Origin of the sequence: Solimonas terrae (assembly GCF_011067135.1) — a bacterium.
GTDB classification, from domain to species: domain Bacteria; phylum Pseudomonadota; class Gammaproteobacteria; order Nevskiales; family Nevskiaceae; genus Solimonas; species Solimonas terrae.
Genome location: NZ_JAAMOW010000003.1, coordinates 57,672 through 288,357 on the forward strand (window position 1 = coordinate 57,672; position 230,686 = coordinate 288,357).

Sequence of the window (230,686 nt, forward strand, 5' to 3'; positions counted from 1 at the left end):
GCGCTTCGACAAGACCGTCGGTTTTTTCTGGCGTGCCCGCAAGCAGCAGATCTACTCGGAGCTGCACAAGCTCGCCGAAGACGGGCTGATCAGCGCCGAGATCATCGAGCAGATCGAGCGACCGAACCGCATCGTCTATTCGATCACCGCCGACGGGCGCAAGGCGCTTGATCACTGGGTCCGCGAACCGACGCCGTATCCGTCGGTGAAGGAAGAACTGCTGGTCAAGCTGTTTTCGCTCGGTGACGTCGAGACCGCCGTGCTGGTCGATCAGGTCGGCCAGCGGCTTGCCGAACATCGCGAACGGCTCGCGTACTTTCACGCGCTGATGAAGACCCACTACCCGAAGCCGGCAACCCTGACCGGCAGAAAGCTCGGGCATTACCTCGGCCTGCGCTGCGGCGTGCTCAACGAGGAGTCGGGCATTGCCTGGTGCACCGAAGCGCTGGGTCTGCTGGAGACGCGTCGCAGGCCGGCCGCGCGTTGACGCTGCTGCGCCGGTCCAGTCCGTTGCAGAAAGGGGCGGGCATCGCCGGGCAATGAAACCGGGTGCGCTGCCTCGGAACGAGAGGAGACAGGAAATGGGCAACACGGCGTCAATCATCGAGATGCTGAGCAGTCCGGAGTTCATCGAGAACCCGTATCCCGCGTTCGCGCAGATCCGGCAACAGGAGCCCGTGTGTTTTCTTGAGCCGTTCAATGCCTGGCTGCTGACGCGCTTCGAAGACGTGCAGACGGCATTCACCGACGATCGCTTCCTGTTCCAGTACGAGAAGAACCAGATCAATCGTCTGGGGCCGCGAGCCGTCGAGCAGGACTACTTCAGGATCGGCCGGGAATTTCTCGTCGTCACCGATCCGCCCAGACACACGCAGCTCAAGCGCATCTTCAGCCAGCCGTTCACGCCGAGGCGCGTGGCCGAACTGGCCGATTCGACGAAGGCGTTGGTCGACTCGACGATCGATCGCTTCGTGGAAAAGGGCAGGGTCGATATCGTCAGCGAGTTTTCGCATCGCGTGCCGCTGGCGATCATCAGCCGCCTGCTCGGCATCGACAGTTCGTACGAGGAGCAGATCCTCGGCTGGGTGTCGGCGTTCTACGCGATCCTGTTCGTCAGTCCGATGTCGGACGAGGAACTGGGCAAGGCCAATGCGACGGCAGCCGAAGCACGCGACTTCTTCCTGGCTTCAATTCGGCGGCGGCGCGCCAATCCAGGCGACGACTTCATCAGCGACCTGATCGTCGTCAACGACCAGGACGACGAGCCGCTGTCGGACGAGCAGATCGCCATCAACGCCTTCCTGCTGTATTTCGCCGGACACGACACCCAGCAGAGCCAGTTCTCGCTGCTCATCGATACGCTGGATCGGAATCCGGACGCGCTGGCCTATCTGCGCGATCACCCGGAACAGATCCGGCAGGCCGCGCCCGAGCTGTACCGCTATGACGCGACCGGCATGTTCATGCCGAGAACGGTGGCGGAAGACCTCGTGCTCAACGGGCGCAGCCTGAAGAAAGGACAGAACCTGATGTGCTCGATGACTGCGGCGAACCGCGATCCGGAAGCCTTCGAGGATCCGGACCGCCTGAAATTCGATCGCAGGCCGGTCAGCAGCGGCGGGCTGCGCAACATGAGCTTCGGCGCCGGCCGCCACCGCTGCCTCGGCGCCAATCTGGCACAGGCCAATCTTCCGATCATGCTGGCCGGTGTGCTCGACCGGCTGAAGAACCTGCGGGTCGAGTGGGCCGGCGCACAACGACTTCCGACCTTCGAGGTGCGCGGATTCGCGCATCTGCCGCTGAGTTGGGATCTCTGATTTGCAGTGAGCGCAGCGATTTCATGAACATCGATTTTTCCAATGCCAATGTCTTCGTTGCCGGCGGCACGTCCGGCATCAATCTCGGCATCGCGCTGGCTTTCGCCGAAGCCGGCGCCAACGTCGGCGTGATGAGCCGCAAGCAGGCGAACATCGATACCGCGCTGACGCGCTTGCGTGCCTGCGGTCGCGGCTGGTTCGCCGGGTACGCGGCCGATGTGCGCTATCCCGAGCAGGTCGAAAAGGCCCTGACCGATTTCGCCCGGGCCCGCGGCCCCATCACGGTGCTGGTGTCCGGTGCGGCCGGCAACTTTCCGGCGCTGGCCCGCGATCTGTCTCCGAACGGCTTCAAGACCGTCGTCGACATCGATCTGATGGGCACTTTCAACGTGATGAATCGCGCCTATCCGCTACTGAAGAAGCCGGGCGCCTGCCTGATCAATATCTCCGCGCCGCAGGCCTGTCAGGCGGTCGCGTACCAGATTCATGCAAACGCCGCGAAGGCCGGCGTCGACCAGGTCACGCGTACCCTGGCCAAGGAATGGGGCAGCGACGGCATACGCGTCAATTCAATCACGCCTGGCCTGATCGCCGGCACCGAAGGGGTCGATCGCCTGCTGCCGAAGAATGGGGCCAGCGAAGATTCGTGCGCCGACATTGCCAGGCAGGTGCCGCTGGGGCGAGCCGGCCAGATCCGGGATGTCGCCAATGCCGCGCTGTTCCTCGCGTCCGACGCCGGCAGCTATATCTCCGGTGCCGTGTTGCCGGTGGACGGGGCGTGGGGCCTGACCGAAATTCGTCTCGGGCCGTCGAGCTGATTTCGAACACGGCAGCAAGGGCGGATCGCGGGCGCGCGGGTCCTTTGTCGGACTGCGTGCGCGGCGCCGCTTCGGCCCTGCCGCCCGGCGGTTGTGCAACGACGGCCTATTCCACCGTCCGGCGTTTCGACGACCGCTTGCGCGGCGGTCCCTCGCGCGCTCTTGCGATCATATGGTTGTATGTATACAATTATTGTATGAATACAACTGTTCGAGTTGCCGCGCCCGCGCGGCGCGGCGTGATTCTCGCCACTTGCTGTCTGAGCCTGCTGGTCGTGTCGATGGATGCAAGCATCGTCAACGTGGCATTGCCGGCGATTCGCGACGATCTGAATGCTTCGCTGTCCGGCCTGCAATGGGTGATCGATGCCTACACCATCGTGCTGGCGAGCTTTCTCATGCTCGGCGGTGCCACGGCCGATCGCTTCGGGCGTCGCCGGGTGTTTCAGTTCGGCATGGTCTTGTTCGTCGCCGGCTCCCTGCTGTGCAGCCTGGCGGGCAGCGTGACGTCGCTGGTCGCTGCCCGTGTCGTGCAGGCGCTCGGCGGCTCGATGCTCAATCCGGTGGCGATGTCGATCGTCGTCAACACCTTCACCGAACCGAAGGCGCGGGCGCGGGCGATCGGCATCTGGGGCGCGGTGGCCGGCATCTCGATGGCGCTGGGACCGCTGGCTGGGGGTGCGCTGACGCAGGGGCTGGGCTGGCATGCGATCTTCTGGATCAATGTACCGATCGGCGCGCTCGCCCTGTTTCTCACGGCGCGTTACGTGCCGGAATCGCGCGCACCGCAGCCGCGGCGGCCTGACCCGATCGGGCAACTGCTGTTGCTGGTCGGACTCGGCGCACTGGTGTTCAGCCTGATCGAGGGTCCGAGGCTCGGCGGGGCGCTGGTGTTCACCGTGCTGCTGGCGCTCGCCGCCTTCGTCGCCTTGCTGGTCTACGAGCCACGCCGGCCGGAACCCTTGCTGGATCTGCGCTTTTTCCACAGCCTGCCGTTCAGCAGTGCCACGCTGATTGCGGTCTGCATGTTTGCGGCGATGGGCGCGTATCTGTTCCTCGGCTCGATCTACCTGCAGGAAGTGCGCGGGCTGTCGGCCTTCCACGCCGGGCTGTGCATCCTGCCGATGGCACTGGCGATCATGGCGCTCTCGCCACTGTCCGGTCGTCTCGTTGCCGCACATGGCGCGCGGCCCTCGCTGCTGATCAGCGGCACGATGCTGTGCATCAGCGCCCTGCTGATGACCGATCTCGGTGTCGACACGCCGCTGTCGTCGCTGCTGCTGAATTTTTGCCTGTTCGGCATCGGCTTCGGCATGGTCAACGCGCCGGTCACCTACGCCGCCGTCTCCGGCATGCCGCGCGCGCAGGCCGGGCTGGCCTCGGCGATCGCGTCGACCAGTCGACAGATCGGGATTTCGCTGGGCGTGGCGATTGCCGGCGCGCTGGTCGGTGGCCATGGTGCGTCGACTTCCTGGGCCGCGTATCCGGCCGCCACGCATCCGATGTGGTGGCTGCTGCTTGGCGCCGGCGTGCTGATCCTGGGGCTGGGCCTGCTCTCGACCGGCGCGCGCGGCCGCGCCAGTGTCGAACGCATCGCGCATCTGCTGCAGGAACCGAGGACCGCATCATGAAGCCGTCGACGGGCAAGGACGCGGATCGTGTCTGGCAGCTGCTGGTTTCGCTGGTCATGGAAACCCGCGGCGACTGGCGGCGCCAGGTCAGCGCCGAAACGGGCCTGCCGTTCAGTCGCGCGCGCGCCTTGTGGCGTCTCGAACACGAGGCGCGGACGCTGAGCGAACTCGCCTGCGAAATGGGCACCGATGCGCCGGCGGCGACCGTCATCATCAACGACCTCGAGCGTCGCGGTCTGGTCGAGCGGCGGCCGCACCCGGACAATCGCCGCGCCAAGCTGGTGTCGCTGACGGCCGCGGGGCGCAAGCTGCTGGCGATCGTCAACCGCATCAGCGACCAGCCGCCTGCACCGATCGCTGCGCTGCCGGCGGCTCAGCTCGCAAGCTTGCGCCGGGTTCTGGAAGCAGACGCGAAGCGATGATCGGCGCCGGGCGACGCTTGCGTCGCGAGCGATCATGGCGCATTGCGAGTGCACGACGAGGGCCGGGCGCGGGCTGCGTCGCCGGCAAGCGGATTACAATCCCGGGTTCGCAGATGGCGCATCCGGTCGACTGATCCCGGATGAGGACGCCCCCGTCGGTCAGATCACGCCCCGGCAAGTGGCTCGGCACCAGCTGCAGGCGCCGCGCGGGCCCGGACGATGTCAACGAAAACTCGAATGAATATCCAGACTGAAGTGCGCCGTTTCCCTGTGCCGGGCGGCATCGAAGTCGTGGCCGATGTCGGCGGCGACCCGTCGCGGCCGGCGGTCATCCTGATGCATGGCGGCGGGCAGACGCGTCATTCCTGGGGCGGCGCGATGCAGGAGCTGCTGCGGCGCGGCTATCAGGTACTCAATCTCGATGCGCGTGGACACGGCGACAGCGACTGGGCGCCCGATGCGGATTATTCGCTGCAGGCGATGGCCGGCGATCTGCGCGCGGTGATCGCGACGCTGTCGTCGCCGCCGGCGCTGGTCGGTGCGTCGATGGGCGGCATCACCTCGCTGTATGCGGTCGGCAACGGCGAGCCGACGCTGGCCAGCGCGCTGGTGCTGGTCGATGTCGTGCCGCGCGTCGATGCCGCCGGCGGCAAGAAGATCGGCGATTTCATGCGCGCGCGGCCGGACGGCTTCGCGACGATCGAGGAAGCGGCGGACGCGGTCAGCGCCTACAACCCGCATCGGCCGCGGCCGAAGGACATTTCCGGGCTGATGAAGAATCTGCGCCTGCGCGAGGACGGCCGCCTGCACTGGCACTGGGACCCGCGCTTCGTGAAGAACGAGGCGCGCGTCGAGCCGCCGCAGTTTGCCGAGGTTCTGCTCGACGCCGCCGATCGCGTGCGGATTCCGACGCTGCTGGTGCGCGGCATGCAGAGCGATATCGTGTCCGAAGCCGGTGTCGCGGAATTCCGTCAGCGCCTGCCCGCGCTTGAGGTCTACGACGTGGTCGGTGCCGGCCACATGGTCGCCGGCGACCGCAACGACGCGTTCAATGACGGCGTGATCGGCTTCCTGCAGAAGCATCTGCCGGGTTCCGTCTGAGCGTCGGACAAGGCGCGCAACGCCCGTGAAAAAGCCGTAGCGAGCGACGGGCGTTTGCGCGTCGCCGGAGCACGGCAGGCGCAGCGTACTCCGGTACGCCGGGATTGCCGGCACCCCCCGGCGCGCAAACGGCCGAGCGCGGCAGCCTGGTTCGCAAACTCAGTCGCCGAGCACCACCAGCAGATCCTTGCCGTTCACCGTCACGCCCGAGGCGACGAGCACCTGCTTGATGCTCGCATCGCGCGGCGCGGCGATCACGGTTTCCATCTTCATCGCTTCCAGCGAAATCAGCGGGTCGCCCTTGCGCACGCTGTCGCCGACCTTGACCGCGACGCGTGACACCATGCCCGGCATCGGCGCGCCGATCTGGTTGGCATCGCCCTCGGCTGCCACCGGTCGCGCATGCGCCGCCTTGGCGCCGGCCTTGTCGATGCGCACCGCGCGTGGCTGGCCGTTGAGTTCGTAGAACAGCTTCTCGCTGTCGTCGGCGTCGGCGCGACCCTGCAGGCGGATCACCAGCGACTTGCCCTGGTCGATCTCGACCGCGATCTCTTCCTGCTCCTGCATGCCGTAGAAGAAGGTGGTGGTCGGCAGGCGCGAGACGTCGCCGTACTTCTTCACATGCTCGGCGTAATCCTGATAGACCTTCGGATACATCAGCTGCGAGGCGAGATCGCGATCGGACAGTTCTTCGCCGATCGTCTGTTCGGCGGCCTTGCGCGCGGCGTCCAGATCGACCGGCGGCAGGCTCTTGCCGGGCCGTTCGCCGAGCGCGGGTTTGCCCTTGAGAATCCTGGTCTGCAGCGCCTTGGGCCAGCCGTCCGCGGGCAGGCCGAGATCACCGCGGAACAGCTGCACGACCGACTCCGGAAAATCGATGGCCTTGTCCGGGTTCTCGACATCGGCCGGCGTCAGTTCGTTGGACACCATGAACAGCGCCATGTCGCCGACCACCTTCGAACTCGGCGTGACCTTGACGATGTCGCCGAACAGGCGATTGACGTCGGCATAGGCCTTCGATACTTCACCCCAGCGGGCGTCGAGGCCGAGCGAGCGCGCCTGCTCGCGCAGGTTGGTGTACTGGCCGCCGGGCATTTCGTGACGATAGACGTCGGCGGTACCGGACCGGATGTCGGCCTCGAACGGCGCGTAGCGGCGCCGCACGTCCTCCCAGTAATCGGAAAGTTCCTGCAGCGCATCGAGATTGACGCCCGGATCGCGTTCACTGCCCGACAGGCTCGCGGCGATCGCGCCGAGGTTCGGCTGCGAGGTCAGGCCCGACATCGAGTCCAGTGCGCCGTCGACCGCATCGCAGCCGGCTTCGACCGCGGCGAGCACGCTGGCGGCGGCAATGCCGCTGGTGTCGTGCGTGTGGAAATGGATCGGCAGGCCGATCTCCTGCTTGAGCGCCCGCACCAGTTCGCGCGCCGCGCGCGGCTTGCAGACGCCGGCCATGTCCTTGATGCCGAGCACGTGCGCGCCGGCCTTTTCGAGGGCCTTGGCCATCGTCACGTAGTACTTCAGGTCGTACTTCGGACGTGTGGCATCGAACAGGTCGGCCGTGTAGCAGATCGTGCCTTCGCAGACCGCGCCGGCTTCGATCACGGCGTCCATCGCCACGCGCATGTTGTCGACCGCGTTCAGCGAATCGAACACGCGGAAGATGTCGATGCCGTTCTTCGCCGCCTGCTGCACGAAGAACTGCACGACGTTGTCGGCGTAGTTCGTGTAGCCGACCGCATTGGCCGAGCGCAGCAGCATCTGGAACGGCACGTTCGGAATCGCCTGGCGCAGCTGCGCGAGACGGTCCCAGGGATCTTCCTTGAGGAAGCGCAGCGCGACGTCGAAGGTCGCGCCGCCCCAGCATTCGATCGAGAACAGCTGCGAGGCCAGGCGCGCGTAGTACGGCGCGATCGGCGTCATGTCGGCAGTGCGCATGCGCGTGGCGAACAGCGACTGGTGCGCGTCGCGCATGGTCGTGTCGGTCAGCAGCACCCGTTGCTGATCCTTCATCCACTGCGCGAATCCGGACGGTCCGCGTTCGAGCAGGATGTCGCGCGTGCCGGGCGGCGGCGCCAGCGCCAGCTCCTTGCGCGGCAGTTTCGGCAGGCGTGGCGGCGGCAGCGGCAGCTTTGGCGGCTCGCGGCCCTTCATTTCCGGATTGCCGTTGACGGTGACTTCGCCGATGAAGCGCAGCAGCTTGGTCGCGCGGTCGCGGCGCGGCGTGAACACGAACAGTTCCGGCGTCGTGTCGATGAAGCGCGTGATGCACTCGCCGGACTTGAACTGCTCGTGATTGATGACGTTTTCGAGGAACGCCAGATTGGTCGACAGGCCACGGATGCGGAATTCGCGCAGGGCGCGATCCATGCGCGCGATCGCATCGCCGGTGGTCGGCGCCCAGGCCGTGACCTTGACCAGCAGCGAGTCGTAGTACGGCGTGACGACAGCGCCGCCGTAGGCCGTGCCGCCGTCGAGACGGATGCCGAAGCCGGCCGGGCTGCGGTAGGCGAGCAGGCGGCCGTAGTCCGGCGTGAAGCCGTTTTCCGGGTCTTCGGTGGTGACGCGGCATTGCAGGGCGTGACCATTGAGGCGCACCTGATCCTGCGACGGCAGCGCCGGAATATGGTCACGCGCCGCATCGCCGATGCGCGCCCCTTCGGTGACGCGGATCTGCGCCTTGACGATGTCGACGCCGGTGACCTGCTCGGTCACCGTGTGCTCGACCTGGATGCGCGGATTGACCTCGATGAAATAGAACGCGCCGGTGTCGGCATCCATCAGGAACTCGACGGTGCCGGCATGCGAGTAGTTGACCTGCCGGCACAGGCGCAACGCGGCGCCGCACAGCTCCTGGCGCTTGTCTTCCGTCAGATACGGCGCCGGCGCGCGTTCGACGACTTTCTGGTTGCGACGCTGCACCGAGCAGTCGCGCTCGAACAGATGAATGAGATTGCCGTGCGTGTCGCCCAGCACCTGCACTTCGACGTGGCGTGCACGGCGCACCAGCTTTTCGACATAGACCTCGTCGTTGCCGAACGCGGACTTGGCCTCGCTGCGCGCGCTGTTCATCTGCGTACCGAGTTCGGCTTCCGATTCGATCACGCGCATGCCGCGGCCGCCGCCGCCCCAGCTCGCCTTCATCATCACCGGATAGCCGATGTCGGCGACCAGCTTCTTGCAGGCTTCGAGTTCGTAGGGCAGTGCGGCCGATGCCGGCAGTACCGGGACCTGGGCGGCGATCGCCGCCTTGCGCGCCGCGACCTTGTCGCCGAGCGCGCGCAGCACCGCGGGCTTCGGGCCGATGAAACGGATGCCGGCTTCGGCGCAGGCATCGGCGAACGTCGGGTTCTCGGACAGGAAGCCGTAGCCCGGGTGGATCGCGTCGACCCCGGCCTCGAGCGCGATGCGGATGATGTCCGGGATGTCGAGATAGGCGGCGATCGGCTTCTGCCCGCGGCCGACCAGATAGCTTTCGTCGGCCTTGAAGCGGTGCAGGGCGAAACGGTCCTCGTGCGCGTAGATCGCCACCGTGCGAATCCCCAGCTCCGCCGCTGCACGCATGACACGAATCGAAATCTCGCCGCGATTTGCGACCAGCAGTTTTCGGACGGGGGCGGGTGACGCGGTCATCGTTTTCTCCTGTTTTCTGGTCCCAGCTCGCACGCACGAATCGCGCCGCACCGCGGTCCGCCGGCATTTGCGACGGGCAGCGGCAGGGCCGGCCAGGACTCGGGACGCGGATTCTAGCGTGCTCGCCGCGCACAGGGCCTGTTCAGCGGCGAGTCCGGTCTGCGGATCGCGTTCAGGGCGCAGACATGCGCCGGCTTATTAGATGCGGTCGACGCCCGCGATGGCGAGATGGAGGACAAAGGATGAACGACACCTATGCATTCGAATCAGGCGGCGACCGCAAGCTCAAGGTCGTCATTCTCGGCGTGATCGTGGCGGGATTCGCGACCGGCGCCGTACTGCTGACGCGCCCGGCCAAGGGCGCCAAGCCGGCACCGGCTGCGCCGGCACAGACTGCGGCACCGGAACCGGGCGCAACCGGTGCGGCGGCCGGCACGCCATCCGCGCCGCCGGCCGATGCAGCGGCGATGACGCCCACCGCGTCACCGTCGACGGCCCCGGCCGAGGTCAGCGACTCCGCGCCGGCGCCGAATGCCGCGACCGATGCGGCAGCCGCCACGGTGCCGACCGCCGGCGCGCCCGCCGATGAGCAGGGCAGCGCGGCGCTCGCCGATGCGTCGCCTTCCGCGGCCGCTGCCCCGGGCCGTGACGACGTCGCTGCCGCAACAGCGCCGAGCGCGGCACCGGCTGCACCGACTGCACCCATGACGGACTCGGCCGCTGCGGCGTCGGCGCCGACGACCGCGACCGCTGCCGCCGCTGATTCGGCGCCGGCCGCGACGCCGGCTGCGCCCGCCGACAGCAACTCGACCGCGACCTTGGCCAGGAAGGCGGCCGACGCCGGCCCGTTCAAGGTCGAATACGTCGGGCAGGCGAGCCGACCGGACGCGCTGGCGTTCCGCTTCTCGCAGCGCGTGGCCGATGCCGATGACGCCGTCGATCACATCCACATCGTCAACGGTGCCGGCCAGGCCGTGCCCGGCATCTGGATCGCCGGCAGCAATTCGGATCTGCTGCTCTACCGGAACGTGGCGCCGGGCCAGTATCAGGTGCAGATCGATCCGGCTTTGCAGAGCGTGAGCGGTCGCACGCTGCAAGTGGCCTGGAGCGGCTCGGTTTCGGTCCAATAGCCGCTGCGCATTGCCCTGGAGCCTGTCGACACTGAATGGCGTCGCTGCGGCGGCGCCGTTTTTGTGCACGCCGGACGCTGCGCTGCAAGGCCGGCACGATTGCGGCACAATCCGCCGCCATCGCCTGCGCCCCTTGCGCTGCAGGCACGCACGACCGGTCAGGCGCACCGCGTCGATCACCGATTCCACTCCGGGAAACACATCGCTCATGTCCGCCCAGGCAGACGAAATCTCACGTCTCATTGCCGTTGAAATCGCCGCGCAGCCACGACAGGTCAGCGCTGCCGTCGCCCTGCTCGACGAAGGCGCGACCGTGCCGTTCATCGCACGCTACCGCAAGGAAATCACCGGCGGCCTCGACGACACGCAGCTGCGCACGCTCGAGGAACGACTTGGCTATCTGCGGGAACTCGCGTCGCGGCGCGCGACCGTGCTGGAGTCGATACGCTCGCAGGGCAAGCTGAGCGACGCGCTGGAAGCGCAGATCGCCGCGGCGCTGACCAAGGCCGAACTGGAAGATCTGTATCTGCCGTACAAGCCCAGGCGCCGCACCCGTGCCGAGATCGCGCGCGAACGCGGACTCGGGCCGCTGGCCGAGGCTCTGCTCGACGATCGCGCGCTGATTCCGGCCGAGGCCGCGGCTGCGTACGTGCAGGGCGAGATCGGCGACGTCAAGGCCGCGCTCGAAGGCGCGCGCGACATCCTGATGGAGCGCTTCGCCGAGAACGCCGAGCTGCTCGGGCGTCTGCGTGCGCACATGAAGACGCATGCGGTGCTGCGTGCGAAAGTCGCCGAAGGCAAGCAGGAAGCCGGCGCCAAGTTTTCCGATTATTTCGATCATCACGAGCGCTGGGCGACCGTGCCCAGCCACCGGGCGCTGGCGATGCTGCGCGGTCGCAACGAGGAAGTGCTGACGCTGGAGATCGAGGTCGATGCCGACGATGTCTCGACGCTCAAGCCGGCCGAGAAAATGATCGCCGACGCCTATGCGATCCCGGCCGGCGGTGCGGCGGCCAATGCCTGGCTGCTCGATGTCGCCAAGTGGACCTGGCGCGTGAAGCTGTCGTTCAGCCTGGCGATGGACCTGATGATGGAGATGCGCGAGCGCGCCGAGGACGAGGCGATTCACGTGTTCGCGCGCAACCTCAAGGATCTGCTGCTCGCCGCGCCGGCCGGCTCGAAGGCGACGATGGGCCTCGATCCCGGCATCCGCACCGGCGTCAAGCTCGCGGTCGTCGATCACACCGGCAAGCTGGTCGACACGGCGACTGTCTATCCGTTCCAGCCGCGCAATGATCTGCGCGGCGCGCAGGCCGAGATCGCGCGCCTGATCGCGCAGCACCGGGTCGAGCTGATCGCGATCGGCAACGGCACCGCCAGCCGCGAAACCGACAAGCTGGTCGCCGATCTGCTGGCGAATCTCGCGCCGCCGAAGCCGATCAAGGTCGTCGTCAGCGAAGCCGGCGCGTCGGTCTACTCGGCGTCGGCCACGGCTGCAGCCGAATTCCCGAATCTCGACGTGTCGCTGCGTGGCGCGGTGTCGATCGCCCGGCGCCTGCAGGACCCGCTCGCCGAGCTGGTGAAGATCGAACCCAGGGCGATCGGCGTCGGCCAGTATCAGCACGACGTCGACCAGTACCGGCTCGCGAAGATGCTCGATGCGGTGGTCGAGGACGCGGTCAACGCGGTCGGTGTCGATCTCAACACGGCGTCGGCGTCGTTGCTGGCGCGCGTGTCCGGCCTCGGTGGTTCGCTGGCCGAGGCGATCGTCGCGCATCGCGATCAGGCCGGCGCGTTCAGGACTCGTCGCGAGCTGCTGGAAGTGGCGCGGCTCGGCCCCAAGACCTTCGAGCAGTGCGCGGGCTTCCTGCGCATCGGCAACGGCGACGAGCCGCTCGATGCCTCATCCGTGCATCCGGAGGCCTATGGCCTGGCCGCCAGGATCGTTGCCGCCTGCGGCCGCGATCTGCGCACGCTGATGGGCGACAGCAAGACCCTGCGCGCGCTCGATCCGCGCAAGTTCGTCGACGATCATTTCGGCCTGCCGACGGTGCGCGACATTCTCGTCGAGCTGGAAAAGCCGGGCCGCGATCCGCGCCCCGAGTTCCGGACCGCGACGTTCAACGACGATGTGCACGACATCAAGGACCTGAAGCCCGGCATGATGCTCGAAGGCACGGTCACCAATGTCGCGGCGTTCGGCGCCTTCATCGACATCGGCGTCCATCAGGATGGCCTCGTGCACGTCTCGCGGCTCGCCGATCGTTACGTCAAGGACCCGCACGATGTCGTGAAAGCGGGCGATGTCGTGAAGGTGCGCGTGGTCGACGTCGACGCCAAACGCAAGCGCATCGCGCTGTCGATGAAAAAGGACGATGGCGATGCGGGCGTTCCGTCGTCGACCGCGCGCACGGCTGCCACCCATGCGCCGCGCAAGCCGGCGCCACAGAAGCCGCGGCCGGCCGCAGCGCCGCAGGGTTCGCTGGGCGCCGCCCTGTTCGACGCCCTGCAGCGCAAATAAACCGGACGCCGCACTCGCGGCTCAGTCCCTGTGAAAGACCACCGGCTTGCCGCCGTAGACGCGCTTGCACATCCACGCCGACAGCGCGGAGTCGAGATAGGTCGCGTGGCCGGGGAACCAGTCGACCAGCGCCCGCGCCAGCGAGCGCGTCGCGTCGAAGGCGCGTGTGCCGGGTGAAGCGGACAGCAGCTCGCGGACCTCGAGTACCGATTTCATGACCGCCGCGTGTTCGTCGATGTGGCAGTCGGCGGCGGGAAAGCCGGTGCTCTGCATCCACTCCTTCTCTTCGTCGAAATGCGCTTCGGCGTGTGCGATGAACGCATCGAGGCGCGCCGCCAGTTCGGTGTCGCCGGCGCCGAGCAGCGCATCGACCTTTTCGACGAAGTCACGATGCGTGTCGTCCATGCGCTCGTAGCCGAGCTTGTATCTGTCGGTCCAGACGAAGGCCGACGCGGGCGAAGACATGATGGCGTTCCTGCGGAGCGGGCGGGGATGTCGGGTGATCGAATCGGGGCGGCTCAGTACTTCCACTCGACGCCGAAGCCGGCCAGCACCGACAGGCCGGGGCCTGGCTCGTAGTAGCGGCCATTGCCGTCGTTGACGATCACCGAGCCGACGTAGTCACGGTTCAGAACATTATCGAGATTGACGAAGGTGCGCACGCGCACGGTCGGCAGATCGAAGACATAGCCGCCGTCGAGGCCGGCGATCACGTACGACGGCGCCGATTCGCTGTTGCCGTCATTGACCGCGACGCGGCTCAGATAGCGAACGTCGGTGCCTGCGTGCCAGCCGCTGTCGCCGCCCCAGCGCAGGGCCGCGTACGCATTCGATTCGGCAATGCCCGGAATGCGGTTGCCGGCGGGGATGGTGGTGTTCAGGCTCGTGCACGGCATGCCCGAACAGGCCTGATAGTCCTCGCGCACCCGGGCATTGAGCAGCGTGTACGCCAGCTCGATGCGCCAGGACGCGGCGAGCTGGCTGCTCAGTTCGGCTTCCGCGCCTTGTCGGCGCGTGCGGCCGGCATTGCCGTAGGTCGTGCGGCCGCCGCTGTTGCTGAGCACGATCAGCTCGTGACGGGTTTCGGTGTCGAACACGGCGAGCTGCGCGCGCGTTGCCTTGCCGAGACGGAGCTTGGCACCGAGTTCGGCGTTGTTGCTGCGCGCCGCATCGAGATCGAAGTTCAGGCCGGCGCCATCCGGACGGTAGGCAAGCTCGGCGAAGGTGGGCGTCTCGAAGCCGCGGCCGTAGGCGGCGTACAGGTGCACATCCTCGCTGGCGCGATACATCAGTCCGGCGACCGGCGTGGTGGCGTCGTAGTGCGTCCGGCCGCTGTCGTCCGGGTTGCTGCTGGTGACGTAGTGGTCGTCGGACTTGAACGCGATATGACTATGGCGCACGCCGAGCTGCGCGTCCCAGCGCTCGGCGAAACGCCAGCTGCCCTGCAGGTACTGATCGAGGCTGTAGACCGTGTCGATCTCGTCGCGACGCTGCGCGCCACGCACGCCGAGTTCGGTGTCGCTGCCGTCGGTGACGAAATTCTCGTAGCCCTGGCGATGCTGGCGCAGATCGTCGTAGCTCAGACCGGCGACCAGCGACCACGGCCGCTCGGCATTGCCGCCGCGGTACTGCCAGCGTGCCTCGCTGCCGCCATAGTCGGTGCCCAGATCGACGACACCGCCGGAATGCGTCGGGCTTTTCTGTGCGGCCGCCGGAATCGCGAGGAACTGGACGATGCCGCGCGATCCGTAATAGCCGATCAGTTCGGCGCTCTGGGCATCGCTGATGCGATGCGACCAGGTGATGCCGCCCTGGGTCTGCTCGGCGCGCTTGCGCGTGTTGAACTGTTCGGCCTGTGGCGCGGCCTGCTTCGGGCTGGCGTCGAACTGGGCGCGGGTCAGGCCGAGCGGATCGAGTGCTTCCGGCGAGCGGAAATCGTTGAGCACGAAGCTCAGTCGATCGGCGTCGCCGAGCTGCAGATCGAGCTTGCCGTTGAACGAGCGGCGCCTGGCGGCGCTGTGATCGCGAAAGCCCTCGGTCTGGAAGTTCGAGTACGCGAGGTTGTAGTCGGCGATGCCGAGCTTGCCCTGCGCGCCGAGATTTTCACGCCAGGTGTCGAAGCTGCCGCCGGCGAAGCCGCCGTAGACGCTGGCCGGGTCATGGCCGTCGGCGGTGAAAATGCGGATCACGCCGCCGGAGGAATTGCCGTACAGCGCCGAGAACGGCCCGCGCAGTACCTCGACGCGATCGGCGCTGGCGAGACTGAAATGCGAGATCTGCCCCTGGCCATCCGGCTGCGTCGCCGGAATGTCGTCGGTGAACAGGCGCACGCCGCGGATGCCGAAGCTCGAACGCGTGCCGAAGCCGCGCACCGAAATCTGCGTGTCCTGCGCATAGTTCTGCCGATCGCGCGCCGACAGGCCGGCGACCCCGGACAGACCTTCAGACAGGTTTACCGCCAGCGTGTCGTCGTGGAAGCGATCGCCGTCGATCACGTCGATCGACGCCGGTACTTCGAAGCTCGATTCCGGCAGGCGGGTGGCGGTGACGACGACGGTGTCGGCATCGGTGCCGGTGTCGGCGTGGACGCCGAGCGGCGTCAGCAGCACGACGCCGAGGGCGACGCGCGCGAAGGCTGGGGTGATCGACGTCACGGACCGCAACTCCTCATGGTTCTGTTTTTTTCGCCGCGCGGGCATCGGCCGCGCGGATCGATGCCGCGACTATTGCCCCGACAGGCTGCAACCCAGCTGCTTCAGGGTCTTCTGCACCGCCTTGCGCAAGGCCCGTTCCTCGGTCGTGGCCTGCGGATTGGCCGGCCAGGCATCGCCGAGATCGGCGGCGATCGTCGCGCGCAGCTGTTCGGCATTGCCCTGCTGGTCGAGCAGTGCGCGTACCGCGAGCGTGTTCGCCATTTCCGCACCGCGCAGTTCGATCAGCTGTTCTTCGATTTTCCGCACGAGACTGGCAATCGCCTGGGCTTCCTGCTTTTCCACGTCATTCTCCGCTGCACGTACCGCCGGGGGGTGCGCACTTTAGCGCCCGAAGCGGCATCGATGCACGCCGCGTCCGGACGAGCCGGCGCACGACATGGCACTGCCATGCCGGCGGCGAGGCGAGGCCTTAGACTGGCGCCCGGTGGACACCTGTCGTCACCGCCGGGACGCAAAGCACCTGCTTCGAACATGCTGCATACCCTCACTCCGGATTTGCTGGCAGCGCTGTTGGCCTGCCTGTGCGTGACGGCCGCATCGCTGGGCATGCCGGTGCCGACCCTGCCGGCGCTGATCTATGCCGGCAGCATGGCGGCACTCGCACCGCAAAGCGGTCTGGCGCTGGGCGCGCTCAGCTTCGGCGGGGCCGTGGCCGGTGGCCTGATCGGCGACAGCATCTGGTACGCCGCCGGTCGCCGCCACGGGTTCCGTGTATTGCGTCTGCTGTGCCGTCTGTCGCTGTCGCAGGACAGCTGCGTGCGACGCACCGAGAGCTTTTTTGCCAGGCGCGGCATCCGCATCCTGCTGGTCGCGCGGTTCGTGCCGGGTCTGTCGGTGGTGTCGGTGCCGATGTCCGGCGTCGCCGCAGTGCCGTTCAGCCGTTTCGCGCTGCATGATCTGTTCGGCGTGATGCTGTGGGTCGGGGCCGGGTTGCTGGCCGGTTATCTGTTCGCCGATCAGGTCGACGCCCTGCTGCTGATGCTGCAGCACTTCGGCCTGGGGCTGGGCGCCGCCGTCCTGCTGGTGCTGGCCGGCTTCATCGCCTATCGCTGGGTCCGTCGCCGTCGTCTGCTGCGGGCACTGGAGATGAGCCGCATCTCGACCGACGAGCTGTACGCGCTGATGTCGGCCGGCGCGGCGCCGATCGTGATCGATGTGCGCTCGCCCGAGGGCCGCGCGCAGGACCCGTGGCGGATTCCCGGCGCGCGCACGGTCGATCTCGATCGCCTCGAGCACGAGATCGAACAGCTGACGCGCAAGGCGCAGGTGGTGCTGTACTGCTCGTGCCCGAACGAGATTTCCGCGGCGGTCGTCGCCAAGCGCATGCGTGCGCTCGGCTTCAGCGATGTGCGCCCGCTGCTCGGCGGGCTCGATGCCTGGCGTGCCGCCGGCTGGGAACTGCAGCCGGTCGCCACCGTGCAGACCGACGACAGCCGGACCGTGATCGGCATCGCGGCGCACGACTGAAACGGCGGGGCACCGGCCGCGCCCTGAAGCGGCGCTCCGGATTTACAGGCGGCCGGATTTCGGGCACTGTATAAAAAAACAGTTATCGAGCCCGCCATGGATGAATTGACCCCGCGACAAGCCGAAATCCTCGATTTCATCCTGCGCCATCGTGCCGAACACGGCGCGCCGCCGACGCGGGCGGAAATCGTCACGGCGTTCGGATTCCGCTCGCCGACTGCGGCGGAAGATCATCTGCGCGCGCTGGCGCGCAAGGGTGCGATCGACCTGCGCGCGGGCGCGTCGCGCGGGATTCGCGTGCTGGCGGACGCGGCGAACGAAGCCATGCAGGCCGGTCCGCAGGACCGCATCCCGCTGATCGGGCGGGTCGCGGCCGGCATGCCGATGCTGGCGACCGAAAGCATCGAGGCGCATTACAAGCTTGATCGGCAGCTGTTCCATCCGGCGCCGGATTTCCTGCTGCGCGTGCAGGGCTGGTCGATGCGCGACGCCGGCATCCTGCCCGGCGATCTGCTCGCGGTGAAACGCACGCCGATCGCCGAGAACGGCCAGATCGTCGTCGCGCGGCTTGGCGAGGAGGTCACCGTCAAGCGCTTCGAGCGGCACGGCAGCCTCGTGCGGCTGCTGCCGGCGAATCCGGACTTCGCGCCGATCCGCATCGATCTCGAACGCCAGGAGCTGGTGATCGAAGGCCGCGCCGTCGGTCTGATCCGCGACGGCGGCTTCAGTCTCGCCTGAGCCGGCGTGCGCGGTTTTCATGAGCACGCGTGCCGAATCCCTGCAGAGCCTGCTGCGCGATACGCGACTCTGGCGTGGCGCGACGCAGGCACCGCTGCGCGCGCAGGCCACCGGTCATGCACAGCTCGATGCCGCCTTGCCGGGCGGCGGCTGGCCGTGCGCGAGTCTCAGTGAAATCGTCTACGCCACTGCCGGTGTCGGCGAGCTGCAGCTGGCAATGCCGCTGGCCGCGCGCCTGACCCAGGGCAGGCGCCGACTCGCGCTGATTGCGCCGCCGCATCTGCCGTACGCGCCGGCGCTGCGCCAGTACGGCGTGGTGCTCGCGCAGCTCACGGTCATCGAGACGATCAACGACAGCGATGCGTTGTGGGCCGCCGAAGAGTTGCTGCGCGCACGGGCCGGCGCCGTGCTGCTCTGGCAGGACGGCATCGACACCATTGCCCAGCGGCGCCTGCAGCTCGCGGCCGAAACCGGCGATGGCATTGCCCTGGTCTATCGACGCCTGATGCGACACGACGCGAACTCGGTCGCGGCCCTGCGTCTGAAGATCGCACGGGTCGGCGGCGCCACGCAGATCGAAGTGCTGAAGTGTCGCGGCGCGCGACCGACGCGCACCTGCGCGCTCGATGCCTGAGGGTGCGCCGTGTTGTGGCTCTGCCTGCATTTTCCGCGCTTGCCGGTCGAGGCGCTCGGCTTCGGCGATCCGCTCGATGTCGTCACCGATCAGCGCGGCGCCAGCCGCTGGCTGATCACCGCCGCGCCTGGTGCCGGCATCGGCACGCCGCTCGGTGCGGCGCTGTCGCTGCAACCGGGCTTGCGCGCCCACGCACGCAGCCACAAGGCCGAGCAGGCGGCGCTGCAGCAGCTTGCGCACTGGATTTATCGCTACGGCAGTCCGGTCCATGCCGAGATGCGCGATCTCGCGGAAGTCGGCCGCGTGCCGCAGGCCTTGCTGTGGGTCGAGATCGCTGCGAGCCTGCGCCTGTTCGGCAGCTATCGCGCAATGCGCGAGCGCCTGCGTGGCGATCTCGCCGAGCTGCAGCAGCATGCGCAGCTGGCGGTGGCTCCGACACGCGCGGCGAGCGCGCTGTTCGCATGCCTGCAGGACGGCATCGCCATTCGCGAGCCGGCGCAGCTGCAGGACCGGCTCGCGGCCTGGCCGACGGCGGCCTTGCCGTGGCCGCGCGCGCAGCTCGATGCGCTGCAGGGTGTCGGTCTGCGCCGGATCGGCGATCTGCTGGCCGTGCCGCGCGCCGCGTTCGCACGCCGCTTCGGCGCTGCGCGCCTGCGCGAACTCGATCAGCTCTGCGGACGTGCCGCCGAACCCGGCGTGGCGATCGTGCCGTCCACCGGATTCCGGCGGCGCTTCGATCTTGCCGCCGAGATCGAGCAGGTCGAGGCGCTGCTGTTTCCCTTGCGCCGGCTTGCGTTCGAACTGCAGGCCTGGCTGCGCGCGCGCGACGTCGGCCTGCGCGCGGTGCGGCTGCTCTGCCTGCACGCGCAGCAGCGCCGCTCGTCCTTCGTCCTGCGCTTCGGCGATGCACATCGCGATGGCTCGCGCATCTTCGACGCGCTGCGCGAGCGCCTGCTGCGTGCGCCGCTGGGCGCGGCGGTGCGCGCACTGGAACTGCGTGCCGAAGACATCGCCGAAACCGAGGTGCCGCAGACCGATCTGTTCGAGGCCGCCGATGCCGGCGGCGACTGGACGCGCGCGATCGAGCGTGTCGCAGCTCGGCTCGGCGAGTCGGCGCTGTGGACGCCGGCGATTCACGACGAATACCGTCCCGAGCGGGCCTGGCGACGTGCCGATGCGAATCTGCCGCTCGACGTTCCTCACCGGCCGCGCCCGCTGTGGCTGCTGCGCAAGCCGCTGCCGCTGCCGACGCCGGACTTGCCGGATACACCGCCCGAGCGCATCGAAAGCGGCTGGTGGGATGACGCCGATCAGCGTCGCGATTACCACGACATCGAATGGCAGCATGCGCGCGCCTGGGTTTACCGCGAGCGCGACAGCGAACGCTGGTTCCTGCACGGGCTGTGGGCGTGACGGCGCCGGATGACGCCCGCGCCCGAGCCGCGATCCGGCGCATGAATCCGGGCTACGCGGAACTGCATGCCGTCTCCGCGTTCAGCTTCCGGCGCGGTGCGTCGATGCCGCAGGAGCTGGTCGAGGCCGCGACTGCGCTCGGCTATCGCGCGCTGGCGCTGACCGACGAATGCTCGATGGCCGGCGCGGTGCGTGGCTACGAGCGGATACGAGACTATCGCGAATGCGCGCAGGCGCATGCCGAGTTGCTGGTCGGCTGCGAATGGAATCTCGATGACGGCCTGCGTTGCGTCGCGCTCTGCGAAGACCAGGCCGGTTACAGCGCCGTGTGCCGGACGATCACGCAGGCACGCCGCGCGACGGACAAGGGTGCGTACCGGCTGACGCGCGCCGACTTTGACGCGCCGCTGCCCGGCACCAGCCTGCTGTGGATACCGCGCGGCGTGAACGAACTCGACGAACTCGCCTGGCTGCGCGAGCGTTACGGTGGACGCCTGTGGATCGCAGTCGAGCTGCATCGCGATGGTCGCGATGCCGGGCGACTCGCCGGCCTGCAGGAACTTTCCCGGCGTTTCGCGTTGCCGCTGGTCGCCAGCGGCGACGTGCACATGCACTGCGCTGCGCGCCGCGCGCTGCAGGACGTGATGGTCGCCCTGCGCCATCACCGCCCGGTCGAGCGCTGCGGCACGCGTCTGTTCCCGAATGGCGAGCGCCATCTGCGCACGCTCGCCGATCTGCAGTCGCTGTATCCGCACGCGCTGCTGGCCGAGAGCCTGCGCGTCGCCGAGCGCTGCGCCTTCCGCATCGAGCAGGTGCGCTACCGGTATCCGAAGGAAGTCGTCGGCGCCGGCCACACGCCCACCAGCTGGCTGCGACACCTGGTCGTGCAGCGCCTGCCGCGGCGCTGGCCGCACGGTTGTCCGCCAGCGATCCGCGCGACCATCGAGAAGGAGCTGGCGCTGATCGCCGAAAAGGAGCACGAGCCGTTTTTCCTGACGGTTTACGACATCGTCGAATACGCGCGCAGCCGCAACATCCTCTGCCAGGGCCGCGGCAGCGCGGCGAATTCGGTGGTCTGTTACGTGCTCGGCATCACCGAGGTCGATCCGGAACGCAACCAGCTGCTGTTCGAGCGTTTCATGTCGCGCGAGCGCGACGAGGAGCCGGATATCGATGTCGACTTCGAGCACGAGCGGCGCGAGGAGGTGATCCAGTACGTGTTCGACAAATACGGCCGCGATCGCGCCGCGATTGCCGCGACCGTGATCGGCTATCGCACGCGTTCGGCGCTGCGCGATGTCGGCCGCGCGCTCGACATCGGCGAGGAGGTCGTCGATCGCGTCGCCAAGTCGCTGGCCTGGTGGGACGATCCGGACGAACTCGGCGAACGCTTGCGCGCGGTCGGTGTCGATCCGCAGCTGCCGCGCATCCGGCGCTGGCTGGCGCTCGCCGGCACCTTGATCGACGGCGGCTTCCCGCGCCATCTGTCGCAGCATGTCGGCGGCTTCGTGATTTCCGACGGACCGCTGCATGAGCTGGTGCCGGTCGAGAACGCGGCCATGCCGGATCGCACGATCATCCAGTGGGACAAGGATGATCTCGAAACCCTGGGGTTGCTGAAGGTCGACGTGCTCGCGCTCGGCATGCTCAGCGCGCTGCGCCGCATGCTCGAACAGCTGCACGCGTTCGGTGACGACGCCGTCAGTTACGAAAGCATCCGCGATCATGGCTGCGACGAAGACCCGGACACGCGGGCGACTTACGAGATGATCTGCCGCGCCGATACCGTCGGCGTGTTCCAGATCGAATCGCGCGCGCAGATGTCGATGCTGCCGCGGCTGCGCCCGAAGTCCATGTACGACCTTACCGTGCAGGTCGCGATCGTGCGGCCGGGACCGATCCAGGGCGGCATGGTGCATCCGTACCTGAAGCAGCGGCACAAGCCGCCGGAGACGATCGAATATCCGCTGGGTCCGGGCGATCCGATCCGCAGTGTGCTCGGCCGCACGTCCGGCGTGCCGATCTTCCAGGAGCAGGTCATGCAGATCGCGATGGTCGCGGCCGGCTTCACCGCGAGTCGTGCCGACGCCCTGCGCCGTGCGATGGCGGCGTGGAAGCGCAACGGCCACGTCGACCGGTTCCGCGAAGAGCTGACGGCCGGCATGAAATCACGCGGCTACAGCGACGAATTCGCGGCGCGCATCTTCAGGCAGATCGAGGGGTTCGGTTCCTACGGCTTTCCGGAAAGCCACGCGGCGAGCTTCGCCCTGCTTGCATACAAGTCGGCGTGGCTGAAGCGGCACCGGCCGGCGGCATTTGTGTGCGGCCTGATCAATGCCCAGCCGATGGGGTTTTATCCGGTCTCGATGCTCGTCAGGGAAGCGCAGCGCAGCGGCGTCGACGTGCGCGCGGTCGATGTGCGGTACAGCCGCTGGGATTGCCATCTGGAACGCGACGCGCAAGGCCAGGCCGCGATCCGCCTCGGTCTGCGCCTGATCCGTGGCTTCAATGCCGAAGCGGCGCAGCGTCTCGAAGCCATGCGGTCGGCAGGCCCGTTCGCGACCATCGACGATCTTGCGCGCCGCGCCGCATTGAGCGCGCGTGAACTCGATGTACTGGCCAGCGCCGACGCGCTGCAGGCGCTGGCCGGCCATCGCTTCCAGGCGCGCTGGCAGACCCGCGGGCATGCGCACTTGGGCGGCGTGCTGGCCGGGGCCGATCTGCCCGACGAGGCCGTTGCGCTTGCCGCACCAAGCGAAGGCGAGGACGTGCTGGCCGATTACCAGTCCACGCACCTGAGTCTGCGCCGGCATCCGACGGCGCTGCTGCGGCCGCGCCTCGATCGCCATCGGGTACTGCCGAACGAGCGTCTGCGTGGAACCGCCGACGGCAGTCATGTGCGGGTCGGCGGCATCGTCATGTTCCGCCAGCGGCCGGGCTCGGCGAAGGGCACGATGTTCATCACGCTGGAGGACGACACCGGTATCGTCAATCTGATCGTGCGGCCGCCGCTGATCGAGGCGCAGCGCGAGGCGGTGGTCGGCGGCAGTTTCCTGCTGGCACGCGGCAGGCTGCAGAAACAGGGTTCGGACGAGGACGGCTGGATCATTCATGTGATCGCCGAGGAATTCGCCGACCGCTCGCACTGGATCGCCAGGCTGCCGTACCTGTCGCGTGATTTCCACTGACCCCCTACAGCGCCAGATAGCCTCCCAGCATCAGGCCGGCGATGGCGACCAGCACCGCAATCACGATCGCCGCTTCGCTGCGGTACCCCGGTGGCAAGGCATCACGCGGCAGGCTGCGCACATAGGCGCGATGCTGCCAGGCTCCGATCAGGATGGTGATGCTGCCGAGCAGCACCAGCGCGACACCGAGCGCGGCCGAAGGCCGGACCGCGCCGGGCAGGGTGATCGCAGCCGGATGATCGAGCGCGAACAGGCGCAGGACCAGGCCGAAGCGCTGGACGACGAAGCCGAGCGCGATGATCGTCAGGCCGGTGCGCAGCCATGCGAACAGGGTGCGCTCGGCGGCAAAGAACACGCGCGGATCGTTCATCGCATGAGCATAGCCCGTCGGTATGGCGGTTGCCCCCCGGCGCGCGGACTGCCGCCTGGCGAACCGTTCGGCGTTATCCACAGGCCGTTGATCACTTCTGAGGATCGCAAGTGCGCGCGAGGTTCCCATAATCGTTCATCGATCGGGCAGGGCGCGTTCATCATGGCCAGCGAACTTTTCAGCAGCAGCGGATTCATCCCGCACGGCTATTGCCTGGCATGGGACCCGATGCTGGTGTTCGCCGAGGTCGGCGCCGACGCGCTGATCGCGCTGTCCTACTTCTCGATTCCTTTGGCGCTGATGGTGTTCATCCGGCGCAATCCCAGTCTGCATTTCAACTGGGTGTTCATGATGTTCAGCACGTTCATCTTCGCCTGCGGCGCTGGCCATCTCATCGATATCGTCAACATCTGGCATCCGATCTACCGGATCGAGATTTCGGTGCGGATCATCACTGCGACCGCATCGATCCTGACCGCGGTCATGCTCTGGCCGATGCTGCCGAAAGCGACGGCGCTGCTGCGCTTCAATTCGGCGGCCGGCGACTCCCTGCGTCGCATCAACGAGGAACTGCAGCGCAGCCACGATGCGCTGGCGGAGAGCCACGAACGCTTTCGCCTGACTCTGGAGAACGCGCCGATCGGTCTGGCAATCGTCGGGCTTGATGGCCGTTTCAAGGACGTCAACCCTGCGCTGCACGAGATGCTCGGCTATTCGGAGCGCGAGCTGCTCGGCATGACCTTCCAGGACATTACCCATCCGGACGACCTCGCCCGCGATATCGAATACGTCGAACAGCTGCTGCGCGGCGACCGCGACCGTTACCGGATGCAGAAGCGCTATTTTCATCGCTACGGACACACGATCTACATTCAGCTCGATGTCTCGATCCTGCGCACTTCGGACGGCAAGCCGCTGCATTTCATTTCGCAGATCCAGGACATCAGCGGCCGCATCGCACACGAGGAGGTGCTGCAGCATCGTGCCCTGACCGACGAGCTCACCGGCCTGCCCAACCGCCGCGCGTTTCTCGACGAAGCAGCGCGCATTCTCAATCGCACGCGGCGCTCGGGCGAGCCGGTCGCCGTGCTGATGATCGACCTCGATCGTTTCAAGTCGATCAACGATACCTATGGCCACGCGGCCGGCGACCGCGCGTTGCGTGCGATGAAGGCGGTCGTCGAGCCGCGCCTGCGCGCCGGCGATCTGTTGACCCGTCTCGGCGGCGAGGAATTCGGCGTACTGCTGCCAGCCACCGCGGAACCGGCCGCCCAGGAAATCGCCGAGCGCATTCGCTGCGCGATTGCCGACGCGACGCTGCGCAGCCACGATGGCACAGCGATACACCTCACGGCATCGATCGGTCTGGCCGTCGTCGGCCCGGGCGAGTCGATCCACGATGCGCTCGGTCGCGCCGACGGCGCGATGTATTGCGCCAAACGTGACGGCCGCAATCGCCTGGTCGCCGCGCGCCAGATTGCATAAATCGCGGCGCAGGCGCACCGTGGTCCACTGCCTTGCGAGGCACGACCACAGAGAACATCGATGGAATCTCAATTCAAAGTAGGCGATATCGTCATCGATCGCGAAGGTGGTCTGCGCATGAAGATCGCCGCAGTCGACAAGGCGGCCGGCACCGTGCGCTGCACCTGGACGCGCGGCCCAGCCAAGCATTCGCGCAGCTTCGCGCCCGATGCGCTGATCATGCGCGCCGCGAAGGCAACGCCGGCGAAATAGGGCGGCGATCTGCCTGTCGCCGCTTTGCCGCCGGACGCATTTGGGCGCAAACTGCCACTCCATTCGCTACCGAGTTTCGCCATGCCGTTTCCCACCGGCTGTAGCGATCACGATTTCAGTTTTCTCTACCAGCTGTTCAAGCAGCAATCTCCCAACAGGCCGTTCGCCGAAGACGAAGCGCGTCTGGTGAAGGCCGGCTGGCTGTGCCGCGATCACACCGGCGGCCTTGCCGTGACCGAGGAAGTGTCGCGGCATTTTCGTGCGGTATGGAAGCCCATCGTGCGCGACATGCCGTCGCGCGGCCCGTTCAACTGAGCGTCGTCGGACGGGCCTCTTCAGGCCATCCAGTCAATGTCGATGCGTTGCAGTGAATGTGCAGCTCTGGAACGGGACCATTCCGGCCTCGTGCCGCATCGCAGTCTCGTCGAGACGGCACCCGGCAAGCGACAGGTCGATGCGACCACACGGAAGACGCGCGTGCAGTCGTTCATGTGTCTGGGTTGCGGTTCGCGCTGGCGTTTCGATCCGCAGCACGGCTGGCAGTCGCTGAGCGTCTGATTCGCCTCACCGGTTTTCGCAGCCAGCCGCGATGATGGGGAGGGCCGACGAGACGCATGTTGAAAAGGGAGCGCCTGGGGAGCATGTGCCGCCGACATGGCACAAATCCGGTACGGCAGACGAAGTGGCGAAAAAGTGACCTTCGCAACTCGTTGAGAAAGTTGGTGGTGATGAGTGGAATCGAACCACCGACCTCAGCATTATGAGTGCCGCGCTCTAACCGTCTGAGCTACATCACCACGTGGGGCGCGCATTGTAGGGAAAACGGCCGGGCGCGTCGAGAACCGCGTTCAGGGCGGCGCGTACAGATAGTCGCGGGTCAGCGGCAGGCGTTCGAGTTGCCGGGTCAGCTGCAGGTGAAAGACCGACAGTCCACCCCAGCGGAACGAGGCTTCGCTGGCGTGCAGGTAGAACTCCCACATGCGACAGAAGCGCTCGCCCAGCGTATCGGCAAAGTGCTGGCGCTCGGCCTGGAAACGGCGGGTCCAGTGCGCAAGTGTCTGTGCGTAGTGCAAGCGCCAGACTTCGAGATCGTTCAGCAGCAGGCCGCTTTTTTCGATCACGGCCAGGGTTTCCGATGCCGCCGGAATGTAGCCGCCGGGAAAGATGTATTTGCGGATCCACGCGTTGCCGGTGCCGGGTGGCGACAGCCGGCCGATGCTGTGGATCAGTGCGGTGCCGTCGGGCTTGAGCAGTTCGTGTACGCGCCGGAAGAAGGTCGGATACTGCGGACGGCCGACGTGCTCGAACATGCCGACGCTGACCACGGCGTCGAATGCGCCCTCTGTGTTGCGGTAGTCCTCGAGCCTGAATGCGATGCGATCGGCGAGGCCGAGCGTGTCGATGCTTTCCTGCGCGATCGCGAGCTGTTCGCTGGACAGCGTGATGCCGGTGACATGCACGCCGTGATGCTGCGCCAGGTGGATCGCCAGTCCGCCCCAGCCGCAACCGATGTCGAGCACGCGGGCACCGGGCTTCAAATCCAGCTTGCGGGCGATCAGTGCGCACTTGGCCTGCTGTGCTGCCTCCAGCGTCAGCTCCGGCTGCGCGAAGTAGGCGCAGGAATAAAACATGCCCTCGTCGAGGAAGCGCCGATAAAGGTCGGCGTCAAGGTTGTAGTGATGTTCGACGTTGTGCTGGCTGGCGAGCGGATTGTTGAGTTCCATCATCTGCGCCAGCAGTGCACGGACGCGACGGCCCTTCATGCGGTGTTCGAGGTTGTCCTCGAACTTCAGGCCGACCTCGAGCACGCGCAGCAGATCGCCATCGGCCGGTTCCCAGCCTTGATCCATGTAGGTCTCGCCGAATTTGAGCGACGGCCGGACGAGGATGTCGCGCAGCACGCTGGCGTCGCGCAGCAGCACCCTGGCGTGCGGCTCGCCGCGACCCAGGGTCCAGGTCTCGTCGCCGGCCACGAATTCCAGGGTGCCGCCGTCGAATCCGCGACCGATCGCGTCGAGCAGCAGCTGCATCGTGGATTTCAAAGAACCTCCCTCGAGCGCCTGCGCGCTTCCGTGTGCTTTCTCTGAATGTCCGGGCCCGTTCATGTGAACCGGAGCGCTCGCACCATAATACCGGCAGCTTGCGCGCAGCTGAGCGGCCAGGGGGCGCAACGCAAAACGCCGGCGCGAGGCCGGCGTTTCGGGGCAGCGATGCCGCTGGTTACACGTTGAAGCGGAAGTGCATGACATCGCCTTCGTGAACGATGTATTCCTTGCCTTCCAGGCGCCACTTGCCGGCTTCCTTGGCGCCGGGTTCGCCCTTGTACTGGATATAGTCGGCGTAGGAGATGACCTCGGCGCGGATGAAGCCCTTCTCGAAATCCGTGTGGATCACGCCGGCCGCCTGCGGCGCGGTGGCGCCGACCTTGACCGTCCACGCGCGGACTTCCTGCACGCCGGCGGTGAAATAGGTCTGCAGGCCGAGCAGGGCGTAGGCGCCGCGAATGACGCGGTTGAGACCGGGTTCTTCGAGGCCCAGATCCTTGAGGAATTCGAGCTTGTCGGCCTCGTCGAGCAGCGCGATCTCGGCTTCGATCGCCGCGCACACCGCGACCACCTGCGAGCCTTCGTTCGCCGCGTATTCCTTGACGCGCGTCAGATAGTCGTTGCCGTTCTTCAGTCCGGCCTCGTCGACATTGGCGATGTACAGCGCCGGCTTGCCGGTGATCAGGTGCAGATCGCGCAGCTGCAGCTTTTCCTCGGGCTCCAGCGCCAGCGAGCGCGCCGGCTGGCCGCTGTCGAGATGCGCCTGCATGCGCTTGAGCAGCTCGTACCTGGCGAGCGCTTCCTTGTTGCCGGACTTGGCGGTCTTGGCGAGCCGCTCGGCAGCCTTGGTGACGCTGTCGAGATCGGCGAGGCCGAGCTCGGTGTTGATCACTTCGATGTCGCGGATCGGGTCGGTGCTGCCGGAGACGTGAATGACGTCCGGATCGTCGAAGCAGCGCGTGACGTGGGCGATCGCATCGGTTTCGCGGATGTGGCCGAGGAACTGGTTGCCGAGCCCTTCGCCCTTGGACGCACCGGCCACCAGGCCGGCGATGTCGACGAACTCGACCGCCGCCGGCAGGATGCGCTGCGGCTTGACGATCTCGGCCAGCGACTGCAGGCGGGCGTCCGGCACGCCGACCGCACCGACGTTCGGCTCGATCGTGCAGAACGGATAGTTCTCCGCGGCGATCTGCTGCTTGGTCAGCGCGTTGAAGAGGGTCGACTTGCCGACGTTCGGCAGACCGACGATGCCGCATTGAATGCCCATGATGGTTCCTTACTTCAACGCCCCGCCGGACGGCGGAACGGGTTTGGTGTGCAGTTGTGTCACCGCGCGCTCCCAGCCGCGAGCCAGCCAGGTCTCGACGGCGCCGCCGGCGTCATCGAAGGCATCGAGAATCGCGGTCTCGTCGTTCTTGGTGGCGCGGCCGAGCACGTAATTGAGCACGAGATTCTTGTCGCCGGGATGGCCGATGCCGATGCGCAGCCGCAGGTAGTCCGCGCCGAGCACCTTGTGGATGTCGCGCAGGCCGTTGTGGCCGCCGTGGCCGCCGCCGGCCTTGAGCCGCACGGTGCCGGCCGGCAGATCCAGCTCGTCGTGGGCGATCAGGATCGACGCCGGCGCGAGCTTGTAGAAAGCACTCAGCGCCTGCACGGCCTGACCGCTGCGATTCATGAAGGTCGACGGCTTGAGCAGCAGCACATCGCGGCCACCGAGACTGATGCGTGCGAGTTCGCCGTGGAATTTCGATTCCGTGCGGAACGACACGCCGGCGCCGGCCGCGAGCCCGTCAACGAACCAGAAGCCCGCGTTGTGACGCGTGCGCGCGTATTCGGCGCCGGGGTTGCCGAGGCCAACAATGGCGTGCAGATCGGAACTGGGCATGGTCGTGCTCAAAGAAAAACCGCTCGTCCCGGGAAGAGACGAGCGGTTTCAAGTCTGTGCCGCGGGTCGTGCGGATGCGCCGCACGCGGCTCAGGCTCTTACTTCTTCTTCTCGTCCTTCTTGGCGTCGGCAGCGGCCGGAGCGGCAGCGGCGTCAGCAGCCGGAGCGGCTTCGGCGGCTTCTTCTTCGATCGCACCGCGCGGCAGATGCACGGACGCGACCGACTGGTCGTTGTCGTGCTTGAGCTGCACCAGCGTGACGCCGGACGGCAGCTTGAGCTGCGAAAGGTGGACCGACTCGTTCACTTCGAGCGCCGACAGATCGACCTCGATGAACTCCGGCAAATCCTTCGGCAGGCACTCGACTTCGACCTGGTTGAGCTGATGCTCGACGATGCCGTTGCCGGTCTTGACGCCCGGCGCGATGTCACCGCCCTTGAAGTGCAGCGGCACATGCATGTGCAGCAGCTTGTCGGCAAGCACGCGCTGGAAGTCGGCGTGGATCGCGTAGCCGGTGACCGGATGACGCTGCAGGTCCTTGAGCACGATCTGCTCGCTGGAATCGCCCATCTTCAGGGTCAGGATGTGCGAATAGAACGCTTCGATCTTCAGGTGCTTGAACAGCTCGTTGCCCGACACGCTGATCGCGGTCGGCTCATTGGTGCCACCGTAGACGATGGCCGGAACCTTGCCCTCGCGACGCAGGCGGCGGCTCGCACCCTTGCCCTGATCTGCGCGGGGTTCCGCGACAACAACAAAATTCTCTTTCATGGAAATACTCCGAAAAATCCGAAAAACAGCAGACCGCCGTCCGCGACCAGACGACGGGGCGCGGATTGTACAGAAAGCCGGGCGAAAATGCTGCCGGGGCGGGGTTTTGCGCCGGGGCGGTGCGGGGCTCCCGATCAGGGGCCTTTGAGGAAGATCGGGTTGCCGAGCGTGGTCCGTGACGTCAGATCGCGGGTCTCGATGCGCCAGAAGGTGCCGAGCGGACCTTCCGTTCCCGGCTGGCGCGTGGCGGTGATGGTGCTGGTGAACGGATCGCCGGTGATCGGCACGACGCGCACCGGCACCCCGTTTTCGATGTAGCTGAGCAGTTGGCCCTGACCGCCGGTGACGACGGTGCTCAGGGTGACCGGCTCGCCGGCGGCGACCGTCAGGGTGTCACCGAACATGCCGTGCCGACCGTCGGCGGTGGTGGCGGTGAACGTCAGTGCCGGGCTGCGATCGACGCCGCGCGTGCGCACGTAGACATGGCCGGCCTGCAGGCCTTCGCTCAGGGCCGCGCGCGACAGTTCACGGGCATAGACGGCGGTCGCGCTGCTGCCCCAGCCGGCGCGCTGGCGCTCGGCATCGGTGGCCTCGACGCCCTTGGAGTCCGAACCGCTGACGCCGGTGATCTTGTGGCCGGCGCGCAATTGCTTCTCCCAGAGCTGGATCGCGGTGGTCATGAACGGGTTCTCGATGGTCGGCTGCGACAGCGGCAGGCCCAGATCGGATGCCGTGGTCAGCACCGGGCCGTTGAGGATTTCCATGGTGTCGACCCGATCCCAGTCGATCTGGTCGCCGAGCTGGAAGTAGCAGCCGCGGCAGAAGTTCGAGAACAGCGGTGGCGGGAAGCTGGTCGGATGGTTGATCTGGAACAGCGCGCCGTCGGCTTTCACCGCCTTCTGGATGTCGCCGATCCTGACGTCCTCGAAGCCGTGCCGGTACTCGGCCAGGTGCGGCGTTTCGCCGTGGCTCATGACGTGGCCGTAGTAGGTGATGATCTCGCGGCCCGGCCAGATGACGAGATCCGGATTGGCGCGCTGCACGGCGCCGAGCGTGCGCCAGTGCTCGGTGGTCACGTATTCGGTGACCATCAGGAAGTCGAGCTTCGCGGCCCGCGAACGTGCGACGAACTCGTCCCAGTCCGGCGCGTTCGGATTCGAGTGATAGGCGTGCATGTGCATGTCGCCGTAGTACCAGCCGGGCGCGGCATTCGCGATGTGGGTCTTGTCGACCGGATCGTCGGCTGGTGTGCTGCCGCCGTCGCCGGCCTTGCATTCGATCTTCAACGTCCAGTCCGCGCCCTGCGGCGAAACCGCGCCGACCCCGAGATCCGCATACCAGACACCGGGTTCGATCTTGCCCGGCAGGTAGCCGCGCTCGGCGCTGTCCGCCTGCACGAAGATCGGTGACTGATTCTTGTCGATGCGGCCTTCGCGCGAACCGCTCCAGCCGCGAAAGCCCACGGCATCGCGATAGCCATGCTGGTCCCAGAGGCCGAGATCGAGCGTGGTGGCGACGAAGCCGCCGATCTCCGGCACCGACGACAGCGAGGGCTGGTGTTCGGTCCAGCCGTAGCTCATCTCGATGCGGCCGACGCCGGTGGCGACACGAAACGGATGCACGGAATAGGTCTTGGCGTCGGCCGGTGCGACGCTGCCGTCCAGCTCGATCGTCGCGCCGTCGGCGGCGCAGACCGGAACGTCCCCTTCGTGCGGCGGCGCGGGATCGCTGATGGCCGGTGCGCCGCTTTCGCCGCAGGCGGCGAGCGACAGGCAGCACAGCGCCAGGATGCGAAGCTTCATCGTGCGCATGATGCGTCCCCCACGCGTCATTGCGATGACTGGAGTGCCATTGGAAGCCGCTGCGTGGGCGTAGCGAGCGATGGCAGGTCGGGCGAGGACGGAGCGCAGAAGCCGCAGCGTACAAAAGTACGTGAGGACTTCGAGCACCACCCGCGCCCGAGATGCCGAGCGCAGCAGCCCACGCAGCCGTTTCTAGTCGACGTACAGCGAGCTGACCGATTCTTCGGCCGAGATGCGACGGATCGTTTCGGCGAGCAGGCCACTGATCGACAGCTGGCGAATCTTCGGGCAGGCCGCGGCCGCGGCCGACAGCGGAATCGTGTCGGTGACGACCAGTTCGTCGAGTTCGGAATTGCTGATGTTGCTGATTGCCGGGCCCGACAGCACGGCGTGCGTGACATAGGCGACGACCTTGATCGCGCCTTCTTCCTTCAGGGCGGCGGCGGCCTTGCAAAGGGTGCCGGCGGTGTCGACGAGGTCGTCGACGACCACGCAGGTGCGGCCGGACACGTCGCCGATGATGTTCATCACGCGCGACTCGTTCGGCTTCGGGCGGCGCTTGTCGATGATCGCCAGCTCGGCATCGTCGAGTCGCTTGGCGACCGCGCGGGCGCGCACCACGCCACCGACGTCGGGCGCGACGACGATCAGGTTCTCGTACTTGCGGCGCCAGATTTCGCCGAGCAGCACCGGGCTGGCATAGACGTTGTCGACCGGGATATCGAAGAAGCCCTGGATCTGGTCGGCGTGCAGGTCGACCGTCAGCACGCGGTCGGCGCCGCATTCGCCGATCATGTCGGCGACCACCTTGGCCGAGATCGGCACGCGCGCACTGCGCGGACGACGATCCTGGCGGGCATAGCCGAAGTAGGGGATGACGGCCGTGACGCGGCTTGCCGACGAGCGCTTCAGCGCGTCGAGCATCATCAGCAGTTCCATGATGTTGTCGTTGGTCGGCACGCAGGTCGGCTGCACGACGAACACGTCGCGGCCACGCACGTTGTCGAGAATCTCGATCTGGATCTCGCCATCCGAGAACTTGCCGACCATTGCCTGGCCGAGCGGCATCTTCAGATAGCCGGCGATGTCCTGCGAAAGTTTCGGGTTTGCGTTGCCCGAGAACAGCATCAACTTGTGATCGACCATGCGTGCGCCTGCGATTTCTCTCGTGGGTGCTGCGTAAAAATTCAGCGATCAGGTGCCGCGCTCGGTCGCGACGAAACCCGCACGGTCGGCAACTCCGCGCTTCGCGATGAAGAATTGGTTGGGGCGGATGGATTCGAACCACCGATTGGCAGGATCAAAACCTGCTGCCTTACCACTTGGCGACGCCCCAACGACGTCCGGACCGGGCAGTCCGCGTCCGAACGGGCGCGCATTATATCGGATGCCCGCGTCCTGTCGGCCACCGCCTGTGCCAGTAGTGCGCATGGTTCAGGAGCGCGCGATGGCGTCGAGCAGCGGTGAGCGGTTGCGGCCCTGCGCGATGAAGTGCGGCCACGCCGACGGCAGCTGCGCGGCCAGTGCCTCGGCGTCGCTGCGCTGCGCAAATGCCGCGAACAGGGAGGCGCCGGTGCCGGACATGCGCGCCCGCGGTGTGCGTTCCCGCAGCCATGCGAGGGCTTCGCGCACCGCCGGATAGCGTGCGCAGGTGGCGGCTTCGCAGTCGTTGCGGCCGTGGCCGGCGATGAAATCGGCGAATTCGATCGGCTGGTGATCGCGCGTCAGTTCCGGCGCGCGGAAGATTTCCGCAGTGCTGACCGCGACCGGTGGCGTCACGACCAGGTAGTGCGGTTCGTCGATCACGACCGGGCGCAGGCGTTCGCCGACACCTTCACCCCAGGCGGCGAGTCCGCGCACGAACACCGGCACATCGGCGCCGAGGCTGAGGCCGATGCGGGCGATCTCGTCGTTCGGCAGGCCGAGATTCCACAGGCGATTGAGCGCAATCAGCGTGGTCGCCGCGTTGCTGGAGCCGCCGCCGAGACCGGCGCCGAGCGGAATGCGCTTTTCGACGCGGATGTCGGCGCCGAGATTGGCGCCCGAAGCGCGGCGGATCGCACGTGCCGCGCGTAACACCAGATCGTCCTGTTCGGCGAGGCCTTGCGGGGCGCCGCTGCGCGTGAACTCGCCGTCGCCACGCGGCACGAAGTACAGGGTGTCGTGCAGATCGATGAACTGGAACAGGGTCTGCAGCTCATGATAGCCGTCGGCGCGGCGGCCGGTGACATGCAGGAACAGATTGAGTTTGGCCGGCGCCGGCCACGCGAACGAGGCCGTGAACGGGCCTGCAGCCGGCATGGGAGTCTGGGTCATGGAAACGTCGTCACGGCGTACGCGCGCCGAAAACCGGGAAGGCGCGCAGTTTACGAGGACGGCGGGTGTCCGCGCGAGGTTTCGATGTCGTGCCACTCGTCGGCGATCAGCTTGAGCGTGATCTGCCCGTTCCTGGCTTCGAAGCGGCGCGGCAGATCCAGGTTCAGGACCTGCTGGTAATCGCCGTAGTTCAGGGTCCAGCCGTCCTGCGTCAGCGTCGCGAGGCGGCCCTGCGCATCGAGCTCGATCTGCGCCGCGGTGTCGGGCGCCGGCAGGCCGAGCACCCACCAGCGCAGACCATCGATCGGGAAGGTCCAGCCGGCGCGCTGCAGCAGCCAGGCCTGCGGATCGTTCGTGTGTTCGGTGCCGTCCTTGGTGCGGATCTCGACATCGTGCGGCGTGCCGTCGATCGCGACCGCGCCGGCGCCGAACGGCCCCGCGATGCGGATGTTGAAGTGGCCGTCTTCGAACTGCTGCCAGCGCAGATCGGCCTTGACGCCGAGGCGGGAGGCGGCGCGGCCGTTCAGTTCGAAGTGCGTGATCGCCGCCAGCTCGTCGCGATGCGCGCGCCAGCGCGCGTCGATCTGCGCCTGATCGACCGGCGCCGACGGCAGGTTCGCACAAGCGCTGCACAGGGCCAGCAGCGCGACTGCCGCGCCCCGAACGATGCGAAGACGAATCATGGTGACGGTTTGCGTGCCGGGCGCATGCCGCTCAGTGCCTCGCGGCCCTCAAGACGTCGGACGCCGTCGAGGGTTGCACGAGCGCTCAACGTTCCAGGCGCTGCACGGTCTCCTTCAGCACCGGGTGGTCAGGGCTCTCGCTGAGCGCGTGGTTCCAGATGTCGCGCGCCTCGTCCTTGTGGCCCTGCGTCCACAGCACTTCACCGAGGTGCGCGGCGACTTCCGGGTCGGGGAAGTCGGCGAACGCGCGCTTCAGCAGCCGGCTGGCGAGATCGGTGTTGCCGCGCTTGTATTCGACCCAGCCCATGCTGTCGATGATCGACGCGTCGTTCGGATCGAGGCTCAGCGCCTTGCCGATCAGCTCGTGTGCCTCGTCGAGACGATTGGTATGTTCGGCCAGCATGTAGCCGAGCGCGTTCAGCGAGCGGGCATCGTCCGGCTGTGCGGCGATCACGGTGCGCAGGTCCTTCTCGGCGTCGTCGATCTTGTCCATGCGTTCGTAGACCAGCGAACGGCTGTACAGCAGATCGGCGTCGTTCGGCTGATCCTTCAATGCCGCGTTGAGCACCGCAAGGGCCTCGTCGTACTGCTGCGCGTCGAGCAGCAGCTCGGCTTCGGCGAGCGTGAAGCGCGGTGCGAACTGCGGGAAGTTGTCGCGCAGCGACTGCAGCTGCTGACGCGCGGCGTCGAGATGACCGAGCTTGGCGAGCATCGCCGACTGGTGCAGCACGGCATCGATCACCTGGTTGCCGTGATCGACCCGGCCGTAGTACTGCAGCGCCGTCGCGTAGTCGCCCTTGAGTTCGTACAGCCGGCCGAGCTGGAAGGCCGCGTCCTCGCTGCGCTCGCCTTCGAGCAGCGGCTTCAGGTAGTTCTCGGCGGTGTCGTAATCCTTGTCGTTGATCGCCATCACTGCCAGCGCGAACATCGCGTCGCTCTGGTTCGGCGTGTGCTTTAGGATCTTCTGCAGCTGCGCGCGCGCCGGTTCGCGCTGATTCGATTCGAGCAGCAGTTTGGCGTAGGCCAGCCGCATGTCGTCGGCCTTCGGATCCTTCTTCACCAGCTTGTCGACCGCCGCATCGGCTTCGTCGATGCGGCCGAGCTTGGCCAGCACGCCGACTCGCAGCAGCTTCTCGTCGCGATCATCCGGCGCCATCTTCAGTGCCTGCTGCGAGGCGCTGTCGGCGATGTCGTCCTTGTTGAAGCGCAGTGCGACCAGCGTCACCGCATGCGGCGCGCCGACATTCTTCGGGTATTGCGCAGCGAGTTGCTGGATCACGCTCATCGCCGCGTCACCGTCTTCCGGCGACGCCTGGCTGAGGATCGACGCCGCGATGCGCAGGCCTTCGTCGATGCCGCCGGAGTGACCTTCGACGATCGCCTGGCACTGCGCGGTGGTCGTCGCCAGATCGTGGTGGCTGAGCGCGACGCGCGCGATCACTTCACGTGCGTCCATCGAGGTCGGATCGATCTGCAGCCAGCGCTGCGCTGCCTGCAGGGCCAGCGCTTCGTCGTGCGCGGCAATTGCCAGTGCCGTTGCGCGCTGGGCCAGATCGGCGTCGTCGACCGACTGCAAGGCGGCGACGAATTCGCGCGCCGCGATTTCCGGCTGGTGGCGGCCGGCCGCCATTTCGCCGGCCATCACATGGAACTGCGCTTCGGCGCCGGCCGAGCTTTCCGGTGCGCTGGCCGGGGCGTCGGCGTCCGTCGCGACCGGCGGCGTGGCGGCCTGCGGTGGCGGCTTGCCGGCGGCCAGTGCAGTGCCGGCGACAAGCAGCAGGCTGAGACCGGAATGGCGGATCAAGGGGAACAAGCGCATGGGAGCGGATCGGGCAGGCTGTGTATGAAAGACATTATGCGCGCAAGCAGGTTCCGCGTCGCCGCGGAGGGCCGTGCAGATGCCATGGCGCGGCCCTTGCTGGCGTAGAATAAGCACCAGTTTCAGCCCAGATAGCCAATGGCCCTCGTCACGCTCGGTCTCAGCCATCATCGTGCGCCCGTGGAGGCGCGCGAACGGCTGGCCTTTACCGAGGCCGATCTGGCGGCCTCGCTGACGCGTCTGCGGGCGCTGCCCGGCATCGACGAGGCGGCGATCCTGTCGACCTGCAACCGCACCGAGATCATGACCGTCGCCGGTCTCGATTCGGAGCCCCGGCTGGTCGAATGGTGGCGCCGCGAGCGTCAGGCGCCGGAAGGCTATATCGAGAAATTCGCCTACACGCACCGCGATCTCGGCAGCATCACGCACAGCCTGCGGGTCGCGGCCGGCCTCGATTCGATGGTCGTCGGCGAGCCGCAGATCCTCGGCCAGATGAAGGATTCCTATGCGCTCGCCAGCGAAGTGAAGGCGATCGGCCCGGTCCTGTCGCGGCTGTTCCAGCATTCGTTCTCGGTCGCCAAGCTCGTGCGGTCGCAGACCCAGGTTGGTGCGCATCCGGTGTCGGTCGCCTACGCTGCCCTGCAGATGGCCAGGCGCATCTTTGCCGATCTCAAGGGCCAGACCGCGGTGCTGATCGGCGCCGGCGAAATGATCCGCCTGGTCGCGCAACACCTGCAACGTCACGGCGTCGGTCGCATCGTCGTCGCCAACCGCTCGCTGGAGCGGGCCGAACGCCTCGCGCGCGAAGTCCACGGCTACGCGATCAGCCTGCACGATCTGCACACCTACCTGCCCGATGCGGACATGGTGATCGCGTCGACCGCGGCGCGCGACTTCGTGCTGCGCGGCGAGCAGATGGAACGCGCGGTGAAGTCGCGGCGTCGCAAGCCGGTGCTGATGATCGATCTGGCGGTGCCGCGCGACATCGACCCCCGGGTTGCCGCGCTCGAGGACATCTATCTCTACACGATCGACGATCTGCGCGCGGTGATCGCGGAGAATCTGAAGCTGCGCGAGGAAGCGGCGCGGCAGGCCGAACTGCTGATCACCACCCAGGCGCAGCAGTTCACGCGCTGGCTGGAAAGCCGTGATGCCGGCAACACGATCCGCATGCTGCGTGCGCAGGCGCGCAGCAGCCGCGACGACGTGCTCGACAAGGCGCGTCGCAAGCTTGCCGCCGGCGAGCCGATCGAGGAGGTGCTCGGCTTCGTCGCCGACACGCTCAGCAACAAGATCCTGCACGCGCCCTCACAGGTGCTGCGCAAGGCCGATGCGGTCGAGCAGGCCATGCTGCTCAACACCGCGCGCAAGCTGTTCGATCTGCCCGACGACGAACCTTAGCGGCGTGGCCACTGGTGCGGCGCCCCGCAGCCCGCTTTCGTCCCGGCTGCGCATTCCCATATTTTTTGAACTCATGAAACAAAGTCTTCTTGCGAAGCTGGAAGCGATGGCCGAACGCCGCGAGGAGCGAACCGGGGCGGTAGCGGCTTGCCTGGGCTTGGCAAGCCGCCCGGTGAGCGCCCGCCGCGGTGCGGCGGGCCAGCTTCGGAGCGGCCGGTTGACGATCCACTCGATGACGCAAGCATGAAAGCCTCTTTGCTGCAGAAACTGGAAGCGATGGCCGAACGCCGCGAGGAAGTCGCGCGCGAGCTCGGCGATGCGGGCGTGATCGCCGACAACGACAAGTTCCGGCGCCTGTCGCAGGAATACGCGCAACTCGGTCCGCTCGCCGAAAGCTATGTGGCCCATCGCGACGCGACGCGTGCGCTCGCCGATCTCGACGTCATGCAGCGTGATGCCGACGCCGACATCCGCGCGATGGCCGAGGCCGAATGGCCGGAAGTGCGCGCGCGCATCGAGGCGCTGGAAGCCGAGCTGCAGGGCTACCTGGTGCCCAAGGACCCGCTCGACAACAACAACGTCTTTCTCGAAATCCGTGCCGGTACCGGCGGTGACGAGGCGGCGATCTTCGCCGGTGACCTGCATCGCATGTATTCGAAGTACGCCGAACTGCGCGGTTGGCAGGTCGAGGTCCTGTCGGCCAACGAGGGCGAACACGGCGGCTACAAGGAAATCATCTCGCGCGTGATCGGCTTCGGCGCGTACTCGCAGCTCAAGTACGAGTCCGGCGCGCATCGCGTGCAGCGCGTGCCGGAAACCGAGGCGCAAGGCCGCATCCATACGTCGGCGGCGACCGTCGCGGTGTTGCCGGAAGTCGAGGAATCGCAGATCACGATCAATCCGGCCGATCTGAAGTTCGATACCTTCCGCTCCAGCGGTGCCGGTGGTCAGCACGTCAACAAGACCGAGTCGGCGATCCGCGTCACGCACGTACCGACCGGTGTCGTCGTCGAATGTCAGGAAGAGCGGTCGCAGCACAAGAACCGCGCCAAGGCGCTGGCCCTGCTGCAGGCACGCCTGTCCGAGGCCGAGCGCGAGAAGAACGCCAGCAGCCGCGCCGCCGAGCGCAAGAAGCTGGTCGGTTCCGGCGATCGCTCCGAGCGCATCCGCACCTACAATTTTCCGCAGGGCCGCGTGACCGATCACCGCATCAATCTGACGCTGTACCAGCTCGAACGCGTGATCGTCGGTGATCTCGATCCGGTGATCCAGCCGCTGCTCGCCGAGGCGCAGGCCGAAGCGCTCGCCGAACTGGGCGACGCGTGACCATCGGCGAGGCCCTGATGCAGACGCAGGCCGCGGTCGCGGCCGTCAGCGACAGTGCGCGCCTCGATGCCGAGCTGTTGCTGGGCCACGTGCTCGGCCTGTCGCGCACGCAGCTGCGGCTGCGACACGACCAGGCCCTGGATGAAACGCGCGGTCTGCGGCTCGCGACGTTGACCGAGCGGCGCTGCGGCGGCGAGCCAATCGCCTATCTGCTCGGCGCGCAGGGATTCTGGAGCCTCGATCTCGAAGTGAACGCCGCCGTGCTGGTGCCGCGGCCGGAGACTGAACTGCTGGTCGAATGGGCGCTCGAACGGCTGCCGGTCGGCGAGACGCGTCGCGTTGTCGATCTCGGCACCGGCAGCGGCGCGATCGCACTGGCGATCGCCGTCGAACGTCCGCAGGTGCAGATCAGTGCCAGTGACATCAGCGCCGACGCGCTGGCGGTCGCGTGCCGCAACGCCGCGCGTGTTGCCGCCAGTGTCGATTTCCACGAAGGTCGCTGGTGGCAGCCATTCGCCGCCGCGCGCTTCGATCTGGTGGTATCGAATCCACCCTACATCGCGGCCGGCGATCCGCATCTGGCGGCGCTGGGCCACGAACCCGCGCTGGCACTCAGTGACGGCGCAGACGGCCTGCAGGCGCTGTGCGAGATCATCGCCGGCGCGCCGGCGCAGCTGCGGCCGAACGGCTGGCTGCTGCTCGAACACGGCCACGATCAGGGCGCCGCGGTGCGTGCGTTGCTGAGCGCGGCGGGCTTTGATTCCGTCAGCACGCGCCGCGATCTCGAAGCGCGCGAGCGGGTCAGCGGCGGGCGGTGGCGATGAGCGACTTCGCACGCTACAGCCGCCAGGTCGTCCTGCGCGAAGTCGGCGTCAATGGCCAGCAGCTTTTGCGCGATTCGACGGCGCTGGTGATCGGTCTCGGCGGACTCGGTGCGACGGCGGCCAGCCACCTTGCGGCGGCCGGCATCGGCCGCCTGCTGCTCTGCGATCGCGATCGTGTCGAGCTCGGCAATCTGCAGCGCCAGGTGTTGTACCGGCAGGGCGATGTCGGACGCGCCAAGACCGAGGCCGCACGCGCGCAACTCGCGGCGCTGAATCGCGATGTCGAGATCGAAACCTTCGATGCCGACGCTGGCCTGGCGGCGGTGCGCGATGCCGATATCGTGCTGGATTGCACCGACAACTTTCCCGCGCGTTACGCGATCAACCAGGCCTGTGTCGCGGCCCGTCGGCCGCTGGTGTCCGGCGCCGCGATTCGCTTCGAAGGTCAGCTCGCCGTATTCGACGGCGTCGGCGGTGCCTGCTATCGCTGTCTCTACGCCGACGACGGCGAGGCGGCGGAAACCTGCGAGGAGGCCGGCATCCTCGGTCCGGTGGTCGCGACCATCGGCAGCCTGCAGGCACTCGCGGCGCTCAAATGGTTGCTTGGTCGGCGCGATGACGCCGGCAAGCTGCAGACCTGGGACGCGCTGCAGATGCAGTGGCGCGTTCACCGCATTCCCGCCGATCCGGATTGCCCGGTCTGCGGCGGCCCCCATCGTGGAGACAAGCAATGACCGATGTTCTGGTGATGCCGCGCCATCTGGCGATTCGCATCCTGCACGAGGCGCAGATCGCGCAGCCCGAGTCGATCCGCGGCGTGGTCGCCGCGCGCGCCGGCGAACCCGCTGCCTTCCTGAAAAATCGCGATGCCGTTGCCGACGGCGATGCCTTGTGGGCGAACCTCTGGTCGCATCCGCAGGCCGAGGCGATACCGCTGACCAGCGAATTGCGCGACGGCTTGCTGAGTCTGGTGGTGTCGCTCAATACCAAGGGCGTACTGGAAATGCGGGCCTGGCGCCTGATCGCCGGCACGGCGCAGGAACAGGTGCTGAAGATTCGCGATTGAACCTGGAGCTGTCGCGATCTGCCGACGCTCTGTTGTCGATTTCCCCCGCCCGCCGCGGACAGGGACGCCCTGTGGCGCCGGGCTTTTCGCGGCGCCCCATCGGCCGGGCAGGATGACCGGCCGATTCGTCATCGCGGCACGGATGCCGCGTCGACGATCGTGCCGAACAAGAGCGCAAAGGCCTGCCAGGCCACTCGGCCGCTGCGTGCCTGCCGACGCGCCAGGCGCCGGGCAAGTAACGCGCAACACAGGCCTGGCGATCGTCGAACCGCTGCAGTTCGACCTACGCGCGCGACACCGGCCAGGGATCGGCCCAGGCCGGAATCTTCATCAGGTCGTCGAGCCAGCGGACGATGTTCGGAAACGTTTCGAGCGGCATTTCCGATGCGCGCCAATCGCAGGCCATCGACGCCAGCTGGAAGTCGGCGATCGTCAGCCTTTGACAGGCGACGTGGCTGCGGTCTTCGAGGTGTGCGTCGAGCACGGCCGCGAACTTGTGCAGCGATTTCACCTTGGGCTTGAGCGCTTCGCGATCGGGCGCGCCGATGCCGAAGGTCGACTTGACGATGTGCTCGAAATAGAACGGGCCGACTTCCTGCGCCCAGTGGCAGTCGTTCCACGACAGCCAGCGCAATACCTGGACCTGTTCGGCCGGTGTGTGCGCCGGCCACAGATCGGAGCCGGTCTTGATGCAGAGGTAGGCCATGATTGCCGAGGCTTCCCAGAGCACGGTGTCGTCGTCGACCAGGGTCGGCGCTTTCATGTTGGGATTGAGGGCGGCGTATTCCGGTGCCCGCAAGCCACCGGCCATCAGGTCGACTTCGATGCACTGCGCCTCGACGCCGAGATATTTGATCAGCGCCAGCACGCGCCGCGGCGCCTGCGCCTTGATCCAGTAGATTTTCATTGCCGCACGTCTCCGCTTGTCAGGGATGCATGACCTGACGACGAACGAGCGTCGCCGAAATCGACAGGCTGTGGTTCAGGGCGCGTCCGGCGAACGTGCGCGACGCTGGCGCAGTGCGATGACGATGTGCAGCGCCAGTGCGGTGGCCGCGCCCAGCCCGATCAGCCAGTGCGCGGTTGCCGTCCAGTCGCGCAGGCGATCGCCGCCGCCGTAGTACAGCAGCAGGCCGCTCAGCAGCAGGAACGCGACGCAGCCGAATACGCTGCCGCCGCTGTAGCGATGACGACGCTGGTGCCAGGCGCGGCGGATGTGGATCGGCCAGAGCACGCCGAAACCCCAGACTGCGGCCATCGCCAGCACGCCGTGCACGACCAGCCACCAGTGCTGCAGCCAGTGGTGTTCCGGTCCGAACTCTGCGGTGACGCGCACGAAGTGTTCGAAAACCAGCCACAGCATGCCGCTGGCGGTGACGCCGCCGGCGAGCAGGTAGACCCAGAGTTCGTAAGCCTTCGGCAGTCTCGCCGGCAGGCCGTGGTGTGCGGCGTTACGGTTCATGGCCGCGCATCATAGGGTGTCGGCCGGCACCGGCTCCACGGCGACGCCATCGTCGGTCGCCAGCTCGACGACGCGCGCGGCGCACTGATCGAGCAGTGCGGCGGCAGCCGGCCGTGCGGCCCAGACGATCTTGGTCAGGGCATCGGCATTCATGCAGCTGGCGGCGATGACGCTCACGCTGCCGCGCCGGCATTGCGCACTTCGATCGCGACCGTCGCGCAGGGCGCGCGGCTGGAAGTAGTGGCCGCTTGTGGCGCAGGCGGCGTCGCGCAGGCGTACCACACGGGCGAGCCCGGTCGGCGCGCGCGGATCGCGCAGCGCGATGGTCTGTTCCTTGCCGAAGCAGGCGAGGTCGCCACCGGCATTGACGCAGGCGCTGCCGGCGCCGGCGGCGCGCAGCACGGCCAGGGCCTGATCGACGGCGTAGCCCTTGGCGATGCCGCCGAAGTCGAGCCACACGGCTTGCCTGAGGCGAACGTGCTGATCGGCCAGCAGCTCGACGACGCCGAAGTCGGTGTTCGCGTCCGGCGCGACCAGGCTCGCAGGCTCGGGCAGCAGGCCGTCACGTACCAGCGCTGCCGCGACGGCCGGATCGAAAACGCCGCCGCTGCGCGTCCAGAAATCGCGCGAAGCGACGAGCACGTTCCACAGATCGGTGCCGACGCGTTGCGCGCCGTGCATGGCGCTGCGATGCAGCGTCTGCAGCTCGCTGTCCGGCCGGTGAAAGCTCAGTGCCTGTTCGACTTCTTCGATACGCGCATAGGCGGCGTCAATGGCGCCGGCGAGCGCGTCGTCGGCGAGGCCGCTGGCCTCGACGCGCACGAGGCAACCCATTGCCGGCCGCAGCCGGCGCAGCGCCGGCTCATCCCTGCAGGGCGACGGCATGGGTGACCAGCAGACGACGGATGCCGTCGGTCAGGTGCGAGCAGGACAGGGTCGCGCCGGAAATGTTGCGGATATCGCTGCCGGTGACCGGCGGATGCGCGGCGTCCTTGCCGACGAACTGATCGCGCCAGCGCTCGTTGCGGACCTGGCCGCCGTAGCCTTCGCGGTATTCCATGATCTCGACCTTGCGCACGGCGCCGTCGGCGTTCAGTGCCAGCGCGTAGGTGATGAAGTCGTGCTTGCCGATCACGCGATCGATATAGAGCCAGCCGCCGTTCTCGGCCTGCCAGACGTGCGGGCGCGGATCGCTGACGCCGACGCCGGAGCGTTTGGCGATCTCGCTCATCTGCTCGTTGCTCAGCAGCAGCGGGATCGGGCTCAGCTTCACGCCCGGAAAAAGTGCCGCCTGTACCTGCTGCACGTCGAAATAGACCTCGGCATGGCAGGGCGCGCCGGCGAGCAGGGCGACGGGGGCGAGCCAGCGAAGATCAGGGCGTGAGTTCATGAATGTCTAAGCGGTAAGAACGACGCCCTCATTTTGTAGCCTGGGCCAAGCGCAGCGTACCCCGGGGCATCGTGGCATCCGTCGACGCTGGGGTTCGCTGCGCTCGCCGCCAGCCTGCGGGCCGAAAAAGCGCGGAAGAAAAGCGTCGAAGAAGCGTCGCGAGCGAAGGCGGATTGTCCGAGGACGGAGCGGAGACGCCGCAGCGTACATTAGTACGTGAGGACGTCGAGCACCGCCCGCGGGCAAGCCGCCGAGCGCAGCAGCTTATTCGGCGCTTTTCTAGTTGTAGTCCTCATCCAGCGATCTCAGAAAGTCGGTCAGCGGCGTGACGTCGGCGTCGCCGATGTTGATGTCGGCGATCTTCGGATCGACGTTGCGCACGCTGCCGTTGCGCGCGGCGACCGAGTTGCGCTGGTAGAACAGGATCACGTCCTCGACTGTTGCCTCCCGGCCGGTGTGCAGATACGGCGCGGAATGACCGAGATCGCGCAGGCCCGGCGTCTTGAACGTCGCGATCGCGGCGTCGAGCATGGCCGCGTCGTCGTCGCAGGACGCCAGCGTCAGGCTGCTGCACAGCACGCTGTGCAGCGGTGCCTGCGACGAGGCGTAGTCGCCATTGGCGAACGTCACCCAGGCGCCGAGATCGGTGGCGAGCGCTTGTTCGGCGCGCGGCGCCTCACGGAACAGACCCTGATAGTCCGGATGCGCCGGCGTCGCCGGCAGGTATGGCGCCGGATCGGCGTTGCGTTGCGCCAGAGTCGGGATGGCAAGTGCCGCGAAGCTGCCGGCGCCGTGCAGGGCGTCGTATTCGTCCTGGGTCGCGCCGGTGTTGTGCAGCCCGAAGTCGGTGAAGTCCGGCGGCATGTGGCAGGCCACGCAATCGGCCTTCGCCGGATCGAGGAACAGGCGCAGGCCGGCGAGTTCGCTGTCGGCGAATTCGAATTTCTCGCCCGGGTGGAACTGGTAGCTGCGCGTGCCGTTCGGCACCAGCTTGAGTTTGCGGCCGTCGTTCAGTGCGGCGCGCAGGCGCGCGGCATAGTCGGCGGGCGACTCGCCTTCGTTCGGCGCGCGCGGCAGATCGTTGAGCTGCAGGAACAGATCGTAGGGCGAACCGTCGTTGAGCCCGGTTTTCGGATTGCGTGAAAATTCCAGTTGCCGCACATAGGCCGCCACCAGTTTGGCGACCGCGGCGACGATTTCATCATCGCTCGCTGTCGTGACATCGATGCGGTAGGGCGCCGGCAGCCTGAATGCGACCGGCAGACTCGGATCGGTGCCGAGCAGTACGCGGCGATAGCTGCCGCCGCCGTCGATGGCCAACGCGCCAGTGCCGTTGTCTTCGCGAATCACCTTGGCGATGTGTGCGATTGCCTGCGCGTATTCGTCCGGCAGCCAGCCGTAGTTGCGGCCGGTCATGGTGCCGATCACGAGCTGTTCCAGCGACGTGAATTCGCCGTCGAAGTGGTAGAGCAGGGCATTGGCGCGCGGCAGCGAGGCATTGACCAGCGCCGGCGAATTGCGCGCGGTGACAGTCGCGGTGTCGCCGCGGTCGGCACGCGACGGCACCGGGCTGCGCACGGCGAAGTCGGCATAGGTGCGCATGCCGTCGCCATCGGCGTGGATCGCGTCGTCGACCAGATGGCACTGGCGGCAGTTCATGGCCTCGCCCTTGAACGGGCCGGGGCGATTCCGGCCGTCGGCGGCGATCACCTCGTCCATCACCGGATCGCCCGGACGCAGCGCCGTGTTGGTGTCGATCGCGTGTGCGGCGAAGTATTGCGAGAAGCGCGTATCGAGAAACAGGCGCTCGCCCACGCCGACTTCGGCCGGATCGTCCTTCTGCGCCTGTTGCACGGCGCCCGAGCCGCCTTTCGAACACGCGACCAGACTCAGCGCCAGCAACAGGCCAACGGCGGCATTGCGCATCATCGCCGCCTCAGAACTGGTAGCCGAGGCCGAGATTCAGGCCGTCGAAGTCGGTGGCGCCGGACTGCCACTGCAGGTCGGCCTTGAGCACGACGTCGGGCACCAGCCAGTAATTGAGGCCGACATTGGTCTGATGCACGGCGGTCTTCGCCGCCAGCCCGCCGTTGTCCCAGACGTTGTAGCGCGCGAACACGCCGAGCGGCTGCAGGACGCGATAGCTGGCCTCGACGTAGCCGCCGTCCTGCTTGTCGCGGTTCAGTGCCTTGGGCGCGTCACCGGTCAGCATGAAGCGAGCGTACAGGGCGCGCAGTTCGGCGTCGCCGAACTGGTAGATGCCGTGCGCTTCGAAGAATTCGGCGTGACCGACATTGGCGATCGTGCCCTGGCCGCCATCGACCTGATACAGGCCGCTGACGCCGAGTTCCAGACCCGGGATGCCGCGATACAGCACGCGGCCGGTGTAGGCCGGCGAGTTGGCGGCGCCGACACCTTCCGGTGTCGCGTGCTCGGGCAGGAATTCCGAACCGGCGTCTTCGTTTTCGACGTGCAGGCCGCCGGTGAACGCGAAGTCGACGCTCAGGCCGTTGGCGAAGCTGGCGGTGGTAAGGAAGCCCTTGTCCGACCAGGTACTCGGCAGAATGAAGGTTTCGACCGGGTTGCGATCGACGCCGTAGAAGGTCGGCGGCTCGTGGTGTTCGTTGATGATGCCGACCGGCATCAGAAAGTAGCCGGCCTTGGTTTTCAGCCAGTCGGTCCAGTCGTGCTCGACCCAGACCTGTTCGGCCTCGACTTCGCCGCCTTCAGCGGTGCCGTCGGCGTTTTCGACGAACTGATGTGCAATCTCCAGTTCCGAACCGAAGCGCGTGTGCGCGTCGAACTGATGGCCGAAGAACACCACGAAGCGTTCGACATCGGTGGTTTTCTGCGAATCGAGGTCGTTGAACACGATCTCGCCGTAGCCGCCGACACTGGTCGACTGCTGATCGGCTGCGGTTTGGCTGGCGGCCGGCGTCGCGTTCGCCGGCGTATTGGCGACGGTGGCGCTGGCGGCGGCCGGCGGGTTCTGCGTGGCGATCTGCCGTTCCAGATTCTCGATGCGCTTCTGTTGCTCGGCGACGATGCGCTTGAGTTCGGCGATGTCGCTGTCGGTGTCCGCAAAGGCGGCGAACGGCAGCAGGGTGCTGCTGCAGATGGCAGCAGCGATCAGAGTCTTACGCACGCGAGTTCCCCAGGGTGAGCGTTGTTGTCGTCGCGGCAATGCAATTGCCATCGATAACGAGAAATATTACCACTACCAATCAAGAATGAAAGGCGTTGGTTATTTCCTGCTCAGGCACCGCGCCGCGTGCGGCCGGCGCCGGTATCGGGGTTCACCTGCTGTGGTGGTTGCGGAGCTCGCGCCGTTCGAGGCGCAGCAGGGCGGCGCTCAGGCGGTCGAGATGATGCGGACGCAGGTCGGTGAAGCGCAGACCGAGCCGCAGTGTGCGGCCACTGCCGGAGCGCGTCCGAACCTCCGCCTGTACCGGTACGCTGCTGCCTGGCAGTTCGATCAGCAGTTCGAGCTTGTCGCCGACCATCAGCACGGGTGCGTCGTGGGCCGTGCCGCCGGCACCGAGCACCGAGACATCGGCAACTTCGAAACGGAAATGGGTCTGATCGAGGCGCGCGGTGCTGGCCGGCAGTTTCGACGCCGCCGGCACCGGCAGGCGCCGCGTGACGCGCCGTTCATGCAGGCGGATGCCGGTCGGGATGGCGATCGCCAGCGCCGGTGCGCCGTCGTGCAGCAGGCGGCCGATCACGGTGCTGTTGAAGTTCAGCTCGGCGCCGTCGAAGCGCGTGCGCAGATGCAGCAGGGTTCCGGGCACGGACAGCGATTCCGGCAGCGTGTCGATCACCACGCGCCGCAGCATGTGCTGGACCAGCAGCACCGTCGTCGCATGGGAATCTTCGTCACCGGCGCGGCGTACCGAGATCAGACTGTTGAAGCGACACAGGCGCCGCAGCAGCGTGTCGATGCCGATGCTGTCGTCGACTTCGCGCGAACCGGACGGCGACGGCAGCTCGGACTCGGCGGATTCCGCGATGCGCGGACTCATGCGGCACCGAACTGGCGGGCGCTGAGACCGAGCGGCGCGTAGCCGCTGCGGCCATACAGCTCAGGTGTGCCGGCGGGTCGGAACGCCCGCAGGGTCTGCTTGAGTTGCGCTTCGCGGCTGCCGAGCAGGACGGCGTTGTCCTGATTGGCGGCGCGGCACTTTCCGGCCAGCTCCAGCAGCTCGTCCCAGAGTGCCGGCAGGCCGTTGCGCAGGCTGACGAACCAGCCGTCGAGACTGCCGGCGTGTGCGGCCTTGCGCAGCTGCAGCAGCGTATTGCCGAGCGTCTGCAGCAGGCCGGCGGCTTCCGATTTGCTCTGCGTGATCGTTTCCAGGCGGGCGACATCGGAGGCCATCAAGGCCTGACGTTCCTCCTGCATGATGCCGAGCAGCTTCTTCGCGCAGTCGCGCTGCGCCTGCAGGTTGGCTTGCAGCTGTTGCGCGATGTCCGGGTGGGCGAGTGCAGTCATCCGTAGAGCTCCCATTCGCTTTTCATCATCCTGGCGGCAATCGCCTGCGGATCGATCCTGTAACTGCCGTTGGCCAGTTCGGCGCTGACGCCGGCCACGCGTGCCGGATCGACACCGGACGCGGCACTGGCGGCGCTGGCGGTCTGCTGCAGGAGCTGGGCGTCGGCGGTGAGGCTCAGCGAATCGCCGGCCGGCGCGGCACCGGTCTTGGCGAGCTTGCCGTCGGCCTTGCCGGCAACGGGCGCCGACGTGCGCGTCAGAGACGCATAGCTGTCGACCGTGCCGCCATTGATCTTCGTCGTCATCGTCCTGCTCGAAAGTCCGGGTCTGCGAACTTAGCGGCAGCGTCAGGCGGAACTTGAGGGCGATCGTCGCTTATCACAGCTCGACGACACCAGGCGCGGTGATCGTGCCTTCGACGATGCGCCTGGAACTGCTGTTCTGGACGCGAATGCGGCTGCCCTTGCCGCCATCCGCCATCGCCTTGCCTTCGGCGCGGACCTCGATGCCGGCGGCGCGACCGATCAGCGTGACGAGGTCGCCGCGGCGTACGCAGCGTTCGGCCTCGACGTCGGCCGGCGAGACCGCCTGTCCGGCGCCGATCGGGCGGCTGAACTCGCTGCCGACCAGGGTGGCGGCGTCGCTGACGAAACCGAACGGCAGCTGCGCGACATCGCGGGTCTCGCTGTGCAGGACGCTGGCGTCGACGCGCTCGCCGCGGCGTACCGCGCGCGTCAGGACCAGCACCGGGCGCAGATCGCGGACGCGGACCGGTACATAAAGTGTCCAGGCCTGCGGCGCCGGGCAACGCACCGTGACGCTGGTCGAAGCGCCGCGCGTGGCGCCCGGTTCGGCGACTGGCACCGCAGCGCAGGCGGGCAGGCGCAGGCGCGGGTCCATGGCGTCGGCACTGACCTCGGCACTGGCTGGCAGGTTCTTCTTGACCGCCGCTTCGGCGACATCGCGAATGCGCGCGAGCGGCTCGATCGCCTCGTCGGCGCGGGCGCCGGCAATCGGCAACGCATACAGCGCCGCCAGTACGGAGGCGGCAAGGGCGCGGCGGCGTCTGGAATGGTTCGACATGCCCGAAGCAGGCAAGCGCCGTTCCAGCCCTGCGCACCGGGCTGCTCAAGTCGCGCGCGTGGCGGCCGATAGCGGTTCATGGCGTACGGACTTCTCGAAAGCATCGACAGCAGCACCCGCCTGGCCGGACACAACCGGCTTGCCCTGTTGCTGTTCCGGCTCGGCACGCGTCAGATTTTTGGCATCAACGTGTTCAAGGTCCAGGAAGTACTGAGCGTGCCGACGCTGACACACATGCCGGGCGCGCATCCGCAAGTGCGCGGCGTGCTCAATTTGCGCGGCCGCGTGGTGCCGGTCATCGATCTGCGCAGCGCGATCGGCCTCTCTGATGACGACAGCCTGCCGCCGCCGGCGCATCTGGTCGTCGCCGAGTTCAACCGCAGCGTGCAGGCGTTCCTGGTCGCCCAGGTCGAACGCATCGTGCATCTGGACGTCGCCGAACTGAAGCCGCCGCCGGCTGCCGATACCGACGGCTATCTGACTGCGATCGCACGCTTCCAGAACCAGGACGTCGGCATCATCGACGTCGAGAAGGTGCTCGCCGAAATCCTCGGGGGACCGGTGGGGCTGTCGTCGCAGCTCAGCGACGCGATACAGCATCTCGATGCCGGTGGTCTCAAGGTGCTGGTCGTCGACGACTCGCGGGTCGCGCGCTCGCAGATCGAAGGCGTGCTCGATCAACTCGGTATTGCGACCCTGAGCGCCAAGGACGGTCAGGAAGCGCTGGATCTGCTGCGGGATCTGGCGGCAAAGGCACCGATCGACGAACAGTTGCTGATGGTGATCTCCGATGTCGAGATGCCGACGATGGACGGTTATCGACTGACGACGGAAATCCGTCACGACCCGGCGCTGCAGCATCTCTATGTGCTGTTGCACAGTTCGCTGTCCGGTGTCTTCAACACGGCAATGGTGGAAAAGGTCGGCGCCGACCGTTTCATTGCCAAATTCAGTTCCGACGAACTCGCACAGGCCGTGATCGGCCGTCTTGAGAACCTGATCGCGACGCACTGATTCGCCGGAATCCGGGCTGTCTGGCACATGGCTTGCCTCGGGGGGTCAGACCCACGAGGACATCGACGATGGCCATCGACAACGCGACATTCGGCATCCAGGAGCAGGCGCTGCAAGTGCAGCGGCGGCGGCTGGAGCTGATCGCGGCCAACATCGCCAACGCCGATACCCCCGGTTTTCAGGCGCGCGATCTCGACTTCCGCAAGGTGCTCGAAAGCGTCCAGAACGCCGCGACCCCGGATGTCGTCGACAAGACCCTGGGTGACGCAAAGCCGCAATACCGCGTTGCGCTGCAGCCGGCGGTCGACGGCAACACCGTCGACGTGCAGGTCGAGCAGGGGCAGTTTGCCGACGCGACGCTGCGCTATCAGGCGAGCCTCAGTTTCCTCGACGGCCGCATCAAGAGCCTGATGACCGCGCTGAGCGGCCAGTAGGAGGACTGACGCATGTCTTCATTCCGCATCTTCGACATTGCCGGCAGCGCGATGAGCGCGCAGTCGGCGCGACTCAATACGGTGGCCAGCAATCTCGCCAACGCCGACGCCGTATCCGGCAACCCGGACGACGTCTACAAGGCGCGTCTGCCGGTCTTCAAGACGATCAATGAGCCCGGCAGCCAGGACAGCGCCGGTGTGCAGGTACTCGGCATCGTCGAGAACCAGGCGGCGCCGCAGAAGCGCTACGAGCCCGGCAATCCGATCGCCGACAGCGACGGCTATGTCTATGCGCCGAACGTCAACGTCGTCGAGGAGATGGTCAACATGATCTCCGCGTCGCGTTCCTATCAATCGAGTGTCGACGTGATGAACACCGCCAAGGATCTGGCGATGCGCACGCTGACGCTCGGCAAGTGAGATCGAGATGAGCACCTCCGCGGTCGACAGCAGCAATCCCTACGCAGCGCTCGGTCTTGCCGTGAACAAGACCAGCGACAGCAAGAGCGGCAACGCGCTCGGCGAAGACGCGTTCCTCAAGCTGCTGACCACGCAGCTGCAGAATCAGAATCCGCTGAACCCGACCGACAACACCGAGTTTCTCGGCCAGCTCGCGCAGATCAGCACGGTGTCCGGCGTGCAGTCGCTGAACGATTCGTTCGCGGCGCTTTCCAGTTCGCTGACCTCGTCGCAGACCCTGCAGGCGGCGCAACTGGTCGGCCACAACGTGCTGGTGCCGAGCAGCGCCGGCTATCTGCCGGGCGGCGGCACGCTCGATGGCGCGGTGGTGCCCACCGGCAGCGGCACGGTCCAGGTCGATGTCGTCGACGCCAGCGGTCAGGTCGTACGTACGCTCGATCTGGGCCAGCAGTCGGCCGGTGTCGTCAAGTTCTCCTGGGACGGGACGGACTCGAAGGGCACGACGCTCGAACCCGGTACCTACAAGCTGCAGGCGCGCCTCACCCAGGGCGACACGCAGACCGCACTCGACACTTATGCATCCAGCACCGTACAGAGCGTACAGCTCGGCTCGGACGGCCTGACGCTCGATCTTCAAGGCATCGGGGCCTTCGCCCTGAGCGACGTCGCGCAAATTCTCTGACGGCCGAAAAATGACTGCTGTCATGCGCCCGGCTGCCCTCACCCCACCACCCGCTCCGCGGGCGGTCCCCCCCTCTCCCACGTCGTGGGCGAAGGACAGCGGACTCGCTGCGCGAGATTCACGCTAACGGAGTTCACTCATGCCTTTTCAAATCGCGTTGTCCGGACTCAATGCGGCCTCGGCCGACCTGAACGTCACCGCCAACAACATCGCCAACGTCAACACCACCGGCTTCAAGTCGTCGCGCGCCGAGTTCGCCGATCTGTTTCCGATCTCCGCCTACGGCCTGGCGTCGAACGCGACCGGCATCGGCGTGCGCACCGCGCGCGTCGCCCAGCAGCTGTCGCAGGGTTCGGTCAACACCACCGGCAACACGCTCGATCTGGCGATTTCCGGCGAAGGCTATTTCACGCTGTCCGACAACGGTGCCACCGTCTACTCGCGTGCCGGTGCGTTCGGCACCGATGACCACGGCTATGTCGTGAACGCCGCCGGCCAGCGCCTGCAGGTGTTTCCGGCGACCGCCAACGGCAGCTTCGACACTGCGCAGCTCGGTGACCTGCAGCTGTCGAGCACCACCAATCCGCCCAGGGCGAGCACGGCGATCAGCGCCAACATCAACCTGCCGTCGACCGATTCCGCACCGACGACCACGCCGTTCGACGCCAGCGATGCCAGCAGCTACAACCAGACCCGCTCGCTGACCGTCTACGACTCGCTCGGCACGGCGCATCAGGCGGCGATGTACTACGTCAAGGGCGCCGCCGCCAACAGCTGGGATGTGCACGTGCAGGTCGACGGCAGCGATGTCGGCGGCGGCACGGTCACCTATTCGTCGAGCGGCGCGCTGCTGACACCGGCCGGCGGCGATCTGGCGCTCAACAGCTACACGCCGGGCAACGGCGCGGCGGCGATGAACCTCAACCTCGACCTCGGCGATTCGACGCAGTACGGCGACACCTTCAGCCTCAATACCCTGACCCAGGACGGCTACACGACCGGCTCGCTGACGACGGTGGAGATCACCGCCGAAGGCGTCGTCCAGGCGCGCTATACCAACGGCCAGGCCACGCCGCTCGGCCAGATCGCCCTGACGCGGTTCCCGAATCCGCAAGGTCTGCAGCAGCTCGGCAACTCGACCTGGGGCGAAACCTATGTCGCCGGTCAGCCGATCCGTGGCGCCGGCGACTCGCCGAATTTCGGCGGCATCCAGTCCGGTGCGCTCGAAGGTTCCAACGTCGATCTGACCGCACAGCTCGTCAACATGATCACCGCGCAGCGCAACTATCAGGCGAACGCGCAGATGATCTCGACCGCCGACCAGATCACGCAGACCATCATCAATCTCCGCTGATGGCTGCCGCGCTTGCCATGAGCGCCTTGCTCGTCGCAGCGAAGTCCTCGGGGGCTTCAGCCTGCTGCGGCTTCGCGATCGCTGGCATCTCGTCCTCGCGACGCTTTCGGCGCCCCGGCGCGTCATCGGTCGAGCACTGAGGAACGTCCATGGACCGCGCACTCTATGTTGCGATGACCGGCGCCAGCGAAACGCAGCGTCAGCAGGCGATCAACAACAACAATCTCGCGAATGCCTCGACCACGGGCTTTCGCGCCGAGTTGCTGGCCAGCGCCGCGCAGGCGGTGCAGGGGCCGGGGCTGCCGACGCGCGTCAATGCCGCGGCACAAAGCCTGGGCTGGGACTCGCGCGGCGGCAACATCGAACAGACCGGACGCAATCTCGATGTCGCGTTCGGCGAGAACGCCTGGCTGGCGGTACAGGCGCCGGACGGCAGCGAGGCCTACACCAAGGCCGGCGATCTGCAGCTCGACGCCGGCGGTCAGCTGCGCACCGCCAGCGGCCTCGCCGTACTCGGTGACGGCGGCCCGCTGAGCTTGCCGCAATCCGCGACGACGCTGATCGGCGGCGACGGCACGATCAGCGTGCAGCCGCTCGGCAGCGGCACGGAAGCGCTTGCCAGTGTCGGCCGCCTGCGCGTCGTGCAGGCCACGCCGGATCAACTCGAACGCGGCGTCGACGGCCTGATGCGCGCCAAACCCGGGGTCACGCTCGATGCCGCCAGCGGCAAGGTCGTGATGAGCGGCGCGCTCGAATCCAGCAACGTCAACCTGCCCGAGACGATGGTCAACATGATCAGTCTGGCGCGGCAATTCGAATTGCAGACCAAGCTGATGAAAACCACCGAAGACAATGCCGCGGCGGCTTCGACGCTGACGCGCATGGGAAATTGATCGGGCGCTTGATCGCGGCTTGCGTCGCTCCTGCAAAAAACCGGCAGGCACGACTGCCGGCGCCAATCGTGGGCAGCAAACCTGCAGGAGCGACGCAAGTCGCGGCCGCTGCGATCACCTCGCAGCTTCCAGTCCGGCGCCGACATTCCGTCACCGTGGCGCTGGTCCGGAACCTGCAACGCTCCTGCCAAAGACGGAATTCCGTCGGAGGCCAGTACCATGGATCAAGCACTCTGGGTCGCCAAGACCGGACTCGATGCGCAGCAGACGCGCATGACGGTCGTGTCGAACAATCTCGCCAACGTCAACACGACGGGCTTCAAGAAAGGCCGCGCCGCGTTCGAGGATCTGCTCTATCAGACCGTGCGTCAGCCCGGAGCGCAGACTTCGCAGCAGACACAGGCGCCGTCGGGCCTGATGCTCGGCACCGGCGTACGCGTGGTCGCCACCGAAAAGAGCTTCACGCAAGGCAATCTCTCGCAGACCGGCAACGCGCTTGATGTGGCGATCGACGGTCGCGGCTTCTTCCAGGTGCAGATGCCGGACGGCACGCTGGCCTACACGCGCGACGGCACGTTCCAGCTCGACAGCCAGGGCCAGATCGTCACGTCCAGCGGCTACCCGCTGCAGCCGGGCATCCAGATTCCCAGCGGGGCGCAGAGCATCTCGATCAGCACCGACGGCATCGTCTCGGCGCAGATGAGCGGCACCGCGCAACCGCAGCAGGTCGGCCAGATCCTGACCGCCGACTTCATCAATCCCGCCGGCCTGCAACCGAAGGGCGAGAACCTCTACACGGAAACCGCGGCCAGCGGGTCGCCGCAGACCGCGGCGCCCGGCTCGAACGGCTTCGGCGCGCTGCAGCAGGGCTCGCTCGAAGGCTCCAACGTCAATGTCGTTGAAGAGCTGGTCAACATGATCGAGACGCAGCGCGCCTACGAGATGAACTCGAAGGCGATCTCGACCAGCGACCAGATGCTGCAGTACGTCACCCAGAACCTGTGAGCCCGGTCATGCGCGTCCTGCCCGTACTGTTGTGCCTCTCGATCACCGCCTGCGCGAGCGCGCCTTCGCACAAGGACGTGGTCGTGCCGCCGGAGGCGGCCGCGGTACCGGCACCGGCCGGCGACGGCTCGATCTATTCCGCCGGCGCCGGCATGGCCTTGTTCGAAGACCAGAAGGCGCGGCGCGTCGGCGATCTGCTGACCGTGGTGCTGGTCGAGAAGACCGACGCCGAGAAGAAGGCCAATACCAGCACCGCCAAGAAGACCTCCGACGACATCGCCAACCCGACGCTGTTCGGCCGGCCGGTGAGCGTCAAGGGCACCGGCGTGCTCGGCTTCGATCTCGGCTCCGACCAGTCGTTCACCGGTGGTGGCGCGTCGACGCAGTCGAACACGCTGTCCGGCTCGGTGACGGTGATCGTCACGCGCGTGCTGCCGAACGGCAATCTCGTCGTGCGCGGCGAAAAGCAGCTGACCCTGAACCAGGGTTCCGAACACGTCGCGCTCGAGGGCATCGTCCGGCCGATCGACATCGCTGCCAATGACAGTGTCACATCCGATCGTATCGCCAACGCGAAGATCAGCTACGCCGGCAACGGCGCGGTTGCCGATTCGAACGCAATGGGCTGGCTTGCGCGCTTCTTCAACTCCGTGCTGTTCCCGTTCTAGGAGCGATCCATGCGCTATCTCCTCATGCGTCGCCACGACCGCCACCTGCGGATCTGCCGCTGGTTGACGGCGCTGCTGTGCGTGTTCCCGAATCTTGCGCACGCGGAGCGCGTCAAGGACCTCGCATCGGTCGAAGGCGTGCGCAGCAATCCGCTGATCGGCTACGGTCTGGTCGTCGGTCTCGACGGCAGCGGCGACCAGACCACGCAGGCACCGTTCACGACGCAGAGCCTGAAGTCGATGCTCGCGCAGCTCGGCGTGACCGTGCCGGCCAACGTCAATCCGCAGTTGAAGAACGTCGCGGCGGTTGCGATCAGTGCCGAGCTGCCGGCCTTCGCCAAGCCCGGACAGCAGATCGACGTCACCGTTTCGTCGCTCGGCAACGCCGGCTCGCTGCGCGGCGGCGCGCTGCTGATGGCGCCGCTCAAGGGTGCCGACGGACAGGTCTATGCGATCGCGCAAGGCAATGTCGTGGTCGGCGGTTTCGGTGTGTCGGGCAAGGACGGCTCGAGCGTGACCGTGAACGTGCCCAGTGCCGGCCGGATTCCGAACGGCGCGCAGGTCGAGCGCGTGGTCGCCAACTCGTTTGCGGCGTCGCCCGAGTTGCGTTTCGATCTCAACACCGCCGACTTCACGACGGCGGCACGCATGGCGCAGAGCATCAACGCCGCGCTCGGCAGCGAGATGGCGCGTGCGCAGGACGCCGTCACGGTCAGCGTCATGGCCCCTGCCGACGCCAATCAGCGCGTTGCGTTCCTGTCGGTGGTCGAGAACATCGAAGTCGATCCCGGCGATGCCGCCGCCAAGGTCGTCATCAATTCGCGTACCGGCACGGTCGTCATCGGCAGCCGCGTGCGCGTGATGCCGGCGGCCGTCTCGCACGGCTCGCTGGCGGTGACGATTTCCGAAAAGCCGCAGGTCAGTCAGCCGGGGCCGCTGTCGGAAGGCCAGACCGCGGTCGTGCAGCGGTCGCAGATCGAAGTCACGCAGGAAGGCGCCGGCCACATGTTCGTGTTCGACGCCGGCGTCAATCTCGACGACCTCGTCAAGGCCGTGAACCAGGTCGGCGCGGCGCCGGGCGACCTGGTCGCGATTCTGGAGGCTTTGAAGGAAGCGGGTGCCTTGCGGGCGGAGTTGGTGGTGATCTAGTGGACGGCAATTTCGAGATCGGGCCTCTTGTTTCGCGCTGCGGCGCGAGGGACTGTTCTTTGCCTGCCCAAAGAAAAGTCATCAAAAGAAAGGATGCCTCAAGGGCCGCACCCCGCTACGCGGGGTTCCCTGCGCTGCTCACGTGCCCGGAAGCGTCGCCGACGCGGCGTCCTCGCCGCGGCGACGACCTGGAAAGAAAAGCAGCTCGTCCGACAGGGCGAAAGCAAAGGCAGATTTGTCTCGCGACGCGATCAGCACGAGCGATGCACGAGCGTGAATCGCGCGCCGGAGCCTCGGCATGAGCACACGCCCGACCGACGCCATCACCGACTTCAGCCAGTTCCAGGGCATGCGCCGGGGCGCGCGCAGCGGTGACGAGGCGACGATCCGCAAGGCCGCGCAGCAGTTCGAGGCGCTGCTGACGCAGCAGCTGTTCAAGAACATGCGCGCCGGGTCGCTTGGCGATGACGTCATGGGTGGCGGTCAGACCGGCTTCTATCAGGATCTGTTCGATCAGCAGATGTCGGTGCATCTGTCCTCCGGCAAGGGCCTCGGGCTTGCCGACATGCTGGTCCGGCAGCTGCGCGGATCGAGCGCTGCGCAGCCTGGCGACAGCGCGGCAACGACGCTGGAGGCCGCTGCAGCGAGCGGCAGCCATCACGCCTTCGCACTGCAGTCGCAAGCGAATGACGTGAGCGGCGCGAGTGCGACCGCAGGCAGTGCAGGCAAGACACCGGAAGCATTCGTGCAGGCGATCCTGCCGCACGCCGAGCGCGCTGCGCGCGAGCTCGGCGTGCCGGCGCGCGTGCTCGTGGCGCAGGCGGCACTGGAAACCGGCTGGGGCAAGCACGCGATCAAGGATGCGGACGGCAAGAGCAGTTTCAATTTCTTCGGCATCAAGTCGGACCGGCGCTGGCAGGGTGATGCGGTATCGACGACGACGACCGAATTCGTCGATGGCGAGGAGCAGCGGCAGCAGGCGGACTTCCGCAGCTACGACTCGGCCGGCGAGGCCTTCGACAATTACGTCGACTTCCTGAAATCGAATCCGCGCTACGCGCAGGCCCTGAACCATGGCGGCAGTGCGAGCCATTTCGTGCAGGGTCTGCAGAACGCCGGCTACGCAACGGACCCGGCGTATGCGGACAAGATCATGAAAATCGCCAACGGGCCGACGATGCAGCTCGCGCTCGCCAGCGGCAGACGCAGTTACGCGGTGTAAGGGAGCGGGACCATGGCCGACATACTTTCCACCGGCAGTTCCGCGCTACTGGCCTACCAGACGGCGCTGAACACGACCAGCCACAACATCGCCAACGCCAATACCACCGGCTATTCGCGGCAACGCGTCGATCTCAGCGCCAAGCTGGCGCAGGGCAGCGGCAGCGGCTACGTCGGCACCGGCGTCGACGTCGCCAGCGTGCAGCGCATCACCGACGCGCTGGTCAATGCGCGGCTGCAGACCAGCAACTCGGCCTATTCGCGGATCGACACGTACTCGAACTACGCGGCGCAGATCGACACCCTGATGTCGGACAGCGGCACCAGCCTGTCGGCCCCCTTGCAGTCGTTCTTCGACGCCGCCAGTGCGCTGGCCAATTCGCCGACCTCGACGGCCGCGCGCCAGAGCCTGCTCGGCAGCGCACAGACCCTGGGCAGCCGCGTGACGACGATGCAGTCGCAGCTCGATGGCATGAACAGCGACATCAACCAGTCGCTGGCGGCCACGGTGTCGACGATCAACGACGACACGCAGGCGCTTGCCAGACTCAACGAGCAGATCGTCAACGCCCAGTCGATGTACGGCGGCCAGCCGCCGAACGATCTGCTCGACCAGCGCGATCAGCTGGTCCAGAAGATCGCCGGCAACATCGGCATCAGTACTGCGCAACAGGACGACGGCAGTCTCAATGTCTTCACCGCCAGCGGGCAGGCACTGGTCGTCGGCAAGCAGGCGACGGCGCTCGGCACGGCGCCGGATGCCTACGCCAGCGGCGCGCTCGACGTCACCTACAAGGGCGCGGCGATCACCAGTCAGCTCAGCGGCGGCACGGTCGGCGGCCTGCTCGACGCGCGCCGCGAAGTGATCGATCCGGCGCGCAACGAGCTGGGCAAGCTGGCAGCCGGGATTGCCTCGGCAGTCAACACGCAGAACGCCGCCGGCGTCGATCTCGCCGGCAATCGCGGCGGTGATCTGCTGGTGATGCCGGCCGGCACCGCCTACGCCGCGTCCGCCAACAACGGCAACGCGGCGATGAGTGTGGCGATCACCGATGTCGGCGCACTCGATGGCAGCAACTATGTTCTCAAGTTCGACGGCACGGCCTGGTCGGCGACCGACGCCGGCAGCGGCGCGACTGTCGCGCTGAGCGGCAGCGGCGTTGCCGGCGATCCGCTGAAGCTCGGCGGCGTGGCGATCACGCTCGGCGGCAGTGCCCAGGCCGGCGACAAGTTCCTTGTGCAGCCGACTGCCGGTGCCGCGAGCCAGCTGAAGCTCGCGACCAGCGATGCCAGCCGCGTCGCAGCGGCATCCGCGGTCAGTGCGTCGGCCGCCAGCGGCAACAGCAGCGCTGTCGCGGCGATCAAGGTCAGCGACGGCAGCAACGCGGCGTTGACCGACCCGGTGACCATCACGTTCACTGGCGCGAACACCTACCAGATCAACGGCAGCGGCAGCTACGCCTACAACAGCGGCGACGCGATCAGCGTCAACGGCTGGTCATTGAGCCTCGGCGGCACGGCGGCGGCCGGCGACAGCTTCACGATCAGGAAGACCGGTGCCAACAGCAGCGACAACAGCAATGCGCAGTCGCTGGCCCAGCTCGGCGGCAAGGGCCTGTTCGACGGCGGCCTCGAATCGATCAGCGCCGCGCAGTCTTCGCTGACCACGCAGGCAGCGACGCGTGCACAACAGGCCAGTCTGGCGCTCGACGCGCAGACCACGGTCAAGACGCAGGCGGAAAGTGCGCGCGACTCGGTGTCGGGCGTCAATCTCGACGAGGAAGCCGCCGACCTGCTGCGTTTCCAGCAGGCCTATCAGGCGGCGGCACAGGTGATCGCGACCGCCAACCAGATCTTCCAGTCACTGCTGCAGGCCACGCGAGGTTAGTCCGATGATCCGTTTCTCGACCGCTTGGAGCTATCAGCAAGGCGTGACGCAGATGCTGCGTCAGCAGGAAAAGATCGCGACCACGCAGAATCAGTTGAGCACCAACCAGAAATGGCAGACCGCCGCCGACGATCCGGCCGGCTGGGCGCAGGCGCAAGGCTACGATCAGCTGGTTTCGCAGACCGCACAGTACACGGCGGCGGCGCAGAGCGCGCAGCAGCGCCTGCAACTCGGCGAAGACACCATCGCCAGTGGCGTCGGTCTGCTGCAGCATGTGCGCGAACTCGTCGTGCAGGCGAATACCGCGACGCAGTCGGCCGACACGCGCAAGACCATCGCCGATCAGCTCAGCGGCGTGCGCGATCAGCTGATGGCGCTGGCCAACACCAGCGACGGCCAGGGCCGTTACCTGTTCGGTGGCGCCGACGACGGCAGCACGCCGTTCTCCTGGAACGGCAGCAGCGCCGACTATCATGGCGACCAGACCACGGTGACCGCGCAGATCGGCAGCCAGCGCACCGTTGCGCAGAACGATCCGGGCAGCAGCGTGTTCATGGGGCTGAAGACCGGCAATGGCAGCTTCGCGGTCAGCGCCGGCAGCGCCAATACCGGCAGCCTTGCGATCAGCAGTGCCGCGCTGAGCGACAGCGATGCCTGGGATGGCGGCAGCTACACGCTGCGTTTCACCGCCGCCGATCAATACGAAATCGTCGATGCCTCGAACAACGTTTTGCAGAGCGGCAGCGCGGGCGACGGCAGCACGATCGATTTCCGCGGCGCGTCGCTGACGCTGACCGGGTCGGCCGCTGCCGGCGACAGCTTCGGCATTGCGCCGTCGTCGTCGCAGGACATGTTCGCGATGATCGACCAGCTCGCAAAACTGCTGACCCAGCCGCAGGACACGCCAGCACAGCGCGCGCAGGTGCAGACCGCGCTGCAGCAGGGCCTCGGTACGCTGCAGACCGCCGAAAACCGGCTCGGCGATGTGCGCTCCGGCATCGGCATCCGTCTCAATGCGATCGACGACTCGCTCGATGTGGCGGCGGCGCAGAGCGAGCATGCGACCGCGGCAGCTTCCACGCTGCGCGACACCGATTACGCCGACGCGATCGGCAAGCTGCAGCTGCAGATGACCACGCTGCAGGCAGCACAACAGGTGTATACGAAGGTGCAGGGGCTGTCGCTGTTCGACTACCTGCGCTGAGCGCTCAGTAGGTAACCGTCACCTTGACGGTATCGGTGTAGGTGCCGGCCTGCGGTGTGGTTTGTGCGGGCACCTTTCCGTAGACGGTGAACGACTGCTGCGCCGCATTGCCCGTGGCGCCGACGCGATCGACGTTCAGGGTGTTGCCCCAGCGCAGCGAGCGCGCGGCGTCGCTGTAGAGCTCGTAGGACAGATAGTCGCCGCTGCTGCTGCGGCGCATGCGTCGCGTCGTCCCGGAAGCGTTGATGCCGTTGTCGAGACCGATCTGGTAGGCGGTGGTGTTGGTGCATTGCGTGGTGATCGTCGAGCTGGCGAGTGCCGCGCTGGTCAGCGGACCCTTGGAGCCGAAGTCGAGATCGGTGGTGCTGACCGTGCATTGCCTGGCGACGCTGGCGCTCGCCGTGAACGGAAAGCTGCCGTTGCTGGCGGTACCGCAGCTCGGGTAGGTGCCGGCGCTCAGCAGGGCAATGTTCGCCTGATAGGACAGCTTGGTTGCGGCGCCGGTGAAGGCATTGCTGTAGCTGCCGGGCACCAGCGAGGTCTGGCCGCCGGGAACGCGACCGTACACCGTCAGACTGCCGGTTTGCGCGCTGCCGTTGCCGAGGATCGGGAAGCTCATGGTGGCCTGCGCCGGGCTGCCCGCGCAGCCGCTGTCCGAGCCCCAGCTGTTCGCGTAGCTCGCGTCCTTGTAGATCTGGAACTGCATGTTGCTGGTGCCGCTCTGCATCCGTCGCGGATTGCAGTTGCCACCGCCCTGCGCCCCACTCTCGATGTTGAAGCACATGCTGACGAAAGCCCCCGACAGGCCACCGACCAGGCAGTCGAGCAGGCCGCTGCAGTTGTAGGTGCAGCTGTAGTTGAGCGTCGCGTTGCTGGTGACGGCGCCACCGAACGGATCGACCGCGCCGAAACTGATATCCGATTGCGACGCGCTGCAGGTCACCGACGATGCCTGCGCCTGATGCGCGGCGCACAGCAGCACGGCGGCAATCAGCAGGCGCAGGCTCAGCGGCATGACAGCTCCAGCTCGGGCAGTTCGCGCTTGTCGCGATCGAGTGTGAAGTTCGCGTGGCAGCGGGAGCCGTCCGGCGAGACGACGACCACCGTGTTTCGCACGTCCAGATCCTCGAGGTAGGCCTGACCATCGTAACCGACGATGCCGCCGCCGCCGCGTGGGCGCTTGATCTGCACGTGGCTGCCGATCGGCAGCGGCCGGCCCTCGCCGTCGCGCAGGGTGACGAGCGCCGCGTGCGCGATCCGCAGCTTGAAGTCGACCCGCACCCCGCGCCCGGCGGCCGGCACGGCATCGAGACGCACGGTGTCGGTCTGGACCTGCGCGGGCAGGCCCAGGGTGTCGATCGAGATGCGGTTGGCCTGCCAGGGCCTGAGATCGGTCAGCAGGAAGTGGCCGCGGCCGTCGGTCGTGCCGATCGGCCGGTTCTCGATCGCCACAGGCACGCCGCCGATACCGTCGGTGCTGATCAGCGCGAACGCGTTGTCGATGCGCCGTGCGGCAAACAGGTCGCGATCCATGAACACGAGACTGCCTTCGAGCGAACCGTATTCCTGTGCGCTGCCGTCGAATTGACGGATGCCGGCGTCGAGCTGGCCCCAGTCCGCACGCCAGGCGATTTCGCCCTGGGCACTGTCGCCGTCATCGCCGTGCTGGGCGCGCACGTTCCAGCCGTGGCCGCCGTCGGGCGACAGCGGCTGCACGAGGCTGGCGCCGCTGCGCAGATCGTGGTCGTGCGCCTGCACGTCCAGACCGGCGGTCAGGTGCCGGTCGAACGACCAGCTCAGGCCGGCGTACAGCAGATCGTCGCTCGGCGTGTCGAGATCGCGCGAATAGCCGACATACAGCGACAGCTGCGACGCCGGATTCCAGCTGTATTGCAGGCTGGCATAGCGGAATCGGCTGTCGTCGTCGATCAGCCTCGTGTACGCGAGCGAGGCACTGCCGGCGGCGCCGAAGCCGAGACCGAATACGGCGCGATCGGTGGCCCGTGGCGGGGCGCGGCCGTCGCGGGTGGCCAGATCGCGATAGGCGCTGCTGGCCCGCACGCTCGACAGCTCGGTCGTGATGCGGCCGTTCGACCAGCTGTGACCGGCGGAAAACTGCCGGCCGCCGCGACCCTGCGCCCGGCTCAATGCCCCGGCACCGCTGATCACGCCAAGCTGCCCGACCCGTACCGCGAAGCCGCCGCCGGCGAGCGCCAGTCCCTCGCTGGCCTCGGCATGCGACTCGACGGTGATCCGGTTGCCGAGTCCGTAGCGCAGGCTGCCACTGGCGGCGGTGTGCGGATCGTAGGAGAACGACGCCAGGCCGTAGTCGCGCCGGACGAAGCCGAGATCGAGCGAATAGTCGAAGTAGCCTGCGCGCAACAGCTGCTGCGCCGAATAGAAGTCGTAGTCGATGACGCTGCGGCGTCCGAGCGCGTCGGTGACGACCAGCTGCGCCGAGCCGGCCCCGTCGAGATGCGGCACGGCGTCGATGCGGAATGGCCCTGGCTGCGCATCGGCGGAGAATTCGCGCAGGCCGTTGACGTACAGCTCCAGTGTCGACGGCAATGCCGCCTGCCCGAAGAAGGTCGGCAGCGGAAACGTGATGAGGCCCGGTTGCAGGCCGTAGTCGCGCCGCCACTGCAGGCCACCGAAACGCGTCGGGCGCGACCAGTTCAGCGCGCCCGAAATGAAGTCGCCGGCGCTCAGTGTCCACAGCTGTTCGGGCGACGACCAGCGGTATGTGGTATCGAGCCGGCGATAGGCAGCCGATTCGCCCTGCTCGTGCCAGGCCGACAGGGCGGTGCTGTCGAGCACGCCCCAGTCGCCGAAGGCCCGCCAGTCGGTGAATGCCGAGGCGTCGCGTTCGTGCTGGCCTGTGCTTGCGGCCAGCGCGTAGTTCAGCAGCGCGCCGTTGGCCACGTTTGCCGCGTGATAGTGATCGACGTCGGCGCTGAACTGCTGCGTCGGACGCTGCAGCTCGTCGGCATCCAGATCAAGCTGCTGCGACGGCGTGTCGATCCGGTAGTGCAGGCCGGCGATCGTGCCGAGATCGACGTAGGTGGCCGGTGGCAGGCCGCCGATGCCGGCATCGCGCAGATTGTCGGACCAGGCGTAGTCGTGACCGTTGCCGCCGACCAGTACCTGCATCACGCGTGGCAGCAGCGCGCCGTTCACGCGCAATTCCAGATACAGCTCGCCGCTCGTGCCGGCCATGCCGGGGCCGCTGAGCAGCCCGAGCGAGAGTGGATCGTGCCCCGGCTCGCCGGGACCGGCAGCCAATGCCGCCGGCAGGCACGACACCGCCACCAGCATCGCGAGCAGGCGCGACAGCGGGCGTGGCGGCGGGTTCGCGGAAATCTCAGGGCGTGGCGTCGTGCGCGCGAAGATCGACACGGATGGGCTCGCCGTTGATGCGTGCCTGCAGGATTTGCGCGTCGGCCGCTGCTTGCGCCGGCAGTTTCAGCGTCCAGCGTCGCAGCTGCCCGGCCAGGGCGTAGCCGAGCAGGCCGGGCTCCTGCATCAGGGTCTTGCCGTGTGCGTCGAGCAGTGCGAACGCGGAAACCTGGGCACGCGTGCCGCCGCGGTTGCGGGCTTCGAGCACGACCTGATCGTTGTCCTTGCGCAGATTCCACGACAGCTGCGCGGGCGTGCCGGCATCGCCGACGAAGACCGGAACCGAGAATTCCATGACGAAGCTCAGTCCGAGATTCTCGCCCCTGGAGGTGTCGGGCAGCTCGTTGACGAGAATGCGGTAGGCCTGCTCGCCGGCGGGATACGGCGTTGCGCGAATCACGCGCACCAGCTGCTGGCTGCCAGGCGCGATTTCGACCATGGGCGGGCTGACCACGAGTTCGCGCGTCGGCGTCAGCCGGTCTTCGCCATTTTCCTGCGTCCAGCGGAACACGCGAACCTGGCCGTGCAGGACGTGATCACCGGCATTGGTCAGCCACAGCGCGCGCGCCGGCGACCTGGCATCGAACTCGAGCAGAATCGGCGAAACGCCGAGGCCGCCGGCGCGCGCCGTCATCGACAGCAACAGCAGCAGGCCTGCAAGCAGCCCGGTGCCGATTCTCGCGCCGCCGGGCCGTGCGTGCATGCCGTGGGTGCTCAATAGGTGAGGGTGACCGTCACAGTATCAGTGTAAGTGTCAGCCGGCGGCGTGGTCTGCGGCGGCACCCGGCCATAGACCGTGATGTTCTCGACGCTGCCGGTGCCGCTGCGCGTGACACCCGTGGTGTTGTCCCAGGTCGTGCCGCCGGCCGAGTCGCTGTAGAGATTGTAGGACACGTAGTTCGTGGCGCTGCTCTTCATGCGGCGGGTATTGACGTCGTTCGTCGTTCCCGCGTTGGCGCCGGCATTGAGCTTGACCGTGTACGGCGCACCGCTGGTGCAGGTGATGTTGATCGTCGAAGTCTGGTCGATGTTGGCGGACAGCACGCCGCGCGAACCGAAGTCGAGATCGGATGCCGACAGGGCGATGCAGGCGTTGAGGATGACGATGCGTGCCTGAAACGTCGTGGTCAGATCGGTGGCCGCCATCGCCGGCAGTGAAGCCGCGAGGCCCGCGCCGATGAGGGCTGTCTTGAAGGTGTTCATGTCCGCGCTTCCGTTCGCCGCTTATTGGGCGAGACATCGTCGCAGCGCGGCGCCGCGAACGGTGGCAGATGCTTCCGGACGGCGGCGGCGGAAAGACGAAAGGCGAAGTACGGAAACGCCTGACCGGCGCCACCGCCGCCGGTCAGGCGAAACGCTACCGCTGGTGCGCGCCTCAGTCCTGCAGTGCGCGCTCGACCGCATCGAGCAGACGCGGATCGTCGCCGGCGACATCGGGCGCAAAGCGGGCGACGACCTTGCCGTCACGGCCGATCAGGAATTTCTCGAAGTTCCACAGCACGTCCGGCGGATTGCCGGTGTCGATGCCGTAACCCTTGAGCCGTTCGCGGAACGGACCGTCGCCGATCGCCGTCGGCTGGGCCTTCGTCAACTCGCCGTACAGCGGATGTCGATCCTCGCCGCGCACGGAGATCTTCGAGAACATCGGAAAGTGCACGTCGTACTTGGTCGTGCAGAAGTCGCTGATCTCGGTATCGCTGCCCGGCTCCTGTTCCTTGAAGTTGTTGGCCGGGAAGCCGAGCACTTCGAGACCCTTTTCCCGCTGCGCCTGGTAAAGCTTTTCCAGCCCTTCGTATTGCGGTGTCAGGCCGCACTTGGACGCGACGTTGACGACCAGCAGCACCTTGCCGCGAAAAGCCGAAAGGTCGCCGGCACTGCCGTCGATGCGTTTGAGGGGGATGTCGTAAAGAGCCTGCGTCATGGTCTGGTCCTTGTGTCTTGCTGTCGTCGGGGGCCGCGCACGCTGCATCGGTGCGGCGGACATCTTATCGCCGCGCGCCTTTCCCGGCTGACAAGGGCAGATGCGACCGTTCGTGCGCTTCCGCTATGCCGTTCATCCCATGTAAGCCGATTCGCTCAAGTTTGTACGGCGGCATCCGATAAAGGACTCAGCAACGGCAATCCGCTCTCGGGCTGCTGAGGCAGGACCGAAAGCCGCAGTGGCGTCGGCCCGGACCCAAACCTTCCTCATCCAGGAGTGCATCCATGCAAGGTATCAACACCAACGTGATGTCACTGAACGCGCAGCGCAATCTGCAGTCGTCGCAGTCGTCACTCGCAACCTCGATCCAGCGTCTTTCGTCCGGCCTGCGCATCAACAGCGCCAAGGACGATGCCGCCGGCCTCGCCATCGCCAGCCGCTTCTCGAGCCAGATCAACGGCCTCAACCAGGCACAGCGCAACGCCAACGACGGCATCTCGCTGGCGCAGACCGCCGACGGTGCACTGAGCTCGGTTTCCGACTCGCTGCAGCGCATCCGCGAACTGGCCGTGCAGTCGCGCAACGCCACCAACTCCGACACCGACCGTGCCGCGCTGAACACCGAAGCGCAGGCCCTGAAGGCGGAAATCGATCGCGTCGCTTCGACGACATCGTTCAACGGCGTCAAGCTGCTCGACGGCAGCTTCAGCAACGCCGCGTTCCAGGTCGGTGCCAATGTCGGCGAGACGATCACGGTCAGCAGCATCGGCAACACCGGCAGCGCCACGCTCGGCTCGTACAGCCTCGCGCAGGTGACCGGCGCCGCGGCATCGACCTTCGGCGCGATCACCGCCGGCGATCTGACGATCAACGGTGTCTCGGTCGGCGCGATCGGTGCGGACACCAATTCGGCGAACCGTGCCAGCAGCGTCGCCGCCGCGATCAACGCGTACTCCTCGCAGACCGGCGTGTCCGCGACGATCCTCGATTCGGCGCCGACGCAGGTCGTGCTGTCGAGCTCGACCGGCAATATCGTGGTCGGCGCTTCCGGCACCGCCACCGCCGCGTCGACCGGCCTGACAGCCGGAACGACCACCGCCACGACCAGCACCGGTTTCGCCGCGCTCGACCTCTCGTCGGTTGCCGGCGCTGACGATGCGATCAACGCGATGGATGCAGCCCTGGCCTCGGTCAACACGACCCGCGCCCAGCTCGGTGCGGTGCAGAACCGCTTCGAGTCGGTGGTCTCCAACCTCGCGACCACGACCGAGAATCTCTCGGCCGCCCGCTCGCGGATTCAGGACACCGACTACGCGGCTGAAACGGCGAACATGACCCGCGCGCAGATCCTGCAGCAGGCCGGTACCGCGATGTTGGCGCAGGCCAACTCCGCGCCGCAGAACGTGCTCAGCCTGCTGAAGGGCTAAGCGCTGCAGACGGGCGCCGGATGGCATCGCCGGCGCCCGTCCTTTTGATGTAGCAAGCGGCAAGCATGCACGCCGCCAGGCACCGAAACGCAGGACCTGACAGCAGCATGGCGCCGCCGGAGGACCCGGCGATGGCAGATCTGATCAATGCGGTGGAAGCGACGGCTGCGTCCTCGGGACGTGGCCTTGATGTCGTTCGGCAAACGGTGACCGACACGACGGTGCCCGCCGCGAGCGGCGCGGGCGATCAGAAGCCCGTCGCCGACGACAGCGAATTGCGTGCGGCACTGCAGGCGCTGGCCGGGCCTGCGCAGAACCGCGATGTCGGACTGGACTACCGCGTCGATCCGGATCTCGGTCGCGTGATCGTCGAGCTGGTCGATCGCAAGGACGGTACCGTGTTGCGGCAGATTCCGAGTGAAGAAGCGCTGCGGCTTGCGCGTCTGATGAAAGACGGCCGCGGCATCCTCGTCCAGGCACAGGCTTGAGAGCGACATGACCACGACCAGCAGTGCCACATTCACCAACGCCGGCGTCGGCTCCGGTCTCGATCTCGAGACGCTGATCACCAACCTGGTCGCGGCCGAAAAGACGCCAACCGAGACGCGACTGACGCAGAAGCAGTCGACGCTCAGTGCGCAGCTGTCCGCCGTCGGCACCTTCAAATCGGTGCTGTCGAACCTGCAGTCCAAGCTCGACGCACTCAAGTCCGACGGCTCGGTGGCGACGCTTTCCGCGACCTCGTCCGACACGTCGACCTTCACCGCCACGGCGAGCAGCGCCGCGACACGCGGCAGCTACTCGGTCGAAGTGGTCGGGCTTGCGACGCCGGAGAAGCTGGCGTCGACCGGCTATTCCAGCGCTTCGACCGCGCTCGGCGCCGGTGACGTGACGCTGACGGTCGGCAGCAAGTCCTTCACGGTGACGCTCGGCGACACCGGCAATTCGCTGACCGATCTCAAGAACGCGATCAACAACGCCAGCGACAACAGCGGTGTGACGGCGACGCTGATCACCGAAAACGGCGGCACGCATCTGCTGCTGACGTCGAACGACACCGGTGCCGCCAACGCGGTGTCGGTCAGCTCGTCGCTGGTTTCGTTCAGCGAAGCACAGGCAGCACAGGACGCGCACGTGCGCATCGATGGCTACGACGTCTACTCGGCCTCGAACACGGTCAGCGATGCGATCGACGGCGTCGCCCTGAATCTCGTCGCCGCCAGTCCCGGCAGCAGCAAGACGCTGACGCTGGCGTTCAACAACACGGCTGCGACTTCGGCGATCCAGTCCTTCGTCAGCGCCTACAACAGCGCCGTGACGACGATGAGCGCACTGACAAAGTACGATGCCTCGACGCAGACCGCGGCAACGCTCAATGGCGATTCGATGGTGCGTGGTGCACAGTCCAGCCTGCGCAACATCATCGGCGGCAGTGTCGGCGACGCCGGCACGTTCCAGTACCTCTCGCAGATCGGCATCACGACGGCTGCCGACGGCACGCTGAGTGTCGACAGCGACAAGCTCGGCAGCGCCCTGAATACCGACAGTGCGTCCGTGCAGAAGCTGTTCGGCAACAGCGACGGTCTGGCCGCGCAACTCGACGGTGCGATCAATCGCCTGATCGGCACCGACGGCCTGGTCGACGCGCGCGACGATGCGATCAACAGCCAGCTCGACGGCCTGAGCAAGCAGTTCGACGATCTCAATGCGCGCATGGATCAGGTCGAGGCGCGCTACCGCGCGCAGTTCACTGCACTCGACACGCTGGTGGCATCGATGCAGAGCACGAGCACCTTTCTGACCGGCCAGCTCCAGCAGATTGCCAACATCGGCTCGTGGTCGTCTTCGAAGAACAACTGATCCGATTGTTCCCGGCGAAGGCGAGAACGGCCAGCCGGATGCGCGCCGTCAGCCTGCCGTTTTCCGCAGCGCCGATCTAGGCCTTGAGCAGGCTCAGCGCTGCGTAGACGGCGCTTGCCCCGGCCACGATGATCAGGCCGGCGATGTCGGCGACACCGAGTCGGCCGGCCGGGCTCGAAGGTTCGCGTTCCAGCAACGCCAGCTCGCGGTTGATCAGGAATACCGGCACGGTGACGCTGATGGCGATCAGCATGCCGAGGATCAGGTACAGCCAGACGCCGCGCATGCTCAGGCGCCGTGCTTCGAGCAGCATCCAGACGAACACCGCGAACGCGAGGAAGAACAGATCGACGGTGATCGAGCGGCTGGCCGGATTGGCGAGTGTGTCGCGCCAGAACGCCAGATTCGCCGCGACCGGGCCTTGATGCAGATAGGCGAGGTTGTTGCCCCAGGTGCCGAGCAGTGCGAGCACCGCGATGAGGCCATAGAGGATGCAGAGGATCTTGCGCGAAACGGGCATGCGGCGCTCCGGAAAAATGGTGCGGAACAGCCTAACGGGCTTGGCGCCGGATTTCCGATGCCGGCCCATGAGATGCATGAGGGCGCGCCGTTCATGCCGACGGCGCTCGCCACTACCGCTGCGATTGCAGACGTCGCCGGATTCCCGGGCCCGGATGCAGCGTGCCTCGGCTCATGAATTCAGCAACGACAGGGACGCGCCGAGCGATGCCGGTGCGGGCCGTTCGACGAGTGCGTCGGTTGGCGTTGCGCTGCAGACCGGCGGTGTCATCGCGGTGGACCGATCGGGAGTGGCACGCGGCGGCGGCGATTGGTCGCCGGTCGTCGCCGCCTTGCTGCGCGCGCAGGCCTGGCTCAGCGCGGGCAGATGCCAGGGCAGATAGCCGGCGTGATCGCGAATCGAACGTCGCTCCGGTGCAGACGGTCGTCCCGCAAATTCGAAACTGGAAGCCGCTCGCGATGGCGTCTGCGGCGTCTCGTCGTCGAGATCGAGGCGTTCTCCTTCGATGCAGAGAATCAGGTCGAGCAGATTGTGCGCGTCGTCGTCGTTGAGTCCTTGTTGCGGTCTGCCGTTCGCAATCACGACCGCGCCGCTCGACGCATGAATGACGGCGTAGCCTTCATCCTGCATGCGCACGCTGTAACGCGCCATGGCGATCCCCCGACCTGTGGAAGGCACTGATCTTCCGTCCCGTCACCGGCGGGCGCAACTGCTTTTCGGAATGACTCGAATAGAGCGATCCGGCTCAAGGACTTGCTCGTGATTTGCGGTGTGAAATCACCGAAGTCGCGTGCAAGCCTCCTTAATCGTGCGGAATCCTGCACCCGGCGCGGCAAATGGCAACGAATGCCGGCGCCGGTCCGCCGACACGCCACGATGAACGGCCTGTTGCCGGGCGGGCTTCGGCAACACCGTGGAGCATGTGCCGCAGGCCGGTCGGACTCATCGGTGCGCGGTCCGGATTCCGGCGGCCGCGTGCGCTCACCGATTTCGCGTCGCCTCAGCCGCCGCTCCCTCGCGCGCGACGCAGGCGGTCAGCGTGTTCTGCATCAGCATCGCGACCGTCATCGGACCGACACCGCCCGGTACCGGCGTGATGAACGCGGCGCGCTCGCGGGCAGCATCGAAGTCGACATCGCCGCAGAGCTTGCCGTCGGGCAGGCGGTTGATGCCGATGTCGATGACCGTCGCGCCTGGCTTGATCCAGTCGCCTTGCACCATGCGTGGCTTGCCGACAGCGGCGACGACGATGTCGGCGCGCGCGACTTCGCCGGCCACGTCCGCCGTGAAGCGATGACAGCAGGTCGCGGTGGCGCCGGCCAGCATCAGTTCCAGCATCATCGGCCGGCCGACATGATTGCTCGCGCCGACGACCACGGCGCGTTTGCCCTTGAAGGTTTCGCCGGCGCTCTTCAGCAGTTCGATCACGCCGTACGGTGTGCACGGTCGCAGCACCGGCAGGCGCTGGGCGAGGCGACCGATGTTGTACGGATGAAAGCCGTCGACGTCCTTGTCCGCGCGAATCCGTTCGGTGACGCGAATCGCGTCGATGTGCGCCGGCAGCGGCAACTGCACGAGGATGCCGTCGATGTCCTCGTCGGCATTGAGCGCGTCGACGGCCGCCAGCAATTCGGTTTCGCCGATGTCGGCGGCGAAGTGCATGGGCACCGAACGCACGCCGACCTTCTCGCAGGTCAGGCGCTTGTTGCGCACGTAGATTTCCGACGCCGGGTCGGCGCCGACCAGCACGGTCGCCAGCGCCGGTGCGCGCCGGCCGGCAGCTGTCCGCGCGGCGACGGCGGTACGAACACGTTCATGGACAGCGGCGGCGACGGCTTTGCCGTCGATCAGTTGGGCGCTCAAGGCGGGACAGTCCGTGGGGGCGAAGCCGCATATTGTAGGCAAGTTCAGCGGCAGCCCCGCGTCGGCGTCGACGCTCCCGTCGGTCGCCACCGGAGGCCCCGCGCGGCGCCGCCGGGCAGGGCTGATCGAACGACGGCTCTCAATGCGCGAGTGACTGCTCGCGGATCGCCTTGAATTCCGAGCCGTCCTTCCAGGTCGGCCAGGTATCGCCGTTGGCGATGACGTCGCCGGTTTCGAACAGGAGTTGTGTATCGGCCACCGCACCGCTCAGGTCCCAGTCCGCACTGACCTCGTCGGCGGGCTTGTGATAGCGATTGGCGGTGTAGTCGTCGAGCTGTGACTGGCCGTAGCCGGCCGGCTTGCCGATCACGTCGATGCCGCGCTTGATGTACAGCGAGGGCAGGCCTTCCTTGGCGAATTCGAACTGATCGGAGCGGTAGTAGAAACCCTTGTCCGCTTCGTTGTCGGGCACGACGACACGGTCGTGGCGGGCGGCAGCTCGTGCATAGAGATCCTCGATGCTGTTCTGTCCGGCGCCGATGATCTGCGTATCGCGCGTCGCGCCGTAGGTGTTGAGCACATCCATGTTGAAGTCCGCGAGCGTCCGGGTCAGCGGATACAGCGGATGCGTGGCGTAGTAGCGCGAGCCGAGCAGGCCCTGTTCTTCTGCCGTCACCGACATGAACAGCACCGAGCGCTTCGGCGGCGCCGGCAAGGTGGTATAGGCCTTGGCGATCGCCAGCAGGCCGGCGACGCCGGACGCGTTGTCGGCCGCGCCGTTGAAGATCTGATCGCCGGGCAGACTGCGGTCGCGTCCGAGATGATCCCAGTGCGCGCTGTAGATGAGGTACTGATCCTTGAGCGCCGGGTCCGAGCCTTCGAGCTTCGCGATCACATTGTGCGACTGCACTTCGCGCAGCTTGTTGTCGATCGTGAAGCTCGCCTTGGCTTTCAGCGGCACGGGTTTGAAGTCACGTGACAGCGCGGCCTTCTTGAGCGCATCGAAGTCGAGACCGGCGTCCTTGAACAGTTCATGCGCCTTGTCCAGCGTGATCCACGCCTTGACCGGCACCGTGCCCAGGTTGCGGTCGGCGGCGGCCAGGCTGAACTGCTCGCCGCTCCAGCTGTTTTCGACCACCGCCCATGGATACGCGGCCGGTCTGGTTTCGTGGACGATGATGGCTGCAGCCGCGCCGAGCCTGGATGCGATTTCATACTTGTAGGTCCAGCGGCCGTAGTAGGTCATCGCGTCGCCCTTGAACATCGCCGGGTCGAGCCTGGACGGGTCGTTCGGATCAGGGACCGCCGGATCGTTGATCAGCATGACGATCGTCTTGCCTTTGACGTCCAGCCCCTTGTAGTCGTCCCAGGCGTATTCCGGCGCCTGCACGCCGTAGCCGACGAACACCATCGGGGCGTTTTTCACCTTCACCTCCGGCACCACGTGCGCCGTGGTGGCGACGAAGTCGTGTCCGGCGGACAGCTTGATGGTCTTGCCGCCGGCGACCATCTTCATGGTCGCGCTGCCGGTGATGCCGACCAGCGGCACTCGCTGCACATAGCTGCCGTCCGGATTGCCGGGTGCCAGATGCAGGGCTTCGAACTGCTGGCTGATGTAGGCCACCGACTTGTCCTCGCCCGGGGTGCCGGGCAGGCGGCCTTCGAACTCGTCCGACGCCAGCACCTTGATGTGGCCGAGTATCAGGTCGGGCGTGATCGCCGCTTCGGCAGGCGCCAGAGGATCGGCCGCCGCTGCCGCGGGCGTCGGGCTCGGTGCCGGTGCTGTGCAGGCGGCCGATACGGCCAGGGTCGCCGCACAAAATCCATTCCGCAGGTGCGTCTTCGTCATCGCTGTGCTTCTTGCCCCGATCTGTTGCGGAGACGCCAGTGCGGGCATCGCGCGCGAGCATCCGCCGCGCGCGATGCCAAACGCAGCGGCTTACCTGGCGTTCCCGCCGATCCAGCGCTGCAACCAGGCCTGCACGGTCTCGTGCCACTGCACGCTGTTCTGCGGCTTCAGCACCCAGTGGTTTTCGTCCGGAAACACCAGCAGTTCGGACGGAATGCCGCGGCGCTGCAGCGCCGTGAACGCGGCGATGCCCTGTTCGACCGGGATGCGGTAGTCCTTCTCGCTGTGGACGATCAGCATCGGCGTCTTCCAGTTCTTGACGTAATTGACCGGATTGAATTCCTCGAACTTGGCCGGATCGTCGTACTGCGTGCCGCCGTTCTCCCACTCGTCGAACCAGAGCTCTTCGGTCGAGTAATACATCATGCGGTTGTCGAACACGCCGTCGTGGTTGACGATGCACTTGAACGCGTCCGGCCAGTTGCCGGCGATCCAGTTCATCATGTAGCCGCCGTAGCTGGCGCCGAGTGCCGCTGCCTTGTCGCCGTCGAGAAAATCGTACTGCTTCAGCGCGTACGCCCAGCCCTTCTTGAGATCTTCAAGGGGCTTGCCGCCCCAGTCACCGGAGATCGAATCGGTGAATGCCTGGCCGTAGCCGGTCGAGCCGTGGAAGTCGATGAACACGACCGCGTAGCCCATGCCCGCGTAGATCGCCGGGTTCCAGCGGTAGTGGAAGTCATTGCCCATGCTGCCCTGCGGGCCACCGTGGACAATGAACGCGACCGGGTACTTCCTGCCCTTGTGATAATTCCACGGCTTCATCACGTAGCCGTGCACGGTTTCGTCATGCCAGCCGCGAAAGCTGAACTGCTCGTAGGCGCCGAACTGCACGTCGGCGAGGCGCTCGGCGTTGACGTTCGTCAGCTGTCGCGCCTTGGCCGGCGCATCGAGGTCGGCGACGTACAGATCGGCCGGCGCATTGAGGCTGTCGAGCGCGTAGACCAGGGTTCTGCCGTTGACATCGAAACCGCCGACATGGCCGTCGCCGCTGAGCGCACTGGCCTTGCCGCTGGCGACGTCGATCGCGAACACGCGATGCTGGCCGAGATCGTCGGCCTGCGTGTAGATCGTCTTGCCGTCGGCCGAGAACTGCAGCGGGCCGGCCGAGCGATCCCAGTCCGGCGCCACTTCGCGCGTTGCACCGGTCTTGAGATCGCGCAGCATGATCGCGAGCCGATCGGCCTCGAATTTCGGACGCTTCATCGCCGCCCAGGCCAGATAGCGGCCGTCGGGCGAGAATTTCGGCGTGGTGTCGGTCGCCTCGTTGGCCTGGGTCAGGTTGACCGGCTTGCTGCTGCCGTCGCTCGCCACCTGCCAGAGATCGAGATTCGTGCTCCAGGCTTCCGTCCTGCCGGCGATGCGGGCAGTGAACACGACGCTCTTGCCGTCCGGCGAGAATGTGTACTCGGTCTCGTCGCCGAACGGCTTGCTCGGCACGTCGCCGTCGATGTCCTTCGACAGCAGGGCCGGCTCGCCGAGCTTGCCGTCATCGCCGATCGTGGCGGCGAAAAGTTGCGAGCGCGTGCCCTGCGACCACGTGTCCCAGTGGCGAATGAACAGTTTGTCGAACACCATGCCGGTGGTTTTCTTCGCGGCGAGCTCGTCGAACTTCTTCTTGCTGCAGGCGATGTCGCCCTTGCACGCCGGAAACACTTCGAGCGAGAACGCGACGCGCGTGCCGTCCGGCGAGAGCACGAAGTTGTTGACATCGAGCGGCAGATCGCTGACCGGCTGCGCCTCGCCACCACGCAGATCGAGCTTCCACAGCTGGTTCGAGCCGCTGCGCACCGACAGAAAATACAGGGCCTGACCGTCGGCCGACCAGCGCGCGCTGCTGCTCGATTTCTCGCCGCTGGTCATCGGCCGCGAAGCATGCGTCGCCAGATCGAGCAGCCAGATCTGGGTGACGCCCTTGTTGGCGTCGTAGTCGGTCGTGCGCAGCGTGTAGGCCACGGACTTGCCGTCCGGCGACAGCTGCGGATCGGAGATGCGCTTGAGATTGACCAGATCGATCGCGGTCAGGGCGCGCGGGGCTTTCGTTTTCTGGTTCATCGATGCGGTAGCGCCGAATGGATAAAGCGACATCGTGGCGAGCAGGGCGCCGGCAAGCAAACGGATCATGGGATCTCCCGGTTGCGGCCGCATCGGCAGCCGCTGAATTTCAGACGGCGATGGTAAACGTCTGCATCGGGATTGGACTGAGGGAACCTCCTCAGCGTCGCGATGACATCAGGGCCCGGCGCATCGGTGCAGCCCCGACAGCGCATGGCCGTTGACGCCGTCGTGTCTCGTTCGTTTCGCGACCATGATCGCGGGCGCTCCGGCACGAAGGGCTTACGCCGCAGCGACTCCGCCGCGGCGTTCGTTTTCGCTCTCGTCGCGAGATCGACGGCCTGCCGGGCCTGTCGGCGCGCAGCATCGCGCACCTCATGGCATTTCAGTCGCGGATCCTGCGTTGTCTGCGCAGGGCGGCGAGCGTCAGCGGCAACAGGCCGAGCCAGCCAAAGCTGCCGCCACCACCACCGGAAGAGCCGGAACCATCGCCGGAGTTGGAGCCGCCGGAACTGCCGCTGCCCAGCCCGGAGGCGTCCCGGCCGTCGAGCACGGTGTTGCCGGTATTGCCGGGATCGAGCACGGCCTTGAGTGTGACGCCGGTGACGCTGCTCGCGGTCCAGGCCTGATCGAGCCGCGCGAAGTAATCGGTCGCGCCATTGTTCGATGTGCCGGAGCAACCACCATTGCCGCCGGACAGCGTTCCGACGATGTGCCGATTCCGGTCGAGCAGGCCGGACCCGGATGAGCCTTCTTCGGTCGTTCCGTTGGCCCAGCTCACACCCCAGGCGTTGACGCTGAAGCCGCTCAGGCCGAGCAGGCCGCCACCGGTGATGCGCACGTTGTCCGTTTTTTGCGCGGTCTGCGTATAGGTGCTGATCTTCTTGTCGTCGCCCGACGGGTGATGAATGACCGCGCCCGATGTCGGCGAGTTGCCGCGGCTGTCCCAGCCGTCGTAGTAGGCGTCGAAGCTGCTCGGCGGCTTGCTGGCGAGCTCGAACAGCGTGTAGTCGGTGACGGTCTTGCCCGAGGTTCCGGCGCGCACGCTCAGGCCGGCGATGTTCTGCGTGACCGTGCCGACGGTGCCGCTGCCGCAGGCGGACCGCTGCACGTTGAAGTAGGCGGTGGTCTGGTCGATCGTGCTGCTGTCGACGCCGCAATGATTGGCGGTCAGCACCAGCGGTGTGCCGTCTTCGGACGTGTTGTTGACCAGCGAACCACTGCACAGATATTCCGACAGACCCTTGACGATGGTGATCAGCACGGTCGAGCGGATCTGGTCGGAGTAGCCGTCACCGATCGGGCAGGCGACATCGAACTCGCAGGCCCCGGATGTGCCGCTGGTATTCGAGAAGCTCTTGCTGTCGAGATCGCGGAACGCATGAAACGCGCTGGCGGAGGCGAACGAGAAGTCCGCCTTTTCCTCATACGGCATGCGCACTTCGATTACCGCGTCTTCGCTGCGTACCAGCGGCGTGACGAAGCGGCCGTTGCGCGCGGCCGTGTACGGACCCTGCACGTCGGCGCCATTGTTCGTGTAGAGGTAGAGCTGCGCGTGCTCCGGCAATTGCAGATCGTCGAAGCGGAAGTTCAGCGCGTGTGCGCCGCTCGAGTTGATGCGCAGACGCCAGCGTGCGAGCCCCGCTTCCGGTTCATCCCAGGTGCCGTCGGCGACGCCGGCCTCGATCGCCATGCCGACGGCAAACTGCAGCGGCTGGCCTTTCGCCGATTCAAGCGCGTTCTTGACGGTGACGGGGTTCAGACGGACTTGCGCGACCGTGGGCAGGCTTGCCAGCTCGGGACTGTAAGCCGAGCTGACGAACGGGAATGCCAGACCGAGCACGGCCACGGTGCGCAACACCATGCGCCGCTGCGCCCGCCCGCGGCGACAAACTGCACCAAAGGCGAGCATCAGCAGACTGAGCCAGCCGAAACTGCCGCCACCGCTGTCGCTGCGGTTCTTGCCGTCGAGTGTCATTTTGTTCTCCCCGTCTGGTGTCAATGCGGCTTTCAAAGTGGTGCCGGTGCTGCTGGTCGCCGTCCAGGCGCGATCGAGGCGCGCGAAGTAATCCGTGCCGCCGTTGTTCGCGGTTCCCGCGCAGTCGCCGTCGCCGCCGGAAAGCGTGCCGACGATGCGGCCGTTCTGATCGAACAATGCCGAGCCCGAAGAACCCGCTTCCGTGGTGCCCTGCGCCCACTGCACGGCCCAGGCATCGACCCTGAAGGCGCCGCGGCACGCAGGATCGCTGCCGATGCAGACGTTGTCGACGCTTTGCGCGCTTTGCGTGTAGACGCTGATCTTCTTGTCGTCTCCGCCCGGATGGTGAATCGCCGCGCCGGATTGCGGCGTGCCGGTGCTGGCATCCCATCCCGCGTAGTAGACGTCGTAGGCGCTCGGCGGCAGGTTCGCGAGCTCGAACAGCGTGTAGTCGGTGACGGCAGTGCCGCTGGTCTTTGCCAGCACGGTCTTGCCGGCAATCACCTGGTTGATCGGGCCGTCTGCGTTGCCGCCGCAGCTCGATTTCTGGACGTTGAAATAGACATTGGTTTCGCTGACGTTGCCGCTGTCCACGTCGCAGTGGTTGGCGGTCAGGATCAGCGGGCGATCATCCTGCGCACTGTTGTTGACGAGAGTGCCGCTGCACAGATACATGCCGGCGATCTGCAGCAACACCGCTGCACGGATCTGCTTCTGCCAGCTGTTGCCGGCCGGGCACGCGACGTCGATTTCGCAGGCGCCGGAATCACCGAGCGCACCCTTCGCGACGATGGCGCTGCGTGCGCGGAATGCGCGATAGCCGTGGAAAGCACGGCCGAGCGTCAGCGAGAACCGTGACTTCTCGGCGTACGGCATGCGGGCTTCGATGATCGCGTCGTCGGCTCGCACCAGCGGCGTCCACAGCGTGCCGTTGCTGGCGGATGTGAACGGTCCCTGCAGGTCCTTGCCGTCGGCGCCGTACACGTAGAGCGCGGCATCGGCGGGCAGCGACAGCGCGTCGATGCGGAAGCTCAGCGATTCGGCGCCGTCGGAGCCAAGCCGCAGGCGCCAGCGTGCGACGCCGGCCTGCGGTTCGTCCCAGCTGCCGTCTGCAACGTGTGCGCCGAGATCACGACCGACCGCGAATTGCCGCGGTTGCGCACGAACGGCTGCGATCGCGCTTGCGACTGCATCGGCATCCAGATGCAGCCGCGCGACGTTCGACAGGCTGTCGAGGTCCGGCTTGTAGGCCTGTGCCGCGAAGGGCAGGGCGATGAGCAACAGCGCGGCAAGCGTGGCACGCATGGCACGCATGGCGGGTCTCCCTTTTGTTTCGTGCACTCTAACCCGCCGGCGCGACGCGATTGTTTCCATTTGTCGCCGGTTTCAGTCCGGTGGACCGCTGACGATGCCGACTCGCGCCGAGCTGCCTTCGATGGACAAGGCAGCGTCGCGTGCGCCGAGCTGCAGAACCAGCGTGGCCAGCGAGCCGCCTGCAGCATCTCCGACCGCATCGACGATCTCCCCCGCGGCCTGCGTTTCGCCGTGCTGAAGGATTGCGGTGCCCGGTGCCGGCGGCGGCCCATCGATACGGGCGACGAACATGCGCCGCTTGAGCTGGCCGAGGTAGTGCAGGCGCGCGACGATTTCCTGTCCGGTGTAGCAGCCCTTGTCGAAACTGATGCCGCCGAGCAGGTCGAGGTTCGCCATCTGCGCGACGAAATGCTCGCGGGTTTCCGGCAGCACGACCGGTATGCCGTTTTCGATGTCGGTGCGTCGCCACAATTCCGGGTCATCGCAGTACGAGGCCGTGGGAAGCCGCGCGCGCAGCGCCGCAATCCGCTCCTGCGTGCCGATGACGCTATAGCGCGCGGTCGCGCCGAGACGGCGCACGACGGTCAGGCGCTGCGTGTCGCCGAGGCATTGCAGAGCGGTGTCGGGCACCGGCAGCCCGTATTCCGTCATGAAGGCGGTGGCGCCTTCGCCGATGATGCCCAGTGCGGCAATGTCGTCGGCTTTCTCGACCACCACTTTTGCCCGCAGCACGAACATTTTCAGACGTGCCAGCGTCGCGTCGGCGATCGAGCGCGGCAGCTCGACGAGAATCTCGTCGCCGACACGGACCAGCAGCAGCACCGCGAGCATGCGACCCTTGGCATTGCTGTAGCTCGTCAGCTGCGCGGTTTCCGCCGTCAGCTTGCGCAGGTCGTTGCTGAGCTGGCCCTGCAGGAATGTCACGGCATCGTCGCCGCGAACGCGCAGCCAGCGCTGCTCCGGGGTGTCGGCAAACAAGGTATTCATTGCGGGAAGCAGTGGAAATTTGTCACACTATTATGGATGCATCGCCCGCATTTTCTTCGCCAGCCGTACGCCCCCAGTGACTTTGTCCAAGCCTGAAGCAGTACCGGCCCAAGCCGTGGTGCCCGCGGCGACGATTGCATTGGCCGATTTGCTGCGGCAGAACGCTACACCCGAACCCGGGCCGGCAACGCCGCCGGCCGAGCCGCAGCGCGAGATCGGCGGCCGTCGCGACGGTCCCGAACCGACGCGCTACGGCGACTGGGAAAAGAACGGCCGCTGCATCGATTTCTGAAATCCTGGGCTGCACCCCAAATCACGTCCCGATGGGAGCCGGAATGAGTACCAAAACACCCGCGCAAAGTCGCCCCTTGTCGCCGTTCATGCTGGGGCAGTACTACCGCTTCCAGTGGTCCTCGCTGCTCAGCTTCGGTCATCGCATCACCGGCATCGGCCTGTCGCTCGGGACCTTGCTGCTGGCGATCTGGCTGATCGCGATCGCCGGCGGACCGCAGTGGTACGGTGCGCTGGCGCCGCATCTGCACGCCTGGTATGGCCAGCTGCTGCTGATCTGCTGGACCTGGGCGTTGATGTATCACCTCTGCAACGGTATCCGTCATCTGTTCTGGGACATCGGTCGCGGCTTCGATCTGAAGACCGCCGAGCGTTCCGGCTACGTGATGGTCGTTTCGTCCCTGATTCTGACCGCCGCTGTCTGGGTGGTCGCCCATCTCGCCTGAGGCGCGCGCCATGGCCAAGACGTCCGAAGATCTGCGTTCCCCGTTGTCGCGTGCCCGTGGTCTGGGTTCGGCCAAGGATGGTGTTCATCACTTCTGGGTGCAGCGCGTTTCCGCGCTTGCGCTCGTGCCGCTGGCGCTGTGGTTTGCGTTCTCGGTCGCGATGCTGGCGACCGGACCGGCCGACTACTACGCCGTGCACTATTGGGTGTCGGCGCCGTCGGTGGCCGTCGTCCTCGTCCTGTTTCTCGCCACCGCGCTCTATCACTCGGTGCTCGGCGTCCAGGAAGTGATCGTCGACTACGCGGTCGGCTCGCTGCGGCTGACGCTGCTGCTGATCTCCAAGCTGCTGCACGCCGTGATCGCCGCCGCGGCGATCTTCGCCGTTCTGAAAATCGCATTGGCGTAAGCCGGCGCCGTCCCCGCGCAGGCGGGGATTCCGACCCATCAAGGATTCCGTTCCAATGTCCTCATACGAAATCGTCCATCACGAATACGACGCGATCGTCGTCGGCGCCGGCGGCGCCGGTCTTCGCGCCACGCTCGGCCTGGCCGAAGCCGGCCTCAAGACGGCCAACATCACCAAGCTGTTCCCGACGCGCTCGCACACGGTGGCGGCGCAGGGCGGCATTTCCGCGGCGCTGTCGAACATGGGCCGCGACGACTGGCGCTGGCATTTCTATGACACCGTCAAGGGCAGCGACTGGCTCGGCGATCAGGACGCCATCCAGTACATGACGCGCGAGGCGATTCCCGCGATCATCGAACTCGAACACTACGGCGTGCCGTTCTCGCGCACGCCGGAAGGCAAGATCTACCAGCGCCCGTTCGGCGGCATGACCACCGAGTTCGGCAAGGGTCCGCCGGCGCAGCGCACCTGCGCGGCGGCCGACCGCACCGGCCACGCGATGCTGCACACGCTCTACCAGCAGTCGCTGAAGGCGCAGGCGCAGTTCTACATCGAATACTTCGCGCTTGATCTGCTGACCGACGACGACGGGTCGATCAAGGGCGTTCTCGCCTGGGACATGGCGACCGGCCAGCTGCATCGCTTCCGCGCGCACCTGGTGATTCTCGCGACCGGCGGCTACGGCCGTGCGTTCTTCTCGGCGACCTCGGCGCATACCTGCACCGGCGACGGTGGCGGCATGGTGCTGCGCGCCGGCCTGCCGCTGCAGGATCTCGAATTCGTGCAGTTCCACCCGACCGGCATCTACGGCTCGGGCTGCCTGATCACCGAGGGTGCACGCGGCGAGGGCGGCTATCTCACCAACAAGGATGGCGAGCGCTTCATGGAGCGCTACGCGCCGAGCGTCAAGGATCTCGCGCCGCGCGACATGGTCAGCCGCGCGATGGCGACGGAAATCCGCGAAGGCCGCGGCGTCGGCGAGGAAGGCGATCACATCCACCTGCATCTCGAACATCTCGGCCCCGAAGTGCTGCATCAGCGCCTGCCGGGCATCTCCGAGTCGGCAAAGATCTTCGCCGGCGTCGATGTCACCAAGGAGCCGATTCCGGTCGTGCCGACCGTGCACTACAACATGGGCGGCATCCCGACGCTGTGGACCGGCGAAGTGGTGACGCTCAAGGACGGCAACCCGGATTCGGTCGTCGAGGGCTTGATGGCGGTCGGCGAAGCGGCCTGCGTGTCGGTGCACGGCGCCAACCGCCTCGGCTCGAACTCGCTGCTCGATCTGGTCGTGTTCGGTCGCGCCGCCGCGATCCGTGCCGCCGAACTGGTCAAGCCGAACACCCCGCACAAGAAGATTTCCGCGGCGTCCGAAGAAAAGGCGCTGGCGCGCCTCGACGGCTTCCGCAACGCCAAGGGCAGCACGCCGACCGCGAAGATCCGCCTCGACATGCAGAAGACGATGCAGAAGCACTGCGCCGTGTTCCGCGACGGTCCGACGATGTCGGAAGGCGTCGACAAGCTCAAGGCCGTGATCGAGACCTTCACCAACGACGTCGCGGTTTCCGATCGCGGCATGGTCTGGAATTCCGATCTCGTCGAGACGCTGGAACTGGACAATCTGCTGGGTCAGGCGCTGCTGACCATCGTCGGCGCCGAGAACCGCAAGGAGTCGCGTGGTGCGCATGCCCGCGACGACCTCAAGGAGCGCGATGACAAGGACTGGATGAAGCACACCCTGGCCTGGCGTGCCGGCGACCGGGACGTGAAGATCGACTTCCGGCCGGTCCACATGCAGCCGCTCGACAACGAGGTCGAACACATTCCGCCGGTTGCGCGCAAATACTGATGCTCCAGCCGCGCGTCCGCCTGCTGCTGTCGCTGGGTCTGATCGGGCTCGGCGTGGCAGTGGCTGTCGGAGCGTCGATCTGGGCGCGTCCGCTGTTCGCGCTGCAGGACCTGAAAGTTGCGCTGGAGGCTCGCGATGAGCAGCGTGTCGCCGCCGACGTCGATTTCGCCGCGCTGAAGGCCAATGTCACGGCTTATGTCGATCAGCGCATTGCGGAAGGCAACGAGGGCAAGTTTCTCGGCGGCGTACGCACTGCGCTGAGTCAGCCGCTTGCCGACTACAAGATCGACAAGCTGGCGACGCCATCCGGCCTCATTCATCTGGCCTGCGATACGCAGGCAGACGGCAGCGTCGACGATGCGCCGAAGCCGCAGGGGACCCCATGCCATTTCGATGCGGATCTGCATGGCATGCACTACCGCGCCGATGGCAGTTTCGAGGTGATGGCGTCGCGGCCGCAGCGTGACGACATGGGCATGATTCTGGGTCGCCGCGACGATGGTCGCTGGCGGCTGATCGGACTGACCGGCAGTGGGCCGGTCGCCAAATGAACTGTAAGCAACACCGTATCCATTCCAGGAGCGAGCCATGGCTCAGTTGACCCTTCCGCAGAATTCGAAAATCGACAAGAAGGCCGGCAAGACCTTCAAGGCGCCGGCCGGCGCGAAGGACGTCAAGACCTTCAAGATCTATCGCTACGATCCGGAAGCGGGCGGCAATCCGCGCATGGATACGTACGAGATCGACATGGCCGCGTGCGGGCCGATGGTTCTCGACGCGCTGATCAAGATCAAGAACGAAGTCGATTCGACGCTGACCTTCCGCCGCTCCTGCCGCGAAGGCATCTGCGGCTCGTGTGCGATGAACATCGACGGCACCAATACCCTGGCCTGCACCAAGCCCTGCGACGAAGTGAAGGGCGATGCCAAGATCTATCCGCTGCCGCACATGCCGGTGGTCAAGGATCTGGTGCCGGATCTCACGCACTTCTACGCGCAGCTGGCGTCGATCGAACCCTGGCTGAAGACCGACACGCCGGCACCGACCCGCGAGCGTCTGCAGTCCGAGGAAGATCGCGCCAAGCTCGACGGCCTCTACGAGTGCATTCTCTGCGCCTGCTGCACGACCAGCTGCCCGAGCTACTGGTGGAACGGCGATCGTTATCTCGGCCCGGCCGTGCTGCTGCAGGCCTACCGCTGGCTGGTCGACTCGCGCGACGAAGCGACCGGCGAGCGTCTCGACGCGCTGGAAGATCCGTTCAAGCTGTATCGCTGCCACACGATCATGAACTGCGCCAAGACCTGCCCGAAGGGCTTGAATCCGGCCAAGGCGATCGCCGAAACCAAGAAGATGCTGGTGGAGCGTCGCATTTGATCGTGGATCTGTTCTGCATCGAGGGCGGCCCGGCGGCCGCCCTCGTCGTTTGTGGAGGTGCACCATGAGCGCCGCCGAAGGTCGCCTGCGCTGGCTGTTGCGGCGGGGAATGAAGGAGCTCGACGTGCTGATGGAGCGCTACCACGCGCACCGTTTCCACGACGCGCCGGCCGACGAGAAAGCCGAGTTCCTGCGCCTGGTGACGCTCGCGGAAGACCCCGATATCTGGGCCTGGGTGATGGGCTACGACACGGTGCCCGCGGAATATGCAGCCATCATCGAACAGCTTCGCATCTACCGTTGATCTGAGTTTGCGGCCGTCGCTGCGCGCCTTGCGCGTGGTGTTCGTGCTGCACGTGATCTGTCTGGTGCTGCTGCCACTGTCGATGGAGCCCGGCTGGCCGATGATCGTGCTGGTCGCGCTGTTCGGCGTTTCGTGGTTCGCGCTGCGGCACAGCGCCGTGCTGGGCTTCAATGCCAAGGCGCTGACGCGCGTGATCTGGCACGCCGACGGCCAGTGGTCGGTGTTTCGCGGTGCGCGCGAATACAAGGCCGAGCTGCTGGACAACAGTCTCGCGCATCCGGCCCTGACCGTGCTCAATTTCCGGTTGATCGAAGGTGGCCGTGCGGCGCGCGTGATTGCCGGCGACGAGGCGACGCCCGAACTGCTGCGACGTCTGCGGGCGAGATTGTCGCTGTAGGCCTGGCGCTGGCGCCGACTGACGTCGTCAGCTGCGTCCGGGCAATACCGTTGGCGCCGCTTCCGCCAGCGTTTCCGGATAATCGAGCGTGTAATGCAGGCCCCGCGATTCGCGGCGCTCCAGTGCCGAGCGGATGATCAGATCGGCGCAGCGCACCAGATTGCGCAACTCGAGCAGATTGGCGTTGATGCGGTAGTTGCCGTAGTACTCGTCGATCTCGGCCTTCAGCAGCTGGACGCGGTGCAGGGCGCGCTGCAGGCGCTTGGTGGTGCGCACGATGCCGACGTAGTCCCACATGAAAGTGCGCAGTTCCAGCCAGTTGTGGCTGACCACGACGTCCTCGTCGGAGTCCGTGACGCGGCTTTCGTCCCACGGGCGCAGTTCGGTCGGCATCTCGCGATCCGGCAATTTGGCGATCAGGTCTTCCGCCGCCGCCTTGCCGAACACCAGGCATTCCAGCAGCGAATTCGACGCCAGGCGATTGGCGCCGTGCAGACCGGTGCAGGCCACTTCGCCGATCGCGTAAAGGCCGTCGACATCGGTCTGCGCCGACAGGTCCGTGAGCACGCCGCCACAGGTGAAATGCGCCGACGGCACGACCGGGATCGGCTGCTTGCAGATGTCGAGCCCCAGCGACAGGCAGTGCGCATGGATGCTGGGAAAGTGATGCTGGATGAAGCTGGCCGGTTTGTGCGTGATGTCGAGGTAGACATGACGTAGGCCGAGACGCTTCATCTCGAAGTCGATCGCACGGGCGACGATGTCGCGCGGTGCGAGTTCGGCGCGCGGATCGAAGCGCGGCATGAAGCGTTCACCGGCCGAGCCGTCCGGGTTGACCAGACGCAGCACCGCGCCTTCGCCACGCAGCGCTTCCGAAATCAGGAAATTGCGGGTTTCGCGGTGAAACAGCGTGGTTGGATGGAATTGCATGAATTCCATGTTGGCGACCCGGCAACCGGCGCGCCAGGCCATCGCGATGCCGTCCCCCGACGCACCGTGCGGATTGCTCGAGTACAGATAGACCTGATTGGCGCCGCCACTGGCCAGGACCACCGCCTTTGCGGCGCAGGCGCTGACGCGGCCGCTGGGGATGTCGTACAGATAGGCGCCGAGCACGCGATTCGAACCCGGCGGTGCGCGACGATCGACGATCAGGTCGACGGCGCTGCAGAACTCGCGGATGCGGATGGCGGGATGCGCCGCGGCCAGCGCAGCAAGCGTGGTTTCGACGGCGCGACCGGTGGCATCGGCGGCGTGCACGACGCGGCGGTGGCTGTGGCCACCTTCGCGGGTCAGATGCAGGCGTGTGCCGCGCTGTTCGCCGTCTTCCTCGGTGAACGCCACGCCCTGTTCAAGCAGCCACTCGATGCCGTCCGGCCCGCCCTCGACGGTGAAACGCACGGCAGCTTCGCTGCACAGGCCGGCACCGGCAATCAAGGTGTCCTGCACATGATTTTCGGTTGAATCCTCGGCGTCGAGCACCGCAGAGATGCCGCCTTGCGCCCACAAGGTACTGCCTGACTGCAGGCTGGTCTTGGAGACCACGGTGACATGGTGACCCGCCTTGGCCAGGCGCAGGGCGCAGGACAGACCGGCGGCGCCGCTGCCGATGACCAGGACTTCCGCTTCGTTCATGGAGCGTTCGGGACGCGAGGTGGGTACAATGGAGGACTTTGCGCGAATCGATTCGCCGCTGCCGGCATCAGCATGCTGTGTCGGCGTCGCGGCCGTGGTTTCGATCGGGGTTCAACCGCTTTTTCGAGGTGGGAGTGTAGCGTTTTTCGCGCCCGCGAAATCCGCATCAAGGCATGAGCGATACCGTTACCGACGAGCAGCTCGTGGTCCGTGCCCAGACGGGCGATCAACGCGCGTTCGAGTTGCTGGTGCGCAAGTACCAGCACAAGATCGTCCAGCTCGTCAGCCGCCTGGTCGGTGACGGCGACGCGCCTGATGTCGCCCAGGAAACCTTCATCCGTGCCTACCGGGCGCTGAACGGCTTTCGCGGCCAGTCGGCGTTCTATACCTGGCTGTACCGGATCGGCATCAATACCGCCAAGAACTATCTGGTTTCGCGCTCCCGCCGGCCGGCCGATCAGGACATCGATGTCGCCGATGCGGAACTGTATGGCCATACCGAACATCTAAGCGACATGGAGACGCCCGAGGCGTCGCTGCTGACGGAAGAAATCCGCAATGCCGTGGCCGACACGATCGCCAAGCTGCCGCCGGATCTGCGCAAGGCCATCACCCTGCGCGAGTTGGAAGGCCTGTCGTACGAGGAGATCGCCGAGGTCATGGACTGCCCGATCGGGACGGTCCGCTCACGGATCTTCCGGGCGCGGGAAGCCATTGATGTCGTTCTCAAGCCCTTGCTCGACTGATGTGGCGGCCCAGGCACCGTCGGTCGTCGTTTCGGGAACTTTCTCCCGAATTCGAGGTTAAGGGTATATTCAGATTTTCCAGGTGGCCGGCATGATGCACGAAACCTTGTCCGCTTTGCTCGACGGCGAATGTACCGATCAGGAACTCGACGCCCTGCTCGACGCGCTTGATCGCGAACCCGAAATGAAGGCGATGTGGGGCCGCATGCAGCTGGCACGCGATGCGCGCAGCGGCATGCCGGTCCGCCAGCTCGATCTGTGCGCGGCCGTGATGGCCGGCCTTGATCGGGCACCCGACGGCGTGCGACCCAAGGTCGTCGAGCTCGCGTCGCGGCGCCGGCCGGTGTCGTGGCGGACCGCCGCCGGCTTCGCCGCGGCGGCCTCGGTTGCCGCGGTGGCGATCACGCTCGGCATCAATTTCGGTTCGGTGCGCAGCGGCAACCCGGCGCTGACCGCCGCCAATGATGCCGGCCCCCGGCAGTTGTCGGCCGGCATCCACGATGTGGCCATGAGCAATGCGCCGACGACGGACGCGCAGGGCAACGAGCAGATGGACGAAGACCTGCGCTATTACATGATCGAGCACAGCAACACGCTGGCCGATCGCGGCGTCGGCGGGGCCTTGTCCTACGCCCGCTTTGCCGCGAACACGGCGGACGAGGCCTTCGTCCAGCCGGCCAACCTGGCGTCCGGCGGGACACCGTAATGCGTCATCGCGTCGCACTCGGGCTCCTCGCCGCCGGCTGGAGTCTGGCGGCAACTGCGGCCGATCCTGCGGACTGGCTGGCGCAGATGAGCGAGGCGGCGCGCGCAGCGAATTACCAGGGCGTGATCGTTTACCAGACGCATGACCGGCTGGAAACGATGCGGGTCGTGCATCGCTACCGCAAGGGCCAGGAGGTCGAGCGCGTGCAGACGCTGACCGGCGCGCCGCGCGAAATCATCCGTACCGGCAATGAAGTGGTCTGTCTGTTGCCGAAGGACCGCAAGGTCACGCTCGAGCTGCCGACGCCGAAAGCGCTGTTCCCGGGCCTGACGCCGGAACGTGTTGCGCAAATCTCCCGTTACTACGAATTCCGCGATGTCGGCGAAGCCCGCATCGCCGGGCGCAAGTGCCGCGGCATCACAATCGCACCGCGCGACCAGTACCGCTATGGCTACGAAATCTGGGCCGACGCCGATACCGCCGTGCCGGTCAAGGTCAATCTGATCGGTCGCGGCAACGCCGTGATGGAGCAGTTGATGTTCACCGAGATCGAGTTCCCGAAATCGATCCCGGACAGCGCACTGCAGCCGGAACTTGATCCGGCGAAGTTCCAGAAAGTGACGCGCTTCGTACCCGAACCCAAACCGTTCAATGTCGACACCGAGGCCGACGCGCAGTTCGCCAATCTGCCGCCCGGCTATCACGTCGCCATGCGCGACGTGCGGCCGACGCTGGATGGGCAGGGCGTGGTCGAGCACATGCTGCTGTCGGACGGACTGTCGGCGATCTCGGTGTTCACCGCGCATCGGCGACCGACCGCCCAGGCTTTCCAGGGCTTTTCGCAGATCGGCGCGCTGAGCGCCTATGGTCGGGTCGTGGGTTCGATCCACATCACCGTGGTCGGCGAGGCGCCGTCCGATACCGTGCGTCTGATCGGGGAAAACGTGCAGCCGCCGCCGGGCGTGACGGCACCGGCCTCCGACGCGTCGGACCCGACACCATCACCGTGAACGATACGGCTGCCGTTTTTTTGTGGCTGTTTGAATTTCTACGCGAAATCCATTGAAATCCGCCATGTTGCGCGCGGATCAACCGTGGCGCCGGAGTTTTCAATGAAGCTTGCCGCCGTTCTGCGGCTGTTCCTCTTGTGCGCCTTGCTGAGCGTCGCTGCCTGCCAGCGCGGTCATGGCGCGTCCGCGGCTGCTGTCCTTCCGGATTTCGCCGATCTCGTCGAGCAGGTCTCGCCGTCGGTGGTCAACATCAGCACGGTACCGGCGGACGTGCCGGTCGATCCGCAGCAGGCTGCCGCCGGCAGCGGCGGTGATGCCGATGGTGACAGCGATGCCGATACGCTGAAGAACGCGCCGGAGTGGTTCAAGCGCTTCCTGCAGCAGCACCCGGACGAATCCTCCGGTGACGGCAACGACGACGACGGTACCGACAGCGACGGTCCGGCGACGCTGCCGCCGGGACCGCAGTCGCTCGGCTCGGGCTTCGTGCTGTGGAGCGACGGCTACGTGCTGACCAACTTCCATGTCGTGCGTGACGCCAAGGAAGTGATCGTGCGCCTGCTCGACCGCCGTCAGTTCACCGCGCAGGTGGTGGGCAGTGACGAGGCAACCGATGTCGCGTTGCTGAAGATCGATGCCAAGGACCTGCCGGCCGTGAAGATCGGCGATGCGACCAAGCTGCGCCCCGGGCAGTGGGCGCTGGCGATCGGCTCGCCATTCGGGTTCGATTATTCGGTGACCGCCGGCATCATCTCGGCCAAGGGCCGTGCCCTGATCACCGAGCAGTATGTGCCGTTCATCCAGACCGACGTGGCGATCAATCCCGGCAATTCCGGCGGCCCCCTGTTCAATCTGGCAGGCGAGGTGATCGGCATGAACTCGCAGATCTACTCGCAGTCCGGTGGCTATCAGGGCCTGTCGTTCTCGATCCCGATCGACGTCGCCGCCAAGGTTGCGCGCCAGCTCAAGGATCAGGGCAAGGTCACGCGCGGCTGGCTCGGCGTGGTCGTGCAGGAAGTCGATCGCGACATGGCGCAGCAGGCGCGCATGGACAAGCCGGAAGGCGCGCTGGTGGCGCGGGTGATCGCGGACAGTCCGGCGGCCAAGTCCGGCGTGCGCGAGGGCGACATCATCCTCAGCTACAACGGCGAGGTGTTGCCGAATTCCGCGGCGCTGCCGCCGATGGTCGGCATCACCGATCCCGGCGAGATGGCGACGCTGAAGCTGCTCCGCGACGGCAAGAAGCTGAGCGTGAAGGTTGACGTCGGTACCCTGGCGCCGGGCGTCGCCCAGGACGACCTCGAAGCGCCGAAACCGGTGCCGGCCGGGCCGCTGGGGCTGGTGGTGCGCAGCATGAGCGCCGACGAACGCAGCAAGGCGCAGGTGCTCAGCGGCGGCGTGACGATCACCAGTGTCGGCAACGGTCCGGCGGCGCGCGCCGGTATCCGCAGCGGGGATGTGCTGCTGCAGATTTCCGGCCAGGAAATCGACAGCCCGGACCGGCTCGCGGTGGTGGTTTCGCGCCTGACGCCGGGCGCGACCGTGCAGGTCCTGGTGCAGCGCCGCGGCTCGCCGCTGTTCCTGATGCTCGATGTGCCCGGCGACACCTCACCGAGTTGAAACCGGCGTGAATCCGTCCGTCACGGTACCGCGCTGGCTGTTGCTGTCACGCCCGGACTGCCATCTCTGCGAGGCTTTCGAAGCCGAGCTGCGGGAGCATCTGGGCGTCCAGCCGTTCCTGCTCGACGCGGCCGATGTCGACGAGCGCGGCGAGTGGCGCATGCGTTACGGCACGCGGATTCCGGTGCTGCTGGACGAACAGGGGCGGGTGCTGGCCGAAGGAATCTTCGACAGCGCGGCCTTTGAACGCAATTTGCGCAGGTAGGCCCGGGCAAGACGCTATACTGCGCGACTTGATTCATCTCCTTGCAAGCGCCGGCGCCGAACGGCAGGCGGACAGCCCATCGGACTGTTCGCTACCGGGCTGGCGCCTACTTTCAGAACACGCTCCCATTTAAAGTCAACGGTTTCCCGTGCGTCAGGATCACATCCGCAATTTCTGCATCATCGCGCACATCGACCACGGCAAGTCGACGCTTGCCGATCGCTTCATCCAGCTGACCGGCGGCCTGCAGCAGCGCGAGATGCAGGCGCAGGTGCTCGACAACAATCCCATCGAGCGCGAGCGCGGCATCACCATCAAGGCGCAGGCCGTACAGCTGCACTACGAAGCGAAGAACGGCGAGATCTACCAGTTCAACCTGATCGACACGCCGGGGCACGTCGATTTCTCCTACGAGGTCAGCCGTTCGCTGGAAGCCTGCGAGGGTGCGCTGCTGGTGGTCGATGCCTCGCAGGGTGTCGAGGCGCAGTCGGTGGCCAACTGCTACACCGCGCTCGAGCAGAATCTCGAAGTGCTGCCGGTGCTGAACAAGGTCGATCTGCAGAACGCCGAGCCCGAGCGCGTCTGCGACGAAATCGAGCAGGTGATCGGCATTCCGGCGATGGACGCGCTGCGCGTTTCGGCCAAGACCGGCCTCAACGTGCCGGACGTGCTGGAAGCAGTGGTCGAACGGCTGCCGCCGCCGAAAGGCGATCCGGACGCCAGGCTGCAGGCGTTGATCGTCGACTCCTGGTTCGACAACTATCTCGGCGTGGTCTCGCTGGTGCGCATCTTCAACGGCTCGGTCAGGAAGGGCCAGAAGATCCGCGTGCTGTCGACCGGCAAGGACTACGAAATCACGATGATGGGCGTCAACGCGCCCAAACGCGTGTTCAAGGACGAACTGCAGTGCGGTGAAGTCGGGTTCATCGTCGCCGGCATCAAGGACATCTTCGGCGCGCCGGTCGGCGATACCCTGACCTTTGCCGGCAACGCCAGCGTCGAAGCCCTGCCGGGCTTTCGCAAGGTGCAACCGCGCGTGTTTGCCGGCATGTTTCCGATCGACGCCGAGGATTTCGAGGACTTCCGCGAATCGCTGCAGAAACTGCGCCTCAACGATTCGGCGCTGCAGTTCGAGCCGGAGAACTCGACGGCGCTGGGGTTCGGCTTCCGCATCGGCTTCCTCGGCATGCTGCACATGGAAATCGTGCAGGAGCGCCTCGAACGCGAGTACAACCTCAATCTGATCACGACCGCGCCGTCGGTGATCTACGAAGTGCTGAAGAACGACGGCGACGTGATCAAGGTCGACAATCCGGCGGAACTGCCGGAGCCCGGCTTCATCAGTGAGCTGCGCGAGCCGATCATCAATGCCCGCATCCTGATGCCGCCGGACTATGTCGGCTCGGTCATGCAGTTGTGCATGGAAAAGCGCGGTGTGCAGAAGAACCTGCGTTATCTCGGCAGTCAGGTGCAGATGGAAGTCGAGATGCCGATGGCGGAGGTCGTGCTCGATTTCTTCGATCGCCTGAAGAGTGTGTCGCGCGGCTATGCCTCGTTCGAATACGAGTTCGTGCGCTTCGAGGCGGCCGATCTGGTGCGCCTGGATGTGCTCGTCAACGGCGACAAGGTCGATGCGCTGGCGTCGATCGTTCACCGTGACAGCGCCTATCCGCGCGGCCGCGACCTGTGCGAGCGCATGCAGGACGTGATTCACCGCCAGATGTTCGACATCGCGATCCAGGCTGCCATCGGTGCCAAGATCATCGCGCGCTCGACGGTCAAGGCACTGCGCAAGGATGTCACCGCCAAGTGCTACGGCGGCGACACTTCGCGCAAGAAAAAGCTGCTCGAGAAACAGAAAGAAGGCAAGAAGCGCATGAAGCAGGTCGGCTCCGTCGAGATTCCGCAGGAAGCGTTCCTGGCGGTGCTCGGTGTCGAGAAAAAGAAGAAGTAATCGTTTCAACCAACGTTTTTGGAATCGGACATGCAAGACATCCAGTGGGACTTCGCCACCATCCTGTCACTGCTGACGCTGGTCACCGGCATCGTCTGGCTGCTCGACAAGCTCTGGCTCGGACCGAAGCGGCGCGCCCGCCTGGGCATCGACGTGGCGGACAAGCCCAATGGCTTCGTCGACTTCTGCCGCTCGTTCTTCCCGGTGATCTTCGTCGTGCTGATGCTGCGTTCGTTCGTTGCCGAGCCGTTCCGCATCCCGTCCGGCTCGATGATCCCGACCTTGCTGGTCGGCGACTTCATCCTCGTCAACAAGTTCGCCTACGGCTTCCGCGATCCGGTGTTCCACGACAAGTTCATCAAGATGGGCGAGCCGTCGCGCGGCGACGTCGTGGTATTCCGCTGGCCGGTCGACCCGAGCAAGGATTTCATCAAGCGCATCATCGGCATCCCGGGCGATCACATCGTCTACCGCAACAAGCAGCTGTTCATCAACGGCGAGCCGGCGACGCTCGATGCCGACGGCGCCTATACCGCGCCCGGCCTGCCGCCGCCGGGCGTGGTCTACCGGATGAAGGAGCACCTCGGCCCGGTCGATCACCGCATTCTGGTCAATCCGGAACGGCCAGCCGACGATTTCGAATTCATCGTGCCGCCCGGCGAATACTTCGCGATGGGCGACAACCGCGATGGTTCGGACGACAGCCGTCGCTGGGGCACGGTTCCCGAGAAGAACCTGGTCGGCAAGGCCTTCCTGATCTGGATGTCCTGGGACGCCGAGAACACGCGCATCGAATTCTCGCGCATCGGCAAGTCCATCCGCTAAGCTAGTCCGCACTTCACGGGGAAGGGGAACAACATGCGCTCACTGCATCGCCAACGTGGTCTGGGCTGGTTCGGCCTGCTGTTCGTGCTCGCCGTGATCGGCTTCGTCGCCATCGTCGTCGTCAAGACGCTGCCGATGTATCTGAACCAGATGAAGGTCGCGTCCGGCGTCCACGCCACGGCGGCCGACCCGGAGAACGCCAAGGCCGATGTCCACGACATCCGCAAGGAGCTGCAGAAATACTGGGACATCAACGACGTCGACTATCTGGCGGTGTCGGACATCGACGTCAAGCGCACCAACACGGGTCGCTTCCTCAGTTACGACTACGAGGCGCGCGAGCATTTGTTCTTCAATATCTACATCGTCATCGAGTTCGCCGACGACGTGCCGCTGGCCAACGTGCAGTCTTGACGCGCGTCGCGAAAAAACTGGAATGCCGCCTCGGTTACGTCTTCCACGATGCGGGGCTGCTTGAACAGGCGCTGACACATCGCAGCAGCGGGCACGTCAACAACGAGCGCCTCGAATTTCTCGGCGACGCACTCGTCAATTTCGTCATCGCCGACGCGCTGTACCGTTTGCGCGCAAAGGCCGAGGAAGGACCCTTGTCGCGCCTGCGTGCCAGCCTGGTTCGCGAGGAAACGCTCGCCGGACTGGCGCGCGAACTGGAACTGAGCGATGCCTTGACGCTCGGCGAGAGCGAGCTGAAATCCGGTGGCTATCGCCGTGATTCCATACTTGCCGATGCGTTCGAAGCGGTGCTTGGCGCCGTCTACCTCGACGGCGGCTTCGAACCGGCGCGCACCGTGTGCGAACGGCTGTTCGTGACCCTGCTTGCCGATCTTCCCGACGCCGACAGCCTGAAGGATGCCAAGACGCGGCTGCAGGAATGGCTGCAGGCGCAGGGTCGGCCGTTGCCGCGTTACGAGGTGATCGAGGAAAGCGGTCCGCCGCACAAGCGCCAGTTCCGCGTTCGTGCGTCGCTGGCGGACGCCGACGCCACGACCGAAGCTCAGGGCTCAAGCCGTCGCGGTGCCGAGCAGGACGCCGCCAGCCAGCTTCTGATGAGCCTACAATCGCGCCATGCATAGCGGTCTCGTTTCCATCGTCGGGCGGCCCTCCGTGCAAGCGCATGGCGCTTGCGCGACACGAGATGCGGCGGCTGTTGCCGACGTTGGGCCGTGGCGGTCGGTGCCGAGGATGTTTCGTGCATAGCGGTCTCATTTCCATCGTCGGGCGGCCCAACGTCGGCAAAAGTTCGCTGATGAATGCGCTGGTCGGGCGCAAGGTCAGCATCGTCTCGCACAAACCGCAGACCACCCGGCATCGCATCCAGGGTGTCGTCAATCGCCCGGAAGGCCAGATCGTGTTCGTCGACACGCCGGGCCTGCATCAGCGCGAGACGCGTCGCCTGAACCGGGCAATGAACGAACAGGCGATGGCGAGCTTCTACGATGTCGACCTGATCGTGTTCGTCATCGAAGCCAGACGCTGGACCGACGAGGACGCCGCGGTGCTGCGTCGGCTCGAGGGCATGCAGACGCCGATCGGTCTGGTCGTCAACAAGATCGACCGCATCACCGACAAGGCGGCCTTGCTGCCGGAGCTGCAGAAGCTCGGCGCATTGCGCGATTTCGCGTTTGTCGTGCCGCTGTCGGCGCTCAAGCGCAACAATACCGACGCCCTGCTGGGCGAGATCTTCAGGCGCCTGCCGGAAGGTCCGCCGCTGTACCCGGAAGACCAGATCGTCGGCTACGACGACGCCTTCCTCGTTTCCGAAATCGTCCGCGAGAAGCTGACGCGCAATCTGCATCAGGAACTGCCGTATTCGCTCACCGTCGGCGTCGAGCAGTACGAACGCGACGGCAATCTCGATCGTGTCGACGCCGTGATCTGGGTCGAGCGTGAAGGGCAGAAGAAGATCGTCATCGGCGAAGACGGCATCACGCTCAAGCAGGTCGGCACCAGCGCGCGACGCGAGCTTGAGCGCCTGCTCGATCGCAAGGTGTTCCTCAAGCTCTGGGTGCGCGTGCGCGAGAACTGGAGCGACGATCTGAAGGCACTCAAGCAGTTCGGCCTGAGCGGCGACTAGGCCGGCCCGTCTTGAGCCCTTGCGGCGTCATTCGTCGTGTGCGTACTGATCCGTACTCGGCACGCCTCATTCCCTGCACCGGGCCAAAACGGACCCGGCCTGCCAAGCGCCGGAGGCGCCATGCGTGAGCGCATCGCGCTCGAACCGGCGTATCTGCTCAACAGCCGGCCCTATCAGGACAGCAGCCTGCTGCTCGAGGCATACACCCGCAGTCATGGCCGGCTTGGTCTGGTGGCGCGCGGCGCCCGCGGTCCGAAATCGAAACTGCGGGGTCTGCTGCAGCCGTTCGCGCCGCTGTTGCTGAGCTGGAGCATGGCCGGCGAACTCGGCACGCTGAGTGGTGCCGAAGCGGCCGGTCCGCCGCTGCCGCTGCAAGGCGAGCGGGTGTTCTACGGCTGGTACCTCAATGAACTGATGGTGCGTCTGCTGCAGCGTCAGGACGCGCACCCCGTCTTGTTCGAAGCCTACGCGCTGGCGATCCAGCAATTGCCGGGCGAGATGGAGGCGGCGCAAGACGCCCTGCGTATCTTCGAGCGCGACCTGCTCGCTGAAATCGGTTACGGCCTGCTGTTGCCCGACGAACTGCAAGCCGAGCTGCACTACCGCTACCACGCCGAGCACGGACCGATGCCGGTGGCGGCCGGTGTGGCGGGCAGCTACCGCGGCATCAGCCTGATCGAATTGCGCGACGGCCTTTTTTCTTCGGCGCTGGCGCGCAGCGAATGCCGGCGTCTGCTGCGCGAATCGATCGCCGCACAGCTCGGCGGCCGGCCGCTGGAGACGCCGCGCCTGCTGCGCGAAATGCGCAAATAGCGATCAGGCGCGCCATCCGTGGGCGCCCGGGATGGCGACGGGCAGTGTGCGGGTGCGGACGATCAGCGTTCCGAGCGGGTCGATCGGAGCATCCTGCGGACCACGCGGCCGATGGCGATTCGGGCCTGAGTGCCTTGCCGGGACCACGAAAGTTTTCGTCCTTCTGTGTAATCTGTGAAATCCGCGGTTCTGCGCGTTCCCTCAAGACTTTCACCATGCCCAGCACTTCCATCCGCCTCGGCGTCAATGTCGATCATGTCGCGACGATCCGGCAGGCGCGCGGCACGGTCTATCCCGATCCGGTCGAGGCCGGTTGCGTCGCGCTCGCGGCCGGCGCCGCCAGCATCACCGTCCATCTGCGCGAGGATCGTCGCCATATCCAGGACCGTGATGTCGCCGAGCTGGTGCGCATGCATCGCGCGCGCATCAATCTGGAAATGGCGGTGACGCCGGCGATGCTGGCGCTGGCCTGCCGGCTCAAGCCGGCGTTCGTCTGCCTGGTGCCGGAAAAGCGCGAAGAGCTGACGACCGAAGGCGGTCTCGATGTTGCCGCCCAGCTCGACCCGGTCCGCCTGGCCTGCCAGCGGCTGGCAAAGGCCGGCATCGCCGTGGCCCTGTTCATCGACGCCGATGTGCGCCAGCTCAAGGCCGCGCGCGCCAGCGGTGCGCCGCATCTGGAAATCCACACCGGACGATACGCCGACACGCGCGGCGCGGCGCAGGCCGATGAGTTGCGCCGGATCGCCGCGTTTGCGAAGTCCGCGCACAAGGCCGGCTTCGAGGTCCATGCCGGCCACGGTCTGACCACGGCCAATGTCGCGCCGATCGCCCGCATACGCGAGGTCATCGAACTGAACATCGGCCACAGCATCGTCGCGCGCTCACTGTTCGTCGGCCTGCCGGCGGCGGTGGCCGAGATGCGCCGGGCAATCGACGATGGCCGCTCGCGCTGAACGGCCCGGGTCACTCGCTCGTGCGAGCGCGGGCACGGTGCCAGGCGCCATTCACGGCATCGGCGTCGACATCCTGCGCGTCGAGCGCATGGAGAAGCTGCTCGACAAGCACGGCGACAAACTGTTGACGCGTTTGCTGTGTGCACGGGAACAGCGCGAAGTGCGCAGCCGCAAGAACGTCGCGCGCGCCCTGGCGATGTGCTGGGCCGCCAAGGAGGCTTTCGTCAAGGCGCTGGGCACCGGCTTCGACGGGATCGGCTGGAAGGAGGTCGGCGTCGTGCGCGAAGCCAATGGCCGGCCGGTGCTGCTGTTCGATCGCAAGATGCGGGCACGAATGAAGCGCGAGAACATCGGCGCGACGCATGTTTCGCTCAGTGACGACGGTGGCTTCGTCAGCGCCTACGTGATCCTCGAACGCGGCACCGTCTGAGCCCGCGGCCGCGGCTGCCGGACGTCGTCAGTCATCGATCCGCATCGCCGCCAGCGTGTCCTTGAGTGCGCTGCGGATGCCGGCCAGCGCACGCCGCGACGTCGGACCCTGCTGCAGGCTCTCGGCACCGCGCAGCCATTCCTCGACCGCCGCCGTGGTCTGCCGCAGCTGCGCAAGGTGATAGAACGCCGCCGTACCGCGCAGGGTGTGCGCGGCGTCGCGTGCAGCGTCGAGCTTGCCGCTGGCCATCGCCGTTTCCAGCTCGGTGAACTGCAGCGGCAATTCTTCCTTGAGCAGCGCCAGCAGCTCCGGGTCCTGCGCGAGTCTGGCGGCGGCATGCGCACCGCGCTGCGTGTTCGGGCTGAGCGCGGCGAGCAACTGGTTGTCGTCGAACGGCTTGATCAGCACCGCGTCGGCGCCGGCTTCGATGAAGGCCTGGCGTTCGTCGGGTTCCAGGTGCGCGCTCACCGCCAGGATCCGGCAGTGCTGGCCGGGCTTCTCGGCGGCGCGTATCCGCAGCGCGCAGCCCGGACCGTCGAGCACCGGCATGTGCGCATCGAGCAGGACGATGTCCGGGCGTGTCGTCAGCCACTGCTCGAAAGCCTCGCGGCCATCGACGGTTTCGGTTGTCGTCAGTCCCAGTTCGGCGCAGAGCTTGGCGAGATAGCGTCGGTTGGCGGTGTTGTTGTCGGCGATCAGCGCACGCTTGCCGGTCAGCGTCGAGTCGAGGTCGCGGCTCTGGCGCAGCAGCCGGGAGAGGTCCTGATAGAAGCGGCGGCGGGTCACGGACTTGGGATGGCACAGCGTCGCCCCACTGCTGCGAATGCGTTCGAGCAGGGGCGGTGACACCGAATTGATCAGGACCACGAGCGCCGTGCTGCCGCGATCGCGACGCAGCAGATCATTGATCACCGGCGTATCGAGATCGGCCGGCATCAGACCCAGCATGACCAGCGCCGGACGCCGTTCCGGCGCGGTGTTGAACAAGGCCTCTGCGAGGGCTTCGGCCGATTCGAAACCGTCGACGCTCAGGCCCCAGAACTCCAGCCAGTGCAGCCACGCGAGGCGTGCAGCCGGGTGCGATTCGTACAGCCACACACGATGCGTGCCCAGCGGTTCGTCCTCCTGCGGCGCCGATTCGGCCGCGGCGATCAGCTTGAACGGCAGCATGACGCTGAACGTCGATCCCTTGCCGGGCTCGCTTTCGAGGCTGATCTCGCCGCCCATCAGCTCGGCGAGCTTGCGCGAGATCGACAGGCCGAGTCCGCTGCTGCCGACCTGACTGCCGCCGATCTGGCGGAACGGCTGGAACAGGCGTTCGCGCTGGTCGGCCGCGATGCCGATGCCGGTGTCCGAGACCGCGAAGCGCAGCCAGTGGCGGCCGGCTTCCTCGCGTTCGCCCATCACGCGCAGCACGACCGCGCCGTGCTCGGTGTACTTGATGGCGTTCGACAGCAGGTTGGTGAGGATCTGCCGCAGGCGCTGGCTGTCGCCGCGCAGCTCGCGCGGTACGTCGTGATAGATGATGCGAACCAGCTCCAGATTCTTCTCGTAGGCCAGCGGCGCGAGCAGGGCGACCGTGCTCTCGACGGTGTCGTAGAGGTCGAAGCGCAGTTCGTCGAGCTTGAGGCGGCCGGCTTCGATCCGGCTCCAGTCGAGCAGATCGTTGATCATCGACAGCAGCGCGCGTGCCGACTTGTCGAGGGTATCGAGGTGCTCGAGCTGTTCGTCGTCGAGTTGCGTGCGACGCAGCAGATCGGCGTAGCCGAGAATGCCGGACAGCGGCGTGCGCAGTTCGTGCGACATGCTCGACAGGCGTTCGCTCTGCGCGCGGACTTCTTCCTGTTCACGTGCGGCGATGCTGCGCAGCTCCTGGCTTTGCGCGGCGAACTGATCACGCTCGCGCTTCAGGCGCTGGGTCTGCTCGGCGACGCGGCCGTCCAGCTCGCTGCGCAGTTCGGCGTATTGCTGCGCCAGACGATTGAGATCGCGACCCAGATCGCCGCTGATGCCGGGCAGGCTGTCCGGGGCGCGCACTTCCAGTCGCCCGCCGCCGAGATCGCGCAACACCAGGCCCAGGGTGCGCAGCGCGCCGCGGGCGGTATGCACGAAGGCATAGGCCAGCGCGGCGATCGCCACCAGCATGCTCAGCGACAGCATGATGCGCAGGGTTCGCGGCAGGATCAGCGGCGGCAACCACAGCGAGGCGGCCAGCGCCAGCGCCAGCGCCGCCAGACCGATGAAGGCCCAGCTGCCCGGCAACAGACGGCGGCTGTACTGGCGCTGCGGTTCCAAAGCCCGTCCCCTCGCGTAAAATTCGACTATGACCTATCCAACGCTCGCCGATTTTATCGGCAACACGCCGCTTGCCCAGCTCAAGCGCTTGCCCGGGCTCGGCAGCAATACCCTGCTGGTCAAGCTCGAGGGCAACAATCCCGCCGGTTCGGTCAAGGACCGGCCCGCGTATTCGATGATCCGTCGCGCCGAAGAGCGCGGCGAGATCAAGCCCGGCGACACCCTGATCGAAGCCACCAGTGGCAATACCGGAATCGCTCTGGCGATGGCAGCGACGGTCAAGGGCTACAAGATGCTGCTGATCATGCCCGAACATCTGTCCGTGGAGCGACGCGCGGCGATGAAGGCTTTCGGCGCCGAGCTGATCCTCGTCAGCCAGAAAGAGGGCATGGAAGGCGCGCGCGACCTCGCGCTGAAGATGCAGACCGAAGGCAAGGGCAAGGTTCTCGACCAGTTCGCGAATCCCGACAATCCGCGCGCGCACTACGAGGGCACGGCGCCGGAAATCTGGAAGGCGACGCAGGGCCGCATCACGCATTTCGTGTCGTCGATGGGCACTACCGGCACGATCATGGGCTGCTCGCGCTACCTCAAGGAACAGAATCCGGATGTGCAGATCGTCGGCGTGCAGCCCGACGGCGAGTCGTCGATTCCCGGCATCCGCAAATGGCCGGAAGCCTATCTGCCGGGCATCTTCGAGGCGCCGCGCGTCGATCGCGTGATCGAGGTGTCGGCACGGAACGCCGAAGACACCATGCGTCTGGCCGGGACCCGGGAAGGTCTGTTCTGCGGGCCGTCGTCCGGCGGCGCGCTGTGGGTCGCGCTGCAACTCTGCCGCGAGCTCGAGAACGCCACCATCGTCAGCATCGTCTGCGATCGCGGTGATCGCTACATCTCGACCGGCGTGTTCCCGGCGTGAGTCAGGCCGGCATGAGCTTTCGCGAACCGGTGCTGGTATTCGACATCGAGACGATTCCCGATCTCGACGGCGGTCGTCGCATCATGGGTCTGGACGCGATGAACGACACCGAAGTCTGGTCGGCGATGAAGACCCTGCGCCTCGCGCAGAAGGGCAACGACTTCATGCCCGGCCATCTGCAACGTGTCGTCGCAATCTCGGTTGCCTTGCGTCAGGGCGACAGCTTCAAGTGCTGGTCGATCGGCGACGAGGATGCCGGCGAAGGCGAGCTGATCCAGCGCTTCTTCGATGGCATCGAGAAGTACCGGCCGGTGCTGGTGTCGTGGAACGGCGGCGGCTTCGACCTGCCGGTGCTGCATTACCGCGCCCTCATTCACGGGTGCGTGGCGCCGCGCTACTGGGATACCGGGCAGCTCGACCGCGAAGCCAAGTGGGACAACTATCTGGGCCGCTACCAGTTCCGGCACACCGACCTGATGGACGTGCTGGCGCTTTATACCGGCCGCCAGAATGCGCCGCTCAACGAGATTGCGATGCTGCTCGGCTTTCCCGGCAAGCTCGGCATGGACGGCTCCAGGGTGTTCGATGCCTACCGGGCCGGTGATCTGGCCGGCATTCGCGCGTATTGCGAGACGGATGTGCTCAATACCTGGCTGGTCTATCTGCGCTTCGAATTGATGCGCGGCCGTATCACGCACGAACAGCATCGACAGGAAGAGGTGCGCGCCCGCGAGTTCATCGACGCCAGCGGCGCAGCGCACTGGACCGAATTTTCGCAAAGCTGGGTGGCCTGATTGCATCGCAAGAGAAAGCTGCCTCCAGCCGGTGAATTCACGGCGGACATCATCGACCTCGACCATGAAGGCCGCGGCTTCGCGCGCGTCGACGGCAAGGCGACTTTCATCGCCGACGCCCTGCCGGGCGAGCGCGTGCGTTTCAGATACCTGCGCACGTCGCGCGATCTCGATGAAGGCCAGTGCATCGCCGTCGAAACACCGTCGCCGCATCGTGTCACCCCGGGCTGCGAGCACTTCGGACTGTGCGGTGGCTGCTCGATGCAGCATCTCGCGTCCGAGCAGCAGATCGCGTTCAAGCAGAAGCAGATGCTCGATCAGCTCGAACGCAGCGGCAAGGTCAGACCCGAGCAGATCGCGGCGCCGATCACCGGCGCGGTCTGGGGCTACCGTCGCCGCGCGCGGCTTGGCGCCAAGCACGTCCCCAAGAAGGGCGGCGTGCTGGTCGGGTTCCGCGAGCGCGAATCGAGTTTCCTGGCGACGCTGGATCGTTGTCAGGTCATCGACCCGCGTGTCGGTCTCAAGTTGCGCGAGCTTGGCGCGCTGATCGCCGAATTGTCGATTCATCGGCAATTGCCGCAGATCGAAGTGGCCTGTTCGGACCAGACGGTGGCGCTGGTGTTTCGCGTGCTGGCGGCGCCGAGCGGCGACGATCGCGAGAAGCTGCGCGCGTTCGGCGTGCGCGAAGGCTTCGACATCTATCTGCAGACCGGTGGGCCGGACAGCATCCGGCCGTTGGATGAGGCGCGCCTGCTCGAATATTCGCCGGACGGGTCTGATCTGAAACTGCGCTTCGAGCCGACTGATTTCATCCAGGTCAACGGCAGCATCAGCCAGCAGACAGTCAATCAGGCGATCGACTGGCTGGATCTGCAGCCGAACGAACGTGTGTTGGAGCTGTTCTGCGGTCTTGGCAATTTCTCCTTGCCGCTGGCACGGCGCGGCGCGCAGGTACTGGCGGTGGAAGGCGAGAAAGGGCTGGTGCAGCGAGCGCGAGAGAACGCCGAGCGCAATGGCCTGACGATCCGCTTCGAGAAGGCGGATCTGTTCACGACCGCCGGGGATGAGAACTGGTTGCAGCCGGCGTTCGACAAGCTCCTGCTTGATCCACCGCGCGCGGGTGCCAAGGAAATCCTGCCGATCGTCGCGAAACGCAGGCCGCAACGGATTGTCTATGTCTCCTGTCATCCGGGCACGCTGGCGCGTGATGCGGGCACGCTGGTGCATGAGCATGGATACACGCTGGCGCGTGCGGGGGTGATGGATATGTTTCCGCATACGAGTCATGTCGAGAGCATGGCGTTGTTCGAGTTGGGATGAATGCCGTGCGATCCGTCGAGCTGCCGAGCCTGATCTCATCTTTCGTTTCGCCTGACGGCGAGTTCCTTCTCTTTGCTTGTCCAAAGAGAAGGAACCAAGAGAAAAGACACCCTGGCTTTCGCGTCGGTGCTGCGCACCGATGCCCTGCGATGCTCGAACGGCAGGCCGCGCCTGAAACTCGCGGCTGCGCCGCTCAAACAGTCAGGCCCGGACAACCCCTGCCGCTCTGCGCTTCTCGGCGCTTCGCAAAGGGGCCCGGACGTCAAAAGCAACAACAGCACGGCGCGATGAGCGCGCTTTGGCTTTTGACGTTCGGGTCCCCATGGGCCGCACCGAGCAGCGCAGCGCGCGCAGGGAATGGCCGGCCAGGACGGCCGGCCAAGTCGTCGTCGCGGCAGGACGCCGCGTCGGCGACGGTCCCGAGCACGTGAGCAGCGCAGGGAACTCCGCGATAGCGGAGTGCGGCCCTTGGGGTGTGCTTTCTTTTGCTTACTTTGCTTTGCACAAGCAAAGAAAAGTAAGCCGCGCCGCAGCGCGGAACGAAAGGCTGGATCAAGATCCAACACGTGCAGAACGAATAGCCAGCGTTTGCTGTGCGGCTTTGGGTTTCCGCCTGCGCGGGCATGACTGCCGTGGATGGGGCGGCCACTGATGCCGCTCGAAATCGAACGCAAATTCCTCGTCATTGGCGACGCTTGGCGCCAGGACGTGACGCGCTCAATCGAGATGCGTCAGGGCTATCTTGCTCGCGAAGGGCAGGCGTCGGTGCGCGTGCGGCTCGAAGGCGCGGTAGCCAGGCTCAACATCAAGGCGGCGGTTGTCGGCAGCGCGCGCGCCGAATACGAATACAACATGCCGGCCGACGAGTGCCGCGAGATTCTGGCCACCTTGTGCGTCGGCAAGGTCGAGAAGACGCGGCACTACGTACCGGCTTCCGGCGCGCATGCGTCAGCAGTCTGGGAGATCGACGAATTTGCCGGCGACAACGCCGGGCTGCTCGTCGCCGAGATCGAACTTGCGTCGATCGACGCCCGCTTCGACCGCCCCTCCTGGCTGGGTCGCGAACTGACCGACGACAAGCGCTACTACAACCACGCCCTCGCGCTCCATCCCTACCGCGACTGGCCGGCGCAGGATCGCGCATGAGGATCGACATCGATCTGGCGCGCCAACGCCTGCTGCTGAGCGACAGTGCGACGCTCGTGCGCGAGTACCGCGTCTCGACCGCGGTGAACGGTCCCGGCGAGATTCTCGGCTCAGGCTGCACGCCGCGCGGCCGGCATCGCATTCGCGCCCGTATCGGCGCCGGCCTTCCGGCGGGTGCGGTGCTGTGCGGCCGGCGCTGGACGCGGGAGGTCTGGTCCCCCGAACTGGGGGCGCGTTTCCCGGGCCGCGACTGGATACTCTCGCGTATCCTCTGGCTGTCCGGCGTCGAGCCCGGGCGCAATCGCCTCGGCTGCGTCGACACGTTCCGCCGCTATATCTACCTTCACGGCACCCCGGACGTGGAAGCGCTCGGTCGGCCGGCGTCGCATGGCTGCATCCGCCTGCGCAATGAAGACGTCATCGAATTGTTTGATCTTGTTCCTGCAGGTACCGCCGTTGAGCTCCACGACTAACCCCGTTGCCAAGACCCGCAGCAAGCTGCTCGGGCCGCTGATGATCGACATTCCCGGACAGGAACTGACCGCCGAGGATCGTGAGCTGCTCTGCCATCCGCTGGTCGGCGGCTTCATCCTGTTCACGCGCAACTATCGCGATCCCGACCAGCTGAAGAAGCTGTGCGACGAGGTGCTGTCGCTGCCGCGCCAGCGCCTGCTGATGGCGGTCGATCATGAAGGCGGGCGCGTGCAGCGCTTCCGCGTCGGCTTCTCGCGCATTCCGGCCATGCGCAGCTTCGGGCATCTGCATGGCGAAGACCCGGCCAGGGCACTGGCCGACGCGCGTGCGCAGGGCGAGACCATCGGCCGCGAGCTGTCGGCGTACGGCATCGACCTTTGTTTCGCGCCCGTGCTCGACATCGATCACGGCCTGAGCAGGATCATCGGCGACCGCGCGTTTTCCGATCGCGGCGAGGTGATTGTCGAACTGGCGCGGGCATTTCGTGCCGGCCTCAACGCACAGGGTATGGCGGCCACCGGCAAGCACTTTCCCGGGCACGGCGCCGTGACCGCCGACTCGCATCTGGAACTGCCGGTCGACCGCCGCAAGGAGGCCGACATCCGCGCGACCGAGCTGGCGCCGTTCAAGACCCTGATCGACGATGGCATCGAATCGCTGATGATGGCGCACGTGCGCTACACGACGGTCGACACGCAACCGGCGTCGCTGTCGAAGCGCTGGATCGGCGAGATCCTGCGTGACGAGCTCGGCTTCAGGGGCGCGATCTTCTGCGACGATCTGTCGATGGGCGGTGCGGCCGTGGTCGGCGACATGGAAGCGCGCGCGCGGCTTGCGCTGGACGCCGGGTGCGACATGCTGCCGGTCTGCAATGACCGCGACGCGACGATCAAGCTGATCGATGCGCTGGCCCGGGATCTGACGCCGGATCGCGCCGCGTCGCTGCGACTCAAGAAGCTCTACGGACGGCACGCCGGAGCCCAGGCATGAGCGACATTGCACACATGCAGCAGGTGCTCGACGAAGCCGATTGCCTGCACGATGCCGACGCGGTGCGCGCCGCTTACGAACGACTCGCGGAAGCGATCGCCGTCGAGTACGCAGCGCTTGATCCGCTGGTGGTCTGCGTCATGAACGGCGGGCTGCACGCGACCGCGGCGATCAGCGAGCAGCTGCGTTTTCCGTTCGAACTCGACTATCTGCATGCGACGCGCTATCGCGGCGCCACCAGTGGCGGCGGGCTCGTCTGGAAGGTACAGCCCAGGCCCGAGCGTATCGCCGGCCGCCACGTGCTGGTCATCGACGACATCCTCGACGAGGGCCATACGCTGGTGGCGATACGGGACGCGCTGGAGCAATTCAAGCCGGCCTCGCTGAAGGTCGCGGTGCTGGTCGAGAAGCTGCATGATCGCCGCGCGCCGCGAGCGCATGCCGAGTTCATCGGTCTGCAGGTTGCCGATCGCTACGTGTTCGGTTGCGGCATGGACTACAAGGAATACTGGCGGCAAGTGCCGGCCATCTACGCCGTGAAAGACCTATGAGTACGCCCGAAACCCTCGCCTTGCCGCCTGCGCCGCAGGCGGTCCGTTCCTTTTCCGCCCTTGACGGGAGCGCGACATTGGACACGCGCTCATGAGCGCGGTCGGCGTTATCGGCGGCACTGGCATGAACCAGTGGCCGGGTCTGGAAATCGAACGACGGATCGTCGTCGACACGCCTTACGGCGCGGCCAGTGCGCCGTTGCTGGAGGGGCGCGTCTACGGCACGCGCGCGATCTTTCTCGCCCGGCACGGCGAGGGTCACAGGATTCCGCCGCATTGCATCAACTACCGCGCCAATCTCTGGGCCCTGCATCATGCCGGCGTGCGCTCGGTGATCGCGATCGCCGCAGTCGGCGCAATGGCGCCGTGGTTTGCGCCGGGCGAGATCGCCGTGCCATCCGATCTGATCGATTACAGCTACGGCCGCGAGCACACGTATTCGGATGGCACGCCGGCATCCGAACTGCACCACGTCGAATTCACCGAGCCGTACGCGCCGGCGCTGCGGCGCGTGTTGATCGACGCGGCCGGCAGGGGCGGCACATCGCTGTCCGGTGAAGGCGTGCTGGCCGTGACGCAGGGTCCGCGTCTGGAGTCGGTGGCCGAGATCCGTCGCCTCGTGCGCGACGGCTGCGACATGGTCGGCATGACCGGCATGCCGGAAGCGGCGCTCGCGCGCGAACTCGGGCTCGACTACGCCTGCCTCGCGGTGTCGGTGAACTGGGCTGCCGGCGTGCAGGGCCTCGGCGACATCCATGCCGAGATCGCGCAGTCGATCGAGTCGGGCATGAGCAAGGTGCGCGCGGTGCTGGGCGCGGCCTTGCCGGCGCTCAGCGGCCGCTGAGCACGCCTCGGTTCAGGGTTGATAGCCGCCGTAGACGTCGGTCAGTTCGGCACTGAATGCGTCGCGTGACGGCGTCGGCAGCCAGACTTCGACGCGTGCCTGCGAGCTGGCGATCGAGGCCGACCAGAGCTCGCCGTTCGGCGCTTCGGTGTACGGGCCCTGGCGCAGCTTGCCGTCCGGCGAGCACAGCCACAGCGCCGATTGCTTCGGCAGCTTGACGTCACGCATGCGCACGGCGATCGATCGCGCCCGCCTGGAGCCCAGGGTCAGTGCCAGCACCGACCAGCCGTCGCCCTGATCGTTCCAGACTCCGATCTGCTGCAGCGGCTGATTGACGGTGTGGATCTGCGCGATGTCGACATCGTTGTCATTGCTGGCATGACGCGGTGCGTCCGTGCCGGGCAGCTTGAGGATCGGCGCCGGCATTTTCAGCGTGGCGTGACAGGCCTCGTCGGCGGCCGGTGGGGCTGTTTCCGCCACCGCCTGCGCCGGCGACTTTTGTGTCCATGACTGGCAGGCGCCGAGCAGCAGCGCGGCGCTGGCGGTGGTCGTCAATGCGATCGCACTTGCTGTCCTGTTCACGATCAGTTCGCCTTGGTCACGCGTGCGAGGATGCCGAGTTTTGCGCTGTCCAGATGATGCAGTTCGTCGCGACGCATGCGGCGTCTTTCGTCAAGGCGCCAACTGCTGTTGCCGGCCGTGTACAGCAGATCGGCATCGAGCGTCAGGTAGCGATTGACGATCAGCAGCATGACGCGTCCGTCGACCGGCGTCATGCCGGTCGGCGAGGGCGTTCCCCAGCGCACGCGCAGCGCCGGCCCGCGCGCCGACGGCGGATCGGGCTGCGTCCACGCGAGCCGGGCGATCGGTTCGAACTGCCTGGAATTGCGCAGGCGCTGCCATTCGCTCTGCATGCCGAAGGCCGAGTCCGGCAGCAGCGTGATGCCGGCCGCCTGCAGCGCTGCCGGATTGTCCGGCAGGATTGCACCGGACAGATCGGGCAACTGGGCCGGCGCGCCGGCTTCGGCCGCTGCGTAACGGTTGACGAACACGATCAGGTCCATGCGATAGGTCTCGGCATGGGCGGGCAGGGCGAGCGCCAGCAGCAGCACGACAATCGGTGTCTGCCGGCGACGGCGGATGAAGACGGCCATCAAACTCATGAAATCCCGTGTCGGAAAAGGGTTTTGCGTGCGCCGCGGCACGGGCATGCTGCCCGGCTCGCTCGCGATGTCCGTGCTGCGACGCAGCGACTCCGGACTACCTAGTTTAAGCCAATGATCGGCGCATCGTTCCGGCGCCGTCGGTGCCGGCTCACCCTTTCAGGGTAGGAGTTATGAAAATCGATATGCAAAATTGATTTCACTGAGCATTCGACGGACTCTCATGGGCTCGATGTCGGACTACTCGCTGCCGCTGCCCGAAGGCCTGCGTCACTTCCCGGCGCCGCGGCGCGCGGGTCGGCCGTCGCAGTTCGATCGCCAGGCGATGATCGACGCGGCGCTGCAGATCGGCCTCGATCGGGTCACGCTCAAGGCGGTCGCGGAAATCGTCGGCGTGTCGGTCTCGACGCTCTACCGGCAGGTCGGCAGCTGTGACGAGCTGATCCGGCTGGCCGCCGCCCAGCGCGCCGTGCGCCGGCCGCGTGCCGTGCCGCGCGGCACGCACTGGTCGGAACTGGCGATCCAGCTCGGCCTGAACTTCTACGAATCGTTTGTCAGCGAGCCGCGCATCATCGCCGAGCTGCTGCGCGGGCGCCTCGGTCCCGATGTCGAAATGGACTTCCTCGAACAGTTTCTGGCCGAGCTGTGCCGCTGCGGCTTCACGGCCGAGGAAGGGGTGCAGATCTATCGTGCGGTGGCGATGGTGGCGATCGGCGCGGCGGTCGCCAGCACGGCGATGTCGGCCAGCGCCGGGCACGGCGAGCCACACGATATCGCCGTCAAACGCGCGCTGGCCGGCCGGCGTGACCATGAACTGCCGCTGCTGCGCTCGGCCCTCGGTCGCTATCTCAATCTTGAAACGCAGCAGTGGCTGCTGGTCCTGCGCGATCAACTCGAAGGCATTGCCGCGGCGCGCAACGAGCGCCTGCCGGCGTCGATCGGCTTGCCGAAATCCCTGATTCGACCGCAGCCGGCAGCCAGGCATGCGCGGCACGGCAAGTCGGCACGCGGCGCCTCGCGGCGCCCGGCATCGGCGAGGTCTGCATGAACGTCGCGATGCCGGGGTTTTTCCTTGCCGATGACGTGCCGCGGCACGCCAGCGTGGATTTCCGCGTTCCGATCGACGCAACGGGGCGTGGCATGAGTTGACGCGTCATGACCGAGACGCTGTCGGCAATGGATCGCCAGCGCTCATACACAGGCCGATCTCGCGAGTCGGTTCGGAGGAGAAGCGATGAAATTGCAATGGTTGGCCGCGTTGTCGGCCTTGGCATTGTCGGTTGCCGTGCCGGCGGCGCAGGCCAAGGTTTCGGCCGAAAAGGCGGCCGAGCTGGATGGCCCGAAGTTCACCTGCATCGGCGCCGAACGCGCCGGCACACCGAGCGGCGTCGCCGCGTATACCGGCAAGTACTTCAAGACCTGGCCGGGCCAGACCAAACCCTACGGCTACGAGCCGGGGCCATACGCGAGCGAAAAGCCGCTGTTCACGATTACCTCGGCCAACGCCGCCCAGTACGCCGATCACCTGACCGCGGGTGAACAGGCGCTGCTGGCGAAGTATCCGACGAACTACCGGATGATCGTCTACCCGAGTCATCGCGACTTCCGCTTCGTCGACTGGGCCTGCGACACCGTCAAGAAGAATGCCGTGACGGCGGAGCTGGTTCACAACGGCATGGGCACCACCGGGTACGGCGGCGCGATTCCGTTTCCGTTTCCGGCGAGCGGCCTGGAGGCGATCTGGAACACGATCAATCCGCATCGCGCGGAAACCGAGCAGGCGGTCTGCGATATCGCCGATGTCTACGGCAACGGCACGATCGGTTGGGGCCGCAATCGCTTCCGCACGCTGAACCTGATGAACGGCCCCGGCGACAAGCGCCCTTCGTTCACCGACAAGTTCAACGCGTATTTCTACACCGGTTATCTGTTGCCAGAACGCGACAAGGGCTTCGTCGCGGTCGGCCGGCAGCCGAACGATTTTTCGACTGGCCAGCTGACCTCCTGGCAGTACCAGCCGGGCATCCGTCGCGTACGGCAAGCACCGGAGGTCTGCTGCGACTACCCGGTGCCGCCCGCCGGCCTGCGCACGGTCGACGACGACTACGGGTTCAACGGTTCGCCCGAGCGCTATACCTGGAAGCTGATCGGCAAGAAGGAGATCTATGTTCCGTACGACAACTTCCGGATCAACGATCCATCGCTGAAATACACGGACCTGATCAAGCCCGGCAGCATCAATCCGCAATACGAGCGCTACGAACTGCACCGCGTCTGGGTCGTCGAAGGCGATCTCAAGGAAGGCGTCCGCCACATCTACAAGAAGCGCACGCTGTATCTCGACGAGGACACCTGGCTGGCACTGTCGGCCGACAACTACGACGGCCAGGACAAGCTCTGGCGCGTGACGCTGATCAACTACTTCTACTCGCAGGAGTCCGGTACCTGGCATCGCGGGACCTCGGTCTATCACGACCTCAACGCGGATGCCTACGAGGCCGGATACATGGTCAACGAGGCCGGCGACGACTGGTGGCGTCTCAACCAGCATCTGTCGCCGTCGATTTTCAGCGCCGAATCGATCGCCCGCGGCGGCCATTGATCGACCGTGATTGTTGGGGGCGGAGCGGTCGCGCACATCGCCATGGTGTGCGCGGCCGTGATCCGCAGACCGCGCCGCCATCGACAACGAAGCCTGGCGACGCAGCTGAGCGGGGGAGAAGGACAATGCACAATCAAAATGCAGGGTGGCGTGCGCCGATCCGGCGCGCGGGTGCGGCGACGGCGCTGCTGTTTGCCGTCGGACTGTCGGCGAGCGCGAACGCCAGCTCGTTCGATGTATTCGGTGTCGATGGCAGCTTCAAGCTGACCACCAGTTACGGTGTCGGCATTCGCACCGAGAAGCAGGCCAAGGCGCTGATCGACGGGCCGATCGATCCGTTCGTGATCGATCTGTCCGGTGCCGCGGACGGCGCCGCGTTCCTGCACACCGGCTTGCCGACGACCATCAATTCCGACGACGGCAATCGCAATTTCGATCGCGGCAGCCTCGTCAACAACCGCATCAGCGCGCTCGGCGAACTGCAGCTCAACTACGACAATTACGGCGCGGTGTTCAGCGGCGATGCGTTCTACGACTGGGTCTATCACGAAAGCAACGACAACGATTCGCCGGATACCATCAACAAGACCGGCTCGGTCAATCACTTCACCCGCCAGGCGCGGCATTTCGACGGACAGCGCGTGCGTCTGCTCGAAGCCTATGCCTTCGGCGACTGGGATCTCGCCGATACCATGCATCTCAACCTGCGTGCCGGCCGCCAGTTGGTGGCCTGGGGAGAGAGTCTGTTCTTCTCCGGCATCGCGCTCGCGCAAGGTCGTGCCGATGCGACCAAGGCGATCGTGCCGGGCGCCGAGGTCAAGGAAATCCTGCTGCCGACCAATCAGATCTCGCTGAATTTCGGCCTCACGTCCAATCTGAGTCTGCTCGGCTACTACAAGCTGGAATTCGCCGAGACCGAAATCTTTCCGGTCGGCGACTTCTTCTCGCCGACCGACGCGATCGGCCCCGGCGGCAGCTTTGTCTACGGCTCGGTCAACCCGCTGGCGCTGAACAGCTGCACCGGCGTGCTGACTTCGCTGATCGCCGGTATCCCGGCGCTCGGGCCGACGCTCGGCAATCTGCTGGGTGCCGCCAACGTCAATCCGGACAACCTGTGCATGCTCAACGGCCTCGGCGAAACCCTGGTCGACGCGCCGCCCTATGTCATCCCGACACGCGGCAAGGACATCCGGCCCAGCGATTACGGTCAGTACGGCGTCGGCATGCGCTATCAGCTCGACGAAGGCGTGGTCGGCGCGTACTACCTGCGCTATGCCGACAGCAATCCGACCGTGCAGCTCAACTTCGGCTACTCGTCGTTCTCCGACAATCCGCTGCTGAAGGGCGTGCTGACGACGCAACTGTTCGGGCAACAGACGCCGACCAGTTACCAGGTCAAGTACTACGGCGGCATCGACATGTACGCGCTGAGCTATTCGACCCTGCTCGGCCCGGTCAATGTCGCCGGCGAGGCATCGTTCCGGCACGGCATCGATACCGCTGCGCAAGCGATCGTCTCCGGTGTGCTGACGCCGATCTTCACGCGCGCCGACATCGGCCAGGCGCAGGTGTCCGCCATTTACGCGACCAATCCGGGCTTGCTGTTCGACGACATTGCGCTGGTCGGCGAGGCCGGCATTGTCCATGTGTTCAATGTCGACAAGCTCGAAGCGCGGCCCGGTCTGTTTCCGGTCGGCGACGGTGACAAGCCGTTCTACAGCCGCACGTCCTACGCATTCCAGACGCTGATGATTCCGACCCGGCGCAACGCGTTTCCGGGCTGGAATCTGTCGGTGCCGATTTCGTTCGGCATGCTCGTGAAAGGCACGCCTGCGATGGCGGGCGCCTTCGGCGCGCTGTACGGCGACGGCGACACGCGCCTCAGCGTCGGCGTAACGGCGGACAGCATCAACAGCCTGACCGTCGGCGTCGCGTACAACATGTTCTTCGGTGACGCCAGCAAGACGATCGGCCACAGCACGCTGCCGGCCAATCCGTTCGTCGATCACGACTATGCGACCTTCAACGTCAAGTACAGCTTCTGAGGCGGCGCGGCACGACGCGCCGGGTGGCGGTGCATCCGCTCGGCGTACTCGGCATGATCGATCGCGCGCGAGGTATTCGCCGGTTCGGGCGGCGACGGCAGCGGAATTCGACGGCGTCGGCTGCCGCTATCTCGAGGATTGCGCCGAAGCTTTGCCTTGGTCGGCGGGCGTGAAATTCAGTGGCGCGAAGCCGTACGCGTTGGATTGCGAACATGCCGACCGCGTCTGGGCGCTGAGCGAACACTCGATCGAGGCGCGGCTCTGAACGGGCGGCATGCAGCGAGCGTCATCGCCGCGACCCGCACGGCGCAAACGCGGCGTTCAGGTGTTTGCACCTTGCCTGCAAGGGGCCGCTCAGGGAGCTTCTCAACAAGTCCGTTATCGCCGGGCGGAAAAGCGGCGGCGGCGATCCCGATGCACAGTTTGCGCAGGGAACCGCCGGATGGCGTCGCCGCCTTCGGTGCCTCGCGATGACGAAGCGGGTTGTTCTTCAGACTGGCCCTAATGTCGTCAGCAGCAGTGTCGCTGCGGGAACGCGGGCTTCCGGGGCTTCGAAGTTGCCGTAGCAGTGCAGGCGTTTCTGGCCTTCGAGCTTGTAGGTCCTGGGCTGGGTCTGGATCAGCTTGATCAGGCGGATCGGCTCGATGTTCGGCTTGTCGTCGAATTCGATCGTGATCGACCGGCCGCCGGCGCGCAGGCGCGTGATGCCGAGTTTTTGCGCGGTGGTGCGCAGTTCGGCGGCATCGAACAGGCGCTCGGCCGGCGGCGGCAACAGACCGAAGCGATCGATCATCTCCACCTTCAGTTCGTGCAGCGTTGCCTCGTCGGCGGCCTCGGCGATGCGCTTGTACAGGGTCAGGCGGGCGTGCACGTCGGGCACGTAGCTGTCCGGGATCAGGCTGGCGACGCCCAGATCGATCTCGCAGCTGCTGCTGCCGAACGGGGCATCGTCGAGCTTGCCGCGCTGGATCGCCTTGACCGCGCGGGCCAGCAGTTCGGCGTACATCGTGAAGCCCACTTCCTCGATCTGCCCGGACTGGTCCTGGCCCAGCAACTCGCCGGCGCCGCGGATTTCCAGATCGTGGGTCGCCAGCGCAAAGCCGGAGCCGAGATCGCCGAGCGTCTCGATCGCATCGAGTCGCTTCTGCGCGTCGGCACTCAGCGCGCGCTTGGACGGCACCAGGAAATAAGCATAACCGCGATGATGCGAGCGGCCGACACGACCGCGCAGCTGGTGCAACTGCGCCAGGCCCAGATGCTCGGCGCGATCGATCAGGATGGTGTTGGCGCTCGGCACGTCGATGCCGGATTCGATGATCGTCGTGCAGACCAGGATGTTGAAGCGCTGGTGATAGAAATCGAGCATGACCTGCTCGAGTTCGCGCTCGCGCATCTGGCCGTGCGCGAAACGCACGCGGCCTTCCGGCACCAGTTCCTGGACCTTGCGCGCGAAGTGCTCGATGTCCTTGACTTCGTTGTGCAGGAAATAGATCTGGCCGCCGCGCTTGAGCTCGCGCAGGCAGGCCTCGTAGACCAGCGCATTGCTCCATTCGGACACGAAGGTCTTGATCGCGACGCGTGACGGCGGTGGCGTGGCGATGATCGACAGATCGCGCAGGCCGGCGAGGCTCATGTTGAGCGTGCGCGGAATCGGCGTCGCGGTCAGCGTCAGCAGATCGACTTCGGCGCGCAGGTTCTTCAGGCGTTCCTTGTGGCGCACGCCGAAGCGATGCTCCTCGTCGACGACGACCAGGCCCAGATCCTTGAAGCGGATATCGTCCTGCAACAGGCGGTGCGTGCCGATGACGATGTCGACCTTGCCGTCGCTCAGCTCCTTCAGCGTCTGGTTCTGCTCCTTGCTCGTGCGCAGGCGCGAGAGGCTGGCGATGCGGATCGGGAAGTCGGCGAAGCGATCGGCGAAGTTCTTGGCGTGCTGTTCGACGAGCAAGGTCGTCGGCGCCAGCATGCAGACCTGCCGGCCGCTGCGGGCGGCGACGAAGGCGGCGCGCAGGGCGACCTCGGTCTTGCCGAAGCCGACGTCGCCGCAGACCACGCGATCCATGGTCTTGTCCGAGCGCATGTCGTCCAGAACGGCGTCGATCGCCTTCTGCTGGTCGGGCGTTGAAGTGAACGGAAAGCCGTCGGCGAAGCGCGCGTAATCGTCTTCGTCGAATTCCAGGCTCATGCCCGGCTTGGCGGCGCGGCGCGCCTGGATCTGCAGCAGCTCGGCCGCGACGTCATGCGCCTTCTCGCGGGCCTTGGTCTGCGCCTTGGCCCAGCGGTCGGAACCCAGACCGTGCAGCGGGGCGTGCTCGGGTTCCGTGCCGGCGTAGCGATGAATCAGGTTCAGTGACGTGACCGGCACGTAGAGCTTGTCGCCGCCCGCATATTCGAGCACGAGGTATTCGGTCTCGATGCCACCGGCGTCGAGCGTGACGAGGCCGACGTAGCGGCCGACGCCGTGCTGTACGTGCACGACCGGGGAACCCTGCGAAATCTCGGAAAGATCGCGCAGCACGGTTTCCGGGTCGCGAATGCGGTTCTTGCGACGCACCTCGGCGGCCGGCGCTCGCTGGCCGAACACCTGTGCCTCGGAGATCAGCGTCAGCTTGTCGGCGTCGAGGCGGAAGCCTTCCTGCAGCGGCCCGAGCGTGATGCCGAAACGCTTGCCGTCGCCGACGAACTCGTCCCAGTTCGCGTGTTCGCGCGGCAGGATGCCCAGCGGTCGCAGGAAGCCGAGCAGCGCCTCGCGGCGGCCGGCCGATTCGGCGACGAACAGCAGTTTCTCGTCGGCGTCGAGACCCGCGAGTTGTGCGCGTACCCCGTCGGCGCCATTGCGCGGTTCGCCGATCGCAAAGCCGAACCGCGGTTCCAGCGTGCCGCCGACCGTCGCACGCGCGAAGTGTCCGAGTTCCTTCATCACGGCGGCCGGCGCGACGAACAGTTCCTCCGGTTTCATCAGCGGTCGTTCGAGATCGCCGCTGTAGCGCTCGTGCCGTTCGCCGATCTGCTGCCAGTCTTCATCGAGCGCGCGTTCGAGTTCGTCGAGCGCGACCAGCACCGCGTCGGGCGGCAGGTAGTCGGTCAGCATCGAGGTGCCCTTGCTGAAGAACAGCGGCAGCCAGGACTCGATGCCGCCGGGCATCAGGCCCTTGCTGACCTCGGCGTAGATGCGCGAGCGCGACGGATCGCCGGGGAAATATTCGCGGTAGCGCTTGCGGAAGGTTTCGATGCCGTCGCGATCGGTCGGAAACTCGCGCGCCGGCAGCAGGCGGATCTGCCCGACCTTGTCCTCGCTGCGCTGGGTTTCCGGATCGAAGGTGCGGATCGTTTCGATTTCATCGTCGAACAGATCGATGCGATATGCGTCCGGCGCACCCATCGGAAAAAGATCGAGCAGGGCGCCGCGCACCGCGAACTCGCCCTGTGCCTGCACTTCCGACACCGACTGGTAGCCGGCGGCGATCAGCTGCTCGCGGAAGCGCTGCGGATCGAGCTTGTCGCCGAGCTTGATGTCGAAAGCACGGCCGGCCAGCCAGCCGCGCGGCGGCAGGCGCCGCATCAGCTGATCGGCGGTGGTCAGCAGCACGCCGCGTCGCATCTGCGGCAGCCGGTGCAACGCGGACAGGCGTTGCGAGAGGATTTCCTGGTGTGCCGAGAACTGGTCGTACGGCAGCACCTCGCTGTCCGGCAGATGCACGAGCGGCAGTTCGCCGAGAAAGAAGCGCAGTTCCTGTTCGAGCCGGTAGGCATGCTGTTCGTTGGCGGCGAGCGCGACGATCAGGCGCGTATGCTGCTGCGCGAGTCGCGCGACCGCCAGCGACGCAGCCGGACCGCGCAGTCCGGTCCATGACACGGCGGCCGCCGGCAGCGGCGGCGTCAATACGGAGTGGGAATGGGTCGCGGTCATGTCGCGTTGCCGGGATGCGAACAGCAAAACCACCCGCGACGCCGACGCGTCCCGGGGATATAGTGAATGGCGCTGCGCAGTTCGCCGCAGCGCGCTCATTATCTCACGGGATGCGCGGCCGCCGGTGTCGCACTCGTGGCCACGCTCGCGGAGTCGGAAATGAAGTGCTTGCACTTGCTGTTGCTGGCGGTCCTGCTGCCGGTCTGCGGACAGGGGCAGGCCGCTGATGCGACGCTGCAGAAACTGCAGGCGAAGATCGCCGACGATCCGTACTCCGAATATCTGGTGACGACGCTGGTCAACGAGGTCGGACCGCGTTTCGCCGGCTCCGACGGTTACGAGCACGCCGTGATCTGGGCGCTGCAGAAACTGCAGGCTGCCGGCCTCAAGAACGTGCATGCCGAGCCGGTGATCCTGCCGCGCTGGGTGCGGGGTCGCAGCGAAGTCAGCCTGGAAGTCTCCAGCGTCGACAACGTGCCGCTGGCGGCGGCGGCGATCGGCGGCAGCGTCGGGACGGATGCGCAAGGCATCGAGGCGGAGGTCGTGCGCGTCGAGTCGCTGGACCAGCTTCGTCAGCTGACGACGGCGCAGGTGCGCGGTCGTATCGTGTTCATCGACCAGCGCATCCAGCCGAGCAGGGACGCCTCGACCTACGTGGCGGCCTATCCGGTGCGCAAGTACGCGCCGGCCGAGGCCGGGCGCAAGGGCGCCGCAGCGATCCTGATCCGTTCCTTGAGCACCGCGCAGGACGACGTTCCGCATACCGGCGATCTGGACTACGGCGACGCACCGAAGATTCCGGCGCTGGCGCTGTCCAATGTCGCGGCCGACCGGTTGTCCGCCGTCGTGCGTGCCGGCGGCGCGACGGTGACGATCAAGCTCGACACGCGCGAACTGGGTGCCGTCTACAGCGCCTATGTGGTCGCCGACGTGCCCGGCCAGACCGACGAGATCGTCCTGCTCGGCGCGCACCTCGATTCCTGGGACATCACGCCGGGGGCCGAAGACGACGGTGCCGGTGTCGCCATCGTCACGGGCGCGGCACGCGCGATACTCCGCCATGCGAAGAAGCCGAAACGGACGATACGTGTCGTGCTGTATGCCGACGAGGAATTCGGCGAGATCGGTGCCCGCGCCTATGCCGATGCGCACGCCGCCGAGCTGGGCCGACATGTGCTGGCGATGGAAGCCGACGGCGGCTCCGGGCCGGTGTGGCGTCTCGACAGCAAACTGCCGGATGTGGGCGCGCCATTCCGTCTCGCCCTGCTCGATGCGCTGAAGCCGTTCGGGATCGCCGACGGTTCACACGACGGCGGCGGCGGCAGTGACATCAAGCCGCTGATGATGCAGGGCGTGCCCGTGCTGGGACCGCGGCAGGACATGTCGCGCTACTTCGACGTGCATCATTCGGCGGCCGACACGCTCGACCATCTCGATCGCGCCGGCCTGCGTCAGAATGTCGCGGTCTATGCGAGCGCAGCATGGCTGGCGGCGAACTGGCCGGGATCGTTGGGGCGTCTGCCACCGACGATGCCCTGAAGCGAGCAGCGGCGACCGTGCGCGGACCGTGGCGCCGCGGCGCGGCGATCAGCGGTGGAAATGCAGCGGCTGTTCGGTTCTGCCTGTCGGCGACGGCGGCGTGCTGCAGCTTCCGCAGGCATCGCAGCTTGAACATCCGCCGCTCTTCGTCGCCGTGCCGCGTTGCGGCAGGAAGCGGCGCGCCAGATTCCAGCCGCTGAAGCCGACGGCGCCGGCGACGATCAGGAACTCGACGATGTGATAGGCGATCACGACCACAGACTCGCGATGCGGAAAGTGACGAACGCACCGGCGTAGGCGAGCGCGAACAGGTAGCCGGCAGCGATCGCGACGATCTTCCACGAGCCGGTCTCGCGGCGGATGATCGCCAGCGTCGACAGGCACTGCGGCGCGAACACGTACCAGGCCAGCAGCGACAGGGCGGTGGCCAGCGACCACTGATGCGCGATCATCGGCCCGAGCTGGGTGGCAACCGCATCGTCGCTGCCGGACATCGCGTAGACGGTGCCGAGTGCGGAGACCGCGACCTCGCGTGCGGCCAGGCCGGGAATCAGGGCGACGCAGATCTGCCAGCCGAAGCCGATCGGTGCGAACAGCGGCTGCATGAAGTGGCCGATGCGGCCGGCGAGGCTGTAGTTGATCGCCGGCAGTGCGGCGTCGACCGGTGCCGCCGGAAAACTCGACAGGAACCACAGCAGAATGATCAGCGTCAGGATGATGCCGCCGACGCGCTTGAGGAAGATTTCCGCACGCTCCTTGAGGCCGATCGCGATGTCGCGTGGATTCGGAATGCGATACGACGGCAGTTCCATCAGCAGCGCGTGTTCGCTCTTGTCCTTGCGCAGGCGCTTGATCACCGATGCGACGGTCAGTGCCGACGTGACGCCGGCGAAATAAAGCCCGAACAGAACGATGCCCTGCAGATTGAACAGGCCCCAGACCGTGCGCTGCGGAATGAACGCGGCGATCAGCAGCGTATAGACCGGCAGCCGTGCCGAGCAGGTCATCAGCGGCGCGACGAGGATCGTCGTCAGACGGTCGCGCGGGTCCTGGATGCTGCGTGTCGCCATGATGCCGGGGATCGCGCAGGCGAAGCTCGACAGCAGCGGGATGAACGCGCGCCCGGTCAGGCCGGCCTTGAACATCAGGCGGTCGAGCAGGAACGCGGCGCGCGGCAGATAGCCCGACTCTTCGAGCACGAGGATGAACAGGAACAGGATCAGGATCTGCGGCAGGAACACCAGAACGCTGCCGAGGCCCGAAAACACGCCGTTGACCAGCAGGCTCTTCAATGCGCCGTCCGGCAGCGATTGCGTGGCCAGCGCGCCGAGCGCGGCGATGCCGGCGCCGATCCCGTCCATCAGCGGCTGTGCCCACGAGAACACCGCCTGGAAGATCAGGAACATCAGCACCGCGAGGATCGCCAGGCCGAAGACCGGATGCAGGGTGATGCGATCCAGCGCGTCGTCGACGCTGCCGGTGCGGCTCGGCATCGTCACGGTGGCCGCCAGCAGCGCACGCACTGCGATGTGCAGGTCGTGATCGGTGGTGACGGTCGGCGCCGGCGGCAGATCCTGCCGGTCGAGCCGGGCGATCAGGGCGGCGGCACCGTCGCGCCGCACGGCGACGGTCTCGATGACCGGAATGCCGAGCTGGCGCTGCAGTTCGGCGACGTCGATGCGCACGCCGCGCCTGGCGGCCGCGTCCATCATGTTCAGGGCCAGCACCATCGGCCGGCCGAGCCGCTGCACTTCAAGCACGAAGCGCAGATGCAGTCGCAGGTTGGTGGCGTCGGCCACGCAGACGATCAGGTCCGGAGCCGCTTCACCCGGGTACCGGCCGTGGCAGACGTCGCGCGTGATCACCTCGTCGGGGCTCGCCGCATCGAAGCTGTAGGCACCCGGCAGATCGAGCAGCTGCAGCACGCGACCGGACGGCGTCAGCACCCGACCTTCCTTGCGCTCGACGGTGACGCCGGCGTAGTTGGCGACCTTCTGACGGCTGCCGGTCAGCTGATTGAACAGCGCGGTCTTGCCGCAGTTCGGATTGCCGACCAGCGCGATGCGCAGCGCCGCCGTGCTCATGCGGCCTCCGGCGTGACCTGCACGCGTGCCGCTTCGGCGCGACGCAGCGCGAAGCGTGTATAGCCGATCTGCACCAGCATCGGATCGCGCTGCACCGGTCCGTGCGCGACGATCTTCACCAGCTCGCCCGCGACGAAGCCGAGATCACGCAGGCGGCGCGCGATCGGATCGGCAGCGCCGGCGTCTTCCACCGCGGTGACGGTGGCGACGATGTGATGGCCCAGTTCGGAAAGACGCATGCCGGTGACGAGAACAGGAGTGAAGATGAGAATCGTTATCCTATCACGCGTCTTGGTTCCGCTGGGGCCGCCCGTCTGCCGCTAGATGTCGAAGATCAGGTTTGCCGACAGCACACGACCGCGGTCGCTGCGTGCGGCCGCGTAATTGCCCGGCGCCAGCGGTTCGTCGAGCACCTGATCGACGATGACCTCTTTGGTCAGATTGCGCGCAGCCAGACTCAGCAGCCAGTTGCCGCGCCGGGAGCCGAGCACGATGCGCGCGTTGACCTCGGTGGTCTCCCGCTGCAATTTTTCCGGGGCCAGATCGACATCGACGTAGCGATCGCCGCGGTACAGCACATCGACCGCGAACGTCGCCAGCGCACCGCCCGGCAGCAGCGTCGTGAACGAGGGCACTGCCGCGGCGGTCCAGCGCGGCGCATTGGCCAACGGCCGGCCGCTGAGATCCTGCGTGGTGCCGTCGGCATTGGTGTTCGGGCATTCGCTGGGGACTGCGCAGGCCGGTGCGTCCGGGTAATGCGTGTAATAGGCATCGGCGTAACCGGCCGAACCGTAGAACGCCACGCCGGGCAGCGGCGTCAGCCAGTTCAGCTCGAGTTCGCCGCCGCGCGAGCGGGCGCTGGCGGCATTGAGAAACACCGGCGCCGCCGCACCGCCGCTGCCGGTCGCGAACGTCGACACCTGCAGATTCTTGAAGTTGGTATCGAACAGCGCAGCGCTGACGCGCATCGAACCGTGCAGCAAGCGCGCCTTGGCGCCGAGTTCGATGCTGGTCGCGCGTTCCGGATCGAACTCGAGGTTCTTGTCGTTCAGCGGCAGGGCGTTGAAACCGCCGCTCTTGTAGCCGCGTGTCCAGGTCAGATAGACATTGGTTTCCGGCAGCGGCTGCCACTTGAAGCCCGCCTTCGGGGAGAATTCGTTCTCGCTGCGATTGCGATAGCTGTCGTGATCCTGCTGATCGGCGATCAGCGGAATGAACAGGCCTTCAGCCTGGCTCGTGAAGTGGCCCTTCTTGTGTTCATGGCCGACGCGGGCGCCGAGGATCACTGCCCAGTCGTCGACGAAGAAATACTCCATCTGGCCGAACAGGGCCGCGGTGCTGGTTTCCTGATCGAGCGTCACGGTCGCGGCCTGGCGCTGGCCGATCACCGGCGTCAGCAAGGGCGCGGCGATGTCGACCAGGCGGCCGACCGGATAGGCGGCTTCGGCCAGCGGCACCCCGCCGATCCGGAACAGCGCATTGCCGTCCGGATTGCCGGCCTGCGCGGCCGTCAGGTAGGCGAGCGCGGCACCGAGGTCTTCGAGCTGGAACAGATCGTTGGAGTTGAATGTGGAGTCGTAGTAGTAGACACCGACGATGAAGTTCAGGCCGCTGCCGAAGCCCATGATGCTGTCGTCGTGGCCGCCGATGCGCAGTTCCTGGCTGTACTGCGAGAACGGTGCCGGGCGCGCGAGCGTGTCGCGAATCACCGGCACCGGGCTGAAATCGCCGTCGATGTCGCGAGATTCCATGACCTGCTTCGCCCAGGCGGTCACCGAGGTCAGGGCCCACTGGTCGATGTTGCCGATGCCGTCCAGTGCGTAGTTGACGGTCGCATTGGCGCCCTTGAAATGCGTTTCGCCGTGCGACGGCACGTTGGCCGACAGATTGAAGTCGAGATTGGCTTCGACATCCGGATCGTACTGGCGCATCAGGGCCAGCATCGGTGCCGAGGACTTGATCAGCTGGAAATCGTTGGCGTTGAGCTGTTGTTCTGAATAGAACGCGCCGATATCGGCGCGCAGGCGGTCGTTGTCGTAGCGCAGGCGCCCGCGCAGGGTGTTCTGGTCGACATTGATCTCGGGACGGTCGAGATCGGTGTTGTGCAGCACGCCGTCGTCGCGCGAGAAATTGCCGGCCAGGCGTGCCGACCAATGCTCGCCGAACGCGACGTTGAGCACCGGCCGCGCCGCGCGCTGGCCGTTCTCGCCGAGCACGAATTCGCCGCCGATGCCGTTGATGTTCTTCGGCGAGCGCGTGACCAGGTTGAAGACGCCGGCCGTGCTGTTCTTGCCGAACAAGGTGCCTTGCGGACCGCGCAGCACTTCCATGCGCTCGTCGTCGCTGAAGAACACCGACAGGAAATTCGACCGGCCGTAGAAGACGCCGTCGATGACGGTGCCGACCGAAGGCTCGAAGCCGGCATTGGTCGACAGCGTGCCGAAGCCGCGGATGAAGAAGTCGCCGCCGGTCGGCGACAGGTTGAGCGTGACGTTGCCGAGGTAGCCCTGCAGGTCGGGAAAGCCGGTCGCGCCGCTCTGGTCCATCAGAGCACCGTCGAGCGTGCCGACCGATACCGGCACCTGTTCCAGTGTCTGGGTCAGTTTCTGCGCGGTGACGATGACTTCGGGCAGTACCGACGGCAACTTGTCGTCGCTGTCGTCGGCATGGGCGCTGGTCGCCGTGACGGCGAGGCTCGCGATGGCGGCACGAATGATGATCTTTGCTGCTCGTTCCAGTCCCGCGCGGTCGACCGTCATTTCCCCTCCGGATCGGTTTTCAGCGCGGCATTGTGCACGCCGCGCGGCCGCGAGGAAATGGGCGATGGTCTGCGAGGCCCCGCGGATGCGCCCTGCCGGCGAGGCGCCATCCGGCAGGGCGGCGGTGCTCAGCTGCGCGTGAACTGCAGCTCGCCGTCCTTCAGATCGACGAGCACCTGGTCGCCGCTCGCGAAGTGGCCGTCGAGGATCAGCCGCGCCAGCGGATTCTCCACGAGCGCCTGAATCGCCCGCTTCAGCGGCCGCGCGCCGTAGACCGGATCGAAGCCGGCTTCGGCGAGCCGGTCGAGCGCAGCGTCCGAAAACGCCAGCGCGATGCCGCGTTCGGCGAGCCGCTTGACGACGCTTTGCGTCTGGATGCGCGCGATCGAGCGGATCTGCGCGGAGCCCAGCGGGTGGAAGACCACGGCCTCGTCGATACGGTTGATGAACTCCGGCCGGAAGTGCTGGCCGACCACGGCCATCACGGCTTCCTTGATCGCGGCGTAGTCGCCGCGCGTCGCCGCATCGCGGCTCATCATCTCCTGGATCAGACTGCTGCCGAGATTCGACGTCATCACCACCACGGTGTTGCGGAAGTCGACGGTGCGGCCCTGGCCGTCGGTCAGTCGGCCGTCGTCGAGCACCTGCAGCAGGATGTTGAAGACCTCCGGGTGTGCCTTCTCGACTTCGTCGAGCAGGATCACCGAGTACGGACGGCGGCGCACGGCTTCGGTCAGATAGCCGCCCTCGTCGTAGCCGACATAGCCCGGCGGCGCGCCGATCAGGCGCGAGACGCTGTGGCGTTCCATGAACTCGCTCATGTCGACACGCACCATCGCCTCTTCGGTGTCGAACAGGAAATTCGCCAGCGCCTTGCACAGCTCGGTCTTGCCGACGCCGGTCGGGCCGAGGAACAGGAACGAGCCGATCGGCCGGTTGGGGTCGGACAGGCCGGCGCGCGAACGGCGGATCGCATTCGACACGGCGCCGATCGCCTCGTCCTGCGAGATCACCCGCTGGTGCAATGCCTCTTCCATGCGCAGCAGCTTTTCGCGTTCGCCCTCGAGCAGCTTGGACACCGGAATGCCGGTCCAGCGCGCGACGATCTCGGCGATCTCGTCCTCGCCGACGCTGGTGCGCAGCAGCTCGAACTTCTGCGGCGTCGCGCTGCTGGTCGGCGTCTGCGCGAGCTTCTTCTCGAGCTCGGGAATCTTGCCGTACTGCAGTTCGGCCATGCGCGCGAGATCGCCGGCGCGACGCGCGCCTTCCAGCTCGATGCGCGCGCGATCGAGGTCTTCCTTGATGCCGGCGCTGCCTTCGACCGACGCCTTCTCGGCTTTCCACTTCTCTTCGAGATCGGCGTATTCGCGTTCGAGCTTGCCGATTTCGTCTTCGAGCGCCGCGAGTGACTTCTTCGCGCCTTCGTCGTCTTCCTTCTTCAAGGCCTCGCGTTCGATCTTCAACTGGATCAGGCGCCGATGCAGGCGATCAAGCGCCTCCGGCTTGGAGTCGATCTCGATCGAGATGCGCGACGCGGCTTCGTCGACGAGGTCGATCGCCTTGTCCGGCAGATTGCGGTCGGTGATGTAGCGATGCGAGAGCTTGGCGGCCGCGATCAATGCGCCGTCGGTGATGTCGACCTTGTGGTGCAGTTCGTAGCGCTCCTTGAGGCCGCGCAGGATCGCGATCGTGTCCTCGACGCTGGGCTCGCCGACCAGCACCTTCTGGAAGCGCCGTTCCAGCGCCGCGTCCTTTTCGATGTACTTGCGGTACTCGTCGAGCGTGGTCGCGCCGACGCAATGCAGCTCGCCGCGCGCCAGCGCCGGCTTGAGCATGTTGCCGGCGTCCATCGCGCCCTCGGCCTTGCCGGCGCCGACCAGCGTGTGAATCTCGTCGATGAACAGGATCACCTGACCGTTGTGCTTGGACAGGTCGCCGAGCACGGCCTTCAGTCGCTCCTCGAATTCGCCGCGGAACTTGGCGCCGGCGATCAGCGAGCCGAGATCGAGCGACAGCAGGCGTTTGCTCTTCAGGGACTCCGGCACTTCGCCGTTGACGATGCGCTGCGCAAGGCCCTCGGCGATTGCGGTCTTGCCGACACCAGGTTCGCCGATCAGCGCCGGATTGTTCTTGGTGCGCCGGCTCAGCACCTGGATCACGCGACGGATTTCCTCGTCGCGACCGATCACCGGATCGAGCTTGCCGGCCTGCGCGCGCGCCGTCAGGTCGATCGTGTATTTCTCGAGTGCCTGGCGATTCTCCTCGGCGTTCGCTGAATCGACCTTGGCGCCGCCGCGCACCGCGTCGATCGCCTTGTCGAGCAGTTCCTTGCGCGCGCCTGCCGCACGCAGCGCCTCGCCGACCGCGCTCTTGTCGTCGGTCGCGGCGAGCACGAACAACTCGGTCGAGATGAACTGGTCCTTCTTCTGCTGGGCGAGCTTGTCCGTCAGGTTCAGCAGCCTGGCAAGATCGGTCGAGACATTGACCTCGCCGGTGGCATTGGCGAGCTTGGGCAGTTCGTCGATGACACGTGCGAGTTTCGAACGCAGCAGATCGATGTTGAGGCCGGCGTTCTGCAGCAAAGGCTGAGTCGAGCCGCCGTCCTGGTCGAGGAGAGCCTGCAGCAGATGCGCGGGTTCGATCGCCGGATGATCGCGGCCGACCGCGAGCGACTGGGCATCGGCAAGCGCCTGCTGGAATCGGCTGGTCAGTTTGTCCATGCGCATGGGTGTGGATCCTCGGATGCTTCCAAAATTGAGATGCTCACAAACTGCGGGCGCCGGCCTCGCTTTCAAGCGGCCGGAAGCGTCGCCGCGCTGCCGGCGCCAGGCTGCCGCGGACTGCAGCAATCGGCGCTAAGTCACTGAGGCGAAAGCCTTGCCGTCCAGGCGCCGGCAGGCTATCGTCTTCAGATCGTCATCTTTTCACGGTGTAGTCGCCGCAGCATTGCTGCAGGTCAATACGCGCGAGCGATGGACAATATTCCAGCCATCCTGAAAGTGGATTCCGGCGGTCTGCCGGTTTCCTGGATTCACTGGCATACGGCGGTGACGCTCTATGCACGGGAACTTGTGCGCTGGGAAGCGGGTGACGAGCGCTTTCTGATCCGCGGTGGCATCAATGCCCGCACCGGACTGCAGTCGAGCTGCCGGATCGGCTCGATCATCGCGGTCGCCGACCGTTCCCGGCGCCACGCGCGCGGTGTGCCCTTGCTGACCAATCGCACCCTGTTTCAGCGTGACCGCAATCTCTGCCTGTATTGCGGCCAGCAATTTGCGGCGCATTTGCTGACCCGCGACCACGTCATGCCGGCATCGCGCGGCGGCGCGTCGGTCTGGGAAAACTGCGTGACGGCATGCCGGCACTGCAACCAGCGCAAGGATGATCGCACGCCTGAAGAAGCCAATATGCGGCTGCTGGCGGTGCCGTACATCCCGAATCTGGCCGAGTACCTGATCCTGTCGAACCGGCGGATCCTGGCCGACCAGATGGAATTCCTGCTGGCGCACGCCAATCGGCGTCGGCGCGCCTGACGCCCCCGAGAAATGTTTTCGCGGACGGCGATTTGCGTACTGAATTTCCTGATATTCTGCAGCTGCGCGGGCGGCGGACACAGCATGAAGCGCAGGTGGTAACGGACGTGCCGGCGGGGGCCGGTGTAAAGGGGCGGGAAGCGGCGCCTGGCGCCGCATATTGGATGCCAAGGATCTTGACTGCACCGCGATACGGAGCTGTTTCCGCGTGTTGGCGGTTGTGGGCGGCGTACGGGTATGAGCATGGCTAAAACTGCCAATGACATTGCGGCGCCTCTGCCGGCCGGAGCGAAGGTCGACGCGCGCAATCCCATCGTGCAGGCCCTGCATGAAATGGCCGTCACCGTGCTTGGCGACCAGTTGCGCACGATGTTCGAGAAAGCCGACGACATCCTGTTCGACTCGGCCGAGAAAGCGCAGTCCAGCGACGAGCAGCGCCTGTATCTCGACACCATGCGCATCGTCCGCGTGCAGCGCGCGCAGATCATCAAGGCGTTTCAGAATTCGCTGGAAGGCGCCCTGTCCCAGATCGGCGAACAGGCAGCTGTCGCGAGCAATCCGTATGGCGATCTGAGCGACATGTCGCAGTGGTCGTTGCAGGACGGCGACCAGCTGGAGGAGCGGATCGCGGTCGCCAACATGGAGACCAAGGCGACCTCCCTGCATTCGCATGAGCTGGTCGAGCTGCAGCGGCGCCTCGCGCGGCTGGCCGACATGAGCGGCGGCGGGTTTTCGCCGGAGGCGATGTCGCCGGCTCGGATCATTCGCGCGTTCCAGGATTCGGTGCACGATCTGCAGGTCGATTTTCCGATCAAGCTGGTGATCTACAAGCTGTTCGACCGCGTCGTCGTCGGTCGCATGTCCGAAGTGTTCATGGGCGCCAACCACCTGCTTGCCGGGCACGGCGTCGAACCCAAGGAAACCGCCGCGACTGCTCCGCGGCGCAACCCGGCGGCGGCCGCGTTTGCCGGCGCCGATGGCGCGTCCGGCGCAGGTGCATCGGGTGCGCCGGCCTGGGCAAATGGCGTCGATGCCGGGCGATTCTCGCAATTCATGGGCGGCGCAGCCGCATCATCGTCCGCGCCCCGCTGGAGTGGTCCAGCCGGCTATGGCGCACCGGCGTCTGCCGGTGCCGGTTATCCGGCATCGTGGCCGGCATACGGGCCGGCCTATGGCAGCCAGAACGCCGGCGGTCCGCCGCCGAACTACGACGATTCCTGGCTCGCACACGACATCTCGCACATCCTGCAGTCGTATGCGCAGGGACAGCAGCCGCAGGCGCCGGCCTGGCTGCCGCCGCAGAATGTCGGGCTGGTCGCCCGGATGTTCGATGGTTACTACAACGATCCGCGACTGCCGGAAGCGATGAAGCCGCTGCTCGCGCGCCTGCAGATGCCGGTGATGAAGGCTGCGCTGTCCGATCCGCAGTTCTTCGCCGATGCCGGCCACCCGGCGCGGCGTGCCAGCAACAGTCTGTATGAACTGGCGCTGCAACTCGGTGCCGGCGGCGCCAAGGTGCCGGACCAGGCCTTCGAGGAACTGCAAAGCCTGGTCGAAGAGGTCGCGCGCACTTTCCAGCTCGATCCGGCGCGCCTGAAGCGGGCGGCGAGCGAGCCGCTCAATGAGGACGTCGCGGACGAGTTCCTGCGCGAGCAGGAGCGGACGCAGAAGAACCGCAATCGCCAGCAGATCGAGCGAGTGCGGCGCATCGTTGCGCACGAACTGAAGATGCGCGTCGGCGAGCGCCGTCTGGCGCCGGGCGCGATGCGCCTGATGCTGTCGGGCTTCGGGCCGCGCCTGTGCGTCGACTACATTCGCGACGGCATCGAGGGCCACGCCTGGAATGCGACGATGGCGCTGGTCGAACGGGTGCTGCAGAGCTTCGACCACGTGCCGCTGATGGCGGCCGACGAACGCGTGCATGAAGAGGCGGAGATCGCGGCGGCCGTGACCAATCGCCTCTCCGAAGTCGGCTTTTCGCAAGAAAAGCTCGAAGAAGTCGTTGCGGGCCTGCTTGAGGCTTATCTCGAACCTTCACCGGTTCCGGCGGCGTCAGTCGCGTCGGTCCATGCAGCCGCTGCCGAGGATGGTGTGCAGGACGAGGCTGGCGCGACCGAGGTGCTGGTCGAGGCTGCAGTGCCGGCTGCGCCGCGGATCACGCCTGAAGAGGAGCTGCTCGGTCTGCTGTCGATCGTGTTGCTGCCCGACGGCTGGTTCACGGTGCTCGATGCGAGCACGCAGACCAAGCACTGGGTGCGGGTCAAGGCCTACTATCCGGCGCAGCATTCGGTGCTGCTGGGTCACTACATGGAACCGCGCTTTCTCAAGTTGCGGACCGCAGTGTTCGCCACCGAGCTGTGCGCCGGGCGGATCGTCGCGATCGACCCGGCGCCCGAGTTGCAGAACGCCATCGCCAGGATCGCAACCCTGCCGATCACGCCCGAGCCGGCGGGTCCGGTGGTCTGGGCGCAGACCTGAGTGCCACCGCGGGGCCTCGCGCCCCGCCTGAAGCCACACGCGCCGCTGCTCGCGCGTCACTGCGAGGACTAGCCCCACGTGTCGCCGGTCAAGGCCTACAAGAACAACGAATTCCTGATGAGCGATGCGGCGCGTGGCGTGCGCATCCTCTGCGAATACGTCGAACCCGAACGACGTTTTCGCCAGACGGACGTGCGCAATACCGTGGCGTTCTTCGGTTCCGCGCGGGTGCGGGCCGGGCAGGGCAGCGACGGCCGTGACTGGTATGCAGAGGCGGCAAATCTCGCCGAGAAGCTGGCGGCATGGACGCACGACGCGCATGAGCTGCGCGAACGCTTCTTCGTCTGCACCGGCGGCGGTCCCGGCATCATGGAGGCGGCTCATGCCGGAGGTGCGCGTGTCGATTCGCAGCTCAACGTCGGGCTCAATATTTCACTGCCGTTCGAGCAGCATCTGAATCCGTACGTCGACGATGCGCACGCCTACCAGTTCCACTATTTCTTCATGCGCAAGTTCTGGCTGGTCAAGCTGGCGCGCGGTGCGGTGTTCTTTCCCGGTGGATTCGGCACGCTCGACGAGCTGTTCGAACTGCTGACGCTGATGCAGACCGGCAAGGTCGTGAACATTCCGATCCTGTTGTACGGACGGGAGTTCTGGGAGGGACTGGTCGATTTTCCGCGTCTCGCCGAGCGCGGCCTGATTTCACCGGAAGACGTTTCGCTGTTTCGCTACTGCGACGACGTCGATGCGGCCTTCGAGATCCTGCGTGCCGAACTGCGGCCGCATCCGCCCGAATCCGAAGGCCTGCGCTGAGCCTTGCAGCCGCCTCAGTTGCGGCGTTTGCGATCGTCGAGATCGAAATCCAGGTCGTCGGCAATCAGATTGCGCAGACGACGCTCTTCCTGCAGCTTCTCGACGTCGCGCCAATCGCGTGACTTCAGCGAAGCGTGCGATTCCTCTTCAGCCGGGATGCTGTCGTCGTCGACCGCTTCGTCGTCGTCGACGAACTCGTCATAGCTCTTGCTGGCTTCAGCTTGTGGGGCCTGTTTCTTAGCTTTGCGCGGCATACCAGTCTCGACATCAAGCCTGCGGAACAAATCGGGGTCACTTGGCGCGCGTTTTTAGCAGGGTTTTTTTGCGACGAAAAGAGGGCGTGATACGCCTTTGAAAATCAAGGCCTTGAATGCATCCCCGGCGACCCTAGGTGAACTGCCGCGCAAATTGCACATGCGCCGCGCGCATCCGGCACTGCGGCTCGGCAGTGCCGGCCCGAGACCCCCGCATTCAGCGCCGCCGCGCTCGCCCGCGAAGGTGCTGGTGTTTTGACAGCCGATCAGTAGAATACGCGTCCTCGTGTGGGGCGATAGCTCAGCTGGGAGAGCGCCGCGTTCGCAATGCGGAGGTCGAGGGTTCGATCCCCTTTCGCTCCACCATACGAAACATGGGCCCGGAATCGTTCGCGATTCCGGGTTTTTTGTGGCCGACGGTTTGCTGCCGGCATGTCGGGCTCGCGATCTGAGCCCGCCGCTGGGCGATACTTCGGTCTCGCATGGAATCGATCTCCGCCCCGCTGTCGGCCGTGCCCGGCTGCCGTACCGACGAATTGTTCGCGCGTCTCGCGGCCAGCGACGGCAGCCGGCCGAGCGTGCTGTGCGCCAGTCATCGTCAGGCACAGGCGCTGCAGCAGGCCTTTGCGCACGCGCAGCTTGCGGCAGGTGCCGAGGTCTGGGAAACGCCGGAGATTGCCGGTTTCGGCAGCTTTGTCGAAAACCTGGGTGCGGCCGCCGCCGATCACGACGCGCTGCCGGTGCTGGGCGACCCCGAAGCCCGCTTGCTGTGGCGAATCTGTGTCGACGAATCGCGCTCCGGCGAACCCTTGCTGCGTGCCGCCGACGCGGCACAACTGGCGGCCGAAGCCTGGAGCCTGTGTCACGAATATCGCCTGAACCTGCCACTCGAGGCGCGCGGTCAGCTCGATGTCGAACGCTTCAATCAGTGGGCAGCGGCCTATCGGCGCCAGCTTGATCGCGTCGGCGCCATCGACCGCGAACTCGCAGAGCAGCGAACCCTGGCATCGCTGCAGCGTGGTGCGCTGGCCGTGCCGGCAGGGCTGGTACTGGTCGGCTTCGAATCGATATCGCCGCGGCTCGCGGACTGGATCGGCGCGCTTGCGGCACGCGGCGTGAGTCTGCATCGGCTGGACGACGCGGCTGCGCCGGTGCGGCCGCGCTTTGTCGTGGCGGCCGACGACGCACTGGAGTTGCGCGCGGCCGCGCAGTGGGCGCTGGCGCGAACGCAGGCGGATCCGCGCGCGCATGTCGCCGTGGTGGTCGCCGATCTGCGTGCACGGCGCGCGGCCGTACAACGCGCGTTCGACGAGGTGCTGTGTCCGCAATTCGATGCGCCGGATGTGCACAGCCCGGCGCGGCCGTACAACCTGACGCTGGGCACGCCGCTTGCCGACTGCGGTCTCGTGCAGACTGCCTTGCGCCTGCTGCAGCTGGCATCGGTCGGTCTCGACTCGGCCGCCGGCAGTGCGCTGCTGTGCGCCGGCAATTGGGGAGCAGGCGAAGAAGAACGGCTGCAGCGTGCGGCGCTTGATGCCCGGCTGCGCCGCGAAGGCTGCCTGCAGCTGGATCTGGCAACGCTGCTGTCATGGTCGCCGCCGGCGCTGCAGGCGCGCTGGCGCGAGCTCGCGAACCTGCTGCCGTCGCGGCGACAGACGCCGGCCGAGTGGAACGAGACCTTCACGAATTTTCTCGATGCAGCCGGCTGGCCCGGGCCGCGCGCGATCGACAGCGAGGAATTCCAGATCCTCGCGCGCTGGCGCGAAGTGCTGGTCGACTTCGGTCGCGTCGAGCGTGTGCTCGGCCGGATTCCGCTGTCGGCCGCGGTCGCGGCCTTGCGCGAACTGACGGAACGCACGCTGTTCCAGCCGCAGTCCGGCGATACCCGGGTGCAGGTGATGGGCCAGCTCGAAGCGCAGGGGCTGTCGTTCGATGCGCTCTGGGTTACCGGGGTCGACGATGAGCGGTTTCCCGCCGCCAGTCGCCCGCATCCGTTCGTGCCGCATGCGCTGCAGCGCGCGCGGGGCTTGCCGCATGCGAGCGCGGAGCGCGAACTGGCCTATGCGCAGGCGCAGCTCGATGGCTGGTGTCGCCGCGCCGGCGCGCTGGTGCTCAGCTACGCGCGCGGCGAAGACGGCCGCGAACGGTCGCCCAGTCCCTTGCTCGCGCCCTGGCTTGACGCGGTCGAAGCCCTGGACGTCGATGCCTTGCCGCAGAGCTGGCGACAGAGTGCGGCGGCGGCCGTCGATGAATCGATCGACGATGCCAGCGCACCGCCGCCGGCAGCGGGTGTCGTGCTCAGCGGCGGGACCCGCGTGCTCGGTGATCAGGCGCGCTGCCCGTTTCGCGGTTACACGCTGCACCGTCTCGCGGTACGCGCCCTGGAAGTGCCGGCCCATGGCTTGCAGGCCTACGATCGCGGCAATCTCGTGCACGCCGTGCTCGAGCGCTTGTGGTCGGTCTGGCGCGAACAGGCGACGCTGCAGGCGTTGGCCGAAGACGAATTGCAGGGGCAGATCGGCGAAGCGGTCGACGCCGCACTCGGTGAACTGCAGCGCAAGGCACCACAGCGTCTGCAGCCGGTGATGCGTGAACTCGAGGCGCAACGTCTGCGCGAGCTGATCCGCGCGTGGCTCAGCGTCGAACGCGCGCGCGCGCCGTTTCGCGTGCTGTCGCTGGAGGGCCGCGATCCGGCCGCCGCCGATGCGACGGAAACCGTGCGCGAGTTCGAGGGCCTGCGCCTGCGTCTGCGTGCCGATCGCGTCGATGCCGACGAGCACGACCGTCGCATCGTGCTCGACTACAAGACCGGCGCTCGCAAGCCGCCACCCTGGGCCGACGGCCGCCCGGAAGACCCGCAACTGCTGCTGTATGCCCTGACCGAAGCGCAGGTCGGCGCACTGGCTTTCGCGCGCCTCAGCGTCGGCGATATCGGGTTGCAGGGCATCGCCGACGATAATCGCTACGGTCCGGGCATCCTCGCCTACCACGACGACAAGGCGATGCGCGCCGTCGCGAGCTGGGACGCACTGCATGGCCAGTGGCGCGGCGTGCTGGCGACGCTGGCGACGGAAGTGCGCGATGGCTGGGCCGCCGTCACGCCCAAGCATCCGCGGCAGAGCTGCCAGGACTGCGGCCTGCACGCGATCTGCCGCATCCGCGAACAGGTCTCGCTGGACGACGGCGAGGAGGTTGCGACATGAGCATCGCCGATGCTGCGGCCCGCGCCCGCGCGCTCGATCCGCGCGGCAGCTTCATCGTTCAGGCGCCCGCGGGTTCCGGCAAGACCGAGCTGCTGACCCAGCGCCTGCTGGTGTTGCTGGCGACGGCCGATGAACCCGAGGAAATCGTCGCGATCACGTTCACGCGCAAGGCGGCGGCGGAAATGCGCGCGCGCGTGTTTCGCGCGATTCGCGATGCCGCGAATGCAGTCGCGCCCGAAGACGCGCACAAGGCGCAGACCTGGCAGCTGGCGAGCGCGGCGCTGGCGCGGTCGCGCAGTCGCGGCTGGCAGCTGGAGGACAATCCGCAGCGCCTGCGCGTGATGACGATCGATGCGCTGTGCATGCAGATCACGCAGCAGATGCCGCTGACTGCCGGTTTTGGCGGGCGCGTGCAGATTGCCGACGAGGCCGAGCCGCTGTATCGCGAAGCGGCGCGCGCCACGCTCGATGCACTGGAAGCGCAGACGCCGTATCGCGATGCGCTGGTCTGCGTGTTGCGACATTTCGACAATCGCACGGCGCTGCTCGAGGATCAGCTGGTTGCGCTGCTCGGGCGGCGCGATCAGTGGCTGCATTTCGCCACCGAGGGTGGACGCCAGGCGCGCGCCGAGCTGGAAGCCGCGCTGCAGGAGGTCGTCGGCAGCGCGTTGCTGGAGGCCGATGCGGCAATCGCGAGCGCGGACCGTACGGCCTGGCTTGCGTCCGCGGCGCATGCGTCGGCGCAGCGGCTTGCCGAGCAGCCGACGCTCGATCTGCACGCGCTGCGCGATGGGGTCTGGCCGCCGGCGACGGCGGCGCAGCTGCCGCGCTGGCTTGCCTTGCTCGATCTGGTATTGACCCGCACCGACGGCTGGCGCAAACGGCTCGACAAGAATGTCGGATTCCCGGCCGGCAAGACCAGGCTCGAAAAGGAACAGCTCGATCCGCCGCGCGACGCGCACCTGGAGTTGATTGCCGCGCTGTCCTCACAAGCCGGTCTGCTCGAACGGCTGCAGGATTTGCGCAGACTGCCGGCGGCTGCCTACGACGATGCGCAATGGCGGGTGCTGCAGGCACTGCTCGACGTACTGCGGCTCGCGGCGGCACAGCTGCGTGTGGTGTTCGCAGCGCACGGCCAGGTCGATTTCGCGGAAGTCGCGGCCAAGGCGGTGGACGCGCTCGGCGGCGACGAGGCGCCGAGCGAGCTGGCGCTGGCCTTCGACTACCGCATTCGCCATCTGCTCGTCGACGAATTCCAGGACACCTCCGGCACGCAGTACGAACTGCTGAAACGGCTCACCGCGGGTTGGCAGGCCGGCGATGGCCGCAGCCTGTTCGTGGTCGGCGATCCGATGCAGAGCATTTACCGCTTCCGCGAGGCTGACGTCGGCCTGTATCTGCGCGCGCGCCGGAACGGCATCGCCCAGCTGCAGTTGCAGACCCTGCAGCTGCAGTGCAATTTCCGGTCGAGAGCCGGTGTCGTCGACTGGGTGAATGCGGCGTTCGCGCAGGTTCTGCCCGCGCAGGAGGACGCCGGACGCAGCGCCGTGCCGTACAGCGCGGCGATTGCGACGCGCGAAGCCGAAGTGCAGGCGGCGGTCTGCGTGCATCCGCGTTTCGACAACGACGCCCGCGCCGAAGCGCGCGAGGTGGTCGGGCTGATCGCGCAGGCGCGCGCCGAGCAGGCCGACGGCAGCATCGCGGTGCTGGTGCGCAGCCGCACGCATCTCGACGAGCTGATGCCGGCGCTGCGCAGCGCCGGCCTGCGCTATCAGGCGGTCGATCTGGAAAGCCTGTCGAGCCGGCCGGTGATCGAGGACCTGCGTGCCTTGACGCGCGCCTTGTTGCAGCCGATGGATCGCGTCGCCTGGCTGGCGATCCTGCGCGCGCCCTGGTGCGGCTTGCGTCTGGCCGACCTGCTCGTGCTCAGCGATGGTCTGTCGCGCGACGCGCCGTTGCTTGATTCCCTGCGTGACGAGGCGCGCAGGGCGCGCACCAGTGGCGATGGCCGTGCGCGCCTGACGAGGACGATGGCAGTGCTTGAGGCGACACTCGCGCAGCAGGGCCGCAAGCCGCTGCGACGCTGGATCGAGTCGGCGTGGCTGGCGCTCGGCGGACCGGCCGCAGTGCGGGAAGCGCGTGATCTGGTCGACGCGCAGCAGTTCTTCGCCAAGCTGGAATCGCTGGCGCGGGGCGCCGGACTGGACGATCTCGACGCGCTGGATCTGGCCTTGCGCAATCTGAAGGCAACGGCCGATCCGCTGGTGGACGGGCGACTCAGCCTGATGACGATCCACAAGGCCAAGGGTCTCGAGTTCGACACCGTGATCGTGCCGGGACTCGGCCGCCGGACGCGCAGCGACACGCCGCCGCCGATCGTGTTCAGCCGTCGCGCCGGCCTGGCCGGCGACGCGCAACTGGTCCTCGCGCCGATCCAGGCGCGCGGCGATCAGGTCGATCCGACCTACGACTTCATCCGTCAACTGGAGACCGACAAGCAGCGTTTCGAAGACGGACGTCTGCTCTATGTCGCCGCGACGCGCGCACGGCGACGCCTGCACCTGCTCGGCGCCGTCGGTCTCGACGATGAGGGTGTACCCAGGCCGCCGGCACCAAGCAGTTTGCTGGCGCGACTGTGGCCGGCGGTCGAGGCGCGCTTTGTCCGGGCGGCTGCCGACCGGGCGCCGCCGCAGCCGGCGCCCTCAGCGTCGCTCGCCGACGAACGCATGGCGCCGCCGCCACTGCGTCGTTTCGTGGCGGGCTGGACGGCGCCGACACTTCCGCAAGGCTTGAGCGCCGAGGCATCGGCGGCGATTGCAGCGGCACCGCGATTCGAATGGGCCGGCGAGATCGCGCGCGCGACCGGCACCGTGTTTCATCGCTGGGCCGAACGTCTGGCGCGCGACGGCCTGGAGGCCTGGGACAGGACGCGTCTCGCGGCGCTGGCCGAGCGCCTGCCGGACGAGCTCTGGCAGGCCGGCGTGCCGCGCGCGCGCTGCGAAGCGGCGTCGACACTGGTGCACCGCGCCATGCGCAGCCTGCTCGACGATGCACGCGGCCGCTGGCTGTTCGATCCGGCGCATCGTCAGGCGCGCAGTGAATGGGCACTGACGGCGCTGGTCGACGGTGTGCCGCGGCAGTTCAAGATCGATCGCAGCTTCATCGATGCCGACGGTACGCGCTGGATCGTCGACTTCAAGACCAGCCGCCACGAAGGCGGCGATCTGCAGGGCTTCCTCGACGAAGAGCGGCGCCGCTACGAAGCGCAGCTGTGCGGCTATGCCGCCGTCCTGCGGCGCTACGGGCCACAGCCGGTGCGGGCGGCGCTGTATCTGCCGCTGATCGACGATGCCGCACGGCGCTGGCAGGTGCTCGATCTGTAAGGCCGTGCGCGGCCGGCAGGCGCGTGGCGCCGGGTACAAAAAAGGCGCGGACGCCGGTCGTGCGTCCGCGCCTGCAATCAAGCAACAGGTTCAGCGTTCGAGCAGGGCGAGTTTGTTCGGCTTGCCGTCCCACTCCTTGTTCTCGGGCGGGTATTCCTGCTTTTCGGTAATGACCGGCCAGAGCTTGGTCAGTTCGGCATTGAGTGCCTTGAAGTCGGCCTGGTCCGCCGGCAGGTCATCTTCCGCGAAGATCGCATTGGCCGGGCATTCCGGCTCGCACAGTGTGCAGTCGATGCATTCTTCCGGGTCGATCACGAGGAAATTCGGACCTTCATGGAAGCAGTCGACCGGGCAGACCTCCACGCAGTCGGTGTATTTGCACTTGATGCAGTTCTCGGTAACGACAAAAGTCATGTTGCGCTCGCGGCTCGAAACGGTCGGATTCTACGGGGCGCACAGTTTAAACCATTGCGTGGGCGCGACGGTCGGCAGAACGGGGGAGTTGCGGCTCCCCCGTTTCTGCTTCACCGGTGCCGCGGCTCAGCGCGGCGCGGCGCCGGCGGCCAGGTACAGACCGGCCAGCGCGTAGCCGGCGCAGGGGCCGGCCGACGCCACCGCTTCGGCATAGCTGAAAGTGCTGCTCTGTCCGTCCGAGCCCTGCACGGTGACGGTCCCGTCGTCATTGAAGGTGACCTGTGAACTGCTGCCGCCGCTGCTGAATTGCAGGCGCCCGGCGCTGAACGGGCTGGCCGCGCCGTTGCTGTCGGTCAGCGGGTCCAGCGTCGAGATCGTCACGCCGCCGCTCGGGCAGCTTGCCCCCGCCGGGCCGCTCAACTTGAAACCGTATTCGCCGCTGATGGTCGTGCCGCTGCTGTCGTCGCTTGCCGTGAACGGCGCGCCGCTCTTGCCGATGTAATAGGTGAAGTCGCCGCTGGTGCTGCCACCCTGGCCGTTGCTGGTGGCAGAAGCGTCGTAGCTGCCGTCGAACGACAGCACGAACCGGTCTTCGCTGCCGCTGCTGTCGGACTTGTAGTCGTCGCGGAAGCGGATGCCCAGCTCCAGGGTGACGTCCGACGAGACGTTGACGCCCTGTCCGGAGCTGCTTTGCGCGAAGTGATAGTCGAGCGAGTACGGACCGCTGTCGTCGCCGATGCGGAAATATTCGACGTACGGGTCGCCGCCCTCCAGAGCGCCGCCTTCGGCGCTGCCGTCAAGCGTGATCTCGACATCGGTCGAATTGCCGTCCTGTTCCTGCGAATCGACGTAGCGGCAGTTGTGGAAGCTGGTCGTGCTGACCGGCAGCGGCTGGCTGGTGAACGGCGAACCGACGTTCTTGCTGGTCGGACCGCTGTCCTCGCTGGTGCCGCCACCCGGGCATGCGTCGCCGGCCTTGGCATGGATGCGCGCCTGCTTGGCGAGCGGCCGGCCGGTGGCGGCAACGCCGGAGGGGCTGTTCGACAGCGCGTCGAGCGCGCCGAGCGCCTGCACCAGCGTGCCGAAGGTGCCGACCTGTTGCTGGGTGCCGGCCGCGCTCAGGTCGGCTGCGCCCACGTCGCCGCTGCCGCTGCCGCCACCACCGTTGTCATTGTTGTCGTTGCCGCAGGCGCTCAGCGCAGCGGTCGTGATCAGTGTCAGGGCGAATGCGGTGGTGCGCACGGCGCCGTGGCTGCGATTTGCAAGCTTGTTCATGAAGTCCCCCATGTGTGTACGCCTGACTTGAGGCGACACCAAGCTTGGGGGCAGCCGATACGCTTGTACGCCCCCGGTTCGGGGGATCGGACTCAGGGCGTTGCGGCGTCGCCGGCGATCTCTGCGCGCTGCGGCGGCCGGGGACGGAAGCTCAGATCGAGGCTGTGCAGCTCGTAGCGCCCCTTGGCGCGATCCTCGAAGAAACGGCGCAGGCTGTGCAGGATCGTCGGGAACGCGATCTCGTCCCAGGGGATCTCGTCCTCGCGCATCAGCTTCACTTCCGAGCTTTCGAAGGTCGGGCCGAAATGCTCGCTGCGCATCGTGCCGCGATGGATCAGATAGACCTGACTGACGTACGGCACGTTGATCACCATCAGCAGATCGTCGACCTGCACGTCGACCTGTGCTTCTTCCTGCGCCTCGCGTGCCGCGCCCTGCGCGCTGGTTTCGCCCAGCTCCATGAAGCCGGCGGGGAACGTCCACAGCCCGAGGCGCGGCTCGATATTGCGCCGGCACATCAGGACCCGTCCGTCGGCATGTTCCGGAATCACGCCGACGATCACCTTCGGATTCAGGTACTGGATGTGGCCGCAGGCCGGGCAGACGTGGCGCGGCAGATGATCGCCGTCCGGGACGCGGAATTCGCTGGCCTGGCCGCAGACATTGCAGAAGTGGATATCGGGATGCATGAGGGATCGTTGCTGGGCGATCCGGCACTATAGGGCGAGTTGCCGGGCTCTGCCCCGGTCGTATGGATGACTTCGGGCGGATATCCCGCTGGCACAGCCGCGAATCCGGCGCATTGGCTGCAGCGCAAGCCGGCCGGTTTCGGCTCACTGGATTTGAGGGGGGAAATCGACGAACATTTCCGCTGCAATCGAAATCAACCGGTCCAAGCCGGGCCAAAGAACGGGGAGGGGAAAATGAAGCACATTCGTTTTGTGCCGTTGAGCGTTATCGCGCTGGGCCTGATGGCCATGAATCCGGTGTTCGCGCAGGACGCCGGCAGCGATGCGTCGGCGGCCGATGCGGCAGGCAGTGCGCCGGCCGATGCGGCAACGGACGGCAGCGCCGATGCGTCCGCAGCCGACACCGGCTCGACCGGCGACGCTGCCGCGACCGATGATACGCAGGCGGCCGGCAGCGACAGCTCGAGCGCCGGCGATGACAGCACCGCCAGCAGCGAGCCCGAGGAGCCGCCGCCACCGCCTCGCAAGCCGTACTACGTCTACGCCGGTGCCGACTACGCCTTCCTGCATGCGTCGCTGTCGAAGGACAGCCTGAAGAATGCACTCGGCGGTGACAGCTTCGACTCGAACTTCTACCGCATGCGCGTCGGCACCCGCCTGTTCAAGCAGATCGGGGTCGAAGCGCAGTTCGGCATCAAGAACGAGAATGGCAACGATCACGACAAGGTCGCCACCAAGCAGATGTATGGCGTCTATCTCGTTCCGACCGGCAACCTGTTCCGCTTCCTCGAAGTGTCGGCGCCAGTGGGTTATTCGCATCTCAAGCTCGAGAACGGCAACGGTGGCGTCAAGTTCGACGCGGTCAGCTTCGGGCTCAACCTCGATGTGCCGCTTTACGTGAATCCGGACAGCCGCCTGCCGGACGTCCGCATCGGCGGCGGCGGTACGGTGTTCTATGCGGAAAGCGCGGCGCGCACCTACGGCTACCACGCCGGCATCCGTCTCGATTTCAAGATCTGAGCGCGGATCGCGGTGAAAGAGGCGGCCGATCGGCCGCCTTTTTCGTGGCCGCCGTCGATTGCAGCCATACAGATTGAAACAAACCGTCGCGTTGCGGTGACGGCCGGGCGCCGCGGCGGCGCTACGATACATCCAGTTCTCGCGTGCCACCCCTGAACCCGCACGCGAGAACGCCCCCGAGCCCCGGCCATGCCGGGGCTCATCTATTTTCAGCGTTCGAAATTTCCAGGCTCGGGTTCTGAGCCTGTCGAGCCCTATCCTGCAACTGCGGTCCGGAATCTCCACCGCTTCGCAGTTCTCACCTGATCTGGCCCGCGCAAGCGGGCCTTTTTTTGCAGATCGTCCGTTGGTGGATGCGGTAACGGTCGCTATAATCGCCGGCCCCGCGCCGAAGTGGCGGAACGGTAGACGCAGCGGATTCAAAATCCGCCGAGGCAACCCCTCGTGAGAGTTCGAGTCTCTCCTTCGGCACCACGCGGGTTCTGATCTCGGCAGCTTCGACGCGTCGCGCTGCTGTGCTGCAGCAAAGTCGCATCCGGCGTCCGGCGCCGCCCATCCGTGCCGCGACCTGCAACATCGCGCTGCAGCACGCTTTTCAGGCACTCGGCCAGCGCATATTCCAGGCAGGGTCCGGAAAACTACCCGTTTGTGTAGTGCCTCATCGCAGGCGCCAAATTACTTTCTCGTCACCAACAAAGGGACGACGACGGCAGCGATCCGGCCGGCGCATCGATAAATCGAGAGAGGAGATCACCATGCGGCATGCACGCATCAGCAGCCATATCCCCGGGCCGAGCCACCATGGTCGGTCTGCGCTCGCCTGATTGATCGTCCGCATCTGCGGGCCATGCCGGCGAGTCGCCGGCGTCAAACGGAACTTACATGGAAAGCTTTCGCTTCAGGCTGGCTGCTCTGGTCATGCGTCATCGCGGTTTGACCGCGATGATCTTCGTGTTGATCACCGCGTTCTTCGCGGTCGGCATTCGCAACGTCGAGTTGAAGACCATCTTCTCCGACCTGTTGCCGAAGGACGATCCGTTCGTGCAGGTGTTCAAGGACCATCCGAACTTCGGCAATCCGCTGACGTTCACCTTGATGATCAAGCACAAGAACGGCGACATCTACAACACCGAGACGCTGAGCAAGGTCTGGCAGCTGACGCGTGACATCGATCTGGCGCCGGGTGTCGACCACGACCAGATCCTGTCGATCGCCACGGAAAAGGCACGCTACGCCGAAGCCACGCCGTACGGCATCGACATGCGGCCGCTCATGGAAGATCACGTACCGTCGACGCCGGCCGAGATCGCCGAGTTCCGCCAGCGCGTCGACAAGTCGCCGAACGCGCGCACCTTCCTGATTTCCGGCGACGAGACGGCGACGCTGATCAACGCCACGTTCATCGAGCAGCGCCTCGACTACGGCGAGGCATTCAAGTACGTGCACGGCCTGGTCGCCAAATACAAGGACGCCGACCACGACGTCTACATGGCCGGCCAGCCGGCGCTGACCGGCTGGGTCTACGCCTACGAGTCGCAGATGTTCTGGATCTTCGCGGCGACGCTCGGCGCGCTGATCCTGGCGCTGGCGCTGTACATGCGCAATGTCGTGGGCATCGTCACGCCGATCGTCACCAGCCTGGTGGCAGCGATCTGGGGGTTCGGTTTCGTCGGCTGGTTGAAGTCACCGATCGAACCGCTGCTGATGATCGTGCCGCTGCTGCTGGTCGCACGTTCGTTCTCGCATTGCGTGCAGTTCACCGAACGCTATTACGAGGTCTATTCGCACGTCGGTGATCGCGTCAAGGCGGCCGAGATCACGATGGGCGTGATGATGGCGCCGAGCGTGCTCGGCATCTTCACCGACATCGTCGGCATCTTCCTGATCGCCATCGCGCCGATCCCGGCGATGGAACGCTTCGCGCTGTTCTGCGGCTTCTGGGCGATCTGGCTGATTCCGACCGGCGTCGTGCTGATCTCGCTGTTGCTGGCGACGCTGCCGGCGCCACGCAATGTCGATCGCCTGATCGGCAAGGGCCAGACCGGCGGCCTGCATCACGGCTTCCAGTCGCTGCTGCGCAACATCGCCAAGCTGTCGTACGGCAGGACCGCGCGCTTCACGACGGTAATCGTTGCGGTGCTCGCGGTGGTCGCGGTCTACGAATCGCTGCAGATCCGCATCGGCAACCCGGTCGAAGGCAGTAATCTGCTGTGGTACGACTCCGAGTACAACGAAGCGGTGCGCGAGATCAACGCGCACTTCCCCGGCGTCAACACGCTGGAGATCGTGCTCGAGGCGAAGAATCCGAACGATCCGGCACGCGTCGCGCGTCAGGCCGACACCGTGATGACGATGATGCGCCTGCAAAGCATCATGGAGCAGGGCGCCAATCCGCCGCGTGCGACGCTGTCGTTCGCCGACTATCTGATGGAAGGCAACCGTCTGTTCGCCGGCGGCAATCCGAAATGGCTGCCGCTCGATCCGGACAATGCCGCCACCAACGCGGCGGCGACGGCCGTGACGGTCGGCTCGAGCTCGAAGGCGTTCTCGCATGTCATCGATTTCGACCAGGAGAACTCGACCGTTTCACTCTGGTACAAGGACAACAAGCAGGGCACGGTCGATGCGGCGCTGAAGGCGGCGAGTGCCGCGGTCCAGGAAGTCGGCATCGATCACGACAAGTTCACGGTGCGCCTCGGCACCGGCACGATCGCCTTGCAGCAGGCGATGAATGAAGTCGTCGAGCGCTTCCACTGGGTCATCATCGGCCTGCTCAATCTCGTGATTCTCGCCGGTTGCAGCCTGGCTTACCGCTCGCTGGTCGCCGGCCTGATCCTCCTGATTCCGGTCAATCTCGCGAACTTCATCCTCAACGCGGCAATGCACCTCATCGGCATCGGCCTCGACATCAATTCGCTGATGGTGGCGGCGATCGGCGTCGGTGTCGGCATCGACTACGGCATCTATCTGCTGTCGCGCATCTGCGAGGAATACCACGCGCAGGACAAGGATTGGGGCCGTGCCATCACGGCGTCGCTGACGACGACCGGCAAGGCGATCATGTTCACGGCGACGATCATGTTCATCGGCATCCTGCCCTGGTATTTCCTGTCGGGCCTCAAGTTCATGGCCGACATGGGCCTGCTGCTGGTGCTGACCATGCTCATCAACATGGTGCTGGCGCTGGTGGTACTGCCGCTGCTGGTCTGGCTGGTCAAGCCGCGCTTTGTCGAGCGCAAGGACCTGCTGGTCGGCGAGGGCGTCGATCTCAGCCAGTTCACCGCCGAGGGTCAGCACGACAATTCGGTGCCGGGCCATCTGGCCGGAGCCATGAAGTGACGAACGGCCGCACCCAAAGCCGTCGTCCAGCCGTATGCATCAAGCGAGTCCGTGCGCATCTTGCGTCGCGGATGTCTGCCCGAAGCTGAGTCTTCCGGCCCTAAAAGAAGCAAGCGTGAGGAGAAGTCGAAATGCATATCCGTAAATACGACGTCGATTACGGTCGCCGGGCTCTGCTGCAGAAGGCGGCGCTCGGTGCCGGTGCCGGCGTGCTGGCGCCCCTCTGGCCCCTGATTGCCAGCGGTGCCGACACCAGCAAGGCCTATCCCGACGAGAACATGTCGGTGGAGATGTACACCAAGGGCAAGGTCAAGACCGGCGACTATGTGACCGCCGCCAATGTCGATGCCGTCAAGAACCTGCTCGACCCGATCACCTACAAGCAGGTCAAGGAGATGGGGCGCAAGATCAAGATCGTGCCGACCGTCACCGACGCGAGCCTGCTGTATCCGATGGGCTTTCTCGAAGCCTCGCTGAAGAACAAGGGCAAGGCCAAGTTCGATGCCACCGGCAACATCGTCGAGGCAGCCAGCGGCAAACCCTGGATCGGCGGACTGCCGTTCGCGGACGCCAAGGATGCCAACGAGGCGATCGCCAACCTGACGCTGTCCTGGGGTCGTCACGACTACTGCCAGTACGCGATCCGCCAGTGGGATATCGCCCCGGACGGCAATCAGGCCTACCAGTACGATTTCGTCTGGGCCGAGCTGCAGGCGCAGGCGCGCGTCGACGGCACGGTGTTCCAGGGCAAGGACGATCTGCTGCGTCTGCAGTCGGTGTGGTTCACGGCGCCGCAGGACACTGCCGGCAGCTCGTTCCTCAGCACCTGGTACTACGACCAGCGCAAGTTCCCGGATCTCTACGGTTACCTGCCGGCGTTCCGTCGCGTTCGCCAGTTCCCGACCAACCAGCGCTTCGAACCGCTGCTGCCGGGCATCACCTGGTTCCTGTCGGATGCCTGGGCCGCCGGCGATCCGATGCTGACCTGGGGCAACTACAAGATCGTCGGTCGCCAGCCGATGCTCGGGGCCGTCAGCCAGAACTGGCATGGCAGCAGCAAGAACTGGGAACTGCCGGTGCACGGTGGTCCCAAGGGTCAGACCTTCTTCGACACCAACTTCTCGATGTGTCCGGAATGCATCGTGCTCGAGGCGGAGCCGACGGGTTATCCGCGTGCGCCGGTCGGCAAGAAGCGCGTGTGGATCGACGTTCGCAACCAGCAGTTCGTGGCGTACATCACCTTCGATCGCCGCGGCGAGATGTGGAAGTCGTTCGAGCCCGGCTGGTCGCGCTACCAGGACGGCAGCGCGATCGTGAAGGATGCCAAGGGCAATTCCGACTGGTCGTGGACCTACGTGTTGAGCCACGACATCCAGGCCAACCGCATGAGCCGCATCATGCATACGGAATCGACCTCGGGTGGCTACAAGTCGCAGCTGTCGACCAACGGCGTCGACGTCTACAACAAGTACCTCACCAATCAGGCGATCCAGCGCCTGGGCACGGCCTGATCGTATGGCACTCCGCGACTGTTTGGTCGTCGTCGCCGCGGCGCTCGTTTCGAGCGCCGCCGGCGCGGCGGAGCCGCAAGCGGCGCTGTCCCCCGTGGTGTCGGGAACCGTGCATCAGGCACTGTTCTCGATCGCCATGGACGGCAAGAACGGCTATGCGACCGGGGCTGCCGGCGAAATTCTCGGTACCGACGACGGGGGGCAGACCTGGAAGGCGATGACCCCGGCGCCGACGCCGCTCAGCCTGCTCGGTGTCACGACCAGCGGCGGGCGCACGCTGGCGGTCGGCCAGAAAGGACTGGTGCTGAGTCTGCAGGACGGCAAGTGGAAGCCGATCGACAGCGGCAGCACGAGCCGCCTGTTCTCGGTACAGGTCAATCACAAGGGCGATGCCCTCGCGGTCGGCGAATTCGGCACCGTGCTGGTGTCGAGCGATGGCGGCCAGCACTGGCGCAACGCGGCGCCGGACTGGAACAGCATCACCGAACACGGTGAAGAACCGCATCTGTACGACGCGCTGGTCGATGACAGCGGCGCCATGACGATGGCCGGGGAGTTCGGCCTGATCCTGCGCAGCACCGATGGCGGCGCCAGCTGGCACGAGCTGCATCGTGGCGACGCGTCGATCTTCGGCCTCGCGTTCGATGGGCAGGGCCGCGGCTATGCGGTCGGCCAGGTCGGGACGGTGCTGCGTACCGACGACGACGGCAAGACCTGGACGACGCTCAGCTCAGGCAGTCAGGCCAATCTGCTCGCGGTACAGCCGATCTCGCATGACGTGGTCGTCATCTCCGGCGTGCGCGGCAGTCTGATCACCCACGACGGTGGCCAGTCGTGGCAGACACGTGCCGAGGGGCCCCTGGGCAGTCTCTGGTTCTCCGATCTGGCCGGCACGGCGGACGGCGTTCTGGTCGTGGGGCAGGCGGGTGAGATGGTACGCATGCAGCCGTAACAGCGGCACGCGGCAGCGAAGCTGCATGGGAGGCGGCGACCACAACGGTTGTCGCCAGTCAGAGTCGCAGTGGAGGGGACAATGAAAAGCATAAAGCGGAATCCCAAGCGGTTCCTGGGCAAGCAGGATCTGGTCAAGAGCGGTCTGCTGGCAGCGATCGCGGTGTTCGCGTCTGCAGCCCAGGCACAGGATGACGGCAACAGCTGGTGGGACAACGTGGACTTTTCGCTGGGCGGCTTCATCCGTCCCGAAGTCGCGGTTTCGACCAGCAGTGACGACAACCCGGCCAATCAGCGCGGCAACACCTTCAACGAACGCTCGATCGCGCGTCAGGCCTACGTGCCGCCGGCGCTGATCGGCACTATCACCCAGGACGTGCTCGGCATTCCGCTGCCGGATACCAACACCTGGACGACGCTGCCGGTTCCGACGCTGCTTGCCAGCGACGCCAATTCGCCCGGCGTGCGCGGCATCGACAGCTCGACAAACACCGGCAGCCCGATCCGCGGCGTCGACAACAAGTTCAACTACCAGATCCTGCGCGGCGAGCTCGAACTCGGCGTCCACCTCAACAGCGACCTGACGCTGATCAGCCGCCTGCGCGCGATCTACGATCCGGGCTGGTACGACGACTTCAACGCGCACAGCCTCGATGGCGTGCAGGGTGGCATCAGCGGCGGCATCCCGTCGTTGTACCAGGGTTCGCCCGACTACTTCGACTATCGCGTCGAAGGCGACAAGCACCCGAATCCCCTGGAATGGACCGGCAAGAACTACCAGGTCTATTTCCCGGCGCTGTTTCTCGAATACAACCACGGTCCGCTCAATGTGCGGATCGGCAATCAGCAGATTGCCTGGGGCCAGGCGATCTTCTTCCGGGTGCTCGACATCGTCGACGGTCTCGACCTGCGTCGTCACTCGCTGCTTGACTATGCGCAGGAGGAGTTCTCCGACAAACGCGTGCCGGCTCTGGGTCTGCGTATCGGCTACCAGCTCAACGACGACATCCTCGCCGATGCCTACGTGCAGAAATTCCAGCCGACGGTGCTCGGCAATCCGAACACGCAATACAACATCATCCCGGTCGCTTTCACCGTCCACGACATGTACCACGAGGGCGGCTACGAGAATAAGCTCAACTACGGCCTGCGCCTGAAAGGCAGCTACGGGCAGTGGGGTTTCCAGGCCGTCGCCGCCGAGCGCTACAACCCGGATGGCGTGTATCGCTGGACCCAGTCGGGCGTCAACAAGGATCTGCCGGACACGCCGGGATCGCTCGGCAATCTCGTCAACACGACGATGGCGCTGCGCGGCAAGACTTCGGGTGAGGTGCTCGCCGGCACGCCGTTCGAAGCCTCGCCCGGTGGTGTCTATTCGGCGCAGGAATGGTTCAACTACGCGGCCCAGGTGCGGCTTGACGGCATCAACGGCCTGAACGCGTCGATCGACGAATTCCCGGACTCGCAGGCGATCTACGCCAGTCACGTCGACAACTACCAGCAGGCGGTCAACGAGCTCAACACCTTCTTCATCGCCGCCGGTGGCTCGCTGCGCGGGCACATCGCACGTGACTACTATCGCGAACAGGTCTATGGCCTCGGCGCGAGCTACGTGACCGACGGCGCGCCGGGCAGCATCCTCGACCAGTTGATCATCAACCTCGAGGCCAGCTACACGCCGAACAAGAAGTTCACGAGCACGACGCTGAGTCAGAAGCCGATCACCGACAACTCGGTGATCACCGCCCTCGTGCTGGAGAAGTACTACCGCTTCTCCGAATCGTTCCCGGCGACCTACTTCGTGCTGCAGTACATGTACCGCAATGTCGACGATCTGTTCGGCCGCTCGCTGAAGGGCTACGGCGGTACCGAAGAGAAGATCCCGGACGGGGTGCACGGCGCGAACTACGTGGTCTTCGCCTTCCAGCAGCCGTTCCCGAACGATGTCTATCGTGTCGGCTTCGCAACACTGTACGACCCGCGCGGCAGCATCCTCGTGCAGCCCGGCCTGAAGTGGAAGCCGAGCGGTGCCTGGACGGTCGAAGGCTTCTACTCGTACATCAACGGCAAGCTCGGTGGTGTCAATCCGAACAACACCCTGCTGTCGACGATTGACTTCGCCGACGAGGCCACCATCCGGGTGACCTATCAGTTCTGATCCGCGCGTCTTCCCTCCTCCCCGTGGATGCGGATCCATCGACGGCCGAGCAATCGGCCGTCGTTTCTTTTTTCAGAGCGGCGTGTTCGCAAAGAGATCGTCATGAGACTGCTGCGTTACGACCACGACTACAGCCGCCGTCACTTCATGAAGTCGCTGGCGCGCGGCGTGGCGGGCGCCGGCGTGCTGATGCCGCTGTGGGACGCAATCGCGCAGTCCGGCGATGCGAGCAAGGCCTATCCGGACGAGCTGCTGTCGATCGAGGGATACACCAGGGGCCGGCTCAAGAACGGTGACCTGATCACCGCCGCCAACGTCGATCTGGTGCGCGATCTGCTGGAGCCGATCAAATACCAGCAGATCAAGACCATGGGCCGGCGCCTGAAGCTGGCGCCGACGACCGGCGACATCACCAGACTCAGCCCCTGGGAATATCTCGAAGCGACACTGCGCAATCGCGGCAAGGCACAGTTCGACGGCAACGGCAACATCGTCGTCGACGGGGGCAAACCCTGGATCGGCGGCAATCCGTTTCCGGATGCAAAGACCGGCATCGAGATTTTCGCCAGCATTACCCTGAGCTGGGGCCGGCACGACGCGGCGTTCTACGCGATCAAGGAATACGATCTCGGCGTCGAGGGTGACGTGCGCTACAACTACGACGCCGGCTGGGCCGAGATGTCACCGGTGGCGCGCGTCTGCATGGAGCCGATGCCGTACTGGCCGGCGCACGAGGACAAGCTGCGCTTCCAGTCGATCTTCTTCGCCTCGCCGGACAGCGCCAAGGGCACCTCGTTTCTCAATGTCTGGCCATACGACCAGCACAGCTTTCCGGACCTCTACGGCTATGTGCCGGCGTTCAAACGCATCCGCCAGTTCCCGACCGATCAGCGCTTCGAGCCGCTGATTCCGGGCTCGACGCTGTATCTGTCCGACGCCTGGACCGCGGGCGATCCGCTCTACACCTGGGGCAACTACCAGATCATCGGTCGTGGTCCGGCGCTGGCCGCGATCTCCGGTGGCTGGAATGCCGATCATCCGAACTGGGAACACAAGACCCACGGCGGACCGAAGGGCAAGACCTTCTGGGACACGACCGTCGAACTGGTGCCGGAGGCGATCCTGGTGTCGGCCGAGCCGACCGGCTTCAAGCGCGCGCCGGTCAGCAAGAAGCACGTCTGGTTCGACGCGCGCACGATGCTGCCGATCGCGATGGTGACCTTCGACCGTCGCGGCGATCCGTATCATTCCTTCGACGGCGCCTACGCGCTCTACGAATCGGGCGAGCATCGCTTCATGGACGGCAGGCACCCGTACTGGTCCTGGGCGCACGTCCACGCCTTCGATATCCAGACCGGACGCATGACGCGGCTCGAGCAGGTGAAGAGCATCACCGGCGGCCATGCGACGGCGGTCAACGATCCGGCGATCTACGACCGTTACCTGACCAATGCCGCGCTGATGCATCTGGGCAACGGCTGACGGCGCAGTCGCGCACGCCGGTCGGCTTCGATCCGGTTCCGCTGGTCGATCCCGCTGAATCGCTGCCGCGCATGGACGGCGGGCGCGGCTGCCGCGGGCGTACGATACCGGCACCTGACCCATTCCTAAGGGTGGGCCGTCGCGCTGCGGAGCGTTGGAGACTGCGACGGACCAAAACACGACGAGAGGAGATGAGCATGCGTCAGGTCCGCCGCTGGCATTTCAACAAGCGCCCGAAGCAGGACATCGAGCCGGACACGCTGGTGCTGCGCGAGGAGCCGCTCGCGGCACTGAAGGACGGCGAGTTCCTGGTGCGCTCGGTCTACCTGTCGATGGATGCGACCAATCGTCTGTGGCTCGGTGATCTCGACTTGTACATGGCGCCGGTGTCGCTCGGCGCGCCGATGATCGGCTTTCTCGCGGGCGAGATCATCGAATCGCGCCATCCGGATTTCCCGGTCGGCAGCCTCGCCGCCGGCCTCAAGCCGTGGGCCGACTTCGTCGTCAGCGACGGCAGCGACATGCAGCTCATGCCGAACATTCCCGGTCTCAAGATGGCCGATGCCTTCGGCATTCTCGCCGTCGCCGGTCCGACCGCCCTGGTTGGCCTGATGGAAATCGGCCGGCCGAAACCGGGCGACACCGTGGTCGTCACCGCCGCGGCCGGCGCGGTCGGCATGCTGGTCGGCCAGATCGCGAAGATTCATGGCTGCCGCGCGATCGGCATCGCCGGCGGTGCCGAGAAGTGCCGCTGGCTGACCGAGGAGTTCGGCTACGACGCAGCGATCGATTACAAATCCGAGAACGTCGTCGAGCGTCTCCGGCAACTGGCGCCCGACGGCATCGACGTCCATTTCGAGAACGTCGGCGGCGAGATGCTCGATGCCGGCCTGACGGTGATGAAGGACTTCGGTTCGGTCGTGATCTGCGGCCTGATCTCCACCTACAACAGCGCCGAACCGGTGCCCGGTCCGCGCATGTTCCGCAACCTGATCATGCGTCGCCTGCGCGTCGAGGGCTTCGTGATCCTCGATTACGCGGCGCGCTATCCGGAATTCCAGGCCAAGCTGGCGCAGTGGATGCTGGAAGGTCGCCTGCACTATCGCCTGCACGTCGTCGACGGGCTCGACAACGCGGTTGACGCCCTGAAGCTGCTCTACAGCGGCGGCAACCAAGGCAAGGTGATGGTGCGCATCGGCGCCGAGCCCTAGGGGCTATCGAGACCATGGCACGCGCATCGGAGGCCCGACGCCCGGCAGTCCAGGCTGATGCACAGCCGGCCGAGTCGACGGTGCCGGCGGCGAATGCGCAAATCCATCGGCGGCGCCTGCTCGATCAACTCGCGGTCTCGCCGCGGCCGCGCCTGATTGCCGTGCAGGGACCGGCCGGCTACGGCAAGACCGTACTGCTGCGCCAGTACTGCGAACGGCGTGCCGCCGCCGGCGACAAGGTGGCCTGGGTGCGCATGGATGCACACTCGGCCGACCCCGCCGAATTCCTGAGACTGCTGTGCGAGGCGGCCGTCAGCCTGCTGCGGCCGCGCGTGACGCGCGCGCGTGACGAGAACGGCTCGCGTCCGTCGACCATCCAGGATTTCGTGCGCGCGCTGCGCCATGCCGGCGGGCCGGTGGTGATCGTCGTCGACAACTTCGAGGTCGCGGCGAGCGTCGAGATCGGCGGGGTGCTCGCGCAGGCCGTTCGCGCGCTGCCCGACGGCGCGCAACTCTGCGTCGGTACGCGCGCGTTGCCGGGCTCGATGCTGACTCGTCTGCAGATCGACGACGGCACCCTGATGATCAGCGACGGCGATCTGTGCTTTCGTGCCGCCGAGACGATGGAGTTCTTCAGCGAATTCCGCGATCTGCGCCCGGAGGACATCGCCGAGATCCACGATCGCACGAACGGCTGGCCGGCGGCGCTGCAGGGCTTCCGCCTGTGCCTGCGCCGCGGCGGCCGTTACCGTGCGACCGCGTTCGCCGGCAAGGGCATGACGCCGGAGCTGATCGATTTTCTCGCCGCGGAAATGTTCGGGGCGCTGGAGCCGGCGATGCAGGAACTGCTGCTGCAGCTTGGCGTGCCGGACAAGCTCAGCGCCGGCCTCGTCGAGCACCTGACGGGCACCGCCGACGGCACGGCGCGCCTTGCCGAAGTCGAGCGTGCCGGCCTGTTTCTCAGTCGCACCGATCTCGACGGCACCTGGTTCCGCTTCCACAACCTGTTCCGGCAGTTCCTCGTCGCACGCGCCGCAACACTGATGGCGCCGGACGAATTGCGTCGCCGGCACCGCAGCGTCGCGCAGTGGTACGCCGAACACGGCTATCGCGAGGATGCGATCCAGCATGCCCTGCATGCCGGCGATCTCGAGCAGGCCGCGGCGCTGATGCTGGCGGTCATCGATCGGCTCGTCGCACAGGAGCGACTCGGTCTGATCGAGCGCTACGTCGAGCAGTTGCCGACCGAGACGCTGCTGCGGCACGAGGCGCTGGTCAACGCCGCGATCATCGCCTACGGCTTTCGTCGCGCCTTCGACAAGGCCGATGCGCTGATCGACCTGCATCGCCGGCAGCTCGATCGCGACGGTGCCGGTGCTGCGGCGATCGGCGTGCACAACGTCAGCCGCCTGTTCGTGCTCGCTGCCCAGGACCGCATCGAGGAGCTGGGCGAGACCGCCGTCGAATGCGCCGCGCAGCTTGCCGAGCGGCGCGGCTTCAAGTACGCGGTGACGTTCAATTCGCGGGCGATGCTGATGGTCGGACGCGCGGAATACGAGGACGCACGCGGCCTGCTGCTGCAGGCGCGACCGCTGCACGACGAGGACGGCAGTCTGTTCGGGCAGGCGTACCAGGAAGCGATCTACAGCATGAGCCTGTCGGCGCAGGGACGGATCGACGACGCCGTGCGCGGACTCGCAACCGCGCTCAAGCGCACCGAGGAGCAGGCGTACGGCAGCATCAGCGCCGGCGCGGTAATTGCCGCCTACCAAGCGAGCGGCTGCTACGAGCAGAACCGCATCGCCGATGCCGAAATGCTGATCCGCGACTATGCGCAGCTGGCCGAGCAGCAGACCATCGTCGATGCCGTCGCGACCATGCTGCTGACGTCGGCGCGCATCGCGCACGGGCAGGGACGGCGCGCCGAGGCCGAGGAGACCGTCGAGCGTGTGCTCTATCTGGGCTACAAGTACGCGCTGACGCGCCTGATCATCTACGCACGCGCCGAGCTCGCAAGGCAGGCGACGTTCGACGGCGAACTCGAGCACGCCGCCAAGTGGCTGAGCGAGCTGCCGCCCGAATGGACGGATACGCCAGGCGAAATGCTGATGTTCCACGCCGGTGAAGCCGAAGCCTGCACGATCACCTATGCGCGCTATCTGATCCACGCCGGCCGGCATGCGCACGCGGCGCGCCTGCTCGTCAGCGAAATCCGTCGCGCGCGGCTGCGGCACCGCCGTCGTCGCGAGCTCAAGCTGCACATCCTGCTGGCGATCGCGCAGCAGGAGGCCGGCGATGCCAATCTCGCCGGCCGCAGCATGCTCGATGCGCTGGAGATCGGCGCTGCCGGCGGCTTCGTGCGCAGCTTCCTCGACGAGCGTCAGATGTTGCTCGGCCTGCTCAAGTCGCTGCGTGCCTCGCTCGCGCAGCTGCCGCGCGTCGCAGGCCCGGACCCTGCCGTCCTGCATCTGGATCGCCTGCTGCGTGAAGCCGGCGAGACCGGCACCGCGGGCGAGGGGCAGCCGGCCGACCCCGATCTGGCCGAGCTGATCGCCAGCCTCAGCGAAAAGGAGCGCCGCCTGCTGCGCTTCCTCGCCAACGGCCTGAGCAACAAGGATTTGTCCGATCGTCTGTCGGTGTCGACCAACACCGTCAAATGGCATCTGCGCAACATCTTCGAGAAGTTGCAGATCAAGAATCGCGTGCAGGCGATCGCTCTGGCCCGCCGCTTCGGACTGATCGACTGAAGTCCGGTCGAAAAATCGCACACCCGCCATCCATAGGAGTGGGCCGTTGGCCCGTCGCAAGCCCTAGCCTGAGCCTCACAAGTTCCGGACACACACGGAACGTCAGGCTCTGGAGGAGTGATGGGCAAGCTGATCAATGTCGATAACGGCGGCACGCTGACGGACATCTGCGTGATCGACGGCGCCACGGTGTATCGCACCAAGACGCTGACCACGCCCCACGATCTGTCGCGCTGCCTGCTCGACGGGCTGCGCAAGGCCTCGCGCGCGGTCTACGGCGAGGAGGATCTGGTCGCGCTGCTCGCGTCCACCGACCACCTTCGCTATTCGACGACGCAGGGCACCAACGCCCTGGTCGAGCGCAAGGGGCCGCGGCTGGGGCTGCTGCTGACCGGTAGCCTGGACATCACGTCATTGCGTGCGGCGCCGGCCGCCGGCGAGCTGTTCGATGTCATCGTCGGCAGCCGCGTCCGGCAACTGGATGCCGCGCTGACCGGCGAGGCGCTGGAGCTGGCCATCGTGCAGGCGGTCAATGCACTCGGTTCGGCCGGCGCCAATCGCCTGGTCGTCGCCGGCGGCGGATCGGCTCGCGCGGGAACCGAAGCGCTGATCAAGCGCATCCTGCTGCGCCGCTTCCCGCAACACCTGCTGGGTGCGATGCCGATCCTGTACTCGCAGGAAGTCGTCGAGGACGCCGACGACGTGCGGCGCACCTGGACGGCGCTGTTCAATGCCTTCCTGCACCCGGCCATGGAGCGCTTCCTGTACAGCGCCGAACATCAGTTGCGCGAGCACAAGGCGGGCAAGCCGCTGCTGATCTTCCGCAACGACGGACACTCCGCGCGCGTTGCCAAGACCATCGCGCTGAAAACGTACAGCTCGGGACCGCGCGGCGGCATGGAGGGCGCGCGCTCGATTGCCGCGCACTACGGCTATTCGCACCTGCTGTCGATGGACGTCGGCGGCACGACGACCGACATCGGCGAGGTGCGCGACGGTGTCGTTCGCGCGCATGCGCGCGGCCGGGTGGAGGACATCGAGGTGTCGTTCCCGCTGTGCGACGTCGCCAGCGTCGGCGTCGGCGGCAGCTCGATCATCCGCGTCGCCGACGGCGGGATCGTGGTCGGCCCGCACAGTGTCGGCAGCGCACCCGGTCCGGCGTGCTTCGGACTCGGCGGCGTCGAGGCGACGATCACCGACGCCTTTCTCGTGCAGGGCCTGCTCGATCCGGCGTCGTTCTTCGGCGGCGACCTGCATCTCGACATCGAGCGCGCAAGGGCGGTGATCGACGAGAAGATCGCCGCGCCGCTGGGCTGCAGTGTCGAACAGGCGGCTGCCGCGATGGAGCAGGCCTGGGTCGCCAAGGTCGCCAACAGCCTGAAGCAGTTCACGCGCATCGACGACGACACGGTGCTCGCTGCGTTCGGCGGCGGCGGACCGTTCGTGGTCTGCAAGGTGGCCGAAGCCGCCGGCATCCGTCGCGTGCTGATCCCCGGCCTGGCCGCGGTGTTCTCTGCCTTCGGCCTCGGCTTCTCCGATATCGCGCACCGCTACGAGGCGCCGCTGGCGTCCAGGGACAGCGCCGGGCTGCGGAAGGTGCTCGACGAACTGACCGAGCAGGCGCGGCGCGGCATGTTTGCCGAGGGCTTCGCACTCGAGGACTGCGAGATCGAACGGACCCTGCAGATCGCCAGTGCGGCAGGCGAGCAGCAGCGCAGCCTGAGCCGCGACGAACTGCCGGCCGATCTGCCCGATGACGCGATGCTGTCGGTCTCGCTGCAGGTCTGCCGGCGTATCGCGCAGCCGCAGTTGAGCGGTCGCTTTGCGCAGACCGCTGCGGTGCCGGCCGGCAGCGACGCGCAACGCAGCGTGCGGTTCGGCGGCGAGCCGCGCGCCGTGCCGCTGTATCGCGCCGAGTCCCTCGGCGCCGGCGCCGTGGCCGACGGCCCGGCGGTGCTCGAAGAGAGCTTCTTCACCTGCCGCATCGATCCGGGCTGGCGCCTGGAAATCAATGCCGCCCACGACATTCTGCTGACGCGCGCCTGAGCGCCGTCGTCCCACCGGGAATCTCCAATGAAAGTACTGGTCACCGAAAACCTGCGCATCGACCTCGATCGCGAAACCTGGGAATGCCGCCACTGCCAGGCGGAACTGGTTTCGGCGCGCGACAACTACAAGCGCGGCCTGCTGGTCTACGACCGCGATCCGCGCGAGATCCACAAACCGCTGCTCGATCCCGCGAAGTACGCGCGCACCTATTCGCCGGATCCGCAGTGGTGCCGGATTCTCGAGTACTACTGCCCGAAATGCGGAGCGATGATCGAAACCGAATACCTGCCGCCGGGCCATCCGCCGGTGCGTGACATCGAATTCGACATCGATGCGCTGAAGCTGCAGTGGCAGGATCGCGAGGAAGTGCGGGAAGTGCCGGTCGGCGAGGAACCGCCGCGGCCGCGCGGCCACAGCCATGCCGGCCACCGGCACTGAGGGCGCCGCCATGAAACGCGTTTCCGTTGATATCGGCGGCACCTTCACCGACTGCTTCGTCGCCTGGGACGAGCGCTGCATCGAGAGCAAGGCGCTGACCACCCACCAGAACCTCGCGCTCGGCTTCAACGATGCGCTGCGCAATGCCTGCCAGGAACTGGGGCTGGACGAGCGCGAGCTGCTGTCGCAGGTCGACTCGGTGCGCTATGCCACCACGCTCGGCACCAACGCGCTGATCCAGCGCAAGGGCCCGCGTCTCGGTCTGCTGACGACGGCCGGCTTTCGCGCTTCGGTACCGCTGTCGCGTGCCAAGGGCTATGGCGTCGGCCTGCCGCACAAGCAGCAGATGGACGTGCCGAACGCACAGCGTCCGGATCCCATCGTGCCGATCCCGATGATTCTCGAAGTGCGCGAGCGCGTCGACTATTCCGGCGACGTGGTGATGAAGCTGGACGAGGAGGACCTGCGCGACAAGCTGCGCCAGCTGGTCGACAAGGGCGCCGAGGCGGTCGTCGTCGTGCTCGCCAACAGCGTCGTCAATCCGGTGCACGAGCTGCGCATCCGCGAGCTGTTCCTCGACGAGTACCCGGGGCACATGCTCGGCGCGATCCCGATGCTGCTGTCGCATCAGGTCGCCGGTCGCAAGGGCGAATACGTGCGTGCGATGTCGACGATCATGGACGGCTTCCTGCACCAGGTGATGTACCACGGCCTCGGCACGCTGGAACTGAACCTGCGCAACGCCGGCTACGACAAGCCGATGCTGGTCAATCACAACTCCGGCGGCATGGCGCAGCTCAATTCCACCGATGCGCTGCAGACGGTGCACAGTGGACCGGTGTCGGGCATCGCCGCGAGCGAGCATCTCGCTCTGCAGACCGAGCTCGGCAACATCGTCGCCACCGACATGGGCGGCACCAGCTTCGATATCGGCATCGTCGTCGAGGGCGGTGTCAAGCACTACGACTTCAATCCGGTGATCGAGCGCTGGATGGTCAGCGTGCCGATGATCCACCTGGTCACGCTCGGTGCCGGCGGCGGTTCGATCTGCGCCTACGACCGCATGTTCCGTACCGTGCAGGTCGGACCGGACAGCGCCGGCTCCGATCCCGGCCCGGCCAGCTACGATCGCGGCGGCCTGAAGCCGACCGTGACCGACGCCGATCTCGTGCTCGGCTATCTAGACCCGGCCAACTACGCCGGCGGCCGCATCAAGCTCAATCCGCGGCGTGCGAAGCAGGCGATCGAGAATGAGCTCTGCGACGAACTCGACCTGTCGCCGGTCGAAGTCGCCAAGCTGATCAAGGCGACGGTCGATGCCAACATGGCCAACGGCATCGCCCGCGAGCTGCGCACACGCGGCTACGAGCCGGAGAACTTCACGACGCTGGCCTACGGCGGCAACGGTCCGCTGCACGCCTGTGGCATCGCCCGCGCGCTTGGCGTGAAGCGCATCCTCGCGCCGCCGTTCGCCTCGGTGTTCTCGGCGGTCGGTGCCGGCAACATGAACCAGCTGCACATCCACGAGATGAGCACGTGGACGACGCTGTTCGACGCCAACCAGCGCAGCTTCTTCAGCGACTACGCGCGATTCAACGGTATCGTCGAGGAGCTGGAGCAGCGCGGTCGCGATGATCTGCTGCGCCAGGGCTTTACCGCCGAACAGATCCAGTACCGGCTCGAACTCGACATGCGCTACGGCAACCAGCGCGTCGAGACAGCGGTGGTCACCGACCTCAACCGTGTGACGACGCCGGAGCATGTGCTCAAGCTGATCGACCAGTTCCACACGCGCTATGGCGAGCGCTTCGGCAAGGGCAGCCAGACGCCGGAAGCGGGCGTGCGCATCAACACGATCCGCGTCTGCTCGTTCGTCGAACACCCGGGCATCAGCTTCACCGGCATCCGCCCGAGCGGCAAGCCGCTGCCGCCGCCACCGCCGATCGCGCAGCGCGACTGCCATTTCGTCGGACACGACGGTGCGCTGGCGACGTCGATCTACGGCGAGGATGCCCTGACCCCCGGTACGCAGATCGACGGTCCGGCGATCGTCGTCACGCGTGCCACCACTTACCTGATCGAGCCCGGCTGGCGTTACCAGGCGGCGCAGCAGAACGCGGTCTGGTTCACTCAGATCGACGCCTGAGAGGAGAGTCCACATGAATGATCTGAACATCAGCGCAGACCAGCAGGCGATGCTGGACCGCTTCCTGACGCAGAACAAGCTGTTCTTCGCGCCGGACCCGGCGATCATGGAAAACCACCGCATCGAGGCGCGCAGTCCGCTTGAGGAACAGTTGCTGTCGCAGTCGGTCGACCGCCACAAGATCAACGAGGTGCGTGGTCTGGTCGTCGCGGCGCTCGACGAGAGCAACACCATGATCGAGCAGATGGGCGCCGCGCCCGGTGCCAAGTGGGGCGACATGACCACCGCGATCTTCACCGCCAGCGGCGACCTGTCGATGATCGCGCCGCACGGCGTCGGCGGCTTCGCGGCGGCGGTGTTCTATCCGATCAAGTTCATCCTCAAGTACTGGGTCGACGAGCCGACCGTCGGCGTCAAGGAAGGCGACGGCTTCATTCACAACGACGCGCGCTACGGCGGCATCCACAACACCGACCAGTCGATGATGATGCCGGTGTTCTGGAAGGGAAAGATCGTCTGCTGGCTGTCGGCGACGATCCATGAAGGCGAGAACGGCTCCTGCGAACCCGGCGGCATGCCGGCGGCCGCCGAGAGCAAGTTCGACGAAGGCCTGAAGATGCCGCCGTTCCGCGTCGTCGAGAACTTCGAGCTGAAGCGCGACATCGTCACCTTCCTGCAGAACTCGGTACGCGACCCGAAGCTGCAGCTTGAGGACATGAAGGTGCGCCTGCATTCGGTGCTGCGCCTGCGCGAGCGTGTGCTCAAGGTGCTGGAAGAACACGGCGAGGAAGCGCTGATCAGCACCCTGCGCCTGCATATCGAGGACGTGGTCGAGGAAGTGCATCGCCGCATCCGCGAGCTGCCGGACGGCACGACGCGGACCGTGTCGTTCGCCGACTCCACACTGCGCGAAAACGCCCTGCTCAAGCTCAACATGGCGATCACAGTGAAGGGTGACCGCATGACGGTGGACATGCGCGGCTCGTCGCCGGAACTGCTGAACCGCTCGATCAATGCCTGCCAGGCTTCGTTCAAGACCATGCTGTTCACCGGCTTCATGCAGAACATCTGGCCGGATCTGCCGTTCACGATGGCGGTGTTCACGCCGTTCGACTTCATCTTCGACGAAAAGTCGCTGATCAACGGCTCCTTCGACACACCGCAGGCGATGAGCCTGATCCCGCTGTTCAAGACCATGACCATCGCCTGCATCCCGATGGCCAAGTTCAACTACATGCTGCCGGTGCGCTACACGGCGATGGTCGCGCCGCAGTACGACCAGCCGGCGACCCTGATCTACGGCGGCCTGACCCAGCACACCGAATACGTCGGCAACTTCTGCGCCGACATCAACGGCATGGGGCAGGGCGGTCGCAGCCATCGCGATGGCGAGCATTCGGTGTCGCCACCGTTCGCCGCGCACTGCGATCTCGGCGAGATCGAACTGATGGAGGAAGACCTGCCGATCGTCCGTCTCGGCGCGTTCACGTTGGCCAAGGACCGGGTCGGCTTCGGCAAGCAGCGCAGCGGCCTCGGCTACGAACAGATCCACACCTACCGCAATTCCGGACTGTGGGGCTTCATGACCGGTTGCTCAGGTTCGCTGTTCTCGTCGGCGCAACCGCTGTTCGGCGGCTATGCCTCGCCGACCTATCCGCTGTGCAAGGTCAAGGGCACCAACGTCTTCGAGTTCCTGAAGGAACAGCCGGACGGCCTGCCGCTGGACATCGTCGAGATCATGAACACGCAGCCGATTCCCGGCGCGCAGTACTCGACGCACGACATGGGCATGACCTTCGAGCTGGCGGCGCCCGGTGAGCTGTACATGATGTGCCAAGGCGCCGGCGGCGGATACGGCGACGTGCTGCAGCGTGATCCCGATCTCGTGATCGAGGACATCGAGAACGACCTGATCTCGCACGCCACGGCGCGCGACATCTACCGCATCGTCTTCGACTCCGACACCCTGGTCATCGACCGCGAAGGCACCGAGCGCCTGCGTGCCGACGAGCGCAAGGCGCGGATTGCGCGCGGCAAGCCCTACGATGCCTTCGTCGCCGAGTGGCAGACCGAGGAGCCGCCGGCGCACCTGCCGTTCTTCGGCTGCTGGGACGACACGAGCCAGGTCTACGGCGTGATGATGGGGCAGCGCATGAAGATGGACGGCGACAAGCTCGCCAGCATGTTCATGCTCAATCCCAAGGACGTGCAGATCGCGGCGCTGCAGGCGGAGGTGGCGTCGCTGCGCGCAGCGGCGGGCGGCTGAGCCGGCTGCGATCCGCCTGCAACCGAAATCGCCGCTGGCACGTAAGGCGCAAAGACCGGACACTGCGCAGGCAGGGTTGCGGTCATCCGCACAACCGGCGAGGAGAACGACGGCGATGAATCGGGCAAGGGCATGGATGGCGGTGATCGTGACGCTGGCGCTCGCGCCGCCGCTGTGGGCGGCACAGCCCAGCGACGGCTACTGCGCGGATGCGGTGGACTTCGCGATGCGCACGGCCGAGCGCCGCGACGCGGGCAAAAGCCAGGCGTCGATCGAGACCTCGATCCGCCAGAGCCCCGAGGTCTTCAAGCAGCAGTACCCGGATCTCGAGCCGGCCGACATGCAGGCGCTGGTCCTGCAGGTGTTCCGCAATCGCTGGTCGCGTTTCGGCGCCGCACGCGAGACGGCGCGCAGCTGCGCCAGGCGTCTGGGCACGGCCTTGCCGCCGGGTGTCGCGCCGCCGGCCGCACCGGTCATTGCCGACCCGCAGGCCCGCACGTGAAGCGCGCGGCGAGGTGCGGTGCGGTGCTGCTGATGGCGGCGCCGATGCTGTGTGCCGCGCACAGCGACGACTGGTGCGCCGATGCCGTCGATTTCGCGATGGGGGCCGCCCAGAATCTCGAACTCGGCTACCCGCTGCAGATCATCGTCGGCTCGATCGATCGTGATCCGAGCTATTACCAGCGCATGTTCGAGCAGCTCAGTCCGGACGATCTCAAGCAGATCACGACGACGGTCTACGAACACCGCTGGAGTCGCTTCGAAGCCGCGCAGGGCATGACCGAGACCTGCGTGCCGGACTGAAGTCGCGCCGGTTCATTGCGCCGCGAAGCGTGCCGCGATCTCGCCGGCATAGCCGGCGAACCAGTCGAGCGCGGCCGGGTTTGCGGTCGCGTCGCGGCTGGCGACCGAGGTGACCGGCGCGCCGAGCAGCAGCTTGCGCACCGGCACCTCCATCTTCTTGCCGGTCAGCGTGTACGGAATCGCGTCGACCGCGATGATCGCGTCGGGCACGTGTCGCGGCGAGCCCTGGCGGCGCAGTGCATCGCAGATACGCGCCTGCAATGCAGCGTCCAGCGCGACTCCGGACTTCAGCACGACGAACAGCGGCATGAAGAACGCGCCGTGCGGCAGGTCGAGGTTGACGATCAGGCTGTCGTCGATTTCGTCGACGCCGGCGAGCGTGCGATAGATCTCGGCGGTGCCGATGCGCACGCCGTGGCGATTGAGCGTCGAATCCGAGCGGCCGAGGATCTGGCAACCGCCACGTGCATTGATGCGCAGGTAGTCGCCGTGCCGCCAGACACCCGGATAGACGTCGAAGTAGGCGTCGCGATAGCGCTGCCCGTCATCGTCGTTCCACAGGTACAGCGGCATCGACGGCATCGGCTTGCGCACGACCAGTTCGCCGACCTCGCCGATGCGCGGCTGGCCGTGGTCGTCGTAGGCCTCGACGTCGACGCCGAGGCAGCGACCCTGGATTTCGCCGGCGTACAGCGGCGCGATCGGCACGCCGCCGACGAAGCCGGACGCGACGTCGGTGCCGCCGCTCTGCGAGGTCAGCCAAAGGTCGGCGTTGACGTGTTCGTAGCACCACCGCATGTGCTCGGCCATCACCGGTGCGCCGCCGAGCATCATGTTGCGCAGGCGCGAGAGATCCCAGTCGCGGTTCGGCTTCAGGCCGAGTTTCATCAGCTGGCCGATGTACGAAGGACTGGCGCCGAAGAAGCTGGTGCCGGTGTCCTGTGCCAGTTGCCAGAGCACGTCGGGGCGTGGCGCCATCGGATGGCCGTCGTAGAGCACGATGCTGCTGCCGGTCAGCAGGCCGGCCACCAGCATGTTCCACATCACCCAGCCGGTGGTCGTGAAATAGAACAGGGTCGAATCCGGTTTCAGGTCGAAGTGGAAGTGATGGAACTTCAGGTATTCGACCAGGATGCCGCCGTGTCCGTGCACGAAGGGCTTCGGCAGGCCGGTGGTGCCGGATGAATAGACGACCCACAGGGGATGATCGAAAGCCGTGTCGGCGAACGTGAAATCCTCCGGCTCCGTTGCGGACGCCTGCAGTAGGGTCGCCCAAGGCGTGACCGGTTGGCCGAGATCGTCGGGGACCGCGTCATCGAGTCCCGGCACGAAGACCAGCTGCTCGACGCTCGGCAGCTTCGCGACCAGCTCGCGCAGCGCCGGGCGGCGATCGAAGTCCTTGCCGCCGTAGCGGTAGCCGTCGGTCAGCAGCAGGACCTTGGGCGCAATCTGGCCGAAGCGGTCGAGCACGGTGGACACGCCGAAGTCCGGCGAGCAGCTCGACCAGACGGCACCGATGCTGGCGCTGGCGAGAAAGCCGATCAGGGCCTCCGGCGTGTTCGGCAGCCAGGCGCAGATGCGATTGCCGGGCTGCACGCCGCGCGCGCGCCACTGCGTGGCCAGCGTCAGCACCGCGCGGCGCAGTTCGTCCCACGACCAGCGCTGCAGGGGCCGTGACTCGCTGGCAGCGTGCACGGCGACCCGTTCGCCGCTGCCTTTCGCCAGCAGGTGCGCCGCGAAGTTGACCCGCGCGCCGGCGAACCAGCGGGCGCCGGGCATCTGTCTCGTGTCGAGCACGCGCTCGTACGGCGTGCGGCTCTGCACGCCGAAGTAATCCCAGATCGAAGCCCAGAACGCTTCAAGCTCGGTGGTCGACCACTGTTGCAGTGCAGCGTAATCATCGAAGCGCTGGCCGCGCGCCGCGAGCCAGGCCATGTACCGCGACAGATGACTGTCGGCCTGTCGCCGGGGTGATGGCGTCCATAGCGGCATGATGCCGATTTCCTGCGTATTCATGAGCCTCCGGTGCGCGCTCCGGGTGGCGCGCGACAACCGATGCTGGCGTTCGAATATCACGGTGTGACCATTCCTAGGAAGGGTTTCCGGTCATGCCGGAAAAACTACCCGCACGGGTAGCGGCCACTCGCGTGGTGGCCGATATCGTCTGTTTGGAGAAAGCGGGGGACACACCCATCGCTTCCAGCCACAGAACGAACCCGGAGGAGAACCGGCAATGGCGAGTGCAACCCCTGCCACGCGCAGTGGCGAAGTGTCGGCCATGCCGGACTTGTCCCAATTGGAGAATGACTGATGAGCATCGCCCTCGATGAGATGGCGTCGCGCCGCACGTCCGCATCAGCCGCCGCCGCGGGCGCGGCGGGCTTGTCGTCGGGCAAGCTGATCAATATCGACAACGGCGGCACGCTGACCGACATCTGCGTGATCGACGGCGATCAGGTCTGGCGGACCAAGACCTTGACCACACCCTACGATCTGTCGAAATGCCTGTTCGAAGGGCTGCGCAAGGTCTCGCGCCTGATCTATGGCGAGGAGAATCTGCTGCAGCTCCTGCTCGGCACGCAGCACATCCGCTACTCGACCACGCAGGGCACCAATGCCCTGGTCGAGCGCAAGGGGCCGCGGCTGGGCCTGATCACCGGCGGCAGCCTGAGCGCGGCGCAGCTGCGCGAGCACGACGGCGCCGGCGAACTGTTCGACGCGCTGATCGGCGAGCGCACGACCACGCTCGATCTTGCCAGCGACGAAGCCGCGCTGGAGAAGGCGGCGATTTCCGCGGTCAACCAGCTCGCGTCGACCGGTGCCAATCGCATCATCGTCGCGGTTGGCGGCAATGATCGTGGCGAGGCGGAACGGCGTCTGCGGCGCATCCTGCTGCGCAAGTTCCCGCCGCATCTGCTCGGCGCCATTCCCTTGTTGTATTCGCACGAGGTGGTCGAGGACGACAACGATCTGCGCCGCGCCTGGAGCGCGATCCTCAATGCCTTCCTGCATCCGGCGATGGAGCGCTTCCTGTATTCGGCCGAGCACAAGCTGCGCGAAAACAAGGCGCGCAACCCGCTGCTGATCTTCCGCAATGACGGCCACTCGGCGCGCGTCGCCAAGACCACGGCGGTCAAGACCTATTCGTCCGGTCCGCGCGGCGGCATGGAAGGCAGCCGTGCGCTGGCGGCGCATTACGGATTCAGGCAGCTGCTGTCGATGGACGTCGGCGGCACGACGACCGACATCGGTGTGGTCGACGACGGCGTGGTACGCGCCGAGGCGCGCGGCAAGGTCGAAGGCGTTGGCGTGTCGTTCCCGCTCTGCGACGTCGTCAGCGTCGGTGTCGGCGGCAGCTCCATCATCCGCGTCGATGGCAAGACGATCCGGGTCGGGCCGCAATCGGTGGGCAGCGCACCGGGTCCGGCCTGCTTCGGTCTCGGCGGCGGCGAGGCGACGATCACCGATGCATTCCTCTTGCAGGGCTTGCTCGATCCGGCGTCGTTCTTCGGTGGCGAACTGAAGATCGATGTCGAGCGCGCGCGTGCCGTGATCGACGAGAAGATCGCCAGGCCACTTGGCCTGTCGGTCGAGACGGCAGCGGTCGAGATGGAAAAGGCCTGGGTCGCGAAAGTCGCGGATGCCTTGAAGAAGGTCGCCAGGATCACGCCGGACACGACTCTCGCGGCATTTGGCGGTGGCGGACCGTTCGTGGTCTGCAAGGTCGCGGAAGCCGCCGGCATCTCGCAGGTGTTGATTCCGGGGCTGGCGGCCGTGTTCTCGGCCTTCGGCCTCGGCTTCTCCGACATCGCCCATCAGTACGAGGCGACGCTGTCGTCGAACGACGCCGCCGGTCTGAAGAAGGCGAGCGACGCCTTGTTCGAGCGGGCGCGCCGTGGCATGGCCGGCGAAGGCATCGATTTCGACGACTGCGCGATCACGACGACGCTGCAGATCGCCGACGACCGCGGCGAGCGCGAAGTGACGATCGCCGATGGCAAGCTGCCGGCCGGAATCGGCAAGGACGCACGGCTGTCGCTGTCGCTGCTGTCGGCCAAGGCCATCGCGCAGCCGAAGCTCAGCGGTCAGTTCGGTGCCGGACACAGCGCGGCCAAGGCCGCGGGGCAGCGCCGCATCGCCATCGACGGCAAGCCGCACGAGGTGCCGCTATATCGCGCCGAGGAGCAGTCGGCCGGTTCCGGCGCCAGCGGCCCCTGCGTGCTCGAGGAAGCGTTCTACACCTGCCGCATCGATGCCGGCTGGCGTTTCGAATTCAACGCCAGCGGCGACATCCTGCTGGTCAAGGCCTGAGTTCCGAGGCTTGCGAGGAAATCACATGAAAGTCCTGGTCACCGAATACCTGCGCATCAATCTCGATTCCGAGATGTACGAGTGCCGCCGCTGCGATCACGTGCTGATCTCGGCGCGCGAGAACTACAAGCGTGGCTTGCGCGTCTACGACCGCGACCCGCGCGAGATCCACAAGCCGCTGGTCGATCCGAAGATGTATGCACGTACTTACTCGCCGGACCCGCTGTGGTGCCGGATTCTCGAATACTACTGCCCGAACTGCGGAACGATGTTCGAGGCTGAATATCTGCCGCCCGGGCACCCGCCGCTGCACGACATCGAGCTCGACATCGATGCACTGAAGCTGCAGTGGAAGGATCGCCCCGAGGTGAAGGAGCCGGCGATCGGTCCGGACCTCGCGCTCGAGAAAGTGAAGTCCGGTCGTTCGCTGCACGCCGGCCACAAGCACTGAAGGACACGGCCATGAAACGCGTATCCGTTGATATCGGCGGCACCTTCACCGACTGCTTCGTCGCCTGGGGCGACCGCAACATCCAGGGCAAGGCGCTGACCACGCATCACAATCTCGCGCTCGGCTTCAACGAGGCGCTGGCCAATGCCTGCAGCGAGCTGGATGTCGCAGTGCCGGCGCTGCTGTCGCAGGTCGATTCCGTGCGCTACGCGACGACGCTGGGCACGAACGCGTTGATCGAGCGCAAGGGGCCGCGCATCGGTGCGTTGGTGACGACCGGCTTCAAGAGCACGATTCCGCTGTCGCGCGCGCGCGGCTACGGCGAAGGTCTGCCGGAAGAAGCGCAGATGGACATTCCGAACGCATCACGTCCGGAGCCGATCGTGCCGATCCCGATGATTCGCGAGGTGCGCGAGCGCGTCGACTATCTCGGCCAGATCTTCTGGCATCTCGACGAGGACGACGTGCGCAGCCGCATCCGCGAGCTGGTCGACGCCGGCGCCGAGGCGCTGGTCGTCGCGTTCACCAATTCGGTCGTCAATCCGGCGCACGAGCTGCGCGTTCGCGAAATTTTCCTCGAGGAGTATCCGGCGCATCTGCTTGGCGCGATTCCGATGCTGCTGAGTCATCAGGTGGCCGGCCGCAAGGGCGAATACGCGCGCTCGATGTCGACCATCATGGATGCGTTCCTGCACGCGACCATGTATCACGGCCTCGGTACCCTGGAACTGAATCTGCGCGCCAACGGCTACGACAAGCCGATGCTGGTCAATCACAACTCCGGCGGCATGGCACAGCTCAACTCCACCGACGCGCTGCAGACCGTGCATTCCGGGCCGGTGTCCGGCATTGCCGCCAGCGAGCATCTGATGGTGCAGACCGGCCTGGGCAATGTCGTCGCCACCGACATGGGCGGCACCAGCTTCGACATCGGCATCGTCGTCGAAGGTGGCGTCAAGTACTACGACTTCAATCCGGTGATCGACCGCTGGCTGGTTTCGATTCCGATGGTCCACCTCGTCACGCTCGGTGCCGGCGGTGGCTCGATCTGCAACTACGACCGCCTGTTCAAGTCGGTGAAGGTCGGGCCGCAGTCCGCCGGGTCCGATCCGGGGCCGGCCTGCTACGACCGCGGCGGCCTGCAGCCGACGGTCACGGATGCCGACCTGCTGCTCGGCTATCTCGATCCTTCGAACTACGCCAACGGCCACATCAAGCTCAATGCGCGGCGCGCGAAACAGGCGTTCGAGGATCTCGGCGACGAGCTCGACATGAGCGTGGTCGAGACGGCAAAGCTGGTGAAGCGCACGGTCGACGCCAACATGGCCAACGGCATCGCCACCGAGCTGCGCACGCGCGGCTACGAGCCTCGCGACTTCACGGTGCTCGCCTACGGCGGCAACGGTCCGCTGCATGCCTGCGGGATCGCGGCCGTGCTCGGTGTCGATCGCATTCTGGCGCCGCCGTTCTCGGCGGTGTTCTCGGCCGTCGGCGCCGGCAACATGAACCAGATGCACATCCACGAGATCAGCACCTGGACGACGCTGTTCGATCCCAACCTCAAGCAGTTCTTTTCCGACTACGCGTCCTTCAACGCCAATGTCGAGGAGCTCGAGCGGCGCGGTCGCGACGATCTGGTGCGTCAGGGGTTCGAGGCCGGGGACATCGCGTACCGCCTCGAAATCGACATGCGCTACGGCAACCAGCGCGTGCAGACCGCGGTGGTTTCGGACGTGCTGCGGCTCAAGAGCCAGCGCGATGTCCTGCGCCTGATCGATCAGTTCCACACCCGCTACGGCGAGCGCTTCGGCGAGGGCAGCCAGTCACCGGAGGCGGGCATCCGCATCAACACGATTCGCGTCTGCTCGTACGTCGTGCAATCCACGGCGAGCTTCAGCGGCATCCAGGACGACGGCCGCGAGGGCCAGCGCGTCGAGCCGGTCGGCACGCGCGCCTGCCACTTCCCCGGCCATGACGGTCCGGTCGAGACGCGGCTGTACGACGTGGGTGCGCTGGCCGAAGGCACGCGCATCGATGGTCCGGCGTTGGTCACGACCCCGGCGACGACCTACCTCGTCGAGCCGGGCTGGCGCTACTACGCGGCGGCACAGGGCGCCGTGTGGTTCACGCGCGGCGGCCATTGAGTCTGCGAGGTCCTTCTCCCTCCGGGAGCAGGCGCCCGCAGGGCGGATGAGGGCAGCTCACAGCGGCCTTCATCCCGGCCCTCCCCCGAGGGAGAGGGAACAAAGACGATGAGGAGAATGAAATGAACGACATGCCCGGAAAAGTGGAACTGAACAAGGACGATCAGGTCCTGCTCGACAAGTTCCTGTCCGACAACCGCCTGTTCCTCGGGCCCGATCCCGAGATCATGCGCAACCACAGCATCCAGCCGCGTTCCAAGATGGAAGCGTCGGCGCTGGCCAGGGATCTCGATACGCACCAGGTCCATCATGTGCGCGGACTGATCAACGCCGCGCTGTCGGAAGCGTTCACGATGGTCAATCAGATGGGCGCCGCGCCCGGCGCCAAATGGGGCGATCTGGTGACCGGCGTCTACACCGCGCAGGGTGATCTGGCGATGATCGCGCCGCACGGCATCATCGCGTTCGCCGCCTGCTGCTTCTATCCGATCCGCTTCATCATCAAGAACTGGATCGACGACCCGACGGTCGGCGTCAAGGACGGCGACGGCTTCATCCACAACGACGCGCGCTACGGCGGCGTGCACAACACCGACCAGTCGATGATGATGCCGCTGTACTGGAAGGGCGAGCTGATCTGCTGGCTGTCGAGCACGATCCACGAGGGCGAGAACGGCGCCTGCGAGCCGGGCGGCATGCCGGCGGCCGCCGAGAGCAAGTACGACGAAGGCATCAAGATGTCGCCGTTCAAGGTGGTCGAGAACTTCAAGCTCAAGCGCGATCTCGTCACCTTCCTGCAGAACTCGGTGCGCGATCCCAAGCTGCAGCTCGAGGACATGAAGGTCAAGCTGCACGCGGTGATGCGTCTGCGCGAACGCATGCTCGCGATCCTCGACCAGTTCGGCAAGGATCTGCTGGTCGGCACGCTGCGCAAGCATCTGGAAGACACCGAAACCGAAATGCGCCGCCGCATCGCCGAAATGCCGGACGGCACGACGCGCGTGCTGCAGTTCATGGACTCGTCGCTGCGCGAGAACTGCCTGCAGAAGATTTCGCTGGCGATCACGGTCAAGGGCGATCGTCTGATCATGGATTTCCGCGGCACCGCGCCGCAGTTCATGAACCGTGCGGTCAATACCAACATTGCTTCGTTCAAGGCGGCACTGTGCACCGGCCTGCTGCAGAACGTCTGGCCGGACCTGCCGCATACGATGGCGGTGCTGTCGCCGATCGAGATCATTTCCGATCGCAATTCGATCATCGACGCCGAGGGCGAGATGCCGCAGGCGATGAGTCTGATGCCGATGTTCAAGGCCTGCGTGGCCTGGACCATTCCGATGAACAAGTTCAACTACAGCGTGCCGACCAAGTATTCGGCGGTGATCGCCTCGCAGTACGACCAGGCGGCGACCTTCATCTACGGCGGCCTGACCCAGCACGGCGACGTCACCGGCAATTTCTGCGGCGACATCAACGGCAACGGCCAGGGCGCGCGCAGCCACGCCGACGGCGAGCATTCGGTGTCGCCGGTGTTCGGCTTCATGTGCGACTCCGGCGAGCACGAGATCAACGAGGAAGACACGCCGATCATCCGCCTCGGCGCGCAGCGCATCGCCAAGGACCGCATCGGCTTCGGCAAGTATCGCGGCGGCATGGGCTACGAGCAGATCGCGACCGCGCGTGGCTCGGGCATGTGGGGCTTCATGACCGGTTGCGAAGGTTCCAAGTTCCCGTCGGCGCAGGGTCTGTTCGGCGGCTATTCGTGTCCCAGCTACCAGCTGATGAAGATCAAGGGCATCAACATCTTCGAGGAACTGAAAGCCGATCCGAACGTCGTCGAGGTTTTCGACATCGTCAAGCTGATGAACGAGCAGCCGATCAAGAACGGCCACTACAGCAGCAACGACATGGGCATGACCTTCGAGCTGTGCAACGAAGGCGAGATCTACATGATCTGCCAGGGCGCCGGTGGTGGCTACGGCGACGTGCTCGAACGCGATCCGGAAGCGGTGATGAAGGACTTGCGCGAAGACCTGATGTCGCACGCGAACGCGCACGACATCTACAAGGTGGTCTACGACGAAATCAACCTGGTCGTCGATGTCGAGGCCACCGCCGAGCTGCGCGCCGCTGCCCGCCGCGAGCGCCTGCAGCGCAGCAAGCCGTTCGATGAATTCGTCGCCGAATGGGTGACGCCGGAGCCGCCGGCCAATCTGCCGTATTTCGGCAGCTGGAATGACAACACCAGAATCTACGCACAGAACCCGGCGATCAGCATGAAGGTCGTGATGGACGCCGACAAACTGCAGGGCGTGTTCATGCCCAACCCCAAGGATCTGCAGATCGCCGGCCTGGAAGCGCAGCTCGCCGCCGCCAATGCCGCGCTGGAAGCCTGTCGCGCGGCCGGTCGCTGATCGCGGAACACACGAACAAGGCCGCGCCTCACGCAAGGACGGCTGCATGAGAGGAGGAGAGAGATGACGGACTACAGCAAGCTGTTCAGGCTCGACGGCAAAGTGGCCCTGGTCAGCGGTGCCGCACGCGGCATCGGCGCCGAGGTGGCGCTGGCGCTGGCGCAGGCGGGTGCCGCCGTGCTGGTCACCGATGTCGCCGACGGCGGCGGCAAGGCGACGGTCGAAGCGATTCGCAAGGCCGGCGGCAAGGCCGAAGCCTGTGTGCACGACGTCACCAGGGAAGCAGAGTGGGAGTCCGCGGTCGCCGCGGCGAAGCGCCAACTCGGCGGCCTCGACATCGTCGTCAACAACGCCGGCATCGAAACCGCGGCGCTGCTGTCGCAGTGCACGGTCGAGGATTTCCGCAAGGTGCTCGACATCAACGTCACCGGCGTGTTCCTCGGCGTCAAGCACGCGATTCGCGCGATGGCGGCGCCGGCCGGCAAGGGCGGTTCGATCATCAACATGTCGTCGGTTGCCGGCCTGATCGGCACGACCGGGCATGCCGCCTACCACACGTCGAAGGGCGCGGTGCGGTTGCTGACCAAGGCCGCGGCGGTCGAGTGCGCGCAGCTGGGCACCGGCATCCGCGTCAATTCGGTCCATCCGGCGATCGTCGCGACCGAGATGGGCACGAATTTCATCCAGCATTTCGTCGATCTCGGTCTGGCACCGGACTACGCGACCGCCGAAGGCGCGATCAAGGCCGGCCACCCGATGGGCCGTTTCGGCGAGCCGGCCGACGTGGCCAGCGCCGTGCTCTACCTCGCAGCCGATGCGACAAAGTGGATGACCGGCAGCGAACTCGTCATCGACGGCGGTTACTCGGCTGCCTGACGCATGACCCTCGACGACATCCTTGCGCAGGGAAAGCGCCTGTGGCTCGACTACAGCGAATACGCTGGTGCCCTGCTCGCCGGTGGCTCGGTGCCGTGGCTGGACGTCTCGGAACTGGTGGCCTGGCAACGCAAGGCGCAGGGACTGCTGCAGTCCGACGTGCTGGAGCTGCCGATCGGCGAGGTCGGCAACGCCTGGCTGCAGGCGCATCCGGCGCTGCTCGACGCGATGCGCAGCAAGAACCGCCCGGTGTTCCCGCTCAAGACGCTGCTCGCCGATGCGGCGCTGCGGGCGCACCTGCTGGAAATTGCCCGCGGCCTGCGCGCAAGCTTCGCGCGTCTGCCGCTGGCACTGGTCTGTCCGTCGCCGAAGCGCTGGGCGCTCGATGCGTACCGCGCCGCGTTCGGCGATGACGGTGCCGGCGCCGCCGACTTCGGCGCCGACGAAACCGAAGATGCCTCGGCCTACCTCGCCGATTTCCTGCGCAGCTTCGGCGATGTCGGCGTCGACATCCTGCTGTTGCAGGAGTCCGTCGACAGTGAACCCGAGGACGCCGCCGGACTCGAAGCCTATCGCCCGGTGCTCAATGTTGCCGCGCACTATCGCTGGGAGATCGGTCTGGCGGCGCCGGGCGGGCGCTACCGCGGTGACGCCGCCGACTTCGGCTTCGTGATCGCCCCGCAGGTCGCGAACGGTCGGCGTAGCGGCCGCATGGTCCCGTCCGACTTCTGGAGCGGTGCGGCTGCGTCCGATTGCCCCGAGAACGGATTTCGCTACGCCCGCGTGCCCGGCGACGCCAAGCCGGAAACCGTGCTGCAGCGTCTCGCGGCTCTGCGTTGAGTGGCCGCCATGCCGCGACTCGAAAGCGAATTTCTCTGCGCGATGCACGCCACCTTGCAGGCGCCGCCGGAAGTGATCGGCCCGACGCCGGAAGGCATACGCGTGAACTTCTATGTCACCGGCGGCACGCTCGATGGTCCGCGCCTGAAGGGCAGGCTGCGCGCCGTCGGTGCGGATTTCTTCACGCTGCGCCGCGATGGCGTGGGCGAACTCGATGTGCGCACGACGATCGAAACCGATGACGGTGCACTGATCTACGTGCAGTACCACGGCGTCGGCGACCTGGGCGAGCAGGGCTACGAGCGCTTTCTTGCCGGCGAACTGCCGCCGCGCGTCGCGCTGCAGACCGGTCCGCGCTTCAGCTCTGCGCATCCGGATTACCAGTGGCTGCACCGTCTGTACTGCGTCGGCCGCGGTGAAGTCGACATGCAGACTTTCGAAGTGCGTTACGACATTCACGCACTTCGCTGACAGGGAGAACGACATGGTTCAGGAAGGCGAACTGCTGTGGACGCCGCGCCCCGAGTTCGCGCAGCGCTCGCAGCTGGCGCGCTACCAGAACTGGCTGCGCGAGCGGCGCGGCCTGGACTTCGCGCTCGACGACTACGCCGGTCTCTGGCGATGGTCGGTGGATCAACCCGAGCAGTTCTGGGAGACGATCTGGGATTACTTCGACGTGCAGGCGACGGTGCCGTTCTCGCGCGTGCTCGATCGTCGCCAGATGCCCGGCGTGAAGTGGTTCGAGGATTCCCGGCTCAACTATGCCGAGCACATGCTGCGTCACGAGGCGATCGCGCCGGACGCCGTGGTCTTCCATCACCGCTCCGAGACGCGGCCGCTGGCGCAGATGCGCTGGCGCGATCTCGGCGCCCAGGTCCGCGTGCTTGCCACGCGGCTGCGCGCGCTGGGCGTGCGCCCGGGCGATCGCGTCGTGTCCTACATGCCGAACGTGCCGGAGACCGCGATCGCGATGCTGGCAACCACCGCGATCGGCGCGACCTGGTCATCGGCGGCACCGGAATTCGGCGTCAAGACGGTGATCGAACGCTTCTCGCAGATCGAGCCGAAAGTGCTGTTCGCAGCCGACGGCTATCGTTTCGGCGGCAAGGATTTCGCGCGCGCGGCGGAAGTGCGGCGCATCGTCGACGCCCTGCCGTCGCTGGAGACGGTCGTCTGGCTGCCGCATCTCGACCCGCAGGCAGCGCCACCGGCCTGGCCGCAGCTGCGCAGCTGGGCCGACGTGATGGATCATGCGCCGGTGTCGCGCGAAGCGTTCCGCTACGAACAGGTCGCCTACGATCACGCGCTCTGGGTGGTGTTCTCGTCCGGCACTACCGGGCTGCCCAAGGCCATCGTCCACAGCCATGTCGGCGCCCTGCTCGAACACCTGAAGCTGCTGCACTTCCATCTCAATCTCGGCCCCGAGTCGGTGATGTTCTTCTACAGCACCACCGGCTGGATGATGTGGAACCTGTTGCTTGCGGCCTTGCTGACCGGCAGCGCCGTCGTGCTCTACGACGGCAATCCCGCGCACCCGTCGCCGGACTTTCTCTGGCAGCTTGCGGCCGATACCGGCACGACCTCGTTCGGCGCCAGCCCGACCTATGTGCAGATGATGGAGAAGGCCGGCCTGGTGCCGCGCGAACGTTTCGACCTGAGCCGGCTCGAATCGATTGTCGTCGCCGGCGCGCCGTCGACGCCGGAAACCTTCGCCTGGTTCTACCGCAGCGTGAAGCAGGACCTCTGGGTCACCTCGCAGTCCGGCGGTACGGAGCTGTGCAGCGGCTTCGTCGGTGCGGCGCCGACACTGCCGGTGCATGCCGGCGAGATCCAGACGCGTCTGCTCGGCATGGACGTGCATGCGTTCACCGACGACGGTCGCGAGATCGTCGATGAGGTTGGCGAGCTGGTCGTGACCACGCCGTTTCCGTCGATGCCGATCCGCTTCTGGAACGACGATGGCGACAAGCGCTACCGGGAATCCTATTTCGAAGTGTTCCCGAACGTCTGGCGGCACGGCGATTTCATCAAGATCAATGCGCGCGGCGGCTGCTACATCTACGGCCGTTCGGATTCGACGCTGAACCGCTTCGGCGTGCGCATCGGCACCGCGGAGATCTACCGCGCGGTCGAGCAGGTTCCGGAAGTTGCCGACAGCCTGATCGTCTGCGTCGAGTTGCCGGGCGGCAACTTCTTCATGCCGCTGTTCGTCAGGCTCAAACCGGGCATCGCGCTCGACGAGGCGCTGGGCAAGCGCATCAACGCCAAGCTGCGCGAGGACTGCAGCCCGCGCCACGTCCCCGACCGGATCTACGCGGTCGAAGCGATCCCGTACACGCTGACCGGCAAGAAGATGGAAGTGCCGGTGCGCAAGCTGCTGCTCGGCTGGCCGCTGGAGAAGGCGGCCAGCCGTGACGCGATGATGAATCCGGAGGCGATCGACTGGTATGTCCGCTTCGCTGACACGTCCACCGATTACGACTGGCGTGGCAAGTCGCGCCAGCAGGCCTCGGCCTGAGCCAGGAGAAGACAATGCGCGTGAAGGACAAGGTTTGTGTCGTCAGCGGCGGTGCACGCGGTCTGGGCCTCGCCGCGGCCGAGGCGCTGCTTGCCGAAGGTGCGAAAGTGCTGATCACCGACGTCGATGCCGGTGTCGGCGAGGCGGAGGCCGCCAGACTGGGCAGCAATGCAATGTTCCGCCGGCACGATGTCACCGACGCCGGCCAGTGGAACGCAAGTCTCGACGCCGCCGTCGACAAATGGGGACGGCTCGATGTCGTCGTCAACAATGCCGGCATCGCCGATCTGGTCGACATCGAGAACATCACGGCGCAGGTCTGGCAGCGTACGCTCGACATCAATCTCAGCGGCGTGATGCTCGGCACGCAGACGGCGATCGCACGCATGAAGGGCAGGGGTGGATCGATCGTCAACATCGCGTCGATCGAGGGCATGCTCGGCGAAGCCGCGCTGCCGGCTTACAACGCGGCCAAGGGTGGCGTGCGCATTTTCACGCGCTCGGCTGCGATTCATTGCGCCCGCAGTGGCTACAACATCCGCATCAACAACGTCTGCCCCGGCTTTGCCGAAACGCAGATGGTCAGTGGCGCGCTCGCAACCCTGGCACCGGAGCAGGCGCAGGCCTTCGCCGAAAAGACGCTGGCGCGCATTCCGATGGGACGCTTCGCCAGGCCGTCCGAAATCGCGGCTGCGGTGCTGTTCCTTGCGTCGGATGAATCCAGTTACGTGACCGGCTCCGACCTCGTCGTCGACGGCGGCATGACCGCATAAACAAACAACGGAACCCTGAGGAGAGATCCATGAGCAAGAAACCCGTCGTCATCTATGGCGTGACCGGCTACACCGGCCGTCTGGTCGCCGAATACCTGCGCGAGTATCGCGTGCCGTTCGTGGCCGCCGGCCGTGACGGCAAGCGCATCAAGGAAGTGCTCGACAAGGTGCCGGGCATCGAGAATGCCGACTACGAGATCGCCGAGGTCGAGCACACTACTGAAGCGCTGACCAGGCTCATGAAGGGCGCCAAGGTCATGTGCAACATGGTCGGGCCGTTCATGAAGTACGGCGACGAGGCGGTCGAGGCCTGTCTCAATGCCGGTGCGCACTACACGGATACCAACGGCGAGCAGAACTGGATGATGCATGCCGAGGAAAAGTGGGGCGCCAAGTTCGCGGCGAAGAACCTGCTGCTGTCGCCGGGCATCGCGCAGATGTACACGACCGGCGAGATCGCCGCGAACATCTGCCTCGAGACGCCGGGACTCGACACGCTCGACATCCTCGTGCTGTGGAAGGGCTTCCCGACCTATGCGTCGACGCAGACCATCTTCAGCATCCTCACCGCCAACTTCTACTATCTCGAAAACAAGCAGTACGTGCAGTGGGCGCCGACCGCGAAATCCGAGGTCGTGGTGCCCGGCCAGCACGAGGTCGCAATGGCACTGCCGTGGGGTGGCACCGCGCATCCGGTCTGGTTCAAGAATGATCCGCGCGTGTCGAGCTGCAAGGCGCAGGGTGGCGTGTTTGCGCGGCCGGTGATGGAAGGTGTGGTGCAGATCACCGGCGTGATCGAGGAAAAGATCAAGCAACTGCCGAAGGCCGAACAGGAGAAGGCGCTGTCCGACATGGCGGCGAGCCTGCAGTCCGGCATGCCGCCGCGCGAGAATCCGCGCGAGAACATTTCCGTGGATTCGGTGCATGCCAGTGGTCCGCTCGGTCATGCGCACTGCGTGATTCACGGCAATTGCAACTACAAGCAGACCGGCCTGCTGCAGGCTTACGCGGCCTATCACCTGGTGCAGGCGCCGCCGAAGCGTCACGGCTTCGCGTCCGGCTGCCAGGCCTTCGGCCATCGCGAGCTGCTTGGCGTACTGCAGAGCTTCGGTCTGGTGTCGAAACCGCAGCTGACGGTCAACGCGTTCAGCGCCTGAGCGACCGCGCAAGGAGCATGAAGGTGGCCCTGAAGATCGCACCGGCCGCGACGCATGTCGCGGAAGGTGCGCATCTGTGGACGCCGCCCGCCGAGCGTGCGTCCGCTGCCGCTGTCGAACACTTCCGCTACTGGGTCAATGCCCGGCTCGGTCTCGACCTACCGGACTACGATGCCCTGTGGCGCTGGTCGATCGACAGCAACGATGCGTTCTGGGCCGCGATCTGGCGCTATTTCGACATCCGCTCGGACACGCCGTACGCCAGAGTCTGCAGCGCGCGGGAGATGCCGGGCGCGCTCTGGTTCGAGGGAGCGCGCGTCAACTATGCCGAGCATCTGCTGCGCCACGAATCGCGCAGCCCGGACGCGCCGGCCCTGATGCATGCCTCGGAGCTGCGGCCACTGGAGTCGACGAGCTGGCGCGAACTCGGCCGCCGGGTGCGGATCGTCGCGGAAAAACTGCGCGCACTGGGCATCGCACCCGGCGATCGGGTGGCGGCGTACATGCCGAACGTGCCGGAGACCGCAATCGCGATGCTGGCGACGACCGCGATCGGCGCGGTCTGGACGGCGGCTTCGCCGGAGTTCGGCGCGCGCACGGTAATCGACCGTTTCGCGCAACTGGCGCCGAAGCTGCTGTTCGTCGTCGATGGCTACCGCTTCGCGGGCGAGGATTTTCCGCGTGACGCGCAGGTCAGCGAGATCGTCGCCGGCCTCGCCAGTCTCGAACACGTGGTCTGTCTGCCGTATCTGCAGCCGCTGGACGCGCCGATCGTGCCGGGCGCACTGCGCTGGGGCGAACTGATCGAAGGGCCCGATGTGTCCGTCGCACAGTTCCGCTACGAGCGCGTCGACCACGATCATCCACTGTGGGTGCTGTTTTCGTCCGGGACGACGGGTCTGCCGAAAGCGGTCGTGCACAGTCATGTCGGCATCCTCGTCGAGCACTGCAAGCTGACGGCGTTTCACGTTGGCCTGCGGCCCGGTTCGCGGCCGATGTTCTATTCGACGACCGGCTGGATGATGTGGAACGTGCTGCTGTCGGGCATGCTGCAAGGTGCCACGCCGGTGCTGTACGACGGCTGCCCGATCGGCCCCGATCCTGCGGTGTTGTGGAAGCTGATCGAGCAGGCCCGCGTCACGCATTTCGGGACCAGCCCGAGCTTCGCGCAGATCATGCAGAAGGATGGCCTGCAGCCGCGCCGCGACTTCGATCTGTCGGCGCTGGAGATGGTGCTGCTGGCCGGCTCGCCGGCGATGCCGGAAACCTTCGCGTGGTTCTACGACGAGGTGAAGCCGGAACTGTGGGTGACCTCGCAGAGCGGCGGCACCGAGTTTGCGTCGGCGCTCGTCGGTGCCGTGCCGACCCTGCCCGTGCACGCCGGCGAGATCCAGTCGCGCCTGCTCGGCATGGACGTCCAGGTCTGGAACGAGCAGGGTGTCGAGCTGGTCGATCAGGTCGGCGAGCTGGTCATCACCAATCCCTGTCCGTCGATGCCGATCCGTTTCTGGAACGACGGCGATGGCCAGCGCTATCGCGACGCGTACTTCTCGACCTGGCCCGGTGTCTGGCGGCATGGCGACTGGATCAAGCGCAATGCGCGCGGCGGCAGCTACATCTATGGCCGCAGCGATTCGATCCTCAATCGCTACGGCGTCTGCATCGGCACGGCGGAAATCTATCGCAGTGTCGAGCGCATCGCGGACATCAGCGACAGCCTCATCGTCTGCTGCGAGTTGGCAGGCGGTCGCTTCTTCATGCCGATGTTCGTCAAGCTGCGCGACGGCGGCGCGCTCGACGAGAAACTGCGCGAGAAGATAAAACGGCAGCTGCGCATCGACTGCAGCCCCCGCCATGTTCCGGACCAGCTCTACGCGGTCGACGACATTCCCTACACGCTGACCGGCAAGAAGATGGAAGTGCCGGTGCGCAAACTGCTGGCCGGCTGGCCGCTGGAAAAAGCGGCGAATCGCGATGCCATGCAGAATCCCGCAGCGATCGACTGGTTCGTGCGCTTCCGTTCCGACAACCGCGTCATGCTCAGCAGCTGAGCACCGAGGCCATACCGATGACCGAAACCGCTGCCGAGAACCGGCGCATTGTGCTTGCACGTCGTCCGGACGCGAGCCTGCAGCACGGCGACCTGCGCATGGAGCGCGTGCCGCTGCCGACGATCGACGACGGCGAACTGCTGCTGCGCACGCTGTGGCTGTCACTGGACCCGTACATGCGCAGCCGCATGAACGACGCGCCGTCCTACGCCGAACCGGTCGCGATCGACGCGGTGATGGTGGGCGCGACGGTCAGCCGGGTCATCGCATCGAAGCACGCCGCCCACGCCGTCGGCGATCTCGTGCTCGCCGCCAGCGGCTGGCAGGACTACGCCGTGTCGGACGGCACCGGCCTGACGCGGCTCGACACCGACATGCCGCGTCCATCGCTGGCGCTTGGTGCGATGGGCATGCCCGGCTTCACGGCATTCGTCGGCATGCTCGATATCGGCCAGCCGAAAGTCGGCGAGACCGTACTGGTGTCGGCGGCGACCGGGGCCGTCGGTTCGATCGCCGGGCAGATCGCGAAGCTGCGCGGTGCACGCGTCGTCGGCATCGCCGGCGGTGACGAGAAATGCCGTTACGCCGTCGAACAGCTGCACTTCGACGCCTGCGTCGATCATCAGCAACACGATTTCGCCGAGCGCCTGGCGGCGGCCTGTCCGTCGGGTGTGGATGTGTTCTTCGAGAACGTCGGTGGCGCGGTCTGGGAAGCGGCCCTGCCGCTGCTCAATGATCACGCGCGCATCGCGCTGAGCGGCCTGATCGCGAACTACAACCGCGCCGCGCCGAGCGACGGCCCGGATCAGACGGCGCAGTGGCTGCGCATCCTCCTGACCCGGCGCGTGAGCCTGCGGGGTTTCATCATCTTCGAGCACTACAAGACGCGCCATGAGGCGTTCGTCGAGCAGATGAGCGGCTGGCTGCGCGAGCAGCGGATCGTCGTCGTCGAGGACGTGATCGAAGGTCTCGAACACGCACCGGCCGGCCTGATGGGTCTGTTGCGTGGCGACAATCTCGGCAAGCTCGTCGTCCGCGTCGCCGATTGATTGCGGGCGCGTGCCCGGCGCGATCACGATCAATGTGGCGCGCCGCCGCATTTACCAGGCGCCGCTGCAGCGAGGTCCCCGTCTCAGCGGATGAGCGCCATCTGCCGCGCGGCATTGATCGCCTGCAGGCGGCTGCCGACGGCGAGCTTCGAGTAGATGTTCTTGAGGTGAAACTTGACGGTGTTCTCGGATACGAAGAGGCGCCGCGCCATTTCCTTGTTCGACACGCCGTTGGCGAGGTAGACGAGGATTTCCGTTTCGCGATCGGTCAGCGGTTCCAGCGGCTGGAAGCCGGACTGCGCCGGCGCCGTGCGATCGGCGTCGACCAGCTGGCCGCTGCGCGACAGGAGCTGCGAGACGAAGACCTGCAAGGGCGCCAGGCTTTGATCGCCGGCGGCGATGTCGCGCATCAGCGAGGCATGTTCGTCGCGCAGCAGCGGCAGCAATGACGCCCCCTCGTCCATGAAGATCCGCACGAAACTCTCGGGCGCCGCAAGCTGCACGGCACGACGCAGGCTGCGTCGCGCGAGGTTGTCGCTGCCACGCCCGTGGTGGGCGAGCGCTTCGAGGACCACCAGCTTCAGCAAGCGGTACTGACGTCGCTGCCGCTGCGCAGCGGCGATCTCGGTCGAGATGCGCGCCAGCGCCGCCTCGTGACGGCCGCCGTGCAGGTCGAGCCGGATCCTGCCGATCGCATCGCCTTCGATCGATTCGGAAAAGATCATCCAGCCATCGGGCAGTTCGAATTCCGCCTGCGTCGGAATGCGGCTGGCGATCGCCTGGGCGCGTTCGACTTCGCCAGCCAGCAGTGCGCGCCGCACGCGCTCCCAGGCAACGATGCGCAGGAGCCGCGGCCAGCCGGCGTTGTGCGCAAGCTGCTCGGCCTCGGCGAGCACTTCGTCGGCGCGATTGGCGCGGCCACGGGCATCCTGGATGCGCGCCATCGCCAGATAGCCGAGCGCGAGGAAGTCGAGCAGCACCGCGTCGGTGATCAGATCATGGAACTGCAGGAACATCGATTCGGCGAGATCGAGCTCGTCGCATTCGTAGAGCGCGTAGATGTAGCAGGCGACCAGCGATGCGGCGGCGAACGACTTGTCGAGATCGAGATGCTGTTCGGCGAGGCCGGCTCGGTAATGCGTCAGGGCATCGTTGAGCCGGCCCTGCATGATCAGGCTGATGCCGTGCACCGCGAACGAATAGCCGCCGCTGAACGCGGCATCGCCGCGCGTGCCGAAGCTGCGCGCGAGTTGCAGGGCTTCGCGCTCGGCATCGAAGTCGCCGGACGACATCGCCCGGTAGCCGCTGAGATTGGCTGCCGCGCTGAGCTCGAAGGCGCGAAAGCCCTCCGGCTGCTGGTCGCGCAGCTGCATGGTGTCGACGATGCTGAAGGCCAGCGGCACGTCGTCGACGACCATCGCCAGCATCGAGCGCACGACGCTGGAGTCGATGTGCTTTTCGGACGCCTTTTCGAGAATCGACAGCAGAGGCCGCAGCTTGTGATGCCGGCGCAGGAACACCAGTGCCCAGGCAATCTTCACCGCCAGCTCGGGATGCAGGGCGATCTGGTCGAGCGGCAGCGCGTCGGACCAGCGCTCGACGGTCGCCAGATTGGCATCGACGATCAGGCGGTCGGCCCAGACGTTCATGATCTCGACCGCGAACACGTAATTGCGCGCGGCGATCGCGTGATGAATGGCGTCCTCGTGCATGCCGTGCGCGTAGAACCAGTCGGCGGCGCGCCGGTGCACGGTGTCGAGCAGGGCCGGTTCTTCGCCGCGCGTCTGGTCGGCGAGGAACGACGAGAACAGGGTGTGGTACTTGAACCAGCTCAGTTCCGAATCCAGGCAGCGCAGGAACAGGCCGGAACGTTCGAGGAACAGCAGGATGCTTTGCGAATCCTGCCAGCCGGTGACTTCGTCGCAGAGGCCGGCCGACAGGCGCGTCAGCACCGAGGTCTGGCGCAGGAACTGCTGGATGCGCGGTGGCTGCAGACCGAGCACGTTGTCGGCGAGATACTCGGCAAGCTGGCGCGGCCGGTGCGTGGCCGGATCGAGCAGGGCGCCGCGCACCGAGGGGCTGGGCAGACTGAGGCGGAACAACTGCAGCGCTGCCGGCCAGCCCTCGGTCTGGCGATAGATCGCATCGAGTTCCTCGCGGCTGACGCCAAGGTCCTGGGCCTGACCGAAGAAGCGTTCCGCTTCGGTTTCCGAGAAACGCAGATCGTCCGCGCGCAGCACCAGCGCCTGGTTGTTGACGACCAGGCGCGCCAGGCCGATTTCCGGAAGTGCGCGGGTGCCGATGAACAGGGTCACATTGTCGGGCAGGCGTTCCAGCAGTTCGCGGAAGACGGCGAGCACGGCGCGATTGTTGAGCGCCTGGAATTCGTCGAAGTACAGATGCACGGCGCGGTCGAACTGCGCGAGCCGGCTGGCTGCCCAGTCCGACAGCCGACGCCGCGTTGCCCGCGGCGAGCCCGCTTCTTCGCCGGCGGCGATCGGGCTGTCGTTGCCGAGCCCCTCGACCAGTGCCTGCAGATGGCCGGCGAAGCGGCGCATGTCGTTGTCGGCTTCGTCCAGCGTCAGCCAGGCGGTGATCGCGCCCTGCGCTTCGCCGTGATGCTTGGCCTGCTGCAGCAGCGTCGATTTGCCATGGCCGGCCGGTGCCTGCACGACGACCACGCCGTACGGCGGCGCGCGAAACAGACGTGCCAGCAGTTCCTCACGCTGGATCGCGCCGGGATACGAAATCGGCGTGAAGAATTTGTGCGTGAACACTTCCATGGGGCGTGCAGCAAAATCCATAGCCGCGCAGCGTCCTCCCCTCATCCATGCGCCTTCTGTCGAAGCGCGAGCGCGAACTATAGCCCAGCGTTTTGCGGTTTGTTTTGCTGCGTTGCAGCGCCCGGGCGTGGGATAATTGCGACACTGCGACGGCCGCCGGCCACGTTCCCCATTTTTCCGTTTTACCTTGTCACCGACATGCGCCGCGCCGATTTTCAATACGAGCTTCCCGATGCCCTGATCGCGCAATACCCGAGCGTCGAGCGTTCGGCGAGCCGGCTGCTGCACGTCGGCGAGCAGCTGGCGGATCGCCGCATCGTCGAACTGCCGTCGCTGCTCGCGCCCGGCGATCTGATCGTGTTCAACGACACGCGCGTGATTCCGGCGCGCCTGTTCGGCCGCAAGAGCAGCGGCGGGCGTGTCGAGGTGTTTGTCGAGCGCGTGCTGGACAGCCGTGAATTCCTGGCTCAGCTCGGCGTCAGCAAGACGCCGAAGGCGGGCGGCGTCATCGAGATCGGTGACGACCGGCTGACCGTGCTCGGCCGCGACGACGATCTGTTCCATCTGCGCTACGACGGCGACGATGGCGTGATGGCGTTTCTCGAGCGCGCCGGCCGTCTGCCGTTGCCGCCGTACATCGGCCATGCGCCGGACCACCACGACGCCGAACGCTACCAGACGGTGTTTGCCCGCGAGCCGGGGGCGGTTGCGGCGCCGACTGCCGGTTTGCACTTCGATCAGGCCCTGCTGGCGGCACTCGCCGCGCGTGGCGTCGAGAGCGCGACATTGACCCTGCACGTCGGCGCCGGCACCTTCCAGCCGGTGCGCGTCGACGATCTGCGCGAGCACCGCATGCACGGCGAACGCTATGCGATCGACGCGCAGCTCTGTGCCCGGCTCGACGCCGCGCGCGCGCGCGGTGGGCGGGTGATCGCGGTCGGCACGACGGTCACGCGCGCGCTCGAATCGGCGGCTGCCCTGCAGGATCGTGACGGCACACTGCAGCCGGCGGCGGGCGAGACGCACCTGTTCATCACGCCCGGCTATCGCTTCCGCATCGTCGATCGCCTGCTGACGAATTTCCATCTGCCGGAAAGCACACTGCTGATGCTGGTCTGCGCCTACGGTGGTTACGAGCGCATGATGGCAGCGTACCGGCACGCGGTCGCGCAGCGCTACCGTTTTTTCAGCTACGGCGATGCGATGCTCATCGAGCCGGCAGAAGGCGTCGTCAGATCGTAGGCGCGCGGCGCTCCACCGGCGCCGGCGGCTTGCGTACTTCGCGCGGTTCCGGGCGCGGTGGCGGTGGCGCCGGCGGCGGCATCATCAACGGCCGCTCGCGCCGCCGGCGCAGCGCGCTGAACGGCCAGCGCAGCAGATTGAACAGGCTGCTGAGCGCGATCGCGCCGATCAGGCCACAGACCAGTGCATCGGCGGACAGTGGCAGGCCGGGCGTGTAAGCCATCCAGGTCGCACGTGCCAGTTCGCGATCGAGATGACGACCGAGATACCAGAGCTTTTGCGGCAGGCTGCCGTGTTCGAGGATCGCCAGGCCCGCACGCATGTCGATTTCGCGGGCGCGTTCGTTTTCGAGCTGGTCGCCGATGCCGTGGATGCCGGGTGAGGGTGCGGCATGCAGCTCGGCGATCAGCGCATCGAGATCGCCGCCGTAATGCTCGTCGGCATTGCGCTGGTATTCGGCCATGCCGTCGACCAGCGCCTGGTGGTAGCCGCCGTAGCGTTGCGTGTAGCTGTCGACAAACTGAGGCAGCTGCATCGCCAGCGCGAAGCCGAAGGCGAACAGCAGGCGGTCGATGATCGCGAGCAGTGGTCTCATGCGGACCCTCGTGATGATGGCGGCTGACGGCAGCGTGCCGGCGGCGCGCCCGGAACACAAGAGGAGCGCAAGGCGCCTGAATCGCCGCTGTCGCGCCACGCCGGCCGGTGTCATGGGACAATGCGCGCCGTTTTCGGCGAAAGCATCATTTCGTGAAGTTCGAACTGCTCAAACAATCCGGTAACGCTCGGCGTGGCCGGCTCCGATTCGACCGCGGGGTCGTCGAGACGCCGATCTTCATGCCGGTCGGCACCTACGGCACGGTCAAGAGCGTCACGCCCGAGGAATTGCGCGAGGTCGGCAGTCAGATCATCCTCGGCAACACTTTTCACCTGATGCTGCGGCCGGGCGAAAACCTGATCCGGGACCACTTCGGCAGTCTGCATGGTTTCATGCACTGGAACGGCCCCATCCTCACCGACTCCGGCGGCTTCCAGGTCTGGAGTCTGTCGGGTCTGCGCAAGATCACCGAGGAGGGCGTGAAGTTCGCGTCGCCGATCAATGGCGACCGCATCTTCCTGAGCCCGGAGCGTTCGATCGAAGTCCAGCACGCCCTGGGCTCGGACATCATCATGCAGTTCGACGAATGCACGCCGTACCCGGCGACCGACAAGCAGGCACGCAAGTCGATGGAGCTGTCGGCGCGCTGGGCAGCCCGCTGCAAGACGCAGCACACGCAATTGTGCGAAGACCGCTCGCGCCGGCATGCGCTCGCGGGCTCGGCGGGGCAAAGCGGTGCTTTGCCTGCGCCGGCCTCGTTGTTCGGGATTGTCCAGGGCGGCATGCATGTCGAGCTGCGTCGCGAGTCGCTGGCGCAGCTGCGCGAGATCGGCTTCGACGGTTATGCGATCGGCGGCCTGTCGGTCGGTGAGCCGGAGGCCGAGCGGATCAAGGTGCTCGATGCCGTGGGGCCGGAACTGCCGCCGGATCGGCCGCACTACCTGATGGGTGTCGGCACGCCGCGCGATCTGGTGCAGGCGGTGGCGCGCGGCATCGACATGTTCGACTGCGTCATGCCGACCCGCAATGCGCGCAACGGCCATCTGTTCACCAGCATGGGTGTGCTCAAGCTGCGCAACGCGCAGTATCGCGACGATCCGCAGCCGCTCGATCCGAACTGCAGCTGCTACACCTGCCGGCACTATTCACGCGCGTATCTGCATCACCTCGATCGCTGCAACGAAATGCTCGGCCCGCGCCTCAACACCATCCACAACCTGCATTACTACCTGGCGCTGATGCAGCGCATCCGCACGGCGATCGAGGACGATCGCTACGAGGCGTTTGCCAGCGACTTTCTCGCCTCGCCGGAAGGCCGGCCGGCACGTTCGAAAGCCGCCGCGGTGCAGTCGGCGTCCGACGGCATCTAGAACCCCGGCAGGAGCGGCGCCAGCGCGAATGCGGTCGCCGGGGCAACCCGCCCGGTTCGAGCGCGTGCCCGTCAGGCGCTGGCCGCGTGAGCCGCTGTTTCGCTCGGCGATACGGCTTCGAGAAAGTCCTCGCCCCAGCGCCGGTTGTCGTAGTGCCGGACGATGTCGAACAGCTGGCGCAAACGTGCTTCGGCTTCGGCCTGGCCGATGTTGAGGCCGATGTAGCAGGCGTTCTTGAGGTCCTCGATGTCGTGCGGATTGGTCAGGATCGCGCCCTTGAGTTCGGCCGCGGCGCCGGCGAATTCGGACAGCACCAGCACGCCGCGACCGCCGGACAGGCCCTGCGTCGCGACATATTCCTTGCACACCAGATTGAGGCCGTCGCGCAGCGGCGTGATCCACATCAGGTCGGCCATCGCGTAATAGGAGACGACTTCGTGGAAGGGCAGGGCGCGTGCGAAGAACTGCACCGGCGTCCAGCCGACGCGCGAGAAGCGGCCATTGATGCGGCCCACCGCTTCTTCGATATTGCGCTGCAACTGGCGATAGACCGTCATCTCCTTGGCGGCCGGCACGCAGACCGTGATCAGCGTGACCTTGCCGACCAGTTCCGGATGCTCGACCAGCAGTTGTTCGAACGCGCCGAGCTTCTCCAGCGTTCCCTTGGTGTAGTCGAGTCTTTCGATCGACAGGATCAGGCGCTGGCCCTTGAGCGACGCACGCAACTCCGCCATGCGCTTCTGCACGTCCTGCCGTGCCAGCGATTCGGCGACGCGGTCCATGTCCATGCCGACCGGATGGGCGCCGAGCCGGATGTGGCGATCACCGACCGCGATCTCGGTCGTGTAGTGCTCGAGCCCGACCGCGCAGCCGTAGGTGACGAAACGTGGCGCGCAACTCTGCCGCTCGACGACCCGCACCGGCGCTGCGCCGCGCACGACATCGACGAAATTCTCGACCTGGCGCGGGATGTGGAAGCCGACGTAGTCGCATTGCAGCAGGCTGCCGATGATCGCACGCCGCCACGGCACGACATTGAACACGTCGGCGGACGGAAAATAGGTGTGATGGAAGAACGCGATCTTCAGGTCCGGACGCAATTCGCGCAGATAGGCCGGCACCATCCACAGGTTGTAGTCGTGCAGCCAGACCACCGCGCCTTCGGCGGCCTCGCTGGCGGTGCGTTCGGCAAACGCGCGATTGACCCGGCAGAAGATCTGCCAGTGATCTTCGCGAAAGCGCGCACGCTCCCAGAAAGTGTGCAGCATCGGCCAGAACGCTTCCTTCGAGAAGTGCCGGTAGAAGACGTCGACATCCTGTTTCGACAGCGGCACGCGCGCCGCCGTCAGCCGTGGATAGCGCTTGGCATCGACCGGCGTGTGCAACTCGAACGGGCCGCGCTTGGGATCGTCGACCGCCCAGGCGACCCAGGCGCCGCGGCGGCCATCGGCAAAGAAGCTCAGCAGGGTCGGCAGGATGCCGTTCGGCGAGCTCGGCGAGCGGCGCACCAGCTTGCCGTTCTCGAAGAACTCCTCGTACGGCAGACGGTGATAGACGATCACCAGATCCGATTTGCCGGCCTCGTGCGAAGGATTGGCGTGCGCGTCGATGCCCTCGTTGCCGAGGAAACCGAAGTGCGTGATCGCTTCGAGGATGCCGCCGCAGCCGCGGGCGCCGGCATGCAGCACCAGCGTGTTGTTGCGCGTGGCATCGAGCAGTTTCGCTTCGGAGTCGGCCACGCAGACGCCTTTGAACGGCTGCTCGTACATCGCCAGGTCGTTGAGCGTGTCACCGGCGACCAGCACGCGCTGCGGATCGACGCCGAGATGTTCGACCAGGCGCATCAGCGTCGTGCCCTTGTTGACGCCGCGCGGCAGGATATCGAGGTACAAACCGGCCGAATAGAGCAGGTCGCAACCCAGATCGGCGACCGCCTTTTTCAGTTCGTCGCTGACTTCGGCTTCGCCGCAGAAATAGGAGTAGCGCCGCTCCTGCGGCACGTCCTGGCGTTGCAGGCCAAAGGTCTCCAGCGCCGCGGCGATGACTGGATCGCCCGGCCAGTGTTCGCCGATCTCGGCCTGCAGCGGCTGCACCGGCTGCAGCGTGTGCGCATCGACGACGGTGGCGCCGACATCGCAGATGATGAAATCGGGTGTCGGAATGGCCGGGTCGGACAGCAAGGGCAGGACCGATTCGAGTCCGCGACCGGTGACGAAGACCAGTCGGATATCCGGGTGACGACTGACGAGTTGATAGAGACGCTGACGGTCTTCCGGGCTCCCTCCCAGAAACGTCCCGTCCAGATCTGTAGCAAGCAGCATGCGCGCTCCCCCTGTGAAGCTAGTGGATTTCGCGCCGAGATGACGGCACTGGAGGCGGCATTATACATATTTCATTAAATTAATCAATGAATTATGCATTAAAAAGGCGAAATATCATTATTTAATATGATGTTCTTGTTTTATTTTTTTATTTTTAAACAAAGAATTACACGTTCTGATTTGAATGTGTAAGGGAATTGCCGGTTCCTGCATTCTTATCGCGGCGAGCTGGTGTGCTTGCACACCTCGCACAAGATCTTGCGTGAGCGCCGGCGCTCGGCGACGATGGCCGCGCTCCCGAATCCAGGAAATCCGACATGAAATGGCGTGACGCGCGGCGCAGTGACAACGTTGTCAGCGGTCGCGGTGGCGGCATGAAGCTCGGGATCGGCGGCATTGCCGTGGTCGTCGTGCTCGGTCTGTTGCTCGGCAAGAGCCCCCTGGAGATGCTCGGGCTGGTTCAGCAGATCGAACAACAGGCGCCGATGTCACAGAGCGCTGCGCCGGATGACGAGACAACCGATTTCGTGCGCGCGATTCTCGGCGAGACCGAAGACGTCTGGGGCGAGATCTTCGAACATGCCGGTGGCCAGTACGTGGCACCGAAGCTCGTGTTGTTCTCCGGCAGCGTGCAGACCGCCTGCGGTGGTGCCACCGCCGCGTCCGGTCCGTTCTACTGTCCGGGCGACCGGCAGGTCTATCTCGATACGAGCTTCTTCGACGAAATGAAGACGCGCCTCGGCGGCGGCGGCGATTTCGCGTACGCCTACGTCATCGCCCACGAGGTCGGTCACCACGTGCAGAACCTGACGGGCGTGTTCGATCGCGCGCAGCGTGCGCAGGCACAAGGCGCACAGATGACGGGAGCCAGCGGCCTGTCCGTGCGACAGGAACTGCAGGCCGACTGCTACGCCGGTGTCTGGGCGAATCGCGCGCAGGCGCGCCACCAATGGCTGGAGCAGGGCGACATCGAGTCCGCCCTGAATACCGCGACCGCGATCGGCGACGACCGCCTGCAACGACAGGCGCAGGGCGAAGTCGTGCCGGATTCATTCACGCATGGAACTTCGGCGCAGCGCGTGCGCTGGTTCAAATCGGGCTTCGATTCGGGGCAGGTCGGTGCCTGCGACACGTTTGCAGCGCGGGATCTTTAGTCGGAGCGGGTCGGGCTCCAAATGGCGATCCTGCGGCTTGATGTCGCAGGAGCTCCTCCGTCACCCCCAGGGCACGACATCCGAGGTCCGCTCGTCGAGGCCCCTCGATACGATCGCTGCGCGATCACTCGGGGCGAACGGCGGTGGTGTGACGTGGCTTGAGCGGCGTGGTCGTGAGACCGCCGAACCGTTCATGCCGAGTGCCGCCGGAGGCGGTGTATCGAGGCACGCGCCGTTCTGACACCGAGCCGCGCACTGCTCCGGCGACGAATGCAGCCCGGTGTCGGCGGCATGTGCGGAGGCCCCTCGATACGATCGCTGCGCGATCACTCGGGGCGAACGGCGGCGCTGTGGCGTGGCTTGAGTTGGGTGGTCGTGAGACCGCCGAACCGTTCATGCCGAGTGCCGCCGGAGGCGGTGTATCGAGGCACGCGATCAGTCGCGCTCGAACGTCTTCTTCGCCGCCGCGTGCAGAGCATGCCAATCGTGTTTGATCAGCGCTTCCTTCTTGCGCCGACTCCACCGTTTGATCTGGCGTTCTGCAGCCAGTGCATCTTCCCTGCTCGGGAGATCCTGAGAATAGACCAGTTCTACCGGTCGCCGTCGGCAGGTGTAGCCGTGCGCGGTGCCGTGCTCGTGTTCTGCCAGACGGCGCTGCAAGTCATCGGTATGTCCTGCGTAAAAGCTTCCATCGGCACAGCGCAGGAGATAAACCCAGAACGACACGCCACGGCTCGCCGCCCTACAGCAGCGCCTTGATGTCGCCCTCGATCTTTTCGGGCGTGTCCATCGAGCCGTAGCGCTTGACGACCTTGCCGCTCTTGTCGACGAGGAACTTGGTGAAGTTCCACTTGATGCCTTCGGTTCCCAGCACACCCGGCGCCGTACTCTTCAGGTGCTTGTAAAGGGGATGGGTGCCGGCACCGTTGACGTCGATCTTCGCGAACATCGGAAAGTCGACCTCGTAGGTCAGCGAGCAGAAGTTCTTGATCTCGTTTTCGTCGCCCGGTTCCTGATGGCCGAACTGGTCACAGGGGAAGCCGAGCACCGCGAAGTTCTGGTCCTTGTACTTGCGCCACAGGGCTTCGAGGCCCTTGTACTGCGGCGTGAAGCCGCATTTGCTGGCGACGTTGACGATCAGCAGCACCTTGCCCGAATACGCGTCGAGCTTTTGCTCGCTGCCATCGATGGTTTTCGCTTCAAAGTCGTAGACGGTCGTCATCGCATGCTCCCGGATTGGTGGACGGAGCGTAACAGCTGCAGGCAGGACAGCGAAGCGGAATCGATCGTGTTCGGCCGAGCCGGGCGCCCCGAAATGAGGCGTGACTGGATACACCATCTTCGATGGCACTCGTGCCTCGATACACCGCGCTAACGCGCGGCACTCGGCACGAACGGTTCAGGAATATCCGTCACGGCGGTCTTGCGGGGTGATCGGCCCAGCCACACCGTTCATGCCGAGTGCCGTCGAAGACGGTGTATCGAGGCACGAGTGCCGCACACTAGCGCGGTGTATCGAGGCATGCTTGCGGCACTTCGAAGAAGGATATCGAGTGGCGCCCCCAACTCGATATCCTGCATAGCACGCTCGCTCAGAGCGCGGCCACGTCCAGTTCCATCAGTTCGGCCGCGCTTTCGCGCACGTTGGCGAGCAGACTTGGCACCTGCGACAGCATGCGAGTGGCAAAGAACTGCGCGGTCGCGCGCTTGCTCGCCGCAAAAGCCGCATCACCGCCGGTTTCCGCTGCGCGCACCATGCGCAGCCAGTTCCAGCCCAGATAGGTCAGCGAGAATGCGCGCAGGAAGTCGACGCAGCCGAAGGCGGCATCGTCCGGCGTCAGCTTGTAGGATTCCTGCACCCAGCGCGTCGTCGATTCGAGCTCGGCGAGCGCCTTGGCCAGCGGTGCGGCGATGAAGGCCGGCGCCGCGTCCAGGTCGGCGCGCACGGCTTCGAAGAAACGCTTCGGCAGGCGGCCGCCGTGCAGCATCAGCTTGCGGCGCACGAGGTCCATGGCCTGGATGCCGTTGGTACCTTCATACAGGCAGAGAATCTTGGAGTCACGGACGATCTGCTCGATGCCGTGCTCCTTGATGAAGCCGTGGCCGCCATAGACCTGGATCGCCATCGAGCCGAGCTCGACCGCCGAGTCCGTGCAGAACGCCTTGACCAGCGGCGTGTTCAGTTCGACCCAGTCCTGCGCTTCCTCGCGCGCCGCGGCGTCGGCGGCGTGGTGCGAGGCGTCGACGTGCATGGCGGTCTCGTAGCACAGCACGCGCGCACCTTCGGTGACTGACTTCATCTGCAGCAGCATGCGGCGCACGTCGGGGTGATGGGCGATGACATCGCCGCCGTTGAACGCCTTGCCCTGCTTGCGTTCGAGCGCGTAGCGAATGGCGTTCTGCGTGGCGAGCTCGCACTGGCCCAGACCCTGGTAGCCGACCATGATGCGCGCGAGGTTCATCATCACGAACATGTTCTGGATGCCGGTGTTCGGTTTGCCGATCATCCAGCCGCGTGCGTTCTCGAACGACATCGTGCAGGTGCACGAGCCGTTGATGCCCATCTTGTGTTCGATCGAGACGCATTTCACCGGGTTGCGTTCACCAACCGAGCCGTCGTCCTTCACCAGGTACTTCGGCACCACGAAGGTCGAAAGCCCCTTGATGCCCGGCGGCGAGTCCGGCAGGCGCGCGAGGACGAAGTGGACGATGTTGTCGACCATCTCGTGTTCGCCGGAGGTGATGAAGATCTTGCTGCCTTCGAGCAGGAAGGAGCCGTCATCCTGCGGGTGCGCCTTGGTCTTGACCGCGGCGAGATCGGAGCCGGCCTGCGGCTCGGTCATGCACATGGTGCCCGACCATTCGCCGGTCGCCAGCTTCGGCAGGTAGGTCTGCTTCTGCTCGTCGGAGCCGTTGGCGGCGATCGCCTCGAAGCAGCCCTGCGTCAGGCCCGGATAGAGCGCGAACGCGACATTGGCCGAGCACAGCAGTTCTTCGATGACCTTGCCGAGCGTGTAGGGCAGGCCGGCACCACCGTATTCCTGCTTCTGCATGATGCCGATCCAGCCGGCTTCGGCGTAGGCCTTCCAGAAATCGGCGAAGCCGTCAGGAACGGTGACCGTGTTGTTGCCGTTGTACGTGCAGCCCTGTTGGTCCGATTTGGCGTTCAGCGGCGCCAGCTCGTTCTCGATCAGCTTGGCGGCTTCGTCGATCAGCCCGGAGAGGGTTTCCGCCGAGGCGTCTTCGTAGCCGGGCAGTGCCGCCAGCTTGTCGGCGCCGAGCACCTGACTCAGAACGAAATTGATTTCCTGCAGGGGCGCTTTGTAGCTCGCCATGGCGGTGTTCCGGGCTCGTGCTTTTTGGGGGCGCCAAGGCTAGCACAGGGCGGCCGACAAGCTGACTTGGGTGGCATGCCGGTGGTGCTTCGGGCGGACAGCCGGAATATTCGCCGCTGCGAGCGCAATGGTGGCGTCGCAGTCCCGCGGCACTCTGCGCTGTAGGTGGCCGGCAGCGCCGAGGTCGCCGTGCCGCCTCGCACGGGTGGGCTTTTAGAGTCCGGTTGACCACAGTACAACGGCGAATTCGAACTCGGGTGCTGCGGCGCGGCGCGGCTCATCCGCTCATCGAGACGGCGGTTGGCCCGTGATTTGCGTTGCGCCTACCGGGCGCGGTCGACGGTCCGTTACACTTCGGCCGCTCGCGTCTCCCCAGCTATTGGAGTTTCATGAACGTTACCGTTTTTGGTTCCGGCTACGTCGGTCTGGTTACTGCTGCCTGTCTCGCCGAGGTCGGAAATCATGTCCTTTGCGTTGATGTGGACCCGGACAAGATCGCCACGCTGAAAGCCGGGCACTGCCCCTTTTACGAGCCGGGTATCGAGTCCCTGCTGACGCGCAATGCAGCAGCGAATCGCCTCGATTTCACGACAGACGCCGCGACCGGCGTGGCGCACGGCGAAATCATCTTCATCGCGGTCGGCACGCCGCCGCAGGAGGATGGTTCGGCCGACCTGCAGTACGTGCTGGCAGTGGCCCGCACGATTGGCACGCACATGTCCGGCTATCGCGTCGTTTGCACGAAGTCGACGGTTCCGGTCGGAACCTCGGCGAAGGTGCGCAAGGCCCTGCAGGAGAAACTGGCCGAGCGAGGCGCGGATCTGCCGTTCGATGTGGTGTCCAACCCGGAGTTCCTCAAGGAAGGCGCCGCCGTCGAGGATTTCATGCGGCCGGACCGCATCATCGTCGGCACCGACGGCCCGCGTCCGCTGGAGCGCATGCGTGCCTTGTACGCGCCGTTCAATCGCAATCACGACCGCGTGATGGCAATGGATGTCGAGTCGGCCGAGCTGACCAAGTACGCCGCCAACGCGATGCTGGCCACCCGCATCAGCTTCATGAACGAGCTGGCCCTGCTTGCCGAGAAGGTCGGCGCCGACATCGAAAGCGTGCGCCGCGGTATCGGCTCCGATCCGCGCATCGGCTTCCAGTTTCTCTACGCCGGTTGCGGTTATGGCGGCTCCTGCTTTCCCAAAGACGTCAAGGCGCTGGTCAAGACCGGCCACGAGCATGAGCAGACCTTGCAGGTGCTGACGGCCGTGGAAGCGGCGAACGATCGCCAGAAGCATCTGTTGTTCGAGCGCATCACGGCTTATCTCGGCGACCTGCGCGGCAAGACCGTGGCGATCTGGGGCCTGGCTTTCAAGCCGAACACGGACGACATGCGTGAGGCCCCGAGCCGCGTGCTGATGGAGGCCATCTGGGCGGCAGGCGGCAAGGTCCGGGCGTTTGATCCGGTGGCGATGGAGACCACCCGCAAGCTCTACGGCGAGCGGCCCGATTTCCAGCTTGTGGATGCCCCTGAAGCGGCGTGTGAGGACGCCGACGTGCTGGCGATCGTGACCGAGTGGGCCGTTTTCCGCAGCCCGGACTTTGCTGCGATCAAGAAGCTGTTGCGCCAGCCGGCGATCTTCGACGGCCGCAATCTCTACGACCCGGCGGTGGTGGCCGCTGCGGGCTTTCATTACCAGTCGATCGGTCGAGGGGCGAAGGCAGCCTGAGGTTGCCGTCTGCTCGACTCGTGCCTCGATACACCGCGCTGCGCGCGGCACTCGGCATGAACGGGAAGAAGGGGGCTCCGCGGCGGTCCTTCGAGCGATTCGTCACGGGTGGGTGGGGCCGCCGCTGTCCTTCAGGCCGTTCGTCCCGAGTGATCGCGCAGCGATCGTATCGAGGGAGCCGAATCCAGCACAGGCGACGGTGGCCTGAGTTTGCCGTGCGCTCGGCTCGTGCCTCGATACACCGCGCTGTGCGTGGCACTCGGCATGAACGGGAAGGAGGGGCTCCGGCGGTCCTTCAAGCGATTCGTCACGGGTGGATGGGGCCGCCGCTGTCCTTCAGGCCGTTAGTCCCGAGTGATCGTGTAGCGATCGTATCGAGGGAACCGGATCCGGCATCGGTGACGGCAGTATGAGTTTGCTGTCCGCTCGGCTCGTGCCTCGATACACCGCGCTGTGCGCGGCACTCGGCATGAACGGGAAGAAGGGGGCTCCGGCGGTCCTTCGAGCGATTCGTCACGGGTGGATGGGACCGCCGCTGTCCTTCAGGCCGTTCGTCCCGAGTCATCGCGTAGCGATCGTATCGAGGGAACCGAATCCGGCATCGGTGACGGCAGCACGATTTTGCCGTGCGCTCGGCTCGTGCCTCGATACACCGCGCTGCGCGCGGCACTCGGCATGAACGGGAAGAAAGGGGGCTCCGCGGCGGTCCTTCGAGCGATTCGTCACGGGTGGATGGGGCCGCCGCTGTCCTTCAGGCCGTTCGTCCCGAGTGATCGCGTAGCGATCGTATCGAGGGACCTGCGCCTGGCACAGACAGAACAAGTCCGATGTCTTGCGCCGCGGTGGGCATGCAGACGGGGTCGGTGCGGCGTCTCGGGCGGCCACCCCCAACATGCGGCATAATCGCGCGCTCGTTTTCAGCGCCACTGGAGTTTTTCGTGTTGGATTTCCTGATCAGCCCCGCATTTGCGCAGCAGGCCGGCGCCACATCTCCGCAGGGTTTGCTGAGCGCGTTCTGGCCCTTGCTGGTAATGATTCCGCTGTTCTACTTCCTGCTGATCCGCCCGCAGAGCAAGCGCGCCAAGGAAACCCGCGACATGCTCGCGAAGATTGCCAAGGGCGATGAAGTCGCCACCAGCGGCGGTATCGCCGGCAAGGTGGTCGGCCTCGGCGAAACCTACATGACGGTCGAGATTGCCGACAATGTGCACGTCAAAGTGCAGAAGTCGGCGATCACCGGCGTGCTGCCGAAAGGCACGCTGAAGTCGCAGTAGGGCCCGCGCTTTCCCGCGCACAGCCTGTCCGAGCACAGGCGCGATAACCGAACGACGATGAAAACCTACGCAAGCTGGAAATATCTGCTGCTGATCGCAGCACTGGTGTTCGGCGTGATCTATGCCGCGCCGAATCTGTATGGCGACGATCCGTCCGTGCAGATTTCGCTGGAAAACGGTGATCCGATCCCGGCCGACCTCGGCGACAAGGTCGCCGCGTCGCTCAAGAACGCGAACCTGACGCCGATCGGCAGCCGCATCGAGAACCAGCAGTGGGTGGTGCGCCTCGATACCGAGGAGCAGCAGCTGCGGGCAGCAGACGAGCTCAAGCAGGATCTCGGGCGCGAGTACGTCGTCGCCCTGAATCTGGCGTCCAAGACACCGGGCTGGTTGCGTGCGATCGGCGCGCGGCCGATGAATCTCGGCCTCGATCTGCGCGGCGGCGTGCACTTCCTGCTCGAGGTCGACATCGACGACGTGCGCAAGAAGGCCGTCGATCGCATCGTCACCGACGTGCCGGCGCTGCTGCGCAAGGAAGACATCCGTTATACCGGGCGTCACGAGGACGGCAATACTGCGGTGCTGGATTTCGCCGACAGCGAGCATCTCGAAGCCGCGAGCGCCGCCATTTCCAAGGAGTTCAACGAATACCAGCTGACGACGCTGCCGGATGCGCCGCTGAGTCTGCAGATCAAGCTGTCCGACAAGGAAGCCAAGCGCATCGTCGACTTCGCGGTCCAGCAGAATCTGACGACGCTGCGCAATCGCGTCAATCAGCTCGGCGTCGCCGAGCCGCTGGTTCAGCGCCAGGGGACCAACCGCATCGTCGTGCAGTTGCCGGGCGTGCAGGACACGACGCGCGTCAAGGACCTGCTCGGTGCCACGGCGACGCTCGAATATCGCGCAGTCGCGGACGGTGATGCCGAGACGGCGGCCGCGACCGGCGTGGTGCCGGCCGGTACGCAGCTGTTCTATCACCGCGACACCCATCAGCCGATCCTGCTCAAGCGCGAAGTCATCGCCGGCGGCGACAATCTTGTCGATGCGTCTTCGACCGTCGATCAGGACGGCGGCCCGGCGGTCAGCGTCACGCTGGACTCGGGCGCTGCCAAGCGCATGTTCGCGTTCACCGAGAAGAACGTCGGCAAGCCGATGGCGGTGCTGTTCAAGGAACGCCAGGTCGTCACCAACTACAACGCCAAGGGCGAGCCGATTCGCGAGCATCGCGAAGTCGAGGACGTGATTTCCGTCGCCAGCATCCGCGGCGTGTTCGGCAAGCGCTTCCAGACCACGGGACTGTCGAGCAAGGAGGCACATGATCTGGCCTTGCTGCTGAAGGCAGGTGCCTTGGCTGCGCCGGTCGACATCGTCGAGGAGCGCACGGTTGGTCCGAGCCTTGGTGCGGACAACATCCGCAAAGGCTTCACGGCCGCCGCGCTGGGCTTGGCGCTCGTCGCATGTTTCATGATTTTCTACTACCGCGTGTTCGGCCTGTTTGCCGTGAGCGCGCTGCTGTTGAACCTGTTGTTGCTCGTCGCCGTGCTGTCGCTGTTGCAGGCGACTCTGACAATGCCCGGCATCGCCGGCGTGGTCCTGCACATGGGTATCGCCGTCGATGCGAACGTGCTGATCTACGAACGCATAAGAGAAGAACTTCGCAATGGCTCGAAACCGCACAGCGCGATCGAGGCTGGTTACGACCGTGCATTCCTGACCATTGCCGACGCCAACGTCACCGTCTTGATCGGTACCGTGGTGCTGTTCGCGCTCGGCGCCGGCCCGGTCAAGGGCTTTGCGATCACGCTTGCGATCGGCATTCTGACGTCGCAGTTCACGGCCATCGTGGGTTCGCGTGCACTGGCGCAGCTGTGCTTTGCGAAGCGTCAGCTGAAAGACGTGCCGATCTGGTGATCGACGCAGTGCATCTCCTGGCGCAGGCACCTCCTCACCCAACCCTCTCCTCCGAAGGAGGAGAGGGTTCGTGGCGGAACTCGGCTGAAGCTTCGCGTCGCCGCTCTGCTCTTGTTCCCCTCCGCCCGCTTGCGGGGGGAGGGGTTAGGGGAGGTGGGTGCCCGCGTTCCGCGCCCAAGCCAGAAGCACCTCCTCACCCAACCCTCTCCTCCAAAGGAGGAGAGGGCTCGTGGTCGAGTTCGCCTGAAGCCCCGCGTCGCCGCTCTGCTCTTGTTCCCCTCCGCCCGCTTGCGGAGGGAGGGGTCAGGGGAGGTGGGTGCCCGCGTTTCGCACCCAGGCCAGAAGTACCGCCTCACCCAAGCTTCTCGTTCAAGGTAGGAGAGGGCTCGTGGCGGAACTCGGCTGAAGCCCCGCGTCGCCGATCTGCTCTTGTTCCCCTCCGCCCGCTTGCGGGGGGAGGGGCCAGGGGAGGTGGGTGGCGGCGTTTCGCACCCAGGCCAGAAGTACCGCCTCACCCAAGCTTCTCGTTCAAGGTAGGAGAGGGCTCGTGGCGGAACTCGGCTGAAGCCCCGCGTCGCCGCTCTGCTCTTGTTCCCCTCCGCCCGCTTGCGGGGGGAGGGGTCAGGGGAGGTGGGCGGCGGCGTTTCGCCCCCGAGTCTCTTCAGCCTCACTGCGTCGCTTCTGGCGTGCAGCATACTGACAACGTGATCTACGCCCTTTGCGGCCGAGCTGACCGATGAAATTCTTTGCCCGCGTTCCCAAAATCGACTTCATGGCCCAGCGCAAGGTGGGCTTGGCTGTCTCCACAGTGCTGACGATAGCGGCGATCCTGCTGGTCGTTTTCCGTGGCCTCAATTTCGGCATCGACTTCACCGGCGGTGTGCTGGTCGAAGTCTCGTATCCGAAGAGCGTGGAGCTCGACAAGGTTCGCAGCGATCTCGCCGAGGCCGGCTACGATCGGGCGGTCGTGCAATATTTCGGTGCGTCGTCCGTCGTGCTGATCCGCCTGCCGCCGGCCAAGAGCGAGAATTCGTCGCAGGTCAGCACACATATTCTCGACGCCCTGCATTCGGCCGATAGCCAGATCACCCTGCGGCGCATCGACTTCGTCGGTCCGCAGATCGGCGAAGAATTGTTCAGTGCCGGCGGCCTGGCGCTGCTGTTCGCGTTCATGGGCATCGCGGCGTACATCATGTTCCGCTTCGAGTGGAAGTTCTCGGTCGGCGCGATCGCGGCCCTGATCCATGACGCGCTCATGGTGCTCGGGTTCCTGTCGGTGTTCCAGGTCGAGTTCGACGTGACGACGCTGGCCGCCATCCTCGCCCTGATCGGCTACTCCAACAACGAAACGATCGTCATCTTCGACCGCATTCGCGAAAACCTCATCGGCGAGCGCCGCAGCGGCATTCTCGAGGTGGTCAATCTCTCGGTGAACCAGACCATCCTGCGTTCGGTCATCACGCACTTGACGACCCTGCTCGTGTTGACGGCCCTGTTCACCTTCGGCGGCAGCACCGTGCACAGTTTCTCCGTTGCGCTGATCGTCGGCGTCATCGTCGCCACGTATTCCTCGATCTACGTGTCGACCAACCTGGCCGTGGCGCTGGGTATCTCGCGTGAGGATCTGCTGCCGCCCGCCGAGAAGGAAATCGACGGTCTGCCGTAGCGACTTATCGGTCACCCCCACTTTTGGTGCGCCGACCAAGCCCGCTTCCCCGGGCTTCAGGGGAGCGGCTCGTCTTCCCGGCGACAACTATTCGGCGCCCGGTGACAACTATTCGGCGCCGTGCCAAGCCGCAGCCGGTCTCGTCCCGGCGTGTCACCGTCTACGTCCGGCATCCGAAACCCCACGAATCGGGTATGGCGCAAATGAGGCAGCCGTCACACTTTAGGCTGGCGGCCTATGGCATGCTTCATGCTGCTTTGCACCATGACTGAATCGGTATAAGGTAGTCGCTCCTTGATGGTGCGGCTGTTCAAAAAAGGGGCAGTGTGGGGCCCGCCGAGAGCAGCATGCTTTTTAGCCGCGCACTCAATGGCGAATGCGCACAGGAATGGGGTGTATGGAAGGCAGTGCAGCAATTGAGCGACTTCCGTCGCGCGACAGAGACGGCCGGGCTGTGCCCAATGGAACGCCTCGTCAAGCGGTGGCAGAGCGACCGAATCTGACGCTGGTAGGCCCGCATACACGCCGCGAAGTCAGGCCGGCAACGGCGAAGACGACGGTCTATCAGGCGTTCGGCAAAAGACTTTTCGACATCATTTTCTCGCTGGCTTTTCTCGTCGCGGTCGGCAGCTGGTTGTTCCCCTTGCTTGCCATCGCAATCCGCGCAAACTCGAAGGGGCCGGTGTTCTTTCGCCAGCGTCGCGTCGGTCTTGGCGGTGAGGTCTTTACCTGCCTCAAGTTCCGCACGATGGCCCACTGTCCGAATGCCGGATTCGTGCAGGCACAGAAGGACGATTGCCGGATCACGGCCGTGGGGCGCTTTCTGCGCCGGACCAATCTCGACGAGGTTCCACAGTTCGTCAATGTGCTCGTCGGCGACATGTCGGTCATCGGGCCACGCCCGCATGTGCCGGAGCTCGACGGCATGTTCAAGGACCTGATTCCTGCATATACCCAGCGCAATTCGGTGAAGCCCGGTGTGTCCGGTCTGGCCCAGGTTTCCGGCTGCCGTGGCGAAACCCGCAGCGTGCGCGAGATGAACCACCGGGTTCGTTTCGACGTGTTCTACTGCCGGAACGTCAGCTTTGCGATGGATGTGAAACTCGTCTGCCTGACGGTTCTGCGTGCACTTCGCGGAGACGAGCGGGCATACTAGGCCGGCTCGGCATCGGCCCGCAGACGGGTTCTGATGCCTCAATACTAAAACCTAGGGAACCGGTATGTTCGTCAAGAATTCCTTTCGCGCCGCGTGGCTGGGCGCGCTCGTCTCGCTGTGTGGGTGCGCGCTGGTCCCCGGCTTGCGCGTGAGTGCCGGCAGCAGTCAGCCTGATGGCGACATTCCATATCAAGTCTTCGACGTCACACCGGCACTGATTGCTTCGCAAAAGGCTGCGGAACTTGCGGGTCCGCCCCCTTCGGGCGCCCTTCCCGCCGCGGACCCCACGCAACCTCCTCTGGATTACCGAATTGGCCCCGGAGATGTGCTGCAAATCGTGGTCTGGGACCACATTGAGCTCACCAACCCCTTTGGCGCCGTCACCAGAGATCCGGTGACGGCCGGCCAGCTCGTGTCTGCGGACGGAATGGTGTTTTTCCCGTATGCGGGCCTGGTTCGTGCCGGCGGCAAGACCATCGAACAAGTCAGATCCGAGTTGACGGACAGACTGAGGTCGGTCGTCACCAAGCCGCAGGTTGACGTCCGGGTGGTGGCCTACCGCTCGGGCCGAATCCAGGTGACGGGAGAAGTGGCGCAGCCCGGTCTGGTGACATTGGACGACACGACCAAGGGCGTGCTCGAGGCCATCAACGAGCGAGGGGGTCTGAACCCGGCGGCGAGCCGGCGGGATGCCCTGCTGGTTCGTGGTGGGACGACGTACACGATCGATCTGGCGGGCCTGCTCTCCGGCGCGCGTCCGGCGATCAATCCGGCGCTGGAGCCGGGTGACATCATTCATGTGCCCGACACTTCAAATGATCAGGTGTTCGTGCTCGGTGAGGTGACAAAGCAAGGGCCGGTTGTCATGGGCCAGCAGCAGATGACACTGATCGAAGCATTGACCAAGACCGGCGGCCTGGACCAGCTGTCGGCCAACGATTCCGGTGTCCTCGTATTTCGCAAACCGGCCGAACCCAACAAACCTGCAGAAGTCTTTACGCTGGATCTTTCACAGCCGGCGGGACTACTTCTTGCGGGTGAATTCGATCTCGATGCCCGGGACGTGGTCTACGTCAAGGCGACGAAGTTTGCCCAGTACAATCTGATCATTCGTGAGATTCTGCCGACGGTGACGACAGTATTCCAGATTGATCGATTGACGAACTAGCTGGAGTCAGCTGCCGCGAATAAGCGACTGGCAATGCCCCGTTCGGACACGGTCATCGAATTTCGAGGAGCGATGATGTCGGTGGTTGTGCCATCGGCAGTTGGCTTGACGCGTATATAAAACGGCCCAGCTAATGTCTTGGGTTCTTACTTCACATTGATTAACACAGAAAATGACTGCTGACCGTATTCCACCAATTCAGCCGACAGCGAACGCATCGGATGGCGCACACGATGAAATAGATTTGCGCCAGATGTTCGCGGTGCTCTGGGGGGGCAAGTTTAAGCTCTTGTTGGCCGTACTGATCACTTTGGCGCTGGGGGCTCTCTACCTGATTGCAAAAGCGCCCGTTTACGAAACAAACGGATTGGTGCAGGTCGAACAAGACAACAACAGTTTGAGCAGTTCCCTAGGCGGTAGCGACCTGTCCGCACTGCTTGGCGCCCCGGTGCAGACGGAAGCGGAAATCGAGATCCTCCAGAGCCGTATGGTGCTCAACAAGGTCATCGACAATCTGAAGCTGGATATCCAGGCTGGACCCAACTATTTTCCGCTGATTGGCCGCTTCATTGCCCAGCATCGTGGTACGCCCGGTCAGATTGCTCCCGCTTTGCTTGGCATGAGCCGGTTCGCATGGAGTGGTGAGCTGATTGACGTTTCGAGCTTTGCGGTGCCGCCGTCGCTGCTCGACCAAAGCCTCACATTGGTGGCCGGGAGCAAAGGTGCCTATACCCTCCTTGGCCTGGATGGCGCTCCGCTCTTGCAAGGACACGTTGGCGAGACGGCTACGGCAAAGCTGGCGGACGGCAACGTCGAGTTGTTCGTCAAGGATCTTCAAGCGGCGGCGGGCACCCATTTCACGGTGACGCACTTCGCCCGTCAGGATGTGCTTTACGACTTGAGCCAGGCACTAACGATCGCCGAGCAGACCAAGGATTCGGGAGTCATCGGAATCACCTATGACGGAAAGTCACCGCAAGCGGTGACGAACGTCATAAGAGAAATTGAAGACGCCTACCTGCGTCAGAATGTCGAGCGACGCTCCGCTGAAGCCCAGCAGTCATTGGACTTCCTGCAGCAGCAGCTTCCCGCGATCAAGGCGAAGGTTGATGCCGCGCAGGCCGGATTGAACGCGTACCAGATGAAGCAGGGTTCGATCGACATCACCAAGGAGACCGACCTCGTTCTGCAGACTGCGGTTGATCTGGGCACTCAACGGCTTGAGCTGGAACAGAAGCGTCAGGAGGCTTTGCAGCGATTCACTCCGAATCACCCCGTCATCCAGGGGATCGATGCGCAAATCCGGGAAATTGATAACCGGGAGACTGATCTCAAGAAGCGGACAGAAGCGCTTCCTGAAACACAGCAGGAGATCCTGAGCCTGATGCGCGATCTGGAGGTCAATACCGGCCTATACACCGCGCTCTTGAACTCCGCGCAGCAGTTGCAAATCGCCAAGGCCGGGACTGTCGGTAACGTCCGCATCATTGATTACCCGTTGGCGCCGATCGATCCTGCCAAGCCGAAGCCAGTATTCGTCCTCGCCATTAGTCTGGTTGTCGGATTGATGTTTGGCGTTGGCTACATTCTCATAGAAAAGGCGTTGTTCCGCGGCGTCAGTAGCCCCGACGAGGTGGAGAAGGCGCTCGGACTTCCGACATATGCCGCGATCCCATTCACGCCGGCGCAGGAAAAGATGAGTCGAGGGTTCCGGCAGAGCGATAAGAAGAGCCATATTCTCGCGACGGCCCAGCCGGAGAACGTTGCCATTGAAGCACTGCGCAGCTTGCGCACATCGCTGCAGTTCGCTCTGCTCGAATCCGGCAACAACATCGTGATGTTCAGCGGACCAACCCAAGGCCTGGGCAAGTCATTTGTATCGATCAATCTTGGTGCGGTACTGGCGACATCGGGGAAGCGAGTTCTCGTCATTGACGCGGATTTGCGGCGCGGTTATCTGCATCGTTATTTCGGGGAATCCGCTGCGCCCGGACTCAGCGACTATATCGCCGGCAATGCCGATATGGCCTCTGTCATCAAGAAGACGGCAGTTGACGGGTTGTTCCTTTTGACCAACGGGACAACGCCCCCGAATCCGTCCGAGTTGCTTCTGCACGAAAAATTCAATCAATTACTTCAGAATCTTTCAAAGAACTTCGATTACGTCCTGATTGATACGCCACCCGTATTGCCGGTTACCGACGCCTGTATCGTTGGGCGAGTAGCCGGCAATGTCCTGCTGGTACTGAAGGAGGGGGAGCATTCGATGAACGTGATCGAAGAAACCATTCGTCGAATGCGAAATGCCGGTGTGAACCCTCGCGGCATATTGTTCAATCAGGTTGGCGTGCGCGGCGGCGGATATGGCTACTACAGTTCTTATTCCTACGCGTACAAGCAGGAGTACAGCTCAACCAAGCGTTGATGAAACTCGCAAATTCGGCGACTTCGATTTTTCCGGCCACGTTGTGAGTGGCGCTTGCGAGTTTGGCTGAATCGCTGCTCCGGGGCGGCCAAAAATTTCGTGGACAGAGAAACAGGCAAATGGATTGGATCGGAGTGTTGTCCGGACGCCGCTTGATGCAGCGCATCAGGAGGGCCAGGTCGGAACGCCTCGGCACGGGTCTTGCCAACCAGATGCGAGTTTGACTCGGCTGGGACACGCCAGGACGAATGGGGCCAAGCAATCCAGTAGAAGCGCCAGTTGTCACGAACTTTGCCGGTCAGCAGCTGTTCTCGGAGGAGCCTTGCGGGTAGCGTGAGGCGAATCCGCGCGAATTGATGATTACTGCCGTCAGCGCGTTTTCGCGCCGAGAAATCGTAGAGTGTGTGTAAATGCATGAGTGCTCCGAGGTGCTGGTCCTTGCCAAAGCCATTCCCCCAGTCGTAGGCGGCATAGAGGCGTATAGCGCTGAACTCGCCGACGCCTATGCGGATAGTGGATTCGCAACAACGCTTGTCACTCCGAGCATGACCCAGCGGCTCCGCCCCGGTGAAACTGTGAGCCGGAGCAAGCATCCGAGCTCGACGGTATCGCAGCTTAGGGCAATTTTTTCGACTCTCCGGCGCCTGTGCTCTTTGCGCAAGCGGAAATGGCATTTTGTTCATGCCACCAGCTGGCGGATGTGTCTGCCCTTGATGATGCTCGGCGTACGAGCGCGGCTGGTCGTGACGGTTCATGGGCGTGAATTGACAGAGCAATCGCGACTGATGCGCTGGCTTGCACAGAGACTTCTGCGCAGGGTCAACCTGCTTGTCTACGTGAGCGACGCAACGAAGCGCGAAATAGAGGGCGCTTTGCCGTCGCTTAAAGCTGTACCCAGCCTGGTGGCGTGGAACGGAGTATCAAGCGCCGCGACCACTGCTGCTGCTGCTGGTCGCAGCGTCGTCGCCGATACCGATCGGCGCGAGCCTCTGCTGATATTGAGCGTATGCCGACTTGTGAAGCGCAAGAATCTGCCATTCGCGATACGTGCGGTGGGCGAACTTTATCGTCGTGGTGTGCCGAGCTTTCGTTACGTCATAACGGGCAATGGACCGGAACACCCGGCGCTGCTGGCGGCGATTGAAGAGCTGGGAGACGCGGGTCGGTGTATCCATTTGGCAGGCGCTGTTCCCGAGCCGGAACTTTGGCGCCTTTATCGACAAGCCGATATTTTCTTCCATCCGCAATCCAGCGCGCACGACGCAAGAGATATCGAGGGTTTTGGGATCTCGATCATCGACGCCATGGCGTGCGGTCTACCTGTGGTGTGTGGCCGGGATGGCGGTCCCAGCGAATATGTCATTGATGGCCGGAATGGATTTCTCGTTGATGGCCGCGATTTGGAACAGTCAGTGGACGCTCTGGAAAAGCTCATGATGAGCCCCGAACTTCGCCTGACAATAGGCCAGGCCGGTGAGCAGCTGGTTCGACTGCGAATGACCTGGAAGGCCCACGTGGACGCTGTGGTTGAAGAGCTCATCGTCAATGCTTGATGGATCTCCGTTCTTCATCATCGGTGTCCCACGAAGCGGGACGACTCTGCTTCGCGACCTCCTTGCGCGACACACGGCTATCACTCTTCCGCCGGAAGAATCCCAGTTCTTGCCGGACTTGATCAGGGCGCGTGAGTTAGTAGCCGACGATGCTGCTTTTTTGGGGCTGGCAAAAAAAATCGTCGAACGCAGCAACTATGCGTTCCTGATGCAACTCCGACACAAGGTCAGTGCAAAAGCACTGACAGAACGGTTGTTTTGCGCTGATCCAGTTGCCGTTCTGCGGGATGTCGTAGTGGCCAGCCGACCTCAAGCAAATTTGCCCGGCACTGTGCTGTGGGGCGACAAGACACCCAATTACGCGTGGATGGCTGAGGAAATTCTGAAGTGGGCACCGAGTGCCAAGTTTGTCCACATTGTGCGAGATCCCCGAGATGTGGCCATGTCCATGGCGACCGCCTGGAGCAAGTCCGCCTTGCGTAGTGCGCTCGATTGGAGAAAGACGGAAATCCACCTTGATACGCTCAAGTCCCGGGGTCTGCTCCACGGCAGCAATTTGCTGGAGCTCAAATATGAAGATCTGCTGGCGGAGCCACGCCCACAGCTATCTCGAATCTGCTCACTGCTCGGGGTGAATTTCGAGCAATCAATGCTGGATTTACCCGCAAGTTCCGAACGCTGGGGACAAGGAGCCGGCCATCGCGGAGTCAAATCCGACAACAGCGGCAAGTTTCTCCAGAATGTGGATTCACGCACCATTCGCGTGGTCGAATCCATTTGTGTCGACCGTATGCGCGCGCATGGTTATGCGGCATTGCAGATCGATCCAGGCGCTGAGCCCAGGATTCCCGGTTCGTTCGCTGTCCGTCTGGCGGCGCTTCGCGACGCTGTACGCGTGATCGGCGCCTACGTTCAGGAATTTGGCCTTTTCGAAGGCATACGCTACAAGTTGCGGCAGCGCGGTGTTCGGGCGCTTCGAAGGACGACGGTATGAAACTCAGTGTTATTGTTCCGTGCTACAACGAGATCAAATATATACAGCGCTGCGCGGAGTCGCTGGCGGCAGGCTTGACCAACGTCGACTACGACTGGGAAATGCTGATTATCGACGGCCGGAGCGACGACGGAACAAGGGAGATACTACAAAGGATTGCGTACGAAAATCAGAATATCAGAGTGCTGGATAATCCCCGGAAATTTCAGGTTCACGGACTGAATGTTGGACTGAAGGAAGCGCGCGGGGAAATCATCATTCGCTGCGACGCACACTCTCAGTATCCGCACAACTATCTTCGGACTCTGGTTGCTTTGATGGATAGCGCCGCGACGGACGTGGGCAATATCGGAACGCCGCATGTCTGCGAACCCGGAGCAAATACGGAGTTGGCGCGATGCATCAGCGTGGCCATGGGAATGCGTGCTGCTGTCGGCGCCAGCCATCGGAGTCTCTCCAGTGCGGCACTTCAGGAAGTTGATACGCTGCTGTTCGGATGTTGGCGCAGAGAGATTTTTGATCGCGTAGGGCTGTTCGATGAGCGCTTCATCCGCGGCCAGGATCTGGAGCACAACTGCCGGATTCGAGCCGCCGGGCTGCGGGTACTGCTGTATCCGGGGGAGCCGTTCATCTTTTTCACAAGGGCGACGCTGAAGCAACTCGGGCGCATGGTCTACCAATACGCAGCAGCAAAGATTGAAATCCTGACCGTGACTGGCGTCAAGCCGCCATTGCGTGGCTTCGTCCCGTTCTGCTTTTTTCTGGTGATGTTGCTATTGCTGGCAACACCTCTGGCGTTAGCGTTGCCGCTAGTCTATGTCACCGCCATTGGCGTCATATCGATTCATAAGGTTGTTCAGTTGCGCGACCGTGCAATGCTGAATTTGATTCGTGTTCTGCCGGCGATGCATGTCAGCCATGCTGCAGGGTGCGCGTACGGCTTATGTAGGGGGCTTCTAGGATCGCGTAAACCCACACGTTGGTCAGGAACACGGGCAAATGAGCGATGAATAAGCAGCTTTCTGCAGCGGCTATATTCGTGGCCGTGTTTTGTGCTCCGTTTCAATGGATCCAAATAGCTGGGTCGTTAACGATCTCAGATCTCGGGTTTGTGATGTCGGCTGGCCTCTTGCTATGTGGTGTCGTGTTTTCCGCCGCCTACTTCCCAAATTTCAGAAGTAATTTTATATATTGGTTCTTAATTTTATATGTTGCGAACCTGATTATCCAGGTAGTATCGCTTGTGCATTCGCCGAAGCCGATGCAGGGGTTATTTGACATTTTGCGAGATGCCATTTATTTAAGCTGGGTTATCCTTTTATTTTCTGGGATATCAAGAATAGGCTTTGTAGATGCTTGTCGTATTATATACAGGGCCGCTTTTATTTCAGGAATTGGAGTGCTGATAGTCGCCTCTATTCAGCTCGCCCATAAAGGTATTCATCCGATCGATGTCTACGTCAGAGCGTTCGTTGATCTTGATCCGGACCGCATACAGTATTCTGTCTTTAAAGGGCTCTTTAACGAAACAGACGCGGACACATATAGTTCAGCTACGCGGCATACCATGGCATTGCTTTTTACTCTCGGCCTAGCTTGCGCAAAATGTGTCGCCTATGTGAACAAAAGAGAGCGACATTTTTCGGCAATTGTTCAAGTGTTTCTCGCGGCTTTGATTTTGGCGACGCTCAGCCGTCAAGCGATCGTTGCGCTGCTGTGGGTTTTTATGTCTAGCTCAGTCTTTATGAGTGGCGACAAAAGAAAGGCTCGATACGGAATTGTTTTGGGATTTTTTGTTTCCGTGGCGTTAGCTATCCCTGCTTGGGATTTTATTAAAATAAAATTCATTGATGATATTTTGGAAAACCCTCGAGTCGAACGGTACGGGCAGGCACTGATAGAGATAAGTAAACATCCGTTTTGGGGGTATGGCGCAGGCTCCTTGGTCGATAACTCTTACTACGCTGACCAGTATGTAATTAACGCTTGGCATCAAGGTGGTCTGATGTCTCTTATCGCTGCTGTAGGTGTGACCTTACTGTTATTGCTCCAGCTTCTCCGTCCAGCGTTTAGTCGGCTTCCAGAGGGAAAAAAGATATTCTGTCTTTGGTGCTCTTGGTTAGCTATATTTCCATTGATTCGATTGCTTGTTAGCTTGCGCGGCACATTCGACATGTCCGCTTGTATTGCTCTAGCTCTTTTGTTCTTTCTTGCTGGACAGCTATTAAATCGTGGAGACAGCCGTCAGCCAAATATCGAGACCAACTTTCGCTTTCAGAATTGGAAATTGCGGCCTTATGAAAGCGCATAGCTTTATCAGATCGGCATTGTTTGACGCAGTAAGGTTATATGATCCATACCCTTATCGCCGCTATATGCGGGCCAATAGGATAGTATTCATCCACGTCCCCAAAACCGGTGGAACTGCATTTCTGGATGCTATGAAGGCTAAGAGGGCGCGCATGCATATTCCTTGGCAGGTCTTCTGGCAAGCTAACAAATATCGATTTGAACGTTACAGGAAGCTGGCTGTAGTGAGGAACCCTTACGATCGCGTGGTGTCAATATACAGCTATCTAATGGGCGGAGGATCTCCCGGCACAGATGGACCGCTGGCGGCTGACGTGGCTCGTCGCGCTCCTAATTTCGAGTCGTTTGTTCTTGAATATCTTCAGCCATCCAGAATTTGTCTCCATAATTTGTTTCGCCCGCAGGCATTCTACGTTTGTGACCATGCTGGAAAAATAATGGTTGATCATTTGTGTCGATTTGAAAATCTGCAAGCCGATCTTGATCAGGTACTGCGCGCCGTTGGTATGAAAAATGTTGTTCTAGCGCCTGTAAATCGATCTGTGCGGAGTTTGGATTGGCGTACTTACTATACTGAGGCTAGCGCGGAGCGCGTTCGAGAACTTTACAGTTGCGACTTTGACGCTTTTGAGTACGAACGTAGCTTTGAAATTCCTGACTCGAGAGAGTCTTTTTCGATCGCGAGTTAAGTGCCATGACCTTGGTATCACTGCTGTTAGCGTTCCCGCTCACGATAAGCTCGGGGCAAAGCAGTGCTAAATGCGGTATTGTTGATTCAGGAGTTTTGCGAAGTGCTCCTGATATTCTCGATTTATCAAAGAACCGTTGTTGGCGCATAGAAGCAAGCAAGCGGTCGCAACCCGTGGTGGTGTCTACTCCTGAAGGGCCGGTGGTTCACATTAAATGGAGGCCTTGCGACTATCTGGGGAAGGGATTTCGTACCGAAATTGTGCAAAACGTGGTCGCGTCAGATAGGGCTCAGGGCGGCGTATGGGGGGTTGAAGACGAAAAGCGGTTTCCTAGAGTTTCATATGATTGGTCGTTCTCGCTGAACGACTCAGGGCATCTCATAGGTGATTGGAGTCGTGGTGCTTTCATTGCGCAATGGCACTCTAGTAATTTTGGTCCGCGAGATCGCGCCTTGGATGGAGGGTCTCCGGTTATAGGATTGTTCTACACAAAACCTTCTGGTTCGCAAGATTTGCACGGTACGTTGCAGTTGGCGATGAAGATTGCACGGGCTAGTGGTTACTGCCGATCTTCGGATGATTTAGTTAATGATCGATTTTGCCGAGTCGTTCTAGCCGAGGCGCCAATTAGTGAAAATGAAACTCATCGCGTTCATGTGGATGTTGAGTGGGATCGCCCTGGAAAAACAGGAGCGGTCGGCGTGCTCGTTGACGGTAAACCGATGCCAGCGGCACCAAACGATAATCAATCTGGTGACCGCTTCATCTACCCCAACAAGCAGAATTCGGCGCCAGATCGTATGCAGATGGGCCTTTATGTTCAAAGTAAATACAAAGAAGAACTGCAGGAGAAATTTGGTGTGAAAGCAAAGTCGGATAAGTTCTTGAGAGATAAAGAAAGTGATGTAAGCCAGTTCTGCAGTGACGATCGAGAGCTGTCGCTGACTGTCAGTAATTTCAGCTTTACCGCACACGAGGTGCGCTGATCGTTGCCGCAGGCTAAATCAGTCCGAATGTGAAGAAACCGAGTCGATATCGCACCATCAGCATTGCCGCCGCGTTTTGTATCGCTACGGTCAGGGTTATTGCCCAAGCCGCTCCCACAACGCCGTGGTAACTGGTGAGTGCAACTGCCAGTGCAACCGCCAGGCAGCCGGAAAAAATCGAGATGTTGCGCATGTCTCGTTCGTGCCCTGTCATCTGCAGGAGCAGGCCAACGGAACCACTGGCCACGTTGACCCATTGGCCAAGTACCAGAATTCTGAGTAGAGCCGCGGCAGGTATGAATTCGTGACCGAAAAGCCGCATCAGCGGCGTCGCGGCGGCGGCGATTGCGCTGACCACGATTGTCGCAACAAGGGTCATCAAGCTGGTTGACCGTCTCGCAAGTCGCTTCAGGTCCTTTGCGTTGCCTTGCTGATGCAACGCTGCGAATCTGGGCGCTACCAGCATATTGGTTACCATCAAAACCAGGCTGATGAGCACGGCGGTTCTTTGTGCTGCCGCCAGCAGCGCAACTTGGGCTGCGCCAAGCCATATCCCTGAAACAATTTGTCCGCCCCAGCTCACGACCTGACTCATCAGCACCACAACCCATAGCGGAGCTGCGCTTTTCCACAGGGCTTCGGCGTCGGACATCGGGGGTGCTGCCGGTATTAATTTCGACCAAAGAGTCAGGGCCAGGAATAGAGTTGCAGCGCCGGCCAGCGTGTAAGCAGCGGCGCCCAATATCTCGCCGCGCGCAGGCAGGGAGATCAGCGTTGCGAGCGTCAGCAGCAACACAAAGCTCAGCGGCAACCCGATGTTCTGCAGAAAAGTGGCTATTTCCGGGCGTCGGGTGCCAATGAAACTTTGGGCGCACAGGACGTAAATGGTTGTCGCCGGGACCATCCAGGCCATGATTTGCAAGACTGGCGCCAGCGCGGGCTTATGAAACCCGTATTCGGCGATCATGCCGGCGGACAGGCAGACCAACGCGGCAGTGCAAAGCGACGTGCGAACTGACCACTTGAGCGCCAAACGGAAGGCGCCTTGCACTTTGTTCCACTCGCCGTTGGCCGCATGCATTCCTATGTGCCGCACCAGCGCATTGTCCAAGCCAATTCTGGAAAAAGCCGATAGTACGGTCACGATGGACAGCGAAAGTAAAACGAGGCCGGCATCCTTGGCACCCAGCAGCCGCGACGCCGTAATGGTGGCCAAAACACCTGCAACACCGCCGGCGCCGCGCACGCCCAGAACCAAAAGCCAGTGCCGGGCTTTGGAGATTCCACCCTTCATGCTGTCGACTCTCGAAAATTTTCGGTCATTACAAAAGTGCAGTCGAGGCACCCTTGTTGATAAAGGTCCACAGTGGTGAGCGTATCGTGCTTGCGCGTCGATATTGCCGTTGGCGCTGACTTGGCTGCCGGCGACCGAGCCTGAAGGGCCGTTGATGGTCCAGGCGTAGCGTGCCGGACCGTTCACGGCTACAAGCCCCCTAGTCGGACTCTGGCAGACGGCAACGGTGGGCATTAACGCCCATATATATCCTCAAATCGAACGATATCGTCTTCGCCGACGTAGCTTCCGGTCTGAACTTCGATGATTTCCAGCGGAATCTTCCCTGAATTGTCGAGGCGATGCTTGTTGCCGAGCGGTATGTACGTGGACTGATCCTCGGACAGGAGGAAGACCTTGTCCTCGATCGTTACCTGCGCAGTGCCGGACACGACGATCCAGTGCTCTGCGCGATGGTGATGCATCTGGAGCGAGAGCTTTGCGCCGGGCTTGACCATGATGCGCTTGACCTGGAAGCGGCCGGCGAGCGCAATGGTCTCGTACCAGCCCCATGGACGGTAGACGCGCGGGTGCACTTGGGCTTCACTGCGGCCTGACGCCTTGAGTCTCTGCACAATTTTCTTGACGTCTTGCGTATGGTCCCTGGATGCAATCAGTACGGCATCCGCGGTCTCGACCACGACATGATTTTCAACGCCGATGAGGCTTACCAGCCTTGAATTCGCACTGATCAGGTTATTGCGCGAGCCCTCGAGGAAGACATCGCCGCGGGCGACATTTCCACTGTTGTCGCTGGGTGGCAGCGCGGCGAGGTATTCCCAGCTGCCGACGTCATCCCATCCTGCGTCCATGGTCACCAGCGCTGCCAGTGCTGTCTTTTCCATGACGGCATAGTCGATCGAGTCGCTGCGACAGTTCTGGAAGCTGTCTGCGTGCAGGCGAATGAAATCGAGATCGTGCTTGCCGAGCCTGTATGCATTTTCGGCATTTTCGGCGATTCCCGGTTCGAATTTGGTAAGTTCTCCCAGAAAGACATTCGCACGAAAAACGAAAAGACCGCCGTTCCACAAATAGTCGCCGTCGGCAATGAATTTCCGGGCGGTCTCAAGATCGGGCTTCTCGACAAACTGTGCGACCTGATAGGCGTCGCCATCCAGGGCTGTCCCTCTCTTGAGGTATCCGTAGCCGGTTTCCGCACGCGTGGGGACGACACCGAATGTGACGATGTGGCCGGAGCTTGCGGCACCGCAGGCAGCGATGGCGCTGCGAACGAAGGCTTCGTTGTCCCGAACCGTGTGGTCGGCGGCCATCAGGAACACTGCGACATCCTCGCCATATTTTTCCGTCGCGAAGTGTGCCGCCACCGCAGCGGCCGGAGCAGTATTCCGACCGGTCGGTTCCAGGATGATCGTTGCGTCCGTCATGCCGATCTGTCGCAATTGCTCGGCAGCGATGAAACGATGCTGATCGCCGCAGATCACCAGCGGCGGCAGCGATCCGGGAATGCGAGCCGCACGGAGCGCGGTATTTTGCAGTAGCGACTTGTCGTCGATGAGGTTGAGGAATTGTTTTGGGTACTGCTCGCGGGATTGCGGCCAGAGGCGAGTGCCGGAACCACCGGCCAGGAGCACGGGAAGGATACGGATGGGAGCGTTGTTCGACGTGTTCATGCGGCTGATTCGTCAGTAGTTGGTGCGAGAATTTGAGATGCCTTGCTGCCGGAGCGGTATGGACGTTAGCCGAAGCGCAACATTTTGTGCTTTGGGTGATCGCGGCTTGCGCCGCTCCTACAGGTGTGCTGGGGCAGGGCTGCTCAACTGGTCGATCAGGCCCAACAATTCGGTAGTGCGCTGACGCATCAAGGCTTCGTCTGCGCGGGACTCTACGTTGAGACGCAGCACCGGTTCGGTGTTGGAGCCGCGCAGATTGAAGCGCCAGGCCGGGAATTCCATGCTGAGGCCGTCTGTGTGGTCGGTCGCTCCTGTCCCAGCATACCGCGTGCGGATGCCTTCAATGACGGCTCTTACGTCCGGAACTGTGCGGTTGATCTCACCGCTCGCCGGGTAGCGTCTGACGCGCTCTTCGACGAGCGCGGACAGGGGCCTGCCTGATTCGGATATCAGCTTGGCGACCAATAGCCAAGGCAGCATTCCGCTGTCGCAGTAACCGAAGTCGCGGAAATAGTGATGTGCGCTCATTTCGCCACCGTAGATGGCATCTTCATGGCGCATGCGCTCCTTGATGAAGGCGTGTCCCGTCTTCGATTGCACGGCAATGCCACCCGCTGCCGACACGATATCAATCGTATTCCAGATCAACCTCGGGTCGTGCACGATCTTTTGGCCGGGTGTCGCACGCAGTAGCGCTTCAGCGAGCAGCCCGACAATGTAGTACCCCTCGATGAATGTTCCGTTTTCATCAAACAGGAAACAGCGATCGAAATCTCCATCCCACGCAACTCCGAAATCGGCACCGGACTGCGCAACGGCATCGCTGGTTGCGCTGCGATTTTCTGGCAGCAATGGATTCGGTATGCCGTTCGGGAAGCTCCCGTCAGGGTCAAAATTCACCCGAATCAGCTCAAATGGCAGGTGCGGCGACAGTGCCTCAAGCAGAGGGCCGGCAGCCCCATTTCCCGGATTGACCACCACTTTCAATCGGTGCGTACCGGGTGGTGGCATATACGCTCGCAAAAAATCGACGTAGCGCTGCCGGAAACTGGCCGCTCGAACGGGCGCTGGTCCGCTCGGACAGATTTCCACCGAACTCGCCGTCATTCGTTCCAGATCGCGAAGTCCCGAATCGCCTGAAACCGGAATCGCACCGCCGAGCACCAGCTTCATCCCGTTGTAGTCAATGGGGTTGTGGCTGGCCGTGACTTCGATGCCGGCATCGACTCCGGGCTGCTGTGCCGCCCAGTACACTTCTTCGGTGCCGCAGAGTCCGAGGTCCAGTACGTCCACACCTCGCTGACTCAGGCCGTGCGCCAGCGCGTTGAGGAGCGTGCTGCTCGAGTGCCGGATATCGCGGCCCAGTGCCACCGTTCGTGGCTGGAATCGCTCCGCAAAAGCAAGGCCGAGCCGGAATGAGATGTTCTCATTCAGCTCGTCGGGAACGCGCCCCCGGATATCGTATGCCTTGAAGCATTTGAGTGAACTTTGCATGACTCGGGGTTTGAATATTGAGCGGGAAGTTGGCACTTACAGCGAGATCATTTTTATGCCGGACGCAACAAGCGCCAGCGCGATCGCCGCCCGGATGACGTTTTCGGGTGCGCGGCTGCTCGCGAACGAGCCGATGATGACCCCTGGCACGCTGCCAAGAAGCAGTGTGAGCATCAAGACGTAATTGACATTGCCTAAGAGCAAATGTCCGGTTCCGGCGACGATGGTCAGCGGCACGGCGTGCACGAGATCCGTGCCTATCAGCTTCGCCGGCTTCATGCGCTTGGGATACAGGTAGAGGAGCATGACCGCGCCGAGCGCGCCAGCGCCGACCGACGTGAACGTCACGAGGAAGCCCAGAATGGCACCGGCGAAGACAGTCAAGGCTGGCTGAATCAACTTGAATTGTGTCGGCATGGTTTCACGTAACCGATTGCCGACGGCATGCACTTTCTGGCGAAAAATCGTTGCGACTGCCGTGACGATGAGCACGACGCCCAGAGCCGTCATCATCCGGGCATCCTGTGAACTCTGTACCGCGCTGGTGTGGAGCCAGACGAGCGTCAGGACCGCAGTTGGGATGCTACCCGCGCTAAGGCGTCGAAATACCTCCCAGTCCACCGAACCGTGATGCTGATGCACAGTGCCACCGACGAGCTTCGTGACGGCGGCGACCCAAAGATCTGTGCCCACTGCCGTGCGCGGTGCCACGCCGAACAACAGCATCAGGACAGGCGTCATCAAAGCGCCACCACCAACTCCAGTCAATCCAACGAGGAATCCAATACCTAGCCCGGCTGCGCTGTATGACCAGTCAATATGCATTTCTATTAATTGTTATGATTGAGTTATTGGGGTGAAGCCCCATGTTTCCGTGTAGCTTTTGGGTATCTCTATACGTAAATATTGCTGACGCAAAAAGCTTGCCCATGCATCTTGGGTTGCCCGACAGAGATATCTTCAACTCAAGTGAGAATATCGTTAAAATGGCGAATTGCTTTTCAGTTATCTGAATTTACTTCAAAATTCGACCATTAATATTCCAAGTTGAACGACTGCGAGAAAAGAAACAATGGCTACCTATAGCGAGTTGCTCAAGCAGATTGAATCCCTGACGCGCCAGGCAGAGGATCTTCGCCAGGCCGAAATAGAAAAAGTAATTTCCGAGATCAAGGAAAAAATGGAGAAGTACGGGTTGACGATCGCTGACCTCGGTGGCCTCAAGCCGAGCAGCAAGGCCAAGAAGAGTACCGGAAAGGTCGCTGCCAAGTATCGGAACTCGGTCACAGGAGAAACCTGGACTGGCCGTGGTCGTACGCCGAAATGGTTGGCGGATGCCGAAGCTGCCGGGAAGTCTCGCGAGAGCTTTGCGGTCTGATTGATCGGGTGAGGGTGATTGCTGCAGCTTTCATGCACGACCACCTCACCCAACCCATTCTTTCCGGGGCGAGGGGGGGGGCCACCCGGTCAAAGCACGAGATGCCCAAGGTGCCAGGCAAGCGCCGCGATGATCGCGCTGGCCGGGATCGTCAAGGTCCACGCCCACACGATAGACCCGGCCACGCCCCAGCGCACCGCGGAGAAGCGTCGGGTCGCGCCGACGCCCATGATGGCGCCGGTGATGGTGTGGGTTGTCGAAACCGGAATACCGAAGCCGGAGGCAATGAACAGGGTCGCGGCGCCGCCGACTTCTGCGCAGAAGCCACCCACCGGCTTGAGCTTGGTGATCTTCTGGCCCATGGTCTTGACGATGCGCCAGCCGCCGAACATGGTGCCGGTTGCGATCGTCACGTAGCACGCGCCGACGATCCAGCCGGGCAGGTGGTCGGCATGGGCGTGCATCCAGTGGGGCAGCACGCCGGGATCGGATGCCGTCGTGGCGATCAGCAGCATCCAGATGATGCCGGCGGTTTTCTGCGCATCGTTGCCGCCATGTCCAAGACTGTAGAGCGATGCGGAGACCAGTTGCAGTCGCCGGAACAGGGTATCGACGCGCCGTTGGGTCGAGTGGAAGAAGATCCAGCTGACGGCCAGCGTGAGGATGGAACCGAGCACGAAACCGAGCAGGGGCGAAAGCACGATGAAGGCGATGGTCTTCAGCAGGCCGGACCAGATCAGCGAGCCCATGCCGCCCTTGCAGATGCCGGCGCCGACGAGGCCGCCGATCAGCGCGTGCGAGGAGCTCGATGGAAGGCCGAAATACCAGGTGATGAGGTTCCAGACGATGGCGCCGGCCAGCGCGCCGAAGATCACGTAGTGATCGATGATGCCCGGATCGATGGTGCCCTTGCCGATCGTGGCAGCGACTTTCAGCGGGAAAATGAAGTAGGCGACGAAGTTGAAGAATGCCGCGAACACGACCGCGAACTGCGGCTTCAGCACGCCGGTGGAGACGACGGTGGCGATCGAATTTGCGGCGTCGTGAAAGCCGTTGATGAAGTCGAAGGCCAGTGCCAGCACGATCAGGAAGATGATGACGTGCAGCGTCACGTGCTCCATCGCGCGTCTCAGGAGTTTTCGAGGACGATCGCTTCGAGCATGTTGCCGACGTCGTCGCAATGGTCTGTCACGGTTTCCAGCGACTCGTAAAGATCCTTGAGCTTGATCAGCTGACGGACGTCCGGTTCTTCGCGGAATATCTTCGACAGCGCGTCGCGCAGCAGCTTGTCCGCGTCGGCTTCGAGGGTGCCGATGTCGCGGGTGGCCGCCATGATCTTCGGGCCGTTGTCCATGTCGGAGAGCAGGCCCACGGCCTCGGCAACCTTGAGCGCCGACGCCAGGATGATTTCCGCGAAGCGCACGGCTTCCGGTGTGCTCGCGCGCAGATCATAGGTGGCGACCATCTGCGCGGCACCCTGGATCATGTCGAGGACGTCGTCGAGTCGCGAGATCAGCTGGTGTATTTCGTCCCGGTCCATCGGCGTGATGAAGGTCGAATGCAGCAGTGCAACGGTCTGGTGCGTGATCTTGTCGGCGCGATCTTCGATGACGTCGATCTCGTCCGCGTGCTTTTGTGCTTGCTCGGCCGATACACCCAGGGTTTGCATCAGACCCAGCAGGCGCTCGGCACCAACCACGATCTGCTGCGCGTGTGCATTGAAAAGATCGAAGAATCTGCCTTCGCGAGGCATGAGGCGTCCAAGCATCGTCGTTGATTCTCGGCGGATTTTCGGAAGGTTACGGAATTCGTTAGCGTGGCGACGCCGTGCTCAGCGCAACAGCTGGGTCAGCTCGTCGCCCAGCTTGAGCGTGGTCGCCAGAATATGGCCATGCTTGAGTACGTCGTCGCTGCCATCCAGCGAGCGCACGATGCCGCCGGCCTCCTGCACCATGACGATACCAGCGGCGATGTCCCAGGGCTTGAGATTGAATTCCCAGTAGCCGTCGAGACGGCCGGCAGCCACGTAGGCCAGATCCAGCGCCGCCGAGCCGGCGCGACGGATGCCGGCAGTATTGGCGGCGATATTGCGCAGCATCGGCGTATAGCGGTCCAGATATTCCTCACGCAGCGGCACGCCGGTGCCGATCAGCGCGCGCTCCATTTCCTTGCACTGGCTGACGCGCATGCGGCGATTGTTGAGCGTCGCGCCTGAACCATTGGACGCCACGTACAGATCCTGCGTGCAGGGTGCGTAGATCACCCCGTGCTCCAGCTTGCCGCGGACCTCGATGCCGATCGACACGGCAAAGTGCGGAATGCCGTGCAGGAAGTTGGTGGTGCCGTCGAGCGGATCGATGATCCAGGTCACTTCGTTGTCGCCGCTTGCACCACTCTCTTCGGCGAGGATGGCGTGCTGCGGATAGGCCTTGCGGATCAGGCGGATGATTTCCTGCTCGGCGCCGCGGTCGACCTGTGTGACGAAGTCGTTCTTGGCCTTGCGCTCGATCTGCAGCTGATCGCTGCGCTCGTAGTACTTCATGATGAAGTTGCCGGCGGAGCGTGCGGCTGAAACAGCAATATTGACCAGCGGGTGCATGACGGGCCGGGATTGAGCGATGGGGATAAGCAAATAGAATATCAGAGTGCATGCGCATACACTGAGCGCCTCTTGATAAATCAATTACTTAACCTACGTTCACCGAGTTTCTTGCTGACGTTGGTTAAGTCTTTGATTAATTTGCCATGAAGCTCAGATCCGAACAGCTCCGGATTCTTGAAAACGCCGCAGTGGCGTATGACGCCTGGCTGCACGCGAGCCGCCAGGCCGACGAGCACGCGCACCGTCTGGAATGGAAGCGTATTGACGGGGTGGAGTACCTGTACCGTCATTTCGGCCGCAGCGGCGCGCAATCACTCGGTCGCAGAAACGCCGAGACCGAGGCGCTGAAGCATGCTCAGGATATCGCCAGGCCGCAGATTGATCGCGCGCTCGCCGAGCTTCGCGAGCGTTTGGGGTTGATCGCCGCGGAGTATCGTGCACATCGCTTGCCACGAGTTCACCCGATTCTCGGGAAAATCTGCCGCGAAGCGGATCGTCGCGCCTTGCTGGGTACGTCGCTGCTGGTGGTCGGGACCAATGCAATGCCCGTTTATGAGTTCGAGGCCCAGGATCGCTTCGCGATCGGTCTTGAAACAACGGAGGACTGCGACTTTGCCTGGTGTCGGCAGGCGCAGATGACGGTCGCTGGCGGCGGTGCGACACCGTTCTATTCCTTGCTCAAGTCGGTCGATTCGACGTTCACGCCGAACTACGAGAAGCCTTTTCAGGCGCGCAACGCCGGTGCCTATGAGGTCGAGTTGCTGTTGGCCCCATCTTTGAAAGCGCACTTTCCGGCCAGCGAGCCCATACGGCCGATCCCGCTGCCCGAACAGGAATGGCTGTTGCGCGGCCGCAGCTTGGCGCATGTCGTATTCGACATGAACAATCAGCCCGTTCGGCTGGTGGTGCCTGACCCGCGGTGGATGGCTTTGCACAAACTCTGGCTGTCGGAGAAGCCGGAACGCAATCGCAACAAGAAACCGAAAGATGGTGAGCAGGGGCGACGCCTGCTGCTCGCCATACAGGAATCGATGCCGCACTTGCCGTTCGACGACGAGTTTGTCCGCGAAGTGCCCGACGAGCTTCAACGTTATTTGCCTTGAGACATGACTGATCTTTCTTCGAACGAGCCGCTCACCAACATCCGTATCGTGCTGGTCAAGACGCAGCATCCGGGCAATATCGGCTCGACCGCCCGCGCCATGCTGACCATGGGGCTGACCGAGTTGGTGCTGGTCAGCCCCGATCGCTTTCCGCATCCGCAGGCACGAATGACGGCGGCCCATGCCGGGCCGGTGATCGACCACGCGCAGGTGGTCGATTCGCTCGCCGAGGCCGTCGCCGGCTGCGTCTGGGTGGTGGCCAGTTCGGCCCGTCCACGGCATCTGGGCGACGAACCACTGCGGCCATGGGACGCGGCGGCGCGCGCGGCATCCGTGGCGAAGGCGGGCAAGGTCGCGATCGTGTTCGGCTGCGAGCGCACCGGGCTCACCAATGAAGAGCTCGATCTCTGCCACGCCGTGACGATGATTCCGGCCAATCCCGGCTATAGCTCCCTGAATCTTTCACAGGCCGTGCAGGTACTCGCCTACGAGCTGCGCAAGGCGTCGCTGCCGGATGCGCCGACGGTATCGAGCAAGCAGGGGCACCCATGGTACGAGCCGCCGGCCGCCGAGGAGATGGAGCGGTTCTATGGCCATCTCGAGCGGATTCTGCTGTCGACCGGCTTTCTCGATCCGGCCAATCCGCGCCTGCTGATGCGGCGGCTGCGTCAGTTCTTCAATCGCGCGAGTCCGGATCGCAACGAGCTGAATATCCTGCGCGGCATCCTGACGTCGATCGAAAAGCCGAAGCGTCGTCGCATTCCGCTGGACGGCAGTGCCGCGGCCGACGAGTGAGCGATCGGTGGAGTGTGCGAGCCGCCCCGACGCATCCGATCATGCCGAGTGCGAGGCCGAAGGCCTCGTGTATCGAGGGATACTGGTGATCGGGTCGCATGCCTCGATACACCGCCTGCGGCGGCACTCGGCATGAACGGGTGGGGGAAAAGGGGGCAAAGCGATTCATTCCACCGTTCGCCCCGAGTGATCGCGAAGGAATGCTTCGGTACCCCACGCCCCACGCGGCACTCAACATCGACGGATATCGAGGCGGCGGCTCGACCCACCAACCGGGCACTGGGTGAACACGCGGTGCATTGGGTTGTCTTATCTTCGCCACCCCCCACCGTTCGCGCCGAGTGCCGCGCGAATGCGCGGTGTATCGAGGTGCACGATAGTCTTGCGTGATTGATTCGCCACCGTATCGAGAGGCTTGCAATACCGTGCCGGGATGACGGGCTTGCGCGCGTGCCTCGATACACCGCCTGCGGCGGCACTGGGCATGAACGGGTGGGGGAAAGGGGGCAAAGCGATTCAGTCCACCGTTCGCCCCGAGTGATCGCGAAGGAATGCTTCGGCACCCTACGCTCCACGCGGCACTCAGCACCGACGGATATCGAGGGGCGGCTCGACCCACCCACCAGGAACTGCGTGAACACGCGGTGCATCGGGCTGCGTACCTTCACACCCCACCGTTCACACCGAGTGCCGCGCGAATGCGCGGTGTATCGAGGTGCACGATGGTCTTGCGTGATCGATTCGCCACCGTATCGAGAGGCTTGCAATACCGTGCCAGGATGACGGGCTTGCGCGCGTGCCTCGATACACCGCCTGCGGCGGCACTCGGCATGAACGGGTGGGGGAGAAGGGGGCAAAGCGATTCATTCCACCGTTCGCACCGAGTGATCGCGAAGGAATGCTTCGGTACCCCACGCGGCACTCAGCACCGACGGATATTGAGGGGCGGCTCGACCCACCCACCAGGTACTGCGTGAACACGCGGTGCATCGGGCCGTCTATCTTCACAACCCCCCCACCGTTCGCACCGAGTGCCGCGCGAATGCGCGGTGTATCGAGGTGCATGCGGATCTCGGGCATAAACAGGACCGAAGCGGTCTACAATAGAAAACCCGGTGCCGGAGCAATCCTCAAACCTATGTTTGCCCGAATCAAAGAAGACATCGCCAGCGTTTTCGATCGTGATCCCGCCGCGCGGAACACGTGGGAAGTGCTGACCTGCTATCCGGGCCTGCATGCGATCTGGGGCCATCGCGTGAGCCACTGGCTCTGGGCACATGGTCTCAAATGGCTGGCACGGCTCAATTCGAATCTGGCGCGCTGGCTGACGGGTATCGAGATTCATCCCGGTGCGCGCATCGGCCGACGTTTCTTCATCGATCACGGCATGGGCGTGGTGATCGGCGAGACGGCCGAGATCGGCGAGGACGTGACCCTCTATCACGGCGTGACGCTGGGCGGTGTCAGCTGGAACAAGGGCAAGCGCCACCCGACGCTCGGCGATCGCGTGGTCGTTGGCGCCGGCGCCAAGATTCTCGGGCCGTTCACGGTCGGCGCCGGTGCGCGCGTCGGTTCGAATTCGGTGGTCGTCAAGGAAGTGCCTCCCGGTGCGACCGTCGTCGGCATTCCGGCGCGCATCGTGCACGAAGCTGCCGAGCCGTCCGCAGCCGTGGCCGCGATTGCGAAGAAAATGGGTTTCGACGCTTACGGTCTGTCCCGTGACATGCCGGATCCGGTCGCGAATGCGATGTCGACGATGTTCGATCACGTGCAGCGCCTCGACGAGCGGCTGGTGCAGATCTGCCGGCTGCTGCATGAAATGGACTCGCGCATGCCGGAGCTGGAGCTCTCGAAGCTGGAGTTGCCGGACATCTGCGTCGATTCGACGTCCGCGCTGGATTCTCTGGCGGGGAATTCGCGTCGCAAGGGTGACTGATGGGGGGCGTTGTTTTTTGCTCGACGCTCCTGAACTGCAGGCTGAGCTGATGCCCGTCTACTTCGACAACAACGCCACCACGCGACTTGATCCGCGCGTGCTGGAGGCGATGCTGCCCTACCTGTCCGGGCCGTATGGCAATGCATCATCGCTGCATCGTTTCGGCCGCGCGGCGCGGGATGCGGTGGAGCATGCGCGCGAACAGCTCGCGCAGCTGGTCAATTGCCAGCCGCGCGAGATCATCTGGACCTCGGGCGGCACCGAGTCCGACAATCTCGCGCTCAAGGGTGTCACCGAGGGCGCGCGGCCTTCGCGCCTGCTCTACGGTGCGACCGAACATCCGGCGGTGCTGGAAGCGGCCGAGTCGCTGCGGGCACGAGGCTGGCAGGTCGACACGGTCGCGGTCGGCGACGATGGCGTGATCGACTGGCCGCGCTTCGAGCGTCAGCTCGCAGCCGGCGCGACGCGGCTGGTCTCGCTGATGCGCGCCAACAACGAGACCGGTGTGATCCAGGATGTCGCGCGCGCGGCCGAACTCGTGCATGCCGCTGGCGCCTGGCTGCACGTCGACGCCGTGCAGGCCTGCGGCAAGATCGTGGTCGACTTCGCCCGGCTGCAGGCCGATCTGATGAGCGTTTCCAGCCACAAGATCTACGGGCCGAAGGGCATGGGCGCCTTGATCGTGCGTGCCGAGGTCGAACTTCATCCCTTGCATCACGGCGGCGTGCAGGAGCGCGGTCTGCGCGGTGGAACCGAGAATGTCGCGTCGATCGTCGGCTTCGGCGCGGCGGCCGAGCTGGCCGCGCAGGAGCTGGGTTCGCGTGCCGCGCACGTGCGAGACTTGCGCGAGCGACTGGAGCGCGGCTTGCACGCGCTGCCGGACGCGCGGATTTTTGCCGGGCATGTCGAGCGTCTGCCGAACACGGTGCAGTTCGCGATCGCCGGGTATGAAGGCGAGGCCTTGCTGATGCAGCTCGATCGTCAGGGCTTCGCGGTGTCCAGCGGCTCGGCCTGCGCGTCCGGGCGTGGCGAACCGAGCCACGTGCTGCTCGGCATGGGCATCGCGCGCGAGATCGCCGAAGGGGCCATTCGCGTCAGCTTCGGCAAGGACAATACCGAGGCCGAAGTCGACCGTTTTCTCGCGGCTCTGGCGGGCCTGACGCGCCCGACCGCAATGGCGGCGCGATGATCTATCTCGACTATGCGGCGACGACGCCGCTCGACCAGCGTGTTCGTGACGCGATGCTGCCCTGGCTGGACGCCGAAACGCAGTTCGGCAATCCGGCATCCGACCATGCGCTCGGGCGCTGCGCGCGCGCTGCAGTCGAGCGGGCGCGCAGCGAGGTTGCGGCGCTGCTCGGCGCCGGCAGCGACGAAATCGTCTGGACCTCCGGCGCAACCGAATCGAACAACCTGGCGCTGAAGGGGGCACTGGAATTCCGCGGACTGCAGGGCGCGCATCTGGTGACCAGCCGCATCGAGCACAAGGCCGTGCTCGACACCTGTCGCTACCTCGAGACGCTGGGCGTGCGCGTCACGTATCTGACGCCGGGCGCCGACGGCATCGTCGCTGCCGAACAGGTCTTGAATGCCGTGCGCCCGGACACGACGCTGGTGTCGCTGATGTGGGTCAACAACGAAACCGGCGCGATCAACCCGGTGGCGGCGCTCGCATCGCAACTGCGTGAGCGCGGCATCCTGTTTCACGTGGATGCGGTGCAGGCTGCCGGCAAACTGCCGATCGACCTGGCGCGGCTGCCGATCGATCTGCTGTCGGTGTCGGCACACAAGCTCTACGGACCCAAGGGCGTCGGCGCCCTGTTCGTCCGCAAGCGGCCGCGTGCGCGTCTGGCGCCGCAGATTCACGGCGGCGGCCACGAGCAGGGCATGCGTTCCGGAACCCTGGCGACGCATCAGATCGTCGGGTTCGGCGCCGCATGCGGGATCGCGGCGGCGGCGATGGACGAGGAGGGCAGACGCCTGACCGCGTTGCGCGAACGCCTGTGGCTGGGGCTGCAGGCCTTGCCGAAGATCCATCTGAATGGCTCGGAAACGCAGCGTGCCCCCGGCATTCTCAATGTCAGCTTCGCCGGTGCCGAAGGCGAATCGCTGCGTGCGATGCTGCCGGAGCTGATGGTGTCGAGCGGCTCGGCCTGTTCGTCGGCGACGCGCGAACCGTCCTACGTGCTGCGTGCGCTCGGTCGCGACGACGAACTCGCCGGCTCCTCGCTGCGCCTGTCGCTGGGTCGTTACACGAGCGAGGCGCAAGTCGATGCTGCTGCGGCGCGGATCGTCGAGGCGGTCGGATTTCTGCGTGAGCTGTCGCCGTTGTGGAGCGCCGATGAGACCGCCTGATCAGAACATCTACGCGTACACCGAACCGGTCTGGCAGCGCTTCCGTGAACCGGCGCATGCCGGGCGTCTGGACGCCGGCTCGCAGGTCTTCTCCGCGGAGGCCGGCAGCGCCGCGGCGCGCTCGTTGCTGCGGCTGCAGGTCGAGCTTGCAAGTGGTGCCGTACGGCGGGCGCGCTTCCAGGCCTACGGCTGTCCGTCGGCGATTGCCGTCGGCGAGTGGCTCGCCGAGCGGCTTGAGGCCACGCCGTTGGCGGCGTGGCACGCGATCGACGCTGCCGGAATACGCGCGGCGCTTGAAATCACCGAGGACAAGGCCCATTGTGCCCTCATGGGCGAGGACGTTCTTCGCGCCTTGTTGCAGACGATGAGTGGCAGGCCATGAGTATCCAGTTGACCGAAAGCGCCGCCCGGCGCATCCAGCAGCAGATCGACAAGCGCGGCGCCGGCCTGGGCCTGCGCGTCGGCGTGCGCAAGTCCGGTTGTTCCGGTTTCGCGTACACGATGGACTACGCCGATCAGATCGGCAGCGACGACCGTGTGTTCGAACAGTTCGGATCGAAGCTCGTGGTGCATCCGGATCATTTGCCGATGCTCGAAGGCATGACGCTGGATTTCCAGAAGCAGGGCCTCAACGAGGCTTTCAAGTTCGTCAACCCGAACGTCAAGGCCGAGTGCGGCTGTGGTGAAAGCTTCACCGTCTGAGCGCCCGCGGGCGGGCATGCCGGCGCATCACGGTTCAATTGCCGCATCGCAGCAGCGCCGGCTATAATTCCTTGATTTCTCAGCAAACCTAAACGGGGCCGCCGCTGGCCCTTTTGCCATTTCCCCTTCAGTTTTCAAGGAGTTTCACCGTGTCGGTTGAACGTACCCTCTCGATTCTCAAGCCGGATGTCATCGCCAAGAATGTCGTCGGCCAGGTTATTGCGCGCATCGAGAGCGCCGGACTCAAGGTCATCGCCGCGCGCATGACGCATCTCACGCAGGCTGAAGCCGAAGGCTTTTATGCCGTGCACCGCGAGCGCCCGTTCTTCGGCGATCTCGTCAAGTTCATGATCAGCGGCCCGGTGGTCGTGATGACGCTCGAAGGCGAGAATGCAGTCGCGACCTATCGCGACATCATGGGCGCCACCGATCCGAAGAAGGCCGCCGCCGGTACGATCCGCGCCGATTTCGCCGACTCGATCGATGAGAACGCCGTCCACGGTTCGGACAGCCTCGAGAACGCCGCGAATGAAATCGCGTACTTCTTCCGCAGCATCGAGCTCTGCCCGCGCACGCGCTGAGCCTTTGATGACGAGCCGTCAACACTCGCTGCTCCCGCTTCTCTCGGCCCGCTTGCCGGGCACTGGGCGGGCGGGGGCGGGTGTTTGCGGTTCGCGCCGGGCGTCGAGTTTCAACCAAAGCCCCACCTCACCCAGCCCTCTCCGCCCCAGGGCGGAGAGGGTGCTTGTGTCTTGTCCGGCCGCGTGTGCAGCAAGTCGCTTTGCGCTCCCGGACGTCCGTGCGCAGTGGGACGGGCTCAGAGCGGCGGGCGCTTGCGAGTCGCGTCGGGTGTCGAGTTTCAACCAAAGCCCCACCTCACCCAGTCCTCTCCACCCCAGGGCGGAGAGGGTTGTTGTGTCTTGTCCAGCCGCGCGTGCAGCAAGTCGCTTTGCGCTTCCGAACATCCGTGCGCAGTGGGACGGGCTCAGAGCGGCGAGCGCTTGCGATTCGCGTCGGGTGTCGAGTTTCGACCGCATCCCCGCGTCACCAAACCTTATCCGCCCTGGAGGGGACAGGGTTCTTGTGTCCCGCGCCACTGCCGGTGCGGTGAGTAATTTCGTGCTCCCCTCCGCCCGCTTGCGGGGGGAGGGGTTGGGGGGAGGTGGGTGCTTGCGATCCGCGCCGGGCGTCGGACTTCGGCAAGGTCCGCGTTTCGCTTCGCCGGCAGGCGGACAGGACTTTTCCGGATGCCGCATCGCATGACCACGAACGTCGTCAATGCGGGGCTGGCAGCAGCGCCGAAACAGATCAATCTGTTTGGCCTGGACCGCGAGCAACTGCGCGCGCGGTTCGCGGAAATGGGCGAAAAGCCGTACCGCGCCGACCAGATCATGTTGTGGATTTACCGGCGTGGCCGGAATTCGTTCGACGAGATGACGAATATCGGCAAGGAGCTGCGGATCAAGCTCGCGCAGCACTTTGTCATTCGCACGCCGGAACTCGTTACCGAACAAGTGTCGACCGACGGCACCCGCAAATGGGTGCTGCGGCTGGATGGTGGCAATGCCATCGAGACCGTCTACATTCCCGAAGAAGGGCGCGCCACGCTTTGCATTTCATCGCAGGTCGGCTGCGCGATGGACTGCAGCTTCTGCTCGACTGCGCAGCAGGGACTGAACCGCAACATGACGACGGCGGAAATCATCGCCCAGGTCTGGTTTGCGGCGCGCACGCTGGGCGGCGATTTCCAGAACGATCGCGTGATTTCGAACATCGTGTTCATGGGCATGGGCGAACCGCTGGCGAATTACGCTGCGGTGCTGGCGGCGATCCGCATCCTGCTCGACGACTTCGGTTTCGGTCTGTCGAAGCGCAAGGTCACGGTCTCGACCTCCGGGCTGGTGCCGTTCATGGATCGCCTGCGCGAGGAAGTCGATACCGCGCTGGCGGTGTCGCTGCACGCGCCGAACGACGCGCTGCGCAATGAGCTGGTGCCGATCAATCGCAAGTATCCGATCGCCGATCTGCTGGCCGCCTGCCGTCGCTACACGGCCGGCAAGGATCGCAAGGCGCACATCGTCTACGAATACGTGATGCTCGACGGCGTCAACGACAAACCCGAACACGCGCGCGAGCTTGCAAAGCTGCTCGGCGGCATGTCGGCCAAGGTCAATCTGATTCCGTTCAACCCGTTCCCCGGCGCGCCGTACCAGCGTTCGAAGCCGGAAACGATTGCAGCGTTCTCGAAGATCCTGCGCGATCGCAAGGTGTTCGCGACCACGCGCAGGACGCGCGGCGACGATATCGACGCGGCCTGCGGGCAGCTCGTCGGCAAGGTCGAGTCGAAACAGAAGAACCGTCTGCGCGGCATTCCGGTGGCGGTGCAGTGATCCGCAGGCCGCCAAGCCGTTCGCTGGTCGCATCCCCGCGGCGCGGGGCCCCTGCTCGGGCGCTCGCGTCTTCCTGCGGTCAGCTCGTCGGCAAGGTCGAGTCGCAGCAGAAGAACCGTCTGCATGGAATTCCGGTGACCGCGCAATGAGCGCCCGTCGCGTTCTTGTTGCGCTGATTCCGGCCTTGCTGCTCGGTGCCTGTGCAAGCCCGGCCGAACGCGCCGCGCAGCGCAACATCGCGCAGATCAATACGCAGCTGGGCGTCAATTACGCGCGTGAAGGGCAGTACGATCGCGCGATCGAGAAGCTGCAGGCGGCGGTCGCCGCGCGCAACGACTATGCGCCCGCGCATTCGGCACTCGCGGTGATCTACCAGTCGCGCGGCGAGTCCGATGCGGCCGAGAAGGAATATCGCCGTGCGCTGGCGCTCGATGGCAGCGATCCCACGGTCAAGAACAATTTCGGCGTGTTCCTCTGCGAGCGGGGCAAGAACGACGAGGCCCGCGCGTATTTCATGGACGTGGTCAACGACGTTCGCTACCCGGCGCCGCAAGAGGTCTGGACCAACGCCGGGATCTGCGTCAAGAAGAAGGATCCGAAGCTCGCCGAGCATGATTTTCGCGAGGCCCTGCGGATCAAGCCGGACTACCGTGACGCGCTGGCGCAAATGGCCTTGCTGAGTTTCGATCAGCAGGATTTCCTGCGCACGCGTGCGTTCCTGCAACGTTACGATCTGAAGCAGAGCGCGACGCCGGAGTTGCTGGGTGTCGCGGCGCGCACCGAATACGCGCTCGGCAATCGCGAAGGCGCGCTGGAATTCGCGCGTCGTGTCGTGCAGGAATTCCCCGCATCCAAAGAAGCTGAACTGTTTGCCGATTGGCAGCCATGACTACAGAACCCAACGAAAACGAAGTGGTAACGGAAGCAGCAAGCGCGGCTGAGGTCGCAAGCCCGGCTGCGGCGCTCAGCCCCGGCACGATGATTCGCGAAGCGCGTCAGGCCCAGCGTCTGTCGGTCGATGACCTGGCGGCGCACACCAAACTGGCGCGTGCAACGGTCGAGGCGCTGGAGCGCGACGATTTCGGTGCCCTGCTGGAGCCGGTCTATGTCCGCGGTTATTACCGCAAGTGCGCCAAGGTTCTCGGTGTCGACGAG

At 65.3% G+C, this 230,686-nt stretch carries 193 protein-coding genes and 4 tRNA genes (2 of these 197 only partly in view); 131 read left to right on the forward strand and 66 right to left on the reverse strand.

Annotated elements, in window-relative coordinates; genetic code table 11:
* From G7Y85_RS06245 to G7Y85_RS06270, 6 genes are all read left to right on the forward strand, one after another.
* Positions 1 to 487, forward strand: the 3' portion of a protein-coding gene (locus G7Y85_RS06245; RefSeq protein ID WP_166253583.1) for a PadR family transcriptional regulator. 68 nt of this gene lie to the left of the window's left edge; 487 of the gene's 555 nt are visible here — the last part of the coding sequence; the start codon falls outside the window, past its left edge; its stop codon occupies positions 485 to 487.
* Positions 488 to 581: 94 nt separating this feature from the next.
* Positions 582 to 1,817, forward strand: coding sequence for a cytochrome P450 (locus tag G7Y85_RS06250; RefSeq protein WP_166253586.1), 1,236 nt, complete (start codon positions 582 to 584; stop codon positions 1,815 to 1,817).
* A 23-nt stretch (positions 1,818 to 1,840) separates the two neighbouring features.
* Entirely contained in the window at positions 1,841 to 2,635 is a 795-nt protein-coding gene (locus G7Y85_RS06255) for an SDR family oxidoreductase (RefSeq protein WP_166253589.1), read from the forward strand.
* A 197-nt stretch (positions 2,636 to 2,832) separates the two neighbouring features.
* On the forward strand, positions 2,833 to 4,266 hold the full coding sequence (locus tag G7Y85_RS06260) for an MFS transporter (RefSeq protein WP_166253592.1): 1,434 nt from the start codon (positions 2,833 to 2,835) through the stop codon (positions 4,264 to 4,266).
* Complete coding sequence (locus G7Y85_RS06265; RefSeq protein WP_166253595.1) at positions 4,263 to 4,688, forward strand: MarR family winged helix-turn-helix transcriptional regulator; 426 nt, start codon at positions 4,263 to 4,265, stop codon at positions 4,686 to 4,688. Before G7Y85_RS06260 ends, G7Y85_RS06265 begins: the two co-directional genes overlap by 4 nt.
* Positions 4,689 to 4,925: 237 nt before the next feature.
* Positions 4,926 to 5,789: an alpha/beta fold hydrolase gene (locus G7Y85_RS06270; protein WP_166253598.1), complete on the forward strand. Its 864-nt coding sequence runs from the start codon at positions 4,926 to 4,928 to the stop codon at positions 5,787 to 5,789.
* A 159-nt stretch (positions 5,790 to 5,948) separates the two neighbouring features.
* On the opposite strand, the gene G7Y85_RS06275 is transcribed toward G7Y85_RS06270, so the two are convergent.
* Positions 5,949 to 9,422: a pyruvate carboxylase gene (locus G7Y85_RS06275; RefSeq protein WP_166253602.1), complete on the reverse strand. Its 3,474-nt coding sequence runs from the start codon at positions 9,420 to 9,422 to the stop codon at positions 5,949 to 5,951.
* 242 nt (positions 9,423 to 9,664) lie between these two features.
* On the opposite strand from G7Y85_RS06275, the gene G7Y85_RS06280 reads away from it, so the two are divergent.
* Both G7Y85_RS06280 and G7Y85_RS06285 read left to right on the forward strand, forming a co-directional pair.
* The gene (locus G7Y85_RS06280) at positions 9,665 to 10,552 is read left to right on the forward strand and encodes a hypothetical protein (protein WP_166253605.1); all 888 of its coding nucleotides are present in this window, start codon (positions 9,665 to 9,667) and stop codon (positions 10,550 to 10,552) included.
* Between the two features lie 208 nt (positions 10,553 to 10,760).
* Positions 10,761 to 13,073: a Tex family protein gene (locus G7Y85_RS06285; RefSeq protein WP_166253608.1), complete on the forward strand. Its 2,313-nt coding sequence runs from the start codon at positions 10,761 to 10,763 to the stop codon at positions 13,071 to 13,073.
* A gap of 21 nt (positions 13,074 to 13,094) precedes the next feature.
* Here the strand turns inward: G7Y85_RS06285 and G7Y85_RS06290 are convergent, their stop codons facing one another.
* The 3 genes from G7Y85_RS06290 to G7Y85_RS06300 form a co-directional block, all read right to left on the reverse strand.
* Positions 13,095 to 13,538 (reverse strand): bacteriohemerythrin, encoded by a 444-nt coding sequence (locus tag G7Y85_RS06290; protein ID WP_166253611.1) that lies wholly within the window; start codon positions 13,536 to 13,538, stop codon positions 13,095 to 13,097.
* A gap of 53 nt (positions 13,539 to 13,591) precedes the next feature.
* A complete protein-coding gene (locus tag G7Y85_RS06295; protein ID WP_366514923.1) occupies positions 13,592 to 15,727 on the reverse strand; it encodes a TonB-dependent receptor family protein in 2,136 nt (711 codons plus the stop codon).
* Between the two features lie 69 nt (positions 15,728 to 15,796).
* Positions 15,797 to 16,069, reverse strand: coding sequence for a hypothetical protein (locus G7Y85_RS06300; RefSeq protein WP_166253617.1), 273 nt, complete (start codon positions 16,067 to 16,069; stop codon positions 15,797 to 15,799).
* Between the two features lie 189 nt (positions 16,070 to 16,258).
* On the opposite strand from G7Y85_RS06300, the gene G7Y85_RS06305 reads away from it, so the two are divergent.
* The 5 genes from G7Y85_RS06305 (at position 16,259) to G7Y85_RS06325 (ending at position 23,227) form a co-directional block, all read left to right on the forward strand.
* Entirely contained in the window at positions 16,259 to 17,254 is a 996-nt protein-coding gene (locus G7Y85_RS06305) for a DedA family protein/thiosulfate sulfurtransferase GlpE (protein WP_166253620.1), read from the forward strand.
* 96 nt (positions 17,255 to 17,350) lie between these two features.
* The gene (gene lexA, locus G7Y85_RS06310; RefSeq protein ID WP_166253622.1) at positions 17,351 to 17,992 is read left to right on the forward strand and encodes a transcriptional repressor LexA; all 642 of its coding nucleotides are present in this window, start codon (positions 17,351 to 17,353) and stop codon (positions 17,990 to 17,992) included.
* Positions 17,993 to 18,011: 19 nt separating this feature from the next.
* Positions 18,012 to 18,626 carry a translesion DNA synthesis-associated protein ImuA gene (gene imuA / locus G7Y85_RS06315; RefSeq protein WP_166253625.1) on the forward strand — a complete coding sequence of 205 codons (615 nt, stop codon included), beginning with the start codon at positions 18,012 to 18,014 and terminating at the stop codon, positions 18,624 to 18,626.
* A 9-nt stretch (positions 18,627 to 18,635) separates the two neighbouring features.
* The gene (locus G7Y85_RS06320; protein ID WP_166253628.1) at positions 18,636 to 20,039 is read left to right on the forward strand and encodes a Y-family DNA polymerase; all 1,404 of its coding nucleotides are present in this window, start codon (positions 18,636 to 18,638) and stop codon (positions 20,037 to 20,039) included.
* A 41-nt stretch (positions 20,040 to 20,080) separates the two neighbouring features.
* Positions 20,081 to 23,227, forward strand: coding sequence for an error-prone DNA polymerase (locus G7Y85_RS06325; protein ID WP_166253631.1), 3,147 nt, complete (start codon positions 20,081 to 20,083; stop codon positions 23,225 to 23,227).
* Positions 23,228 to 23,231: 4 nt separating this feature from the next.
* Here the strand turns inward: G7Y85_RS06325 and G7Y85_RS06330 are convergent, their stop codons facing one another.
* On the reverse strand, positions 23,232 to 23,597 hold the full coding sequence (locus G7Y85_RS06330; protein ID WP_166253633.1) for a YidH family protein: 366 nt from the start codon (positions 23,595 to 23,597) through the stop codon (positions 23,232 to 23,234).
* 162 nt (positions 23,598 to 23,759) lie between these two features.
* Between G7Y85_RS06330 and G7Y85_RS06335 the strand changes: the two genes are divergently transcribed.
* The 4 genes from G7Y85_RS06335 to G7Y85_RS06350 all read left to right on the forward strand — a co-directional run bounded on the left by G7Y85_RS06335 (position 23,760) and on the right by G7Y85_RS06350 (position 25,892).
* The gene (locus tag G7Y85_RS06335) at positions 23,760 to 25,082 is read left to right on the forward strand and encodes a GGDEF domain-containing protein (RefSeq protein WP_166253636.1); all 1,323 of its coding nucleotides are present in this window, start codon (positions 23,760 to 23,762) and stop codon (positions 25,080 to 25,082) included.
* Between the two features lie 60 nt (positions 25,083 to 25,142).
* The gene (locus tag G7Y85_RS06340) at positions 25,143 to 25,334 is read left to right on the forward strand and encodes a hypothetical protein (protein WP_166253641.1); all 192 of its coding nucleotides are present in this window, start codon (positions 25,143 to 25,145) and stop codon (positions 25,332 to 25,334) included.
* Between the two features lie 81 nt (positions 25,335 to 25,415).
* Complete coding sequence (locus G7Y85_RS06345; RefSeq protein WP_166253644.1) at positions 25,416 to 25,649, forward strand: hypothetical protein; 234 nt, start codon at positions 25,416 to 25,418, stop codon at positions 25,647 to 25,649.
* A gap of 90 nt (positions 25,650 to 25,739) precedes the next feature.
* A complete protein-coding gene (locus G7Y85_RS06350) occupies positions 25,740 to 25,892 on the forward strand; it encodes a hypothetical protein (RefSeq protein ID WP_166253647.1) in 153 nt (50 codons plus the stop codon).
* Between the two features lie 162 nt (positions 25,893 to 26,054).
* Here the strand turns inward: G7Y85_RS06350 and G7Y85_RS06355 are convergent.
* The 11 genes from G7Y85_RS06355 to G7Y85_RS06405 form a co-directional block, all read right to left on the reverse strand.
* Positions 26,055 to 26,131 (reverse strand) — tRNA-Met (locus tag G7Y85_RS06355).
* Positions 26,132 to 26,182: 51 nt separating this feature from the next.
* Positions 26,183 to 27,376, reverse strand: a complete 1,194-nt coding sequence (locus G7Y85_RS06360) for an SAM-dependent methyltransferase (RefSeq protein WP_206675518.1) — start codon at positions 27,374 to 27,376, stop codon at positions 26,183 to 26,185.
* A 178-nt stretch (positions 27,377 to 27,554) separates the two neighbouring features.
* Positions 27,555 to 28,649, reverse strand: coding sequence for a redox-regulated ATPase YchF (gene ychF, locus G7Y85_RS06365; RefSeq protein WP_166253650.1), 1,095 nt, complete (start codon positions 28,647 to 28,649; stop codon positions 27,555 to 27,557).
* Positions 28,650 to 28,658: 9 nt separating this feature from the next.
* Positions 28,659 to 29,267, reverse strand: a complete 609-nt coding sequence (gene pth / locus G7Y85_RS06370) for an aminoacyl-tRNA hydrolase (RefSeq protein ID WP_166253654.1) — start codon at positions 29,265 to 29,267, stop codon at positions 28,659 to 28,661.
* A gap of 98 nt (positions 29,268 to 29,365) precedes the next feature.
* Positions 29,366 to 30,037: a 50S ribosomal protein L25/general stress protein Ctc gene (locus tag G7Y85_RS06375; RefSeq protein ID WP_166253657.1), complete on the reverse strand. Its 672-nt coding sequence runs from the start codon at positions 30,035 to 30,037 to the stop codon at positions 29,366 to 29,368.
* Between the two features lie 134 nt (positions 30,038 to 30,171).
* Complete coding sequence (locus tag G7Y85_RS06380; RefSeq protein WP_166253660.1) at positions 30,172 to 31,839, reverse strand: CehA/McbA family metallohydrolase; 1,668 nt, start codon at positions 31,837 to 31,839, stop codon at positions 30,172 to 30,174.
* Positions 31,840 to 32,031: 192 nt separating this feature from the next.
* Entirely contained in the window at positions 32,032 to 32,985 is a 954-nt protein-coding gene (locus G7Y85_RS06385; protein WP_166253663.1) for a ribose-phosphate diphosphokinase, read from the reverse strand.
* Between the two features lie 115 nt (positions 32,986 to 33,100).
* Positions 33,101 to 33,175, reverse strand: a tRNA-Gln gene (locus G7Y85_RS06390).
* A gap of 98 nt (positions 33,176 to 33,273) precedes the next feature.
* Positions 33,274 to 34,155 carry a 4-(cytidine 5'-diphospho)-2-C-methyl-D-erythritol kinase gene (gene ispE, locus G7Y85_RS06395; RefSeq protein ID WP_241696046.1) on the reverse strand — a complete coding sequence of 294 codons (882 nt, stop codon included), beginning with the start codon at positions 34,153 to 34,155 and terminating at the stop codon, positions 33,274 to 33,276.
* A gap of 50 nt (positions 34,156 to 34,205) precedes the next feature.
* A complete protein-coding gene (lolB, locus tag G7Y85_RS06400; RefSeq protein ID WP_166253666.1) occupies positions 34,206 to 34,838 on the reverse strand; it encodes a lipoprotein insertase outer membrane protein LolB in 633 nt (210 codons plus the stop codon).
* 85 nt (positions 34,839 to 34,923) lie between these two features.
* Positions 34,924 to 36,657: a tetratricopeptide repeat protein gene (locus G7Y85_RS06405; RefSeq protein ID WP_166253669.1), complete on the reverse strand. Its 1,734-nt coding sequence runs from the start codon at positions 36,655 to 36,657 to the stop codon at positions 34,924 to 34,926.
* Positions 36,658 to 36,795: 138 nt separating this feature from the next.
* Here G7Y85_RS06405 and hemA point away from each other — a divergent pair, with 138 nt between their 5' ends.
* The 5 genes from hemA (at position 36,796) to G7Y85_RS06430 (ending at position 41,274) form a co-directional block, all read left to right on the forward strand.
* Positions 36,796 to 38,058 carry a glutamyl-tRNA reductase gene (gene hemA / locus G7Y85_RS06410; protein ID WP_166253672.1) on the forward strand — a complete coding sequence of 421 codons (1,263 nt, stop codon included), beginning with the start codon at positions 36,796 to 36,798 and terminating at the stop codon, positions 38,056 to 38,058.
* A 243-nt stretch (positions 38,059 to 38,301) separates the two neighbouring features.
* Complete coding sequence (gene prfA / locus G7Y85_RS06415; RefSeq protein ID WP_166253675.1) at positions 38,302 to 39,384, forward strand: peptide chain release factor 1; 1,083 nt, start codon at positions 38,302 to 38,304, stop codon at positions 39,382 to 39,384.
* Complete coding sequence (gene prmC / locus G7Y85_RS06420) at positions 39,381 to 40,208, forward strand: peptide chain release factor N(5)-glutamine methyltransferase (protein WP_366514924.1); 828 nt, start codon at positions 39,381 to 39,383, stop codon at positions 40,206 to 40,208. The genes prfA and prmC overlap by 4 nt, the downstream gene beginning before the upstream one ends.
* Positions 40,205 to 40,942: a HesA/MoeB/ThiF family protein gene (locus G7Y85_RS06425; protein WP_166253677.1), complete on the forward strand. Its 738-nt coding sequence runs from the start codon at positions 40,205 to 40,207 to the stop codon at positions 40,940 to 40,942. Before prmC ends, G7Y85_RS06425 begins: the two co-directional genes overlap by 4 nt.
* Positions 40,939 to 41,274, forward strand: a complete 336-nt coding sequence (locus G7Y85_RS06430; RefSeq protein ID WP_166253680.1) for an MPN domain-containing protein — start codon at positions 40,939 to 40,941, stop codon at positions 41,272 to 41,274. The genes G7Y85_RS06425 and G7Y85_RS06430 overlap by 4 nt, the downstream gene beginning before the upstream one ends.
* 283 nt (positions 41,275 to 41,557) lie before the next feature.
* Here the strand turns inward: G7Y85_RS06430 and G7Y85_RS06435 are convergent, their stop codons facing one another.
* From G7Y85_RS06435 to flgA, 10 genes are all read right to left on the reverse strand, one after another.
* Positions 41,558 to 42,181 (reverse strand): glutathione S-transferase family protein, encoded by a 624-nt coding sequence (locus G7Y85_RS06435; RefSeq protein ID WP_166253684.1) that lies wholly within the window; start codon positions 42,179 to 42,181, stop codon positions 41,558 to 41,560.
* A gap of 75 nt (positions 42,182 to 42,256) precedes the next feature.
* The gene (locus tag G7Y85_RS06440) at positions 42,257 to 42,736 is read right to left on the reverse strand and encodes a hypothetical protein (protein WP_166253687.1); all 480 of its coding nucleotides are present in this window, start codon (positions 42,734 to 42,736) and stop codon (positions 42,257 to 42,259) included.
* A gap of 9 nt (positions 42,737 to 42,745) precedes the next feature.
* On the reverse strand, positions 42,746 to 43,558 hold the full coding sequence (locus G7Y85_RS06445; RefSeq protein ID WP_166253690.1) for an FAD:protein FMN transferase: 813 nt from the start codon (positions 43,556 to 43,558) through the stop codon (positions 42,746 to 42,748).
* Between the two features lie 40 nt (positions 43,559 to 43,598).
* Entirely contained in the window at positions 43,599 to 44,126 is a 528-nt protein-coding gene (locus G7Y85_RS06450; protein ID WP_166253693.1) for an FMN-binding protein, read from the reverse strand.
* A gap of 279 nt (positions 44,127 to 44,405) precedes the next feature.
* Positions 44,406 to 46,055 (reverse strand): cytochrome c peroxidase, encoded by a 1,650-nt coding sequence (locus G7Y85_RS06455; protein WP_166253696.1) that lies wholly within the window; start codon positions 46,053 to 46,055, stop codon positions 44,406 to 44,408.
* 7 nt (positions 46,056 to 46,062) lie between these two features.
* Complete coding sequence (locus G7Y85_RS06460) at positions 46,063 to 47,271, reverse strand: porin (RefSeq protein WP_166253699.1); 1,209 nt, start codon at positions 47,269 to 47,271, stop codon at positions 46,063 to 46,065.
* Positions 47,272 to 47,422: 151 nt separating this feature from the next.
* Positions 47,423 to 48,148 carry a flagellar brake protein gene (locus G7Y85_RS06465; protein WP_166253702.1) on the reverse strand — a complete coding sequence of 242 codons (726 nt, stop codon included), beginning with the start codon at positions 48,146 to 48,148 and terminating at the stop codon, positions 47,423 to 47,425.
* Positions 48,145 to 48,615, reverse strand: a complete 471-nt coding sequence (locus tag G7Y85_RS06470; protein WP_166253705.1) for a flagella synthesis protein FlgN — start codon at positions 48,613 to 48,615, stop codon at positions 48,145 to 48,147. Before G7Y85_RS06470 ends, G7Y85_RS06465 begins: the two co-directional genes overlap by 4 nt.
* Positions 48,612 to 48,920 (reverse strand): flagellar biosynthesis anti-sigma factor FlgM, encoded by a 309-nt coding sequence (gene flgM, locus G7Y85_RS06475; RefSeq protein WP_166253708.1) that lies wholly within the window; start codon positions 48,918 to 48,920, stop codon positions 48,612 to 48,614. Before flgM ends, G7Y85_RS06470 begins: the two co-directional genes overlap by 4 nt.
* 73 nt (positions 48,921 to 48,993) lie before the next feature.
* Positions 48,994 to 49,713, reverse strand: coding sequence for a flagellar basal body P-ring formation chaperone FlgA (flgA, locus tag G7Y85_RS06480; RefSeq protein ID WP_166253713.1), 720 nt, complete (start codon positions 49,711 to 49,713; stop codon positions 48,994 to 48,996).
* Between the two features lie 63 nt (positions 49,714 to 49,776).
* Here flgA and G7Y85_RS06485 point away from each other — a divergent pair, with 63 nt between their 5' ends.
* The 12 genes from G7Y85_RS06485 to flgL all read left to right on the forward strand — a co-directional run bounded on the left by G7Y85_RS06485 (position 49,777) and on the right by flgL (position 61,630).
* Entirely contained in the window at positions 49,777 to 50,712 is a 936-nt protein-coding gene (locus G7Y85_RS06485) for a chemotaxis protein (protein ID WP_166253716.1), read from the forward strand.
* Positions 50,713 to 50,780: 68 nt separating this feature from the next.
* Positions 50,781 to 51,146, forward strand: coding sequence for a flagellar basal body rod protein FlgB (flgB, locus tag G7Y85_RS06490; RefSeq protein ID WP_166253719.1), 366 nt, complete (start codon positions 50,781 to 50,783; stop codon positions 51,144 to 51,146).
* 12 nt (positions 51,147 to 51,158) lie between these two features.
* Positions 51,159 to 51,566 (forward strand): flagellar basal body rod protein FlgC, encoded by a 408-nt coding sequence (gene flgC, locus G7Y85_RS06495; RefSeq protein WP_166253721.1) that lies wholly within the window; start codon positions 51,159 to 51,161, stop codon positions 51,564 to 51,566.
* Positions 51,567 to 51,573: 7 nt separating this feature from the next.
* A complete protein-coding gene (locus G7Y85_RS06500; protein WP_166253724.1) occupies positions 51,574 to 52,248 on the forward strand; it encodes a flagellar hook assembly protein FlgD in 675 nt (224 codons plus the stop codon).
* A gap of 139 nt (positions 52,249 to 52,387) precedes the next feature.
* Positions 52,388 to 53,602: a flagellar hook protein FlgE gene (gene flgE, locus G7Y85_RS06505; protein ID WP_166253727.1), complete on the forward strand. Its 1,215-nt coding sequence runs from the start codon at positions 52,388 to 52,390 to the stop codon at positions 53,600 to 53,602.
* Positions 53,603 to 53,751: 149 nt separating this feature from the next.
* Positions 53,752 to 54,495: a flagellar basal body rod protein FlgF gene (locus tag G7Y85_RS06510; RefSeq protein WP_166253730.1), complete on the forward strand. Its 744-nt coding sequence runs from the start codon at positions 53,752 to 53,754 to the stop codon at positions 54,493 to 54,495.
* 219 nt (positions 54,496 to 54,714) lie between these two features.
* Positions 54,715 to 55,500, forward strand: coding sequence for a flagellar basal-body rod protein FlgG (flgG, locus tag G7Y85_RS06515; RefSeq protein WP_166253733.1), 786 nt, complete (start codon positions 54,715 to 54,717; stop codon positions 55,498 to 55,500).
* 8 nt (positions 55,501 to 55,508) lie between these two features.
* Positions 55,509 to 56,168 (forward strand): flagellar basal body L-ring protein FlgH, encoded by a 660-nt coding sequence (flgH, locus tag G7Y85_RS06520; protein ID WP_166253737.1) that lies wholly within the window; start codon positions 55,509 to 55,511, stop codon positions 56,166 to 56,168.
* Positions 56,169 to 56,192: 24 nt separating this feature from the next.
* Positions 56,193 to 57,317, forward strand: coding sequence for a flagellar basal body P-ring protein FlgI (locus tag G7Y85_RS06525; protein WP_166254639.1), 1,125 nt, complete (start codon positions 56,193 to 56,195; stop codon positions 57,315 to 57,317).
* A gap of 298 nt (positions 57,318 to 57,615) precedes the next feature.
* Positions 57,616 to 58,539, forward strand: a complete 924-nt coding sequence (gene flgJ / locus G7Y85_RS06530; protein WP_166253741.1) for a flagellar assembly peptidoglycan hydrolase FlgJ — start codon at positions 57,616 to 57,618, stop codon at positions 58,537 to 58,539.
* A gap of 12 nt (positions 58,540 to 58,551) precedes the next feature.
* Positions 58,552 to 60,426 (forward strand): flagellar hook-associated protein FlgK, encoded by a 1,875-nt coding sequence (gene flgK / locus G7Y85_RS06535; RefSeq protein WP_166253744.1) that lies wholly within the window; start codon positions 58,552 to 58,554, stop codon positions 60,424 to 60,426.
* A 4-nt stretch (positions 60,427 to 60,430) separates the two neighbouring features.
* Positions 60,431 to 61,630 (forward strand): flagellar hook-associated protein FlgL, encoded by a 1,200-nt coding sequence (gene flgL, locus G7Y85_RS06540; protein WP_166253747.1) that lies wholly within the window; start codon positions 60,431 to 60,433, stop codon positions 61,628 to 61,630.
* Positions 61,631 to 61,634: 4 nt separating this feature from the next.
* Here flgL and G7Y85_RS06545 read toward each other — a convergent pair whose 3' ends face one another.
* The 5 genes from G7Y85_RS06545 to G7Y85_RS06565 all read right to left on the reverse strand — a co-directional run bounded on the left by G7Y85_RS06545 (position 61,635) and on the right by G7Y85_RS06565 (position 66,947).
* On the reverse strand, positions 61,635 to 62,645 hold the full coding sequence (locus G7Y85_RS06545; RefSeq protein ID WP_166253750.1) for a Csu type fimbrial protein: 1,011 nt from the start codon (positions 62,643 to 62,645) through the stop codon (positions 61,635 to 61,637).
* Positions 62,636 to 65,026 carry a fimbria/pilus outer membrane usher protein gene (locus tag G7Y85_RS06550; RefSeq protein WP_166253753.1) on the reverse strand — a complete coding sequence of 797 codons (2,391 nt, stop codon included), beginning with the start codon at positions 65,024 to 65,026 and terminating at the stop codon, positions 62,636 to 62,638. The genes G7Y85_RS06545 and G7Y85_RS06550 overlap by 10 nt, the downstream gene beginning before the upstream one ends.
* The gene (locus tag G7Y85_RS06555; protein ID WP_166253756.1) at positions 64,992 to 65,729 is read right to left on the reverse strand and encodes a fimbrial biogenesis chaperone; all 738 of its coding nucleotides are present in this window, start codon (positions 65,727 to 65,729) and stop codon (positions 64,992 to 64,994) included. Before G7Y85_RS06555 ends, G7Y85_RS06550 begins: the two co-directional genes overlap by 35 nt.
* 11 nt (positions 65,730 to 65,740) lie before the next feature.
* The gene (locus G7Y85_RS06560) at positions 65,741 to 66,229 is read right to left on the reverse strand and encodes a Csu type fimbrial protein (protein ID WP_166253759.1); all 489 of its coding nucleotides are present in this window, start codon (positions 66,227 to 66,229) and stop codon (positions 65,741 to 65,743) included.
* Positions 66,230 to 66,401: 172 nt separating this feature from the next.
* The gene (locus tag G7Y85_RS06565; protein WP_166253762.1) at positions 66,402 to 66,947 is read right to left on the reverse strand and encodes a glutathione peroxidase; all 546 of its coding nucleotides are present in this window, start codon (positions 66,945 to 66,947) and stop codon (positions 66,402 to 66,404) included.
* Between the two features lie 284 nt (positions 66,948 to 67,231).
* Between G7Y85_RS06565 and G7Y85_RS06570 the strand changes: the two genes are divergently transcribed.
* From G7Y85_RS06570 to fliD, 3 genes are all read left to right on the forward strand, one after another.
* The gene (locus G7Y85_RS06570) at positions 67,232 to 68,374 is read left to right on the forward strand and encodes a flagellin (RefSeq protein WP_174839744.1); all 1,143 of its coding nucleotides are present in this window, start codon (positions 67,232 to 67,234) and stop codon (positions 68,372 to 68,374) included.
* A 131-nt stretch (positions 68,375 to 68,505) separates the two neighbouring features.
* Complete coding sequence (locus G7Y85_RS06575; RefSeq protein ID WP_166253766.1) at positions 68,506 to 68,862, forward strand: flagellar protein FlaG; 357 nt, start codon at positions 68,506 to 68,508, stop codon at positions 68,860 to 68,862.
* A 7-nt stretch (positions 68,863 to 68,869) separates the two neighbouring features.
* Positions 68,870 to 70,234 carry a flagellar filament capping protein FliD gene (gene fliD / locus G7Y85_RS06580; protein ID WP_166253769.1) on the forward strand — a complete coding sequence of 455 codons (1,365 nt, stop codon included), beginning with the start codon at positions 68,870 to 68,872 and terminating at the stop codon, positions 70,232 to 70,234.
* A 76-nt stretch (positions 70,235 to 70,310) separates the two neighbouring features.
* On the opposite strand, the gene G7Y85_RS06585 is transcribed toward fliD, so the two are convergent.
* The 7 genes from G7Y85_RS06585 to ygfZ all read right to left on the reverse strand — a co-directional run bounded on the left by G7Y85_RS06585 (position 70,311) and on the right by ygfZ (position 80,857).
* On the reverse strand, positions 70,311 to 70,754 hold the full coding sequence (locus G7Y85_RS06585) for a DUF2834 domain-containing protein (RefSeq protein ID WP_174839745.1): 444 nt from the start codon (positions 70,752 to 70,754) through the stop codon (positions 70,311 to 70,313).
* A 171-nt stretch (positions 70,755 to 70,925) separates the two neighbouring features.
* On the reverse strand, positions 70,926 to 71,405 hold the full coding sequence (locus tag G7Y85_RS06590; protein ID WP_166253773.1) for a hypothetical protein: 480 nt from the start codon (positions 71,403 to 71,405) through the stop codon (positions 70,926 to 70,928).
* A gap of 330 nt (positions 71,406 to 71,735) precedes the next feature.
* Positions 71,736 to 72,617, reverse strand: a complete 882-nt coding sequence (folD, locus tag G7Y85_RS06595; protein ID WP_166253776.1) for a bifunctional methylenetetrahydrofolate dehydrogenase/methenyltetrahydrofolate cyclohydrolase FolD — start codon at positions 72,615 to 72,617, stop codon at positions 71,736 to 71,738.
* A gap of 139 nt (positions 72,618 to 72,756) precedes the next feature.
* Positions 72,757 to 74,466 carry a M28 family metallopeptidase gene (locus G7Y85_RS06600; RefSeq protein ID WP_166253779.1) on the reverse strand — a complete coding sequence of 570 codons (1,710 nt, stop codon included), beginning with the start codon at positions 74,464 to 74,466 and terminating at the stop codon, positions 72,757 to 72,759.
* Positions 74,467 to 74,556: 90 nt separating this feature from the next.
* The gene (locus G7Y85_RS06605) at positions 74,557 to 76,647 is read right to left on the reverse strand and encodes a S9 family peptidase (RefSeq protein ID WP_166253782.1); all 2,091 of its coding nucleotides are present in this window, start codon (positions 76,645 to 76,647) and stop codon (positions 74,557 to 74,559) included.
* A gap of 316 nt (positions 76,648 to 76,963) precedes the next feature.
* A complete protein-coding gene (locus G7Y85_RS06610; protein WP_166253785.1) occupies positions 76,964 to 79,870 on the reverse strand; it encodes a trypsin-like peptidase domain-containing protein in 2,907 nt (968 codons plus the stop codon).
* Positions 79,871 to 79,942: 72 nt separating this feature from the next.
* A complete protein-coding gene (gene ygfZ / locus G7Y85_RS06615; protein ID WP_166253789.1) occupies positions 79,943 to 80,857 on the reverse strand; it encodes a CAF17-like 4Fe-4S cluster assembly/insertion protein YgfZ in 915 nt (304 codons plus the stop codon).
* 139 nt (positions 80,858 to 80,996) lie between these two features.
* Between ygfZ and G7Y85_RS06620 the strand changes: the two genes are divergently transcribed.
* The 8 genes from G7Y85_RS06620 to G7Y85_RS06655 all read left to right on the forward strand — a co-directional run bounded on the left by G7Y85_RS06620 (position 80,997) and on the right by G7Y85_RS06655 (position 85,924).
* Positions 80,997 to 81,149 carry a DUF1674 domain-containing protein gene (locus G7Y85_RS06620; protein WP_166254648.1) on the forward strand — a complete coding sequence of 51 codons (153 nt, stop codon included), beginning with the start codon at positions 80,997 to 80,999 and terminating at the stop codon, positions 81,147 to 81,149.
* Positions 81,150 to 81,192: 43 nt separating this feature from the next.
* Positions 81,193 to 81,594, forward strand: a complete 402-nt coding sequence (gene sdhC, locus G7Y85_RS06625) for a succinate dehydrogenase, cytochrome b556 subunit (RefSeq protein ID WP_166253792.1) — start codon at positions 81,193 to 81,195, stop codon at positions 81,592 to 81,594.
* Positions 81,595 to 81,604: 10 nt separating this feature from the next.
* Entirely contained in the window at positions 81,605 to 82,000 is a 396-nt protein-coding gene (gene sdhD / locus G7Y85_RS06630; protein ID WP_166253795.1) for a succinate dehydrogenase, hydrophobic membrane anchor protein, read from the forward strand.
* 55 nt (positions 82,001 to 82,055) lie between these two features.
* A complete protein-coding gene (sdhA, locus tag G7Y85_RS06635) occupies positions 82,056 to 83,849 on the forward strand; it encodes a succinate dehydrogenase flavoprotein subunit (protein ID WP_166253798.1) in 1,794 nt (597 codons plus the stop codon).
* Positions 83,849 to 84,400 (forward strand): DUF2939 domain-containing protein, encoded by a 552-nt coding sequence (locus G7Y85_RS06640; protein ID WP_166253801.1) that lies wholly within the window; start codon positions 83,849 to 83,851, stop codon positions 84,398 to 84,400. Before sdhA ends, G7Y85_RS06640 begins: the two co-directional genes overlap by 1 nt.
* 37 nt (positions 84,401 to 84,437) lie before the next feature.
* Positions 84,438 to 85,223 carry a succinate dehydrogenase iron-sulfur subunit gene (locus tag G7Y85_RS06645; protein ID WP_166253804.1) on the forward strand — a complete coding sequence of 262 codons (786 nt, stop codon included), beginning with the start codon at positions 84,438 to 84,440 and terminating at the stop codon, positions 85,221 to 85,223.
* 64 nt (positions 85,224 to 85,287) lie between these two features.
* On the forward strand, positions 85,288 to 85,527 hold the full coding sequence (locus G7Y85_RS06650; RefSeq protein ID WP_166253807.1) for an FAD assembly factor SdhE: 240 nt from the start codon (positions 85,288 to 85,290) through the stop codon (positions 85,525 to 85,527).
* Positions 85,528 to 85,534: 7 nt separating this feature from the next.
* Positions 85,535 to 85,924 (forward strand): protein YgfX, encoded by a 390-nt coding sequence (locus tag G7Y85_RS06655; protein WP_166253810.1) that lies wholly within the window; start codon positions 85,535 to 85,537, stop codon positions 85,922 to 85,924.
* Between the two features lie 27 nt (positions 85,925 to 85,951).
* On the opposite strand, the gene nadB is transcribed toward G7Y85_RS06655, so the two are convergent.
* Positions 85,952 to 87,559, reverse strand: coding sequence for an L-aspartate oxidase (gene nadB, locus G7Y85_RS06660; RefSeq protein ID WP_166253813.1), 1,608 nt, complete (start codon positions 87,557 to 87,559; stop codon positions 85,952 to 85,954).
* Positions 87,560 to 87,732: 173 nt separating this feature from the next.
* On the opposite strand from nadB, the gene rpoE reads away from it, so the two are divergent.
* The 13 genes from rpoE (at position 87,733) to acpS (ending at position 98,976) form a co-directional block, all read left to right on the forward strand.
* On the forward strand, positions 87,733 to 88,305 hold the full coding sequence (gene rpoE / locus G7Y85_RS06665; protein ID WP_166253816.1) for an RNA polymerase sigma factor RpoE: 573 nt from the start codon (positions 87,733 to 87,735) through the stop codon (positions 88,303 to 88,305).
* A 91-nt stretch (positions 88,306 to 88,396) separates the two neighbouring features.
* On the forward strand, positions 88,397 to 89,011 hold the full coding sequence (locus G7Y85_RS06670) for a sigma-E factor negative regulatory protein (RefSeq protein WP_166253819.1): 615 nt from the start codon (positions 88,397 to 88,399) through the stop codon (positions 89,009 to 89,011).
* A complete protein-coding gene (locus G7Y85_RS06675) occupies positions 89,011 to 90,021 on the forward strand; it encodes a MucB/RseB C-terminal domain-containing protein (protein WP_166253822.1) in 1,011 nt (336 codons plus the stop codon). The genes G7Y85_RS06670 and G7Y85_RS06675 overlap by 1 nt, the downstream gene beginning before the upstream one ends.
* 102 nt (positions 90,022 to 90,123) lie before the next feature.
* Complete coding sequence (locus G7Y85_RS06680) at positions 90,124 to 91,641, forward strand: Do family serine endopeptidase (RefSeq protein WP_166253825.1); 1,518 nt, start codon at positions 90,124 to 90,126, stop codon at positions 91,639 to 91,641.
* A gap of 7 nt (positions 91,642 to 91,648) precedes the next feature.
* A complete protein-coding gene (locus tag G7Y85_RS06685) occupies positions 91,649 to 91,906 on the forward strand; it encodes a glutaredoxin family protein (RefSeq protein ID WP_166253828.1) in 258 nt (85 codons plus the stop codon).
* Positions 91,907 to 92,054: 148 nt separating this feature from the next.
* A complete protein-coding gene (gene lepA / locus G7Y85_RS06690) occupies positions 92,055 to 93,860 on the forward strand; it encodes a translation elongation factor 4 (protein WP_166253831.1) in 1,806 nt (601 codons plus the stop codon).
* 30 nt (positions 93,861 to 93,890) lie between these two features.
* Complete coding sequence (gene lepB, locus G7Y85_RS06695; RefSeq protein WP_174839746.1) at positions 93,891 to 94,685, forward strand: signal peptidase I; 795 nt, start codon at positions 93,891 to 93,893, stop codon at positions 94,683 to 94,685.
* Positions 94,686 to 94,718: 33 nt separating this feature from the next.
* Positions 94,719 to 95,099: a DUF4845 domain-containing protein gene (locus G7Y85_RS06700; protein ID WP_166253834.1), complete on the forward strand. Its 381-nt coding sequence runs from the start codon at positions 94,719 to 94,721 to the stop codon at positions 95,097 to 95,099.
* Positions 95,096 to 95,779, forward strand: a complete 684-nt coding sequence (gene rnc / locus G7Y85_RS06705; RefSeq protein ID WP_166253837.1) for a ribonuclease III — start codon at positions 95,096 to 95,098, stop codon at positions 95,777 to 95,779. Before G7Y85_RS06700 ends, rnc begins: the two co-directional genes overlap by 4 nt.
* Positions 95,780 to 95,841: 62 nt before the next feature.
* Complete coding sequence (gene era, locus G7Y85_RS06710; protein WP_166254654.1) at positions 95,842 to 96,780, forward strand: GTPase Era; 939 nt, start codon at positions 95,842 to 95,844, stop codon at positions 96,778 to 96,780.
* 120 nt (positions 96,781 to 96,900) lie between these two features.
* Positions 96,901 to 97,593 (forward strand): DNA repair protein RecO, encoded by a 693-nt coding sequence (recO, locus tag G7Y85_RS06715; protein ID WP_166253839.1) that lies wholly within the window; start codon positions 96,901 to 96,903, stop codon positions 97,591 to 97,593.
* A gap of 215 nt (positions 97,594 to 97,808) precedes the next feature.
* Positions 97,809 to 98,546, forward strand: coding sequence for a pyridoxine 5'-phosphate synthase (pdxJ, locus tag G7Y85_RS06720; RefSeq protein WP_166253842.1), 738 nt, complete (start codon positions 97,809 to 97,811; stop codon positions 98,544 to 98,546).
* A 37-nt stretch (positions 98,547 to 98,583) separates the two neighbouring features.
* Complete coding sequence (gene acpS / locus G7Y85_RS06725; protein ID WP_166253845.1) at positions 98,584 to 98,976, forward strand: holo-ACP synthase; 393 nt, start codon at positions 98,584 to 98,586, stop codon at positions 98,974 to 98,976.
* Between the two features lie 27 nt (positions 98,977 to 99,003).
* On the opposite strand, the gene G7Y85_RS06730 is transcribed toward acpS, so the two are convergent.
* The gene (locus G7Y85_RS06730; RefSeq protein ID WP_166253848.1) at positions 99,004 to 101,271 is read right to left on the reverse strand and encodes an ATP-binding protein; all 2,268 of its coding nucleotides are present in this window, start codon (positions 101,269 to 101,271) and stop codon (positions 99,004 to 99,006) included.
* A gap of 28 nt (positions 101,272 to 101,299) precedes the next feature.
* Between G7Y85_RS06730 and cysM the strand changes: the two genes are divergently transcribed.
* The 8 genes from cysM (at position 101,300) to G7Y85_RS06770 (ending at position 108,309) form a co-directional block, all read left to right on the forward strand.
* Positions 101,300 to 102,190 (forward strand): cysteine synthase CysM, encoded by an 891-nt coding sequence (cysM, locus tag G7Y85_RS06735; RefSeq protein ID WP_166253851.1) that lies wholly within the window; start codon positions 101,300 to 101,302, stop codon positions 102,188 to 102,190.
* An 11-nt stretch (positions 102,191 to 102,201) separates the two neighbouring features.
* Positions 102,202 to 102,984 (forward strand): 3'-5' exonuclease, encoded by a 783-nt coding sequence (locus tag G7Y85_RS06740; protein ID WP_166253853.1) that lies wholly within the window; start codon positions 102,202 to 102,204, stop codon positions 102,982 to 102,984.
* Positions 102,985 to 104,304, forward strand: a complete 1,320-nt coding sequence (gene rlmD / locus G7Y85_RS06745; protein WP_166253855.1) for a 23S rRNA (uracil(1939)-C(5))-methyltransferase RlmD — start codon at positions 102,985 to 102,987, stop codon at positions 104,302 to 104,304.
* Between the two features lie 651 nt (positions 104,305 to 104,955).
* Entirely contained in the window at positions 104,956 to 105,450 is a 495-nt protein-coding gene (locus tag G7Y85_RS06750) for a CYTH domain-containing protein (RefSeq protein ID WP_166253857.1), read from the forward strand.
* Positions 105,447 to 105,923, forward strand: a complete 477-nt coding sequence (locus G7Y85_RS06755; protein ID WP_166253859.1) for a L,D-transpeptidase — start codon at positions 105,447 to 105,449, stop codon at positions 105,921 to 105,923. The genes G7Y85_RS06750 and G7Y85_RS06755 overlap by 4 nt, the downstream gene beginning before the upstream one ends.
* Positions 105,907 to 106,914: a beta-N-acetylhexosaminidase gene (nagZ, locus tag G7Y85_RS06760; protein ID WP_241696049.1), complete on the forward strand. Its 1,008-nt coding sequence runs from the start codon at positions 105,907 to 105,909 to the stop codon at positions 106,912 to 106,914. The genes G7Y85_RS06755 and nagZ overlap by 17 nt, the downstream gene beginning before the upstream one ends.
* Positions 106,911 to 107,465, forward strand: coding sequence for a hypoxanthine-guanine phosphoribosyltransferase (locus G7Y85_RS06765; RefSeq protein WP_166253861.1), 555 nt, complete (start codon positions 106,911 to 106,913; stop codon positions 107,463 to 107,465). Before nagZ ends, G7Y85_RS06765 begins: the two co-directional genes overlap by 4 nt.
* A 91-nt stretch (positions 107,466 to 107,556) precedes the next feature.
* Positions 107,557 to 108,309 carry an S-methyl-5'-thioinosine phosphorylase gene (locus G7Y85_RS06770; RefSeq protein ID WP_166253863.1) on the forward strand — a complete coding sequence of 251 codons (753 nt, stop codon included), beginning with the start codon at positions 107,557 to 107,559 and terminating at the stop codon, positions 108,307 to 108,309.
* Between the two features lie 12 nt (positions 108,310 to 108,321).
* Here the strand turns inward: G7Y85_RS06770 and G7Y85_RS06775 are convergent, their stop codons facing one another.
* Positions 108,322 to 108,891 (reverse strand): hypothetical protein, encoded by a 570-nt coding sequence (locus tag G7Y85_RS06775; protein WP_166253866.1) that lies wholly within the window; start codon positions 108,889 to 108,891, stop codon positions 108,322 to 108,324.
* Between the two features lie 2 nt (positions 108,892 to 108,893).
* Complete coding sequence (locus G7Y85_RS06780) at positions 108,894 to 109,472, reverse strand: CsiV family protein (RefSeq protein ID WP_166253869.1); 579 nt, start codon at positions 109,470 to 109,472, stop codon at positions 108,894 to 108,896.
* Between the two features lie 223 nt (positions 109,473 to 109,695).
* Here G7Y85_RS06780 and G7Y85_RS06785 point away from each other — a divergent pair, with 223 nt between their 5' ends.
* The 3 genes from G7Y85_RS06785 to G7Y85_RS06795 all read left to right on the forward strand — a co-directional run bounded on the left by G7Y85_RS06785 (position 109,696) and on the right by G7Y85_RS06795 (position 114,119).
* Complete coding sequence (locus tag G7Y85_RS06785) at positions 109,696 to 110,520, forward strand: TetR/AcrR family transcriptional regulator C-terminal domain-containing protein (RefSeq protein ID WP_166253872.1); 825 nt, start codon at positions 109,696 to 109,698, stop codon at positions 110,518 to 110,520.
* Positions 110,521 to 110,706: 186 nt separating this feature from the next.
* On the forward strand, positions 110,707 to 112,074 hold the full coding sequence (locus tag G7Y85_RS06790; protein WP_166253875.1) for a DUF1329 domain-containing protein: 1,368 nt from the start codon (positions 110,707 to 110,709) through the stop codon (positions 112,072 to 112,074).
* Between the two features lie 125 nt (positions 112,075 to 112,199).
* A complete protein-coding gene (locus G7Y85_RS06795) occupies positions 112,200 to 114,119 on the forward strand; it encodes a DUF1302 domain-containing protein (RefSeq protein WP_166253878.1) in 1,920 nt (639 codons plus the stop codon).
* A 490-nt stretch (positions 114,120 to 114,609) separates the two neighbouring features.
* On the opposite strand, the gene mfd is transcribed toward G7Y85_RS06795, so the two are convergent.
* Positions 114,610 to 118,029 (reverse strand): transcription-repair coupling factor, encoded by a 3,420-nt coding sequence (gene mfd / locus G7Y85_RS06800; RefSeq protein WP_166253881.1) that lies wholly within the window; start codon positions 118,027 to 118,029, stop codon positions 114,610 to 114,612.
* Between the two features lie 159 nt (positions 118,030 to 118,188).
* Here mfd and G7Y85_RS06805 point away from each other — a divergent pair, with 159 nt between their 5' ends.
* A complete protein-coding gene (locus tag G7Y85_RS06805) occupies positions 118,189 to 119,568 on the forward strand; it encodes a M20/M25/M40 family metallo-hydrolase (RefSeq protein WP_166253884.1) in 1,380 nt (459 codons plus the stop codon).
* 48 nt (positions 119,569 to 119,616) lie between these two features.
* Here the strand turns inward: G7Y85_RS06805 and G7Y85_RS06810 are convergent, their stop codons facing one another.
* The 5 genes from G7Y85_RS06810 to clpB all read right to left on the reverse strand — a co-directional run bounded on the left by G7Y85_RS06810 (position 119,617) and on the right by clpB (position 127,137).
* Positions 119,617 to 119,820 (reverse strand): hypothetical protein, encoded by a 204-nt coding sequence (locus tag G7Y85_RS06810; protein WP_166253887.1) that lies wholly within the window; start codon positions 119,818 to 119,820, stop codon positions 119,617 to 119,619.
* On the reverse strand, positions 119,817 to 121,652 hold the full coding sequence (feoB, locus tag G7Y85_RS06815; RefSeq protein ID WP_166253890.1) for a ferrous iron transporter B: 1,836 nt from the start codon (positions 121,650 to 121,652) through the stop codon (positions 119,817 to 119,819). The genes G7Y85_RS06810 and feoB overlap by 4 nt, the downstream gene beginning before the upstream one ends.
* Positions 121,649 to 121,891 (reverse strand): FeoA family protein, encoded by a 243-nt coding sequence (locus tag G7Y85_RS06820; RefSeq protein WP_166253894.1) that lies wholly within the window; start codon positions 121,889 to 121,891, stop codon positions 121,649 to 121,651. The genes feoB and G7Y85_RS06820 overlap by 4 nt, the downstream gene beginning before the upstream one ends.
* Positions 121,892 to 121,972: 81 nt before the next feature.
* Positions 121,973 to 124,411, reverse strand: coding sequence for a TonB-dependent receptor (locus tag G7Y85_RS06825; protein ID WP_166253897.1), 2,439 nt, complete (start codon positions 124,409 to 124,411; stop codon positions 121,973 to 121,975).
* A 128-nt stretch (positions 124,412 to 124,539) separates the two neighbouring features.
* On the reverse strand, positions 124,540 to 127,137 hold the full coding sequence (gene clpB, locus G7Y85_RS06830; protein WP_166253900.1) for an ATP-dependent chaperone ClpB: 2,598 nt from the start codon (positions 127,135 to 127,137) through the stop codon (positions 124,540 to 124,542).
* Between the two features lie 246 nt (positions 127,138 to 127,383).
* Here clpB and G7Y85_RS06835 point away from each other — a divergent pair, with 246 nt between their 5' ends.
* The 3 genes from G7Y85_RS06835 (at position 127,384) to G7Y85_RS06845 (ending at position 131,235) form a co-directional block, all read left to right on the forward strand.
* Positions 127,384 to 127,944: an HNH endonuclease gene (locus tag G7Y85_RS06835; RefSeq protein WP_166253903.1), complete on the forward strand. Its 561-nt coding sequence runs from the start codon at positions 127,384 to 127,386 to the stop codon at positions 127,942 to 127,944.
* Positions 127,945 to 128,181: 237 nt separating this feature from the next.
* Positions 128,182 to 130,422: a DUF1631 family protein gene (locus G7Y85_RS06840; protein ID WP_166253906.1), complete on the forward strand. Its 2,241-nt coding sequence runs from the start codon at positions 128,182 to 128,184 to the stop codon at positions 130,420 to 130,422.
* A gap of 78 nt (positions 130,423 to 130,500) precedes the next feature.
* Positions 130,501 to 131,235, forward strand: coding sequence for an LOG family protein (locus G7Y85_RS06845; protein WP_166253909.1), 735 nt, complete (start codon positions 130,501 to 130,503; stop codon positions 131,233 to 131,235).
* A gap of 14 nt (positions 131,236 to 131,249) precedes the next feature.
* Here G7Y85_RS06845 and G7Y85_RS06850 read toward each other — a convergent pair whose 3' ends face one another.
* Entirely contained in the window at positions 131,250 to 131,489 is a 240-nt protein-coding gene (locus G7Y85_RS06850) for a PA3496 family putative envelope integrity protein (protein WP_166253912.1), read from the reverse strand.
* Between the two features lie 290 nt (positions 131,490 to 131,779).
* Here G7Y85_RS06850 and G7Y85_RS06855 point away from each other — a divergent pair.
* From G7Y85_RS06855 to G7Y85_RS06865, 3 genes are all read left to right on the forward strand, one after another.
* Positions 131,780 to 131,855: transfer RNA gene (locus tag G7Y85_RS06855), tRNA-Ala, on the forward strand.
* 116 nt (positions 131,856 to 131,971) lie between these two features.
* Positions 131,972 to 134,692 (forward strand): PD-(D/E)XK nuclease family protein, encoded by a 2,721-nt coding sequence (locus tag G7Y85_RS06860; protein ID WP_166253917.1) that lies wholly within the window; start codon positions 131,972 to 131,974, stop codon positions 134,690 to 134,692.
* Complete coding sequence (locus G7Y85_RS06865; protein WP_166253921.1) at positions 134,689 to 138,075, forward strand: UvrD-helicase domain-containing protein; 3,387 nt, start codon at positions 134,689 to 134,691, stop codon at positions 138,073 to 138,075. Before G7Y85_RS06860 ends, G7Y85_RS06865 begins: the two co-directional genes overlap by 4 nt.
* Positions 138,076 to 138,165: 90 nt before the next feature.
* Here G7Y85_RS06865 and fdxA read toward each other — a convergent pair whose 3' ends face one another.
* The 3 genes from fdxA to G7Y85_RS06880 all read right to left on the reverse strand — a co-directional run bounded on the left by fdxA (position 138,166) and on the right by G7Y85_RS06880 (position 140,453).
* Positions 138,166 to 138,489: a ferredoxin FdxA gene (fdxA, locus tag G7Y85_RS06870; protein WP_166253924.1), complete on the reverse strand. Its 324-nt coding sequence runs from the start codon at positions 138,487 to 138,489 to the stop codon at positions 138,166 to 138,168.
* A gap of 126 nt (positions 138,490 to 138,615) precedes the next feature.
* Positions 138,616 to 139,764 (reverse strand): hypothetical protein, encoded by a 1,149-nt coding sequence (locus tag G7Y85_RS06875; protein WP_166253927.1) that lies wholly within the window; start codon positions 139,762 to 139,764, stop codon positions 138,616 to 138,618.
* A 92-nt stretch (positions 139,765 to 139,856) separates the two neighbouring features.
* The gene (locus G7Y85_RS06880) at positions 139,857 to 140,453 is read right to left on the reverse strand and encodes an NUDIX hydrolase (RefSeq protein ID WP_194241129.1); all 597 of its coding nucleotides are present in this window, start codon (positions 140,451 to 140,453) and stop codon (positions 139,857 to 139,859) included.
* A gap of 234 nt (positions 140,454 to 140,687) precedes the next feature.
* Here G7Y85_RS06880 and G7Y85_RS06885 point away from each other — a divergent pair, with 234 nt between their 5' ends.
* The 15 genes from G7Y85_RS06885 (at position 140,688) to G7Y85_RS06955 (ending at position 162,575) form a co-directional block, all read left to right on the forward strand.
* Positions 140,688 to 141,473: a hypothetical protein gene (locus tag G7Y85_RS06885; RefSeq protein ID WP_166253930.1), complete on the forward strand. Its 786-nt coding sequence runs from the start codon at positions 140,688 to 140,690 to the stop codon at positions 141,471 to 141,473.
* Between the two features lie 387 nt (positions 141,474 to 141,860).
* Positions 141,861 to 141,947, forward strand: a tRNA-Leu gene (locus G7Y85_RS06890).
* Between the two features lie 408 nt (positions 141,948 to 142,355).
* Entirely contained in the window at positions 142,356 to 144,812 is a 2,457-nt protein-coding gene (locus G7Y85_RS06895; RefSeq protein ID WP_166253933.1) for an efflux RND transporter permease subunit, read from the forward strand.
* A 131-nt stretch (positions 144,813 to 144,943) separates the two neighbouring features.
* Positions 144,944 to 146,323, forward strand: a complete 1,380-nt coding sequence (locus tag G7Y85_RS06900) for a DUF1329 domain-containing protein (RefSeq protein WP_166253936.1) — start codon at positions 144,944 to 144,946, stop codon at positions 146,321 to 146,323.
* 4 nt (positions 146,324 to 146,327) lie between these two features.
* On the forward strand, positions 146,328 to 147,275 hold the full coding sequence (locus G7Y85_RS06905) for a WD40/YVTN/BNR-like repeat-containing protein (RefSeq protein WP_166253939.1): 948 nt from the start codon (positions 146,328 to 146,330) through the stop codon (positions 147,273 to 147,275).
* Between the two features lie 81 nt (positions 147,276 to 147,356).
* The gene (locus G7Y85_RS06910) at positions 147,357 to 149,432 is read left to right on the forward strand and encodes a DUF1302 family protein (RefSeq protein ID WP_166253942.1); all 2,076 of its coding nucleotides are present in this window, start codon (positions 147,357 to 147,359) and stop codon (positions 149,430 to 149,432) included.
* A 102-nt stretch (positions 149,433 to 149,534) separates the two neighbouring features.
* Positions 149,535 to 150,914 (forward strand): DUF1329 domain-containing protein, encoded by a 1,380-nt coding sequence (locus G7Y85_RS06915; protein WP_166253946.1) that lies wholly within the window; start codon positions 149,535 to 149,537, stop codon positions 150,912 to 150,914.
* 197 nt (positions 150,915 to 151,111) lie between these two features.
* The gene (locus G7Y85_RS06920; RefSeq protein ID WP_166253949.1) at positions 151,112 to 152,125 is read left to right on the forward strand and encodes an NADP-dependent oxidoreductase; all 1,014 of its coding nucleotides are present in this window, start codon (positions 151,112 to 151,114) and stop codon (positions 152,123 to 152,125) included.
* Between the two features lie 14 nt (positions 152,126 to 152,139).
* A complete protein-coding gene (locus G7Y85_RS06925; protein ID WP_166253952.1) occupies positions 152,140 to 154,872 on the forward strand; it encodes a winged helix-turn-helix domain-containing protein in 2,733 nt (910 codons plus the stop codon).
* Positions 154,873 to 154,992: 120 nt separating this feature from the next.
* Complete coding sequence (locus G7Y85_RS06930; protein WP_166253955.1) at positions 154,993 to 156,918, forward strand: hydantoinase/oxoprolinase family protein; 1,926 nt, start codon at positions 154,993 to 154,995, stop codon at positions 156,916 to 156,918.
* Between the two features lie 27 nt (positions 156,919 to 156,945).
* Positions 156,946 to 157,359: an acetone carboxylase subunit gamma gene (locus tag G7Y85_RS06935; RefSeq protein ID WP_166253958.1), complete on the forward strand. Its 414-nt coding sequence runs from the start codon at positions 156,946 to 156,948 to the stop codon at positions 157,357 to 157,359.
* A 10-nt stretch (positions 157,360 to 157,369) separates the two neighbouring features.
* Complete coding sequence (locus G7Y85_RS06940; RefSeq protein WP_166253961.1) at positions 157,370 to 159,505, forward strand: hydantoinase/oxoprolinase family protein; 2,136 nt, start codon at positions 157,370 to 157,372, stop codon at positions 159,503 to 159,505.
* Between the two features lie 13 nt (positions 159,506 to 159,518).
* Positions 159,519 to 161,771, forward strand: coding sequence for a hydantoinase B/oxoprolinase family protein (locus tag G7Y85_RS06945; protein ID WP_166253964.1), 2,253 nt, complete (start codon positions 159,519 to 159,521; stop codon positions 161,769 to 161,771).
* Positions 161,772 to 161,886: 115 nt separating this feature from the next.
* Positions 161,887 to 162,273, forward strand: a complete 387-nt coding sequence (locus tag G7Y85_RS06950) for a hypothetical protein (RefSeq protein ID WP_166253967.1) — start codon at positions 161,887 to 161,889, stop codon at positions 162,271 to 162,273.
* Positions 162,270 to 162,575 carry a hypothetical protein gene (locus G7Y85_RS06955; RefSeq protein WP_166253970.1) on the forward strand — a complete coding sequence of 102 codons (306 nt, stop codon included), beginning with the start codon at positions 162,270 to 162,272 and terminating at the stop codon, positions 162,573 to 162,575. The genes G7Y85_RS06950 and G7Y85_RS06955 overlap by 4 nt, the downstream gene beginning before the upstream one ends.
* A gap of 12 nt (positions 162,576 to 162,587) precedes the next feature.
* Here G7Y85_RS06955 and G7Y85_RS06960 read toward each other — a convergent pair whose 3' ends face one another.
* A complete protein-coding gene (locus G7Y85_RS06960; RefSeq protein ID WP_166253975.1) occupies positions 162,588 to 164,591 on the reverse strand; it encodes an acetoacetate--CoA ligase in 2,004 nt (667 codons plus the stop codon).
* A gap of 294 nt (positions 164,592 to 164,885) precedes the next feature.
* Here G7Y85_RS06960 and G7Y85_RS06965 point away from each other — a divergent pair, with 294 nt between their 5' ends.
* The 12 genes from G7Y85_RS06965 (at position 164,886) to curA (ending at position 181,159) form a co-directional block, all read left to right on the forward strand.
* Positions 164,886 to 166,886, forward strand: a complete 2,001-nt coding sequence (locus tag G7Y85_RS06965) for a hydantoinase/oxoprolinase family protein (protein ID WP_166253978.1) — start codon at positions 164,886 to 164,888, stop codon at positions 166,884 to 166,886.
* Positions 166,887 to 166,911: 25 nt separating this feature from the next.
* A complete protein-coding gene (locus G7Y85_RS06970; protein ID WP_166253981.1) occupies positions 166,912 to 167,337 on the forward strand; it encodes an acetone carboxylase subunit gamma in 426 nt (141 codons plus the stop codon).
* 11 nt (positions 167,338 to 167,348) lie between these two features.
* A complete protein-coding gene (locus G7Y85_RS06975) occupies positions 167,349 to 169,481 on the forward strand; it encodes a hydantoinase/oxoprolinase family protein (RefSeq protein ID WP_166253984.1) in 2,133 nt (710 codons plus the stop codon).
* A 122-nt stretch (positions 169,482 to 169,603) separates the two neighbouring features.
* Positions 169,604 to 171,895 (forward strand): hydantoinase B/oxoprolinase family protein, encoded by a 2,292-nt coding sequence (locus G7Y85_RS06980; RefSeq protein ID WP_166253987.1) that lies wholly within the window; start codon positions 169,604 to 169,606, stop codon positions 171,893 to 171,895.
* Between the two features lie 63 nt (positions 171,896 to 171,958).
* Complete coding sequence (locus G7Y85_RS06985; protein ID WP_166253990.1) at positions 171,959 to 172,771, forward strand: glucose 1-dehydrogenase; 813 nt, start codon at positions 171,959 to 171,961, stop codon at positions 172,769 to 172,771.
* Between the two features lie 3 nt (positions 172,772 to 172,774).
* The gene (locus tag G7Y85_RS06990; RefSeq protein ID WP_166253994.1) at positions 172,775 to 173,611 is read left to right on the forward strand and encodes a hypothetical protein; all 837 of its coding nucleotides are present in this window, start codon (positions 172,775 to 172,777) and stop codon (positions 173,609 to 173,611) included.
* Between the two features lie 9 nt (positions 173,612 to 173,620).
* Complete coding sequence (locus G7Y85_RS06995) at positions 173,621 to 174,082, forward strand: DUF3237 domain-containing protein (RefSeq protein ID WP_166253997.1); 462 nt, start codon at positions 173,621 to 173,623, stop codon at positions 174,080 to 174,082.
* A 13-nt stretch (positions 174,083 to 174,095) separates the two neighbouring features.
* Positions 174,096 to 176,129: an acetoacetate--CoA ligase gene (locus tag G7Y85_RS07000; protein ID WP_166254001.1), complete on the forward strand. Its 2,034-nt coding sequence runs from the start codon at positions 174,096 to 174,098 to the stop codon at positions 176,127 to 176,129.
* Positions 176,130 to 176,143: 14 nt separating this feature from the next.
* Positions 176,144 to 176,902: a glucose 1-dehydrogenase gene (locus G7Y85_RS07005; RefSeq protein ID WP_166254005.1), complete on the forward strand. Its 759-nt coding sequence runs from the start codon at positions 176,144 to 176,146 to the stop codon at positions 176,900 to 176,902.
* A 29-nt stretch (positions 176,903 to 176,931) separates the two neighbouring features.
* A complete protein-coding gene (locus G7Y85_RS07010; RefSeq protein WP_166254008.1) occupies positions 176,932 to 178,059 on the forward strand; it encodes a DUF5938 domain-containing protein in 1,128 nt (375 codons plus the stop codon).
* 23 nt (positions 178,060 to 178,082) lie between these two features.
* Entirely contained in the window at positions 178,083 to 180,110 is a 2,028-nt protein-coding gene (locus G7Y85_RS07015; protein ID WP_366514925.1) for an acetoacetate--CoA ligase, read from the forward strand.
* A 17-nt stretch (positions 180,111 to 180,127) separates the two neighbouring features.
* Positions 180,128 to 181,159 (forward strand): NADPH-dependent curcumin/dihydrocurcumin reductase, encoded by a 1,032-nt coding sequence (gene curA / locus G7Y85_RS07020; protein ID WP_166254014.1) that lies wholly within the window; start codon positions 180,128 to 180,130, stop codon positions 181,157 to 181,159.
* Between the two features lie 83 nt (positions 181,160 to 181,242).
* Here the strand turns inward: curA and G7Y85_RS07025 are convergent, their stop codons facing one another.
* Complete coding sequence (locus G7Y85_RS07025) at positions 181,243 to 183,963, reverse strand: winged helix-turn-helix domain-containing protein (RefSeq protein WP_166254017.1); 2,721 nt, start codon at positions 183,961 to 183,963, stop codon at positions 181,243 to 181,245.
* Between the two features lie 177 nt (positions 183,964 to 184,140).
* On the opposite strand from G7Y85_RS07025, the gene queA reads away from it, so the two are divergent.
* Positions 184,141 to 185,184 carry a tRNA preQ1(34) S-adenosylmethionine ribosyltransferase-isomerase QueA gene (queA, locus tag G7Y85_RS07030; protein ID WP_166254020.1) on the forward strand — a complete coding sequence of 348 codons (1,044 nt, stop codon included), beginning with the start codon at positions 184,141 to 184,143 and terminating at the stop codon, positions 185,182 to 185,184.
* On the opposite strand, the gene G7Y85_RS07035 is transcribed toward queA, so the two are convergent.
* The gene (locus G7Y85_RS07035) at positions 185,174 to 185,779 is read right to left on the reverse strand and encodes a DUF2937 family protein (protein WP_166254023.1); all 606 of its coding nucleotides are present in this window, start codon (positions 185,777 to 185,779) and stop codon (positions 185,174 to 185,176) included. The genes queA and G7Y85_RS07035 overlap by 11 nt on opposite strands.
* A gap of 152 nt (positions 185,780 to 185,931) precedes the next feature.
* Here G7Y85_RS07035 and tgt point away from each other — a divergent pair, with 152 nt between their 5' ends.
* Positions 185,932 to 187,149: a tRNA guanosine(34) transglycosylase Tgt gene (tgt, locus tag G7Y85_RS07040; protein WP_166254026.1), complete on the forward strand. Its 1,218-nt coding sequence runs from the start codon at positions 185,932 to 185,934 to the stop codon at positions 187,147 to 187,149.
* 71 nt (positions 187,150 to 187,220) lie between these two features.
* Here the strand turns inward: tgt and ggpS are convergent, their stop codons facing one another.
* Positions 187,221 to 189,470: a glucosylglycerol-phosphate synthase gene (gene ggpS, locus G7Y85_RS07045; RefSeq protein ID WP_166254029.1), complete on the reverse strand. Its 2,250-nt coding sequence runs from the start codon at positions 189,468 to 189,470 to the stop codon at positions 187,221 to 187,223.
* 317 nt (positions 189,471 to 189,787) lie between these two features.
* On the opposite strand from ggpS, the gene ypfJ reads away from it, so the two are divergent.
* On the forward strand, positions 189,788 to 190,624 hold the full coding sequence (ypfJ, locus tag G7Y85_RS07050; RefSeq protein ID WP_166254033.1) for a KPN_02809 family neutral zinc metallopeptidase: 837 nt from the start codon (positions 189,788 to 189,790) through the stop codon (positions 190,622 to 190,624).
* 435 nt (positions 190,625 to 191,059) lie between these two features.
* Here ypfJ and G7Y85_RS07055 read toward each other — a convergent pair whose 3' ends face one another.
* The 3 genes from G7Y85_RS07055 to G7Y85_RS07065 form a co-directional block, all read right to left on the reverse strand.
* Entirely contained in the window at positions 191,060 to 191,350 is a 291-nt protein-coding gene (locus G7Y85_RS07055) for a GIY-YIG nuclease family protein (RefSeq protein WP_166254036.1), read from the reverse strand.
* Between the two features lie 16 nt (positions 191,351 to 191,366).
* On the reverse strand, positions 191,367 to 191,846 hold the full coding sequence (locus G7Y85_RS07060; RefSeq protein ID WP_166254039.1) for a glutathione peroxidase: 480 nt from the start codon (positions 191,844 to 191,846) through the stop codon (positions 191,367 to 191,369).
* 370 nt (positions 191,847 to 192,216) lie between these two features.
* Positions 192,217 to 193,959: an acyl-CoA dehydrogenase family protein gene (locus G7Y85_RS07065; RefSeq protein WP_166254042.1), complete on the reverse strand. Its 1,743-nt coding sequence runs from the start codon at positions 193,957 to 193,959 to the stop codon at positions 192,217 to 192,219.
* Between the two features lie 389 nt (positions 193,960 to 194,348).
* Between G7Y85_RS07065 and G7Y85_RS07070 the strand changes: the two genes are divergently transcribed.
* The 13 genes from G7Y85_RS07070 to G7Y85_RS07130 all read left to right on the forward strand — a co-directional run bounded on the left by G7Y85_RS07070 (position 194,349) and on the right by G7Y85_RS07130 (position 211,812).
* The gene (locus G7Y85_RS07070) at positions 194,349 to 195,680 is read left to right on the forward strand and encodes a UDP-glucose dehydrogenase family protein (protein ID WP_166254045.1); all 1,332 of its coding nucleotides are present in this window, start codon (positions 194,349 to 194,351) and stop codon (positions 195,678 to 195,680) included.
* 938 nt (positions 195,681 to 196,618) lie between these two features.
* Complete coding sequence (yajC, locus tag G7Y85_RS07075) at positions 196,619 to 196,954, forward strand: preprotein translocase subunit YajC (protein ID WP_366514926.1); 336 nt, start codon at positions 196,619 to 196,621, stop codon at positions 196,952 to 196,954.
* 57 nt (positions 196,955 to 197,011) lie between these two features.
* Positions 197,012 to 198,865, forward strand: a complete 1,854-nt coding sequence (secD, locus tag G7Y85_RS07080) for a protein translocase subunit SecD (protein ID WP_166254051.1) — start codon at positions 197,012 to 197,014, stop codon at positions 198,863 to 198,865.
* A 736-nt stretch (positions 198,866 to 199,601) separates the two neighbouring features.
* Positions 199,602 to 200,531: a protein translocase subunit SecF gene (gene secF / locus G7Y85_RS07085; RefSeq protein ID WP_166254056.1), complete on the forward strand. Its 930-nt coding sequence runs from the start codon at positions 199,602 to 199,604 to the stop codon at positions 200,529 to 200,531.
* A 397-nt stretch (positions 200,532 to 200,928) separates the two neighbouring features.
* Entirely contained in the window at positions 200,929 to 201,687 is a 759-nt protein-coding gene (locus G7Y85_RS07090; protein ID WP_166254060.1) for a sugar transferase, read from the forward strand.
* 64 nt (positions 201,688 to 201,751) lie between these two features.
* On the forward strand, positions 201,752 to 202,855 hold the full coding sequence (locus tag G7Y85_RS07095; RefSeq protein WP_166254064.1) for a polysaccharide biosynthesis/export family protein: 1,104 nt from the start codon (positions 201,752 to 201,754) through the stop codon (positions 202,853 to 202,855).
* Positions 202,856 to 203,027: 172 nt separating this feature from the next.
* A complete protein-coding gene (locus G7Y85_RS07100) occupies positions 203,028 to 205,280 on the forward strand; it encodes a polysaccharide biosynthesis tyrosine autokinase (RefSeq protein ID WP_166254067.1) in 2,253 nt (750 codons plus the stop codon).
* A gap of 428 nt (positions 205,281 to 205,708) precedes the next feature.
* A complete protein-coding gene (locus tag G7Y85_RS07105) occupies positions 205,709 to 206,833 on the forward strand; it encodes a glycosyltransferase family 4 protein (RefSeq protein WP_166254070.1) in 1,125 nt (374 codons plus the stop codon).
* A complete protein-coding gene (locus tag G7Y85_RS07110; protein ID WP_166254073.1) occupies positions 206,826 to 207,827 on the forward strand; it encodes a sulfotransferase family protein in 1,002 nt (333 codons plus the stop codon). Before G7Y85_RS07105 ends, G7Y85_RS07110 begins: the two co-directional genes overlap by 8 nt.
* Entirely contained in the window at positions 207,824 to 208,837 is a 1,014-nt protein-coding gene (locus G7Y85_RS07115) for a glycosyltransferase family 2 protein (protein ID WP_166254076.1), read from the forward strand. Before G7Y85_RS07110 ends, G7Y85_RS07115 begins: the two co-directional genes overlap by 4 nt.
* Complete coding sequence (locus G7Y85_RS07120) at positions 208,834 to 210,138, forward strand: O-antigen ligase family protein (RefSeq protein WP_166254086.1); 1,305 nt, start codon at positions 208,834 to 208,836, stop codon at positions 210,136 to 210,138. Before G7Y85_RS07115 ends, G7Y85_RS07120 begins: the two co-directional genes overlap by 4 nt.
* Positions 210,125 to 210,826, forward strand: a complete 702-nt coding sequence (locus tag G7Y85_RS07125; protein ID WP_166254088.1) for a sulfotransferase family 2 domain-containing protein — start codon at positions 210,125 to 210,127, stop codon at positions 210,824 to 210,826. Before G7Y85_RS07120 ends, G7Y85_RS07125 begins: the two co-directional genes overlap by 14 nt.
* A gap of 5 nt (positions 210,827 to 210,831) precedes the next feature.
* The gene (locus G7Y85_RS07130) at positions 210,832 to 211,812 is read left to right on the forward strand and encodes a hypothetical protein (RefSeq protein ID WP_166254090.1); all 981 of its coding nucleotides are present in this window, start codon (positions 210,832 to 210,834) and stop codon (positions 211,810 to 211,812) included.
* Between the two features lie 13 nt (positions 211,813 to 211,825).
* On the opposite strand, the gene G7Y85_RS07135 is transcribed toward G7Y85_RS07130, so the two are convergent.
* From G7Y85_RS07135 to G7Y85_RS07150, 4 genes are all read right to left on the reverse strand, one after another.
* On the reverse strand, positions 211,826 to 213,292 hold the full coding sequence (locus tag G7Y85_RS07135) for a lipopolysaccharide biosynthesis protein (protein WP_166254092.1): 1,467 nt from the start codon (positions 213,290 to 213,292) through the stop codon (positions 211,826 to 211,828).
* 47 nt (positions 213,293 to 213,339) lie between these two features.
* Positions 213,340 to 214,776, reverse strand: a complete 1,437-nt coding sequence (locus G7Y85_RS07140) for a mannose-1-phosphate guanylyltransferase/mannose-6-phosphate isomerase (protein ID WP_166254094.1) — start codon at positions 214,774 to 214,776, stop codon at positions 213,340 to 213,342.
* A 117-nt stretch (positions 214,777 to 214,893) separates the two neighbouring features.
* Positions 214,894 to 216,270, reverse strand: a complete 1,377-nt coding sequence (locus tag G7Y85_RS07145) for a phosphohexomutase domain-containing protein (RefSeq protein WP_166254097.1) — start codon at positions 216,268 to 216,270, stop codon at positions 214,894 to 214,896.
* 36 nt (positions 216,271 to 216,306) lie between these two features.
* Complete coding sequence (locus G7Y85_RS07150) at positions 216,307 to 217,095, reverse strand: sulfite exporter TauE/SafE family protein (RefSeq protein ID WP_166254099.1); 789 nt, start codon at positions 217,093 to 217,095, stop codon at positions 216,307 to 216,309.
* A gap of 247 nt (positions 217,096 to 217,342) precedes the next feature.
* On the opposite strand from G7Y85_RS07150, the gene G7Y85_RS07155 reads away from it, so the two are divergent.
* Complete coding sequence (locus G7Y85_RS07155) at positions 217,343 to 217,648, forward strand: H-NS histone family protein (protein WP_166254101.1); 306 nt, start codon at positions 217,343 to 217,345, stop codon at positions 217,646 to 217,648.
* A gap of 89 nt (positions 217,649 to 217,737) precedes the next feature.
* Here the strand turns inward: G7Y85_RS07155 and G7Y85_RS07160 are convergent, their stop codons facing one another.
* The 3 genes from G7Y85_RS07160 to G7Y85_RS07170 all read right to left on the reverse strand — a co-directional run bounded on the left by G7Y85_RS07160 (position 217,738) and on the right by G7Y85_RS07170 (position 220,247).
* Entirely contained in the window at positions 217,738 to 218,769 is a 1,032-nt protein-coding gene (locus tag G7Y85_RS07160; RefSeq protein WP_166254103.1) for an inorganic phosphate transporter, read from the reverse strand.
* An 8-nt stretch (positions 218,770 to 218,777) separates the two neighbouring features.
* On the reverse strand, positions 218,778 to 219,416 hold the full coding sequence (locus G7Y85_RS07165) for a DUF47 domain-containing protein (RefSeq protein ID WP_166254105.1): 639 nt from the start codon (positions 219,414 to 219,416) through the stop codon (positions 218,778 to 218,780).
* 63 nt (positions 219,417 to 219,479) lie between these two features.
* Positions 219,480 to 220,247: an inositol monophosphatase family protein gene (locus G7Y85_RS07170; protein WP_166254107.1), complete on the reverse strand. Its 768-nt coding sequence runs from the start codon at positions 220,245 to 220,247 to the stop codon at positions 219,480 to 219,482.
* 146 nt (positions 220,248 to 220,393) lie between these two features.
* Here G7Y85_RS07170 and G7Y85_RS07175 point away from each other — a divergent pair, with 146 nt between their 5' ends.
* The 11 genes from G7Y85_RS07175 to G7Y85_RS07225 form a co-directional block, all read left to right on the forward strand.
* Positions 220,394 to 221,353, forward strand: coding sequence for a GSU2403 family nucleotidyltransferase fold protein (locus G7Y85_RS07175; RefSeq protein ID WP_166254110.1), 960 nt, complete (start codon positions 220,394 to 220,396; stop codon positions 221,351 to 221,353).
* 3 nt (positions 221,354 to 221,356) lie between these two features.
* Positions 221,357 to 222,148, forward strand: a complete 792-nt coding sequence (locus G7Y85_RS07180; protein ID WP_166254113.1) for an RNA methyltransferase — start codon at positions 221,357 to 221,359, stop codon at positions 222,146 to 222,148.
* Between the two features lie 1,138 nt (positions 222,149 to 223,286).
* On the forward strand, positions 223,287 to 224,084 hold the full coding sequence (cysE, locus tag G7Y85_RS07185; RefSeq protein WP_166254116.1) for a serine O-acetyltransferase: 798 nt from the start codon (positions 223,287 to 223,289) through the stop codon (positions 224,082 to 224,084).
* A 49-nt stretch (positions 224,085 to 224,133) separates the two neighbouring features.
* The gene (locus tag G7Y85_RS07190) at positions 224,134 to 225,273 is read left to right on the forward strand and encodes a cysteine desulfurase family protein (protein WP_166254119.1); all 1,140 of its coding nucleotides are present in this window, start codon (positions 224,134 to 224,136) and stop codon (positions 225,271 to 225,273) included.
* On the forward strand, positions 225,270 to 226,439 hold the full coding sequence (locus tag G7Y85_RS07195; protein WP_166254122.1) for an aminotransferase class V-fold PLP-dependent enzyme: 1,170 nt from the start codon (positions 225,270 to 225,272) through the stop codon (positions 226,437 to 226,439). Before G7Y85_RS07190 ends, G7Y85_RS07195 begins: the two co-directional genes overlap by 4 nt.
* Complete coding sequence (locus G7Y85_RS07200) at positions 226,426 to 226,821, forward strand: iron-sulfur cluster assembly scaffold protein (protein WP_166254125.1); 396 nt, start codon at positions 226,426 to 226,428, stop codon at positions 226,819 to 226,821. The genes G7Y85_RS07195 and G7Y85_RS07200 overlap by 14 nt, the downstream gene beginning before the upstream one ends.
* Complete coding sequence (locus tag G7Y85_RS07205; protein ID WP_166254129.1) at positions 226,818 to 227,141, forward strand: HesB/IscA family protein; 324 nt, start codon at positions 226,818 to 226,820, stop codon at positions 227,139 to 227,141. Before G7Y85_RS07200 ends, G7Y85_RS07205 begins: the two co-directional genes overlap by 4 nt.
* Before the next feature lie 149 nt (positions 227,142 to 227,290).
* Positions 227,291 to 227,722, forward strand: a complete 432-nt coding sequence (ndk, locus tag G7Y85_RS07210) for a nucleoside-diphosphate kinase (protein ID WP_166254132.1) — start codon at positions 227,291 to 227,293, stop codon at positions 227,720 to 227,722.
* Positions 227,723 to 228,400: 678 nt separating this feature from the next.
* Positions 228,401 to 229,531, forward strand: coding sequence for a dual-specificity RNA methyltransferase RlmN (gene rlmN / locus G7Y85_RS07215; protein WP_166254135.1), 1,131 nt, complete (start codon positions 228,401 to 228,403; stop codon positions 229,529 to 229,531).
* 145 nt (positions 229,532 to 229,676) lie between these two features.
* A complete protein-coding gene (pilW, locus tag G7Y85_RS07220; protein ID WP_166254138.1) occupies positions 229,677 to 230,420 on the forward strand; it encodes a type IV pilus biogenesis/stability protein PilW in 744 nt (247 codons plus the stop codon).
* On the forward strand, positions 230,417 to 230,686 hold the start of the coding sequence (locus G7Y85_RS07225) for a RodZ domain-containing protein (protein ID WP_166254141.1). The gene runs 681 nt beyond the window's last position; only the first 270 of its 951 coding nucleotides appear in the window; its start codon is at positions 230,417 to 230,419; its stop codon lies off the right edge, out of view. Before pilW ends, G7Y85_RS07225 begins: the two co-directional genes overlap by 4 nt.

What these genes read in the sequence shown, in the direction of transcription:
- G7Y85_RS07110 (WP_166254073.1), top strand. Translation starts at nt 206,826, where the DNA reads ATGCTTGATGGATCTCCGTTCTTCATCATCGGTGTCCCACGAAGCGGG.
- G7Y85_RS06950 (WP_166253967.1), top strand. Translation starts at nt 161,887, where the DNA reads ATGAATCGGGCAAGGGCATGGATGGCGGTGATCGTGACGCTGGCGCTC.
- G7Y85_RS07180 (WP_166254113.1), top strand. Translation starts at nt 221,357, where the DNA reads ATGACTGATCTTTCTTCGAACGAGCCGCTCACCAACATCCGTATCGTG.
- G7Y85_RS06885 (WP_166253930.1), top strand. Translation starts at nt 140,688, where the DNA reads ATGAAGCACATTCGTTTTGTGCCGTTGAGCGTTATCGCGCTGGGCCTG.
- G7Y85_RS06255 (WP_166253589.1), top strand. Translation starts at nt 1,841, where the DNA reads ATGAACATCGATTTTTCCAATGCCAATGTCTTCGTTGCCGGCGGCACG.
- G7Y85_RS06915 (WP_166253946.1), top strand. Translation starts at nt 149,535, where the DNA reads ATGAGACTGCTGCGTTACGACCACGACTACAGCCGCCGTCACTTCATG.
- fliD (WP_166253769.1), top strand. Translation starts at nt 68,870, where the DNA reads ATGACCACGACCAGCAGTGCCACATTCACCAACGCCGGCGTCGGCTCC.
- queA (WP_166254020.1), top strand. Translation starts at nt 184,141, where the DNA reads ATGCGCCGCGCCGATTTTCAATACGAGCTTCCCGATGCCCTGATCGCG.
- G7Y85_RS06405 (WP_166253669.1), bottom strand. Translation starts at nt 36,657, where the DNA reads ATGCGCTTGTTCCCCTTGATCCGCCATTCCGGTCTCAGCCTGCTGCTT.
- G7Y85_RS06990 (WP_166253994.1), top strand. Translation starts at nt 172,775, where the DNA reads ATGACCCTCGACGACATCCTTGCGCAGGGAAAGCGCCTGTGGCTCGAC.
- G7Y85_RS06325 (WP_166253631.1), top strand. Translation starts at nt 20,081, where the DNA reads ATGAATCCGGGCTACGCGGAACTGCATGCCGTCTCCGCGTTCAGCTTC.
- G7Y85_RS06270 (WP_166253598.1), top strand. Translation starts at nt 4,926, where the DNA reads ATGAATATCCAGACTGAAGTGCGCCGTTTCCCTGTGCCGGGCGGCATC.
- G7Y85_RS06555 (WP_166253756.1), bottom strand. Translation starts at nt 65,729, where the DNA reads ATGCACGCACGGCCCGGCGGCGCGAGAATCGGCACCGGGCTGCTTGCA.
- G7Y85_RS06650 (WP_166253807.1), top strand. Translation starts at nt 85,288, where the DNA reads ATGAGCGCCGCCGAAGGTCGCCTGCGCTGGCTGTTGCGGCGGGGAATG.
- G7Y85_RS06645 (WP_166253804.1), top strand. Translation starts at nt 84,438, where the DNA reads ATGGCTCAGTTGACCCTTCCGCAGAATTCGAAAATCGACAAGAAGGCC.
- G7Y85_RS06680 (WP_166253825.1), top strand. Translation starts at nt 90,124, where the DNA reads ATGAAGCTTGCCGCCGTTCTGCGGCTGTTCCTCTTGTGCGCCTTGCTG.
- G7Y85_RS06895 (WP_166253933.1), top strand. Translation starts at nt 142,356, where the DNA reads ATGGAAAGCTTTCGCTTCAGGCTGGCTGCTCTGGTCATGCGTCATCGC.
- G7Y85_RS06835 (WP_166253903.1), top strand. Translation starts at nt 127,384, where the DNA reads ATGGACAATATTCCAGCCATCCTGAAAGTGGATTCCGGCGGTCTGCCG.
- nadB (WP_166253813.1), bottom strand. Translation starts at nt 87,559, where the DNA reads ATGAACGAAGCGGAAGTCCTGGTCATCGGCAGCGGCGCCGCCGGTCTG.
- G7Y85_RS06545 (WP_166253750.1), bottom strand. Translation starts at nt 62,645, where the DNA reads ATGCCGCTGAGCCTGCGCCTGCTGATTGCCGCCGTGCTGCTGTGCGCC.
- G7Y85_RS06945 (WP_166253964.1), top strand. Translation starts at nt 159,519, where the DNA reads ATGAATGATCTGAACATCAGCGCAGACCAGCAGGCGATGCTGGACCGC.
- cysE (WP_166254116.1), top strand. Translation starts at nt 223,287, where the DNA reads ATGTTTGCCCGAATCAAAGAAGACATCGCCAGCGTTTTCGATCGTGAT.
- G7Y85_RS07035 (WP_166254023.1), bottom strand. Translation starts at nt 185,779, where the DNA reads ATGAGACCACTGCTCGCGATCATCGACCGCCTGCTGTTCGCCTTCGGC.
- flgJ (WP_166253741.1), top strand. Translation starts at nt 57,616, where the DNA reads ATGAGCACACGCCCGACCGACGCCATCACCGACTTCAGCCAGTTCCAG.
- G7Y85_RS07145 (WP_166254097.1), bottom strand. Translation starts at nt 216,270, where the DNA reads ATGCAAAGTTCACTCAAATGCTTCAAGGCATACGATATCCGGGGGCGC.
- G7Y85_RS06675 (WP_166253822.1), top strand. Translation starts at nt 89,011, where the DNA reads ATGCGTCATCGCGTCGCACTCGGGCTCCTCGCCGCCGGCTGGAGTCTG.
- ispE (WP_241696046.1), bottom strand. Translation starts at nt 34,155, where the DNA reads ATGACCCAGACTCCCATGCCGGCTGCAGGCCCGTTCACGGCCTCGTTC.
- ggpS (WP_166254029.1), bottom strand. Translation starts at nt 189,470, where the DNA reads ATGCTGCTTGCTACAGATCTGGACGGGACGTTTCTGGGAGGGAGCCCG.
- sdhC (WP_166253792.1), top strand. Translation starts at nt 81,193, where the DNA reads ATGAGTACCAAAACACCCGCGCAAAGTCGCCCCTTGTCGCCGTTCATG.
- G7Y85_RS06605 (WP_166253782.1), bottom strand. Translation starts at nt 76,647, where the DNA reads ATGATCCGTTTGCTTGCCGGCGCCCTGCTCGCCACGATGTCGCTTTAT.
- flgK (WP_166253744.1), top strand. Translation starts at nt 58,552, where the DNA reads ATGGCCGACATACTTTCCACCGGCAGTTCCGCGCTACTGGCCTACCAG.
- G7Y85_RS06345 (WP_166253644.1), top strand. Translation starts at nt 25,416, where the DNA reads ATGCCGTTTCCCACCGGCTGTAGCGATCACGATTTCAGTTTTCTCTAC.
- G7Y85_RS06920 (WP_166253949.1), top strand. Translation starts at nt 151,112, where the DNA reads ATGCGTCAGGTCCGCCGCTGGCATTTCAACAAGCGCCCGAAGCAGGAC.
- G7Y85_RS06905 (WP_166253939.1), top strand. Translation starts at nt 146,328, where the DNA reads ATGGCACTCCGCGACTGTTTGGTCGTCGTCGCCGCGGCGCTCGTTTCG.
- G7Y85_RS06965 (WP_166253978.1), top strand. Translation starts at nt 164,886, where the DNA reads ATGAGCATCGCCCTCGATGAGATGGCGTCGCGCCGCACGTCCGCATCA.
- G7Y85_RS06585 (WP_174839745.1), bottom strand. Translation starts at nt 70,754, where the DNA reads ATGCCCGTTTCGCGCAAGATCCTCTGCATCCTCTATGGCCTCATCGCG.
- G7Y85_RS07010 (WP_166254008.1), top strand. Translation starts at nt 176,932, where the DNA reads ATGAGCAAGAAACCCGTCGTCATCTATGGCGTGACCGGCTACACCGGC.
- G7Y85_RS07155 (WP_166254101.1), top strand. Translation starts at nt 217,343, where the DNA reads ATGGCTACCTATAGCGAGTTGCTCAAGCAGATTGAATCCCTGACGCGC.
- rpoE (WP_166253816.1), top strand. Translation starts at nt 87,733, where the DNA reads ATGAGCGATACCGTTACCGACGAGCAGCTCGTGGTCCGTGCCCAGACG.
- G7Y85_RS06610 (WP_166253785.1), bottom strand. Translation starts at nt 79,870, where the DNA reads ATGCGTGCCATGCGTGCCACGCTTGCCGCGCTGTTGCTCATCGCCCTG.
- G7Y85_RS06700 (WP_166253834.1), top strand. Translation starts at nt 94,719, where the DNA reads ATGCGCTCACTGCATCGCCAACGTGGTCTGGGCTGGTTCGGCCTGCTG.
- G7Y85_RS06975 (WP_166253984.1), top strand. Translation starts at nt 167,349, where the DNA reads ATGAAACGCGTATCCGTTGATATCGGCGGCACCTTCACCGACTGCTTC.
- G7Y85_RS06770 (WP_166253863.1), top strand. Translation starts at nt 107,557, where the DNA reads ATGAGCGCGGTCGGCGTTATCGGCGGCACTGGCATGAACCAGTGGCCG.
- G7Y85_RS06285 (WP_166253608.1), top strand. Translation starts at nt 10,761, where the DNA reads ATGTCCGCCCAGGCAGACGAAATCTCACGTCTCATTGCCGTTGAAATC.
- flgM (WP_166253708.1), bottom strand. Translation starts at nt 48,920, where the DNA reads ATGACGACGAAGATCAATGGCGGCACGGTCGACAGCTATGCGTCTCTG.
- clpB (WP_166253900.1), bottom strand. Translation starts at nt 127,137, where the DNA reads ATGCGCATGGACAAACTGACCAGCCGATTCCAGCAGGCGCTTGCCGAT.
- G7Y85_RS06930 (WP_166253955.1), top strand. Translation starts at nt 154,993, where the DNA reads ATGGGCAAGCTGATCAATGTCGATAACGGCGGCACGCTGACGGACATC.
- G7Y85_RS06755 (WP_166253859.1), top strand. Translation starts at nt 105,447, where the DNA reads ATGAGGATCGACATCGATCTGGCGCGCCAACGCCTGCTGCTGAGCGAC.
- G7Y85_RS06455 (WP_166253696.1), bottom strand. Translation starts at nt 46,055, where the DNA reads ATGATGCGCAATGCCGCCGTTGGCCTGTTGCTGGCGCTGAGTCTGGTC.
- G7Y85_RS07125 (WP_166254088.1), top strand. Translation starts at nt 210,125, where the DNA reads ATGAAAGCGCATAGCTTTATCAGATCGGCATTGTTTGACGCAGTAAGG.
- G7Y85_RS06765 (WP_166253861.1), top strand. Translation starts at nt 106,911, where the DNA reads ATGAGCGACATTGCACACATGCAGCAGGTGCTCGACGAAGCCGATTGC.
- ychF (WP_166253650.1), bottom strand. Translation starts at nt 28,649, where the DNA reads ATGGGCATTCAATGCGGCATCGTCGGTCTGCCGAACGTCGGCAAGTCG.
- G7Y85_RS07090 (WP_166254060.1), top strand. Translation starts at nt 200,929, where the DNA reads ATGGAAGGCAGTGCAGCAATTGAGCGACTTCCGTCGCGCGACAGAGAC.
- G7Y85_RS06290 (WP_166253611.1), bottom strand. Translation starts at nt 13,538, where the DNA reads ATGTCTTCGCCCGCGTCGGCCTTCGTCTGGACCGACAGATACAAGCTC.
- era (WP_166254654.1), top strand. Translation starts at nt 95,842, where the DNA reads ATGCGGCGGCTGTTGCCGACGTTGGGCCGTGGCGGTCGGTGCCGAGGA.
- flgB (WP_166253719.1), top strand. Translation starts at nt 50,781, where the DNA reads ATGGCCATCGACAACGCGACATTCGGCATCCAGGAGCAGGCGCTGCAA.
- G7Y85_RS06565 (WP_166253762.1), bottom strand. Translation starts at nt 66,947, where the DNA reads ATGACGCAGGCTCTTTACGACATCCCCCTCAAACGCATCGACGGCAGT.
- G7Y85_RS07150 (WP_166254099.1), bottom strand. Translation starts at nt 217,095, where the DNA reads ATGCATATTGACTGGTCATACAGCGCAGCCGGGCTAGGTATTGGATTC.
- G7Y85_RS06750 (WP_166253857.1), top strand. Translation starts at nt 104,956, where the DNA reads ATGCCGCTCGAAATCGAACGCAAATTCCTCGTCATTGGCGACGCTTGG.
- G7Y85_RS06425 (WP_166253677.1), top strand. Translation starts at nt 40,205, where the DNA reads ATGAGCGACTTCGCACGCTACAGCCGCCAGGTCGTCCTGCGCGAAGTC.
- sdhA (WP_166253798.1), top strand. Translation starts at nt 82,056, where the DNA reads ATGTCCTCATACGAAATCGTCCATCACGAATACGACGCGATCGTCGTC.
- G7Y85_RS06590 (WP_166253773.1), bottom strand. Translation starts at nt 71,405, where the DNA reads ATGGCGCGTTACAGCGTGCGCATGCAGGATGAAGGCTACGCCGTCATT.
- G7Y85_RS06250 (WP_166253586.1), top strand. Translation starts at nt 582, where the DNA reads ATGGGCAACACGGCGTCAATCATCGAGATGCTGAGCAGTCCGGAGTTC.
- G7Y85_RS06260 (WP_166253592.1), top strand. Translation starts at nt 2,833, where the DNA reads ATGAATACAACTGTTCGAGTTGCCGCGCCCGCGCGGCGCGGCGTGATT.
- G7Y85_RS06995 (WP_166253997.1), top strand. Translation starts at nt 173,621, where the DNA reads ATGCCGCGACTCGAAAGCGAATTTCTCTGCGCGATGCACGCCACCTTG.
- flgH (WP_166253737.1), top strand. Translation starts at nt 55,509, where the DNA reads ATGCGCGTCCTGCCCGTACTGTTGTGCCTCTCGATCACCGCCTGCGCG.
- G7Y85_RS06510 (WP_166253730.1), top strand. Translation starts at nt 53,752, where the DNA reads ATGGACCGCGCACTCTATGTTGCGATGACCGGCGCCAGCGAAACGCAG.
- G7Y85_RS06900 (WP_166253936.1), top strand. Translation starts at nt 144,944, where the DNA reads ATGCATATCCGTAAATACGACGTCGATTACGGTCGCCGGGCTCTGCTG.
- rlmN (WP_166254135.1), top strand. Translation starts at nt 228,401, where the DNA reads ATGACCACGAACGTCGTCAATGCGGGGCTGGCAGCAGCGCCGAAACAG.
- G7Y85_RS06860 (WP_166253917.1), top strand. Translation starts at nt 131,972, where the DNA reads ATGGAATCGATCTCCGCCCCGCTGTCGGCCGTGCCCGGCTGCCGTACC.
- fdxA (WP_166253924.1), bottom strand. Translation starts at nt 138,489, where the DNA reads ATGACTTTTGTCGTTACCGAGAACTGCATCAAGTGCAAATACACCGAC.
- recO (WP_166253839.1), top strand. Translation starts at nt 96,901, where the DNA reads ATGCGTGAGCGCATCGCGCTCGAACCGGCGTATCTGCTCAACAGCCGG.
- G7Y85_RS06335 (WP_166253636.1), top strand. Translation starts at nt 23,760, where the DNA reads ATGGCCAGCGAACTTTTCAGCAGCAGCGGATTCATCCCGCACGGCTAT.
- G7Y85_RS06575 (WP_166253766.1), top strand. Translation starts at nt 68,506, where the DNA reads ATGGCAGATCTGATCAATGCGGTGGAAGCGACGGCTGCGTCCTCGGGA.
- G7Y85_RS06375 (WP_166253657.1), bottom strand. Translation starts at nt 30,037, where the DNA reads ATGAAAGAGAATTTTGTTGTTGTCGCGGAACCCCGCGCAGATCAGGGC.
- G7Y85_RS06280 (WP_166253605.1), top strand. Translation starts at nt 9,665, where the DNA reads ATGAACGACACCTATGCATTCGAATCAGGCGGCGACCGCAAGCTCAAG.
- G7Y85_RS06385 (WP_166253663.1), bottom strand. Translation starts at nt 32,985, where the DNA reads ATGGTCGATCACAAGTTGATGCTGTTCTCGGGCAACGCAAACCCGAAA.
- pilW (WP_166254138.1), top strand. Translation starts at nt 229,677, where the DNA reads ATGAGCGCCCGTCGCGTTCTTGTTGCGCTGATTCCGGCCTTGCTGCTC.
- G7Y85_RS06560 (WP_166253759.1), bottom strand. Translation starts at nt 66,229, where the DNA reads ATGAACACCTTCAAGACAGCCCTCATCGGCGCGGGCCTCGCGGCTTCA.
- G7Y85_RS06960 (WP_166253975.1), bottom strand. Translation starts at nt 164,591, where the DNA reads ATGAATACGCAGGAAATCGGCATCATGCCGCTATGGACGCCATCACCC.
- G7Y85_RS06795 (WP_166253878.1), top strand. Translation starts at nt 112,200, where the DNA reads ATGCACAATCAAAATGCAGGGTGGCGTGCGCCGATCCGGCGCGCGGGT.
- G7Y85_RS06740 (WP_166253853.1), top strand. Translation starts at nt 102,202, where the DNA reads ATGAGCTTTCGCGAACCGGTGCTGGTATTCGACATCGAGACGATTCCC.
- G7Y85_RS07095 (WP_166254064.1), top strand. Translation starts at nt 201,752, where the DNA reads ATGTTCGTCAAGAATTCCTTTCGCGCCGCGTGGCTGGGCGCGCTCGTC.
- cysM (WP_166253851.1), top strand. Translation starts at nt 101,300, where the DNA reads ATGACCTATCCAACGCTCGCCGATTTTATCGGCAACACGCCGCTTGCC.
- G7Y85_RS06875 (WP_166253927.1), bottom strand. Translation starts at nt 139,764, where the DNA reads ATGAACAAGCTTGCAAATCGCAGCCACGGCGCCGTGCGCACCACCGCA.
- G7Y85_RS07060 (WP_166254039.1), bottom strand. Translation starts at nt 191,846, where the DNA reads ATGACGACCGTCTACGACTTTGAAGCGAAAACCATCGATGGCAGCGAG.
- G7Y85_RS06785 (WP_166253872.1), top strand. Translation starts at nt 109,696, where the DNA reads ATGGGCTCGATGTCGGACTACTCGCTGCCGCTGCCCGAAGGCCTGCGT.
- G7Y85_RS06935 (WP_166253958.1), top strand. Translation starts at nt 156,946, where the DNA reads ATGAAAGTACTGGTCACCGAAAACCTGCGCATCGACCTCGATCGCGAA.
- hemA (WP_166253672.1), top strand. Translation starts at nt 36,796, where the DNA reads ATGGCCCTCGTCACGCTCGGTCTCAGCCATCATCGTGCGCCCGTGGAG.
- G7Y85_RS07165 (WP_166254105.1), bottom strand. Translation starts at nt 219,416, where the DNA reads ATGCTTGGACGCCTCATGCCTCGCGAAGGCAGATTCTTCGATCTTTTC.
- secF (WP_166254056.1), top strand. Translation starts at nt 199,602, where the DNA reads ATGAAATTCTTTGCCCGCGTTCCCAAAATCGACTTCATGGCCCAGCGC.
- G7Y85_RS06780 (WP_166253869.1), bottom strand. Translation starts at nt 109,472, where the DNA reads ATGAGTTTGATGGCCGTCTTCATCCGCCGTCGCCGGCAGACACCGATT.
- mfd (WP_166253881.1), bottom strand. Translation starts at nt 118,029, where the DNA reads ATGACCGCGACCCATTCCCACTCCGTATTGACGCCGCCGCTGCCGGCG.
- G7Y85_RS06670 (WP_166253819.1), top strand. Translation starts at nt 88,397, where the DNA reads ATGATGCACGAAACCTTGTCCGCTTTGCTCGACGGCGAATGTACCGAT.
- G7Y85_RS07140 (WP_166254094.1), bottom strand. Translation starts at nt 214,776, where the DNA reads ATGAACACGTCGAACAACGCTCCCATCCGTATCCTTCCCGTGCTCCTG.
- G7Y85_RS06970 (WP_166253981.1), top strand. Translation starts at nt 166,912, where the DNA reads ATGAAAGTCCTGGTCACCGAATACCTGCGCATCAATCTCGATTCCGAG.
- G7Y85_RS06500 (WP_166253724.1), top strand. Translation starts at nt 51,574, where the DNA reads ATGAGCACCTCCGCGGTCGACAGCAGCAATCCCTACGCAGCGCTCGGT.
- G7Y85_RS06910 (WP_166253942.1), top strand. Translation starts at nt 147,357, where the DNA reads ATGAAAAGCATAAAGCGGAATCCCAAGCGGTTCCTGGGCAAGCAGGAT.
- G7Y85_RS07115 (WP_166254076.1), top strand. Translation starts at nt 207,824, where the DNA reads ATGAAACTCAGTGTTATTGTTCCGTGCTACAACGAGATCAAATATATA.
- G7Y85_RS06840 (WP_166253906.1), top strand. Translation starts at nt 128,182, where the DNA reads ATGAGCATGGCTAAAACTGCCAATGACATTGCGGCGCCTCTGCCGGCC.
- G7Y85_RS06435 (WP_166253684.1), bottom strand. Translation starts at nt 42,181, where the DNA reads ATGAAAATCTACTGGATCAAGGCGCAGGCGCCGCGGCGCGTGCTGGCG.
- lexA (WP_166253622.1), top strand. Translation starts at nt 17,351, where the DNA reads ATGGATGAATTGACCCCGCGACAAGCCGAAATCCTCGATTTCATCCTG.
- G7Y85_RS06820 (WP_166253894.1), bottom strand. Translation starts at nt 121,891, where the DNA reads ATGCGTCTTTCCGAACTGGGCCATCACATCGTCGCCACCGTCACCGCG.
- G7Y85_RS06980 (WP_166253987.1), top strand. Translation starts at nt 169,604, where the DNA reads ATGAACGACATGCCCGGAAAAGTGGAACTGAACAAGGACGATCAGGTC.
- G7Y85_RS07130 (WP_166254090.1), top strand. Translation starts at nt 210,832, where the DNA reads ATGACCTTGGTATCACTGCTGTTAGCGTTCCCGCTCACGATAAGCTCG.
- G7Y85_RS06430 (WP_166253680.1), top strand. Translation starts at nt 40,939, where the DNA reads ATGACCGATGTTCTGGTGATGCCGCGCCATCTGGCGATTCGCATCCTG.
- G7Y85_RS07065 (WP_166254042.1), bottom strand. Translation starts at nt 193,959, where the DNA reads ATGGCGAGCTACAAAGCGCCCCTGCAGGAAATCAATTTCGTTCTGAGT.
- G7Y85_RS07205 (WP_166254129.1), top strand. Translation starts at nt 226,818, where the DNA reads ATGAGTATCCAGTTGACCGAAAGCGCCGCCCGGCGCATCCAGCAGCAG.
- G7Y85_RS06440 (WP_166253687.1), bottom strand. Translation starts at nt 42,736, where the DNA reads ATGAACCGTAACGCCGCACACCACGGCCTGCCGGCGAGACTGCCGAAG.
- G7Y85_RS06450 (WP_166253693.1), bottom strand. Translation starts at nt 44,126, where the DNA reads ATGAACTCACGCCCTGATCTTCGCTGGCTCGCCCCCGTCGCCCTGCTC.
- G7Y85_RS07070 (WP_166254045.1), top strand. Translation starts at nt 194,349, where the DNA reads ATGAACGTTACCGTTTTTGGTTCCGGCTACGTCGGTCTGGTTACTGCT.
- G7Y85_RS06570 (WP_174839744.1), top strand. Translation starts at nt 67,232, where the DNA reads ATGCAAGGTATCAACACCAACGTGATGTCACTGAACGCGCAGCGCAAT.
- G7Y85_RS06865 (WP_166253921.1), top strand. Translation starts at nt 134,689, where the DNA reads ATGAGCATCGCCGATGCTGCGGCCCGCGCCCGCGCGCTCGATCCGCGC.
- G7Y85_RS06880 (WP_194241129.1), bottom strand. Translation starts at nt 140,453, where the DNA reads ATGCATCCCGATATCCACTTCTGCAATGTCTGCGGCCAGGCCAGCGAA.
- lolB (WP_166253666.1), bottom strand. Translation starts at nt 34,838, where the DNA reads ATGATTCGTCTTCGCATCGTTCGGGGCGCGGCAGTCGCGCTGCTGGCC.
- G7Y85_RS07025 (WP_166254017.1), bottom strand. Translation starts at nt 183,963, where the DNA reads ATGGATTTTGCTGCACGCCCCATGGAAGTGTTCACGCACAAATTCTTC.
- G7Y85_RS07100 (WP_166254067.1), top strand. Translation starts at nt 203,028, where the DNA reads ATGACTGCTGACCGTATTCCACCAATTCAGCCGACAGCGAACGCATCG.
- G7Y85_RS06925 (WP_166253952.1), top strand. Translation starts at nt 152,140, where the DNA reads ATGGCACGCGCATCGGAGGCCCGACGCCCGGCAGTCCAGGCTGATGCA.
- G7Y85_RS06640 (WP_166253801.1), top strand. Translation starts at nt 83,849, where the DNA reads ATGCTCCAGCCGCGCGTCCGCCTGCTGCTGTCGCTGGGTCTGATCGGG.
- G7Y85_RS07005 (WP_166254005.1), top strand. Translation starts at nt 176,144, where the DNA reads ATGCGCGTGAAGGACAAGGTTTGTGTCGTCAGCGGCGGTGCACGCGGT.
- pdxJ (WP_166253842.1), top strand. Translation starts at nt 97,809, where the DNA reads ATGCCCAGCACTTCCATCCGCCTCGGCGTCAATGTCGATCATGTCGCG.
- G7Y85_RS06805 (WP_166253884.1), top strand. Translation starts at nt 118,189, where the DNA reads ATGAAGTGCTTGCACTTGCTGTTGCTGGCGGTCCTGCTGCCGGTCTGC.
- G7Y85_RS06465 (WP_166253702.1), bottom strand. Translation starts at nt 48,148, where the DNA reads ATGAGTCCGCGCATCGCGGAATCCGCCGAGTCCGAGCTGCCGTCGCCG.
- G7Y85_RS06850 (WP_166253912.1), bottom strand. Translation starts at nt 131,489, where the DNA reads ATGCCGCGCAAAGCTAAGAAACAGGCCCCACAAGCTGAAGCCAGCAAG.
- G7Y85_RS07200 (WP_166254125.1), top strand. Translation starts at nt 226,426, where the DNA reads ATGAGACCGCCTGATCAGAACATCTACGCGTACACCGAACCGGTCTGG.
- G7Y85_RS07160 (WP_166254103.1), bottom strand. Translation starts at nt 218,769, where the DNA reads ATGGAGCACGTGACGCTGCACGTCATCATCTTCCTGATCGTGCTGGCA.
- G7Y85_RS06380 (WP_166253660.1), bottom strand. Translation starts at nt 31,839, where the DNA reads ATGAAGCTTCGCATCCTGGCGCTGTGCTGCCTGTCGCTCGCCGCCTGC.
- G7Y85_RS06265 (WP_166253595.1), top strand. Translation starts at nt 4,263, where the DNA reads ATGAAGCCGTCGACGGGCAAGGACGCGGATCGTGTCTGGCAGCTGCTG.
- secD (WP_166254051.1), top strand. Translation starts at nt 197,012, where the DNA reads ATGAAAACCTACGCAAGCTGGAAATATCTGCTGCTGATCGCAGCACTG.
- G7Y85_RS07120 (WP_166254086.1), top strand. Translation starts at nt 208,834, where the DNA reads ATGAATAAGCAGCTTTCTGCAGCGGCTATATTCGTGGCCGTGTTTTGT.
- sdhD (WP_166253795.1), top strand. Translation starts at nt 81,605, where the DNA reads ATGGCCAAGACGTCCGAAGATCTGCGTTCCCCGTTGTCGCGTGCCCGT.
- G7Y85_RS06940 (WP_166253961.1), top strand. Translation starts at nt 157,370, where the DNA reads ATGAAACGCGTTTCCGTTGATATCGGCGGCACCTTCACCGACTGCTTC.
- flgG (WP_166253733.1), top strand. Translation starts at nt 54,715, where the DNA reads ATGGATCAAGCACTCTGGGTCGCCAAGACCGGACTCGATGCGCAGCAG.
- G7Y85_RS06525 (WP_166254639.1), top strand. Translation starts at nt 56,193, where the DNA reads ATGCGTCGCCACGACCGCCACCTGCGGATCTGCCGCTGGTTGACGGCG.
- G7Y85_RS06340 (WP_166253641.1), top strand. Translation starts at nt 25,143, where the DNA reads ATGGAATCTCAATTCAAAGTAGGCGATATCGTCATCGATCGCGAAGGT.
- flgC (WP_166253721.1), top strand. Translation starts at nt 51,159, where the DNA reads ATGTCTTCATTCCGCATCTTCGACATTGCCGGCAGCGCGATGAGCGCG.
- G7Y85_RS07000 (WP_166254001.1), top strand. Translation starts at nt 174,096, where the DNA reads ATGGTTCAGGAAGGCGAACTGCTGTGGACGCCGCGCCCCGAGTTCGCG.
- flgE (WP_166253727.1), top strand. Translation starts at nt 52,388, where the DNA reads ATGCCTTTTCAAATCGCGTTGTCCGGACTCAATGCGGCCTCGGCCGAC.
- imuA (WP_166253625.1), top strand. Translation starts at nt 18,012, where the DNA reads ATGAGCACGCGTGCCGAATCCCTGCAGAGCCTGCTGCGCGATACGCGA.
- lepB (WP_174839746.1), top strand. Translation starts at nt 93,891, where the DNA reads ATGCAAGACATCCAGTGGGACTTCGCCACCATCCTGTCACTGCTGACG.
- G7Y85_RS07195 (WP_166254122.1), top strand. Translation starts at nt 225,270, where the DNA reads ATGATCTATCTCGACTATGCGGCGACGACGCCGCTCGACCAGCGTGTT.
- G7Y85_RS06275 (WP_166253602.1), bottom strand. Translation starts at nt 9,422, where the DNA reads ATGACCGCGTCACCCGCCCCCGTCCGAAAACTGCTGGTCGCAAATCGC.
- curA (WP_166254014.1), top strand. Translation starts at nt 180,128, where the DNA reads ATGACCGAAACCGCTGCCGAGAACCGGCGCATTGTGCTTGCACGTCGT.
- G7Y85_RS06470 (WP_166253705.1), bottom strand. Translation starts at nt 48,615, where the DNA reads ATGACTGCACTCGCCCACCCGGACATCGCGCAACAGCTGCAAGCCAAC.
- G7Y85_RS06985 (WP_166253990.1), top strand. Translation starts at nt 171,959, where the DNA reads ATGACGGACTACAGCAAGCTGTTCAGGCTCGACGGCAAAGTGGCCCTG.
- G7Y85_RS06330 (WP_166253633.1), bottom strand. Translation starts at nt 23,597, where the DNA reads ATGAACGATCCGCGCGTGTTCTTTGCCGCCGAGCGCACCCTGTTCGCA.
- prfA (WP_166253675.1), top strand. Translation starts at nt 38,302, where the DNA reads ATGAAAGCCTCTTTGCTGCAGAAACTGGAAGCGATGGCCGAACGCCGC.
- G7Y85_RS06825 (WP_166253897.1), bottom strand. Translation starts at nt 124,411, where the DNA reads ATGACGGTCGACCGCGCGGGACTGGAACGAGCAGCAAAGATCATCATT.
- feoB (WP_166253890.1), bottom strand. Translation starts at nt 121,652, where the DNA reads ATGAGCACGGCGGCGCTGCGCATCGCGCTGGTCGGCAATCCGAACTGC.
- G7Y85_RS06790 (WP_166253875.1), top strand. Translation starts at nt 110,707, where the DNA reads ATGAAATTGCAATGGTTGGCCGCGTTGTCGGCCTTGGCATTGTCGGTT.
- pth (WP_166253654.1), bottom strand. Translation starts at nt 29,267, where the DNA reads ATGCCCAGTTCCGATCTGCACGCCATTGTTGGCCTCGGCAACCCCGGC.
- G7Y85_RS06600 (WP_166253779.1), bottom strand. Translation starts at nt 74,466, where the DNA reads ATGACGAAGACGCACCTGCGGAATGGATTTTGTGCGGCGACCCTGGCC.
- flgL (WP_166253747.1), top strand. Translation starts at nt 60,431, where the DNA reads ATGATCCGTTTCTCGACCGCTTGGAGCTATCAGCAAGGCGTGACGCAG.
- G7Y85_RS07170 (WP_166254107.1), bottom strand. Translation starts at nt 220,247, where the DNA reads ATGCACCCGCTGGTCAATATTGCTGTTTCAGCCGCACGCTCCGCCGGC.
- ypfJ (WP_166254033.1), top strand. Translation starts at nt 189,788, where the DNA reads ATGAAATGGCGTGACGCGCGGCGCAGTGACAACGTTGTCAGCGGTCGC.
- G7Y85_RS07190 (WP_166254119.1), top strand. Translation starts at nt 224,134, where the DNA reads ATGCCCGTCTACTTCGACAACAACGCCACCACGCGACTTGATCCGCGC.
- ygfZ (WP_166253789.1), bottom strand. Translation starts at nt 80,857, where the DNA reads ATGAATACCTTGTTTGCCGACACCCCGGAGCAGCGCTGGCTGCGCGTT.
- G7Y85_RS07175 (WP_166254110.1), top strand. Translation starts at nt 220,394, where the DNA reads ATGAAGCTCAGATCCGAACAGCTCCGGATTCTTGAAAACGCCGCAGTG.
- G7Y85_RS06305 (WP_166253620.1), top strand. Translation starts at nt 16,259, where the DNA reads ATGCTGCATACCCTCACTCCGGATTTGCTGGCAGCGCTGTTGGCCTGC.
- G7Y85_RS06485 (WP_166253716.1), top strand. Translation starts at nt 49,777, where the DNA reads ATGGCGTACGGACTTCTCGAAAGCATCGACAGCAGCACCCGCCTGGCC.